This window comes from Pseudomonas sp. WT-JTC, assembly GCF_056711565.1.
In genome coordinates this window covers 3,609,682-3,840,367 of the sequence record NZ_CM160042.1, presented here as the reverse complement: position 1 = coordinate 3,840,367, position 230,686 = coordinate 3,609,682, and the positions used below count along the sequence as shown (strand labels likewise).

Below are 230,686 nucleotides of genomic sequence, written 5' to 3'. Positions count from 1 at the left end.
GCTCGATGCGCGGGTTGACACCCAGCCCGTCCTGCAACTGGAAGCCCTGCCGCATACGCTCCCAGACGTCCTGTGGAATTTGCGGACTGGGTTTTTCGCTCAGCCAGATCGGCTTCTGCTTGGCGCGCGCGGCGATGTTCGGCGTATGCGCCGCATCGGTCTGCGGCGCATGGCTGGAACAGCCCGCCAGGGTGGCGGACACAGCCACCGCTATGGCTTGAGCCAAGCGGGTCAATGCGTCGGAACTGATGGCTTTGCGAATAGGTGACGACATTGGCTGGAAGTAAGTTCCGGGCAAAAATGTCGGGCGATTCTAGGAAGCGCACCCAGCGCGGTCAACCTTTCAGAATTGTTGCAACCTTACGAGATCCTTTTAGAACGTATCTTTCCAGGCTCGAAGAGCAGCAAAAACCATATCGGGCGCCGAGTTATCGGTGCCGGTCCGTTCGTCCGCTTTTTCTTTAACGGATGTTTCGCCGGAGCGCAAAAACGGGTTTGTGAGCTTTTCCAGTGCCAGTGTCGACGGCAGCGTCAGGATCCCGGATTCCCGTTGCCGGGTGACTTTGGCCAGGCGCTCGGCGGTGTGCGGATTGTCCGGTTCGACGGCCGCCGCAAACTTCAGGTTACTGAGGGTGTATTCGTGGGTGCAGTAGACCAGCGTGTCTTCCGGCAACGCCGCGAGGCGTGTCAGCGAGCTGTGCATTTGCTGTGGCGTGCCTTCGAACAAGCGCCCGCAACCGGCGGCAAACAAGGTGTCACCGCAAAACAGCAGCCCGTGATGGTAATAGGCGATATGCCCCAGGGTGTGACCCGGGACCGCGATGACGTCGAAGTCCCAGCCGAGCACGCTGACCTTGTCGTTGTCCTTGAGCGCGACGTCCCGCGCCGGGATCTTTTCGCTGGCCGGACCAAAGACTTTCGCGTTTGTCGCTTTCTTCAGCAATTCGACGCCGCCGACGTGGTCATGATGGTGGTGAGTGATCAAAATATCACTCAGTACCCAGCCCGGATTGGCCGCGAGCCAGGCTTGTACCGGGGCGGCATCACCCGGGTCGACCACCGCGCAGCGTTTGCTGCCGTGGTCCTGTAACAACCAGATGTAGTTGTCGGTAAAGGCGGGCAGGGCAGTGATCTGTATCATCGTCGGATTCGCCAAGCGGAAAACATTGGCGCATCTTAGAACTTCCTGGCGCGTTGGAGAATGCAATGACTGATAAAGCGTTCGCACAAGCCGATCCTGACTGGCTGGCGTTGATCAGCGCGGCCCGCGAGTGGCTGGCCGGTCCCCTCGGGCAATTTCTGCTGGACGAAGAGCGGCGCATGCTCGAAGACGAGCTCGGGCGGTTCTTTGGTGGTTATCTGGTGCATTACGGCCCCTCGGCCGAGCCCCCTCCGTCAGCGCCGCAGGTGCAGCGTAACGTGCGCCTTGGCGCGCCGTTGCCGGGGGTGGAGATCGTTTGCGAGGAGCAGGCCTGGCCGCTGAGCGAGCACGCTGCCGACGTGGTGGTATTGCAGCATGGCCTGGATTTCTGCCTGTCGCCCCACGGGCTGCTTCGCGAGGCAGCAAGCAGCGTACGCCCCGGTGGACATTTGCTGATCATTGGCATCAACCCCTGGAGCAGTTGGGGCCTGCGGCATGTGTTTGCCCAGGATGCGCTGCGCAAGGCGCGCTGCATTTCGCCGTCACGGGTTGCGGACTGGCTGAACCTGCTGGGCTTTGCGCTGGAGAAACGCCGCTTCGGGTGCTATCGTCCGCCGCTTGCGTCACCGGCATGGCAGACCCGCCTGGCCGGTTGGGAGCGCAAGGCCGGTGACTGGCAACTGTCGGGCGGCGGCTTCTATTTATTGGTGGCGCGCAAGATCGTGGTGGGCCTGCGACCAGTCCGTCAGGAGCGGCGCGAGCCAATGGGCAAGTTGATTCCTTTGCCGATGGCCAAGGTCAACCGTCGCAACATCGAACCGTAAGACACACTTTTTATTTGCGGCCGGGCCTGTCCCGGCTTCGGGCGTCGTCGATCAGCGATCGGCGGGCCAGCGCATTTTCTGGATAGATTGGCATGAGCGATAGCGTAGAACTGTTCACCGACGGCGCCTGCAAAGGCAACCCTGGCCCTGGCGGCTGGGGCGCACTGCTGGTGTGCAAGGGTGTCGAAAAGGAGCTCTGGGGCGGCGAAGCCAATACCACCAACAACCGCATGGAGCTGATGGGCGCGATCCGTGGCCTGGAAGAACTCAAGCGACCCTGTGACGTGCTGCTGGTGACCGACTCCCAGTACGTGATGAAAGGCATCAACGAGTGGATGGACAACTGGAAGAAGCGCGGCTGGAAAACCGCAGCGAAAGAACCGGTGAAAAACGCCGACCTGTGGAAGCTGCTCGACGAGCAGGTCAACCGCCACAAGGTCACCTGGAAATGGGTGCGCGGACACATTGGCCATCACGGTAACGAACGGGCCGACCAGTTGGCCAACCGCGGCGTCGATGAAGTGCGTGGGTACAAACAGGGCTGATTCGGGTCTGGCCTATGGACCGAGTCGCGGCCTTCGCGAGCAAGCCCGCTCCCACACTGGATCTTCATGAGCCCAATATTGTGTGCAAACCTCGATTCCCTGTGGGAGCGGGCTTGCTCGCGAAAGGGGCGACACGGTCTATCTGAAACACCCCGGCGAGCGTGTTAACATCGCCGCTTTTGCACGATTGACCGATTGAGAGCTGAGCACTGATGGCCACCAGATCCGTTGTACTCGATACCGAAACCACCGGCATGCCGGTGACCGACGGCCACCGGATTATCGAAATCGGTTGTGTCGAGTTGATCGGCCGACGCCTGACGGGCCGGCACTTTCACGTGTACCTGCAACCCGACCGCGAAAGTGACGAGGGCGCCATCGGCGTCCACGGCATCACCAACGAGTTCCTCGTGGGCAAGCCACGTTTTGCCGAAGTGGCCGAAGAGTTCTTCGAGTTCATCAAGGGCGCGCAGCTGATCATCCATAACGCGGCGTTCGACGTTGGCTTCATCAACAACGAATTCGCCCTGATGGGGCGGCAGGATCGCGCGGACATCACGCAGCACTGCACGATCCTCGACACCCTGATCATGGCCCGGGAACGTCACCCGGGGCAGCGCAACAGCCTCGACGCCTTGTGCAAGCGCTATGGCGTCGACAACTCCGGCCGTGAACTGCACGGCGCCTTGCTCGACTCCGAGATTCTCGCCGACGTCTACCTGACCATGACCGGGGGGCAGACCAGTCTCTCCCTGGCCGGTAACGCTTCCGATGGCAATGGATCCGGTGAAGGGGCGGACAACTCAGCCACCGAGATCCGCCGTCTGCCGGCGGACCGCCAGCCGACGCGTATCATCCGCGCCAGCGAAGACGACCTGGCCCGCCATGCCGCGCGCCTGGAAATCATCAGCAAATCCGCTGGCGCTCCGGCGTTGTGGGTGCAACTGGCCGAGGCTGAAGCCCAGGCCTAGCCCTTTCAAATAAAAGCGCACCTTGTGACCCATTTCAGGGCGTCGCACTCGCTACATCCGCTGCAACACTCTAACCTGAGGTGATTGGCAGGCTCTGGTCTGCCGCCTCAGGACACTGAGCCTCATGTATAAAGATTTGAAATTCCCGGTCCTGATTGTCCATCGCGACATCAAGGCCGACAGCGTCGCTGGCGACCGCGTGCGGGGGATTGCCCGGGAGCTGGAGCAGGAAGGATTCAGCGTCGTTTCGGCGGTGGACTACACCGAAGGACGACTGGTGGCGTCGACTTACCATGGCCTGTCCTGCATGTTGATTGCGTCTGAGGACGCCAGCTCCCATTCGCATTTGTTGCAAAACATGGCCGAACTGATCGGTCTGGCGCGAGTGCGTGCGCCGGATCTGCCGATTTTCGCCCTGGGCGAAAAAGTGACTCTGGAAAACGCGCCCGCCGACGCCATGGCCGAGCTCAATCAGTTACGCGGCATCCTTTACCTGTTTGAAGATACGGTGCCCTTTCTCGCCCGGCAGGTGGCCCGCGCTGCACGCAAATACCTTGATGGTCTGTTGCCACCGTTTTTCAAGGCACTGGTGCAGCACACGGCGGATTCCAATTATTCCTGGCATACCCCCGGTCACGGCGGTGGCGTGGCGTATCACAAAAGCCCGGTCGGGCAGGCGTTTCACCAGTTTTTCGGGGAAAATACCCTGCGCTCGGATCTTTCGGTGTCGGTGCCGGAACTTGGCTCCTTACTCGACCACACCGGCCCCCTGGCTGAAGCCGAGGCCCGTGCAGCACGTAATTTTGGCGCCGATCACACCTTTTTCGTGATCAATGGCACGTCCACGGCCAACAAGATTGTCTGGCACTCGGTGGTCGCTCGCGATGACCTGGTGCTGGTGGATCGCAATTGCCACAAGTCGGTGCTGCACTCGATCATCATGACCGGCGCGATCCCGCTGTACTTGTGTCCGGAGCGTAATGAGCTGGGGATCATCGGTCCGATTCCACTGAGTGAGTTCAGCCGCGAGTCGATCCAGGCCAAGATCGACGCCAGTCCGCTGACCAAGGGGCGTTCACCGAAGGTCAAGCTCGCCGTGGTGACCAATTCGACCTATGACGGCCTCTGTTACAACGCCGAACTGATCAGGCAGCAATTGGGCAATAGCGTTGAAGTGCTGCACTTCGACGAGGCCTGGTACGCCTATGCCGCATTTCATGAGTTTTTTGCCGGGCGCTACGGCATGGGCACGTCACGTGATGAAGGCAGCCCGTTGGTGTTTACCACCCATTCCACTCACAAGCTGCTGGCGGCATTCAGCCAGGCGTCGATGATTCATGTGCGCGACGGCGGTGCGCGGCAACTGGACCGGGATCGCTTCAATGAAGCGTTCATGATGCACATCTCGACTTCGCCGCAGTACGGCATCATCGCCTCGCTGGACGTGGCCTCGGCGATGATGGAAGGGCCGGCCGGGCGTTCGCTGTTGCAGGAAATGTTTGACGAGGCCCTGAGCTTTCGTCGGGCGCTGGCCAACTTGCGACAGCACATTGCTGCGGATGACTGGTGGTTTTCGATCTGGCAACCGCCGTCGGCGGAGGGCATCGAGCGGGTCGTTACCGAGGACTGGTTACTGCAGCCCGATGCCGACTGGCATGGCTTTGGCGGCGTGACCGAGGATTATGTGTTGCTCGACCCGATCAAGGTCACGCTGGTGATGCCGGGGCTGACAGCCGGTGGCGCCCTCAGCGAGCGCGGGATTCCGGCGGCGGTGGTCAGCAAGTTCCTTTGGGAGCGTGGCCTGGTGGTCGAGAAAACCGGGCTGTATTCGTTCCTGGTGCTGTTCTCCATGGGGATCACCAAAGGCAAGTGGAGTACGCTGCTCACCGAATTGCTGGAGTTCAAGCGCAGTTATGACGCCAACGTCAGCCTGGCCAGTTGCCTGCCTTGCGTGGCGCAAGAGAATGTGGCGCGGTATCAGGGTATGGGCCTGCGTGATTTATGCGATCAGTTGCATGCCTGTTATCGCAGCAACGCCACCGCCAGGCACCTCAAGCGCATGTACACGGTACTGCCGGAAGTCGCGATGAAACCGGCGGACGCCTATGATCAATTGGTGCGAGGTGAGGTTGAGGCGGTGTCGATCGATGCGCTGGATGGGCGGATCGCCGCGGTGATGCTGGTGCCGTACCCTCCCGGCATACCGCTGATCATGCCAGGCGAGCGCTTTACCGAGTCGACTCGCTCGATCATCGATTACCTGGCGTTTGCCCGCACGTTCGATAGCAGTTTCCCGGGGTTCGTTGCTGATGTGCACGGATTGCAACATGAAGACCAGGGCAGTGGGCGGTGCTACACCGTCGATTGCATCAAGGAGTGAGGACCTTTCCCAGTATGCAGCCGGTTATGAATCCGATTTACCCAGGCTTGTCGGTACGGGTTGCCGATGACGGTTTTGCCGCTTATATCTGGGGCAGTGATTTCAGTTTTGAAGTCGCGGCCTACGGTGCAGCCGAAATAGGTACGCCGGTGGCACAGTGGCCGGTTACACCGATTACGCCGTATCGCAAGTGCTATGGTATTGATCCGGAGGAGTTCAGCAGCTTTCGCGATGCCGCCGACAGCGCAATTTTCATGGCCTATCTGGATGACCAGCCCGTGGGGCATCTGGTGGTCAGCACCAACTGGAACGGCTTTGCCCATATCGACGAGCTGGCGGTGCATGCACCGGCCCGACGGCATGGAGTGGCCAAGGCCTTGCTGGATGTGGCGCAATTCTGGAGCCGCAAGAAAAAACTCCCGGGCATCATGCTCGAAACCCAGAACAACAACCTCGGGGCCTGCAGGCTTTATGAACGCTGCGGTTACGTGATTGGCGGGATTGACCAACTGCGTTATCGCGGGATCGATCCGAACACCGCCGAAGTGGCGCTGTTCTGGTATCGGCTGTTCGAAAACCCATTGGAAAACCCGCTCAGTTCGTCAGCATCGCCGCGGCTTGTTCCGTGACGATGGCCAACAGGGTCTGAACCGCCGCAGACGGTTCGGCGTTTTTCAGGGACAGGGCGTAGAGGCTGATCGGGACGGCGGGCGCCAGCGGGCAGGTGTCCAGTCCCGAGGCTTTGGCACCGAGGGCGGTGAAGGGGTCGACAATGGCCAGACCTTCGCCGGCCTCGACCATGCTGCGCATCATCTGATGCGTCTGGACCCGGGTCTGAATCACCGGAGCAGGGCGCAAGCCGTGCAGTTTGTTTTCCAGTGCCGGGCTCAGCGGGTCGTGCCCCTCCAGGCCGATCATTGATTGACCGGCCAGATCCTGCAGTGAAATGTATTTCTGCTTCGGTTGCAGCCAGCCATGGGGTGCGAGCAACTGAAGTTTGCCCTGGGCAATCACCTGGCAATCGAGGTCGGCGTGATCGGGGTCGTGCAGGCTCAGCCCCAGATCGCTTTCACGCAGCAGCAGGCTTCTGACGATGTCGCGGGTCGGCTGGCTCAGTAGTGTGCAAGGCGCGTCGGGCAGGCGTCGGCGCAGGGTCGCAATGCTGTGTGGCAACAATTGGTTGGCCAGAGGCGGGGTGCAGATGATGCGCAGCGGCGGCGCCAGGTATTGCCTGAGGCTGTTGGCCAGACGCTGTACGGGTTCGAGCGCGTCGTAGACCCGGGCAATTTCCACCTGCAATTCCCGCGCTTCACGGGTGGCCTGCAATCGTCCGCGCACGCTGGCGAACAGCATGAAACCCAACTGATCCTCAGCGTCGCGTAGCAAGCGTTCGACTTCGGTCACCGGCAACTGCAGCCATTCGGCGGCGGTGCCCAGGTGACCGGTCTGCAAGAGCGCCTGGATCACTTCGATATGGCGTAAGCGCATGCGTGAAGTCCATGTTCAGCAGGTGGAGGAGTCAGTCGCTGAATCCTACCCCAAGTCCGCGCATATGACTTCTGCTCATAACGATGAGTTATGAAACGCTGACGGTTTGCGGTTCGCGGATAATGGTAACGCCGGTTTGCACCAACAGAAATTCATTGTCGTCGACCTTGTTGACACGGTCGCCAATGGCCAGCTTGTAGGTGGTGACAGGCCCTGAACCGTCTACCGCCGGGGTGGATTCCTGGAACTCGTGCACCGAATAAATACGGCCTTGCGCGTCTCTTGCATGGAACTGACCGACGAGTACTGCTGCCATCTGCTTAGAACCTCTGGAGATAAATCACTCAATTTGCGGCTCTGTAGACCGTGACTGGGTGCGGTAAGTTTTCCTACAGGAAAAAAATAGTCAGGGGCGGCGTTTTCAGTCGCCCGCTGCTGGAATCGTCATCTATAACTACAAGCTCTTCCTATCGGACAGTCGAGAAATCCCCATGAGCAACGTCTATACGATCGCCGTCCTGGTCGGCAGCTTGAGAAAGGAATCGATCAACCGCAAGGTCGCTCGGGCCCTGATAGAGCTGGCGCCGGCCAATCTCAAGCTCAACATCGTCGAGATTGGCGATTTGCCGCTCTACAACGAAGACATCGATGGCGCTTCACCGCCGGCAGCCTACAGCACTTTCCGGCAACAGGTGAGTTCATCCGACGCGGTGCTGTTCGTGACCCCGGAATACAACCGATCGGTGCCGGCGCCGCTGAAAAACGCGATTGACGTGGGTTCGCGTCCGTATGGCAAAAGTGCCTGGAGCGGCAAACCGGGCGCCGTTATCAGCGTTTCGCCGGGGGCCGTCGGCGGGTTTGGGGCCAACCACAACCTGCGTCAATCCATGGTGTTTCTCAATGTGCCGATGATGCAGCAACCGGAGGCCTATCTGGGGAACGCCGGTTCGGCGTTCGACGAGGCGGGGAAATTGTCCGAGTCGGTCAAGCCGTTCCTGCAAAGTTTCATCAATGCCTATGGGCAATGGGTCGAGCAGCACAAGAAAGCTTGATGGTCATTGGCCGGTGTTTGTTCTGCGAAACGCTGGATAACCGGCGATGCGGTTTTCTGTTTAGGCCGTGTTGGCCCCTTCGCGAGCAAGCCCGCTCCCACAGGGATCTTCAGTGGATACAAGACTTGTGTTCGGCTGAGGCCCAATGTGGGAGCGGGCTTGCCCGCGAAGGGGCCGGCTCAGGCGATGCAAGGCTCAACTCTGCCCCGGTACATTCGGCCAAAGATCCGCCACCAGAAACAGGCGTTCAGCCTCTTCCCAGTCACCGTTGGCATTTTCCGTCAGGCGCACCAGCAGTTGTGCCGGCGCCAGCGGGTCCAGGTCATCGAGCCACGCCTGCATCTGTCCAGGGTTCCAGGTGTGCTCCGCCGAATAATGCGCCGGCGCCAGCCAGGCGTGGCGGGGCAGAGGTTGCCAGCGCCCCGGCGGGCTCTGGGCCAACAACGCTGGCCAATCCTTTTGATGCAGCCAGCGCCCCCGCAAATGCTGCGGATGCGCACCCAACGGTGGGGCGGCCTGTCCGGGCCACGGGTACAGCAGATAACCCCCCAGCCACAAGTGGGCACTGAACGCCTGGATATCCAGTCCCGCCAGCACTTCACGGCTCTCGGGGCGTGCGGAAATCGGCAGTTGATGCTGGCTCAGGTGCGCCAGTTTACGGTCGAGCCGATCGTGGCACCCCGGACCCAGCCACTGGGCGGTGTCGTGTCCGTCGCCAGATTGCGGGCCGAGGTAGAGCTTGATCGCCAGTTCCAGGTGATGCACGCCGTCGCGGTCGCGCAGCAGCATGTCCAGTTCACCCAGGGTGTGCCCCTCGCGCCGAATCGGCATGTTGGCGGCAATCAGTTCAATGCCAGGCGCATGCTGCACGGCGAATTGCCAGAGGCGTTCGTAGTACAGGCCCAGGCGCCGGGTTCGGGCCTGGGCCAGCCAGTGCAGCAGGCCGTAACTGTCGCGGTCCAGCTGCCGTAGCCAATGCTCGAGCTTTTGCGGTGCCAGCACCCAGTCGCTGCCGGCCAGCGGGTGGCGCTGCGGCCACGGGGTATCACCCAGCATCGGCGGCGCGAGGATGACCCACGCCAGGTCACGCACTTCGGGATGGCGTAACTGATGGGGCAGGTGGAGCAAATCCGGAAATAGCATCATCTTGCGAGCATAGCCCGAATCCCGGGCACACCCTTGAAGCTGAAAGGATTTTGTCTACGGCCGGCTTTCGCCCATAATCGTGATTTTCGCCGCCACACAGATCCCCGCAGGAGCCCCATGGAGCAATTTCGCAATATCGGCATCATCGGTCGCCTGGGCAGTTCCCAGGTGCTGGATACCGTCCGCCGACTGAAACGGTTTCTGCTCGATCGTCACCTGCACGTGATCCTCGAAGACACCATCGCCGAAGTGCTGCCAGGGCACGGCCTGCAAACCTCGTCACGCAAGATGCTCGGCGAAGTCTGCGACATGGTCATTGTGGTCGGTGGTGACGGCAGCCTGCTCGGTGCCGCCCGGGCGTTGGCAAAACACAATATTCCGGTGCTCGGCATCAACCGGGGCAGCCTGGGTTTCCTGACCGACATTCGCCCCGATGAGCTGGAAACCAAGGTCGCTGAAGTACTGGATGGCCACTATCTGGTGGAAAACCGCTTCCTGCTGCAGGCCGAAGTCCGCCGTCATGGCGAGGCCATCGGTCAGGGCGATGCCTTGAACGATGTGGTGCTGCACCCCGGCAAATCCACGCGAATGATCGAATTCGAGCTGTACATCGATGGCCAGTTCGTCTGCAGCCAGAAGGCCGACGGCCTGATCGTCGCCACACCGACCGGTTCGACCGCTTACGCGCTGTCGGCGGGTGGACCGATCATGCATCCCAAGCTAGACGCTATTGTGATCGTGCCGATGTACCCCCATACCTTGTCGGGTAGACCGATTGTGGTCGATGGCAACAGTGAGCTGAAAATCGTCGTGTCCAAGGATATGCAGATTTACCCGCAAGTCTCGTGTGACGGGCAGAACCACTTTACCTGCGCGCCGGGCGACACCATTACTGTCAGCAAAAAAGCCCAGAAACTGCGGCTGATTCATCCGCTTGACCACAACTACTATGAAGTCTGCCGGACCAAGCTCGGCTGGGGCAGCAAGTTGGGGGGTGGAGGCGACTGATGCTCGATCCCGCGCGTAGCTACGACCTGATCGGTGACGTGCATGGTTGCGCTCTGACCCTGGAGCACTTGCTCGACCGACTCGGTTATCACAAACAGGGCGGAGTCTGGCGACACGATTCGCGCATGGCGGTGTTCGTCGGCGACATCATCGACCGCGGCCCGCGGATTCGCGAGGCACTGCACATCGTCCACGACATGGTCGAGGCCGGTCACGCGCTGTGCATCATGGGCAACCATGAGTTTAACGCGCTGGGCTGGGTCACGCCGGCGCTGCCCGGCAGCGGCAAGCAGTTCGTGCGCGAGCACACGCCGCGCCATGCCCGGCTGCTGCATGAAACCCTGACCCAGTTCGAACAGCATCCGGGTGACTGGCACGACTTCCAGCAATGGTTCTATGAGCTGCCATTGTTCGTCGATGCCGGGCGTTTTCGCGTGGTCCACGCCTGCTGGGATGCCGGGCTGATCGAGCCGCTGCGGGCGTTGTTCCCCAACGGTTGCGTCGACGAGCCTTTTCTCCAGGCATCGGCGCAGTCGGGTTCGTTTGCCTGCACCGTGTTCGACCGGCTGCTGCGCGGCACCGACATGCGCTTGCCCCATGGACTGACCATGACCAGTGGCGATGGTTTAGTGCGTTCGTTCTTCCGCACCAAGTTCTGGGAAGACGATCCGAAAACCTACGGCGACATCGTGTTCCAGCCGGATGCTCTGCCGGAGCCCGTGGCCCGGACACCGCTGACGTCCACTGAAAAGAACAGTTTGCTGCGCTATGGCATCGATGAGCCGCTGCTTTTCGTTGGCCATTACTGGCGCAGCGGCAAGCCGGCACCGATCCGGCCGAACCTGGCCTGTCTGGATTACAGCGCGGTGCTGTACGGCAAACTGGTTGCCTATCGACTGGATCAGGAAACCCGCCTGGATCCGCATAAATTCGTCTGGGTCGATGTCGAGCGGCCGGAGGTGCTGCAATGAGTGCTGTAGCGGTATTGCGTCTGCCATTGGCGGTGGACCTGAGCGGGTTCGTCACGCTGCTCAAACGCATGCAAGTGCCCCATCGGGTCAGTGAGGAAGCGGGCGAGCAGGTGCTGTGGGTGCCAGACAATATCAGCGAAGACGTGCGCGCGCTGTACGAACGCTTTCCGGCGGGCGATCCCGACCAGCAACTGGACATTCCGGTGGCGCAGACCATCAAGCGTCCGGGGTTCGTCGAGCAATTGAAATACGCCAGGGCCACCGCGCTGGTGCTGATGCTGAGCGTGATCGTCGGCGCGGTGACCTTGCTCGGCGACAACCTTGAAACCATGCGCTGGCTGACCTTCCTCGAATTCCGCGTGGTCGGCGAATACCTCCACTTCACGCCACTGGCCGACAGCCTGGCGGCGGGGCAGTGGTGGCGCCTGGTTACGCCGATGCTGATCCACTTCGGCATCCTGCACCTGGCGATGAACGGCATGTGGTACTGGGAACTGGGGCGGCGCATCGAGTCGCGCCAGGGCAGTATCAACCTGATCGGCCTGACCTTGCTGTTCAGCCTGGTGTCCAACTTCGCCCAGTATTACTTCAGCGGCCCGACCTTGTTCGGCGGCTTGTCCGGCGTACTGTACGGCCTGCTCGGACATTGCTGGATCTTCCAGCTGCTGGCGCCGAACCCGGCTTATCGCCTGCCGCGCGGTGTGCTGGTGATGATGCTGGTGTGGTTGCTGCTGTGCCTGTCCGGGCTGGTCTCGATGATCGGCTTCGGCGAAATCGCCAACGCGGCCCATGTCAGCGGGTTACTCATCGGATGCTTCACCGGTTTGTTGGGCGGTTTGTATAACCGCCGTAAACTGGCCGCCTAATTCAGACATGCAATAAAGAGCACGGAGACCTGATGTCCTCTTTTAACGAAATGATCAAAAACATCACCCCCGATATCTACGAGAGCCTGAAGCTGGCCGTGGAAATCGGCAAATGGTCCGACGGTGGCAAACTCACCGCCGAACAACGCGAGCTGTCGTTGCAGGCGATGATCGCCTGGGAAATCCAGAACCTGCCAGAGGACCAGCGTACCGGCTACATGGGGCCGCAGGAATGCGCCTCGAAGTCGATCGAAGTGCCGAATATCCTGTTCAAGTCGGATGCCATCCATTGATCGAGATTGGCCGCGGTGCAATCAGCAAAATGTCGGCGCGCCTTGACGGGCCGAACGTGCAATACGCTTTCCGTCTGGGCGAAACCGAGGTCCCGGTCAATCCGTTGATCGGCACCACGGTGCGCCTCGAATACCTGGGTGCGATTCACTGCATCCATTGCGCACGCAAGACCAAAACCAGTTTCAGCCAGGGTTACTGCTACCCGTGCATGACCAAACTGGCCCAGTGCGACGTGTGCATCATGAGCCCGGAGCGCTGCCACTTCGACGCCGGCACCTGCCGCGAGCCCGAATGGGGCGAGAAGTTCTGCATGACCGATCACGTGGTGTACCTGGCGAACTCGTCGGGGGTGAAAGTCGGGATTACCCGCGCCACCCAGTTGCCGACCCGCTGGCTCGACCAGGGTGCGAGCCAGGCCTTGCCGATCATGCGCGTATCGACCCGGCAACAGTCCGGTTTCGTCGAAGACCTGTTCCGTAGCCAGGTGGCCGACAAGACCAATTGGCGTGCTTTACTCAAGGGCGATGCGGCGGCCGTGAACCTGGCCGAGGTCCGCGACCGACTGTTCGACAGCTGCGCCGAGGGCCTGTTGGGACTGCAGCAACGATTTGGCTTGCAGGCGATCCAGACGGTTACCGACGTCGAACCGCTGGAAATCCGCTACCCGGTCGAGCAATACCCGGCGAAGATTGTCAGCTTCAACCTGGACAAGAACCCGATTGCCGAAGGCACGCTGATGGGGGTCAAGGGCCAATACCTGATCTTCAACACCGGCGTGATCAATATTCGTAAATACACGGCTTACCAGCTCGCCGTGCATCAGTAAGGACTCCAGCATGCGCACCGAACAACCGAAGATGATTTACCTGAAAGACTATCAGGCGCCCGAGTACCTGATCGACGAAACGCACCTGACCTTCGAGTTGTTCGAGGACCACAGCCTGGTCCATGCGCAACTGGTGATGCGCCGTAACCCCGAGCGCGGCCCGGGGCTGCCGCCACTGGTACTGGACGGCCAGCAGCTGGAGCTGTTGTCGGTCACCCTGGCCGACCGTGAGCTGGGCGCCGCCGACTACCAGTTGACTGAAAATCACCTGACCCTGCACCCGACCAGCACCACCTTCACGGTCGATACCAGCGTCCGGATCCACCCGGAAACCAACACCGCGCTGGAGGGCCTGTACAAGTCCGGCACGATGTTCTGCACCCAGTGCGAGGCCGAAGGCTTTCGCAAGATCACCTATTACCTCGACCGCCCGGACGTGATGAGCACGTTCACCACCACGGTCGTCGCCGAACAACACAGCTATCCGGTGCTGCTGTCCAACGGCAACCCGATCGCTTCCGGTCCCGGCGAAGATGGCCGGCACTGGGCGACCTGGGAAGACCCGTTCAAGAAACCGGCGTACCTGTTTGCGCTGGTCGCCGGCGACCTGTGGTGCGTCGAAGACAGCTTCACCACCATGAACGAGCGCACTGTGGCGCTGCGCATCTACGTCGAGCCGGAAAACATCGACAAGTGCCAGCACGCCATGAACAGCCTGAAGAAGTCCATGCGTTGGGACGAAGAGGTCTATGGTCGCGAGTACGATCTGGACATCTTCATGATCGTCGCCGTGAATGACTTCAATATGGGCGCCATGGAGAACAAGGGCCTCAACATCTTCAACTCCAGCGCCGTGCTGGCCAAGGCCGAAACCGCCACCGATGCCGCGCACCAGCGGGTCGAGGCGATCGTCGCCCACGAATACTTCCACAACTGGTCGGGCAACCGCGTGACCTGCCGCGACTGGTTCCAGCTGTCGCTCAAGGAAGGCTTCACCGTGTTCCGCGATGCCGGTTTCTCCTCGGACATGAACTCGGCCACGGTCAAGCGCATCCAGGACGTGGCGTACCTGCGCACCCACCAGTTCGCCGAGGACGCCGGCCCCATGGCCCACGCCGTGCGCCCGGACAGCTTCATCGAGATTTCCAACTTCTACACCCTGACCGTATATGAAAAGGGTTCGGAAGTGGTCGGCATGATCCACACCTTGCTCGGTGCCGAAGGCTTCCGCAAAGGCAGCGACCTGTACTTCGAACGCCACGACGGCCAGGCGGTGACCTGCGATGACTTCATCAAGGCAATGGAAGATGCCAATGGCGTCGACCTGACCCAGTTCAAGCGCTGGTACAGCCAGGCTGGCACACCGCGCCTGGCGGTGAGCGAGTCCTATGACGCGGCGGCAAAAACCTACAGCCTGACCTTCCGCCAGAGCTACCCGCAAACCCCGGACAAGGTTGAAAAACTGCCGTTCGTGATCCCTGTCGAACTGGGGCTGCTGGATGCCAAAGGGGCAGCGATTGCCCTGCGCCTGTCCGGTGAAGCCACTGCGCAAGGCACCTCGCGGGTCATTTCCGTGACCGAGGCCGAGCAGACCTTTACCTTCGTCGACATCGCTGAACAACCGCTGCCTTCGTTGCTGCGTGGTTTCTCCGCGCCGGTAAAACTGAGCTTCCCGTACAACCGCGACCAGTTGATGTTCCTGATGCAGCACGACAGCGACGGCTTCAACCGCTGGGATGCTGGTCAGCAACTGTCGGTGCAGGTGCTGCAAGAGTTGATCGCCCAGCAGCAGAAGGGCGAAGCGCTGGTACTTGATCAGCGCCTGGTGTCGGCACTGCGCACGGTGCTCGCGGATGAGTCGCTGGATCAGGCGATGGTGGCGGAAATGCTGTCGCTGCCGAGCGAGGCGTACCTGACCGAGATCAGCGAAGTGGCGGATGTCGACGCCATCCACATCGCCCGCGAGTTTGCCCGCAAGCAACTGGCCGACGTCCTGTTCGAAGGTCTGTGGCTGCGTTATCAGGCCAATCGCCAATTGTCGAAGCAGACGCCGTACGTGGCCGAAGCCGGGCATTTCGCTCGTCGTGCCCTGCAGAACATCGCGCTGTCGTACCTGATGCTCAGCGGCAAGCCGGAAGTATTGGCCGCAACCCTGGAGCAGTTCGACGCGTGCGACAACATGACCGAGCGTTTGACCGCACTCGCCGTGTTGGTCAATTCGCCGTTCGAAGCCGAGAAAGCCAAGGCACTCGCCAGCTTCGCCGAGCACTTCATGGATAACCCGCTGGTCATGGACCAGTGGTTCAGCGTCCAGGCCGGCAGTGTGTTGCCGGGTGGTCTGGAGCGGGTTCGTCAGTTGATGCAGCATCCTGCGTTCAACATCAAGAATCCGAACAAGGTGCGGGCACTGGTTGGTGCGTTTGCCGGGCAGAACCTGGTCAACTTCCATGCAGCGGATGGTTCCGGGTATCGCTTCCTCGCGGATCTGGTGATCGAGTTGAATGGCTTCAATCCGCAGATTGCTTCTCGCCAGTTGGCGCCTTTGACTCGCTGGCGCAAGTATGACGATGCTCGTCAGGCCTTGATGAAGGGAGAGCTGGAGCGGATTCGTGCTTCGGGGCAGTTGTCTAGCGATGTGTTTGAGGTGGTCAGCAAAAGCCTGGCCTGATTCTGACGCCGCGCAGTGCCAGTCACTGCGCGGCGAACAGGTTACAGCAGCAAGAAAAGCTTCGTGGCCAGTTCCTTGTCGATGTGGCCGCGGTAGATGTCGATTTTCTGGTGAGGGGTTTGTGCCTTGGCCAGTGCCGTGGCATTGGTTGCGAAGCGCTGTTCTTTGGTTTTCAGGCTGGCCGCAGTGTAGTCGACGTCGTCGCTATTTAATGTTTCGTAATGAAAGTGTGCATACCACAAGGGCCGATTCTCACGGTTCAACAGAACGTATTCCTGCAAAAAGTCCTGGCGTCCGGTTTTCAGTTGAATGCGCTCGCCGTTTTTTTGTGGATGAATTTCGTTGCGACTCAACAGATATTCTACGGCTGCGCTGGTAGGGGCTTGGGCCAGGGACATTTTGGTGCGCAGTTGCGTTGCCTTGTCGTTGATTGTTTGTGCCTGGCCCCGTAGCTTACTGACGAATGCGGCATCGTTTTGCGAGTTTGGCGGTGTGTGTTCATGGTCTTTCAGGCGGTCCGCATAGTCGATGAGATTCTTTGCCGTGTTCTGCAAGCTCTCTTCGATTCCCTTTGGGTGGCTCGTCCCTCGTGCGTAGCCTTCAAATTTTTGCATCAGTTCATCGATTTTTGCCAACGCCTTTCGAGCATCGCCCATGAGTTGCGGATAGGGAGTGGCTCGCGGTTTCGGTGCGGGTGTTCTGGCTTTTTCGATTTCTACCCAGGCATTCGGCTTATGTTCGTGGAAGGAGGCCAGTGGCTGGTCTTCGAAAGGGCTTTTGATGTCGACAATGTCTGCGCCCTGTTTGGCAACTCGCGGCCGGACGTCACCGATCATTGCGCCATTGACAGTTTTGATGACCCGCTTGCGGGAGGGCGATGAAGAGGGGCGGTTGGCGGGAAGTTGGTCCGCTGTCGATTTCGGGGAGGACCTTTCAGAGTCCGCCAGGTTCTGCAGCTCATCAGCCAGACGGCGCTCGGCATCATCGTGCAATTGTCCGACGATTTCACACAGACGGCTGAACGGGGCCAGCTGCAATTCCTCGGTTCTGAAAATGCCGATACTTGTGAGCCCGAGCTTTGCTGTGTCGTAGTGTTCGATCAGGTTGTCCAGTACGGCAATACGATCGCCGCTTTCATAGTGCTGTAAAGCTTGTAGCTCAATATGGGACGTGGACAACAACAGCAGTGGCTCTATAGCGCTGAACAGTGCTGCTGACGTGTCGCTGCCAGGTACTTTGGCACTGAGGGTGGGCAAAGTGACCACTTGGTTGAACCTGGTACGCAGAGCGGTCGCTTGATTATCGGGCCTGTTGCTGGTCAATCGCTGCCAGGCCTTGGCGCCCTGGGGTGACATCGATTTAAGTTCGTGAAGCAGGTTCCCCACCTCTTCATGGAGCTTTATCAACGTCTCGTAGATTTCGGAGCTCTTGCCCATGTATTCCAACAGACCATCCACTACGACAGTGCCTTCGGTGTGCATGGCTGTGTAGATCTGCAAAGCATTACTGTTGGAATGGGGGTAATTGCGCTCAGTGGCTTCGAGATCCAGGCCTGCTATGGCGATTAACGCCCTAACATTGTTGACAAGACTATTCAGCAGGTCGCACTGGAGTTGAGTAGTGTAAGGATCAACCCTCAGCTCATCCAGTTTCCTGGTCTCGGCCAGCAGCGTGACATAGCTTGTGCTTTGAGTGTCGAGTTCGACGACGTAACGTTGCCTGAACTTCGCCCGCTCTTGTTCGGAGCATGACGGATCGTTTTGTTTGCTCAGCATGACGTTGTACGTGACATCAACGCGTTTTTGCATTTGCTCCTGTTGCCCCAGGTATTTCTGGATATTCTGCGTCAGTTCAGCAGTGCGCTGCTGCTTTTGGTCCTTCATCGCGGCGATTCTATTCTTACGGCCATCCCCGGGCGGCTTCGGTCCCGCCACAGATGAGTCACGCACTGGCTTTTTTTCCGCTGATTGCACGGGCGACACTAATTCCGCCTGTCCCTGGCAAACGAGTTTCACCGCTTGTGCAATGGGTGTGGGGTCTATTGGACGGTCGTTGTTTGCGGGAGGGCGGCTGGATGAGGAGCCGCTTGCAGATGGAATCATTTCTTGCCGTCCATGGGGAGTCGATGCGTACCACCATAGGGGGGACGGCAAGTCGGGTTCTGACAAAAAACGCTCATGGTTACAATTCGCTTGGCGGCATGAGTAAGCCAAACACGGGCATAGGCCGTCCATAGACACTCGATCACCCTCCGCAATACCCGACCATTCACCCGGGCCGCATCTACCCCCGGTTAACAAAACATAACGTGGCGTCGATTGTCAGACATTAAAAAACACCGATAGGATAAGCCAGCTTCCGAAGGGGCTCTGGATTGCGGGTTTCAGGACTATGCTCTGAAACAGCCGGTCCAGACACGCACCCTTGCGGCGCCCAGAAAGGTTGAACGACCTAACAATAATAATGGGGGAAGGTCTATGAGTGAGCCTGTCATGGGTGTGGGTATCTGCCGCCCGCCGGCACTACGCAAATTCGCGTTGCTGGCTACAGCGCTCTCGCTGTTGGGCTGTGCCGCGTGGTCGGCGTCTGTACTGGCGGCTGACGCGCCGGCAGCCGACGTTGTTTATTCCGTTGAATCGGCCAAGGCCAGCAAAAGCCTGGTCCTCGACGTCGTGCACGCGGGCAAGCGCCTGGTGGCGGTCGGGGATCGTGGGCACATCCTGTATTCCGATGACCAGGGCGCCACCTGGACCCAGGCCAAGGTCCCGACCCGGGCCCTGCTCACGTCGGTGTTCTTTGTCGATGACAAGCACGGCTGGGCCGTCGGCCATGACGCGCAGATCCTCGCCAGCGAGGACGGTGGTACGACCTGGACCAAGCAGTTCGAAGATCTGAAACGCGAATCGCCGCTGCTCGATGTCTGGTTCCAGGACGTCAACAGCGGCTTTGCCGTGGGCGCTTACGGCTCTTTGATGGAAACCACCGACGGTGGCAAACATTGGGAAGACGCCAGCGACCGCCTGGACAACGAAGACCAGTACCACCTGAACGCGATTGCCGCGGTCAAGGATGCCGGGCTGTTCATCGTCGGCGAGCAGGGCAGCATGTTCCGCTCAGCGGACTGGGGCCAGACCTGGGAGAAACTCGAAGGTCCGTACGAAGGCTCGTTGTTCGGTGTGATCGGCACGGCACAGCCCAATACGCTGCTGGCCTACGGACTGCGCGGCAATCTTTACCGTTCCACGGATTTCGGCAGCACCTGGGAGCAAGTCGAGCTCAAGGCCGAACGCGGCGAGCTGGAGTTCGGGCTGTCCGGCGGCACGTTGCTCGACGATGGTTCCATCGTGATCGTCGGCAATGGCGGCTCGGTGATTCGCAGCAGCGACGATGGCGAAACCTTCACGGTGGTCAACCGTCCGGACCGTATTTCCGTCTCGGCAGTGACTGCAGCAGGCAATGGCAATCTGGTTCTGGCCGGGCAGGGCGGCGTTCGCGTCACTTCGCCGAACGGCACCGAGTCGGGCAAATGAGCCGGGTTAATAACAAGAAGGCGGAGCTATGACTTCCTTGAGTACTCATCACCAGGACAAGGCGACGTTCCTCGAGCGCCTGATCTTCAACAACCGCCCGGCAGTGATCACGATCTGCCTGCTGGTCAGCATCTTCCTGTTCTGGCAGGCCACGCTGATTCGTCCGTCCACCAGTTTCGAAAAAATGATCCCGCTGGAGCATCCCTTCATCCAGAAGATGATGGAGCACCGCAACGATCTGGCGAACCTGGGCAACACCGTGCGGATCTCGGTGGAGGCCACCGACGGCGACATCTTCTCCAAGGAATACATGGAGACCCTGCGTCAGATCAACGACGAGGTGTTCTACATCTCCGGTGTCGACCGTTCCGGCCTCAAGTCGCTGTGGAGTCCGAGCGTACGCTGGACCGAAGTGACGGAAGAGGGCTTCGCTGGCGGTGAAGTGATTCCGCAAAGCTACAACGGCTCCCAGGCCAGCCTCGATTTGCTGCGCAACAACGTGCTCAAGTCCGGTCAGGTCGGGCGGCTGGTGTCCAACGACTTCAAGTCGAGCATCGTCGACATCCCGTTGCTGGAGTCCTACCCGGACCCGCAAGATCAGGGCAAGCTGCTGGCGCTGGACTATCGCAAGTTCTCCCACGAGCTTGAAGACAAGATCCGCACCAAGTTCGAAGCGCAGAACCCGAACGTGAAGATCCACATCGTCGGTTTCGCCAAGAAAGTCGGCGACCTGATCGATGGCCTGGTGATGGTGGTGATGTTCTTCGGAATCGCCTTCGTCATTACCCTGATCCTCCTGCTTTGGTTCACCAACTGCCTGCGCAGTACCGTCGCCGTGTTGAGCACGACGCTGGTGGCGGTGGTCTGGCAACTGGGGTTGATGCACTTCTTCGGCTTCGGGCTTGACCCCTATTCGATGCTGGTGCCGTTCCTGATCTTCGCCATCGGTATTTCCCACGGCGTGCAGAAGATCAACGGCATCGCCCTGCAATCGAGTGAGGCGGACAACGCCCTGACGGCGGCGCGCCGGACTTTCCGTCAATTGTTCCTGCCGGGGATGATCGCGATCCTCGCGGATGCTGTGGGTTTCATCACGCTGCTGATCATCGATATCGGCGTGATCCGTGAGCTGGCGATTGGCGCGTCCATCGGTGTGGCGGTGATCGTGTTCACCAACCTGATCCTGCTGCCGGTGGCGATTTCCTATGTCGGCATCAGCAAGCGTGCCGTGGCCCGCAGCAAGAAAGACGCAACCCGCGAACATCCGTTCTGGCGCTTGCTGGCGAATTTCGCCAGCGCCAAAGTTGCACCGGTTTCCATCCTGCTGGCGCTGATCGCCTTTGGTGGCGGCCTATGGTACAGCCAGAACCTGAAGATCGGCGACCTCGACCAGGGTGCCCCGGAGCTGCGTCCGGACTCGCGCTACAACAAGGACAACAACTTCATCATCAATAACTACTCCACCAGTTCCGATGTGTTGGTGGTGATGGTCAAGACCAAGGCCGAAGGTTGCTCGCGCTACGAAGCCATGGCGCCGATCGACGAGTTGATGTGGAAGATGCAGAACACCGAGGGCGTGCAGTCGGCGATCTCGCTGGTGACCGTGTCCAAGCAGATGATCAAGGGCATGAACGAGGGCAACCTGAAATGGGAAACCCTGTCGCGCAACCCTGATGTGCTGAACAACTCCATTGCCCGCGCCGACGGCCTGTACAACAACAGCTGTTCCCTGGCGCCGGTGCTGGTGTTCCTCAACGATCACAAGGCTGAGACCCTGGATCGCGCGGTGCATGCAGTGCAGGAGTTCGCCAGGGAAAACAACAAGGACGGCCTGGAGTTCATCCTCGCGGCCGGTAACGCCGGTATCGAGGCGGCCACCAACGAGGTGATCAAGAAGTCCGAGCTGACCATCCTGATCCTGGTGTACATCTGCGTTGCGGTCATGTGCATGATCACCTTCCGTTCCTGGGCGGCGACCTTGTGCATCGTGCTGCCGCTGGTGCTGACCTCGGTACTCGGCAACGCCCTGATGGCCTTCATGGGCATCGGCGTGAAAGTGGCAACCCTGCCGGTCGTGGCGCTTGGGGTGGGGATCGGCGTGGATTACGGCATCTACATCTACAGCCGCCTGGAAAGCTTCCTGCGTGCCGGCCTGCCGCTGCAAGAGGCGTATTACCAGACGCTGAAGTCCACCGGTAAGGCCGTGCTGTTTACCGGTCTGTGCCTGGCCATCGGCGTGTGCACCTGGATCTTCTCGGCCATCAAGTTCCAGGCCGACATGGGGCTGATGCTGACCTTCATGCTGTTGTGGAACATGTTCGGTGCGCTGTGGCTGTTGCCGGCACTGGCGCGGTTCCTGATCAAGCCTGAGAAGCTGGCGGGGCAGAAAGGCAATTCGTTGTTCGCCCACTGATCCAGGCTGAAATGAAAAAGCCGCAACCTCAGGGTTGCGGCTTTTTTTATATCTCAAATTCGCACCAGTCCCTGTTGTAGGAGCGAGCTTGCTCGCGATGGTGTGTCAGCTACATTGACTCCGACTGATACTCCATCGCGAGCAAGCTCGCTCCTACTAGGGGCCGGTAATCAGGCGGGATCGCTGCCCAGCACCACATTCAACGCACTGCGCGCATCATCGAGTTGCACCAGCGTCGCATGCCGCGCACCGAGGGCGTCGCGGTTTTCGATGGCGGTCAGGATCGCCTTGTGCCGGGGCAGCGCCAGTTCATGCAGGTTCGGCCGTTGGTTCGAGTGCTTCAAGGCTTCGGCGATAGCCACCGAGAGCATATTGCACAGGTTGGCCAGCAAGTCGTTGTGCGTTGCGTCGGCGATGCGACTGTGGAAGTCCAGGTCAGGTTGCAACAGTGCCTCCGGCGTCGGCGCAGCTTCCATGCGCTGGTAGGCCTCACCGATGGAGGCAATGTCTGCTTCCGTGGCGAATTGCGCGGCGAGGGCGGCAGCGGCCGGTTCGATGATGCTGCGCACACTGGTCAGCAAGTCGAAAAACTGATTCTGCGGGCTGCTCTGCATCAACCAGTGCAGCACGTCCGGGTCGAGCATGTGCCAGTCCTTGCGCGGCTTGACCACGGTGCCGACTCGCGGGCGGGAATACACCAGGCCCTTGGCAACCAGTACCCGGGTGGCTTCACGCAGCACCGGTCGGCTGACCGCATATTCTTCGCACAACAGCGCCTCGGCGGGCAGTTTGTCGTCCGGCAGGAAACGTCCCGAGACGATCTGCATCCCCAGTTCCTGGACGATGCGCGAGTGCATGCTTTTGCGGTCGGAGGGTTTGCGGTAATCCATGGGGAACGGCGCGGTCCTGTGCGAATAGGTGTCGCGCATGATAGCAGGCGCGGCGAGTCGACTGTAGGAGCGAGCTCGCTCGCGATGGACGTCAACGATAACGTGGGGAACCTGACACCCCGCGGCGGTCTCGGGTCCATCGCGAGCAAGCTCGCTCCTACAGGGGGAGGTGGTGTCAGTGGGAATGACGCGGCACTTCGGCTCCGCGGCAGCCGACCAGGAAGTCGAAGTCGCAACCCTGGTCCGCTTGCAGCACGTGGTCGATGTACAGCTGACGGTAGCCACCCACCAGCAACTGCTGTGGCGGTTGCAGGTCGGCCATGCGCGCGGCCAGTTCGGCGTCCGGAATGTCCAGGTGCAAGCGGCCGCTGGCGCAATCGAGTTCGATCCAGTCGCCTTCTTTCACCGCAGCCAGCGGTCCGCCGGCGGCCGCTTCTGGGGCAACGTGCAGGACAACGGTACCGTATGCCGTGCCGCTCATGCGCGCATCGGAAATCCGCACCATGTCGGTCACGCCCTGGGCCAGCAGCTTGGCCGGCAAGCCCATGTTGCCCACTTCGGCCATGCCTGGATAACCCTTCGGCCCGCAGTTTTTCATCACCAGGATCGAGTCGGCATCCACGTCCAGTTCCGGGTCGTTGATTCGCGCCTTGTACATGTCGAAGTTCTCGAACACCACCGCGCGGCCGCGATGCTGCATCAGTTCCGGCGTGGCAGCGGATGGCTTGAGCACAGCGCCCAGCGGTGCCAGGTTGCCGCGCAGCACACAGATACCGCCATCGGCACGGATCGGGTTGTTTAGGGTGCGGATCACTTCGTCTTCGCCGTAGATCGGCGCGTCCCTGGTGTTCTCGCCGATGGATTTGCCGTTGACGGTCAAGGCATTCGGGTTCGGGATCAGATTGGCTTCGCCGAGGCGGCGCAGTACCGCAGGCAATCCACCGGCGTAGTAGAACTCTTCCATCAGGAAGCGCCCGGAAGGTTGCAGGTCGACGATGGTCGGCATGCCACGGCCGATACGGGTCCAGTCGTCCAGGTCCAGTTCAACCCCGATGCGCCCGGCGATGGCTTTCAGGTGGATCACCGCGTTGGTCGAACCGCCGATGGCGGCATTGACGCGAATGGCATTTTCGAAGGCTTCCCTGGTGAGGATCTTCGACAGCTTCAAGTCTTCGCGCACCATCTCCACCGCACGCATGCCGGACATGTGCGCCAACACGTAGCGGCGTGCATCAACGGCGGGAATCGCCGCGTTGTGGGGCAGGGAAGTACCGAGTGCTTCGGCCATGCAGGCCATGGTCGAGGCGGTGCCCATGGTGTTGCAGGTGCCGGCCGAGCGAGACATGCCGCCCTCGGCCGCAAGGAAGTCATCGATGCTGATGGTGCCGGCCTTGACCTGTTCGCTGAGCTGCCAGACCACGGTGCCGGAGCCGATGTCCTTGCCCTTGTGCTTGCCGTTGAGCATCGGCCCGCCAGTGACGACGATGGCCGGCACGTCGCAACTGGCGGCGCCCATCAGTAGCGCCGGAGTGGTCTTGTCGCAACCGGTCAGCAGCACGACGCCGTCAATCGGGTTGCCGCGAATGGCTTCTTCCACGTCCATGCTCGCCAGGTTGCGGGTGAGCATGGCGGTCGGGCGCAGGTTCGATTCGCCGTTGGAGAACACCGGAAACTCCACCGGGAAGCCGCCGGCCTCGATCACACCGCGTTTGACGTGCTCGGCAATCTGGCGGAAATGCGCGTTGCACGGGGTCAGTTCCGACCAGGTGTTGCAGATGCCGATGATCGGCTTGCCATGGAACTGGTGGTCGGCGATGCCCTGATTCTTCATCCAGCTGCGGTACATGAAGCCGTTCTTGTCGGCGGTGCCAAACCATTGGGCCGAGCGCAGGGTGGGTTTCTTATCAGACATGATCGATTCTCTTATTGTATGACTATATTGTTCGAGCTTAGGCGTAACATAAGCGCAATTTGCACTTTTTGGAAGTGTTGTTGATCAAATAGTATTACTATATAGTCCGCTCAAACGGAGGGATGGCCCTGGCGAACATTTCGCGAGAGGCGTCCCCCGAGGTTCTATAACAACAACAATCGGAGACCGATCTCATGAGCCAGGAACTGCGGCTTATCCGTCGCATTACGTTGAAACTGATTCCCTTCCTGATCCTGCTGTACCTGATCGCCTATGTGGACCGCTCCGCCGTGGGGTTCGCCAAGCTGCACATGGGTGCCGACATCGGTCTGGGCGATGCGGCTTACGGCCTGGGCGCAGGGCTGTTCTTCATCGGTTACTTCCTGCTGGAAATCCCCAGTAACCTGATGCTCGATCGCTTCGGTGCCCGGCGCTGGTTCGCGCGAATCATGGTCACCTGGGGCGCCATCACCATCGGCATGGCGTTCGTCCAGGGACCGAACAGTTTCTATCTGATGCGTTTCCTGCTCGGTGCCGCCGAGGCCGGGTTCTTTCCGGGTGTCCTGTACTACATCACCCAATGGTTCCCGGTGCGCCATCGCGGCAAGATCCTCGGGTTGTTCATCCTGTCGCAACCCATTGCGATGATGATCACCGGCCCGGTGTCCGGTGGCTTGCTGGGCATGGACGGTGTGCTGGGGCTGCACGGCTGGCAGTGGCTGTTCATCGTCATCGGTACCCCGGCGATCCTGTTGACCTGGCCGGTACTGCGTTACCTGCCGGACGGCCCGCAACAAGTGAAGTGGATGGACCAGGCGGAAAAGGACTGGCTCAGTGGTGAGCTGAAAAAGGATCTGGACGCGTACGGCCAGACCCGCCATGGCAATCCGCTGCACGCCCTCAAGGACAAGCGCGTGCTGCTGTTGGCGCTGTTCTACCTGCCGGTGACGCTGAGCATCTATGGCCTGGGTTTGTGGCTGCCGACCCTGATCAAGCAGTTTGGCGGCAGCGACCTGGTGACCGGATTCGTCTCGGCGGTGCCGTACATCTTTGGCATCGTCGGTCTGCTGATCATCCCGCGCAGTTCCGACCGCTTGAACGACCGCTACGGCCACCTCGCCGTGCTTTACGTGCTCGGTGCGATCGGCCTGTTCCTCAGCGCCTGGCTGTCGGTGCCGGTGCTGCAACTGGCGGCGTTGTGCCTGGTGGCATTCGCACTGTTCTCCTGCACGGCCGTGTTCTGGACCTTGCCGGGCCGCTTCTTTGCCGGCGCCAGTGCAGCGGCGGGGATCGCCTTGATCAACTCGGTGGGCAACCTCGGTGGCTACCTCGGTCCATTCGTGATCGGCGCACTCAAGGAATACACCGGCAACCTGGCTTCGGGCCTGTACTTCCTGTCTGGCGTGATGGTGTTCGGGCTGGTGTTGACCGGTGTGGTGTATCGCTTGCTGGAACGCCGGCACGTGTTGCCGGCCGATGAATTTGCGGCGAGTGCGCGTGGGGCGTCGCGTACCTGATTTTGAGGATTTACGCCGACCGAATGTGGGAGCGGGCTTGCTCGCGAAAGCGGAGTGTCAGTCACCGATGATGTCGGGTATGACGACCTCTTCGCGAGCAAGTCGGATCGCCGCACCGCCGCTCCCACATTGGTTCTGCAGCGTTTTGAAGAATTGTTTTACAGGAGAGTATTCATGCGTTTGGTTCAGTTCGAATTGAGTAACGGCGAACGCCGTGTCGGCGTTGTCGAGGACGGTTTGGTCCGTGAAGTGCAGGACGCGCGCACGGCTCGCGATCTGGCATTGGCGGCGATCGAGGCGGGCGCCAGCCTTGAGCAACAGGTGCAAGGTCTGGGGCTGGGCATCAGCCATGATTATGCCGAACTGCTGGCGAAACGGCGCATCCTGCCGCCTCTGGACCATCCGGACCCGGCGCACATGCTCATCAGCGGCACAGGCCTGACCCATCTGGGCAGCGCCTCGGCCCGGGACAAGATGCATCAGCAAAGTGGCGACGAAGCGGCGATGACCGACACCATGCGCATCTTCAAATGGGGCGTGGAGGGCGGCAAACCGGCGGCGGATGAAGCCGGTGTGCAACCGGAATGGTTCTACAAGGGCGACGGCAGCATTGTCGTGCGGCCAGGTCAACCTTTTCCGCTACCGCCATTCGCCGAAGATGCCGGTGAAGAGCCCGAGATCAGTGGCCTGTACGTGATCGGCCAAGACCGCAAACCGTATCGCCTGGGCTTTGCCGTGGGTAACGAATTCTCCGATCACGTCATGGAACGCAAGAACTACCTGTATCTGGCTCACTCGAAACTGCGCAGTTGCAGCTATGGCCCGGAACTGCGGGTCGGCGAACTTCCGCAGCATCTGGCGGGCACCAGCCGCATCCTGCGCGACGGCGAAGTGCTGTGGCAAAACGAGTTTCTCAGTGGTGAGGCGAACATGTGCCACAGCCTCGCCAACCTGGAATTCCATCATTTCAAGTACAGCCAGTTCCTGCGCCCGGGGGATGTGCATGTTCACTTCTTCGGCACCGCGACCCTGTCCTTTGCCGACGGCATTCGCACGCAACCGGGTGACGTGTTCGAGATCACCCAGGCCGAATTCGGCGCGCCGTTGATCAACGGCATCGCACCCGTCGCTGCGGCTTTCGAGCCCGGCACCGTCGGCACACTTTGAGGACTCACCCATGACCCGGATTCTTGGTCACAACTACATCGGCGGCCAACGCAGCGCTGCCGGCAGCATCAAGTTGCAGAGTGTCGATGCGACGACGGGCGAGGCCTTGTCCGGCGATTTTTATCAGGCGACACCGCTGGAAGTCGCTGCGGCGGCCGCCGCTGCAGCGGCCGCGTATCCGGCCTATCGCAGCCTGAGCGCGGAGCGACGGGCGCAGTTTCTCGATGCGATTGCCGATGAACTGGATGCCCTCGGTGATGATTTTGTCGCTGTGGTCTGCCGCGAAACAGCGTTGCCCGCAGGCCGGATTCAAGGTGAGCGTGGACGCACCAGCGGCCAGATGCGCCTGTTTGCCAAAGTCTTGCGTCGCGGTGATTTCTACGGTGCACGGATCGACCGGGCATTACCGGAGCGTCAGCCGTTGCCGCGTCCGGATCTGCGTCAATACCGTATCGGCCTCGGGCCGGTGGCTGTGTTCGGTGCCAGCAACTTTCCGCTGGCGTTCTCCACCGCCGGCGGCGATACCGCATCGGCACTCGCCGCCGGATGCCCGGTGGTGTTCAAGGCCCACAGCGGTCACATGGCCACGGCCGAGCAGGTGGCCGACGTAATCATTCGTGCCGCCGAGAAAACCGGCATGCCGGCGGGCGTGTTCAACATGATCTACGGCGCGGGTGTCGGCGAGACACTGGTCAAGCATCCGGCGATCCAGGCCGTGGGTTTCACTGGTTCGCTCAAGGGCGGTCGAGCCTTGTGCGACATGGCCGCGGCACGTGCGCAACCGATTCCGGTGTTCGCCGAGATGTCGAGCATCAACCCGGTGATCGTGTTGCCCGAGGCCTTGCAGGCGCGGGCGGACTCGATCGCCCGGGATCTCACGGCGTCGGTGGTCCAGGGCTGCGGGCAGTTCTGCACCAATCCCGGTTTGGTGATTGGCATTCGCTCTGCTTCGTTCAGCGCATTTGTGCAGCAAGTAGCCGGGTTGATGGCGGATCAACCGGCGCAAACCATGCTCAACGCCGGAACCTTGGGCAGCTATGGCCAAGGCTTGCAAAAACTGCTCGCGCATCCGGGCGTCAAGCACCTGGCCGGTCATCCGCAGCAGGGCAACCAGGCGCAGCCGCAGTTGTTCAAGGCCGATGTCAGCTTGCTGATCGACGGCGATGAAGTGCTGCAGGAGGAAGTGTTCGGTCCGGCCACCGTGGTGGTTGAGGTGGCCGATCACGCGCAACTGATGGCCGCCTTGAACGGCCTGCACGGCCAATTGACCGCCACCCTCATTGGCGAGCCGGCGGACTTCGAGCAGTTCACCGGGCTGACTGCGATGCTGGAACAGAAGGTCGGGCGAATCCTGCTCAATGGCTATCCGACTGGCGTGGAGGTCTGTGATTCGATGGTCCACGGCGGGCCTTACCCGGCAACGTCCGATGCGCGTGGTACGTCGGTGGGCACACTGGCCATCGATCGCTTCCTGCGACCGGTGTGCTTGCAGAACTACCCCGACAATCTGCTGCCGGATGCGCTGAAGAACGGCAATCCGATGCGTATCCAGCGACTGGTGGATGGCCAGCCATCGCGTGAGGCGCTGTAACAGACCAATACAATCCCTGTGGGAGCGGGCTTGCTCGCGAATGCAATTGGACATTCAACATGAATGTTGCCTGACAGACCGCTTTCGCGAGCAAGCCCGCTCCCACAGGTTGGTCATTCCAGATGAGGGGAATGCGGTGCCATGAGCTATCATTGCGGTTTTCCCATCCAAAGATTGACTGCCATGACTGCCGCAACCGACACCCTGCTCAATGCCCTCGAACACTGTGGAATGGTGGAAATCGACGGGCTGCATGCCTTCGAATTCGCCCTTGATGTCGATGACAACCTGCATATCGAATGCATGGACGGCCGCGCGGCCAAGCACTGGGAGTTCACCCCGGCGCAGGTTCAGGCTGCGACATACGACGCCTCACTGCAAAGCTGGTTGATCATCGGTGATTCAGGTGAGCACCGTTTGGTGTGCCTGGGCGATGTCGTCAGCGGTGACAACGATGACGATGAACCTGAGGATGAATAAACTCTGGCCGCTGTTGATGGCCGGCAGTATCGGTGCGATGGGAGTTCAGGCTGCGTCCGCCGACGACTATCAACTGCTCGTGGGGTCCTACACCGCCAGTCAAAGCCAGGGTATCTACCGTCTGGCTTTCGACAGCCGCACCGGGCAGATCAATACCAGGCCCCTGCAAGTGATCAAAAGCGAGAATCCTTCGTGGCTGACCCTGTCGAAGGACCACCGACACTTGTTCGTGGTCAATGAAAACGGCCCGGGTCAGGCGGATCCGGTAGGGCGTGTCAGCAGTTACTCGATTGATCCCAAGACCCATGCGCTGAGCCTGATCAGCCAGGTACAAAGCCTGGGCAACGAGCCGACCCATTCCAGTCTCAGCGCCGATGGCCGCCATCTGTTTGTCAGCAATTACTCGGTGGCCGAAGACCCGGGTGGCACCCTCGCAGTATTGCCGGTGGCGGCCGATGGCAAGCTCAAACCCGTGGTGCAGATGAGCAGCCACCCGGCGAGCCGGATCAATCCCGAACGCCAGGCCTCGGCCCACGTGCATTCGACGATCCCGTCGCCGGATGGCAGATACGTGTTCTCCAACGACCTGGGCGCCGACAAGGTGTTTGCCTACCGCTTCGACCCCAAGGCCAATCCAGAACTGCCATTGACCCCGGCAACCCCGGCATTCGTGGAGCTGCCGCCCGGTAGCGGACCCCGTCATCTGCTGTTCAGCGCCGATGGCAAACACGCCTGGCTGACCATGGAAATGAGTGCACAGGTGGCAGTGTTCGATTACCACGACGGCCAACTCGAGCAGACGCAGATGGTTGATCTTGCCGCCGGGCAACCGGTCTCAGACAAGGCTGCGGCGGCGCTGCATGCCTCAGCTGACGACAAGTTCCTCTACGTCAGCAACCGTGGCACGGCCAATCAACTGCTGGTGTTTGCGATTGATCCGGCCACCGGCCACCTCAACGAGCTGCAACGCCGGGCGGTGGAGGGCGATCATCCGCGAGAATTCAGCCTCGATCCGAGCGGCAGATTCCTGTTGATCGCCAACCAGAAGAGCAACCAGATTGTCGTCGTCGAACGCGATGCCAAGACCGGTTTGCTGGGCAAGACCGTGCAAAAACTGCCGATGGACGCGCCAAGCGACCTCAGGTTTCTGCTGCGTCAATAAGCCGCAGGCCCCGGTTAATGGGGCCTGCCTGCTTTTATCAATGACGCTGATATCTGGTAATGCTACAAAGCATTTCAAGGCATGAACCCTCGAGGGTTAAGTTTGCTTCACGGCCCCACCGGGCAAGCAAGCCAACTGAATCCGAGGAATACCGCCATGAACTTCAACATCTTCTCTGTCATCGCCGCATCCGCCATTTCTGCCACCGTTGCGCTGCCAGCCAGTGCCAACGTTGAAATCAGCGACAAAAAAGCCCACACCCAGAGCTACACCCAGAAGTACCTGCAACAGAGCGCCAACTTCTACGCCGCGCTGGACCACAAAACCCAAGCCTGAACGTTCACCCCTGCCTTTATGCAGGAGCGAAGTCACTGATGATCGAAGACCCTTATGTTGAAAACACGAGTGTCGAAAACGATCAGAGTGATGTCGCTCCTGCATAACGCATTTACGACAGCATCAAATTGCTATCAATGTCACGCTTGATATCACATCGCCATGAGTTTAAATTGACGCTGATTTTTTGACTCCCCCTCACGGCAAGGATCGGCAGCATGGTGACGCGTCTGGCATTGGTTCTTCTTTTTCTCTATTCCACCCCTATTTTGTCGGCAGCCGACCCTGTTCCGGGTGAGCCGGATGCTGGCCGCGAACGCTTGATGAGTTTTATTGAAGACTGAAATAGTCTGGCTTAATGATCAATGAGGCTGATGGTCACTATGGATAACCCTGAGTGGTTACCCAGGCTCTTTTGATCGATTCTGTGGGTATTGAAACATGCCTGCGGAGAACATCATGGCCAGCGCAATTCTCACTTCTGCCAAACACGGCGCCTATGTGGCGATCGGTCTTTACCTTGCCATGGTGCTGGTGGTCAGCCTTTCAGCCCAGTCGCAATCCAGCGTTGAAGCACCGATCCAGGTCGCTTATCCCGGCATCCAGTTTGAACACCGTGCGCAAAGCGCGAGCGCTGATCAGGCTGAACTCGCAGGAGTGGTCGGCGCATGAAAGGGCACAGACTTTGGGTCATCGCCTTCCTGGCGTTCATGACCAACGGATCCTCCCTGTTGGGGATCGGACAGGGCTCGGCGGGTTCATTGGCCCGGGCCATCGAAGCCAACCACAACATTGCCCGCAACATCGAAAACGCCAATGCTCAGGGCATGCTGGCCGGCAATCCGCCCATCAGGAGTGAAGGTGTGGTTTTCGGGCCGTTCCAGGTCGATTGCTCGGTGATAGGGATGTGTGGGGTGCTGGCCTGAATCCTCGACACACCGCTGGCCTTTGTAGGAGCCAGCTTGCTGGCGATGGCGTATCAGGCACCACAGCGTCAACTGACACACCATCGCCAGCAAGCTGGCTCCTACAGGGGGTGGTTATTTCTTCATGATTGATGTGAACAGGTCCGACGCCAAAAGCCGCTGTAGCCACGCCTGCAAGCGCAGGTAAGGCGTCTGCCCGAACCACTCGCGATCCACATGTGCAAACTGCCGTACGAACGGCATCAATGCGACATCCGCCAGGCTCGGATGGTCCGCCAGCAAATAGTCCCGTCCTTCCAGCAACTGATCCAGCCTGCGCAGGAACACCTCACCTTCGCTGCGATAAACCTCCATCGGCTGCTCGGGATAACGCTCGGCGTACTTGTAGCGATTCAAGTGCACCTTGAACACCTGATCGTTCTGTTCGATCAGCGGGGCGATGTGTGCCGCCGCATCAGGATCATTCTTGAGCAACCAGTCCTGGGGATCGTTCTGCGCCAGCGCCCAGCGCATGATGTCGAGGCTTTCGTCGATCACCCGGCCATCGGCGTTCAGTACCGGCACCGTGCCTTTGCCCGACAGCGCGAGCATCTCGGCAGGCTTGGCCTTCAGGCTGACTTCGACGATGTCCGCGGCCACCCCCGAATAGTGCAGGGCCATGCGTGCGCGCATGGCGTACGGGCAGCGGCGGAAGGAATACAGCGTGTTCATTTCACCTCCAGGGTGCTCAGGCCGTTGCCCTGGCGGCGGACCTGAATCTGCACCGGAATCCGTTCATGCATTTCCTGTACGTGGGAAATAACCGCGACCTTGCGGCCCTGGGCTTGCAAGCCGTCGAGGGCGTCCATGGCCAGTTGCAGGGATTCCGGATCGAGGCTGCCGAAGCCTTCGTCGATGAACAGCGACTCGATTTTCAGCGTGCTCGACGCCATCGATGCCAGGCCGAGGGCCAGCGCCAGCGATACCAGGAAGGTCTCGCCACCGGACAGCGAATGCACCGAACGCAGTTCGTCGCCCATTTCGGTGTCCATCACCAGCAACCCGAGCATGCTGCCGCCACGCTTGAGGCGATAGCGGCGCACCAGTTGGCGCAATTGCACGTTGGCGTGGTGCACCAGCAGGTCAAGGTTGTAGGCCTGGGCGATCTTGCGGAAGGTGTCGCCGGTGGCGGAGCCGATCAGCGCATTCAAGCGAGCCCAGCGTTGATACTCGCCGTAGGCGTCGGCGATTTGCTGCGCCAGGGCCTGATTGGCGTTCTGCCGGCGCTGGTCCTCGGCCTGTTCGGCGCGCAGTTCGGCGCAATGTTGCTCGCTGGTGGCCGCCAGGTTTTGCAGGTCGACCAGTGCGGCAGCCAGTTGTCCGGCGTCGAGGTTGCCGTTGTGTTGCGCTTGATGATCGAGCAAGCGTTGATCCCGCTCTTGCAGCAACACCCTGGTTTGTTCGATGGCTTTTTCGCTCTGCTGCAATCGTTGACGCAGTTCGCTGAGCTGTTGCTCGCTGACGCTCAACAACTCCTGCAGTCCGCCGTCGTCCAGTTCTGGATGCTGCGCGCGCCAGTCGTCGATCCTGGCGCTCAGCTCGCGGTCTTCGCTTTCCAGGGCTTGTACGCGTTCCTGTTGCGCCTTGAGTTCGGCGGCCAGTTGCACCAGCTCCGTGCGCACGCTTTGCAGTTCCTGATTGGCCGCTGCTTCGGCAGTGCGTGCCTGCTCGACGGCCTGATCGAGTTGTTGTTGCCATTGTTCGGCGCTGGCGTGTTCGCCCAGCAGTTGCGTCAGTTTTTCCTGGCAAGCCTGTTGCTGTCCTGCCAGCGCGGTGAATTGCTGCTGCGTAGCGTCCAGTTGTTGGGCGCGGGTCTGCTGTTGGTACTGTTCTTTGTCCAGCGTCTGCTGGCGTTGTTGCTGTTCGCCGAGTTCATCGCGCTGCTGGTCGAGTTGTTGCAGACGCTGGGCGATCTGCCGGTCGAGCTGCATGAAAGTCGCGGCGGGTTCGTTGCGCAGCGCTTCCAGGGTCTCGGCGGGCAACAGGGTGCTGAACGTGCTCAGTTCTTCGTCCAGGCGTTGGCGGTCGCTGCTCAACTCCCGTTGCTGGTCGAGCAGCTGTTGTGTCGCCTGTTGGTTCGCCGTTTCGGCGCTGCGCAGTTGCTGCGTCAGGCGCGCAGCGTCCTGTTGCAGGGTGAGCAGGGCGGTTTGCCGTTGTTCGTCCTGGGCAATGCTCTGGTTCAACTGGCGGCTTTGTTGTGCCAGCCAGGCATCGCGTTTGTCCGCATCCTGGACCAACAGTTGAGCGGACAGCGGGTGCGCTTCAAGGCTCGGCGCCAGGCTTTGTTGCTGAGTCGCGAGCTGTTCCTGCTGTCGCAGCAATTCTTTTTGCTGGGCAATCAGGCCGCCGACTTCAGCGCGCAGATCGGTGAGTTTTTCCTTGAGCAGGTCCACGGCTTTCTGGGCATTGGCCTGTTCGCTTTCATCGTGCCGGCCGAGGCTTTGCAGCAAGGCTTCGGGCTGGTGATAAGGGTGGTCCGGGCTGCCGCAAACCGGGCACGGCTGATCGTCCTGCAACTGCGCACGCAGTTCTTCGACGCTGGCACTGCGCGCCAGACGCTGGCGTTCCAGCAAGTCGCGGGTGACCGTCAGGGTCTGTTCGGCGATGGTCAGCTCGGCCTTGGTCTTCACACCGTCCTGGGTCAGGCGATCACGCTCTTGCTGCGCCGCGAGCTGGCGCTGCTGTAGCTCGGCGCCGAGCTTGTCCAGTTCTTGCTGGCTGGCCCAAAGCCGCATCAGTTCTTCAACGGCCCGCAGTTGCTTGCGGGTGTCCTGCAGCAGGCTGCCGAGAATCCGGATCTGCTCGGCCACCGCTTCGGGTTCGGCGCCAGCCTCTTTGTACAGCACCTCGAGGTCATGACGCTGTGTGGTCAGTTCTTCGGCAGCGCGTGCGGCGCTCTGCTCCAGGGTGGCCAGTTCAGCCTGGCCCTTGTTCAAGCGATTACCGATCAGCATCAGTTGTTGCAGACGATCACGGTAGGCGTTCCAGGCATCGCTCAGCGGCGCCAGATGAGTGCTCTGTTCAAGTTCAGCGGCAATCCGTTGCAAGCGTTCGGCGACCTGCTTCTGCTGGTCGAGCAAACCCTGAATCGTGCTTTGCCCCTGAGTGCAGGCCAGTTCTGCCTGCTGCTTGAGGTCGGCGCTGAGGCTCGCATCCTTGACCAGGCGGGCGAGGGTGCTTTGCTCTTCGAAGGCCTGACGCAGCAGTGGCGCGCTGTGGCTGTGTTGGCTCTGGGCCGCGGCCAGTGCCGTTTTCGCCGCGCTCAGGCTGTGTTCGAGCTGAACCTGACGCGCGTTCAGTCCGGTTTGCTGTTGGATATGCTGTTGAATGTGTGCCGCCAGCGGTGTGAGCTGGGCGCTCAGTTCGGTCTTGCGCGCGAACTGGTGCCGTTGCGGGGCCAGTTGCTCCAGACGAGTCAGCTTCAAGCGCTCGCCGGTCAGGCTGTCCCAGTGCTGTTGGGCTGCTTGCAGTTGTTCGGTGGCGCTCTGTTGTGCGTCCTGCAACTGCTGCAAGTCCTTGAGCCAGCTGTGTTGCAACTCCAACTGTTTGAGCTGCGCCTGCCGGGTTTTAAGTTGCTGCTGAGCTTCATTGAAGCGCTCATCGAGCTCGGCCCGGGCTTCAGGCGACAGTGGCGTGACCCCGCTGGCCTGGTCCTGCAACAGCTTGTGGGTCTCGCGCGCGTCCTTGGTCTTGTCGAAGGCCCGACGACCGAGACGCGTATAGAGCGCCGTGTCGGTGAGCTTCTCCAGCAGTTCGCTGCGGTCGTTGTCGTCGGCCTTGAGGAATGCGCTGAACTCGCTTTGGGCCAGCAGCACGGCGCGGGTGAATTGTTCGAAGTTCAGCCCCAGGGCGGCTTCGAGTTGAGTCTTGTATTCGCCTTTCTGGCTGGCGAGCAATTGATCCTGATCGATGTCACGCAAGCTCTGGCGGCTGGCCTGCAGCTTGCCGGCGGCCTTGTCCCGAGCGCGATTGGCTTCCCAGCGGGCGCGGTAACGACGGCCGTCGACACCGACGAAATCCACTTCCGCATAACCTTCGCCCGTGCCGCGACGCAGCAGGGTCCGCGGGTCACCCGTGCCGATTTCGCCGTCGGCGTCCGGCACCTTGGCGTCGCGGCCGGTGTTGTTCAGGCGGGGTACGGCGCCAAACAGCGCCAGGCACAGCGCATCGAGCAGGGTGCTTTTTCCGGCGCCGGTCGGCCCGGTGATGGCGAACAGACCGGCACTGGCCAGGGGTTCGGCGGTAAAGTCGATCTCAAACGGCCCGGCCAGCGAGGCGAGGTTCTTCAGGCGGATCGCGAGGATTTTCATGGCTGTTCGCTCTCCATCTGCACGTCCTGCAACAGCTCGGCAAAGTCCTTGAGGGTCTGCTCGTCGACCTCGCTGCCATAGTTGTCCTGCCAGGCGCGGCTGAACAGCTCCTGAGGTGTGAGCTGGTCCAGCTCGATCAGTGTGTTGCCATCCTCGACGCCGTTACGGCTGCCGTTGCCGGCGTATTCCGCGGCGATGCGTACCAGGCGCACGGCCTTGCCTTGCAGGGCGGTTTCCACTTGATTGCGCAGGTCTGGCTGCGGTTCATCAAGGCGCACCCGCACTTCCAGCCACGGCTGGCGCTGGATGTCGGCCAACAGATCGATGTTCGGCAGATCTGCCAGTTGCAGCAGGATCTCGCTCAATGGCGCCGGGCCGATGCGTTGCAGGTTGACCGCGCGGGGGATCATTTTCGGCTCGACGCTGACCAGGGTTTCGCCCTCGAGCCGGATGTCGAGAATCTGGTGCTGATAGCTGATCTCGGAGAACGACAGCGGAATCGGCGAGCCGCTGTAGCGGATGCGCTCCTCGCCGTTGACCTTCTGCGGTTTGTGCAAGTGGCCGAGGGCAACGTAACTGATGCTCGGCCCGAACAGGCTGGCGGGCAGCGCTTCGGCATTGCCGATGATCAGGCTGCGCTCGGAGTCTTCCGACACCGAACCGCCTGCCATGTGCGCGTGGCTGATGGCGATCAGCGCCTGGCCTTTCTTGCGCTTTGCGTTCGCCGCCTCGATCAGCCATTCATGGACCTGGCCAATGCCACGCAGGTAGTTGTCGCCCAGATGCGCGCCGGTGACTTCGGCAGGGCGCAGGAACGGCAGCGCCAGGCACCAGGCGACGGTTTTGCCCTTGGCGTCCGGCAGCGGCAACAGCAAGCGCTCGGCATCCAGTTGCCCGTCATCCAGCCACAGCACACGACCGAGGGCATGCGTGCGCAGGCGGCGCATCAACGGCGCGGGCAGTTCGATCCGCGAGCCGGAATCGTGGTTGCCGGCAATCATCACGATGGTCAGCAATGGCTGCTGTTCGTGGGCGCTGACGATGAAGTCGTAGAGGCGTTCCTGGGCTTTGACCGGCGGATTGACCGTGTCGAAGATATCGCCGGCGATCAACAGCACGTCCGGCTGATCGAGCTTCAGTTGACGCAGCAGCCAGTCGAGAAAACAGCCGTGTTCGAAATCGCGATCCTGGCCGTGCAGGTTCTGCCCGAGGTGCCAGTCGGAGGTGTGGAACAAGCGCAAGGGCAACTCCGCTAAATAAAAAGGTGATGGTCGCAGGAAAAATGGAGGCGACGAAAGGGGGGAGAGTTTACTGACAAACGACCAAGGTTGCTGAACGCCTTGATTGAGTGCAGCTACGGATCTCGATGAAAAAATCCTACGAACGGTCATGCCTACCTGTCAGTTATGACAGTTCCCACTATGGTGGGCAGGGTGTTTAATCGACCCTGCGCATGGAGCCTTGCAGAGCGGCAGCGACGCAATTTATGAGTTTCAGCCTGAAGGGAAAATAGTGTCGCCTCAAAAACGCTGAAGTTGTGTTGTTCACATGTGATCTCAATGGAATCGAACCTCGCATTCATCCAGCCTCAGTGGAGAAACGTCATGTCAAACAGTCATCCGAGTACCATCAGCCGAATCAACACGCCGCGTCATGGCCACGTGTTTTCCCCCGCATCCCGGGCGTACTTTGCCTGGCAGGCAGGCGAGTTGGATGAAGGGGCTTTGAACCAGCGCGAGTCCGGCAAGTTTTTTCCCGAAACTTCCGCCGACGTGGCTGATGCATACGCCAAAGAGGACGTGGCCAATTTTGCGCCGCCTCCTGACGGCAAAATTGCCAGCGCCAATCAAGCCACCGGCCAAAAACTGGATCAGCCGGGTAGCCACTGGCAAAAACATGAAGTGCGAAGCGGCGAAACACTGGATGTCTCTTGGCATTTCACCGCCAACCACGTTACCCGTCGCTGGAACTACTTCATTACCAAGGCTGATTGGGATAGCAGCAGAGCGCTGGCGCGCGATCAATTTGATGCCGAGCCTTTCTATACGGTGCAGTTGAATCTGAAGCCCTATTGGGAACACTCAAACGACATGAAGCCGCCGTCGCCCACCATCCATGGGGTCCCGCTGCCAAAACGAGAGGGGTATCACGTGTTGTTGGCTGTCTGGGAGGTCGCCGATACCGGAAATGCGTTCTATCACGTAGTGGACCTGGATTTTGTGTCGTCTGGAGGAGGCGAGCGTCCGACCACGCCGACCGGTTTGAAGGCCAGTGATATCACTGACAAGCAGGTGGTATTGACGTGGAATGCTGCAACGGGGGCTTCTCCTATCGCGTTTTACCGTATTACGCGCAACGGGACCGCTACAGTCGATGTCGCGGCACCACAACTGACCTGGATCGACCATGCCGTGATGCCTGACACCGTCTACAGCTATTTTATTAGCGCAGTCGACGAGACAGGCAATGTTTCACGTCCAAGTCCGGCTATCGAGGTGCGTACGTTGCCAGAGGAGGGTGAGGTCGGGGCGCCGAGCGCTCCGGCGAACCTGCACAGCATGGGCCAGACAGAGCGCAGTATCAGCTTGATGTGGGGGGCCTCCTCAGGCCCGGTGGCAATAACGAACTACCTGATTTTTCGCGACGGCCAGGAGGTCAAGCGCGTAGGTGCAGATCAGACTTCGTTTGAGGACACGGACCTGACGTCAGGGACCGAGTACCGTTATTTTGTGAGGGCGCTCGACCTGAACGGCAAGCTGTCATCATCAAGTAATGTCCTGAGCGTCAGCACACAAGGTGATGGTGGGGCATATCCGGCGTGGAAGTTGAATACTCAGTATGCAAAAAACGCGTTGGTGAGCCACGCCGGGCAGAACTGGTCCTGCATTCAGGCACATACGTCATATGTTGAGGATTGGGCACCTGGGGCAGGCGACAATGTGCTTTGGGCCAAGCATGTCTGATCCGTTGAACAGGCCATCGTGAGTGGCTGAAAAGGGCTGAAAGATCGCAGCCTTCGATGGCTCCTGAGGGTGTACATCCACCTGATGCAGGCGCTTTCGAAGGTTGCGATCATTTGATTCTACTTGGGATAAAGCGGCGGCAACCCAGTGTCGCCGACCGGATCCTGAACCCGTTCGGCAATCGGGATCGCCTTGATCGCCCGCCACAATTCATCACCTTGCCAATACTGGCCGGTTTCGCTGTAAAGCGCGCCGTTCAGGCCGTCGAGGGCGTTGGACAGCGGCACGAAGCGGGCGGCCATGTCGGCCAGGGTTTCCGGTTGTTGGCGGGCCCAGGCGTCGAGGGCCTGGCGGGTGGCGTGGGAGTCGTTGGCCTGGCAGGCGCGCTTGAGGTCGTCTAGGACGGTGCGCGGGCTTGGCCCGGTTTGAGCGGCACGCATCACCGCCGGTTGCCAGCGGCCACGCCACCAGAGGCCGAAGCCGAGCAGGGTGGTGCAGGCCAGAATCAAGGTGCTGAGCTTCCAGCGCCAGAGCGCTTGGCTGTCGGCGCTGGCATCGATCGCTGAGGTGCCGGCCGGGGTGTCGACCACCAGGTTCGGATTGGCCGCCACGTGCAGCGTGCGAGCGGGCAGGCTGCTGTGCTCCAGATGGTCTTCGAAGGTGTTCCACCACACCACGTCGACGGTGGGCAGCTCGATGGCGCCGGTCCGTGTCGGCACCAGGGCCTCGCGGTCTTCACGACTGCCGACCAGGCCGCGTTCGCTGTTCTGATTGCCGAGCACTGGTTGATCCGGGTAGCGGCGCAGACCGCCGACATCGGTGCCGGGCAGCGGTGGTAGCTGGGTGCTGGACAAGCCTTCGGCCTTCACCGTCAGGCTGCGGGTCAATGAATCGCCCACCTGGGCATGATCCGGCTCCGGGTTCCAGCTATCGCTCAGGGTCAGGCTGCGCGCAGGCAGCCAGGGGGCATCGGCCGGATAGGTGATGGGTTTGGCCTTGACCGTCAACAGCAGTTCGGCCGAGGTCACGCGCATCAGCTTGCCGGATTTCGGCCCCTGGGCCGCGTCCTGTACCGGTTGTGCATCGACCAGCGCAGCGTTGAAGACCTGCGCCGGAATGATCAGTTCGCCACTGTGTTGCGGGTAGATCGCGTAGCGCATTTCAATTACGCCATGGCGCAGGCCGTCGATGTCTTTTTCGTAGGTGCGTGAGTCGCCCAATTGTTCGATACGGGCATCAGATATCTGCAAGGGTGGCAGGCTGCTGTCGTCGTACAGCGACACCGAATGGTAGATGCGCAGGGTCAGGATCGCCTGGGCCTGAACGTACACGCTGGTTTGATCGAGGCTGGCGTCAATGAACACCGCGGCCCGTTTGTTCGGGTTGTCCGGTGTTTCGCTCTCGACCACTTGCAGGGTGATCGGCTGGCTCTGCAGTTCGCCCAGTTGCAGTGGCGGAATCACCACGCTGCCGTTTTGCCGGGGCAGGAGGGTGACGATCCAGCGTGTGGTGGCCCGGTTTTCACCGCTAAGGGTGTTCAACTGGTTGACCTGGCGTGTGCCGCGCACTTCGAACAACGGCTCCAGCGGTGTCATGTCGGGTTTGCCGAACTGTGTCACGTCGGTGGATTCCAGGGTCAGCTCGACCGTCTCGCCCGAGCTCAGGCGACTGCGGTCCACACTGGCGACCAGCTCTGCTGCCTGCGCCTGAACGGTGCAGAACAACAGGCCATGCAGCAGCGCGAGCAATATAACGGTGAAGCGGGTCATCGAGTTTTTTCCTGATCCTGATGTTGTTGCTGTTCGTACCAGAATTTGCGCCGCAGCAGCTCACCGGGGTCATCCGGGATCTGCCGCAACCACTGCTCCAGCGCCTGACGCTGTTCACCTTCGATGCTGTCGGTGGCCGGGCGCAAGGGCGGCGTCGTGTGTTGCTCGTCACCCAATTCACTGCCTGGAACTTCGTTGGTTCCGGGCTTGCGTGGCGACGTGGGCGGATGCCTGGTGTCGGCGCCAGTCTGCGGTTCTTGCGCCTGCGGCTCGCCGCCGTCCGAAGGCTGCGTCGTGGCGCCGGGCGGTGTTTGCTGCTCAGTGGCCTGGGGCTCCTCGCTGGTGGCCGGCTCCGGGGTGGGCGGGCTGTTTTTTTGCTTGATCAACTCTTCCACCAGCGTCTTGTTGGTCAGTGCCGGGCGCAAATCCGGTTGGCGTTCCAGCGCCTGTTCGTAGGCGTCCAGGGCAGCCTCCAGCGCACCACTTTTGGCCAGGGCGTTGCCCCGATTGTAGTGGGCATGGGCATCGTTGCCTTCGGCAAACCGCTCGGCGGCGCCGGCGTAGTCTCCGGCTTCATAGAGCGCCACGCCTTGCCACTGATGGTCTTCGAAGCGCCGCGCGGCCTCGGCCGGACGCTTGAGCTTGAGTAATTGCACGCCTTGTTGATCAGGACGCAGCCACAGGTCTGCGAGGTCGAAGGCATAGCTGGGCTGAGGCAGCGCCAATAGCAGCGGCAGGCAGAGCAGCCAGCCGCGACGTCCCGCGCAGGCCGCGAGCAGCAACAGTGGCAGCAGCAGCCAGTAACCCTGGTCGGCCCAGGTGTCGAGGCGCAGCGTCTGGCCGTCATTGCGCAAGTGACGCGGACCGTCAAGCAGGCCAAGGGCGCGCAGGTCGCTATCGTCCAGGCGGGCGTGGCGATAGCGTCCGTCGAGGTCGCGGGCGAAGCCTTTCAGGCCGGGCTCGTCCAGGCGCGGTACGAGGATCGCGCCTTGTTCGTCCTTGAGGAAACTGCCGTCTTCCTGGGTGATCGGCGAGCCTTCGGCGGTGCCGATGCCGAGCATCAGCCATTGCGTCGATTTGCCTGCCATGGCGCGGCGAATCCCCAGGCGTTCGTCTTCCGTCAGGGACGAGCCAATCAGCAGGATCCGCCCGTCACCGAGCGCACCCTGTTCCAGCAGGGCCAAGGCCTTGACTACCGCCAGGTCGGCGCGATGGCCGGCCTCGGGCATCAATGACGGCTTGAGGGCATCGAGCAGGTTGCGGCTGGTGGACAGGTCATCGGAGAGCGGCACCAGCGTATGCGCGCTGCCGGCGTAGACGACGATCGCAGTCTGGGCATCGCTGCGAACCTGCAGCAGGTCGAACAGCTTGCGCCGGGCCTGCTCCAGGCGATTGGGCGCGACGTCCGTGGCGAGCATTTCCGGGGTCAGTTCAAGAATCACCACCAACGGGTCGGCGGGCTTCTGGCTGGTTTGCTCGACGCGTTCCCAGCTCGGGCCCAGCAGCGCGAGCACGGTCAACAGCCACGCCACGCCAAGCGCGACCCAAGGCAATTTACTGTCGCGACCACTGCCACCGCTGAGCAGTGCTGCGTGAAAGGCTGGAGGCAGAATCATCTGCCAGCGCCCGGCGCGTTTCTTGCGGTGCCAGAGTTGCCAGAGCAACCAGCCAAGCACCGGCAACAACAATAGCCACCAGGGGCGGAACCAGTAGGGCCACAACGCACTCATCGGCGCCTCCGCAGACGCAGGCGTTTGAGACGCTGGCGCCAGTCAGGCAACACTTGGGTTTGCAAAAACAGATCCTTGGTAAACAGGCGTTGCAACGGGTTGTCCGGCCAGAGTACAGGGGCCACCAGCAGCATGCTCAACAACAGAGCCAGCGCCAGAGGCCATTGATACAGAGCCTGGGCCGGACGGGCCTGGGTCGGTTGCTGGGCCACGGGTTCCAGTTGATCGAGGGTTGCCTTGATCGATTGCAGTTGCTTGCCATCGTGGGCGCGGAAATACCGGCCGCCGGTGGCTTCGGCAATGGCTTTCAGGGACGGCTCGTCCAGGTCCAGGCTGGGATTGACGCCGAGAAAGCCGACCGTGCCACTTTGCTCCGGATCGGCACCGATGCCGATCGGATAGATCTTCACATCTTCCTTGCCCGCCAGTCGGGCGGCGGTGAGCGGATCGATTTCACCGGCATTATTGGCCCCGTCGGTGACCAGAATCAGCACGCGGCTCTGCGCCGGACGTTGGCGCAGGCGTTTGAGGGCAAGGCCGATGGCATCGCCGATGGCGGTGTTTTTGCCGGCAATGCCGATGCGTGCCTCATCGAGCCAGACGCGCACGGTGTGGCGGTCGAAGGTCAGTGGCGCTTGCACGTAGGCCTGGCTACCGAACAGGATCAGGCCGACCCGGTCACCTTCGCGGCTTTCGAGAAAGTCTCCGAGCAGATGCTGGACCAGCGAAAGGCGACTGACGTCTTCGTCCTGCCACTGCATGTCGGGAAAATCCATGGAGCCCGAAACGTCCACCGCGATCAGCAGGTCGCGGCCACTGGCGGCGATCGGTAACGGTTCACCCAGCCACTGCGGGCGTGCGGCGGCCATCAGCAGCAGCAGCCACAGCAGAATGAATGGCGACTGTTGGCGCCAGGCCGGCAGATTGGCGCGGGCGCGGCGGCCGGCGAGGCCTTCCAGATCGCTTAGAAAACTGACCTTGAGCGCCGGCTCGCCACTGTCGGCGACCGGCAAGACGAGGCGCATCAGCCACGGCAAGGGCAACAGGGCGAAGATCCACGGCCAGGTGAACTCAAACATGCTTGCGAATCCATGTGTCGACGGCCTGGGTCAGGCCGGCGATGGCCTTGTCATCGAGTTTGCATTCGGGTTTGTAGGCACCTTCCACGAGCACCATCCAGCGAGTCAGGCCGGCTGCCGGGCAGCGGTTGTCAAGGAACGCCAGCCACTTGCGCCCGTTGAGGGTATGGCTCTGGCTGTAGGGATAGTGGTTGCGGCACAGGCGCTTGAGCAAGCCGTTGAGTTGCTGCAGCCAGGCACCGGCCGGCGCACCGTCATACGGCTTGGGCATCAGCGCCAATTCAGCCAGTGCGGCCAAGCGAACCGGGTCCAGCGGCTGTTCGGCACGCACCACGGGGCGTTTGCGAGGAATGAAGCGCCGCAGGCTCCACAGCCCGAAGCCGAGTAGCGGCAGCAACAGCAGCAGTATCCACCAGCCAGGCGCGGGCGGCCAAAAATCGATCGGCGGCGGAGAAATCAGCGGTTGCAGTTGTTCCAGTCCGCTCATCGACCTTTCCCCGGCTTCTGTGGGTTCAGGTACTCGCGCAGTTGCTCGACCATCTCGCTCTGGGTACTCAGGGGCATCAGCAACACGCCCAGCTTCTGCGCGAGCAGCTCCCAACGGGCGATGCGTGCTTCGGCCAGGGCCCGGTAAGTCTGGCGCAGGTCGAAATTCAGCGTGTCGAGCTCCAGTTGCGCACCGCGTTCGGCGAAACGTAAAAGGCCGGCGGCGGGCAGGGCATGATCCAGCGGATCGGACAACGGCAGCAGCAACAGGTCGCAATGGCGAGATAACAGGCTCAGCTGTTGCTCGGCACTTTCCGAAAGGGAGCGTTCGTCGCAGATCACCACCACCAGGCTGCCCGGGCGTGACACTTCGCGGGCGCGGCGCAGGGCGATACCGAAGGCGTCACGGTCCGGCTCGATTTCGCTGTTGAGCGACTGATTGACCCGCACCAGTCGGTTGAGCAGCTGCAGCAGGCTTTGCTTGCTGCGCCGAGGCTTGATTTCGTAGTGCTCATTGTCGCCATACACCAGCCCGCCGACCCGATCGTTGTGGCCCAGGGCTGCCCAACCGATCAGGCTCGCAGCCTGTGCGGCGAGTACGGACTTGAACATCTGGCCCGAGCCGAAAAACAACCGGCGGCTTTGTTCGACCATGATGAAGATCGGCCGCTCGCGTTCTTCGTGGAACAGCTTGGTATGGGGCTCCTGGGTGCGCGCAGTCACGCGCCAGTCGATGGTGCGCACATCGTCGCCGGCCTGATAGACCCGCACCTGGTCGAAGTCGACGCCACGGCCGCGCAATTTGGAGTGGTGCAGGCCAATCAGTGGGCTGCGCTGGCTCGGCGTGGAAAACAGCTGCACTTCGCGCACGCGATGGCGCATCTCGATCAGGTCGGCGAGGCTGACACGGATGCCCGGCTCGGGCGGCAGGCTGACGTTCATCGGGGTCAAGCGACGGCTACGACGTCGAGAATCCGCTGGACGACCCGGTCCTGATCGATGCCAGCGGCTTCGGCTTCAAAGGAAAGAATGATGCGATGGCGCAGCACGTCGAACAGCACGGCCTGGATATCTTCCGGGCTGACGAAATCGCGTCCGGCCAGCCAGGCGTGGGCACGGGCGCAGCGGTCCAGGGCAATCGAACCGCGCGGGCTGGCGCCGTAGGCGATCCACTCGGCCATCTCCGGATCGAACTTGGCCGGGGTACGGGTGGCCATGACCAATTGCACCAGGTATTCCTCCACGGCGTCGGCCATGTACAGGCCGAGGATTTCCTTGCGTGCCGCAAAAATCGTCTGTTGGGTAACCCGACGCTCAGGTTTTGCTTCGCCGTTCAGGGCTTCTCCACGGGCTTGCTGCAGAATCCGGCGCTCGACAGTGGCATCGGGAAAGCCGATTTTCACGTGCATCAGGAACCGGTCAAGCTGGGCTTCGGGCAGCGGATAGGTACCTTCCTGCTCGATGGGGTTTTGCGTGGCCATCACCAGGAACAGCGGCGACAGCTCATAGGTGCTGCGTCCGACACTGACTTGCCGTTCGCCCATGGCTTCGAGCAAGGCCGACTGAACCTTGGCCGGGGCGCGGTTGATTTCGTCCGCCAATACCAGGTTGTGGAAGATAGGCCCTTGCTGGAACACGAAACTGCCGGTTTCCGGGCGGTAGATTTCCGTACCGGTAATGTCGGCCGGCAACAGGTCAGGGGTGAACTGGATGCGGTGGAACTGGGCTTCGATGCCTTCGGCGAGTTCTTTGATGGCCTTGGTCTTGGCCAGGCCAGGAGCGCCCTCGACCAGCATGTGGCCGTCGGCGAGCAGGGCGATGAGCAAGCGCTCGATGAGTTTTTCCTGGCCGAGAATCTGCGTTGAAAGAAAGGTTCGCAGCGCGAGCAGCGCTTCACGATGTTCCATCGATGACTGTTCCTGCAAAAGGGTGGCCGAGGACGTTCGAAATGCGCCAGGGCCGGGGGCGTTACTTTAATCCATCGCGGGGGGTGGCGACTAACGGCATTTTGTGCAAAGTGCGGGGAATGACCGGGAGATTTGTTGGATTTATGCAGGGCAACAGTCTTGAGGTGACTGTCAGGACCTCATCGCTGGCAAGCCAGCTCCCACAAATATTGGCGGTGTGCATGCAATCTGTGCAACACATCGGTCACTGTGGGAGCTGGCTTGCCAGCGACAGGGCCGGTTCAGACACTCTCAAATCTGGCTGATGAAGGTCCCGGTACCGTCAAGGATGTTCTTCAGGGTTTCCTCAACTTCAGCCAGATCAACCATGGCCGGGTTAAAAGTGATCTCCAGCACATCATCCCCATTCAGCGCATCGGCATCGGCCGCCGCAATTTCGATTTTCAGCAGTGCAGGGCCGAGCGTGACCTTCACGCCTTCAAGGGTCGAGGGTTCGCCGTCGAGGGTGATTTCCAGTTCGTCTTCATCCGGGTAGCGGCTCATCAGGAACATTTCGCCCTTGTCGCTGTGGCAGCACAGCATGGCCATGTTGTCTTCTTCTTCGTCGCACGGGTTGACGATCAAGAGGGCGGTGGTCATTTGCATGGGGAGGGATCCTGGCTCGACGAGCATTGTGAATATGGACAAAGGGCAATTCTGCCAGTCTTTGGAGAACTCTGCTCGGCCTCCCTGGTCGCGCTGTGATGCCACCAAGGCAGGGACAAACGTGCCCGGTGGTTCGTTACGTGAAAAATCCACCCATTTTCGAACGCGCGGGACGTGCGACCAATCGTCGGCACTGTAATTTCTGACAGTAGCAAGTCCTCGGGTTTTAGCTTTAGCTGTAATCCGGGAAAGGTAGTCATTAGTTTGTACGGATTAACTTTAGGTCAAATCGGAAGTGTTCAGAAATTGCCAGCGATACTAATTGGAAGATATCACCATGAAATCGATGAGCAAATGGCTGGGATCTGTACTCTTTGTGCTTGCTTCCTCGCCTTTGTCGTTGTTTGCGGCCGTGCGGGATTATTCGCATTTTATCATTTTAGTCAAAGAGGATGCGTTTCTGTCTGACACGCAGAAAAGTGCTCTCGATAGTCACTCGTCATTAAACGAACTTAAAAAACTCGCGCCACAGATTAGGCCGTTGGTGCCGGTTTCCGAAGTGCGGACCAAGGAAGAGTTACAGGCGCTGCAGCGGCATAGACTGAATCGCTACTTCATGGTGGATACCCGTACCATGACTAAAGCGCAGGCTGAAACATTACTCCTGCAATTGAAGAAAATCCCTTTAGTGGAGAAGGCAGAATTTGAACCAAAGGTAGATGGTATGCATGACGATAATGGTGCCCCAATTGCGAGTGTAATGAGCAAGAACATTCCGGATTACACGGGGCGGCAAAATTATCTTCAAGGGGGAAATGCAGTAACCCCCTATAAAATTGGCGGCGTGAACGCAGTTGAAGCCTGGAAGATTTCAGGGGGGAAGGGGCAGGAAGTGCAGGTGATCTCTGCAGAGGTAGATCATTGGTCGTATGATCATGTTGATTTGCCAAAACCTTATCTGGAAGTTGATGCAGGGGCCAAAACTGGCTCCCATGATACTTCCAGCGCTGGAATTATTGCTTCGCAGGAAAATGGTTTCGGCACTACCGGCATTGTTCCGTACTCCAGGCTGGGTTATTTGCAATGGGGCACGGACAGGCTGCTCCAGTTGGCTGATAAATTGAATGAGGGCGATGTAGTGCAGATTGGTGTACACATCAACAGTACGCCTCTCAATGGAGTCGGATGTACAGTGAACTGTTTCATGCCGATCGAAAGAAATACGACGGTACGTGATATTATTTCTTATCTTGTTGAAGAGAAGGGCGTTCATGTAGTGCTGGCTGCGGGTAATGGCAACATTGATTTGGATCATCCATTTTTTAATGGTTATTATGATCGAAATGTTTTCGATACTGGTGCGATTTATGCGGGTGCTGTTGATCCGGAGACCGGCATCAGAGCGAGCTTTTCCGAGTATGGAAGTCGCGTCGATTTATTTAGTTGGGGGCGCAACGTCACCACTACAACATGGAGTGCGAGCAATCCCACTATGGGGTATACCCATACTTTTAGCGGCACGTCGTCGTCCAACCCAATCATTGCGGGGGTGCTTGCCTCTGTACAAGGCGTGGCTCGTGCGAACGGAATAGGCAATATTCCACCCAAGGTTTTACGTCAACTCCTCGTCGAAACGGGCTACCCGCAGATCAACGGCAATCGCACGGAAATCGGGGTTCAACCCGATTTGGATGCCGCTATCAAAAAAATGTTGGCAGACGCAGCCGATAAGCCGCCTACAGGACGCCTTGCCCTGCCTGAGGAGGTGAAGTCGGGGGGAACGCTCAGCGCACATGTTTATGCTGAGTCACCCTCAAACAAACCACTGAATTATCATTGGAACGCAACCGGATTCATACCACCGACAGGCAGTACGATATCCATGTCTTTCACGGCCCCAACAGTGACCGCGGATACCCGTACTGCCATTTCCGTAGAAGTTTCCGATGGCTTGCATACCCTTGAACTCACAGAGAATTTAACCGTTAAAGCACCTGTCGAGGGCGGTAATTGCGGCGAACTGCCGGCATGGGATGCCAGCAAGGTATATGCAGTCTACGCAGAGGCCGTGGCGTACAAGGGGAAAATGTACAAGCAGAACTTCTACAACGTTAATAAACAACCGGACGTCAACTCGGCTGATTATGGCAAGGAGTGGCATACAGGTGTGGCTTGTCCACAGTAGGCGCGCAATGTTGGTTATTTGTTTAACGGTCGGGGGTGTACATAAGGAAGAGTAACCCCGACTCCCGGTTTTGATCGACCCATCACTCTGCTTGCCGAAGGCCGTATTGCTGTTCATGCGCGATCTGGCCAGACCCATCGAAAACGCCTCGAGGCTCAGCGCCTCCATTTCTCGCGAATGCCTGCTCGACGAGTGACGGGCATCTGTCGTGAACAAAGGAAGTGTTGTCGGTCATTTCTGGTACTGACGTACCGCAAAACCGGACGGAAACCCGTCATTTTCCTGTGCGGATGCTAGTGTTGTTCGATGCGCATGCCTTGAGCTGCGTGCCGATGACCGAATATGTCGCAGCACCGCAAGCATGGGCCTTGCCGCACTCGTTAAGCTGCGCAACGGATGAGCACCCGTAAAGACATTGCGCTGCACGCAGCCCAGTCGTTTTTGCAGATGCCCATTCACGGAAGGTGAATGTGACCTGAGTGTCTCGTCCAGCTTCACCCACCTGTCGCCCTGTTTCCTCTGCCCGAGAATCAGGAACAGGGTGACGGGTAGCCCCGAAAAGGGGTTTTGCACGCGACGCTTTCATCAATAACAAGCCCAAGCGGAGTACCACAGATGGCGTTCTTCACCGCAGCCAGCAAAGCCGACTTCCAGCACCAACTGCAAGCGGCACTGGCGCAGCACATCAGTGAACAGGCACTGCCACAAGTGGCGCTGTTCGCTGAACAATTCTTCGGCATCATTTCCCTTGACGAGCTGACCCAGCGTCGGTTGTCCGACCTTGCTGGCTGCACCCTTTCTGCATGGCGCCTGCTTGAGCGCTTCGATCACGCGCAACCGCAAGTGCGCGTCTTCAACCCCGATTACGAGCGCCACGGCTGGCAGTCGACCCACACGGCGGTCGAAGTGCTGCACCACGACCTGCCATTCCTGGTGGACTCGGTGCGTACCGAGCTCAATCGCCGCGGCTACAGCATCCATACCCTGCAAACCACCGTGCTCAGCGTGCGTCGTGGCAGCAAGGGCGAGCTGTTGGAAATCCTGCCGAAGGGCACCCAGGGCGACGATATTCAGCAAGAGTCGCTGATGTACCTGGAAATCGACCGCTGCGCCAACACCGCCGAGCTCAATGTCCTGAGCAAAGAGCTGGAGCAGGTGCTCGGTGAAGTGCGCGTTGCCGTCGGCGATTTCGAGCCGATGAAGGCCAAGGTCCAGGACATCCTGACCAAGCTGGACAACAGCCAGTTCGCCGTCGATGCCGACGAGAAGAGCGAAATCAAGAGTTTCCTGGAATGGCTGGTGGGTAACCACTTCACCTTCCTCGGCTACGAAGAGTTCGTGGTCAGCGACGAAGCCGATGGCGGCCACATCGTCTACGACAAGGATTCCTTCCTTGGCCTGACCAAACTGCTGCGTGCCGGCCTGACCTACGATGACCTGCGCATCGAAGACTACGCCGTGAACTACCTGCGCGAACCGACCCTGTTGTCGTTCGCCAAGGCCGCGCACCCAAGCCGTGTACACCGTCCGGCTTACCCGGATTACGTGTCGATCCGCGAAATCGATGCCAACGGCAAGGTCATCAAGGAATGCCGTTTCATGGGCCTGTACACCTCGTCGGTGTATGGCGAGAGCGTGCGGGTGATCCCGTACATCCGCCGCAAGGTCGAGGAAATCGAACGCCGTTCCGGCTTCCAGGCCAAGGCTCACCTGGGCAAGGAACTGGCGCAGGTACTCGAAGTGCTGCCGCGCGACGATCTGTTCCAGACCCCGGTGGACGAGCTGTTCAGCACCGTGATGTCGATCGTGCAGATCCAGGAACGCAACAAGATTCGCGTGTTCCTGCGCAAAGACCCGTACGGCCGTTTCTGCTACTGCCTGGCCTACGTGCCGCGTGACATCTATTCCACCGAAGTGCGGCAGAAGATCCAGCAAGTACTGATGGATCGCCTGAAAGCGACCGATTGCGAGTTCTGGACCTTCTTCTCCGAGTCCGTGCTGGCCCGCGTGCAGTTGATCCTGCGAGTCGACCCGAAAAACCGCCTCGACATCGACCCGCTGCTGCTGGAAAAGGAAGTGGTGCAGGCCTGCCGCAGCTGGCAGGACGATTACGCCGCCCTGACCATCGAAAGCTTCGGCGAAGCCCACGGCACCAACGTGCTGGCCGACTTCCCGAAAGGCTTCCCGGCCGGTTATCGCGAACGTTTCGCAGCCCACTCGGCTGTGGTCGACATGCAGCACCTGCTGAGCCTGAACGAAAAAAATCCGCTGGTGATGAGCTTCTACCAGCCGCTGGGCCAGGTTTCCGGCCAGCGCATGCTGCACTGCAAGCTGTATCACGCCGATACCCCGCTGGCGTTGTCCGACGTCCTGCCGATCCTGGAAAACCTTGGCCTGCGCGTGCTGGGTGAGTTCCCGTATCGCCTGCGTCACAACAGTGGCCGCGAGTTCTGGATTCACGACTTCGCGTTCACCGCCGCCGAGGGCCTGGAACTCGACATCCAGCAGCTCAACGACACGCTGCAGGACGCATTTGTCCACATCGTGCGTGGCGAAGCCGAGAACGACGGGTTCAACCGTCTGGTACTGACCGCCGGCCTGCCATGGCGCGACGTGGCGCTGCTGCGCGCCTACGCCCGCTACATGAAGCAGATTCGCCTGGGCTTCGACCTGGGCTACATCGCCAGCACCCTGAACAACCACACCGACATCGCCCGCGAGCTGACGCGGTTGTTCAAGACCCGCTTCTACCTGGCGCGCAAACTGTCCGGCGATGATCTGGAAGACAAGCAGCAACGCCTGGAGCAAGCGATTCACAGCGCCCTGGACGACGTTCAGGTACTGAACGAAGACCGCATCCTGCGTCGCTACCTGGACCTGATCAAGGCCACCCTGCGCACCAACTTCTACCAGACCGATGCCAACGGCCATAACAAGTCGTACTTCAGCTTCAAGTTCAACCCGCACTTGATTCCCGAGCTGCCGAAGCCGGTACCGAAGTTCGAAATCTTCGTGTACTCGCCGCGCGTCGAAGGCGTGCACCTGCGCTTCGGCAACGTTGCTCGTGGCGGCCTGCGCTGGTCCGACCGTGAAGAAGACTTCCGTACCGAAGTCCTGGGCCTGGTAAAAGCCCAGCAAGTGAAGAACTCGGTCATCGTGCCGGTGGGCGCGAAGGGCGGCTTCCTGCCGCGTCGCCTGCCACTGGGCGGCAGCCGTGACGAGATCGCGGCCGAGGGCATCGCCTGCTACCGCATCTTCATCTCGGGCCTGCTGGACATCACCGACAACCTGAAAGACGGCGCCCTGGTGCCGCCGGCCAACGTCGTGCGTCATGACGACGATGACCCGTACCTGGTAGTGGCCGCGGACAAAGGCACTGCGACCTTCTCCGACATCGCCAACGGCATCGCCATCGACTACGGCTTCTGGCTGGGTGATGCGTTCGCGTCCGGCGGTTCGGCCGGTTACGACCACAAGAAAATGGGCATCACCGCCAAAGGCGCGTGGGTCGGCGTACAGCGCCACTTCCGCGAGCGCGGCATCAATGTCCAGGAAGACAGCATCACCGTGGTCGGTGTCGGCGACATGGCCGGTGACGTGTTCGGTAACGGCTTGCTGATGTCCGACAAGCTGCAACTGGTCGCGGCGTTCAACCACCTGCACATTTTCATCGACCCGAATCCGGATCCGGCATCGAGCTTCGCCGAGCGTCAGCGCATGTTCGACCTGCCGCGTTCGGCCTGGTCTGACTACGACACCAGCATCATGTCCGAAGGCGGCGGCATCTTCTCGCGCAGCGCGAAGAGCATCGCGATTTCCCCGCAGATGCAAGAGCGCTTCGACATCGAGGCCGACAAGCTGACCCCGACCGAACTGCTGAACGCCTTGCTCAAGGCGCCGGTGGATCTGCTGTGGAACGGCGGTATCGGTACTTACGTCAAAGCCAGCAGCGAAAGCCACGCCGATGTCGGCGACAAGGCCAACGATGCACTGCGCGTGAACGGCAACGAACTGCGCTGCAAAGTGGTGGGCGAGGGCGGTAACCTCGGCATGACCCAACTGGGTCGTGTGGAGTTCGGCCTCAATGGCGGCGGTTCCAACACCGACTTCATCGACAACGCCGGTGGCGTGGACTGCTCCGACCACGAAGTGAACATCAAGATCCTGCTCAACGAAGTGGTTCAGGCCGGCGACATGACCGCCAAGCAGCGCAACGAGTTGCTGGCGAGCATGACCGACGAAGTCGGTGGCCTGGTGTTGGGCAACAACTACAAGCAGACTCAGGCCCTGTCCCTGGCAGCCCGTCGTGCCCTGCCGCGGATTGCCGAATACAAGCGCCTGATGAACGACCTGGAAGGTCGTGGCAAGCTGGATCGTGCCATCGAGTTCCTGCCGGCTGAAGATGCGATCAACGAGCGTATCGCTGAAGGCCATGGCCTGACCCGTCCCGAGCTGTCGGTGCTGATCTCGTACAGCAAGATCGACCTCAAGGAGCAGTTGCTGGGCTCCCTGGTGCCGGACGACGACTACCTGACCCGCGACATGGAGACCGCTTTCCCGCCGACCCTGGTGAGCAAGTTCTCCGCGGCGATGCGTCGTCACCGCCTGAAGCGCGAAATCGTCAGCACCCAGATCGCCAACGATCTGGTCAACCATATGGGCATCACCTTCGTTCAACGACTCAAAGAGTCGACCGGCATGAGCCCGGCGAACGTGGCTGGCGCTTATGTGATCGTGCGTGACATTTTCCACCTCCCGCACTGGTTCCGTCAGATTGAAAACCTGGACTACAAGGTTTCCGCCGACGTGCAACTGGAGCTGATGGACGAGCTGATGCGCCTGGGCCGTCGCGCCACGCGCTGGTTCCTGCGTGCCCGTCGCAACGAGCAGAACGCTGCCCGTGACGTCGCGCACTTCGGTCCGCATCTGGCGGCGTTGGGCCTCAAGCTCGACGAATTGCTCAGTGGCGAGATCCGCGAAACCTGGCAGACCCGTTATCAGGCGTACGTCGAAGCCGGTGTGCCGGAGTTGCTGGCGCGCATGGTGGCTGGCACCACGCACCTGTATACGCTGCTGCCGATCATCGAGGCGTCCGACGTGACCGGCCAGGATCCTGCCGACGTGGCCAAGGCGTACTTCGCCGTGGGCAGTGCGCTGGACATCACCTGGTACCTGCAACAGATCAGTGCCCTGCCGGTTGAAAACAACTGGCAGGCCCTGGCCCGTGAAGCGTTCCGTGATGACGTCGACTGGCAGCAACGTGCGATCACCATCTCGGTACTGCAACAGGGTAACGGCACCCTGGACGTCGAAACACGCCTGGAGCTGTGGATGGCGCAGCACGAAGGCATGATCGAGCGCTGGCGTGCCATGCTGGTGGAAATCCGTGCCGCCAGCGGCACCGACTACGCCATGTACGCGGTGGCCAACCGCGAACTGCTGGACCTGGCGTTGAGCGGTCAAGCGGTGGTGCCTGCCGCCGTCGCCGCCGAGCTGGAACCGGCTTGATCAGGCGTTGAATGAAAAAACCCCGCATCGAGAGATGCGGGGTTTTTTTTTGATTTTCTGCTGTCGGGTCGAGCCTGCTCGCGATGGGGCAATCGATATCAATACGTTTTTTTGCCTGATGGACTATTAATCATCGATACATTACTTGTCGGGCTGGTCAATAAATTACTGAGCGATTGATCAAACTTCTGTAGCGCCCTTACTTGCACATTCTGCTGTTCGTTAATGTCTGCAACGATCTCTTCGCTACGTTTAAAGTCCGCCCACACCGGGCTGAGCGCGCGGGCGTCATGCCCTTGTGCGGTACCGATGTAATTGAAGTGGTTGTCATAAAAGTCCGCACTGACATCAGCCTTGATGTCTGAACTGCGCGATGTGATCAATTGGCTGCGGCTGTCGACGATCGCGACCACATCCGGCCTGGCTGCCTTGAGGCTTTGCATGTCCGGATACACCGTGACCGAGCCGAACTGGCGTTGCAACGAGGCCTTGACCCAGTCCACCGCCAGATCGGGCCTGGAAGTGGCGACGTAGGCATCGTGAATCGGCTGAACCAGCAGGCTCTGGCCGAAACCGGTGCCGGCGTTGGCCTGATAATCTTGCAGGTAAGCACGGTTCGCCTGGGTGTTTTGGCTGTAGACAATGCCCAGTGAGACATGGCTGCCGTTGGGAACACTCGTAGCACTGCTGCGGCCAACCGGCTCGGTGAAGAGGCCATTCAATGAGGAGACGGATGAAGGCGCGGTGGGAATCGAGCAACCGGTTATCAAGACAGTCATCGTCAAGGTACTGGCAAGTGCAAGTTTCATGGTGTTTCTCCAGTGAAACAACTTGAGTTTGAAATTGAAGTTGCCGGTGCTGTGCCGGCGGTGACTCAAGACTAAACCCTGGATGGTTTATTTAAATAGCCAATATCCGAACTTGTCCGGAGGCCAATAGTTTTGTTTGGTTTAAAATTGTTCGGTTAATTGCATCGGGAAATAAAAAGGCCCGATTCAATGATTCGGGCCTTTTTATTTATGGACATACGTTCAGCCATCAGTTTTCCAATGGGATCAGCACTTGCTCGTCCGGCGACAGCACCATGAACACCAACAACCTGGCAGGTTTGGTGGCGCTGGCGTTTTTCGAAACCAGGTGCTCCGAGCCGGCAGGCTCGTACCAATACTGACCTGCCTTGTAGGTGACCGCTTTTTCACCTTTTACCTGGGACGTGATTGCACCTGAAAGAACGTAGGCCATGGCCGTGCCCTCGTGCTTGTGAGCGATGGACGACTGGCCGGGCTTGTAGTCGACTTCGATCATCAAGGCTTTTTTGCCCGGGACGTTTTTCAACATCTGGTCCTGCAGCACCGTGACCTTTTCCGAAGGGTCGTGGGCAAATGCCGAAGCGGAAGCGGTCAGGGTCAGGGCAACAAGGGAAGCGGCACAGAAGCGTAAAACGTTCATGTTCATTACCTGCGTTGGATGAGTTGTCAGGGACAAATCTAGTCCGCAGCGGGTGACAAACAAACAGCCAATATTCGGGAAGGCCAGGGGACCAATGCAGGAGCGAGCTCGCTCGCGATGGACGCGAAAACGCCGCGTGCAGCCAGCAAGCACGCGTTATCGTTGACGACCATCGCGAGCGGACTCGCTCCTGCAGAGGGAAGGGGCAATCAGGTGGGAACCCTGTAGGAGCGAGCTTGCTCGCGATGTATTCAGAAACGCCGCGTTTCATCAGCAAGCACGCGTTATCGTTGACGACCATCGCGAGCGAGCTCGCTCCTACAGGGGGGCTTAGCGGATCGGAAAGCTGTTGAAGTCGACGGCGTTGGCCAATTGGCAATCGATCAAATCGATGAAGCCTTGAGCCTGGGGACTGTTGAAATGCGATCGCATGGCCTCTTCCGACTGCCAGTGGGCGCTGACTGTCCAGCGATTGCTGTCCTCGGGGCAGCGGTCGACCATATAGGATTCGCACCCTGGTAGTTCGCGCAGGTTTTCGACGATCTTTTGCAATTGCTTGCCCAGTTCGTCCGAGCGGCCGGCGACGGCCTGCACCTCTACGGTATTGATCGCTTTGTTGAACATTGCTCACACTCCTGAATCAGGCCGGACGTATCCTGCTCATTGAGGGATAACGCCTATGCAGGATAGGCCTGCCCCCCGGGACCACCAATAGCCAATCGCCGGATAAAGCCGCAGTCCAATCTGTCAGGCAACTTGTTGCAAAATATCCCGCAAACGATCCAGGGCGATGTCGATGTCCAGGGTTTCAATGGCGCCGAAACCGAGGAAAAACCCGGCCTGCGGGGCTTGCTGATAGAAAAAGCTGTCGATGGCATAGAGCCCGACTTCGACTTTTTTCGCCAGTTCGATCACCAATGGAATATCCATCGGCACTCTGCACATCACCACCATGTGAAAGCCGGCCATGGTCGGTACCGCTTCAAGCCACGGCGATAGATCACCGGCCATGCGTGCCAGGATTCGTTCGCGTCGCCCGGCGTAAATCGTGTGGCAGCGCCGGATGTGCTTGAGCAGGCAGCCTTCGGCGATGAACTTGGCCAGCGCCCATTGGGGCAGGGTGGAGGTGTGCAGGTCAGTGAGCTGCTTGGCGCGCACCACCGCATCGAGAATGGCCGGCGGCAGGATCGCGTAGCCCAGCCGCAGTTCCGGCAACAGGGTTTTCGAGAAGGTCCCGACGTAGGCGACAATCCCGCGCTCATCCATGCTTTGCAGCGAGTCCGTCGGACGCCCTTCGTAGCGGAATTCGCTGTCGTAGTCGTCCTCGATGATGATCGCGCCCAGTTCATGGGCCCTGGCCAGCAGCGCAACACGGCGCTCCTGGCTCATCGGCATGCCCAGCGGGAACTGGTGGGAAGGGGTGACGTAAATCAGCCGTGTCCCAAGGGGGATCCTGTCCACCTGGATGCCCTCGGCGTCCACTGGCACTCCGATCACCGTAGCGCCGTGGGTACCGAACAGCAGGCGTGCCGGCGGATAACCGGGATCTTCCATGGCGACGATGCTGCCCGGGCGAGTCAGCACCCGGGAAATCAGGTCCAGGGCCTGCTGCGCGCCGTTGCACACCACCACGTCTTCGTCCTGGCAGTTGACCCCGCGAGAGAACGCGATATGCCGGGCGATGGCATTGCGCAGGGCCGGCAAACCCTCCGGCAGGCTGTAGAAGCCCTTGGACGCGGCGATCTGGCGCAAGGCGTGGGAAGTGCAACGCCGCCAGTCGTCCTGGGGAAACTGGCCCTTGCTGGTGGCGCCGCCGATAAAGTCGTAGCGCAGCGAGCCTTCCAGTGTCGGGTGACGCAGAAACACCGGCAGATTGCGCCAGGATTCGATCACCTCGTAACCGGCCAGCTCCGAAGGGTTCTGCTTGCGCTCGACTTTCGACACCCGCGCGTTGACGTAGGTGCCTTTGCCAATCACCCCGGTGAGGAAGTTTTCGTAGGTGAGCTGGGCGTAGGTATCGGAAATGGTCTTGCGCGAAATGCCCAGCTGTTCGGCCAGCAAGCGGCTCGGTGGAAGTTGCGTCCCTGCTGCCAGACGACCGGATTCAATGGCGCTGCGCAGTTGGTTATACAACTGGCCCGCCAGATCCTTGCGGCCGTTGATGACAACATGTAGTTCCATACCGGCAAGGCTCCTTGGGTGAACGAGGCAAAGACTGTGCGCCAGATTACGCGCATGAGCCGCCACGCAGAAGTTGCGTGGCGCAAAAACCGCCAATTGGCGTGCTTTTCGCTGGTCCACGGATTTTTCGCCGAATTGGATCTGTAACGTTGCTGTGCCAACCCCTACCTTGGACAAACCTGTCCGATCCATGAGGCCGCTCCATGACCCCCCGTCTGGATTACTACAGCGCTTCCCCCAAAGCGATGAAAGCCATGATCGCCATGGAGGCCCTGACCAGCAGTTTGAGCATCGAACCGGCGCTGCTGCACCTGATCAAGATTCGTGCTTCGCAGCTCAACGGCTGTGCGTTCTGCACCGACATGCACTCGGTGGATGCAAGGCGCCTGGGCGAGAGCGACCGGCGTCTTTATTCCATTGTGGTCTGGCGCGACAGCAATTTTTTCAATCCGCGGGAAAGAGCCGCGCTGGCCTGGACCGAGGCGGTCACCTTGCTCTCCGAAAGCCATGTGCCGGACGATGTCTACGCCCAGGCCCGGGAGCAGTTCAATGAAAGCGAAATGGTCGACTTGACCATCGCCGTCACCACCATCAACAGCTGGAATCGCCTGGCGGTGAGCTTTCGCCAGACACCCAGCGCCTGAGTCCTTGTCACAGCAGGTTCATGAACGATCCGCAGGATAGAGCTGTCAGTGTCAGATCGACAGGGAGTCTTCGATGTCATTCATGGAAATCAGCGCCCACCAGGGGGCTGTCGAGTATCGCGTAGCCATCGATAAAAAACCGTCCTGGCGTCAGTTGGCAGCGGCTATCGACCCTGAACTGGCGCAGTGTTTCATCGTCAGCGTCCGTTGCGGTTGCTTCATGCAGGCCGCCCGCAGTCTCAACTTCAAGGCCACCCGCCTGCGCAGGCAACTGGTGCAGCTGGAGACGCAGCTCCAGTGCTCGCTGTTCAATCATTCAGACAATGGTTTGAGCCTCAGTCGCGATGGCTTGCGCCTGCGCGCACAATTGATCGCCCTGGCCCATGAGCGCAATTTGCCGGTGATCGAACAGCCGTTGATTCGGCTGGCCGTGGCGGATTCGATCCTGCATGACATTCTCGGACGTGACCTGGTGGCAATGCTGCGGCGCAATGCCAGCGTGCGGCTGGACATCATCACGCTCGACAGTGAATTGTCATTGCAAGCGGTCAGCGCCGACGTGGTGGTGTGGCTGGGCGAGACCGGATCGCCATTACCGGGGCCGAGCTTTGCCACCACTGAACCACGACTGCTGGCGCGACTGGATTACCTGCCGCACATTGCCAAGCGCTACTCGCGGGTCGCTTCCAGGCCGGATTGCCTGGATGACCTGGCCGATTTTCTCCTGGTGCAATGGCGGCAGGACTGCCAGGTTGAAAGCTTCCGGCCGTGGAATGCGCTGGTCGATCAGCGCCTGGCCGGAGCGGTGCAGTTGCAATCCTACGAATTGATGCTGGAGATGGTCCGTTGCAGTGCCTGCATCGGGCTGCTGCCGCACTACATGAGCCACTTCGACCGCGGGCTGATTGCCTTGCCGGGCCTGTTTGACCAGTCGATGCAGCGCCAGGTGTGGATGGCGGTCAACGTCCATTCCGAGCACGACGCGCAGGTACGGATGCTCGTCGAGTTGATTGAAAACACCTTCAGCGAGCGCCGGGAGTGGTTCGAAAGCTGAGCACGATCCCACATTGGTTCTCGCCACACCCGAAGGTAGCGTTATAGAGTGAACGGCCATGTCTGCTTCAAGGATGATCCACCCATGCCAGCCACTGAACCCGTCATCACCCTCGAGCGCTACAACGAGTCCCACATCGAAGGCATCACGGCGCTGTACAACGACCCGCAGATCGCCCGGCAGACCCTGCAAATGCCGTTTCAGTCCACCGAACTCTGGCGCAGTCGCCTGGCGCTGGATAACGAGCGCCTGGTGAAACTGGTGGCCCTGCATCAAGGCACGGTCATCGGCAACATCGGCCTGGAGCAGTTCTCACGCATTCGTCGCAGCCATGCCGGCAGTTTTGGCATGGGCGTTGCGGTGGCGTGGCAGGGCAAGGGCGTGGGCTCGAAGCTGCTCGCGACGGCGCTGGATATCGCCGACAACTGGATGAACCTGCAGCGCATCGAGCTTTCGGTGTATGCCGACAACGAAGCGGCCATAGCGCTGTATCGCAAGTTCGGCTTCGAAACCGAGGGCCTGTTCCGTGATTACGCCGTTCGCGACGGCGTATTGGTGGACACCTTGAGCATGGCGCGCCTGCGTCGCCCGCCCAAGGCCGGTTGAGTCATTCGCCCAGGGCGAACGCCACCGCCGACGTACCTCCCGGCTGTTAGTCGCACACCTGCATCACACATCTGCCATGCTCAATGTCCGTAGCACCGCTGCAATCAAAGGAACACCGCAATGGATGACGTACAGCAACTGGGCGAAATGCTTCGCCACTATGCAGAAAGCGAAGCGCACAAGAAGCAAGTGTTCGAGTCGCAGTCGGCCGAATGGGCGACGCGCATTGGTGACCTGTTCGATCAGATCCAGCAGTGGCTGGAGCCGGTGCAGGCCCCCAACCTGCTGGAGGTGATCCGCGAAGCCTATGTCGCCTCGGGCCCGAGCATTCCTGTCGAGACATCGACATTCAAGACCGAGAAGCTGTCCATTGTGATTGTTGGCAAGCCGGTGGAGTTCGTGCCGGATGTGATGGGGGCCGGCGGACAGATCTCGGTGGCCGTGATGGGCTTTACGGCTGCGCGCTACGGCAGTGTTTCGCTGGTGTGCCTGCCACCGTCCAACGCCTGGCAATGGCGCAAGACCAACGGTTTGAAGGATCCGGACATCTTTGTCTTCGATGGGGATTTTTTGGCGCAGCAGTTGCAGAGCCTGATTCCTCGGGAGCGCGGATAACCAGCATTGATGGGTAGTGCATCAGATATCGAGGTTGCCCCAGCCTGATTTCAGCTCCGGCGGGGCAACCGCTTTCACTGTCTTCCCTGTCGCCAACTCCACCCGCCGTGCCACCTGCGGGTCATCGGCAAACGGAATCAGGCTCGCCTCTTCAAGACTCTCGGCGGTCTGGTGCTTCAAGCAGTATTCGACCGCCAGCCATAGACTCACCACTCCCAGTACATTCAGCGCAAGCTCGATCATCAGGCTATCTGCGCCTCGCGCTGTGCCATTTTCAGGTCCGACACCCACACCGTGCGCCACACGTTGTACGCCATCAGCAACATGCCGCCGAGGAAGAACAGACCGCCGATGAAGCGCACCAGGAAGCCAGGATGGCTGGCCTGGAGGGCTTCGACGAAGGAGTAAGTCAGCGTGCCATCGTCGTTGATCGCCCGCCACATCAGGCCTTGGGTGATGCCGTTGACCCACATCGAGGCGATGTACAGCACCGTGCCGATGGTCGCCAGCCAAAAGTGCAGGTTGATCAGCGGCGTGCTGTGCATCTGCGTGCGTCCGAAGACTTTTGGCACCATGTGGTAGGTCGCGCCGAAGGTGATCATCGCCACCCAGCCGAGGGCGCCGGCGTGTACGTGGCCGATGGTCCAGTCGGTGTAGTGGGAGAGGGCGTTGACCGTCTTGATGGCCATCATCGGCCCTTCGAAGGTCGACATGCCGTAGAACGCCAGGGATAGCACGAGAAAGCGCAGGATCGGGTCGGTGCGCAGCTTATGCCAGGCGCCCGAGAGCGTCATCATGCCGTTGATCATCCCGCCCCAGCTCGGCGCCAGCAGGATCAGCGACATGGCCATGCCCAGCGACTGCGCCCAGTCCGGCAGTGCGGTGTAGTGCAAGTGGTGCGGGCCGGCCCAGATGTACAGGGTGATCAGTGCCCAGAAATGCACGATGGACAAGCGATAGGAGTACACCGGCCGCCCGACCTGCTTGGGCACGAAGTAGTACATCATCCCCAGGAAACCGGTGGTCAGGAAAAAACCCACCGCATTGTGGCCGTACCACCACTGGACCATGGCGTCGGTGGCCCCGGAATACACCGGATAGGACTTGAACCAGTCCACCGGGATCGCCAGGTGATTGACCACGTGCAGCATGGCGATGACCACGATGAATGCACCGAAGAACCAGTTGCCGACGTAGATGTGTTTAGTCTTGCGTTGCACCACGGTAGTGAAGAACACCACGGCGTATGCAACCCAGACCACGGTCATCCACACCGCGCCGGTGAATTCGATTTCGGCGTATTCCTTGGTGGTGGTGTAGCCCAGCGGCAGGCTGATCAGCATCACCACTATCACCGATTGCCAACCCCAGAAGGTGAACGCGGCGAGCTTGTCGGAGAACAGCCGCACCTGACAGGTGCGCTGTACCGCGTAGTAACTGGCGGCAAATTGCGCGCTGCCGGCAAAACCGAAAATCACCAGGCTGGTGTGCAACGGGCGTAACCGGCCGAAGGTGGTCCACGGCAGGTCAAGATTCATCTGCGGCCACACCAGTTGCGAGGCGATCCATACACCCATCGCCATCCCCACGACGCCCCAGAAGACAGTCGCCACGACGAACTGGCGCACGACCTTGTAGTTATAGGCCTGACTGATAGTAGTTGTGCTCATGCTCAATGCTTCCACGGTTGCAATGCCGTGCACTGTAAAAACCGTGGCGTAAACAAAACAGGCTCAGGAAAAATTGATTTATACAGATCAGATAAAAAGTGGCCATAGTCCTGCTGGTTTTACCCTGATATGGTTTTTTCACAGTCAGCTGAATCTGTAATGCGGATTGGCACCGGTCCATAGTCACTACCTCAAAACGAACCCCCCTGTAGGAGCGAGCTCGCTCGCGATGGTCGTGAACGATAACGCGCGAAGCCTGACACCCCGTGGCGCCCTCAGGCTCATCGCGAGCAGAGCTCGCTCCTACAGGGTTCTGTGCCTAATCCTGATGAGGTAGCCAGATGTATCAGTACGACGACTATGACCGGGCGCTGGTGTCCGAGCGGGTTGCACAGTTTCGCGATCAGGTCGAGCGTTTCATGGCCGGTGAGCTGAGCGAGGAAGAATTCCTGCCGTTGCGCTTGCAAAACGGTCTGTACATGCAGAAACACGCCTATATGCTGCGGGTGGCCATTCCCTACGGCACGCTGAGTGTCCGGCAGATGCGCACGCTGGCGAGCATCGCCCGGGATTACGATCGCGGCTACGGGCACTTCACCACCCGCCAGAACATGCAGTTCAACTGGATCGAACTGGCCCAGGTGCCAGACATCCTTGAGCGCCTGGCCCAGGTGGAAATGCACGCGATCCAGACTTCTGGCAACTGCGTACGCAACATCACCACCGAAGCCTTTGCCGGGGTCGCCGCCGACGAGATGATCGACCCGCGCCCCTTGGCGGAGATCCTGCGGCAGTGGTCGACCATCAACCCGGAGTTCCTGTTCCTGCCCCGCAAGTTCAAGATCGCCATCTGCTCGGCCGAACAGGACCGTGCGGCGATCATGATGCATGACATCGGCCTGTATCTTTATCCCGGCGACAACGGGCAAATGCTCCTGCGGGTGATCGTCGGCGGCGGTCTGGGGCGCACGCCGATCCTCGGCCTGCAGATCCGCGAAGGTTTGCCATGGCAACATTTGTTGTCCTACGTCGAAGCGGTGCTGCGCGTCTACAACCGCCATGGTCGACGTGACAACAAGTACAAGGCGCGGATCAAGATTCTGGTCAAGGCCCTGGGCATCGAAGCGTTCGCCCGGGAGGTGGAGGAGGAGTGGCAGTATCTCAAGGACGGCCCGGCGCAACTGACCGACGCCGAATACGAGCGGGTGGCCAGTGCATTCGTCGCCCCGGAGTATCGCGAGCTGGCGAGCATCCATCTGGACTTCGGTACGCATCTGGCCGAGAACCCGGCGTTCGCCCGCTGGGTGCTGCGTAACGTGCAGCCGCACAAAGTACCGGGTTATGCCAGCGTCGTGCTGTCGACCAAGCCCGGCGTCGCTGCGCCACCGGGCGATGTGACGGACACGCAGATGGAGGCGGTTGCCGAATGGTCCGAGCGCTTTGGTTTCGGCGAAATCCGCATTGCCCATGAGCAGAACATCGTCCTGCCGGACGTGCCCAAGGCCGAGCTGTTCGCGTTATGGCGCCTGGCCTGTGAACACAATCTGGGCAGCGCCAACATCGGTTTGCTGACCGACATCATCGCCTGCCCCGGTGGCGATTTCTGTGCGCTGGCCAATGCCAAGTCGATCCCCATCGCCCAGGCCATTCAGGCCCGTTTCGAAGACCTCGACTACCTGCATGACCTGGGTGACATCAGCCTCAACATTTCCGGCTGCATGAATGCCTGCGGTCATCACCACATCGGCAACATCGGCATCCTGGGCGTCGATAAAAACGGCAGCGAGTGGTACCAGATCACCCTTGGTGGCGCCCAGGGCAAGCATAGTGCGCTGGGCAAGGTTATTGGCCCGTCCTTCAGCGCCGCGCAAGTGCCCGAGGTGATCGAGCGCATTGTCGACACCTTCGTGCGCTATCGCGAGAGCGAGGAAGTATTGGTCGACACGTTGCAGCGTATCGGCCTGGAGCCGTTCAAGGAGGCGGTTTATCCGCAAGCGGTGGAGGTTTTGGCGTGAACAATCTGTTGCGGCTGGAAAAAGGTGAGGCGCGCATCGATGCGGATGACCCGTGGATGCTGGTTCGGGATCTGGCACCGCCATCGCCAGTGGGCAAGGCGATCCTGCCGCTGGCCCGCTGGCTGGAAAGTCCACAGCGAAATGCGGTGTGGCTGGGGCCGGACGACGAGGTGGAAATCCTCAAGCCCTGGTTTGATCAATTGCCACTGATTGCCCTGGATTTTCCGAGCTTTCGCGACGGGCGCGGTTACAGCCAGGCGTATCTGCTGCGCACACGACTGGGCTGGACCGGTGAGTTGCGCGCCATCGGCGATGTCTTGCGCGATCAACTCAGCCACATGCGCCAATGCGGTTTCGACAGCTTTGCCGTGCGTGAAGACAAATCCGCAGAAGATGCATTGAAGGGACTGGCGGGGATGAGCGTGCTGTACGGGCGTTCGGTGATTGAGCCGCGGCCGTTGTTTCGGCGGCGCGGCTAGATCATCCGGAAAAGGGCGCATCCCGAACGGCGGAATGCGCCGGGTGCTGTCAGTTGATGCGAACCAGCGTCGCGCGCTGGGTAGGCGACAGCTGATCGATTTCCAGCAGTGTCAGGTTTTTTGGAGCTTCGCCGGCCAACGGACTGCCGAGGTTACCCGCGGCATTTTCGGGAAGTTTGTACATTGCGCCGGTCATTGGATCGACTACCAGCATGCCGATCAACCCGCCAATCAGGAGGTTGCCCCAGTACCAGCCGCTCATGCTGGTATCCAGAGTGGTACTGGTATCGGCATAACCCTCTTTCTTGAAGGTGATGGTGTAGGCCTCACCCTTGAAGTAGCCACGACCGGAAGGCAGTGTCACGGTGTTGGGCGTGGAGCCGTTATGTACGACGACACCGGCTTTGTTGGTAATGGTGAAGTTGGCGCCGCTAGGCGTACTCGATACGTTCACCGGGTATTTGCTGTCACCGACGATGCTTGCACAGCCCGAAGTCAGGAGTGCTGTGGTCAGGGCTGTAATGGTGAACAGCTTGCGAAGAGCTTCCATGGTAGATCCTTGAGACCGGTCTTTGCCGTCATTGGCCGAGGCGTGCTTCATGTCGCCTCGAAATGTAATGGGGGGAGGTTTTTCAAGCGACGCGAACCTTATCACTGATGGCGTTGTGATATCACTAAAAATCTAAACATTGCGGTTGGCCGGTTGTTCTTTCAACAGCCGTTCCAGTTCTGCGCACGCCTCGTCACGTGTTCCACAGCTTGAACTGCTCGGTGACCTTATCGCCGGCCTTGCCCTGGTGGCAGGTCAGGCAGACCGGGAGGGGATTGCTGCTGTAATAAAAAACCCGCCATCTGCGCAAGCATGAACGGCGGGTTTTGCAGGATTCAGGGTGAAGTCTCAATCCCCGGCGGGGATTCGCCAATCAGCATTTCTTCCCCAGGCCGAACGCTCGTTCTTCCTGTTCACGTAGCTCCGGGGTGAGCTCGGCACCAAAATCTTCCATTTCAAACACCTGGCGAATCTCGATCTCGGCTTCGGTACCCGGCATCGGGTTGGGGCAGCGCTTGACCCATTCGATGGCTTCTTCTTTCGATTTCACCTGCCATAGCCAGAAGCCGGCGATCAGCTCCCTGGTTTCGATGAACGGGCCGTCAATCACCGTGCGCTTGTCGCCGGAGAAGCGCACGCGGGCGCCTTTGCTGCTGGGGTGCAGGCCTTCACCGGCGAGGAGGATGCCGGCCTTGGCCAGCTCCTCGTTGTAATTGCCCATGGCGGTCAGCAGTTCCTGGCTGGGCATTATTCCGGCTTCGGAATCCTGGCTGGCTTTGATGATGATCATGAATCGCATGGCTTTTCTCCATTGGGGGGTAAGTGAGTTACTTGATAGTCGAATGATCAGCGTCTGAATCGACAATTCTCTAAAAGAAAATCGCAACAAGTTTTCTGATAGCCCAAGGGGATGCATGGGGCTTTGGTGAGATGGTAGCCTGCGGGTCCCCGGCCAATGGATTGCCACCGCCCATGCCTGTCCTGGAACTCACGACTCTCATCCCCAACCGCTCACCTGAGCAAGTCCTCGACTTCTGCCTCGAAGGCGTGAATTTCCCGAAAATCTTCCCCGAACGCATCACGCCGCTGGGCGAAATCGACCTGAACAACCTGCGCATCGAAGCCGGTCGACAGTTTCGTTTCAGGCACTGGATGTTCAACGTTATTCCGTCGAACTGGACGGTGGTGATCCGTGAGGTCGGTGAGTGGCATTTCATCGACGAAATGCTCAACGGGCCGATGCGCGCCTTTCGTCATGAACATCGGGTCGCGGCGGGAGAGGGCGGTACGCTATACACCGATCGGGTGACGTATTCGGCGATTGGCGGCGCGCCAGTGGAGTGGTTGCTGGTCAATGGCTATATGCGCCGGATTTTCGAGGCGCGCCATTGCAATATGTTGCGGCTACTCAGATAACGCCTCTGCCACAGTGTCTTGTGGTGTGTGGGAGGGCACATGTATCCAATTTTGTGTGCCGATACATGACAATTTATGTTTGACCATAGGTCGTCGGACAATTTCGTGGTTAACTTCGGCCTCGTCAAAACTCTCTACAACAACGTTCAGAAGGACTCCGTTCATGGCTCAAGTCACTCTCAAAGGCACTCCGGTTCAAGTCAACGGCCAACTGCCACAAGCCGGTTCCAAGGCGCCAGCCTTTTCCCTGGTTGCCGGCAATCTGTCCGACGTCACCCTGAAAGACTTTGCCGGCAAGCGCAAAGTGCTGAACATCTTCCCAAGCGTTGACACCCCGACCTGCGCCAAGTCTGTACGCCAGTTCAACGCCCAGGCCAATGACGTCGCCAATACCGTTGTACTGTGCATCTCCGCTGACCTGCCGTTCGCCCAGGCGCGCTTCTGCGGTGCCGAAGGCCTGGAAAACGTACAGAACCTGTCGACCCTGCGCGGTGCCGAGTTCATCCAGAACTACGGCGTGGCTATCGCTGACGGCCCGCTCAAAGGCCTGACCGCTCGTGCCGTGGTAGTGCTGGACGAAAACGACAACGTGCTGCACAGCGAACTGGTTGGCGAAATCGCTGACGAGCCGAACTACGAAGCGGCACTTGCCGTTCTGAAGTAAGCCTGGCTTTACAATGTTTAACGGCCTGGCCCTGTCCAGGCCGTTTTCATTTGTGTTTCAGTGTCTTGGATATATCTCCTGCTACGTAAGCCAAAGGTAAATTGCCGGTAAAGGCGCTTTGCTTAAAACCCGCCAGTGCTTATCGTTCAGTCTCATGTAAAAAAGCCCACGCGCCCAATGGTTGGTCACTCAATGCAATCCTCCGCTTCCCGTAGTCCCCGTCGCTGGCTGTTCGGCCTGCTTGTCCTGTTGGTCATCGCCGCCTTGTGCTGGAAATTCTGGCCCGGCAGCGCTGCACCCAAGGAGGCAGCGGGGCAGAAAGCCGTCGCCGGGCATACCGGTCGATCGGGGGGGATGCGTCCGGGTTTCGGCGGGGCGTCCGGGCCGGTGCCGGTGCGAGTGGCTCCGGCAGTCACCGGTGACTTCCCGCTGTATTTCAAGGCGCTGGGCACGGTCACGGCGCTCAACACCATCAATGTCCGCAGCCGCGTCGGCGGTGAGTTGGTCAAGATCTATTTCGAAGAAGGGCAGATGGTCAAGGCTGGCGATCTGTTGGCGGAAATCGACCCGCGTCCTTACCAGAACGCCTTGCTTCAGGCCGAAGGCACCTTGCTGCAGAATCAGGCGCAGTTGAAAAACGCCCAGGTCGACGTCGAGCGCTATCGCGGCCTGTACCGCGAAGACAGTATTGCCAAACAGACCCTGGACACCGCCGAAGCACTGGTCGGTCAGTTCCAGGGCACGGTCAAGACCAATCAGGCAGCGGTCAACGACGCCAGGCTCAACCTCGAATTCACCAGGATCCGCGCACCGATCACCGGTCGCGTCGGCCTGCGTCAACTGGACGTCGGCAACCTGGTAGCCGCCAACGACACCACCGCATTGGCGATCATCACCCAGACCCAGCCGATCAGCGTGGCCTTCACCCTCCCGGAAAACAGCCTCGACACCGTGCTTGCCCGTTATCGCAGCGGCGCCAAATTGCCAGCTGAAGCCTGGGATCGCGGTGATACCAAATTACAGGCCACTGGCGTGCTGCAGAGCCTGGATAACCAGATCGACGTCACCACCGGCACCCTGAAATTCAAGGCCCGCTACGAGAACCGCGATCAGTCGCTATTCCCCAACCAGTTCGTCAACGTGCGCCTGTTGGCCGACACCCTAAAAGGCGTAGTGCTCGCGCCTTCCGCCGCGATCCAGTTCGGCACCAACGGCACGTTCGTCTATGCCCTGGACGGTGACAAGAAGGTCAAGATCCGTCAGTTGAAAGTCGGCGCCAGCGATGGCCTGAACACTGTGGTCACCGAAGGCCTGTCGGCGGGTGACCGGGTTGTTCTGGAAGGTACCGACCGCCTGAAGGACGGCAGTGACGTGGAGGTGGTCAACGACAGTCAGGATGTGCCGGCCACACCGACCGAAAACCTGCAAGGCAAGTCGGCGGCCGACGCGGCTGAGCCCGCGACCACTGACAAGGCGAAAAAGGGCGGCGCATGAATCTCTCGCGGCTGTTCATCCTTCGCCCGGTAGCCACCACGCTGAGCATGCTGGCCATTATTCTGGCCGGTGTGATCGCTTATCGGCTGCTGCCGGTTTCGGCGCTGCCTCAGGTCGATTACCCGACCATTCGTGTCATGACCCTGTATCCCGGCGCCAGTCCGGATGTCATGACCAGCGCGGTAACCGCGCCGCTTGAACGGCAGTTCGGGCAGATGCCCGGCCTGACGCAAATGGCCTCGACCAGTTCGGGCGGTGCCTCGGTGCTGACCCTGCGTTTCAGCCTCGACATCAACATGGACGTCGCCGAGCAACAGGTGCAAGCCGCGATCAACGCCGCCACCAACCTGTTGCCCAAGGACTTGCCGGCACCGCCGGTGTACAACAAGGTCAACCCGGCCGATACACCGGTGCTGACGCTGGCCATCACCTCCAGGACCATGCTGCTGCCCAAACTCAACGATCTGGTCGATACGCGCATGGCGCAGAAAATCGCGCAGATCAGCGGTGTCGGCATGGTCAGCATTGCCGGCGGCCAGCGCCAGGCCGTGCGGATCAAGGTCAACCCCGAGGCCCTGGCGGCCAACGGCTTGAACCTGTCGGATGTGCGCACGCTGATCGGCGCGTCCAACGTCAACCAGCCCAAAGGCAACTTCGACGGCCCGACCCGGGTCTCGATGCTCGATGCCAACGATCAGCTGACGTCGCCCAAGGACTACGCCAACCTGATTCTGGCCTACGCCAACGGCGCGCCGTTGCGGCTCAAGGACGTCGCGGAAATCGTCGACGGCGCCGAGAACGAGCGGCTCGCTGCGTGGGCCAACGAGAACCAGGCGGTACTGCTGAACATCCAGCGTCAGCCCGGCGCCAACGTGATCGAGGTGGTGGACCGGATCAAGGCCCTGCTGCCGAGCATCACCGATAACCTGCCGGCCGGCCTCGACGTGGTGGTGCTGACCGACCGTACCCAGACCATCCGCGCCTCGGTCAAGGACGTGCAGCACGAGTTGCTGATCGCCATCGCCCTGGTGGTCATGGTCACCTTCCTGTTCCTGCGTCGCGCCAGCGCCACGATCATTCCGTCGGTCGCCGTGCCGCTGTCGCTGATCGGTACGTTCGGCGTGATGTACCTGGCAGGGTTCTCGGTCAATAACCTGACCCTGATGGCCCTGACCATCGCCACCGGTTTCGTGGTGGACGATGCGATCGTCATGCTGGAGAACATTGCGCGTTATATCGAGGAGGGCGACAGTCCGCTGAACGCGGCGCTCAAGGGCGCCAAGCAGATCGGTTTCACCTTGATCTCCCTGACGTTGTCATTGATTGCGGTGCTGATCCCGCTGCTGTTCATGGCGGATGTGGTCGGGCGGTTGTTCCGCGAGTTCGCCATCACACTCGCGGTGGCAATCCTGATTTCCCTGGTGGTTTCCCTGACCCTGACGCCGATGATGTGCGCGCGGTTGCTCAAGCGTGAACCTGAAGAAGCCGAGCAGGGCCGTTTCTACCGTGCCAGCGGTGCGTTCATCGACTGGATGATCGCCGCCTACGGGCGCAAGTTGCAGTGGGTGCTCAAGCACCAGCCGCTGACCTTGATGGTGGCCGTTGGCACTTTGGTGCTGACGGTACTCCTGTACCTGGCGGTGCCCAAGGGGTTCTTCCCGGTGCAGGACACCGGCGTTATCCAGGGCATTTCCGAAGCCCCGCAATCGATTTCCTTCGCGGCCATGAGCGAGCGCCAGCAGGAACTGGCCAAGGTCATTCTGGCCGACCCGGCCGTCGAGAGCCTGTCCTCCTACATTGGCGTGGATGGCGACAATTCGACCCTCAACAGCGGTCGGTTGCTGATCAACCTCAAGTCGCACCACGACCGCGACCTGAGCGCAACGCAAGTGATTGCCCGCTTGCAACCGGAGCTGGACAAACTGGTGGGCATCCGCCTGTTCATGCAGCCGGTGCAGGACCTGACCATTGAAGACCGGGTCAGCCGCACGCAGTACCAGTTCAGCATGTCGTCGCCGGATTCGGAGTTGCTGAGCCTGTGGAGCGGGCGTCTGGTCGAAGCCTTGGCCGACCGGCCCGAACTGACCGACGTTGCCAGCGATTTGCAGGACAAGGGCTTGCAGGTCTATCTGGTGATCGACCGCGATGCGGCGTCGCGGGTCGGGGTGTCGGTGTCGAATATCACCGATGCCTTGTACGACGCCTTCGGCCAACGGCAGATATCCACCATCTACACCCAGGCCAGCCAGTACCGCGTGGTGCTGCAATCGCAGTCCGGCGAGAAGATCGGCCCGGATGCGTTGAACCAGATTCACGTCAAGACCACCGATGGCGGTCAGGTGCGGTTGTCCAGCCTGGCGCATATCGAGGAGCGCCAGGCGCAACTGGCGATCACCCACATCGGCCAGTTCCCGGCGGTGATGATGTCGTTCAACCTGGCACCCGGCGTGGCGCTGGGGCATGCGGTGCAGATCATCGAGCAGGTGCAGAGGGACATCGGCATGCCGATTGGCGTGCAGACCCAGTTCCAGGGCGCGGCGCAGGCGTTCCAGGCCTCGTTGTCGAGCACGCTTTTGCTGATTCTGGCGGCGGTGGTGACCATGTACATCGTGCTGGGGGTGCTCTATGAGAGCTACATCCACCCGATCACCATTCTGTCGACCTTGCCTTCGGCAGCGGTGGGCGCCTTGCTGGCGTTGATCCTGAGCGGCAATGACCTGGGCATGATCGCGATCATCGGCATCATTCTGCTGATCGGCATCGTGAAGAAGAACGCGATCATGATGATCGACTTCGCCCTCGACGCCGAGCGCAATCAGGGCATGGACCCGCAGACGGCGATCTACCAGGCGGCTTTGCTGCGTTTCCGGCCGATCCTGATGACCACCCTGGCGGCCTTGTTCGGTGCCGTGCCGTTGATGCTGGCCACCGGATCCGGCGCGGAACTGCGCCAGCCGCTGGGTCTGGTGATGGTCGGCGGCCTGTTGCTCAGCCAGGTTCTGACGCTGTTCACCACGCCTGTGATCTACCTGTACTTCGACCGTCTCGGTCGGCGCTTTGGCAAGACGGGCGCTCAGGAGACGGCGGTATGACGGCATGCATGATCTGTGGGAGCGGGCTTGCTCGCGAAGGCGTCCGGTCAGTCGACAGGGATGTTGAATGCAAGGCTCTCTTCGCGAGCAAGCCCGCTCCCACAGGGGGGCAGCAGGGCTCGTGGGTTGGTGCCGGGGGCAATCATCGATGAATCTTTCCGGACCTTTCATCAAGCGCCCGGTCGCGACCATGCTGCTGAGCCTGGCGATCATGTTGCTGGGCGGCGTGAGCTTCGGCCTGTTGCCCGTATCGCCGCTGCCGCAAATGGACTTTCCGGTGATCGTGGTCCAGGCCAGCCTGCCCGGGGCCAGCCCCGAGGTGATGGCGTCAACAGTGGCCACGCCGCTGGAGCGTTCCTTTGGCGCCATCGCCGGGGTCAACACCATGAGCAGCCGGTCCAGCCAGGGCTCGACCCGGGTGATCCTGCAATTCGACCTGGACCGCGACATCAACGGCGCGGCGCGGGAAGTGCAGGCGGCCATCAACGCCTCGCGCAACCTGCTGCCGAGCGGGATGCGCAGCATGCCCACCTACAAGAAGGTCAACCCGTCCCAGGCGCCAATCATGGTGCTGTCGCTGACCTCGGATGTGCTGGAAAAGGGCCAGCTCTATGACCTGGCCTCGACGATTTTGTCCCAGAGCCTGTCCCAGGTGCAGGGCGTCGGCGAGGTGCAGATCGGCGGCAGTTCCCTGCCGGCAGTACGTATCGAGCTCGAACCGCAGTCGCTGAACCAGTACGGCGTGGCCCTGGACGATGTGCGCAACACCATCGCCAATGCCAATGTGCGCCGGCCCAAGGGCTCGGTGGAAGACGATCAACGACTGTGGCAGGTCCAGGCCAACGACCAGTTGGAAAAAGCCAAGGACTACGAATCGCTGATCATCCACTACAACGGCGGCGCGGCCCTGCGCCTGAAGGATGTGGCGAAGGTCAGCGATGGCGTCGAGGACCGCTACAACAGCGGTTTCTTCAACGACGATGCGGCCGTGCTGCTGGTGATCAACCGGCAGGCCGGCGCCAACATCATCGAGACGGTCAACGAGATCAAGGCTCAGTTGCCGGCGTTGCAGGCGGTGCTGCCGGCCAGCGTCAAGCTGAACCTGGCCATGGACCGCTCGCCCGTCATCAAGGCCACGCTGCACGAAGCGGAAATGACCCTGCTGATCGCCGTGGCGCTGGTGATTCTGGTGGTGTTCCTGTTCCTCGGTAACTTCCGCGCCTCGTTGATCCCGACCCTGGCTGTGCCGGTGTCGCTGGTCGGCACCTTTGCGGTGATGTACCTCTACGGGTTTTCGCTGAACAACCTGTCGCTGATGGCGCTGATTCTGGCCACCGGGCTGGTGGTGGACGATGCCATCGTGGTGCTGGAGAACATCTCCCGGCACATCGACAAAGGCGTACGACCGATGAGGGCCGCGTACCTCGGTGCCCAGGAAGTCGGTTTTACCTTGTTGTCGATGAACGTATCGCTGGTGGCGGTGTTCCTGTCGATCCTGTTCATGGGCGGGATCATTGAAAGCCTGTTCCGCGAATTCTCCATCACCCTGGCGGCGGCCATCGTGGTCTCGCTGCTGGTCTCGCTGACCCTGACCCCGATGCTCTGCGCACGCTGGCTCAAGCCACATACGCCCGGGCAAGAGAACCGCCTGCAACGCTGGAGCCAGCGAAGCAACGACTGGATGGTCGGCAAATACGCCACCAGCCTCGACTGGGTGCTGCGCCACAAGCGTCTGACCTTGCTCAGTCTATTCGTGACAATTGGTGTGAACATTGCGCTGTATATTGTTGTTCCTAAAACGTTTTTACCGCAACAAGATACCGGCCAACTGATCGGTTTCGTGCGCGGCGACGACGGCCTGTCGTTCAGTGTGATGCAGCCGAAGATGGAGATTTTCCGCCGGGCCGTGTTGAAGGATGAGGCGGTAGAAAGCGTCGCCGGGTTCATCGGCGGCACCAACGGCACCAACAACGCCTTCATGCTGGTGCGCCTGAAGCCGATCAAGGCACGCAACATTTCCGCGCAGAAAGTCATCGAACGCCTGCGCAAGGAAATGCCCAAGGTCCCCGGTGCACAACTGATGCTCATGGCGGACCAGGACCTGCAATTCGGTGGCGGTCGTGAACAGACCACCTCGCAATACTCGTACATCCTGCAAAGCGGGGATCTCGGGGCGTTGCGCGAGTGGTATCCGAAAGTCGTCACCGCGCTCAGGGCCTTGCCGGAGCTGACGGCGATCGATGCACGGGAAGGCCGGGGCGCCCGGCAGGTGACCCTGATCGTCGACCGTGACCAGGCCAAGCGCCTCGGTGTCGACATGGAGATGGTCACGGCGGTGCTGAACAACGCCTACAGCCAGCGGCAGATTTCGACCATCTACGACAGCCTCAACCAGTATCAGGTGGTGATGGAGGTCAACCCGAAGTACGCCCAGGACCCGATCACCCTCAAGCAGGTCCAGGTGATCACCGCTGACGGCGCGCGGATCCCGCTGTCGACCATCGCGCATTACGAGAACAGTCTGGAAAACGACCGGGTCAGCCACGAAGGCCAGTTTGCTTCGGAAAGCATTGCCTTCGACATGGCCGAAGGCGTGACCGTGGAGCAGGGCGGTGCCGCCATCGAGCGGGCGATTGCCAAGGTCGGCCTGCCGGAAGACGTGATCGCGAAAATGGCCGGCACCGCCGACGCTTTCGCAGCGACTCAGAAAAGTCAGCCGTGGATGATTCTGGGGGCGCTGGTGGCGGTGTATCTGGTGCTGGGTGTGCTGTACGAAAGCTACATTCATCCGCTGACCATCCTGTCCACGTTGCCGTCGGCCGGGGTCGGCGCGTTGCTGTCGATCTATGCGCTGGGCGGCGAGTTCAGCCTGATTTCCTTGCTTGGGCTGTTTCTGTTGATCGGCGTGGTGAAGAAAAACGCCATTTTGATGATTGACCTGGCGTTGCAACTGGAGCGTCAACAGGGCATGGCGCCGCTGGAGTCGATTCGCAACGCCTGCCTGCAACGTTTGCGACCTATCCTGATGACCACCCTGGCGGCGATCCTCGGTGCCTTGCCGTTGTTGCTGAGCCGCGCCGAAGGGGCGGAAATGCGCCAGCCGCTGGGCCTGACCATCATTGGCGGGCTGATCTTCAGCCAGGTGCTGACGCTTTACACCACCCCGGTGGTTTACCTCTATCTCGACAAACTGCGCCATCGCTTCAATAAATGGCGTGGGGTGCGTACCGATGCCGCTCTGGAAACTCCGCTATGACTGAACGTTCGCTTTTCAACCTGGCTGCACCGCTGATCACGGCCCGGGGCTCGCGTCTGTTGAGCCTGTCACTGTGTGTGGCGATGCTCAGTGCCTGCGCCATCGGCCCGGATTACCAGCGCCCGCAAACCGCTGAGCCGGCGCAGTACAAGGCTGCAGAGGGCTGGCGCCAGGCCAACCCGAGCGATGCCCTGGCGCGCGGCGCGTGGTGGGAGTTGTATGGCGACCGGCAGCTCAATGACCTGATCGAAAAACTCAACAGTTCCAACCAGACCGTCGCCCAGTCCGAAGCGCAGTACCGGCAGGCCCAGGCCTTGGTACGCAGCGCTCGCGGGGCGTTTTTCCCGACGGTCGACCTGAACGTCAGCAAGAACCGTTCAAGCCAGGGCACCGGCAGCAGCAGCTCCAGTCTGAGCAGTTCATCCAGCGGTATTCGCAACACCTACTCGGCGCAGGTGGGTGTCAGTTGGGAGGCCGATGTATGGGGCAAGCTGCGCCGCGGCCTCGAAGCCGATACCGCGAATGCCCAGGCCAGCTTTGCCGATCTGGCGGCGATGCGCCTGAGCCAGCAGTCGGAACTGGTGCAGAACTACCTGCAATTGCGCGTGATCGATGGCCAGAAGCGCCTGCTCCAGGACACGGTCGAGGCTTATCAGCGATCGCTGAAGATGACCGAGAACCAGTACCGTGCCGGCGTATCCGGCAAGGACGCGGTGGCCCAGGCCCAGACGCAGCTCAAGAGCACCGAAGCGGATATGGTCGACCTGATCTGGCAACGCGCCCAGTTCGAGAACGCCATCGCCGTGTTGATCGGCTTGCCGCCAGCGGAGTTCAGCCTGGCGGAAAGCCAGGACATTCCGCAGTTGCCGCAAGTACCGCCAGCGCTGCCTTCGCAGTTGCTGGAGCGTCGCCCGGACATCGCTTCCGCCGAGCGCTCGGTGATGGCCGCCAATGCCAACATCGGTGTGGCCAAGGCCGCCTATTACCCTGACCTGACATTGAACATGAACGGAGGTTACAGCAGCAGTACCTATGCCAACTGGATCAGCCTGCCGAACCGTTTCTGGTCGGTTGGGCCGCAGTTGGCCATGACCCTGTTCGACGGCGGACAGCGCTCGGCAGAGGTCGACCGCAGTGAGGCGGCCTATGACGAAACGGTGGCCAAGTACCGCCAGACCGTGCTGGATGGATTCCGCGAAGTGGAAAACTTCCTGGTGCAGCTCAAGGTGCTTCAGGACGAAGCCGTGGTGCGCCAACAGGCACTGGACGCCGCCCGTGAATCGCTGCGCCTGACCCAGAACCAGTACAAGGCCGGTTTGATCGCATACATCGATGTGGTGGTGACCCAGGCGGCGGCGCTGAGCAATGAGCGCAGCAACCTGGACCTGTTGCAAAGCCGCCTGATTGCCAGCGTGCAATTGATTGCCGCGTTGGGGGGTGGTTGGGACGGGCAGCTTCAGGTGAGCGATAGCCAGTAGCGTCGTCGTTGAACGCTGCAATCCCTGTAGGAGCTGGCTTGCCAGCGAAGGCAGTGTGTCAGGCGACAACAATGCTGGACCTGATGACCTCTTCGCTGGCAAGCCAGCTCCTACAGGGTTTTTCGCTCGATTAGAGTTAATGTTTAACCTTAAAACAAGCGTTTCATCGGGCTGATGGCCTTTTGCTAATTTTGTGAGTGCGTTCTCAATCGGAATCAGTACAATCGCCGCATTTGCCCCCCAGCGAGAATCAATACCATTAAAGGGGGCATTCGCGAGAAGTCCCCATGCTCATCGGTAGCTATTCCCCCACCCTGGTCATCATTTCCCTCTGCGTAGCGATTCTCGCCTCATACACCGCACTCGACCTGACCGGACGCATTGCCACGGCCAAAGGCCGCGCCGTGCATTTGTGGACCGCAGGCGGGGCCGTTGCCATGGGCATCGGCATCTGGTCGATGCACTTTATCGGCATGCTCGCGTTCAAGTTGCCGATCGACCTGGGGTACGACGGCGCGATCACCCTGTTGTCGCTGCTGATCGGAGTACTCTCCAGTGGTTTTGCGCTGTGGCTGGTCAGCCAACCGCAATTGCCGGCCTGGCAACTGGCCTTTGGCGCGTTGGTCATGGGCGCCGGCATCAGCGCGATGCACTACACCGGCATGGCCGCCATGCGCATGCAACCGGGCATCGACTACGATCCGACGCTATTTGGCGCCTCGCTTCTGATCGCGGTCGGTGCATCGGGCGCGGCATTGTGGATCGCATTCCATTTGCGCCAGCACACGCCTTATGTCCGACTGATCCGTGGCGGGGCCGCCGTGATCATGGGTGTCGCCATCGTCGGCATGCACTACACCGGGATGGCCGCCGCACGCTTTGCCGATGGCAGTTTTTGCGGGGCGGCAGTCAATGGCCTGACCGGCAATGGCCTGGACAACCTGGTGCTGGTCACCACGCTGGCGGTGCTGAGCATTGCCTTGCTGACCTCGATCCTCGATGCTCGCCTGGAAGCCCGCACCGCGAGCCTGGCGCAGTCGCTGACGGAGGCCAACCGGGAACTGACCCAACTGGCCCTGCACGACACCCTGACCGGGTTGCCGAACCGGATGCTGCTCGCCGATCGAATCGATCAGGCGATGTCGCGAGTCCGGGAAGAGGGTGGCTGCTTTGCCCTGATGTTCATCGATCTGGACGGCTTCAAACCGGTCAACGATGCCTTTGGCCACCACATGGGTGATCTGCTGTTGCGCGAAGTGGCCCAGCGCCTGCGCGAAGACTTGCGCAGCCAGGACACCCTGGCGCGGATCGGTGGCGATGAGTTCGTGTTGCTGGTGCAGTTGAGTGAACAGATCGATGCCTTGAACCTGGCGGCCCGTCAGGTTGGGTTGATTGCGGGTGTGTTCCGGGTTGCCGAACATGATTTGCACATTTCAGCCAGCGTCGGCATTGCGCTCTACCCGGGTAACGGGCAGTCCGCCGACGAATTGCTGATGAACGCCGACGCGGCGATGTATCACGCCAAGGGGGCGGGCAAAAACGGCTACAGCTTTTTCGATGTCTCGATGAACAGCAATGCCCGCAAACAGCTGCAATTGCTGCAGGACTTGCGCAACGCCGTGGAACATCAGGAGTTCAGCCTGCATTACCAGCCCAAGTTCGACGCTGCCAATGGCCGGCCGGTGGGCGCCGAAGCCTTGCTGCGCTGGGAGCATCCGACGCACGGGATGCTGTTGCCGGACAAATTCATCGAGCTGGCGGAAAAGACCGGGCTGATCATTCCGATTGGCGAGTGGGTGCTCAACGAAGCGTGCCGGCAGATGCGCGAGTGGTACGTGCTGGGCTACACCGACTGGCGCATCGCGGTGAACCTTTCGGCCATTCAGTTTTGCCATTCCGGGCTGGTCCAGAGCGTCGCCAAGGCCCTGGCGACTCATCATTTGCCGGCCAACAGCCTGACCCTGGAAATTACTGAAACCACCGCCATGAGCGATGCCGATGCGAGCATGACAGTGCTTCAGGAACTGTCGGAAATGGGCGTCGACCTGTCCATCGACGATTTTGGCACTGGCTATTCGAGTCTGATGTACCTCAAGCGCCTGCCGGCCAACGAGCTGAAGATCGACCGCGGTTTCGTCCGCGACCTGGAGCACGACAGCGATGATGCCGCCATCGTTTCGGCCATCGTGGCCCTCGGCCAGGCGCTGGGGCTGCGCATCGTCGCCGAAGGTGTGGAGACGGGTGTGCAGCAGGATTTCCTGACGCAACTCGGTTGCGATTCGTTGCAGGGTTACCTGCTGGGGCATCCGCTGCCGGCCGCAGGTTTCATGGTGGAAATCCATCGCGGGGAGCAATTGGTCGAGCAGTTGAAAGCTGGTGCCGAGCGCGAAATGTCGATGACATGACAGCTGATGTGTAGCCATGCAAAAACCGCCAATGGCGGTTATTCTTGCCCCGACCGCTTAAGCTTTGAATTGGGGGAAAGCTCGCATGGACAAAGTCATCGTCATCACCGGCGGCAGCCGCGGCATTGGTGCCGCCACCGCCCTGTTGGCCGCCGCGCAGGGCTATCGGATCTGCATCAACTACCAGGCTGATGAACAGGCTGCACTTGGTGTGCTGGAGCAAGTCCGCGCCCTCGGTGCGCAAGCCATTGCAGTTCGGGCCGACGTCAGCATCGAAGACGAAGTCATCGCGCTGTTCAATCGGGTAGACAGTGAACTGGGCCGGGTCACCGCGCTGGTGAACAACGCCGGCACCGTCGGACAAAAGTCCCGGGTCGACGAAATGTCCGAGTTCCGCATTCTCAAAATCATGAAAACCAACGTCCTGGCGCCGATCCTCTGCGCCAAGCACGCGATCCTGCGCATGTCGCCCAAACATGGCGGGCAGGGCGGCAGCATCGTCAACGTGTCCTCGGTGGCCGCGCGTTTGGGCTCGCCCAACGAGTATGTCGACTACGCCGCCTCCAAAGGCGCGCTGGACACCTTCACCATCGGCCTGTCCAAGGAAGTGGCAGGCGAGGGTATTCGCGTCAACGCCGTGCGCCCCGGCTACATCCATACCGATTTCCATGCCTTGAGCGGTGACCCGGATCGGGTCAGCAAACTGGAATCGGCGATTCCGATGGCGCGGGGCGGGCGGCCGGATGAAGTGGCGGAGGCGATTGTGTGGTTGCTGTCGGACAAGGCTTCTTATGCGACGGGGACGTTTGTCGATCTAGGTGGTGGGCGTTGACCTGAGGTTTGCGTTGTCGGTTCTGGCCTCTTCGCGAGCAAGCCCGCTCCCACATGGACAATGCAATACCTGTGGGAGCGGGCTTGCTCGCGAAGGCAATAGTGCAGGCAACATCCAACTATCAAAACGACCGCACAATCCGCCCCAGCGTCTCCATCGCCTTCTCCGCAGCCTCATCCCACGGGCTCCCGTAGTTCAACCGAATACAATTCCTGAACCGCTGCGCCGGGGAAAAGATCGGCCCCGGTGCAATGCTGATGCCTTGCGCGAGTGCCATCTGAAACAACTTCAGCGAATCCATCTGCTCCGGCAATTCCAGCCATAAATAGTACCCGCCTGCCGGCTGGCTGACCCGTGTCTGTGCCGGGAAATACCGGGCTATGGCGGCGAGCATGGCGCTTTGCTGGTCTTCCAGCGCGTGACGCGGTTTGCGCAGAAGCCGGTCGTAGCTCCCGTGTTGCAGGTAGTCGGCAATAGCTCCATCGATCGGGACGTTTGTTGATTCAGGCGGTGGGCGCTTATCCCCGAGAGCAGTCAACAGTTGTTCCCACGTGGTGGGAACAACTGTTGACTGCCGTTCGTTTTACAACTTGTAGATGGTGATGTTGTCGAATTTTGCTCTTCCTACACCATCTGGGTACGTGCCGTTTACTAGAATATGTAGCTTGTTCAGGTCTGGTTTCTCAGCCTTCAAGGTTTTTTTACATGCAATCCATTTTCCAGTAGTTACTTTTTCGTTAGGGATTTCATTTTGCCCGAATAGCCATACATTTAGACTTGGATTTTTTATATCGCTGGAAATGAATAGCTTAAATGTGATTTCATATGTGCCTGCAAAATCCTGGTCATATTGTTTGGTGATTTGAAGATTTTGCTGCGCCGGAAACAAAAGATTAGTAATGAAAAAATTGGAGCCCTCGGACTCAAGTACTTTGTTGCCTTGCGCAAACGACCATCCATTGTACTGTTCGTCCTGAAAGTCGGTTTTGTCAATTAGTGTCTTGCGTGCTTTGCTCATTTTTTAGCCCCTGATTGTAACTGGCTGAGATGCAGAACTAGTTATGCTAACTTGACGTTAAGTTGTAGCGTTCTGAGTGTCGTCATCAGTAAATAATCAAAAAGCCAGTGCGTCTACTGTCATATATGACAGGTTTGGCTGTCATTCGTCTGGTTCAACATCTGTTGAAACTTGATCCCCAACTAAACTCATCAAAACGACCGCACAATCCGCCCCAACGTCTCCATCGCCTTCTCTGAGTCTTCAGTCCACGGGCTCCCGTAGTTCAAGCGAATACAATTCCTGAACCGCTGCGCCGGGGAAAAGATCGGCCCCGGTGCAATGCTGATGCCTTGCGCCAGTGCCATCTGAAACAACTTCAGCGAATCCATCTGCTCCGGCAATTCCAGCCATAAAAAGTACCCGCCCGCTGGCTGGCTTACCCGCGTTTGTGCCGGGAAATACCGGGCGATGGCGGCGAGCATGGCACTCTGTTGGTCTTCCAGCGCGTGGCGCAGTTTGCGCAGGTGCCGGTCGTAGCCCCCGTGTTGCAGGTAATCGGCGATTGCCGCCTGTGCCGGCATCGACGCGCACAGCGAGGTCATGAGTTTCAGCCGTTCGATTTTCTGCGCATAACGCCCGGCGGCGACCCAGCCAATGCGGTAACCGGGGGCCAGGCTCTTGGCGAACGAGCCGCAATGCATCACCAGGCCTTCGGTATCAAAGGCCTTGGCCGGTTTCGGAGCCTGTTGACCGTAATACAGCTCGGCGTAGACATCGTCTTCGATCAGCGGCACTTGATGGCGGCGCAGCAGTTCCACGAGCTGCTGTTTCTTTGTCTCGGGCAGGGTTGCGCCCATGGGGTTCTGGAAGCTGGTCATGCACCAGCAGGCCTTGACCGGATACCGCTCCAGAGTTTGTTCGAGCACGCCGAGGTCGATGCCATCGCGCGGGTGCACCGGGATTTCCACGGCTTTGAGTTTCAGCCGTTCAAGCACCTGCAGGCAGGCGTAGAACGCCGGGGCTTCGATGGCCACCAGATCGCCGGGCTGGGTCACCGCTTGCAGGCACAGGTTGAGGGCTTCCAGCGCACCGTTGGTGATCAGCAGTTCTTCCATGGGCAGCATCAGCCCGCCGACCATGTAGCGCAGGGCGATTTGCCGACGCAGCTGCGGGTTGCCCGGCGACATGTCGGTGACGACCATGCGAGGGTCCATTTCGCGGCTGGCGCTGGCCAGGGAGCGCGACAGGCGTTGCAGGGGAAACAGTGTCGGGCTGGGGAACGCCGAACCGAAGGGCACGGTGTTCGGGTCCTTGATCGAGTCGAGCACCGAGAACACCAGTTCGCTGACGTCGACTTCGGTGGACTCGTTGACCTGATTGCTGATCTCCGGTTCGGAAAACGGCCGTGGCGCATGGGCATTGACGAAGTAGCCGGAGCGCGGACGGGCGCGGATCAGCCCGCGACGTTCCAGCAGGTAGTAGGCCTGGAACACCGTCGACGGGCTGACACCGTAGGTCTGGCTGGCGTAGCGCACCGACGGCACACGCTGGCCCGGGCCGAGGACGCCGGTGCGGATCAGTTCTGCAATGTCGTCGGCGAATTTTTCGTAGCGTTTCATCGTTAGCCCGGATTGGTGTCATTCAGAAAAAACGAGGTGACTTCTTCGCGAGCAAGTCGAATCGTCGCACCGCCGCTCCCACATTGGATTTGTGAACACTGGAGATCCAATGTGGGAGCGGGCTTGCTCGCGAATGGCGCACCGCAGTCTAAAGCCTTAACGATTCATCGGCGCAACAAACCGGCTCTTCGCCACGCTGTAGACATCAGGCTCATCGCTGTCGACCACCTTGAAGCCAAGGCTCTGCGAACTGCTGGCCGGACGCTCCGTGAGCATCACCACCGACACCGGCACATCGACGATCTCGCCCGCTGCCAGGCTCAACCCGTTCTTGCCCTGCAACTCGAAACCGTCGGCATCGACCAGTTGCAATTGATAGTCCTGACGCTGCTGGGTCTTGTTGATCACCTTCAGACTGTAGATGTTTTCGATCTGCCCCTGGCTGTTCTCGCGGAACAGACCGCGGTCCTTGCTGACGTCGAGCGACACCATCGGCCGCTCCACCAGCGCCACCACCAGCGCGGCGATCATTACCACAAGCACGGCGGTGTAGCCGATCAGGCGCGGGCGTAGCAGGTGTGTCTTGCCACCCTGCAACTGGTGCTCGGAGGTATAGCTGATCAACCCTCGGGCGTAGCCCATCTTGTCCATGATCGAGTCGCAGGCGTCGATGCAGGCGGCGCAACCGATGCACTCCATCTGCAAGCCATCGCGAATGTCGATGCCGGTCGGGCAGACCTGTACGCACAGCTGGCAATCGATGCAATCGCCCAGGCCGACTTCGGCGGGCTTGACCTCGCGTTTGCGCGGGCCACGGTTTTCGCCTCGGGCCACGTCGTAGGAAATGGTCAGGGTGTCCTTGTCGAACATCACGCTCTGGAACCGTGCGTAGGGGCACATGTGCATGCACACCGCTTCACGCAGCCAGCCGGCATTGATGTACGTGGCGCCGGTAAAGAACAGCACCCAGAACAGGCTGACACCGCTCATTTGAAAGGTCAGCAGCTCTTCGGCCAACGGCCTGATCGGCGTGAAGTAGCCGACGAAGGTCAGGCCGGTCAGCAGGCTGATGGCCAGCCACAAGGTGTGCTTGGCCGCTCGACGCATCAGTTTGTTCAGGCCCCAGGGCGCGGCTTGCAACTTGATCCGCTGGTTGCGTTCGCCCTCGGTGATCTTCTCGCACCACATGAAGATCCAGGTCCACGAACTTTGCGGGCAGGTGTAGCCGCACCAGACCCGCCCCGCGAACACGGTGATCGCAAACAGACCGAACGCGGCAATGATCAACAGCGCCGACAGCAAGATGAAATCCTGTGGCCAGAAGGTCGCACCGAAGATGTGGAATTTACTTTCGGAAAGATCCCAGAGCACCGCCTGGCGACCGCCCCAGTTCAACCACACGGTGCCGAAGAACAGCAAAAACAGAAAACCCGCGCCGCTGATGCGCAGGTTGCGGAACAGCCCTGTGAAGCTACGGGTGTGGATCAGGTTGTCGCTGGTTTTGGCCTTCGTCTTTGGACGCGAAGGCTCGAATGTTTCTACGGTTCGGACGGGGATTCTCTCGCTCATGGTCTTTCGCTCATCAGCCTCCATCAGGCATGAGCACTATGAGCGGTGATCTGTTTGCATAACAGACTCAGGTATTGCGATAAAAAGCGGATCAGATGAAGGTGTTTGCCCGGCCTGCGACAACTTGAAGCACCCGCCGCAGCCGGGCCCGAGGGACTGACCGAAACAGCGGCGACAGGTGTTGACCAATCCCGGTCAAATCACCGAATCACTGTTGGTGGCCTTCAAGTGCCGGCGTCCATCCACCGCACCTGCGACGGTCAAGGCGTCGGCCTCTGCTTCGGTGATGTAGATACGCTGGCGTTCGATGGCCACAGCCGACATGGCCTTGGCACCGTCGGTGACGATGGTCACGTCGGGACACAGACGAATCTGTTCGCCATTGGCGGAGGTGAGAAAGCAGGTCTGGTTCTCGATGCGCACGGTCATGGCGCAATCCTTTTTCAGTGGAAACTGAAGTTTCAGGCCGCGACCGCCGGTCATCGTTCTGTGCAACCGATTAATGGTCACGACCGGGCTGGGGCGGGGCATCAGGGATTGGCGATCACCGGCGGCATAGTCGTCGGTGGCTCTTTCTGTGGCGGTGGGGTGGGAGGCTTATATCTGTAGCAGTTACTGTCTGCGCTACGCATCAAGCTTTATTCATCCAGGATGCTCCGCAAATATCGGCTCGGATACAGCGCGGATAAATGCGTCATCTACCGTTTTTGCTCGATAGTGCTGAATGAACTCCGACCCGCTGGCAAAACGATGAAAGCGTTGCTGACTGATCATGTAGAAATAAGTACAGTTGTTTACTATTTCATCGACGTTATGTGATGACACCAGGATCGCCATGCCATCATTAGCCGCGCCATGAAGGCACTCCCAGATATAATGGCGAAATTCAGGGTCTACACCGGCAGTAGGCTCATCGAGAATAATGAAGTCAGTGGAAATTGATAGAAGAGAAAGGGCAAAGAACCAGCGTGTCTCTCCATAGCTGCACAATGACGATTTTTTGTTCCATATGTCTTTGTATCGACTAACGATAGAGGGGCTCCAGTAACTTAGCTTTTCCAGAGCTCGTGACTGTGTCATTTTTTTATCAGAGGATAGTGCGATGACCATTTTGAATATATCACGCATGCGCATTGTCGGAGGGGTTGTGATTATTTGAGACAGGTAAGAGAAGTCGGGGAAGTCATTTTCAATATAACCGGATTTTATTTTTTTCAGTTCGCAGACGATATCGAAAAACGTGGTTTTTCCTGATCCGTTCGGGCCTAAAATACCTACGATGGAGCCCTGAGGAATCTCAAGAGATGCTCGGGTTAAAATCGCTTTATCGGCATAGGAAAAATCAATGCATTTTGCACTAAATCGACGCATTAGTATCTGCTCCAAATTGGGTTGATTCTTAAGTGCTTTAGCAGCGCTAAAGCCGATACAATAGCGAAAAATGCTATTATGGCGACCGCTGGTTTATTATGGCTCAAATCATTTGTCATTAAATTGGTTGCAGCTGTCAGCGGGTTTGCAAGGTTTATGATGTCCACGATGTCATTTGTTTTGCTAGCCCCAAGTACTCCCAGGATAAGCATGAAAAACGAACAGATTGACAGTAGTGTATTTGAGTTTTGAAAGTTGATTGGAAGCAGCGTAAATGCGACGCCAAGGCTACAAAACATGATAAGGCAAGTATAAAAGCGTAAAGCAATCCTCAGTAATTCTTCGAGATCATAGCTGCCAAACGGGACCTTTGTCGCCAGGTAAAAAATGGAGCAGTACGCAATTGAAATTAATGAGTAAGCAAAAAAGTGCGAGTATAAAAATATGATTTTTGACTGTTTTGAATAAATAAATGATCGAATGAATCCACTTTCTCTTCTTCCGATTATATAAAGCGTAAATCCAAATAGCGCTACGCTTGATGAAATGTATGCATAAAACCATGCTGATGCCTCAATATACTCACTTTGAAAATAGTTCGCGTCCTGCTTTGTAGTCGCGAAGAAATAGAAAAGTGCGCAGGGGGAAAGCATTATCCAAAACAACGCAATAGGTTCTTTGAATTGCTCTTTTATGAAGATGCCGGTTAAGGTGAGGACTCTCGAGTGTAATTGATTTTTCATGAGTGACAACCTTAATTGGGTGGAATCAATTGTTCTATTCGGGTTTGTCAGTTGATGCTGAAAAAAACATTGCCGCTCGAAATTGAGTGGCGTTGTTAGATTTAGAGGGTTGTGGTCTTTACTGCAAGTCTGCGAGTAATTGCATGTAGGAATAGTCTCTCATGTGCCAAGGAACGGTCTTACAGAGCTTCTGGAAATATCTTTTGGCTGTTTAATTTTCGAGGGGGGCGCAGCTAAATGATTTATTCGGCTTTCTGTTAGAAAGCGTTTTGTAGTGGTTGTAAACGTGAAATTTATGAGTCAGTGGTAAGCAAACTCGTCTGTAGGACTAAACATGTAAGAATTTTTGTGGCGGGGAAATTTTTCTGAAAAAAGGCGACAGGCGGTAGTCGAAATAATGAGACTGATTAGCTGGAGCACTCCTTCAATGAAAATGCCTACCCTGAATTTATTGCCAAGGTTGCCTATAACCTTGACCGGAGGTTCTTGACTCGTAGAGGGCTCCAGCCTTTCGTTGACCCCGAGCTGCGTTAGGGTCCTGTTTCGGTTCCGGATCCTTTGGGTAGCAGAGTTGGATTGTCGAATTCCGGATTGGGAGCTTTTCCCGGTAATGAATTGGTCATTGGTCCAGTTGACAGTGGCACATGGCGTGAGTCGTGCTTAAGTTGGTTGATCCCTGCACGGGGGATTTGATTCCAGCCAACTGCTCTGAACTTTGCCGGTGTCCATCGCTCGGAACCTAAGTGAGTTCATTCGGCGAGGGATCTACCGATGTGGATGACAACCAGACACAAGCGCGTCCATGGGGCGTAAGGAGAGAGGCTCGATGACGGCTGAAAAACCGACTGAGTTGAGCTACAACCCGCACATGCCGCTGTCGCAGGCGCTGTTGCTGCCGCGTATTGTCATAGAAAACATCATGCCGACCCTTGAAGGCGGGCAGTTCGCGGTCAAGGCCGTGGTGGGGCAGGACGTGGTGGTGACGGCCAAGGTCTTCGCCGACGGGCATGACAAGTTGGCGGTTCGCGTGCGCTGGCGGGCCGACGACGAGGACGTCTGGCAAAGCGCTGTCATGCTCGACCTGGGCAACAACGGTTGGCAAGGGCAGTTCCGTGTCGACAGCCAGGGCCGGTATCTGTTCTGTATCGAAGCCTGGATCGATCAGTTTGCCAGTTTTCGTTATGAGCTGGAAAAGAAGCATGCGGCTGCCGTTCCGGTAAGCCTGGAACTGCAGGAAGGGCGGATTCATGTGCAACAAGCCGCCGAACGCAGCGAAGGGCAACTCAGTGAGCAACTGGCAGCCTTGCACCATGAACTGTCAGGACTGCTTGAAGCCGAGCAGGTCGCACTGTTTTTGCACCAACGTAGTGCCGAGCTCATGGCCCGCGTCGAACACCGTGCGTATTTGAGCCTGAGCCCGGAGTGCCCGGTGGATGTGGAACGCGAGCTGGCGCAGTTCGCCAGTTGGTATGAGTTGTTCCCGCGTTCGATCACCGACGATCCTGCACGCCATGGCACTTTCAATGACGTGCATTCACGGCTGGCGATGATCCAGGACATGGGCTTCGATGTGCTGTATTTCCCGCCGATCCATCCGATCGGGCGCAGTTACCGCAAAGGCCCGAACAACGCCCTGACAGCGGGGCCCGATGATCCGGGCAGCCCTTATGCGATCGGCAGCGAGGAGGGCGGGCATGAGGCGATTCATTCGCAGTTGGGTACCCGCGACGACTTCCGGCGACTGGTGGCGGCCGCTGCCGCCCATGGCCTGGAAATCGCCCTCGATTTCGCCATCCAGTGTTCCCAGGACCATCCGTGGCTCAAGCAACACCCTGGCTGGTTCAACTGGCGGCCTGACGGCACGATCAAGTACGCGGAGAATCCGCCGAAGAAGTACCAGGACATCGTCAACGTCGACTTCTATACCCCCGAGGCGATTCCGAGCCTGTGGGTGGAGTTGCGCGATATCGTGGTGGGCTGGGTCGAGGAGGGCGTGAAGATCTTCCGCGTCGATAACCCGCACACCAAGCCGTTGCCGTTCTGGCAATGGTTGATCGCCGATGTACGGGCGTTGTACCCCGAGGTGATCTTCCTCGCCGAAGCCTTTACCACCCCGGCAATGATGGCGCGCCTGGGCAAGGTCGGTTATTCCCAGAGTTACACCTATTTCACCTGGCGCAACACCAAGGCCGAACTGGCGAGCTACTTCACCGAACTCAACGAATCGCCCTGGCGCGAGTGCTACCGGCCGAATTTTTTCGTCAATACACCGGACATCAACCCCGCGTTCCTGCATGAGTCCGGGCGTCCCGGATTCCTCATTCGCGCTGTGCTGGCGACCATGGGCTCGGGCTTGTGGGGCATGTATTCGGGGTTCGAGCTGTGCGAGTCGGCGCCGGTGCCGGGCAAGGAAGAGTACCTCGACTCCGAGAAGTACGAAATCCGCCCCAGGGACTTCAATGCGCCGGGCAACATCATTGCCGAGATCGCCCAGCTCAACCGCATTCGCAGGCAAAACCCGGCGTTGCACACGCATCTGGGCCTGAAGGTCTACAACGCCTGGAACGACAACATCCTGTATTTCGGTAAACGCAGCTTTGACGGCAGCAACTTTATCCTGGTGGCGGTCAGTCTCGATCCGCACAACGTGCAGGAAGCGAACTTCGAGTTGCCGCTATGGGAATTGGGCCTGCCCGACGACGCCAGCACCCAGGGCGAAGACTTGATGAATGGCCATCGCTGGACCTGGCACGGCAAAAACCAGTTCATGCGCATCGACCCGGCGTATCAGCCGTTCGGTATCTGGAGAATCACCGCATAGACCAGAAGGCTCCCTCGCCACAGAGAGTCTCATCCTGTGGCCAAGTCGAATTGACCAGGAGTTTCAAATGGCGAAGAAACCCAAGGCAGCCACGTTCATCAAGGACCCGCTCTGGTACAAGGACGCGGTGATCTATCAAGTTCACGTCAAATCGTATTTCGACTCCAACAACGACGGGATCGGCGACTTTCCCGGCCTCATCGCCAAGCTCGACTACATCGCCGACCTGGGCGTCAACACCATCTGGCTGTTGCCGTTCTATCCCTCGCCACGGCGTGACGACGGTTATGACATCGCCGAGTACCGCGGCGTGCACAGTGACTACGGCTCCATGGCCGATGCCCGGCGTTTCATTGCCGAGGCGCACAAGCGCGGCCTGCGGGTGATCACCGAGCTGGTCATCAACCACACGTCCGACCAGCACCCGTGGTTCCAGCGCGCACGCAAGGCCAAGCCCGGTTCGGCCGCGCGGGACTTCTACGTGTGGTCCGATGACGATCAGAAATACGACGGCACCCGCATCATTTTCCTCGACACCGAAAAGTCCAACTGGACCTGGGACCCGGTCGCCGGCCAATACTTCTGGCACCGCTTCTACTCCCACCAGCCGGACCTGAATTTCGATAACCCGCAAGTCATGAAAGCGGTGCTGTCGGTGATGCGCTACTGGCTCGACATGGGCATCGACGGCTTGCGTCTGGACGCGATCCCCTACCTGATCGAACGCGACGGCACCAACAACGAGAACTTGCCGGAAACCCATGACGTCCTGAAAAGGATCCGCGCGGAAATCGACGCCAACTACCCCGACCGCATGCTGTTGGCCGAGGCCAATCAGTGGCCGGAAGACACTCGGTTGTACTTCGGCGAAATCGATAAGAAAGGCCTGAACGGCGACGAATGCCATATGGCCTTTCACTTCCCGCTGATGCCACGCATGTACATGGCGCTGGCCCAGGAAGATCGCTTCCCGATCACCGATATTCTGCGCCAGACTCCGGAAATTCCCGCCAACTGCCAATGGGCGATCTTCCTGCGCAATCACGATGAGCTGACCCTGGAGATGGTCACCGACAAGGAGCGCGACTACCTGTGGAATTACTATGCCGCCGACCGTCGCGCGCGGATCAATCTGGGGATTCGTCGTCGCCTGGCGCCATTGGTGGAGCGCGACCGCCGTCGGGTCGAGTTGCTCAACAGCCTGCTGCTGTCCATGCCCGGCACGCCGACCCTGTATTACGGCGACGAAATCGGCATGGGCGACAACATCTACCTCGGCGACCGCGACGGTGTGCGTACGCCGATGCAATGGTCCATCGACCGCAACGGCGGATTCTCCCGCGCCGACCCCGCCAGCCTGGTGCTGCCGCCGATCATGGACCCGCAATACGGTTATCTGTCGGTCAACGTCGAAACCCAGGCCGGTGACCCGCATTCGTTATTGAACTGGACCCGGCGCCTGCTGGCCGTGCGCAAGCAATCCAAGGCGTTCGGGCGCGGTACGTTGAAGATGCTTTCGCCCAGCAATCGGCGGATTCTGGCCTACACCCGTGAATACATCGGGGTGGACGGCAAGCACGAAGTCATTCTGTGCGTGGCCAACGTGTCGCGCAGTGCCCAGGCCGCCGAGCTGGATTTGTCGGCCTACGTCGGCATGGTGCCGGTGGAAATGCTCGGAGGTAACGCGTTCCCGCCCATCGGCCAGCTGAATTTCCTCCTGACGCTGGCACCTTACGGCTTTTACTGGTTCGGCCTCGCCGCGGAAAACCAGATGCCCAGCTGGCACGTGGAGCCCGCGCAAAGCCTGCCGGACTTCAATACGCTGGTGCTGAAAAAACGCATGGAAGAACTGCTCGAAGCACCGTCAAGAACCACGCTGGAGCAAAGCATCCTGCCGAACTGGTTGCAGAACAGACGCTGGTTTGCGGGCAAGGACGCTGCCATCGAACAGGTCGATCTGGCCTATGGCGTGCGTTTCGGCGATCCGCAGCACCCGGTGCTGTTCAGTGAAATCAATGTCACCAGCGGTGGACAGAGCAGTCGCTACCAGTTGCCGTTCGGCTTTATCCCGGAAGACCAGGTCGGTACGCCGCTGCCGCAGCAATTGGCGTTGTCGCGGGTACGGCGCGGACGCCAGGTCGGCCTGATCACCGATGCCTTCAGCCTGGAAGCTTTTGTGCATGCTGTATTGCAGGGCATTCAGGCCGGCACCGTATTGGCTTCCAGCGATGGCGACATCCGCTTCGAGTCCACCGCCGAGCTGGAAAAACTCGGCCTCAATGCCGAGTCGCCGGTGCGCTACCTGTCCGCGGAGCAGTCCAACAGCTCAGTGGTGATCGGCAACAGCGTGGTGCTGAAGTTGATCCGCAAGGTCGCTTCCGGGGTGCATCCTGAACTGGAGATGAGCGCGTATCTGACCGGAGCCGGGTTCGGCAATATTTCGCCATTGCTGGGGGCCGTGGTGCGTCGGGACGCAGCGGGTCAAGACAACTTGCTGATGATTGCCCAAGGCTATCTGAGTAATCAGGGTGACGCCTGGGAGTGGACCCAGAACAATCTCGAACGGGCGCTTCGCGATGAGCTGGCCGACGCCGTCTCCGAGCAGGAGCAACATTACAACGCGCTCGGTGAACTGAAAGATTTCGCCGCTATGCTCGGCCAGCGCCTGGGGGAAATGCATCAGGTACTGGCAACGCCGGGTACCTACCCGGATTTCTTGCCGCAGGTCACCACGCAGAAGGAAGCGCTGGCCTCGGCCCGGGATGTCGCGGCGCAAATCGAGCATGCGCTGAACTTGCTCAAGCAACATGAAAATCAACTGAATACGGCGGACCAGACCCTTGTCACCCGTTTACTGGACAACAAAAAAGCCATTCTCGGTCATGTGCAAGAGCTGGGCAAAAAGACTGCGGGTGGCTTGCGCATTCGTGTGCACGGCGACCTGCATTTGGGGCAGGTGCTGGTGATCAAGGGCGATGCCTATCTGATCGACTTTGAAGGTGAACCGGCACGGCCATTGCAGGAACGACGGGGCAAGCACAGCCCGTACAAGGATGTCAGCGGCGTGCTGCGTTCCTTCGACTATGCGGCGGCGATGGCGATCAACGTGCAGAGCATCGACAACACGGCTGCGGCTGCTGCTGCGCGTTTGCGGGTCACCGAGCGCTACTTGAGCGAGGCGCGGCAAGCATTTGTCGACGCTTATCGGCTGGCGGCAGCTACTCTTGCCCATGCATGGCAAGATCCCGAAGGCGAGGACGCCGCGCTGGCGTTGTTCGGTCTGGAGAAGGCGGCGTATGAAGTGGCCTATGAGGCGGAAAATCGCCCCACCTGGCTGCCTGTGCCGTTGCACGGTTTGTATGGATTATTGAGTGGGCTCAAACCCTTTTCCGATCTTGATGGAGAGTAGTCATGAGTGTCTCGAACAAGGAACAGGGTCATCACAAAGAAGCGCTACTGCCCAGCGCACGGGATATCGATGCATTGGTGCGCGCCGAGCATATCGATCCTTTCGCCATTCTCGGCCCCCACGGTGATGGCGCCGGCGGGCAGTTCATTCGCGCTTATCTGCCGGGCGCCCTGAGTGTAGAAGTACTGGCCAGGGACTCGGGTGAAGAGCTTGGTAAGCTTGAAGCCACAGAGACGCCGGGGTTGTTTGTCGGGCATTTCGACCGAGTGCAAGGGTACCTGCTGCGCACCCGTTGGGCCGGCGGCGAGCAAACGGCCGAAGACCCTTACAGCTTCGGCCCGTTGCTGGGCGAAATGGACTTGTACCTGTTCGCCGAAGGTAATCACCGTGACCTCAGCGCGTGCCTTGGCGCACAACTCAAGACCGTGGACGGCGTCGATGGCGTGCGTTTCGCCGTGTGGGCGCCGAATGCCCGGCGAGTGTCGGTGGTCGGCGATTTCAACGTCTGGGACGGGCGCCGGCACCCGATGCGCCTGCGTCATCCCACCGGTGTCTGGGAGTTGTTCATCCCGCGCCTGCAAGCGGGCGACGCCTACAAATACGAGATTCTCGGCGCCCACGGCATTCTGCCGTTGAAGGCTGATCCCATGGCGCTGGCCACCAGCCTGCCACCGGACACCGCTTCGAAAGTCGCTTCCCCCTTGAAAGTCGACTGGCAGGATCAGGACTGGATGACGGCCCGGGGCGACCGCCAGCGAGTGACGGCGCCATTGTCGATCTACGAATTGCACGCCGGCTCGTGGCAATGCGAGCTGGACGACCTGGGCGAAGTGGCCCGCCAGTACACCTGGCCCGAACTGACCGAGCGGCTGATTCCCTATGTAAAAGACCTGGGCTTCACTCACATCGAACTGATGCCGATCATGGAGCACCCGTTCGGTGGTTCGTGGGGTTATCAGTTGCTGTCGCAATTCGCACCGAGTGCGCGATATGGCACGCCGGACGAGTTCGCCGCGTTCGTCAACGCCTGCCATGTGGCCGGGCTCGGGGTGATCCTCGACTGGGTGCCGGCGCATTTCCCCACCGATACCCACGGCCTGGCGCAGTTCGACGGCACGGCGCTGTACGAGTACGGCAACCCGCAGGAAGGTTTCCACCAGGATTGGGACACGCTGATCTACAACCTGGGGCGCACCGAAGTGCACGGCTACATGCTGGCGTCGGCGCTGCACTGGCTCAAGCATTTCCATGTCGACGGCCTGCGGGTCGATGCGGTGGCCTCGATGCTGTACCGCGACTACTCGCGCAAGGCCGGCGAGTGGGTGCCGAACCGCCACGGCGGCCGGGAGAACCTCGAAGCCATCGACTTCCTGCGCCACCTCAACGACGTGGTGGCCCTGGAAGCGCCCGGTGCGCTGGTGATCGCCGAGGAATCCACCGCATGGCCGGGCGTCAGCCAGGGCACACAACAAGGCGGCCTGGGCTTTGCCTACAAATGGAACATGGGCTGGATGCACGATTCGCTGCATTACATCCAGCAGGACCCTGTCTACCGCGCCCATCATCACAACGAGCTGAGTTTCGGCCTGGTGTACGCCTGGTCCGAGCGTTTCATCCTGCCGATCTCCCATGACGAAGTGGTGCACGGCAAGCACTCGCTGATCGACAAGATGCCCGGCGACCGCTGGCAGAAATTCGCCAACCTGCGGGCCTACCTGAGTTTCATGTGGGCGCATCCGGGCAAGAAGCTGCTGTTCATGGGCTGCGAGTTCGGCCAGTGGCGCGAGTGGAACCACGATCAGCAACTGGACTGGTACCTGCTGCAATACTCCGAGCACAAGGGTGTGCAGAAACTGGTGGCCGACCTCAATCGCTTGTACCGCGAAGAGCCGGCGCTGCATGAGCAGGACGATGTGCCGCAGGGTTTCCAATGGCTGATCGGCGATGACGCGATCAACAGCGTTTATGCGTGGCTGCGCTGGAGCAAGGACGGCAAGCCGCTGCTGGTGGTGGCCAACTTTACGCCGGTGCCACGTGAGGCTTATCGCGTCGGAGTGCCGTTTGCCGGGCAGTGGAACGAAGTGCTCAACAGCGATTCGTCGATCTATGCCGGTTCCAACTACGGCAACAGTGGCGGGGCGGTGGCCGAGGAAACGCCGAGCCATGGGCAGGCGTTGTCGTTGGTGTTGAATTTGCCGCCGTTGGCGGTGTTGATGTTAAGGCTGGAGGGGTAGCTCACCTCTATTTTATTCGATAGCCCTGACAGGTCGAGGCTCATTCAAGTACAGCCTGTCAGGGGGGAGTGATAAATTTTAATCATTTCTGAAGCACAACATAACTAAATCCATTTTGCATTCGGCGTTGCCTCGAACTTTCTTTGAGTAATTCTAATGTGGGGCATCCCCCAGTTGTCTTTAGAAATACTGTTAACGACAAACTGAGTCATTGGCTTGAATAAACCCTCCGTTTCGGGGGTGTGATCTACTCTGAATGCGTTGCCTGTCGTTTTTAGAAGCACTGGGAGCGTCGGCAGTAAAGTGCTTGGAACATGAAGTTTACTTGTGAATTTGCTTGCGATTTTTTTGTCTGGAGTAAAAGCCATAAATATGCTGGTTTGTAGTATGTCACCTACTTCAATGCTATCTCGATTTTGCAAGCGAGTGCCGCGGTAGAGCTCATCTGTCATTTGCGGACCAAGTGATGCGGCTAACAGACTAATTGTTTTTTTTGAATTTCTGGCATGGGACTCTAGTAACTCCATCGCCGGGTCATACACTTTTTGCTTTCTGGCGGGGGTTAGCTTAACTGTTCCAAAGTCGCCATCATTGTTCTTGAGTTCTGAGTACACTGCTTTTCTGGTGTCGGAGAGCGATTTTTTTATTAAATCGGAGGGGGTATTTTCGTAGTGGCTGCGGCTATGTCCTTTGAAATAAAGAGCGCCGGCGTTTGTTCCCCAAATTAGTTGTATGCCCTCTTTTTCGTCTGCTGTTAATGGCCTGTCATAGGCTTCGGGTTGCCCTATATAACCGAGGCGAACTCTAAAATAATCGATATACTTTTCAGGTTGTACTTTTTTGCTTTCCAGGTAGGTGGTGGCTACATTGATTAAGTCTGGCTCAGGAAGGTTGTCCTTGTTTTTAATAAGTTGTCTCTCCATGGAGTTTATTTCGTCATGCGTTAACTCCTTTCCTATATTTCCATCCAGATCACCAAAATTTATGGGTCTATTCCTGACCATCGCAAATAAATTCATCCCATCTACATATCCCTCCGGATCCGGATTAATCCACCGCTGCAACCACGGCGCGTAATACCTGAACCCATAGTAATAAAGCCCCGTCGCATCCCGCTCCTTGCCGGAGTACCGCACGGTCTTGTACCTGGCTTCTGTGACCGACCGGGCCGCGAAACAAGCCGTCCCCCCAAACGGGTAATACCATTCCTGGCTGATCAGGTCGGCGTTCTGGTCCAGTTCCAGTGCGCCGGATTGCAGGTGGTCGTTGAGGCTGTAACGCACCTGGTCGTTGGCGATGTCATCCGGCTGCTGGGTGACCCAGTGCAGCACCCGCACGCTGTTGCTGCCGGCGCTGGCGTTGATCACGTGGAGGATTTCGCCGGTGCTGTCGTGACGACGGACTTCCACGCCGGGCAGGTATCGCACTTCACTGGTCAGTGTGCGGGCGTTGGTCTGGTTCGCGCGCAGCTTGCGCACCCGTTGCCCGCCGCCGTCGTAGAGGTAACGTTCATAATCATCATTGCCATCGTCGCGGACCACCGGGCGCACGCTGGACAGTTGATTACGCAGGTCCCAGTCGAGCGATTGGCCCGCCTGCAACTCACGCAAATTCCCGTTGGCATCGAAACCGGCGACCAGTTCGGCTTCCGTCGGCGGCCGGCCATTGCGTTCGGGCAGGCAGCGGTTGCTGTATTGGGCGCGGGTCAAGGTGCGGCCATGGGCCTGTGAGCCGACGTGCACCAAATCCAGGAGATTGCCGCCCGCATCGTAGTGAAAGGTCTGGCTGTACCGGGCGACCTGGTTGGGGTCGAGGGGTAAGGGTTGCAGGTCGGGCAGGGCAGGGCCGCCATGGCCGGTCTTGGCTTCCCAACCCGTGGCTTCGATCAATTGATCGAGGGTGTCGTAGTGATAGGTCTTGATTGGTTCAATGCGTTGATTGTTGAAGTAACGGATCGGTTGCGCGGCATCTTCGAGGCTCAGCACGTTGCCGATCGCGTCGTAGCGATATTTCAGGTCCTGCAGTGGCGTGCCGTTGGCCTTGTGTGCGCTCAGGCCGATGAGGCGGCCATCCGCCGGATCGTAGCGGTGGCGGGTGAGGACGCCGTTACCGGCGGTTTCCGACTCGATCTGACCGGAGGCGCTGTAGTGAAGATCGCAGACCAGCGTCAGCTCTTTTTGATCGTCACCGGCCAAAGTCAGAAGCGTGTTCTTCAACTCTCCGGTGACGGTATAGGCAAAACGTTGACGATTGCCCAGCGCATCGATTTGCCGGAGCAGTTCACCGCTGGCGGCATGGTGCAGCGCGGTGGTGGCGCCCTTGGCAGATTCAAGCAATGCATCGCGTGCCGGCACGCTGTCTGGCCAGTTCACTGGAACGGTTTCGCGCAAAAAATGCCGGGTCTGTTGCAGCACCGCGCCTGCGATCCCGAGTTCGCGCAGTTGCAAGGTGCCGGCCGGGTCGTCATGGCGAATCAATTGACCGCACAGATTGCGCGAGGCCGCGTCGGCATCGACGCTCGCATACGTAAATCGCTCGAGGACGTGCGCGGCGACATCTTCACCACGTTCATGTACGGCCACCGGCCGCAGCAGTTCATCGAACTCAGTCCGGGAATGGCTGCCACGGCCGTCCCAAGCCTCGACGCGTTGCCCGGCAGCACTGTGCAACGCCACCCGCCAACCCGCGTCCACGCTGTCACTCGACAAGGGTGCACCAGACAGGCTGTACACCTGGCCCAAGTTCGCCGGCACCGACGCATCGTTCTGCGCCAGGGCAAACAGATACGGATCCCTGCTGGCCACCGCCCGGCCGGCGGCATCGAACCGTTGATGCGTCACTCGTGTATCAACCGGATCAGCCGCTAGCCGCCGATGGTATTGAATGGCCCTGATCGCCAAGCCACGCGGATCTGAAACCGCAAGGTTCGGTGTGCCGTGGTGCGCAGAATTCAATGGCATGAGTGATGGTCTCGATCAGAGTGCCCCGCCATTACAATGCATCACCCGCAGAGCCGTGGATACTGTAAGAAATACCAGTTTTTACCAGCGCATCCGCACACCCAGACTACCAATCAAGCCATTCAAGTCGTTGTCATCCACATCGCTGCTGTAATCGGCGCTGACGTAAAAACTCACGGTCGGCGTGACTCTGGCGACCAGGCCCAGGCCCAGTTCGACGGTCGTGGAATTGCGGCTGCTGCTGATCTTGTCGACCTGATCGAGGGTCACGCTGTTGCCGGAGTACGCCGTGTGCCACAAGTTGGTCCGCACGTAAGGTTCGACCAGCAGGCCGCTGATGTCGTAACTGCCTTTCAAGTGCGCACCGACCCGGCCACTCCACGAAGTCAGATCGGTGGAAGACGCGTTGCCCGAACCGGCATACGGGGTGTCCAGAGAGATGCGCTGATTGATCAACTGTGCCTGGGGTTCAATCACCCAGTTTTCGCCAAGGCCGATGGGAATGCCACCTTCTACCGACAGTGTGACCGCGCTGCCCTCGGTGGCTCTTCGGGTCCCTTGCTCGTTGCGGCTGAAGCCGTTGACCCGACCACCGCTGGCGGTCAGGTCGACGTGCCAGCCTTGTGGTCCGGTCAGGCTCCAGTAGGCGCCGAGGCTTTGTCCCTGGAGGTTGAGCGTGTCGCTATTGGGGTTGGACATTACCGAGGTGATCTGCGTGCCGTTGTTGTTGAGCTGGAACTGGCTCGTGCCGCCGACCAGCCCGACCCTCTGCGTATGGCCGCTGGCGCTTTGCAGGGTGAAGATCGCCGGGCCTTTGACTTCGTGGGTGCCGGTAACGGCCAGCTCCAGGGAAAGGAAATCGGTTTGTGCCTGGCGAGAGGGCTGGCCGTAGAGTTGGTCCCAGGCCGTGGGCGCGGCGTCTTCGGTAGTCAGGCTGGAACTTCGCAGATCGGGATGAGCGTTGAACTGACCGGGGTACGTTACTGCAAGGGTAGACAGACTGAGCGTCGGGATGTCCTGTCGATACCACGGGGTTGTTTCTTGTTCGGCAGGGGCGGCTTGTATTTCCAGGGAGGAACACAGCAGGAGTGAACTCGACACGGTGCAAAAAGCGACTTTGATCTCTTCTGGGGTGAGTGAAGTTTTCATGGAGGTCTACCTTGCAGGCGCATGTAGCATCTCGCTCTGGCGTCTCTCCTACCCCGAATGAGGGGCGACCGAATGGGATAGGACTCGCCACCGGCTGCCCGTTTTTACGGGAGTCCGAGGCGGGTCCTGATGGCATATCCGGGGGTAGTAAAGTGAAGTCAAGAAGAGCGAAACGGTCGCGTCAAGAGGATGGCCGATAAGTGGTAATGGTTTAAGTGCCTGATTTATGACGTGTCTCTAAGTTCTTGTTTGTTCGTCGGATCGTCAAAAAAAAACCGGGATAGAGTGGTTGTTGATCCTCACCACTTCACCCGCACCCCCACGTTACCGAATGTTCCCCGTTGCTGGGTGCTGTCGATATTGCTGCTGTAGTCGACGCCGGCATACACACTGACGGATGTCGCGACGCTCAGCACCATCCCGATACCGAGGTCGGCGGACGAGGTTCGTTGTTGGGATTCGACCTGATCGACATGGTCAAAGGTGACGGTATCGGTACCGGTAAAGGTGTGCCAGATATTGGCCCGCAGATACGGCTCAAGCGGCCTGCCGCCGACTTCGTAGCGACCTTTGAGTCGAGCGCCGACGCGGCCGGTCCAGGCGCTGTCGGAATCGAACGAGACATGGGAGATGCCGTCGTCCTGACTGTCGAGTCTGACCTTCTGGTAAATCGCCTGGGCCTGGGGTTCGATCACCCAGCCAGCAGCCACCGCGATCGGGTATCCGACCTCTGCCGATAAGGTCGTGACGTGACCGTCATTGTCGATCTTCAGGCCGCTTTGCGAGTGGTTGTCACCGTTGAGCCAGGTGTACATGGCCACGGTATCGAGATAGGCGCCGGCAGGATCGGTCAGGGTCCAGTAAACGCCAAGACTGTCGCCTTGCAATTCCACCTTGCCGGAGCGTTTGCCTTCGAAGCCCTCGTTGAAACCGTCGACATCACCTTGCAGGCGGCTGTGGCCGACAAAGAAACCACTGCGCTGGGTCTGTCCACTCGCCAGTTGTGAACTGAACAGGTCATTGCCGACCTGGAAGCCATTGAGCGAGCCGTCCAGTCTTGGCGTGACGGTGCCGGCCCAGGTCTGCTCGAGATTCTTGCCGTAGACCCGGCCCCAACCAGCGCCCAAGGCCCCGGTTTCTGTCAGCAGGCGCTGGTCGCCTTGACGATCATGGAACGTGCCCAGCGCCGTCAGGCTCAATTGTGCGGCAGCGGGAGGCACCACCGACCAGGTGGGAACCGCCTCGCGGTACAGCGGGATCGGTGCCGCGCCCGGGACAGCGGCGGGTAACACCGGGGTTTCGACTGTGACAACCCCTTCACCCCCCGGAACTCCGGGAACCCCGGAAACCTTAACAACCGGGGCGGCCACCGGTACTGCCACCAAAGGCGCCAGCGTCGGCGGCAAGGCGGGATCCGGGTTGGCGACGGAGACCAATGGCGGCGCCACAACCGAGGAGCGCAAGTACCAACTGTTTTCGCTGCCCGGTGTAATACCGCCTTTGAACAGGCGGTAATCGAAGGCACCGACCGAGACCGGGGCTTTGAGGGCAAATGCGGTGTTGTCGCTGACCGCCGTGCCTTGGGCCTGGACCAACTGGATGCCGTTCTGCTGCGTCAGTGCGCCTGTGCCACCGATGTTGCTGACCGTAATCAGGGTATTGCCGGTCAGCGTCCCATTGTTCACGACCAGTTTGTCACTGGGGGAGCTGTCATCGCCCACCGTGCTTTGCAAATGCAACTGACCGCCATTACCCGCGTAATTACCCTCAACAGTCAGGGTGTCATTGGTGCGTGAGTTACCACTGGCGAGATCGATGACCCCGCTGTTGTTCAAGGTTGCGAGCCGGCCTGCGGTCAATGGCGTAATGCTGCCTTGCACCGAGGTCAGCGTACTGCTGCCGTCGATATTGAATACGCCCGTGCCGGTGGTGGTGTCCCCCAGTTGAAAGTTGCCATCCAGGTCGAAGCGCGAGCCATTGCCCAGGTTGACGGTTTCCCAGTTGATGTACCGGGCGGCGCCCGATGAGGTGGTGTGATCGAAGGTCAGCAGGTCATTGCCGATACCGCCATCGGTGCCCGGGGTCAGCGCGAGGGTGCTTTCGGTCAGATTGCGCAAGGCGGCGCGGTCGTCGCCCGCCTGCAGGAGGATTGGCGAGCGGATGATCCCGCCGCCGTCCCAGACTAGGGTGTCATCGCCGTTGCCGGTGCGGATTTCGCCAACGATTTCCCCGCCCGTGACCGTGATGCTGTCGTTGCCGTTGCTGACACTGATATTGCCGCCGATTCGGCCACCGGAAACGATGATGGTGTCGGTGCCTAAACCCGTCACCAGATTGCCGAGGATCTGCCCGGCGGACATATCGAAAATATTGTTATCGAGTTTCATGTCGACGCGGCCAATGGTGCCGCCGGTCATTTTGGCGACGTCGCCATCTTCGAAGGCTCCGACGATGGTGCCGGCGGTCATCAGGAAGGTATCGCGACCATCCCCTTGGGCCAGGGACTGAATGGTCCCGCCCGACATGACGAAGTGATCGATGCCATTGCCCTGGCTGACCGCCCCGGTGACTTGCCCGGCGCTGATCGTAAAGCTGTCCGCCCCGTCGCCCTGATCCACGGTGCCGGCCACGATGCCGGAAGCCATGTCCACAGTGTCGGCGCCGGCGCCGAAGGTCACGTTGCCGTTGATCCTGCCGCTGCCATCGGCGGGGAAGGTCAGGGTGTTATTGCCTGCCAAATCGCTCAGCGGGCCGCTGGTAGCGCTGTCGCAGACAAAGTTGTCGTTGCCGGCGGTGGGGATGAGTGTGCAGGCTGCGTGGGCGGGCTGGGACCAGTTCGCACACAACCAGATCGAAAACAGGCACGCACCATGACGGTACCTGGACAGGTCTGTCGAAAACTCCATGTTGCCTCCGCGATGGGATCAACTTCCGTTCCCTGGGCCGTCATGAGTGGCCAGGAAAATGACGTACTCGGCAGCGCGAGTTGCAAGACAGCATCGGGAAAAACAGCGACCCGTGTATACCTTCAGCAACCAAGACGCTACGTATGTGGTGCAAGCCCCTGCAGACATCCTGCGGAGCATCACCAACGTAGCAGTCATTGATTCAACGTGGCTACTGTCAGAAATAACAGGTGGGGGACGATTTTTCGCTACTTCGCGCGGATTGGCCGCGATTCAGAGGTGCACTTCCACCGCCAACGGCAAATGGTCGGAAAGGTGCGTCCATGGCTTGTTCCCGAGTATTTTCGGCTCATGGCTGCTGGCATTGCGCAGGTAGACGCGATCGAGGCGCAACAGGGGAAACCGCGCGGGGTAGGTTTTGGCCGGACGACCAAGGTGGCGTTCGAAAGCTTCGTGCAAATCATCGCGGCGGACCAGGGCGGCATTGCCTTGCATCTGCCAGTCGTTGAAGTCACCGGCAATGATTACCGGCGCCTGCCCGGGCAGGGACTCAAGGAGCTGACAGAGCAACTGCAATTGCAACTGACGATGGCTTTCCAGCAGGCTGAGGTGCACGCAGATGGCATGGACTTCGCTATGCCCCGGCACGTCCAGCACGCAGTGCAGCAAGCCGCGACGTTCCGGGCCGGTAATGGAAACATCCAGGTTTCGGTACTCGCGGATCGGGTACTTCGACAGCAGGGCGTTGCCATGATGACCGTCGGGGTAGACGGCGTTGCGCCCATAGGCGAAGTCGCTCCACATGCTGTCGGCAAGGAATTCATATTGCGAGGTTTGCGGCCAGTCGTTGTAGCGAGAGGAGTGGCGGTCGTGCTCGCCGACGACCTCTTGCAGGAACACCAGGTCTGCCGACGTACTGCGCACCGCTTCACGCAACTCGGGGAGGATGAAGCGCCGGTTGAGTGCGGTAAAACCCTTGTGGGTGTTGACCGTCAGCACGCGAAGTCGATGAATCGCCGCAGGCGTGTTCAATGGCATTGATTCGGCTTCCTGGCGTTTTGAATGACTGGCCACATGCACTCCACTGATTCAGGGCTGCTTATGTATGCGACTGATGCGCCAGCAGGCAGTTCAGTCTGATGGGCTGCACTTTCAAACCAGCACGATTTCATAAGACAAACGGATACGCTCCAGCAGCGTGCGGGGCAGCAATGGCGCAAGGCCGATGGCCGGTTCGCCGTCGAGTTGGCTGGCATAGGCGTGGATGGCGTGGCTCTTGCGGGCGATGGTCCAGGTATCGAGGCGCACCTTGCGTGCACGATGCCAGGGGATCAGCTCCCGGTCCCGTGCCGGCCAGTGCCAGGCCCAGAGCGGTATGTCGTTATAGGTTGCCCCTGCGCTGGCCGCCGCCCGGGCGCTGGCGCGACCAACAGTGTCGTGGTCGGCGTTGCCGTCCTCGCGCCAGGTGCTGAACACCACATCGCCGGGGCGCAGGTAACGCGTGATGAATCGGGTGATCTGTTCTTCGTGTTCCACCAGGGCGTTGTCGGTAAACCCGCCCCGTATCCACTTCAGGCTGTGCATCGGCAATCCGAGTCGGCGTATGGCTTCGACGCTTTCCTGGGGACGGAATACGCTGAGGCGTTTTTCCGACCACTGCACAGAGCCCGGATGGCTGGCGCTGCCGTCGGTGATCGAGATCAGTTGCAGTGGGTGGCCCAGGTTGCTGAGCAATTGCAGCAGGCCGCCGCAAGTCACGACTTCATCGCCGGGGTGGGGGGCAATGAGCACTGCGCGTGCGCCAGTGGGTACCAGGGATTGGGGGCTGATGACCGGAATGCTGTCCAGTTGCGGGGCACTGTTCCAGATCTGTGCTGGCAGGCTGGTTTCACTGACGGAAACGGATTTCATGGGCATTACGTCCTTGTTCTGCTTCGCCTTCAGTCGTGCGCGATCCAGGCCCGGCAGACCCGTGAGGGCTCGTTGATAACAATGTGCGCCAAGCCAAACCCTGGATTGCCGCGCATCGAGTATTACTCATGTAACGCTATTCGTCGCATCGCGAACCTGACCAATATTATTTTTCCGCTCTACGGCAGTGGCGCCGTGAATTCCCGAACCTCGTCGCTACTCTTCATCTTCATGCTGTAACTCGAACAACAGCAACGAGCGGCCGGTGATCGAGTACTCGTGGCCAAACTCGAAGCGCTCCTGGCCGCGGATCGACGGCTGGTTGGTGTCGATCATGCATGTCCAGAAACCACCGTCGGGCACTTCCGGCAGTCGGAAATTGACGATGTCGTGATGCGCGTTGACCACCAGCATCAACGTCGCGTCGGCGCCTTTGCGGCGAATGCCGGTTTCCTGGGCGCGACCATCGAGCAGCATGCCCAGGCATCGATTGTGCGCGTCGTGCCAATGCTCGGTGCTCATTTCCTTACCGTCCGGCGCCAGCCAGGTCACGTCCTTGACGCCGATGTCCTCGTTGTAATTACCCACCAGAAAACGTCCACGGCGCAGGATCGGGTACGTCAGGCGCAACTTGATCAGGCGTTTGACGAACTTGAGCAGGGTCTTGCCGTCTTCGCTGAGATCCCAGTTGACCCAGCCGATCTCGCTGTCCTGGCAGTACGCATTGTTGTTGCCGTCCTGGGTGCGGGCGAACTCGTCGCCAGCCACCAGCATCGGCGTGCCCTGGGCCAGCAGCAGGGTGGCGAAGAAATTGCGCATCTGCCGATGGCGCAGCGCATTGATCTCGGGGTCGTCAGTGGGGCCTTCGACGCCGTGGTTCCACGACAGGTTGTTGTTGCTGCCGTCCTGATTGTTTTCGTCGTTGGCTTCGTTGTGCTTGTCGTTGTACGACACCAGGTCATTGAGGGTGAAGCCGTCATGGGCGGTGACGAAGTTCACTGACGAGTAGGGGCGGCGGCCGCGCTGATTGAACATTTCGCCCGAAGCGGTCAGGCGGCTGGCAAAGTCCGCCAGTTGCCCGTCGTCGCCTTTCCAGAAGGCGCGCACGGTGTCGCGGAACTTGTCGTTCCACTCGACCCAGCCAGGCGGGAAATTGCCGACCTGATAACCGCCGGGACCGCAGTCCCACGGTTCGGCGATCAGTTTGACCTGGCGCAATACCGGGTCCTGGCGGCAGGCCACCAGGAAACTGTGGCGCTCATCGAAACCGTCGTGATAACGCCCGAGGATGGTCGCCAGGTCAAAGCGGAAACCGTCCACATGCATTTCCGAAGCCCAGTAGCGCAATGAGTCGGTGACCATTTGCAGCACGCACGGATGGCTCAGGTCCAGGGTGTTGCCGGTGCCGGAATCGTTGATATAGAAGCGTTTGTCATCCGGCTTCAGGCGGTAGTAGGACGCGTTGTCGATGCCGCGCATGGACAGGGTCGGGCCTTGTTCGTTGCCCTCGGCGGTGTGGTTGTAGACCACGTCGAGGATCACCTCGAGGTTGGCTTCGTGCAGGTGAGCGACCATTTCCTTGAATTCGGCAATCTTGCCGCTGGCCAGGTAACGCGGGTCGGGGGCAAAGAACGCAATGCTGTTGTAGCCCCAATAATTGGTCATGCCCTTGTGCAGCAAATGCTGGTCGTTGACGAACGCGTGGATCGGCAGCAGCTCCACGGACGACACGCCGAGCTTGCGGATGTGCTCCATCACGTCATCGACCATTAACCCGGCAAACGTCCCGCGCACGTTTTCGGGAACCGAGGGATGACGCATGGTGAAGCCGCGCACATGGGTTTCATAAATGATCGTCTTGTCCCACGGCACGCTGACGCGGTGGTCGTGGCCCCAGGTGTGCGCGGGGTCGATGACCTTGCATTTGGGCACGAAGGGCGCGCTGTCCCGTTCATCGAAACTGAGGTCGGCGTCGGGGTGACCAATGGTGTAGCCGAACAGCGCTTCGGACCATTTCAGCTTGCCGACCAGTTGTTTGGCGTAGGGGTCGATCAGCAGTTTGTTGGGGTTGAAGCGATGGCCGTTGGCCGGGTCGTACGGACCGTACACGCGGTAGCCATAAATCAGCCCGGGATGAGCGTCGGGCAAGTAGCCGTGATAGATCTCGTCGGTGTATTCGGGCAGTTCGATGCGTTCGAGTTCCACCTCGCCGGTGTCGTCGAACAGGCACAGCTCAACCCGGGTGGCATGGGCGGAAAACAGCGCGAAGTTGACGCCCAGTCCGTCCCAGGTGGCACCCAGCGGGAAGGGCAGCCCTTCGCGGATTCGTGTGGCTTCGGCACGAGGGGCTGGCGCGGCGGCTTTCTTCGGACTGGTCATGAATGCTCCTGGGTACAAAAAAAACTCGCTGGATCAGCACTGCATCCTGTGGGAGCGGGCTTGCTCGCGAAAGCGGCGTGTCAGACAACACAAATGTTGAATGCCAGACCGCATTCGCGAGCAAGCCCGCTCCCACAGGTATGTTTTGGGCCTGATCAGACCGCCGGCGGTTTTCGCGGCGCCCGGGGCTTTTTCTCGACGGCCTTTTCTCCCGGCGGGATCACTTTTGAAGCCGCCGCCGGTTTGGCTTTGGTTTTCGGCACGGCGGTCTTGCCGTTGAGTGTCTTGTCGGTGGTGAGCTTGCCGTCGCCGGTTTTCTTCGGCGCGGCTTTGCTGGCGGCGACCTTCGGTGATTTGCTTGGGGCCAGGGCTTCGGCTTCTGCCAGCTTGCGCGCCATCTCCCAGTGGCGGGCTTCCTGACCTTCGGGTTTTCCTTCGGATTCCCAGATCTGATAAGCGAATTCGCGGATGCGTTTTTCGTCGGTACTCATTGCAATGCTCCTTAACTGAACTCAAGTGCGGGTAGTTTGAATAATGAGATTGACCGGGAAATCCCCCAGCGCGGCGCTGATCAGCAGCTCCCTGTGTTCTGTGACTGTGATGCCGGAAAAAAGTCCCTTCAGATGTTCGTCAGGGACGGCGAACGGCAATTTGACCCGGGTGTCGCCCCACAGCGGCGCGTGGACCTGTGGTTCGGCACTGTTTTCCAGCAGTTCGGCACAGCGTATCGGCACAATCACGATGGCGCGTTTTCCCTCCCTTTCACGGACAAAGCCCAGTACTCGATGGGCCTCGCTGCCCACTACTTCCAGGGCCTGGTAGGTGCCTCGCCGAAACAGCTCGGCATGCTCGGCCCGCAGGCCCAGGGTGCGCGCAATCAAGGCCTGCTTGATGCGCCCGTCACGCCAGTTCGCCAGCAGATCAGTTGGCTCAATCGATGACTGCATCGCTTGCTGGCGACGGGTGTAATCCACCGGTCGACGGTTGTCCGGATCGACCAGGCTGAAGTCCCAGAAATCGTTGCCCTGATAAAGGTCCGGTACGCCGGGCACTGTCATGCGCAGCAAGGTTTGCGCCAAACCGTTGAGCGCCCCGGGGATGGCAATCGATCGAGCGGCTTTGGCGAGGGCGGCACGCAACAGCTCGCCTTCGGGGTTGAGCAACAAGCGCTGGATGAATCCCTCGGTCGCTTGCTCGTAAGCGTCATTGGGTGCGCTCCAGCTGCTTTGCAGTTTGGCTTCGCGCAGGGCCTTGCGTTGCCACTGCCAGAGGCGTTTTGCGTAGGCCTCGAGCGCCGGCGGATGATCGATATCGAGGTCCAGCGGCCAACTGCCAAGGATCGTTTGATACAGGATCAATTCATCGCCCGCCGACGGCGCCTGGTCGTCATTGCGCAATGGCCGGGCGAGGGTACGCCACAGGCCGATCTGCCCGGCGTACCAGTTGCTGCGTTCGCTCAACACCGCCAGCCGCGCGCGTGAATCTTCGCCACGCTTGTGGTCGTGGGTGGCGCTGGCCAGCAGATTGTCCGGGAAGGTGTCGAGACGCTCGATGCAGGCCTGATGGAAGTCGGCAACCGGCGCACTCAACTGCTCGGTGTTGAACCCCACGTCATTGCGCGAGAGCAGGACTGCCGAACGATAGAACGCAGTGTCTTCCACTGCTTTCGCCGCGGCCGGCGAAGTCAGTTGCTGGAAACGAACGCAGGCGTGCTTGAGGCGCTTGCGCTGACGACCGGCCAGGCGTAGCCGCCAAGGCTCACCGCCGAGCCAGCCGGCCAGGCAGTCGAGCACCGGCCAGTCTGCCTCGCCCAGGGTTTGACGGGCGCCGGCCATGGCCTGCTGAAAAAAAACCTCGTCCAGGGCTGACCGGCCGAGGGGGCCGATGTAGGTGCGGTACACCGGGAAATGCACGATCAGCGCCTGCAAGGCACGGCGAATGGCGCCGAGGGTCAGGTCGCGGGTCATGAGATTGTCCCGGGCCACTTGCAGCAGGGCCTGGGCGACGCTTTCAAAATCCCCGGCCAGGGAACCGCTGAGGATTTGCTGGCGGGCCAGCTGTACTTCCCGAGAGAAATCGGTGGGCCGCTCGCTGTGACGATGCCAGAGTTGGGCCAGTGTCTGCGCGCCCCGTGGATCATGTTGCAGCAGCGACAACTGATTCATGAATTCGTAGCCGGTGGTGCCATCCACTGACCAGTCGCGATGCAGGCTTTCGCCTTCGCCGAGGATCTTTTCGACATGGATGGGCAGGTGACGGCCCGCGGACAGACGGTCGACCCGGCGCCGCAACTTTCGGCAGTAGCCCCGCGGGTCGGCAAGGCCGTCGATGTGGTCGATGCGCAATCCGTCGATCAGCCCCTCAGCCACCAATTGGAAGATCTTCGCATGGGTGGCTTCGAACACGGCTGGACGCTCGACGCGCAGACCACCGAGTTCATTGATATCAAAGAAGCGTCGCCAGTTGATGTCATCGGCCGCAGTGCGCCAGCTGGCAAGGCGATAGCTCTGGCGCTCCAGCAGGCTGTGCAGGCGCTGGAAGCCTTCGCCGGTCACTGAGTCGTAGTACTTGAGGTGTTGCTCGATGGCCTGGGCAATGGCCGGATCGCTGACCAGATCGCGCAGTTCTGCTTTCAGCGGGATGGCCAGGCTGTGGGCGTCGCTCTGATAACTCAAGGTGCTGAAGCGATCGGCCAGGGATTTGAGTTGTTCAGCCTGTTGCGTATCGAGTGGTGCATCGGTCTTGAGCAGTTCGCCGTAATCGCAGGGGCAAACGGGAAAGCGGTGTTCGTAGTGCTCGACATGGAAGGTGCCGTGCCAGGCATCGAATCGCAAGGGCAGGGTGCCGTCCTGCAACGCGACGCCGTAATCGCTGCCCAGAAACGGCAGGAGCAACTGGCCCTCCATCAGCGGATCGGGAGAGTGCCACTGGATATCGAAAAACTCGCCGTAGGGGCTCAGGCGTCCCCACTCCAGCAAATCCAGCCACCAGGGATTATCACTGCCGCCGACCGCCATGTGGTTGGAGACGATGTCGAGGATCAAACCCATGTTCTGCTCGTGCAAGGCACTGACCAGGCAGCGCAGCGCCGCCTCGCCGCCCAGTTCCGGATTGACCCTGGTCGGGTCCACCACGTCATAGCCATGCATTGACCCGGCACGGGCGCGCAACAGCGGGGAGGCGTAGACATGGCTGATGCCGAGGCGGGCGAAATACGGCACCAGTGGCACTGCATCTTCCAAGGTGAAGCCTTTATGAAATTGCAGGCGCAAGGTGGCGCGCAGCGGTCGGGTCGGCACTTGAGTCATCGATCACGCTCGGCCGCCTGAAGTCGCGCACAGGCGAGCAGTTCCAGGCGCCGCGCGGCATCCGCCCCATCGAGCAAGGCTTCGCTGTATCCGGGCAAGCGCCGCGACCAGTTCGGGTGCGTGTCGATGGTGCCCGGCAGGTTGGCCTGTTGTTCGACGCCAAGGGCATCTTCCAGCGGCAGCAGTACCAACGGCGCCCGGGTATGGCCGAGAAAGCGCACGCTGGCATCGAGCACCTGGTCGGTTTCGTGGGACTCTTCGCGGAAGTTCTGCGGGTCCTGGCTCAACGCCCGGCGCAGGCCCTCGCGCTCGCGCTCGCGGTGCTGGCGCCATTCGATTTCACCGCTGGCATCGACCATGCCGAGCCGGGCGTTCCAGTCGATGTCCCGGCCATGCCACCAGCCGTTGAGGGTGGGCAGGTCATGGGTGCTGGTGGTCGCCAGGGCATTGTCCGGCCAGTCGAGGATTGGCTTGAAGTGAGTGTTGTCCTGCTCGAACAGCAATACCCGCATGCCGAGCATCGAGCGGGCGACGAGTTTTTCCCGCAGGCCGTCCGGCACGGTGCCGAGGTCTTCGCCGAGGACGATGGCCTGGTGACGATGGGATTCGAGGGTCAACAGACGCAGCAGGTCGTCCACCGGGTAGTACAGGTAAGCGCCGTCGGCCGGTGGCGAGCCGTTGGGGATCACCCACAAACGCTGCAGCCCCATGACGTGATCGATACGCAAGCCACCGCAATGGGCGAAATTGGCCCGCAGCATTTCGATGAAGGCACGGAAACCATTGCGTACCAGGCCTTCAGGGGAGAACGCGGAAATTCCCCAGCCCTGGCCACTGCGGTTGAGAATGTCCGGTGGCGCACCAACGGTCAGGGCGGCGAGCAGCTCGTCCTGACGGCTCCAGGCCTGGCTGCCGCCACCATCGGCACCGACGGCCAGATCGGCGATCAGGCCGATACTCATGCCACTGGCGCGGGCGGTGGCTTGCGCGCGCTCCAGACAGCGAGCGATCAGCCACTGACAGAAAGCAAAGAAACCGATGCGCACGGCATTGTCTTCGGCAAATGCCGCCACTTCGGTGCTGCGCGGGTTGCGCCAGGGTTCAGGCCACAGCCGCCAGTCGAGGTGTTCACCGCGGGCTGCGCGAGCCTCCTGGATCGCTTCGAAGCGACAGTGGTTCTCCAGCGCTTCGCCGCCAGCGTGACGAAAACTGCTGAAGTCTTCATGCAACGGGTGCTCACCCTGGACGAAGCCTTCATACAGTGCCTGCAGCAATCGATACTTGGCTTCGGCAGCGGTCGGCCAGTCAATCAGCGGACGTTCTTCCAGCGCTTTGAGTTCAATGGCCAGTCCGGTTGCATCAATGGCGGTACGCAGGGCGCGTTCGCCGAGGATGGTGCCGGGGGCGCAGTAAAGGCTGTTGAGAAACAAGCGGCTGGACGGTGAATACGGGCTGTAGCGTTGCGTGTCACTGGAAAACATCGCATGCAACGGGCTGATCGCCAGTGCCTCGGCGCCACGTTCACCGGCGACCCGGGCGAGGTCCTCCAGCGCCTGGGTGTCGCCAAACCCGCCATCGCCGGGGCGGCGCAATCCATACAACTGCACGCTCAGGCCCCAGGCACGCGGGATCGGGTTATCCACGGCATCCGCCACGCTGTAGCAACGGTCCGGAGCCACGGCGAGGGTGAAGGTTTGTCCGTCGATGCTGACCTGTTGATAGCCGACCGGTATCAGCCCTGGCAGCACCGAGTTTGCGTCCAGCTTCAGGTTGAGCCGCGAACCGTCCTCGAGGTGGATTTCGCAAGGGGTTTGAGGCTCGAAGTAGCGCGCCAGGTCCAGGCCGCCCCCCTCATCGGCGGTCATCAATGGCGGCAAGCGGTGTGTTTGTTGTACCGCCTGTAACTCCAGCAGGCTGGCGTCGATTTCCTGGGCACTGCCAGCCGGGTGGCCCAGGCCGGTCAGCACGTTGCGCAACACTGAAGGCGCGACTTTTTGCGGGCGGCCATTGGCGTCGATCCAGTCGACCGCGAGGCCGGCACGGCTGGCCAGAATTTCCAGTTGCGCATCACTCATGGACGCTCTCCATACGGGGTAGCAAAGGGGACTGCTGTGGCGGCAAGGCTGACGAGCGCGCAATACGGAGCAAGGGTGCCGTGGTCCAGCAGGCCGGCGCTCTCTGGCGGGTATTCGAACAACCACATGGCACCGCTGTGTGTGGTGTGGCCTACGGGTTTGTCGCTGAGGTTCAGGTCTATGCGCAGTTGGCTGCCATCGCCCAAACGCCAGGATGCACTCACCGCACCATCGCCCAGCACGTCGGTGCCCAGGGCCTGGGCGCCCGGCAGGCGCGGGATGATGAGTCGATGGCGGATCTGCAGCAGTCGGCAATACAGGTCGTGCATCTCTGAATGACCGGTCGATGGCAGGACCGGGCGGGATGCTGCAAACGTCTGCGGATCATTCGGGTCCGGAATGTGTTCGCGTTGACGAGGGTCGGCAAACGCGCTGAACGCGGCGAACTCGTTACGTCGGCCCTCGCGGACCTGCTTTGCCAATTCGCCATGATGGCTGGTGAAAAACAGGAAGGGTTGTTCGACGGCGAACTCGTCACCCATGAACAGCAGCGGAATCATCGGCGACAACAGCAGCAACACCGTCGCCGCCCGCAGCGCTTGCGGATGGGCGAGTTGATGCAGGCGCTCGCCGAAGGCCCGATTGCCGATCTGGTCATGGTTCTGCAGGAACAGGATGAACGCACCGGGCGGCAAATGCCCGCTGGGTTCACCGCGTGCAACACCATGGCGGTTGAGATCGCCCTGGAACACGAAGCCTTCGCTCAGGCAGCGCGCCAGTTGTACGGTGGGGTTTTGTGCGTAGTCGGCGTAAAAGGCGTCGGTTTCGCCGGTCAACAACACATGCAGGGCGTTGTGGCCGTCGTCATTCCATTGTGCGTCGTAACCGTATTCCAGCAGGCTGGCCTGGTTGTGTTCGTTCTCGACCATCAGCCAGACATGCCGCGCCGCCCCCGTCTGCTGGCGCACCCGTTGCGCCAGTTCCTCAAGGAAATCCGGGTCTTCGATGGCGTGTACCGCGTCCAGGCGCAAACCGTCGAAACGGTATTCCAGGAGCCACATCAAGGCGTTTTCGATGAAGAAGTCCCGTACTTCGCGACGGCGCAAGTCGATGGCTGCGCCCCACGGCGTGTGTTTGTCTTCGCGAAAAAACCCCTTGGCATAACGATGCAGGTAATTGCCGTCCGGGCCGAAGTGGTTGTAGACCACGTCGAGGATCACCGCCAGGCCGTGGCCATGGGCGGTGTCGATCAAGTGCTTGAGCTGCTCGGGTGAGCCGTATGAAGCCTGGGGCGCGTAGGGCAGGACGCCGTCATAACCCCAATTGCGCTCACCGGGAAACTGCGCGATAGGCATCAGTTCGATCGCGGTGACGCCCAGTTCCACCAGGCGTGCCAGATGCTGCTCGACGGCACTGAAGCCGCCGAGCGCACCGACATGCAATTCGTAGATCACCGCTTCGTTCCACGGTCGTCCCAGCCAGGTACTGTGTTGCCACGCATAGGCCAGCGGATCGACCACCACGCTGTATCGGTCAATATCGCCGGCCTGGGCGCGTGAGGCCGGGTCGGGCACCTCCAGCTCGCCATCGATGCTGTAGCGGTAACGCGTGCCCGCCGGGCATCGGGTGTTGCTCACGAACCAGCCGTCGGCCTGGGGCAGTAACGGCAAGGACTGTCCATTTTCCAGTTCGACACTGACGTAAAACGCATCTGGCGCCCACAACGCGAATCGCGTGTGCTCTGCGTCCAGCATGATTGCGCCGTGGGGCCAGGTCTCAAGGGTCCGTAACGGCATCTTGCAAGCCTCTACTGTTTGTTCGATTTCCCCAACGCTTTCGCCACAAGCTGCTCGTAGAGCTCGGCGTAGGGTTCGACCGCCTTGCACCAGTTGAACGGTGCAGCCATGGCCCGGCAGCGCATGGCGTGCAGCAGGTCGGGGAAGGCAAACACCTTGAACGCGCGGCTCAGGGCTTCCTGGTAGCTCTGCACCGTGGATTCATCGAACAGGAACCCGGTCACGCCGTTTTCGATGGTGTCGGCCAGGCCGCCGGTATTGCGTGCCACCGGCAACGAGCCGAAGCGCTGGGCGTACATCTGGCTCAAGCCGCATGGCTCGTAACGCGAAGGCATCAGCAGGAAGTCGCTGCCGGCGAACATGCGCCGGGCATCGGTTTCGTTAAAGCCAATGCGCACGCCGATCTGCCCGGGGAAGCGCAGGGCCAGTTCGCGCATCGACTGTTCTTCTTCCGGCTCGCCACGGCCGATGATCGCGATCTGGCCACCGGATTTGACGATGTATTCGGAGACCGCTTCGGTCAGGTCCAGGCCTTTCTGGTAGACCAGGCGTGAAACCACTGCAAACAGCGGCCCTTCGGAGTCTTGCAGGCCGAACAGCTCGCGGACATGGGCGGCGTTCACCGCCTTGCCATCCCAGTCGCCGATGCTGAACGGGCAGAACAGGTGCGGATCAGTCGCCGCATCCCAGCTTTCATCAATGCCGTTGGGTATCCCGCTGAGCAGGCCTTGCTGGGTCTTGGCGGCGAGGAAACCGTCGAGACCGCAGCCGAAATCCGGGGTGGTGATTTCCTGGGCGTAGGTCGCACTGACGGTGGTGATGTGGCTCGAATAGGCCATGCCGGCCTTGAGGAACGACATCTTGCCGTAGAACTCCATGCCTTCCTGTTGCAGCGCGTGATGGGGAATACCCAGTTCGGGGCACGAGCCCAGGCTGGTCACGCCTTGATACGCCAGGTTGTGAATGGTGAACAGCGTCGGCGTACGCTGCCCACGCCAGTGCATGTAGGCCGGGGCCAGGCCCGCGGGCCAGTCGTGGGCGTGCACCAGGTCCGGGCACCAGTGGATTTGTGCGAGGTTGGCGGCAATGTCGGCGGCCGCCAGGCCCAGGCGGGCGAAACGGATATGGTTGTCCGGCCAGTCGCGGCCGTTGTTGGCGCCGTAGGGCGAACCTTCGCGCTCGTAGAGTTCGGGGCAGATCAACACGTAAATGACCAGACCATCGGGCATGTCCATGCGCCCGATCTTGCACGGTGGCAGCGCAGCATGCCCGCCAAGCTCACCGATGATATGAATGGGGTTCTCGCTGTGCAGCACCTGCGGGTAACCCGGGATCAACACCCGCACATCGTGCAGGTGGGCCATGGCCCGTGGCAGCGCCGCAGATACGTCGCCCAGGCCACCGGTTTTCACCAGGTCGGCAATTTCCGAGGTGACAAACAACACTTTTTTACGGTTCGGATTCTGGTTGGCCGCCGGGGTCAGCATCCTGGTGCCAGGAACGCTGACGGGTTGGGTGTTTGCGGCAGTTACGGCGCTCGAATCGCCGACCTGATGAGCACGCTCTCCCTGTATTTCCAAAGCCGTACTGATCATATGAATCTCCCGTGTTGTTGATCTAATTCTTAGGTCTGGCAAACGGTGTTTCATGGCCAATTCCGCTGGCCGGGCGCAATTGCGCTACGCATCAGTGAGCAAGCGCTGCCCGATGCGTCGAAGCAAAAGGGGTGAATGAGCCGTTGCAAGGATTGCACCAGTCGCAACGCACCTTCTTGTCAGAGGACCGATCGGGATTGGAAAAAGTTTCGACTTTTTTTCCACTTTGTGACCGACCGGTTTCGTCTCAAGAAAATGAGTCTAGGCCAGAACTTAGAGCGGTAAAGGGCAGATGGCAAAATTGTTCGACAATCGGTTTGTAGCGGTACGGACGTGCCTGATCGAGGTGCAGGTGCCCCGACGAAGTGCATGTTTTTTTGCGTTTTGGCTGCAAAAAGTCACCGGGCAGTCACATAAATGTGCGAGGTGATCGGGCGGCTGCGCACTGTTTTGGTGCGTGCGGTGAGTCCCGCATTTGGCTGAACCGCTGCCTTACTGCCGGTCGCGATGCCTTGTTATAGTTCGGGCCTCATTTTTGCCCGCAAAAGGATCACTGGCATGTCTCGGTACACTGCGTTCAACGTCGAACTGGTCGATAAAATCGCCCATGTGCAGATCAACCGCCCGGAGAAGATCAACTCGATGAACGCTGCGTTCTGGAGCGAGATCGTCGAGATTTTCCAGTGGATCGACGAAACCGATGAAGTGCGCGTGGTGGTCCTCAGCGGGGCAGGCAAGCATTTCTCCTCGGGTATCGACCTGATGATGCTGGCCGGCGTGGCCAATGAACTGGGCAAGGACGTCGGGCGCAATGCGCGCCTGTTGCGACGCAAGATTCTCACCCTGCAAGCGTCGTTCAATGCGGTCGATAACTGCCGCAAACCGGTGCTCGCGGCCATACAGGGTTACTGCCTGGGTGGCGCCATCGACCTGATTGCCGCGTGCGACATGCGTTATGCCGCCACAGACGCACAGTTTTCAATCAAGGAAATCGACATCGGCATGGCCGCCGACGTCGGCACATTGCAACGCTTGCCGCGAATCATCGGTGACGGCATGCTGCGTGAACTGGCTTACACTGGTCGCACCTTTGGTGCCGATGAAGCACGGGACATGGGCCTGGTCAATCGCGTCTACAGCGACAACGCCAGCCTGCTTGACGGCGTCATGGGCATCGCCCGCGAAATCGCCGGAAAGTCGCCGATCGCCGTCACCGGTACCAAAGAGATGATCAGTTACATGCGTGACCATCGCATCGATGACGGCCTCGAATACATCGCTACCTGGAACGCCGCCATGCTGCAATCCACCGATCTGCGCGTGGCCATGGCCGCCCATATGAGCAAACAGAAACCCGAATTTCTGGATTGATTAACCATGATTCCTCGCTGGACCACGGCAGTACTGGACACCGATCAACCTGGCGGCTGGGCCGTTGCGCGCAGCCCCGAAGGCTTTCTGTTCGATGACAACGGCGCGTTGTTTCCCCGCGAATGGCTCAAGCGTCAGGATCTGTCGATTCTTGCCGAGCATGGCATCGGTCATCTCGATGGCGAGCCTGTCTATCTGCTGGAGCTGCGCAGTCACAGCGAGGTGCCGGGTTGCAACTGGAAAGGCCTGCGGGCGTTCATGCTGGAAGGCGATCACACGGTCTACAAGGTGCTCGGTTACGCCGCACAGATCGGCACTTGGGCCCGCGAGCACCGTTTTTGCGGCAATTGCGGGCAGGCGACCCATCAGGTGGTGCGTGAACGGGCGATGTACTGCGAGCCGTGTGACTTGCGCTATTACCCGCGCATTTCACCGAGCATGATCGTGCTGGTGACCCGCGGCGACGAGATTCTGCTGGGACGTTCGCCGCGTTTTGTGCCGGGTGTCTACAGCACCCTGGCCGGGTTTGCCGAGCCGGGCGAATCGGCCGAGGACTGCCTGATTCGCGAGGTTCGCGAAGAGGTGAGCATCGAGGTCAGGAACATCCAGTACATGGGCAGCCAGTGCTGGCCGTTCCCGCACTCGATGATGCTCGGCTTTCATGCCGAATACGCCGGTGGCGAGATCGTCTGTCAGGAAGACGAGATCGAGGATGCCCAGTGGTTCAACGTGCACGAGCTGCCGCCGTTGCCGGCGTCACGCTCGATTGCCCGTTACCTGATCGACCTCTATGTGGCGCGGCGTTTAGGCCACGCTGAACCAGTGCTGCCAGGCTAGACGCACGGTCAGGCCCAGCACCACGGTGATGAACACCGGGCGAATGAATTTCGCGCCGCCGCTGATGGCGGTGCGGGCGCCGAAGAACGCGCCGACCATCAGCGACGAGCCCATGCACAGGCCGATGATCCAGTCCACCTGACCGGAAAAGATGAAGATCGACAGCGCCGCCGCGTTGCTGACGAAATTCATGCTGCGCGCCACTCCGCTGGCCTTCACCAGGTCGATGGGGTACAGCAGCAGGCTGCTCACGGTCCAGAACGCGCCCGTGCCGGGACCGGCCACGCCGTCATAGAAGCCGAGGCTGAAGCCTTGGGTCGATTGCCACGTTTTCTTGATCGGTGCGTCGCTGTCCGTTGGCGCTTTCGGCGTGCCGCCAAACAATAGATAGACCCCGCAAGCGAAGACGATCACTGGCAGCATCTTGTTCAACCATTCTGCCGGCAGATAATGCGCGACCACGGCACCGGTCAGTGCGCCGACCAGGGTACCGACGATGGCGTGCACCCATTGCGCGGGGTGGAACAGCTTGCGGCGGTAGAAGGTGAAACTGGCAATCGCTGAACCGAAGGTCGAACTGAGTTTGTTGGTGCCCAGCACCAGATGCGGCGGCAGGCCGGCAGTCAACAGGGCCGGGGTGGTCAACAGACCACCGCCACCGGCGATGGCGTCGATGAAACCGGCAACAAAAGCGACAAGGGCCAGGATGGCCAGGGTGGAGAGGTCAACGCTGAGTTCGAAAGGCATGGGATCGGCTTATTCGGCGGGTGCAGAAAGAGGCTGCAGGGAAGGGCAGCATCTTAACCACCTGCACAACACAAAACCATTGTGGGAGCGGGCTTGCTCGCGAAGAGGAAGTCAGATCCAGCATAAATGTTGGCTGACACACCGCTTTCGCGAGCAAGTCGGATCGCCGCACCGCCGCTCCCACAATTGATATCGGTGAATCTACAGGCCCAGGTCCGACAGGCTCGGGTGATCGTCAGGACGGCGCCCCAGCGGCCAGTGGAACTTGCGCTCGCTTTCCTTGATCGGCATGTCGTTGATGCAGGCGAAGCGGCGGGCCATCAGGCCGTCCTCGTTGAACTCCCAGTTTTCGTTGCCGTAGGAACGGAACCAGTTGCCCGAGTCGTCGTGCCATTCATAGGCATAACGCACGGCGATGCGGTTGCCGGTAAAGGCCCAGAGTTCCTTGATCAGTCGATAATCCAGTTCCTTGGCCCATTTGCGGGTCAGGAAGCCCTTGGCTTCTTCGCGGTTGTAGGCGAACTCGGCACGATTGCGCCATTGGGTGTCCAGGGTGTAGGCCAGGGACACGCGCTCCGGGTCGCGGGAGTTCCAGCCGTCTTCAGCCAGGCGAACTTTTTCAATGGCCGATTCACGGGTGAAAGGGGGTAATGGCGGACGAACTTCGGCATTAGACATTTCAAGTCTCCGTATCAAGTTAAAGTTCAAACACAATGTCGAGCTTGATTAAGTTGCTACAGGCCCAATAACTTTCGCGCCATGCATTGCGCATTATCGGCGGCACTGTGATCACCCATTACAAGCGCCACGGTAATGGCACCGTCGATCAGGATCAGCAGCTGTCTGGCCAGCATCTGCGGATCCTCGGCACCATATTCGGTACACAGCTCGCACACGTAGTCGAGCAGCTTCTGTTTATGTTCTTTGGCGACCAGGCGCACCGGGTCTTGCGGGTCGCCGGTTTCGCCGCTGGTGTTGATGAAGGCGCAGCCGCGGAAGCCTTCGCAGGCGAACCACGACTTGAGTACGGTAAACAGGTTGAGCAGTCGCTCGGCCGGGGTTTCGGCCTGGCCGACTTCCTCGCGGTACCAGTGCATCCAGCGCTGGTCGCGGCGTTGCAGGGCGGCCACAACCAGTTCGTCCTTGTTGGCGAAGTAGCGATAAATGCTTTTTCTGGAGACGCCGGCGGTTTTCACCAGAAGATCCATGCCAGTGGCGGCTATGCCACTTTTGTAGATCAACTTTTCGGTGACATCCAGAATGATGTCGCGTGTGTCAGTGCTAGTGATTTCGTTCATGTGGCTAACAGTAGAACGATCGTTCTCCTTGGTCAATTAATATTTTTGCAGTGCCTGATAAATGGCCTTCGCTGGCAAGCCAGCTCCTACAGGGGGAATGCGGTCAATCCGTAGGAGCTGGCTTGCCAGCGATGGCGTCATTACAGACAGTAACAAGACCCGAACCCATCGATGGTGTAAGCTCTCGGGTTCTTCGGATTCGACCCTTTGCGAGCCCTATGCCGTTGCTTTTCAAACGCTCCCTGCTGCCCAAACTGCGCAGTTTCCCGCTGACGGCCGATGCCGTCGGCATCCTCAGTGGCGCTGCCGAATTCCGTCGTTGCCTGCTGGAGAAAATCGCCAGCGCGACCCGGCGCATTTACATCGTTGCGCTGTACCTGCAACAGGATGAAGCCGGCCAGGAAATCCTCGATGCCTTGCACGCGGCCAAACTGGCGCGTCCGGAACTGGACGTGGTGGTGGTCGTCGACTGGCTGCGCGCCCAGCGCGGCCTGATCGGTGCCGGCAAGCAACCGGGCAACTCCGCCTGGTATCAGGAAATGACCCGCACCCGTGAAAGTGTCGTGCCGATCTACGGCGTCCCGGTACAAACCCGCGAACTGTTTGGTGTGCTGCACCTCAAAGGCTTCGTGATCGATGACTGTGTGATCTACAGCGGCGCGAGCCTGAACAACGTCTATCTGCACAAGTTCGACAAGTACCGCTACGACCGCTATCACCTGCTGCACAATCGCGACCTGGCCGATTCGATGCAGCACCTGGTGCAGCACGGCCTTGTGGCCTCAAAAGCGGTGCACCGCCTCGACCTGCCGAACCTGCCGACCACCCGCAGCCTGCGCAATGACATCGGTGACCTGCGCAGCCGTCTCAAGCACGCGGCGTACGACACCACGCGGGGCACCACCGACAGGGCAGGCTTGTCAGTCAGCCCGTTGCTCGGCGTCGGCAAGAACAATCCGCTGAACCGGGTGATCTGTGAGCTGATCGCCAGCGCCCGGCAGCAACTGACCATTTGTACTCCGTACTTCAACCTGCCGCTGGCGATCATCCGCGAGATCAACCGTGCGCTGGCCCGTGGGGTGAAGATCGACATTGTGGTCGGCGACAAGACTGCCAACGACTTCTACATTCCGCCGAGCGAACCGTTCCGGGTCATTTCGGCGTTGCCGTACCTGTACGAAATCAGCTTGCGCCGGTTTGCCAAGCGCCATCAGCGCAACATCGACAGCGGTCAGTTGAACCTGCACCTGTGGCGTGATGGCGACAACTCCTATCACCTCAAGGGCATGTGGATCGATCAGCGCTATACCTTGCTGACTGGCAACAACCTCAACCCGCGGGCGTTTCGACTCGACCTGGAAAACGCCTTGTTGATCGATGATCCCCATGGCGAACTGCTGGAGCCGCGTCGCAACGAGCTGACAGAGATCTTCCAGCACACCCGTCGAATCGAGCATTTCCAGAACCTGGAAACCCTCGCCGAGTACCCGATGGGCGTTGCCAAGTTCCTCAAGCGCGTGAGTCGCGTGCGGATCGAGCGCTTGCTTTACCGTATCCTCTGAGGCCTGAAAAAGCTTCGCTGGCAAGCCAGCTCCTACAGGTCAATCGCATTTTTCCTGTAGGAGCTGGCTTGCCAGCGAAGGGGCCCGCTCAGACGCTGAAAACTAGTTCAAACCCAGTTTCCCACGCAGCGTCGACAGATCTTCAGCCAGGGTGTTGACCGGGCCCACGAGCGCCTTGCGGTCGGCGTCCTTCACTTTGTCGTAGGTCTCGAAACCACCGTCACCGGTCTTGTACTTGGCCAGGATCTTGTCCACGGTGGCGAAGTTCTTGTCGACCTTGGCCACGAACGCTGCATCCTGTTTTTCGATCTGCGGACGGAACAGGTCGACGATTTTCTTCGCGCCGTCGATGTTGCCCTGGAAGTCATACAGGTCAGTGTGGCTGTAGCGATCTTCTTCACCGGAGATCTTGGTTGCCGCGACTTCTTCGAGCAGCGCAGCAGCACCGCCCACGACTTTCTCGGGCGGGAAGGTCAGGCCGGCCACGCGGGTCTGCAGGTCTTTCACGTCTTTGTTCAAGCCGTCAGCCAGTTCGCCCAGGTCATTGCTGCTCTTTTCCGAGAACAGCGAGTATTCGAGGCGGTGGAAGCCGGTGAAGTCTTCGGCCTTCACGCCTTTTTCGTGATCGTCGACGCGGGAGTCGATGGACGCATCCAGATCACTGAACAGCTCGGCAATCGGCTCGATCGACTCGTAGTAGACGCGAGTCGGCGCGTAGAGTTTTTTCGCGGTGGCCAGGTCGCCTTTTTTCACGGCGTCAGTGAATTGTTGGGTGTGGCTGGCCAGTTCATCCAGTTGCCCGGTCACGTAGATCTTGTAGTCCGAGACCGGCCCCACCAGGTCCATCGGCGCTGTCGCTGCGAATGCCGAAAGCGAAGTGTTGAGCAAACCAAGGGTCAGCATTAACGCGAGGGGTGACTTCTTCATGGGGCTGTTCCGTGAGGGTTGTTGTGGTCAGGCGGTAGTTTTTGATGGATGAGCGGGTTGTGTCGCATCAAGCAGCGAGCGACCGATGAAATCCTGGTCGCCGATGACACCGGGCAAGGTGAAGAAATAGCCGCCGCCGACCGGCTTGAGATATTCCTCCAGTGGTTCGCCGTTGAGCCGGGTTTGCACGGTGATGAAGCCTTTTTCCAGGTCGGCCTGGTAGCAGATGAACAGCAGGCCCATGTCGAGTTGGCCGTTCTTGTTCACGCCGTTGGAGTAGTTGAACGGCCGGCGCAGGATCAGGTTGGCCCGGGTCGCGGCAGTGCGCGGGTTGGCCAGGCGAATGTGCGCGTCGAGCCGGGTCAGCTTGCCTTGCGGATCCTTGTTGTAGTCCGGCACCTCGGATTCGTGGGCACCGCCCATGGGTGCACCGGTGCTTTTGACCCGGCCGAGAATGCTTTCCTGTTCCTGCAACGGCGTGCGGTCCCAGCGTTCGACAAAGTTGCGGATGATGCGCACGGCCTGGTAGCTGCCGTTGGCTGCCCACGCTGGCTCATCGCTGCCGGGCTGCACCCAGACGATGCTGTCCATGGCCTTGGCGTCGTTGGAATCGGGGTTGGCCGAACCGTCGCGGAAACCGAGGAAATTGCGCGCGCTCTGTGCTGGCGCACCAGGTTTCGCCGGGGCCTGGGGCGGCACGCTGCCTTCCTGTTTCCAGCGTACCAGCAGCAAGTCCGGCAGGTTTTTCACGATGTCACGCAGCGCATGGATGTTGGTGTCGGTGGTGTTGGCGCAGAACTGGATACTCAAGTCACCATGGCAGCAATCAGGTTCCAGCGCGTCGTTGGGGAAGCCGACCATGCGTGTCAGCCGCTTGGGCTTGGCGTCGGCCAGGTCGAAGCGCTCATCGAACAGCGATTCGCCCACCGACACCGTAACGGTCAGGTTATCCGGGGTCACGACCGGCCCGAGGATGCCCGAGTCCAGAGGTGGCAGCTTCGGATCGACCTGGGTCACCGGGCCGCCCGTCATCAGGAACGCAATGCGCTGGTTCAGGGTGCGAAATAGCCGCTCAAGGTCTTCACGGTCGCTGGCCAACACATCGAAGGACACCAGCATGCCGGCCGCCGGGCGCGGCGTGACAATGCCGGTCTGGTGCTGGCCATGGAACTCGTGGCGGTCAGCGGTTTTGTCGCTGCTCGGCGCTTGCGTGACTTGCGCGGGGCTGGCGGCCATGGCCGGGCAACTGAGGGCCGAGCCGGCAAGGGCGACACCGGCGGCGCCCATGCCCATCAGTACACGGCGGCGCTGGAGGTTGAATTGCTCTGGATCGTTCATCGGTTTGCGTCTTCTGCTAACAGGCCGGAAAGGCCAAGGGCGGGATCGATTTCATTGAGTGCGGTGGCCAGTGCCCTGGCCTTGTCGGCGATCTGTTTGCGCTGCTCGGCGCTGACGCTGTCGTAACTGGCGTAACCGTCGCCCACCTTGAAACCATTGAGTTCGGCGTCGAAGGCGATGAGGGCGCTGTCGATTGTCGGCAGCAACCCGGCCGCGGATTTGCTCAGCAACGGACGCAACAGGTCGACGACTTTGCGCGTGGCGTCGAGGTTGGCGGCGAAGCCGTTCAGGTCGCCATGGCTGTAGCGTTCCTCTTCGCCGCTGCTGGCGCGTACATCGGCGATGCCGTTGAGATTGCGCACCATGATGCTCACCAGTTGCTCCGGCGGCAGTGACTGGGCCAGCAACTGTTGTTTGAGGGTGGTGACGTCCGTCAGTAGTCGCTGGGCAATCGGCGTCAGGTCCGCGAGGGTGCGTTGTTGGAACAGTGCGTATTCGATGCGGTGGAAACCCGTGAAGCCCGGGTCCTGCTCGCGTTTTTCGAAATAGTCGGCGCGGGCATTGATGGCGTTGTCCAGTTCCGCCAGGCGTTGAGCGGCAGGCGCGACACGCTGATACGCCGCGCGCGCCGGCCCATACAAGGCTTGCGCCTGGCTCAGGTCACCGGACTCGATGGCTTGCTGGAGGGCGGTGACGGCTTTGATCAGCGCGGTGCCCTGGCTGTTCAGGTACACGCGGTATTCCGAAAGCGGCCCGACAAAGGCGACCATCGACGGCCTGGCTTTGGCGGCCGCGTCGGAGGCCACTGTCGGCGTGACATGCAAGGTGCCACGCGGGTTGCTCAGCAGTCCGCAAGTGATGCTGTAGTCGCCGGGCAGCAGGTTGGCGTTGATGACCTGGCTCAAACCGGGTGCGATGTTTTCCCGTTCTTCGAGCACCAGCACGCCGTCGAGGATTTCCCATTCCACGGCGCGGTCGGAGCGGTTGACGATACGGAAGCTGGCGCGCCCGGCCGGGACGGTGAGGGCATTGGGTTCGCAGCTGTGCGGGTGGATGGTCACCACCACTTCATCGTGGTTTGCCTGACGCTTGGTCGCCGCCAGCTGCGCGGCGTAGTAGAACAGGCCGCCGGCGGCGATCATGACGATCACCGAGCCGGCCACCGCCCAGCGCAAGGCGCGGGGTGGGGAAGCCTGGGGTGGGGCTTGATTTGGCATGGGAGCCCTTATTGGCTGGAAACGGAAGAGGATTGCCTGGCGGGTGCGCCGGCCGGTGAGAAGAACATCACCAGCGCCACCAGCAGATAGATCAGATACGCACCCAGGGTGCTGACGGTCGGGGCGTCCTGGTAACCGAACATGCCGGCCAGCACCGAGCCCAGCGGGCCATCCATCGGCAGCGTTGTGCTGAAATCGAACAGCACGGTCTGCAGGTGGTTCCAGAGCCCGGCTTCATGCAGCGCCTGTACCGAGTTGGCGAGGATGCCGGCCGCCACCACCAGGATGAACAGGCCGGTCCAGCGGAAAAACGCCGCGAGGTTCAGGCGCATGCTGCCGCTGTAGATCAGGAAGCCGATGACGATGGCCAGGACCAGGCCGAGCAGGGCGCCAATCGGTGCCGCCGGGCCCTGGCTTTGCTGGAATACCGCGAGCAGGAAGAACACCGTTTCCAGGCCTTCGCGGGCCACGGCGAAAAACACCATGGCGATCAGTGCGATCACCTGGTGCCCGGAACCGGTCAATGCGTGGTCGAGGGACTCGTGCAGTGAATGCTTGATCGAACGCGCGACCTTGCGCATCCAGAACACCATGGAGCTGAGAATGCCGACGGCTACCAGTCCAACGATGCCTTCAAACAGCTCCTGTTGTTTCTGCGGGAACTCGGCACTGACCAGTTCCAGGCCACCGCCCACCAGCAGGGCGAGGGTGACGGCAAGAAACACCCCGATCCACATCGCCGGCAGCCATTGGCCGCGACCGGTCTGTTTGAGGTAACTGGCGATGATGCCAACGATCAACGCGGCCTCGACACCTTCGCGCAGCATGATCAGAAAAGGAACAAGCATTCAGCGGCGTCTCGAATTTAGATAGGGTGCCAAGTTGTAACATAATGATACGTATTCCCATATGCTATTGATTGACAATACCTGAACCCAAGCTGAACGAACCTGAAGATCAGCACACCCCCCTGTAGGAGCGAGCTTGCTCGCGATGGACGTCAACGATAACGCGGGCTGTCTGAACCCCCGCGGTGTCCCGGCGTTTTTCGCGAGCAAGCTCGCTCCTACAAGGTGATCTGCGTTGGGTGGGCGGTTTCGGCTAATATGCCCCCACTCGAACAAGAACAGGGCTTGCCGCGATCCATGTCGGAAAAAGACACCATCTCCATCCAACTGGTGCGTGAAGCACTGTTGCAAAGCTGCGCGCCAGGCATCGCCACGGACGAGGTGCTGATCAAGGTTGGCATCGACCCACAGCTGTTGAGCAACGCCGACGCCCGTGTTCCGGCCGCTGCCTATGCGCGCCTGTGGCGGTTGCTGGCACGGCGCGGGGATGATGAGTTTTTTGGCATGGACCCACGCAAACTGAAATCCGGCAGCTTTGCGTTCCTGTGTCGCAGCGCCATGCTCCAGCCCAACGTGGCGGCGGGGCTGGCCAGCGGCCTGGCGTTCCTGTCGTTGATCCTCGAACACCTGCCGGCGCAGTTGGTGCATCAGCAAAGCCTGGCGGAAATCGTCCTGCTGGAGGACGACAAAGACCCGCGCCGGGCCTTCACCTATTTCACCTACTGGATGATCGTGCACGGCGTTGCCTGCTGGCTGGCAGGGCGGCGGATTCCGATTCTGGCGATCGAGCTGCGCTGTTCGAAACCGGATTTCTGCGATGACTATCAGGTGATGTTTTCCGAGAACCTGCGTTTCGACCGTCCGCGCACGCGGATGATTTTCTCCGCCGATTGTCTGGATTTGCCGATCAAGCGCAGCCCCGAGGAACTCAAGCGATTCCTGGCCCATGCACCGGCGAACATTCTGGTGAAATACCGCGATCCGCAGAGCCTGGCAAGCCGTATCAAACATGATCTGCGCCACCTGCCAGCCGAACACTGGCCGGAAACCGAAACCCTCGCGCAACGCCTGTGCATGTCGGCCTCAACCTTGCGCCGCCGACTGGCCGAAGAAGGGCAGACCTATCAAGGCCTCAAGGACGGCGTGCGCAAGGAACTGGCGATTGTCTGGCTGGCCGAGCCGGCGATCAGCTTCAGTGAAATCGCCACGCGGCTCGGGTTCGCCGACGTCAGTTCGTTCTACAAGGCGTTTCGCAAATGGTCGGGGTCAAATCCGGGGCATTACCGCAGCCTGATTCTCAATGACGTCGAGTGAGCCCGGCGACGCAATGACCATTCTTCACGGGTGATTTCGCGGATCTACGTCGGGGAAGTCCCGCTGGCAAATTGAATGGCATCGGTGCGGATCAAGTGCAGCCTTTCAACGGCTGCCAGTGATCGGCCTTGGCAGATTGAGCGTGCCACTGTCCACGAAACGCGTCGTGTTGAACACCCCGCCCGAGAGTTTGCCGTGCAGGATATAAGGCAGGTTGTCGAGTGTTTTCATCTGGCTGATGCCATAGGTCTGGCGGACCACCGAAAGCGCCGAAACGCTGACCGGCACGCTCACGACGGTGTCGGAAAAACGCCCGATTTCGCCCCGCTCATCGGTGACGCCAGAGGCGAATGGCTGGCCGTTGATGTCCAGGTCCAGGGCGACGCCGCTATAAGTAAGGTTGATGTCATTGGGGTTCTGCACGCGGATTTTCACGGCAAAACGCACTTCCATGCCTTCACCTTGCAGGGGCTCGATACCCACGACGTTGACTTTCACCGGGTCTCTATAGGGCAGCGAGGAACAGGCGCTCAGGCAGAGCAGGAGGGAAATCAGGACCGCGTGGACGCTGCGCATGGACGTGCTCTCATCTGAAAAGGGCTGAACCGCCAGCGGCTCAGCCCTCGAGCCCGTCTAGCGGTTTGACTGTGCGACGACCGCAGCTTTTGCCGGTTCATCCCTGGCGGTCACGTCGGGGTTCTGCATCACCTGAAGCACGGAGGCCTCCGGATCGAATTCGTCTTCCTCCAGCTCGATGAATTCCTCAGGCAGGAAGATATTAAGAACGATAGCGCACAGCGCGCCGACGGTGATGGGCGATTCGAAAATGTTGTGCAGGGCCTTGGGCAGTTCGCGCAAGACTTCCGGCACGGCGGCCACACCCAGGCCCATGCCGAGCGAAATCGCCACGATCAGCATGTTGCGTCGGTGCAGGCCGGCCTCGGCGAGGATCTTGATCCCGGCCACGGCGACGGTGCCGAACATCACCAGCTCCGCGCCACCCAGCACCGGTTTCGGCATCAACTGCAGCACGGCCCCGATCATCGGGAACAGACCAAGCACCACCAGCAGGCCGGCAATGAAAAACGCCACGTAGCGACTGGCCACGCCCGTGAGCTGGATCACCCCGTTGTTCTGGGCGAAGGTCACCATCGGCATGCTGTTGAACACCGCCGCCATGGCCGAATTGAGGCCGTCGGCGAGCAGGCCGGACTTGATCCTTCGAATGTACACCGGGCCTTTGACCGGTTGCCGGGAGATCATCGAGTTGGCCGTGAGGTCACCTGCGGCCTCCAGCGGCGAAACGAGGAAAATCACCGCCACCGGAATGAACGCCACCCAATCGAAGGCGAATCCGTACTTGAATGGTACCGGTACACTCACCAGCGGGACTTCGGGCAGGCTGGTGAAATCCACTTGCCCCATGAGCCATGCCACCACGTAACCCAGGGTCAGGCCGATGACAATCGCGCCCAGGCGCAGAAACGGCACGTCCACCCGGTTCAACACCACGATGGTTCCCAGCACCAGCGCCGCCGGGGCCAGGTGACTGGCAGCACCCAGGTCCGGGGCGCCGAAGCCACCGGCGATGTCGGTCATGGCCACCTTGATCAGCGACAACCCCATCAGCGTGATGATCGTCCCGGTCACCACCGGGGTGATCAGCATGCGCAGTTTGCCGATGAACTGGCTCAACACCACTTCAATGAACGCGGCAAAAAAACACACGCCGAAGATGGTCGAGAGAATCTCGTCGGTGCCGCCGCCCCGGGCCTTGACCATGAAGCCGGCACTGAGAATCACGCTGATGAACGAGAAGCTGGTGCCTTGCAGGCACAACAGGCCGGAGCCCACCGGGCCGAAGCGCCGCGCCTGCACGAAGGTGCCCAGGCCGGAGACGAACAGCGCCATGCTGATCAGGTAAGGGATTTCGCTTTGCAACCCCAGGGCGCTGCCCATGATCAGCGTCGGGGTGATGATGCCGACGAAGCTCGCCAGCACATGTTGCAGGGCGGCGAAGACGGTGGCGGTCAGGTGCGGGCGGTCATCGAGGCCGTAAATCAGGTCATTGTGGCGTGGAGCAGGGGCTTTTTCGGAGGCGGTCATGGTGGTTTGCGTGCCAGAAGGCGGGCCGGGTCAGAAAATGGAGGCGCAGGATGCCAGAACCGCCCGGCCACGGCAAAAGAACCTCAAAAACAGTGGTTTACAGTCGTGGGGCGAGCACCTCGCCAACGCTGCGGCGTTTGGCGTGCAGTTGGCTGGCCTGGATCAACTGTTCGAGGTCCTCGGGTGTGACGTCATAGAACGCTTCCATATCGGCCAACGCCAGTTTCAGGTCTTCGGCGGTGATGGCCTGACGGTCGACCGGCGGGTGATCGGCGGGGATCATGACCCCCGGTTCGCTGGCACTTTTTGGGTAACGAATGCGCGTCAGGTTGTTATAGGCCAGGGCGCAGATCAGCATCGTCGCTGCGCTTAGCATTACCGGTTCAATGGCTTTCCAGCCCATGGCAATGGTGGCCGGATCGGCCAGTACCAGGGTCAGGGCCAATGCTCCGGCCGGTGGATGCAGGCACCGCAGCCAGCACATCAGGATCAACGCCATGCCAGCGGCCAGGCAAGCGCTACCCAGGGTTCGGCCCAGCACATGGGCCACCAGCAACGCAATCACCGCGGCGCTCAGGTAGCCGCCCAGAATTGACCAGGGTTGGGCGAGTGCTCCCGAAGACACGGCAAACAGCAGCACCGCCGACGCCCCCAGCGGGCCGATCAGGTGCTGGGCCACCTCAATGCCGAACACCTGGGCACAGAGCCACACGCTGAGCAGCGTTCCCAAGGCCATGCCAATGGCGGCGCGGCTCCATTCGGTAGGGCGGGTGTTGATGGCAGCGGGCAACCAGCGAGCAAGCATTTCGAGAAAAACTCCGGCAGAAAAAAGCGAGGCAAAAAAAAGGGCTTGGCTGGGATAACCAGAAAGCCCTTGAAGGTGTTCCAACTGTTGGGGGAGGAACGCGCACAGTGTGCCGTTCAATCCTGCTGCTGACAAATTCATATTAATGAGCTTTCAGTGCATTAATTTTGCTTTGAATGACCCCGTCGGCCGCTTATGTAGCACAGCAAACCACCCACGGCAGCGAGTGCACTCAAGGCATAAAACATCGTCGGTGCCGGGGTGTGCATCAACATGAAACCGCAAATCATCGGGCTCAACGCGCCGCCAAGCGCAGCAAGGTTTTGCGCGCCGTAGTAGCTGCCGCGCAGTTCTTCCGGAGCCAGGGTGTCGACGAAGAGAAACTCGGCCGGGTAAATGATGATTTCGCCGAGAGTGAAGATAAACATCGCCACGCACCAGCTCACCAGGCTGTCTGCCAGGCTGAAACCGATCAGCCCGAGGATGAACAGGCCGGTGCCGGCAACGATCCATTGCCGCAGTTGCTCGCGCTTGAGTAAGCGCCCGATCTGGTATTGCAGCAAGATCACGCTGATGGCGTTGCAGGCGAGCAGGGCGGCCATGATTTCCATGGTGTGGCGGGGATTGCTGACCACCAGCAGGTACTGCGACAGGTAAAACGTAAATCGCCCGTGCACCACCGTGCTGAGCAGGCAACCTGCGGTGAACGTGATCAGGGTGCGGTCGTTTTTCAGGGTGACCAGGGTTTTGAGAAAACTCTGCGCTTGACCGGTCAGAGAAACACTGGCCGGGCCCCCGGGAATACTGGTCATCAAGAAAATACTGAAAAAAGCGATGGCCGCGGCCACCAGGAACGGTGCGCTCGCAAAGACGCCGGCGATCAATACACCGAGCATCGGCCCGACAGCGTAGCCAATGTTGGTCAGTGTGTAGCTCAGGGAAAACGCCTTGGCGCGCTGACCCACCGCAAGGTTGTCACTGAGGATCGCTTTCGAACCGATCAAGAACAGCGATGAGGCGGTTTCGGTGACGATCAGGGTGATTGTTGTCAGGTAAAGGTTTTCAGCAAAGGTCAGCAACACCAGGCCGATAGCACTGGACGCCATCGAGAGAATAAGCAATCGGCGTTTTTCGAAGCGATCGATGATGTAGCCGCCGTAGAGTGAGAGCAGGGTGGCGACGAACACCGCGATGCCGAGCAGCAAACCAACGTCCTGCTGGTTCAGGCCAAGCTTGTCACTGACGAACAGAGTGAGCAGCGGGCTGGTAATGGCGCGACTGACGACGATGGTCAGCGAGCAGATCAGCAGGCGGCGGATCAGAGGGGAGTAGGTGGTCACGGCGTGAATGTCCTTATTCGATCGGGCCGGCATCAGCCCGATCATGGGCGCTACTCTAACAGTCGGACGATTCGATTGTTGCCACGGGATTTACTTGAGGTGCAGCAGCACGAAATCATTCTTGTCGAAACGCCCGCTCAGTACGGGCGGCAATGCACCAATAGCCGTGCCTTGCAATGTCTCGTACGCGTTCAGGTCCATCATCAGCCACGCCGGGCCCTGCAGGGCTTCAAGTTCTGCGGGGGAGTCGGTGAAAACCGGGTGCAGTTCCTGCGGGATATTGACCATGAATTTGATGGCCTTCGCATCTTTGCCCATGCCGTGCATAACCAGCGGTGCCGGGGCTTCTTGCACCCGTTCAAACACCTCGTGGCTGAAGGTCCGGGTATCGTAGAGCTGTCGTTGAACAGGCTCGAATTGCAGGATGTAGAACGACCAGAGTGCCAGGACCGCGCAAAGGGCCAGTGCCTCTGTTCGCCAGCGGGGCTGCTTGAGCGCTGCCACAGCGATCACTTGCAGCACACCGAGAATAATGAACAACGAAGTGAGGTGAGCCACTTCATCGGGAAATTTTCGTCGCACAACCAGCAAGGTCACGATCAGCAACCCTGGGATCAGCAGCCACAGTCCCTGCATCAACCTGCGCAGCCAGGCAAACAATCGACCCTGTGTGGCGTAGAACGGATAGGCCGCCACGATTGCCGCCATGGGCAGCATCGGCAGCAGGTAGCGGGCTTTTTTCGCCTGAGGGATCGAGAGGCCGATCATCACGATCAGTCCGGCGGCGACGCAGTATTGCAGCAGGCGCAATGCCGGGCCGGTTTCCCGGCGGCCGGAGACTCCGACCGCCAACAGCGCCAGCACCGCCAAGGGCCAGGCCAATGCGTAATTACCTACCGAACTGGTGAAGTAATACAGCAAATCGTTGGAACCCTCGGTGCCGTCCATGCGCCCCATGAACTGCATGCGAATCACGTCCTGCAAGAAGTCCGGGCCGCCGCTGACGTCCGCCAGCCACAGCAACAGTCCAACGCACAGCGCCAGCAGCGCCGATGCCAGCAATCCGAAGACAATCAGGCGTCGCCATTGGCGATCGACCAGAAAATAGCTGCAGAGCATCCCCGTAGGAATGACCAGGCCGATTGGCCCGCGAATCCAGAAGCCCAGCATCAGCAAGGCAAAGATCAGAACGTGGCGGCGCGGCGCCGCGAAGTGATCGGCGGCATAGCCCAGGTAGAACACGCTGAACGACACGGCTGCCAGCATCAGGTCGAGGGAAACCGCGCGGGTTTCCGTGATGAAGGTGTTGGTCAGCAACATCAAGGCGATGCTCAGCAATGCCCAGCGCGTGGAATAGGGCGCCAGCAGGCGGTACATCAATGTGACGATGATCGCTGCGGCGATGGCGCTTGGCAGCCACGCGGTCAGGCTGGTGACCTGGCCGAATGGCAGTGAAAGCAGCCAGATGAATATCGTAGAAAGTCCCGAATAGTCTGCGTAGGGCTGGCCATAGGTCGTTGGAAAAAACGACGGCCCATTGCGCAGCATCTCCTGGGCGAACAGCACGAAGCGCGAATCGAAACCGATGGCGGCCTGCTGATACATCCCGGCGCAGAACAACAACAGCGCCAACAGACCCAGCGCGAGGGACTGTTGGCGGATGTGAGGGATCATGAGGTTCAGGCGACCACTGATTCGGCTGACCATTGCTGGTAAGGCATCGGCAATTTGCGCGATTCGCCCCGGCCGATCGGGAAGTAGGTGAAACCGATGCGTGCCAGGCGGTCGGCGTCGTACAGGTTACGGCCGTCGAAGATCACCGGCGCATTGAGCCGCTGCTGGATCAGCTCGAAGTCCGGAGCCTTGAACTGTTGCCATTCGGTGCAGATGATCAGTGCATCGGCACCGGACAGGACCGACTCAGGCGTGCCCATGAGCATCAGTTTCGATTCATCGGGATACAGCTTCTGGGTTTCCTGCATGGCTTCCGGATCGAACGCACGGACATTCGCCCCGGCGGCCCACAACGATTCCAGCAACACCCGGCTTGGAGCATCGCGCATGTCGTCGGTGTTCGGTTTGAACGCCAGACCCCACAAGGCAAAGGTCCTGCCACGCAAGTCGCCCTTGTAGAACGCGTTGATGCGCTCGAACAGTTTGTGTTTCTGCCGCTCGTTGATGGCTTCCACCGCTTGCAGCAGGTCGCTGGAGCAATGTGCCTCTTCGGCGCTGTGGATCAGGGCGCGCATATCCTTGGGGAAGCATGAGCCACCGTAGCCGCAACCGGGGTAGATGAAGTGGTAACCGATGCGCGAGTCGGCCCCGATGCCCAGGCGTACCGATTCGATGTCGGCCCCCAGGTGTTCAGCCAGCTCGGCGATCTGGTTGATGAAGCTGATCTTGGTCGCCAGCATGCAGTTGGCGGCGTACTTGGTCAGTTCGGCACTGCGCAGGTCCATGAACATGATGCGCTCATGATTGCGGTTGAATGGCGAGTACAGGTCACGCATCACGTCACGTACTTCATCGCGTTCACAGCCTACGACGATACGGTCCGGGCGTCGGCAGTCGGAAACGGCCGAACCTTCTTTCAGGAATTCCGGGTTGGAGACGATATCGAACTGCAATACACGCCCGGCATTGAGCAGGCATTTGTCGATGTGTGCACGCAAGGCATCGCCGGTGCCGACCGGGACGGTGGATTTTTCCACCAGGATCGCCGGTTGCTCGCGATGCCGTGCCACGGCTTCGCCCACCGACATCACGTAGCGCAAATCCGCTGAACCGTCGTCCCGGGACGGAGTACCGACCGCGATGAACAGTACCTGTCCGTGCTGGACCGCGAATTTTTCGTCACTGGTGAACTGCAACCGCTTGGCGTCGAGGCCTTCGCGTACCAGGCTGGCCAGCCCGGGTTCGAAAATACTCACGTGGCCCTGCTTGAGCAATTCGACTTTTTTCTCGTCAACGTCCATGCAGACCACGTCGTGGCCGACCTCCGCCAATACCGCTGCCTGCACCAGGCCAACATAACCGCTACCAAATACACTTATTTTCATGGGGCACTCCTTAATTCAGGCGCACGAGCAGGTCGAGAATTGATGGTAATGACGCCGAGGATGACCAATGCCACTCCAAGGCTTTTTGTAAGACTGAACGTTTCGTTGAACAGCGGCAGACTGGCGGCCAGCAGGTACACCAGCGCGTAGCTGATGCTCAGCAACGAGTAGGCACGGCCCAGTGGCAGGTCCCGCAGGGCGGCGAGCCAGCAAAGCATCGACAAGGCATAGGCGCAGATGGCCACTAGCACCACGGCAACGGCCGTCAGGTCGATGTGAGCGGTGAGCCATTGTTCGGGTTGCGGCAGGTGACTCATGCTCCAGCGCATGCCCAATTGGGCGGCGCTGACCAGCAACACGCTGCCCAGTGCGAAGGTAATACCTCGACTCAGATTCATGTGTGTTGCCCCAGCAATGCCACGCCACCGATCACCAGCGCCACACCCAGCCAGTGACGGCGGTCGATGGTTTCGTGGAACACGAAACGTGCAACCAGGGTGATCAGCACGAAGTTCAGGCTGAGCATCGGGTAGGCAATCCCGACTTCCAGGCGTTGCAGCACCAGCAGCCATACCAGCAGGCCCAGTCCCAAAGAGGCGAGGGCCAGCCAAAGCCAGGGCGAACGCAGTTTGTCCATCCACCCGGAGGCTTTGCCGCGCCAGCTTTCCACCGCATATTTCTGGGCGATCTGGCCCAGGCAGGTCAGCAGGCAGGCGACCAGTAGCAATAGCAGGCTCATAGCGTCGCCTGAGGGATAATCAAAATCACCAGGTTGCCTTGTTCGTAGCGCTTGCCCTCTTTGGGCAATTGATCAAGTTCGCGCAGCTCTTCCTCGCCCTTGACCCGCATGACGACACCCACCGAGCCAAGCTGGCGAGCATCGTGCATCCACTGTTGCACCTGTTCGGGGCCAACGCGCTGCTTGAGCGAGTCAGGATAGGCAAGGCCGTATTTCAATTCGCCTATCGTGTTGAAAAAAGCCACTTCCGGCCGTTTCACCCGCCAGGACAACGCCGACGCTGCACCCAGGTCGTTGCTCAACAACTTCGCGGTCTGGCCGAGTTCCTGGGCGTGATCGAGGATGAATTGGTCAGGGGTTTTGTTGGCGACTACGGAATTGGGCAATCCGGCAGGCACCAGGCCGATGAGCAACAGGCTGCCAAAAGCCGGGGCTGCCCAGCACTGCAACGGGCGGAAGGCCTGCAGCAGGTTGGCCATGATCCAGCCGATCAAACCGATGAACACCAACACCAGGTTGTGCAGTTCATGATCGTAAATCGGCTTTTTCAGTTGCAGATAAACCAGGGCCAGCAGAGTGACCACGCCCACCACCAGATTCAGCAGGCCGTTGATGCCAAGGGCTCGACCTTGCTCCAGCTTCAATCGGTCGGCCAGTGCATGGCCGAGCAACAATGCCAGAGGTAACAGGCATGGCAGGATGTAGGCAGGCAGTTTGCCCTTGCTCAGGCTGAAGAAGAACAACGGCATCCACAGCCACAGCAGCAGGAATGCGATATCGGACTGGCGTCGGGTCTGCCAGGCTTGCTTCAGCGCTGGCGGCAGCAATGCAACCCACGGCATGCTGAAAGCCACCAGCAGCGGCAGGTAGTACCACCACGGCGCGTCATGCTGGGCGTCGTCCCCGGCAAAACGGCGGATATGTTCGTGCCAGAAGAAAAACCGCCAATAGTCAGGCTCCTGGGCATGCACCGCCAGGGCCCATGGCAGGCTGACGGCGATGGCGACCACGACCGCCACCGGGCCGTAGACCAGCAGTTCACGCCAGCGTTTTTGCCAGATCATCCAGGGCAGGGCGATCAGCACCGGCAGCAACCAGGCCAGGAAGCCCTTGGTCATGAAACCCATGCCGCAGGCCAGTCCCAGCACCGCCCACGCGATCAGGCGCTGACCGCGGCCGACGCTGTCCAGTGCAAACCACAGGGCTACCAGGCTCAAGTTGACCCAGAACGTGAATTGCGGATCGAGGTTGGCATACCCCGCCGAAGCGGCAATGACCGAGAAGCTCATGTACAGCAGCGCGCAAGCGAAACTCTTGCGCGGTTCGTTCCACATCCGGCGGGCGACCAGGTAGCACAGCAACACGCTCAAACCGGTGCTCAGTGCCGAGGCGAAGCGCACCCCGAAGAGGTTCTGGCCGAACAGCGCCTGACCGATGGCAATCATCCAGTAGCCGGCTGCGGGTTTTTCGAAATAGCGCACGTCCATGAAATGCGGCGACACCCAGTTGCCGCTCAGGAGCATGCCCTGGCTGATCTGGGCGTAGCGGGTTTCGTCGGGAATCCATAAGCCATGACTGCCCAGTGGCAGCAGGTAGGCCAGCGCCACCATGGCCAGCAATATCGGCAAAGCCCAGCGTTTGCTCATGCGCCTTGCACTCCCAGCCAGCCTTCGCGACCTTCGAGCGCACCGCGTACCACGCGGCCGATCGGCAAACTGTCAGGGGCCTCGGGCAACAAGTCGCCCAAGGGTTGAAAACGGATGTCCCGCTGATGTGCATCGCTCAGCAGTTGACGGAAATCGTTAGCCATCAGAATCCCTTCTACCTCGGCATGGATCGTGTAGACATTGAGTTTTTCCGGGGTGAACCGGTCCAGGATGAACGTGTTGAAATCCTTGGCGGCGACAGTCGGCCCGACCACCTCATCGAAGGTCGGCAGGTCTACCGGTATTTGTGGCGCGCCCAGGCGACCATCGGCCAATCGTGGCTGGAACAGGCTCAGGCCGCGACAATCGCTGTTGTAGCGAAAGCCGAAACCCTGCTTGGCTTCGATCACGCGCTCGTCGGCACGCCAGCCAGCGGACGCCGAGCAGGTGATCTTTTCCCCGAGAATGTCGCTGAGGGTGTCCACGCCACGGCGTATCTGTTCGACCAGTTGTGCGTCGCTCCAGCGCCCGGCGTTGGCTTGCCAGCCATGGTGATCCCAGGCGTGCAGGCCAACCTCATGCCCGGCATCCCGGGCCTGGCGCATCAAGTGCCCCAGGTCGCGGCCGATCGGTTTTCCGGGCCATGCGGTGCCGGCCAGCAGAATGTCCCAGCCATACAGGCCGGCTGCGTTGGACCGGAGCATTTTCCAGAGAAACTGTGGACGGATGAGGCGCCACAAGTGGCGCCCCATGTTGTCCGGCCCGACACTGAAGAAGAACGTCGCCTTGACCTGAGCTTCATCAAGGATTTCCAGCAGCCGGGGCACCCCTTCACGGGTACCCCGGTAGGTGTCGACATCGATCCGCAGTCCTGCCTGCATCAGCGCTTGTCCGCGATTTCGAGCATGGCTTCACGCAGGAAGAAGTCCAGGGTGTTGCCGATGGTTTCACTCATCTCCACGGTTGGCGTCCAGTCCAGCAGGCGCTTGGCGTTGGCGATACTTGGCTTGCGGTGCGACACGTCCTGGTAACCGGTGCCGTAGAACGCCTTGCTTTCGATGTCGCGGAAACCGGCGAACGGAGGGAAGTTGGCGCGCAGCGGGTGAGCTTCGAACTGACGCAGCAGCTCTTCGCCCAACTGACGGATGCTGGCTTCGTTTTCCGGGTTGCCGATGTTGATGATCTGGCCGTTGCAGACATCGTTGTCGTTGTCGATGATCCGTGCCAGCGCTTCCACACCGTCGGCGATGTCGGTGAAGCAGCGTTTTTGCTCACCACCGTCGAACAGGCGAATCGGCGTACCTTCCACCAGGTTCAGGATCAACTGGGTGATCGCGCGGGAGCTGCCGATACGGGCGGAATCCAGGCGATCCAGGCGTGGTCCCATCCAGTTGAACGGACGGAACAGGGTGAAGTTCAGACCCTTCTGGCCATAAGCCCAGATCACGCGGTCCAGCAGTTGCTTGGAGACCGAGTAGATCCAGCGCTGTTTGTTGATCGGACCGACCACCAGGTTGGAGCTGTCTTCGTCGAAGTTGGGGTCCTGGCACATGCCGTAGACTTCCGAAGTCGACGGGAAGATCACGCGCTTGTTGTACTTGACGCAGTAGCGAACCAGTTTCAGGTTTTCTTCGAAGTCCAGCTCGAATACACGCAGCGGGTTACGGGTGTATTCGATTGGCGTCGCGATGGCAACCAGCGGCAGCACCACGTCGCACTTCTTGATGTGGTACTCGATCCACTCGGAGTGGATGCTGATGTCGCCTTCGACGAAGTGGAAGTTCGGGTGGCTGCGCAGGCGCTCGATGGCATCCGAACCGATATCCAGGCCGTAGACTTCGTAGCGGTCGTCGCGCAGCAGGCGCTCGGACAAGTGGTTGCCGATGAAGCCGTTGACGCCGAGGATCAGCACGCGAGTGCGACGCGGAGCACGACCGGATTCGGCACCGCGCAAGACGGAACCGTCCACCAGGCCCAGTTCGTTGGCCAGTTGCGGGCCGCTCAGGTACAGGCCGTTGTCGTTGCGCTGGCCGGCATTGATGATCAGCGAGTCTTCACCGCAGGCGATGCGCAACGGGTCGACGCTGATGACGCGGCCCGGTGCCAGGCCTTCGTTGCCCTTGGCGACTTCGGCGCTCCAGACAATCAGCTTGTGCTCGCCCACCGCGCAGAAGGCGCCCGGATATGGCTGGGTCACGGCGCGGACCAGGTTGAACAGTTCTTCGGCCGGTTTGGCCCAGACCAGTTTGCCGTCAGCCGGGGTGCGACGGCCGAACACCGTGGCTTTGGATTCGTCTTGCGGGGTTTCGCCGGCCTTGCCTTGCAGCAGCGCCGGCAAGGTGTCGCGCAGCAGGTCAGAGGCGGCCAGGCGCAGTTTGCCGTGCAGGCTCAGCGCGGTGTCGCTGCGCTCGATCGCAACCTTTTGCTGGGCAACGATGGCGCCCGCATCGGCACGCTTGACCATGCGGTGCAGAGTCACGCCGGTTTCCGTTTCGCCGTTGACCAGCACCCAGTTGGCCGGTGCGCGACCACGGTAGCGTGGCAGCAGGGAACCGTGCAGGTTGAACGCGCCTTTACGGGCCGTGGCCAGCAGCGTTTCGCTCAGCAGGTTACGGTAGTAGAAGGAGAAAATGTAGTCGGGATCGAGCTTGGCGATACGCTCGATCCACAACGGATGGTTGGCATCTTCCGGTGCATGCACGGCAATGCCGTGGCGGGCGCACAGCTGTGCGACGGAGCCGTAGAACGCGTTTTCCTTCGGATCGTCGGCGTGGGTGAACACCGCAGCGATCTCGAAACCGGAGGAGAGCAGGGATTCGATGCCGGCACAGCCAATATCGTGATAGGCGAAGACAACAGCTTTTGCACTCATGAAGGAACCTGATCTGAAGAAGTGGAAGTAAGGCCGTCGACGGTAACAACGGAAGCGGGGGAGGCGGGCTGGCTACGCAGCACCTTTTCAATGAAGAAGCGCGGACGTGCGCGCACGTCGCTGTACATGCGGCCCAGGTATTCACCCAGCAGACCCATGCCGATGAATTGTCCACCGGTGAAGACGAACAGTACGGCGAACAGTACGAAGGTACCGCCACCGGCCCAGCCGGCACCGAACACCAGGCGCAGCAGGATCAAGGCCATGGCGAACAGCATGCCCAGGGCCGCCATGCCGACGCCGACGATGCTCAGCAGTCGCAGCGGCGTGGTGGTCATGCAGGTGACCAGGTCGAACATCAGGTTGATCAGGCGCATGGGGCTGTACTTGGAGTCGCCGTGTTCACGCTCGGCGTGGGTCACGAGGATTTCCGTGGTGTGGCGGGCAAAGCTGTTGGCCAGGATCGGAATGAAGGTGCTGCGTTCACGGCAGGCGAGCATGGCGTCGACGATGGTGCGGCGGTAGGCGCGCAGCATGCAGCCGTAGTCGCTCATGGCCACGCCGGTGGAACGTTGCACGGCAAGGTTGATCAGCTTCGATGGCCAGCGGCGCAAAGCCGAGTCCTGGCGGTTGTTGCGCACGGTCGCGACGACGTCGTAGCCGAGTTCAGCCTGTGCTACCAGCCGCGGGATTTCTTCGGGCGGGTTTTGCAGGTCGGCATCGAGGGTGATGACGACATCGCCCTTGCACTGTTCGAAACCGGCCATGATCGCCGCATGCTGGCCGTAGTTGCGGTTGAGGATCACCGCCACCACCGGGCTGCCTTCGCGGGAGGCGGCGTCTTCCAGGATCTGCGCGGAGTCATCTCGACTGCCGTCGTCGACCAGCACGATTTCATAGGCCTGGTGCAACTGCTGGCAAGCCGCTTCGGTGCGTCGGAGCAGTTCAGGCAGGCTGTCCTGTTCGTTGTAGACCGGAATGACGATCGAAACGAAGTTGATTGGGTAAGGTCTCAAAGGCTTCTGTCCATACAGTTTTCGATGGCACCGACGACGCGCTCGACATCATCGGTGGTCATGTCGGGGAACAACGGGATCGAACACAGCCGCGCCGAATTCCATTCGGTGTTGGGCAGGTACAGGTTGGGGTAACGCTGGCGGTAGTAAGTGTGCAGGTGCGTTGCAATGAAGTGAATACCGGTACCGACATTCTGTTCCTGGAGGGCTTTCATGAACGCTTCGCGATCCAGCCCGCACTGCTCGGCGTCGATGCGCAGGATGAACAGGTGCCAGGCATGTTTTTGCGAATAGGCAGGGACGGTCAGCGGTTGAACCGGCAAACCTTCCAGGCGCTGCAGGTAGGTCTGGGCCAGTTGAGTGCGTTTGGCGTTGATTTCGTCCAGGCGTTCCAGTTGCACCAGTGCGATGGCCGCGTTGATGTCGGCCAGGTTGTACTTGAAGCCGGGTTCGACCACCTGGGCCTGGGGCTTGCGGCCATGGGTCAAGCGGTCGTAGGCATCGACCCCGAGCCCGTGAAACTTGAGCATGCGTACCCGCGAGGCCAGGGCTTCATCGTCACTGACGAACATCGCGCCTTCGGCGCAGGTCATGTTCTTGATCGCGTGGAACGAAAAGATCGCCGTGCCTTTGGCGCCGACGTGACGACCTTTGTAGAGAGTACCGGCGGCGTGCGCGGCGTCTTCGATCACGGCAATGCCGTGTTTGTCGGCCAGCGCATAGAGTGGATCGAGATCGAATGCCGCACCGGCGTAATGCACCGGGATGATGGCTTTGGTACGCGGCGTGATCGCTGCTTCGATAGTGGCCGCGTCGGTCATCAGCGTGTCGCGGTCGACGTCGACGAACACCGGCGTGGCACCCAGCAGGGTGATCATGTTGGCGGTGGACACCCAGGTCTGCGACGGCGTAATGACTTCATCGCCGGGCCCGATGCCCAATGCCAGCAGGGTGATATGCATTCCGCCGGTGGCCGAGGACAGTGCCACGGCATGTCGGCAACCGACGTAGTTGGCGAAGTGTTCTTCCAGTGCCTGGTTTTTCGGACCGGTAGTGATCCACCCGGAGCGCAATACTTGCTCTACGGCAGCGATTTCTTCGTCGCCGATGCTGGGACGGGAGAAAGGGAGAAACGCCTGACTCATGGGCACCTCAGGGGCTGAAAACGTAAATAGCCTTTGAGGCTAAAAGGGATCCAAAAATCAGCATAGACGCTAAATCAGAATCTGCATCAAATCAACCAGTTACTGGATGGAGGTGAAAAACTGCATCAGTTGACTTTTTTTGTCATGGCCGGCAGGTTGGGCAGCCATTTGGCTTGCGCCGATTTTATGGAAGGTTATGCCGAATTTTGTGAAAGGAACATGAAAAAACGGTTGGGGAATCGTTTATCTGAAAGCTATTAAGCCGCTGTTCAGACTTCCACCGTTTATGGTGTTTTTTAGGAAAAGTCCTACAGCAATAATGTCTTTTACATGATTGTTATTTTACTTCTTAGTTGTTTCATTGAACTGTTTTCACTCAAGGCCGTTTCGTTTGATTGACTTACCTGTAACTGATTCACGCACACCCCTCACCAATCCGCTGACCCTGTATCTGGCGCGACTGGCGCCGTCCAGCCAACTGACCATGCGTTACGTGCTGCAGGATGCCGCCGACCGCCTGGGCTTCGAAGACCACGATATCGAGGAAATATCCTGGCACAACTTGCAGCCCGAAGACGTGATCGCACTGGTGGCCACTTTGCGTTCCGACGGTTATGCGCCCAACACGTCCTCGCTGTATGTCAACGCGGTGCGCGGGGTGATGAACGAAGCGTGGCGCATGAGCCTGATCTCCCAGGAACATCTGTTGAAGATGCGTACGGTGAAGGGCATGGCCGGTACACGGCTGTCCCAGGGGCGCAATCTCAGGCGGACGCTGATTCAGGAACTGATGGCGGTCTGCGCGGCGGATCCGAGGCCGCAAGGCCTGCGGGATGCCGCGATCATCGGGATACTGTACGGCTCGGGGATGCGCAAGTCCGAATCGGTGAACCTGGAGTTGAATCAGGTCGATTTCACCGAGCGCAGCCTGCGGGTGACGGCCAAGGGCAACAAACAGCTGATCAAGTACGCCCCGGCCTGGGCCTTCGCCAAGCTTGAAGCCTGGCTTGAGCTGCGCCGTTCGTTGCTCAAGGAAGGAGAATCGGATGACCCGTTCCTGTTCAACCGCATCCGCCGTGGCAGCCATATCACCCGTGAGCGCATCACCAAACATGCGATCTACTACATCGCCCGGCAACGGGGCGCGCAGGTCGGAGTGAAAATCATGCCCCACGATTTCCGGCGTTCGTTCATAACCCGGGTGATCGAAGAGCATGACCTGTCGATTGCGCAGAAACTGGCACACCACAGCAACATCCAGACCACGGCCAACTACGATGTGCGCGACGACAACGAGCGGCGTCGGGCGGTGGACCGATTCGATCTGTGACCGATCACATCTCGCTCAGCACATGGGCGTGGCCAATGGTCGAGACCTGAACCGAGCTGCCTGCGGGTGGCGCATACATGCCTGAACTGCGCACCAGCAGTGATCGACCCGGTTGCTCGCGGCTGGTCAGTGGCTGGAGTTCCACCGTCAGCGTGCAGGTGTTGCCGCTGAAGTCCCGATCGGTGACCACGGCCCGGCAACCGCTGGCTTCCGGGTCACTGGGGAGGATGCTGGCCAGTTGCAACTGTTCAGGGCGCAGCATGATTTGCGCGGACTTGTTGTTGCGGTGGTTGTTGACCGGGATTCGCCCCAGGTCGCAATGGGCCCAGCCAGCCTCGATGCGTGCGGGCATGACCACGGCATCCCCCAGGAACAGGGCGGTCTGTTCGTCTTCGGGGTAGCGGTACAGGTCCAGTGGATGGCCTGACTGGACCAGTCGGCCATGACGCATCACCGCCAACTGGTCGGCGAACGACAGGGCTTCACTCTGGTCATGGGTGACCAGAATGGTGGTGACGCCCGCGTCTTCCAGCAGCCGCGCAACCATCTTGCGCATAGCGGCGCGCAATCCGGTGTCGAGCGCCGAGAACGGTTCGTCCAGCAGCATCAGCCGTGGCTGTTGCGCCAACGCCCGGGCCAGGGCCACTCGTTGTTGCTGGCCGCCGGACAACTCGTGAGGCCAACGCTCGGCCATCTTCGCGTCCAGTGCCACGCTGTCCATCAGTTCAGCAACCCGATGTTGCTTTTCATTGCCCTTGATGGACAAACCAAAGCCGATGTTCGCCGCCACGGTCATGTGCGGGAACAGTGCGCCGTCCTGTGGCACGTAGCCGATCAGGCGTTGATGCGCCGGCACTTCGTGGGTGCCGTCGACCAGGGTCTGGCCATTGAGCGAAAGACGCCCGGAATCGGGGAATTCGAAGCCGGCAATCATCCGCAGCAACGTGGTCTTGCCAGAGCCTGAAGGGCCGACGATGACTGTGCGACTGCCGCTTGGCACCGACAGGCTGACGTTGTCCAGAGCGCAATGGGCGCCATAGGACTTGTAGAGGGCATTCAATTCAAGAGTGTTCATCGGCCAGCCGTTTTTTTCGATTGGTGATAAAGAAGTCCGGTCAGCGGAAGCGACAGCACAACCATCAATAAGGCGTAGGGCGCAGCAGCGGCATAGTCGATTTCGCTGGTCATGGCCCAGAATCCGGTTGCCAGCGTGCGCGTGCCGTTAGGGGCCAGCAGCAGGGTGGCGGTCAGTTCGTTGGTGATTGCCAGGAACACCAGCGCCGCACCGGCGGCAGCCCCCGGAGCGGCCAGGCGCAAGGTGATCAGCCACAGGGCCCGGGCTGGCGAGCGGCCAAGGCTGCGGGCGATGTTTTCCAGTTCCACCGGGGCCTGGGCAATGCCTGCGCGCAGGCTCACCAGGGCGCGGGGCAAGAACATCAACAGGTACGCCAGCAGCACGGTGAAGGTGGTCTGGTAAATCGGCCGGGCAAAATGGATCGTGACGGTCACCAGCGCCAGCGCCACGATAATTCCGGGCAAGGAACTGGTGATGTAGTTGCAGCTTTCCAGTACCCGCTGCATTCGGCCGGGGTAGCGGATCGACAGCCAGGCAATCGGGATCGCCGCGCAGGTGGTCAGCGCCGCGCCGGCGACGCCGAGTAGCAGGGTTTGCTCCAAGGCGGGCAACAACTCGGCCATGTCCCAGACTTCCGCACCGCCGGCGATCAGCCATTTGCCCAGGGTGATGAGTGGAACACCCAGGGCCAGGGCGCAGGTCACGGTTTGCAGGGCCAACGACAGCATCGTTGAAGTGGTTTTCAGGATGACCACCCGTTGTTCCCGGGCGCTTCCCGATCCGACGCGAGCGTAACGTGCGGAGCCCCGGGCGGCGGATTCGGCCGTCAACATTGCCAGGCAACACAGTGCCAGCACACTGGCCAGCATGTGCGCCGCTGCGCCGTTGAAGGTCGACTTGAACTGATCGAAGATCGCGGTGGTAAAGGTGTCGAAGCGGATCATGGCATACAGGCCATATTCGGCCAGCAGGTGCAGACCGACCAGCAGGGCGCCGCCGCAGATCGCCAGGCGCAATTGTGGCAACACCACGCGGAAAAAAACTTTCCAGGGTTTGAGCCCCATGGATTCGGCGACGTCTTCGATGGCCGGGTCAAGTCGGCGCAAGGTAGCCGCCACCGGCAAATACAAGAACGGGAAGTAAGCGATGACCGAGACCAGGACACCGGCAAACAAGCCGTGAATCGGTGGCACCAGGCTGACCCAGGCGTAGCTGTGAACGAACGCAGGCACCGCCAGCGGTGCGGTGGCCAGCAACGACCACCAGCGCCGCCCCGGCAAATTCGTGCGTTCCGTGAGCCACGCCAGCGTCACCCCCAGCGCCACGCACAAGGGAATCGTCAGCAGCACCAGCAACACGGTGTTGACCAGCAGTTCACCCACCCGGGGGCGGAACACCAGGGTCACCACGGTTGACCAGCCTGTCTGCAGGGACACGCCAATAACGTAAGCGATCGGTAGCAGTGCCAGTAAGGAAACCAGCACCGACAAACCGATCACCCATACACCGCCACGTCCCGCAAAGACTCCGCGGGATCGTCGGCGCAATTGTGTGGGTGTCGCCTCGGCGACACCCACAGGCAGGGTTTCAGGCATCAATTAGAGCAGTCCGGCCTGTGTCATCAGCTCCACGGCTTTTTTGCTGTCGAGTTTGGAAGCATCGACAGTCGGCGCATCGAGTTGCTGCAGAGGCACCAGTTTAGGGTTGGATTCAGCGTTCTTGCCCACGGCGTACTCGAACGACTTGCCGTTTTTCAGGACGGCCTGGCCATCCTTGCCGGTAATGTATTTGAGAAACGCCTGGGCTTGTTCTTTGTGTTTGCTGGAGGCGAGGACGCCGCCGCCGGAGATGCTAACAAAAGCGCCCGGATCTTTGTGCTTGAAATAGTGCAGGGCGGTGTTCTTGCTGTTTTCGCCAGTCTTGGACTGGTCCACCAGGCTGTAATAGTGGTAGATCACGCCACTGTCGATCTGCCCGGCATTCACCGCCTTGAGTACGGAGCTGTTGCCACGGTAGTTGGCGTAGTTGGTTTTCATCGCTTTCAGCCAATCCAGCGTGGCGGCTTCACCCTTTTGTTCCAGGATGGCAGCGACGATGGCCTGGAAGTCGGCACCGCCTGGCGATGCGGCCCAGCGACCTTTCCAGCTTGGATCGGCCAGGTCCATGATCGATTTCGGCAGATTGGCTGCCGACAGTTTGCTCGGGTTGTACACGAACACCGTGGAGCGCGCGGCAATCCCGACCCATTTGCCGTGGGCCGGACGGTAGGCGGAGTCAATCTGCTCCAGCGTGGCCTTTTCGACAGGCGCAAACAGCCCGGCGTTGTCGACCAGGACCATGGCCGGGGAGTTTTCGGTCAGGAACACGTCCGCCGGAGAAGCTGCACCTTCCTGTACGATCTGGTTGCCCATCTCGGTGTCGTCGCCATTACGCAAGGTAACGGGAATACCGGTTTCCTGGGTAAAACCCTCGACCCAGGCCTTGGTCAGGCCTTCGTGTTGCGCGTTGTACACTACGATGCCGACGGAGTCGGCTGCATAGGCCTGGCCAGCGCTCAGCAAAGCGGTGGCCAGCAGGGCCTTTTTCAAGAACGAAGGGATGTTGGGAAACATTCTGCGGGCTGCTCCTGGTGCGTTTTTTTGAAAAATCATGGGCATTGAATCGCCTGTAGACCAATGCGAATCATTTGCATATTTTGAATTGCAGGGAATGTAGAGATCCAAATGAGAAAATAACGTAAAAAAAACCGTTAATACATGTAATTTTCATTCAGATTAGCAGCACTGAGCCCACTGTGGTTCGACTCGTCGATCAAACGATGTCGCCGAGCAGAATATGACGCTGCCCCTGGCTGCCTTTTGTCGTGCCCTCGGCAATGACCAATAGCTGATCGGCAAAGCGTAGCGCCTGATTCAGGTCATGGATGGCGCTGATCACGATTTTCAAGTCTCGCAGATTGACCCGCTCCGGCCTTGCCACTGTGCTGAACACCCCCGCCCATGAAGATCCGCTCGATGGCACCTGGCAGAAACGAAAAAAACCGAGAGGCCGGTTTGGCCACTCGGTTTTTCTCGTCTCGGTTGTCAGGGCTGGATTTGCGGGAAGATCAGGACCTGCAGGTTGCCGCGCTGATAACGCTTGCCGTCGGTTGGCAACGCCTCGACTTCCTGGATTTCATCGACGCTGTTGACCCTCATCACCACCCCGACCGAGCCTTTTTTACGTGCCTCGGCCATCCATTGCCCGATGTCATGCAGGGTCACTTTGCGCGAGGCCGCGGCCGGATCCGAGAGGCCGTATTTGAGCTCGCCGACGACATTGTAGAGCGCCACCTCCGGTCGCCCGGTCAGCCACGACAAGGCCGAGGCTGCACCCAGGTCGTTGCTCAACAGCGAGGTGGTCTGGCTCAGGCTGTCCAGGTGTTCGGAGATAAACCGGTCGGGCATCTTGCTGTCGACAATCTGGCCCGGCATGGCGGCGGGAAGCAGAGCCACCAGTAGCCAGATGCCGAGGGCCGGCATCGCCCATAATGTCAATGGCCGCAGGATTTGCAGGGCGTTGGCGATGATCCAGCCCAGCAACACGATGAACGCCAGGGACAGGCTGAACATCTCGGTTTTTTCGAAAATCCCTTTGCTCAGTTGCAGGTACAACAAGGCAACCAGGGCTGTCGTGGCAATGACGACGTTGAGCCATCCGTTGACGCGAATCGTCCGTCCCCGTGCCTGTTGCAGCAGGCTGGTCAGCGCATTGCCCATCAGCAGCGCCAGCGGTAACAGGCACGGCATGATGTAAGTCGGCAACTTGCCGCTGCTCATGCTGAATATCGCCAATGGCAACAACAGCCAGAGCAGGAGAAAACCGCTGACGGGCTGACGCTTGTTGTTCCAGGCCTGGATGAACGTTGTCGGCAACAACGCGGTCCAGGGCAGGGCGGAAACGACCAGCATCGGCAGGTAGAACCACCACGGACGGGCGTGCTGCGCATTGTCGGCGGCGAAGCGGCGTACGTGCTCGTTCCAGAAGAAGAAATTCCAGAAATCCGGTTCCTGATGATGAATGGCCACTACCCAGGGCAAGCAGACTGCCGCGGCGACCACAACAGCCAGTGGCCCATAACGCAACAGTTCGCCGATGCGACGCTGCCAGATCATGTAGGGCAGGGCTATCACCGCCGGCAGCAGCCAGGCCAGAAAGCCCTTGGTCATGAAGCCCATGCCGCAGGCGATACCCAGGACTGCCCAGGATCCCAGGCGGGCGCGAGTGGTCCGACTGTCGATGGCAAACCACAGGGAAACCAGGCTCAGGTTGACCCAGAGGGTGAACTGCGGGTCGAGGTTGGCATACCCGGCCTGACCGGCAATCAGTCCGAAGCTTATGTACAACAGTGCGCAGGCAAAGCTTTTGCGCGGATCGCCCCAGAACCGGCGTGCAATCAGCCAGGTCAGCCATACGCTCAGCCCGGTACTCAGCGCTGATGCGATGCGTACCCCGAACAGATTGTCGCCAAACACTGCCTGACCGATGGCGATCATCCAGTACCCGGCAATCGGCTTCTCGAAATAACGAAGGCCCATGAAGTGCGGCGAGACCCAGTTCCCGCCCTGCAGCATTTCCTGGCTGATCTGGGCATATCGGGTTTCATCCGGAATCCACAAGCCGTGGCTCATCAGCGGTAGCAAGTAGAACGCGATGAACGCCAGTACCAAGGCGAACAGCATCCAGCGTTCATTGGCAGGTGCTGTTGGTGTGTGCAGGCGGGAAGAATGGCCAGCAAAATCTGGCAGTGGCTGATTTGACGTCATGTCTCGACCTTGGCGCTTAGATGGCTGGTTTAAGTGTGATGTACAACTTGCGAGAGAGAAAAACGGAATGATATTGAACGGCGAGAAGTTTAATCACACTTCTCGCTATTCTGTTCAGGCTTCATTCAGTCTGCATTGAAGTAACTTGTTACTAATGTTTTCGATAGGTAATGACTCAGTTTTTTTCTTGCAACAGGGTATTCCAGTCTTCCGCATTTACAATGCCGAGAACTTGCAATTGGCCATTGCCATCGATGCGGACAAACAACGAACTGCCGTACTCGGCGTCCTTCGCCGAATGCTTGAAGCCGGTCTGCTTTTCAAAGTCAGCGATGCAACCGCTGTGAGTCACCAGCACCAGGTTGCGATGGGCCACCTTGTGCGCCACGACGTCGTTACGCAGGGTCGTGCCGCAGGTGGCCAGCCACTCCTGGGGCCGTGGGTCGCTGTTGAACATGTAATGCGCGGTCTGCACGGTGCGCGTAACGGGGCTGGTCAGGATGTCGGTGTGTGTCAAACCCAGGCGCGCCAAGCCTTGCCCGACACCCGCCGCCGCCTCACTGCCGGCTCGGGTAATGCCATCGGCCGGGCCCAGGCAAGGATTGCTGGAGCGGTCGCAGCGTTCGGCATGACGCACCAGCACCGCGATCTCGCCGGCACCCCATTGTTGCAGCAATTGGGCCCGGGCTTGCGCGCCTTCCTGGGCCAGGTTGGTCGGTGATTTCGGCCACAGGACAAAACCGGTGACCAGCACGGCAACGGTCAGTGCACCAATGGCCACGACCGATCTGGACAGGCGCGAAGATGTTTTACGCGAGACGGAGTTGACCAAGTTTGTCCACCAATTGGAGCGCCGGGGAAGTGTTGTTAAACAAACCCTGAAACAGCGCGAAAAATGACCGCCGAGACCAGGTTCAGCGAGTTAACTGCGGCCCAAGTTAAATCTGCACAGCTGTCAGAACGGTGAAAGGAATGTGAAAAATTTGCAGAAGAGACTCCAGCGGCTAATTAGTTTGTTACTGGGAATTGTTATCTATTGCTCAAGCGTGGAATGACAGCGGGAAACAGATGGGCGTATGGGATGGGACTAACGGCGAACCTGCCGCCGTTAGTCCGGGAAGCGTGAAAAGGCTGTTCAGGGCGAAGGGCAGTTCGCCTGTGGTCTGGTGGCAGCCTGGCTGATCAGCGCGGCCAGGCGCTTGACGTTGTTTTGCTGGGCAAGCACCAGGTCGTCGATGCTCGCGCCTGACGGCGTTTGCAAGGTGCTGCGGCAAATCACCCGTTCCGTGTCGCCTGTACCGGCACTGCGCAGGCGCCATTTCACGTCCATCAATGCGTATTGACCGGGGACCGAGTCAAAACGCTGCACATCGACCCGCACTGAATATTTGCCTTGTACCGGACTGTTGCTCAATTGATCGGCCAGCGCACTGCGCAATTCGTCCACAAGGGTCGCACCCCACCACTGGGTTTCCAGGATTGCCAGGCCACTGTTGCTCTGGCGAATGACAATCTGCGCCCGATCGACCTGGGGCGGCACGCTGATCGTCTCGATCTGAATCACCCCGACGGTGGTCCTCGAATGATCGCCGGACTGGGTCGGTGTCAGGGTGTGAAATTGAATCGGGTCACTGCGGCAAGCGGCGAGCAGCAACACCGCGGTGACCAGGGTTAACTTCAGCGGTAAAGCCATGGGTGATGCTCCTGTGTTCAATTGCGCGGTGGCCCTTGCAGATCCATCGGGGCGGCATTGTTCGGACGGCCGCGAACCAGCGATTCCGGATGCCGTCCCAGGTAATCCGAAAGATCACGCAAGGATCTCGACGTGCGTCCCAGTTCATCCAGGGTCTGCCCCAGTTTTTCCCGTTGCGGCGAGTCCTCGGCCAAGGTCGTGCTGGCGGATTGCAGGGTCGAATTGGCCGTTTCCAGCGTCTTGCTGACATCCGACAAGGTGGATTGCACGCCAGGCAGGATCTTGCCGTTGAATTGCATCATGCCTTTGCGCAGTTCGACGAGATTGCCATCCAGGTTGCCGGCGATACGCTCGATCGGCAGTTTGTTGAGCTTGTCGACCATGGATTCGAGTTTTTCCTGCAATTGCTCGAGGCTGCCCGGAATGGTCGGAATCACGACCGGGCGTGCGTTTGCATCGAAAGCGACTTTTTCTGCCTTGGGGTAGAAATCCAGGGAGATGTACAACTGGCCGGTCAGGAAGTTACCGGTGCGGGCCTGGGCCCGCAGGCCGTTGTCGATAAAGGTGCCCATCAGACGCACACCCCCGGCTTCGTCATTGGGATCATGACTGAGCGCCTTGAGCATTTTGATGTGGGCCTGGCCCAGGCGTTGCGGGTAGATCACAATGCCGACGTTGACCGGAAAGGAACGTTTTTTCTCGTCGTAATCCAGATTCACCGCCACCACCTTGCCGATTTCCACCCCGAGGAACTCTACCGGAGCATCCACCTTGAGCCCGCGCAGTGCCTGGTCGAATCGCATGGCCAGGTACTGCGGCTTGCCGTTTGGCGGGGCGAGGGCGGTTTGTTGGTCGTCGAACAGCTCGTAGGCATATTCTGCCGCAGCAGGTTTATCGTCAGGGCTGTAGTCTGGCGCGCGGAAGGCAATGCCGCCCACCAGCAAGGAAGACAACGATTCGGTCTTGACCGCAAAACCATTGGCACCGACGTTCACGTCAATACCGCTGGCGTTCCAGAAACGGGTGTTTTCGGTGACGTATTTGTCATTGGGTGCATGGATGAACAGTTCTATGTTCACGCCCTTGCCGTCCGGGTCCAGTGCATAGGCCACCACTTGACCCACCGGGATCTTGCGGTAGTAAACCGGAGAGCCGATATCCAGCGACCCCAGGTCCTGTGTGAACAGGGTGAAACGCTTGCCCGGCTCGCCGTAGGTGATGGGCGGCGGGTTTTCCAGCCCCTTGAAGTTTTTTGCCCGGCCGTTGGCCTGGCCGATATCGGCACCGATGTAATCTCCCGATAGCAGCGTATCGATACCGGATACACCGCCAGCGCCAATTCGCGGTCGCACGACCCAGAATTGCGAATCTTCGCGGGTAAAGCTTTCGGCCTGCTTGGCCAGTTTGATGGTGGCGTTGACACTCTTCTGGTCATCGCTCAATTCCACATCGGAGACATGACCGATCACGACATTACGGTATTTGACCTCGGTTTTATTCGCGGTCAGGCCGTCCCCGGTCTTGAACGTGACAATGATGGTCGGGCCTTCCTGCAGCATGCTGTGAACCACCAGCGAAATACCCACCAGCACCGCCACGATCGGGACGATCCAGACCAGCGAGACACTGAAGCGGCGGGTCTTGATCGGCGCCGGCCCGGGGGCTTGCGGCCCGTCAGTGGCTTGTGACTTCATCCGTGACCTCCTCATTGTTTGGGTTTTCGCGTTCTTTATCCCAGATCATGCGTGGATCGAAACTCATCGCCGACAGCATGGTGAACACCACAACCAGACCAAAAAACAGAATGCCCGGACGCGGTTCGATGTCGGCCAGGGCCTGGAATTTCACCAGCGAGGCCACCAGGGCGACAACGATCACATCGAGCATCGACCAGTAGCCGATGACCTCGACGAACCGGTACAGCTTCGATCGTTCCATGCGCGCCCACTCGCTGTCGCGGTGCACGGTGACCAGCAGCAAGGTGATGGCGACGAACTTGACGCCCGGCACCGCGATACTGGCAATGAAAATGATCAGGGCAATGTCCCAGGCGCCGGCTTCCCAGAACTCCAGCACGCCGCTCATGATCGTGCTGTCGGAACCGTTGCCGACCATTTCGGTGTTCATCACCGGCAGCAAATTGGCCGGGATGTAAAACACCAGGGCGGCGATCATGTAGGCCCAGGTCCGGGCCAGCGAATTGGTTTTGCGTCGGTGCAAAGGTGCGCCGCAGCGTTCGCATTCGTGAGGGTCGTCAGTCATGTCGCAGGCCAGCCCGCAGCTGTGACACAGGCACAGGTTGAGCTCGTCGGCGTACGGAGGCGTGCTCATAAAATGTCCCATAAGTCGCGGATATCGCGCCCGGCGATGCGGATCATCATCAGACTCAGCGCAGCCAGGGCAAACAGCCCTATGCCGGGCAGCACATCAAGCAGTCCGGCGAGTTTGATCACGGCAACCATGGCGCCCAGCAGGCAGACTTCGAGCATGCTCCAGGGCCGCAAGGCTTCCAGCCAGCGCATGCAGAATTTGAACCCGGGCGAGCGTTGCCGGGCGAGGGCGAAGCCCAACACCCAGATCAGCAGCAACAACTGGAAGATCGGCGCAATGATCATGGCGATCGCCGCCACCATGGCGATGAATGTGATGGGCCCCAGGCTCAGGGCCAACACCGAGTCCCACAGGGTCGCACTGTTTTTCATGCCTTTTAGGCTGATGCTCATCACCGGATAGAAATTGGTGAACAGCCATAGCATCAACGCCGTGAAGGTCAGCGCAAGACGCTGTTCGACCGTGAGGCCGTTATAGCGTTGAAGCACACCGCCGCAGCGCGTACACAGGGTTTTCTGATGTTTTGCGAGCGTTACTTTCTGGTACACGCTGTCGCAGTGCTCGCAGATGATCAGCTGATCAGTAGTTGCCATGGGCCAGGCTCAACAGAAGGCAGGAAATTCAGAGCACCCCCTCAATATAGAAGTGCCTTGCAATTGAGCAAATCGAAAGTCGAAACAACGGAATCGAGTGAGAGTGGGAGCGGCGGTGCGGCGATCCCACAGGATGATTGTTTCAGCCGAGCATTTCCCGCATCCGATACCAGAACATGCCAAGGGCCAGCAGTGGCGAGCGCAGGGCACGCCCGCCGGGGAAGGTCATGTGCGGCACGGCGCTGAACACGTCGAAGCCTTTGCTGTGGCCGGCATTGATCGCTTCGCCCAAGAGCCTGGCGCACCAGTGAGTCACGTTCAGGCCATGGCCGGAGTAACCCTGGGCGTAGTACACGTTCGGGTGCTGGCTCAAGCGCCCGACCTGCGGGAAGCGGTTGGCCGAGATGCCAATCATGCCGCCCCACTGAAAATCGATGCGCGCACTGGCCAGTTGCGGGAAGACCTTGAGCATCTGCGGGCGCATGTAGGCAGCGATGTCCGAAGGATCGCGCCCGGAGTAATGACAGGCGCCGCCGAACAACAAGCGCCGGTCAGCCGAGAGCCGGTAGTAATCCAGGCCGACTTTCTGGTCGCACAAAGCGACGTTGTGAGGGATCAGTTGTCTGGCGGCGTCTTCTGACAGGGGTTCGGTGGCGATGATGTAGCTGCCCGCCGGGAGCACTTTGCCGCTGAGTTTCGGTTCCAGCTCTTCCAGATGGGCATTGCACGCCAGCACCAACGTGCCCGCACGCACCGTGCCACCGCCACAGCGTACTTGCACGGTGCTGCCGTGGATCAGCTCCAGCACCGGGCTCTGCTCGAAGATCTGCACGCCAAGGGATTCGGCGACTTGCGCTTCGCCGAGTGCCAGGTTCAGCGGATGCAGGTGGCCCGAGCCCATGTCTACCAGGCCGCCGGCGTAAACGCCGGAGTTCACCACGTGCTCGCGGATCTGGTCAGGTTCGATCAAGCGGGTTTCATGAGCGTAACCGGACTCAAGCAGTTCGGCGTGCTCGGCCTTCAACCCGGCAAAGTGTGCCGGGGTGTTGGCCAGTTCGCAGAAGCCCCAGCGCAGGTCGCAATCGATGCCGTGTTCGCGGATGCGATTGGCCACGACTTGCACCGACTCGGTCCCGGCGTGTTCCAGGTATTGCACGCCATCGGCGCCGATGTGTTTGGCGAAACCGCTGACGTCATGGCCGATACCACGAATCAACTGGCCGCCGTTGCGCCCGCTGGCACCCCAGCCAATCCGCCGGGCCTCCAGCAGGACCACCGAGAGCCCGCGCTGGGCCAGTTCGATGGCGGTGTTGATGCCGGTGAAACCCGCGCCGACCACGCAGACATCGGCTTCAAGGTCCGAGGCCAGCGCGGGACGCTGCTTCATGCCCTTGGCGGACGCCGCGTAATAGGAGAGGGCGTGTTCCTTGGTGTACTGATTCATTTGTTGGACTTCACTTTGCTCCACGAGCGGGTCATCAGGCGCATGATCGACTGCGGCGGCGTGGTGGAGATGTAGAGTTTGTCGAGGACTGCCTGGGATGGATAAACCTCGGGATTGCTGACCAGCTCAGGGTCCATGTACTGCTTGGCGGCCGGGTTCGGGTTGGCATAGCCGACCGACGCACTGACCTTGGCGATCACTTGCGGGTCCAGCAGGTTGTTGATGAAGGCGTGGGCTTCTTTCGGATTGCTGGCGTCGGCGGGGATGGCCAGCAGGTCAAACCACAGGTTGGCGCCTTCTTTGGGAATGGCGTAGGCGATGTTTACACCGTTTTTTGCTTCCTTGGCACGGTTGGCGGCCTGGAACACGTCGCCCGAGTAACCGAACGCTACGCAGATGTCGCCGTTGGCCAAGTCCGAGACGTACTTGGAGGAGTGGAAGTAGGTGATGTAAGGGCGGATCTGCAGCAGCTTGGCCTCGGCCTTTTTGAAGTCCTCGGGGTTTTCGCTGCGCGGGTCCATGCCCATGTAGTTGAGAATCGCCGGGAACACTTCGTCCGCCGAGTCCATCATCGACACGCCGCAGGCGCTGAGCTTCTTGATGTTTTCCGGTTCGAACAGCACGGCCCAGGAATCGATGTGATCGATGCCCAGCACCTGCTTGACCTTGTCGACGTTATAGCCGATGCCATTGGTACCCCACAGGTACGGCACCGAGTGCGCGTTGGCCGGATCGTTTTTTTCCAGCAGCGTCAGCAGTTTCGGGTCGAGGTTGTTGAAATTCGGCAGTTGCTCGCGATCGAGCTTGAGGAACGCACCGGCCTTCACCTGGCGAGCGAGGAAGTGGTTCGACGGCACCACCACGTCATACCCGGTACGACCGGCAAGCAGTTTGCCCTCCAGGGTTTCGTTGGAATCGAATACGTCGTAGATCACCTTGATCCCGGTTTTGGCCTGGAAGTCGGCGAGGGTGGTTTCGCCGATGTAGTCGGTCCAGTTGTAGACACTGACTTGTGCCTGAGCCTGGGCACCGGCACTGAACAGCGCTGCCAGCGCGAGCGGGACCATGGATTTCAATAGACGCATATCGACACCTTTTCGAATTGTTGGATTTTCAGGCGTTGGCGTTCTCCCTGTGGGAGCGGGCTTGCTCGCGAAGGGGCCGGGTCAGCCAGCATTTTTGCTGAATGACACACCGCATTCGCGAGCAAGCCCGCTCCCACAGGGGGACGCGGTTGCAGGCTGGATTTGGTTTATCAGACGCTGAGCATCAGGAACTCACGTTCCCAGGAGCTGATCACCCGTTTGAAGTTCTCGTGCTCGGCGCGCTTGACCGCGACATAGCCCCGCACGAACTTGCTGCCCAGGTAGCGGCTGATGGTGTCGCATTCTTCCATCTGGGTCAGGGCATCCTCGATGGTGATCGGCAGGCGCAGATTGCGACGCTCATAGGCACGGCCCTGTACCGCTGCGCTCGGCTCGATGCGCTCGACCATGCCCAGGTAACCGCACAGCAGGCTGGCGGCGATGGCCAGGTACGGGTTGGCATCGGCGCCCGGCAGCCGGTTCTCGACGCGCATGGCGTCCGGGCTGGAGGTTGGCACGCGCAGGCCGACGGTGCGGTTTTCTTCGCCCCATTCGACGTTCACCGGCGCCGAGGTATCCGGCAGGAAGCGGCGGAACGAGTTGACGTTCGGCGCAAACATCGGCAGCACTTTCGGGATGTACTTCTGCAAGCCACCGATGTGATGCAGGAACAGCTCGCTCATGTTGCCATCGGCATCGGCAAAGATCGGCTGGCCGGTGGCAATGTCTACCACGCTCTGGTGAAGGTGCATGGCGCTGCCAGGCTCATCGCCGACCGGTTTGGCCATGAAGGTTGCCGCCACGTTGTGCTTGAGCGCCGCTTCACGCATGGTGCGCTTGAACACGGTGATCTGGTCGGCGAGGTCCAGTGCGTTGCCATGACGGAAGTTGATTTCCATCTGTGCCGGGCCGTCTTCATGGATCAGCGTGTCGAGGTCCAGGCCTTGCAGTTCGCACCAGTCGTAGACGTCTTCGAACAGCGGATCGAATTCGTTGGCCGCGTCAATGGAGAACGACTGACGACCGCTTTCGGCGCGGCCCGAACGGCCCATCGGCGCCTTGAGCGGCAAGTCCGGATCTTCGCAGCGCTGGGTCAGGTAGAACTCCATTTCCGGCGCGACAATCGGCCGCCAGCCTTTGTCGGTGTACAACTGCAGGACTTTTTTCAGCACGTTGCGCGGTGACAGTTCGATTGGGTTGCCGAACTTGTCGAAGGTGTCGTGGATCACGATGGCGGTCGGCTCGATGGCCCATGGCACCACGTAGACGGCGTCGGCGTCCGGCTTGCAGACCATGTCGATATCGGCCGGATCGAGCAGGTCGTAGTAGATGTCGTCGTCGACAAAGTCCCCGGTTACCGTTTGCAACAGCACACTTTCCGGCAGGCGCATGCCTCGCTCATGCAGGAACTTGTTGGTGGGTGCGATTTTGCCGCGTGCAATGCCGGTCAGGTCGCTGACGACGCACTCGACTTCGGTAATCTTGTGATCTTTCAGCCAAGTGAACAGCTGATCGAAAGGGGCATTCATAAAGACCTCGTTATTGGTTTTATTAACGCCAGGAGAGGCCGGTTTCATCCGCCGGACACTTCCCCTGTAGCGCGTTGACGTCTATCTTGGGCGAGCCTTGCAGTTCCATCTATCCACTTTAAGCAGCACAAAGCGCACCAAAAGAGTGCGTAAGGTCACTTATGTCGACGTGCAATTCACTCCGGGTCCAAGCCTTCAATACCGCCGATGTCGCCGAGCAAATCCGCGCCACGCCGGGCTGGGTCCAGCATTACCAACAGATGTCGCCGGGGCATTTCGCAGGTAGGGTGCGCTACCTGGATCTACAGGGCGTGGAGATTTACGAAGAGCACATGAACACCCGGGTCGAGCAGAATTTCAGCGCGCCCCAGGGGTCGCTGTCGTTCTGCTTCGATCGCGGCGACAACGCGCTGTATGTGTTGAATGGCGAAAGTCGCAACATCTGGATTACCCCAGAGAACTACCAGGAAATCGCCGTGGTATTCGGTCCGGAGTTTGTAAAACGCCATAGCCTCGACATCGCCCGGCTCGAAGGGCTGTTCATGGCACCGCTCAATTCTCAGCAGAATGCGCTGTTCTGCAGTTGGCTCAGCGGTACCCTGACGCGGCTGTCACAGACCTTCGACCCACCGAGCCGCGAAGCGCTGACCCAACAGCTGCTGGAAGACTGTCTGTTCATTCTTGACAACGCGTGTGTCGGCCTCGACCAGGGCGCATTGCAGCGCCGAGCGGGAGAGCGGGCGATCATGAAGCGGGTAGGGGAATGGGCGGCGGACACCCCGGAAGAACACCTCAACCTGCTGGAGCTGTCCCAGGTTGCCGGGGTTTCACTGCGCCAGTTGCAGCATGCGTTCAAGACCTACACCGGCATGGCGCCGACCCAATGGCTGCGCTTGCGCCGACTCAACAGCGCCCGCCGCGAACTGCTGAGCCGCACGCCCGCGCAAACCACCGTGGCCGAAGTGGCCATGCATTGGTCGTTCTGGCATTTGGGGCGGTTTTCCAGCAGCTATCGTGCGCTGTTCAAGGAATTGCCGAGCGACACCCTCAAGCGTGCGAGTGTCGCGCAGCCAGTCGGGCGCGGCCGGCGTTAGAACGTCGGCGGCGTAATCACCCAGATCACCACCGCGTCCACCTCGCCGGGATTACCGTAACGGTGAGGTTCCTGGCTGGAAAAGCTGAAGCTGTCGCCTTCATTGAGCTGGAAGTGACGCTCGCCAACCCACAGCTCAAAACTGCCGGACAGCAGGAAACCGGCTTCTTCACCTTCGTGGCTGTAGCTTTGCTGGCTGTAGGTGCCGGGCGGGAAACGCGAGTGGAGCATTTCCAGTTGACGGTTGGCTTGCGGCGTCAGCAACTGGTCGACGATGCCGTCTTCGTAATGCACGTTCAGGCGGCTGTTCTTGCGCACCACCACGCCATCGTCCTCGGGGGCGGTGACCGCTTCACTGGCGAAGAACCACTGGATGGTGACACCGAGGCTGCGGGCAATGTTGAACAGCGCCGGAATCGACGGGTAGGCGAGGTTGCGTTCCAGCTGGCTGATGTAACCGGCGGTGAGTTCGCTCTGTTGCGCCAGTTCCGCCAGGGTCATGCCCCGACGTTTGCGCAGGCCGCGAATGCGCGTGCCGAGAAAATGCGGTTCGGCGTTGCCGGGTGCGGGCGGGGTCGTGCTGTTGTTGCTCATAATCAATTCCGAACCGGAGGAATGGCGCAAATCCCTTGTCTCTTGTAGGAGCGAGCTTGCTCACGATGGTCGTTAACGATAACGCTGGAAGCCTGACACCCAGCAGTGTTCTCGGGTTCATCGCGAGCAGAGCTCGCTCCTACAGGGTTGGTGTTAGCCATTAAAGCCCCGGAGTATAAACAGCCTTAAAGTTCCCACGCGACTTTCAGGCCTTCATATATCGCTTCTTCGACAGTGCGCGGCGCCAGGCAGTCGCCGATGCGGCGAAACTCAACCAACCCCTGCAGCTCGGCACCCAGGGTATCCACCGGCTGGTGACCCTGGCACAGCACCAGGGTGTCGATGTTCTCCATCAGCATCGGTTCGCCACTGGCGGTGTGTTGCAGGTAGACCGTGTTGTCATCGCAGCCATACAGGCGCGCATACGGCGTGATCGGCACCCCCAGTTTATGCAGCTCGCCGGCCAGTTGATCGCGCACGTACAGTGGCAGGTTTTCCCCGCAATGGGTGCCGTTGACCGCCAGTTGTACCTGATGCCCGGTGCGAACCAGGCGCTCGGCGATGCCGGGGCCGATCCAGTCGCAGCGCCAGTCGACCACCACCACCGAACGGCCGATCTGTACTTCATCGCGCAGTACTTGCCAGGCGTCTACCACCTGTAGCTCACCACCGCGCTCAAAGGCTGGCCAATACGGCTCGGCACCGGTAGCGACGATCACCATGTCCGGTTTTTGCTGTTCCACCAGTGCCCGGTCGACCCGTGTGTTGCGCACCACGCGCACCCCGGCCAGCTCCATTTCCCGCTGCAGGTTGGTGCTGGCACCGCCGAATTCACTGCGCCGTGGCAGCAGTTGTGCAAGCAACACCTGACCGCCCAGTTGTGAACCGGCTTCGTACAGGGTCACGTCGTGTCCACGCTGGGCAGCGACGGCGGCGGCTTTCATGCCGGCCGGGCCGCCGCCGGCGATCATGATGCGCTTGCGATTGATTGTCGGTTTACGTTCGCCAAAAATCAGTTCGCGACCGGTTTCCGGGTGCTGGATGCAGGAAATCGGCAAGCCTTTGTGGAAGTGCCCGATGCACGCCTGATTGCAGGCGATACAGGCGCGCACGTCTTCCACGCGGCCGGTATCGGTCTTGTTGGGCATCTGCGGGTCGCAGATCAGCGCGCGGGTCATGCCGCAGACATCGGCCTGGCCCCGGGCCAGAATCAGCTCGGCTTCCTGGGGCTGGTTGATGCGCCCGGTGACGAACAACGGAATGTTCAGGCTGGCCTTGAACGTTCCGGCTTCCCGGGCCAGGTACGCTGCTTCGATCGCCATGGGCGGCACGATGTGCACCGCGCCGCCAAGCGACGCCGAGGTGCCGGCGACGATGTGCACATAATCGAGCTGCGCTTGCAGCGACTGCACGGCGGCCAGGGATTCATCTTCGGTCAGGCCTTCCGGGTCGCGCTCGTCGGCAGAAATGCGCAGGCCGACGATGAACTGCTCATCGGTCGCCCCGCGCACGGCTTTGATGACTTCGCGCAGAAAACGCAAACGCTGGTCCAGTTCACCGTTGTAGCCATCGGTGCGCCGGTTGACCCGCGGATTGATGAATTGCGCCGGCAGGTAACCGTGGCTGGCGACCACCTCGACGCCATCGATCCCGGCCTGATGCAGTCGCCGGGCGGCAGCGGCATAACCGGCGACGATCTCGTCGATCATGGCCTGATCCAGCGCGCGGGGCATCACCCGGAAGCGTTCGTTGGGCACCGACGAGGCGGAGTAGGCCACCGCCAGCAGGCCATCGCTGGACTCCATGATTTCCCGCCCCGGATGGAACACCTGGGACAACACTACGGTGCCGTGGGCATGGCAGGTTTGCGCCAGTTTGCGGTAACCCTCGATGCACGCATCGTCGGTGGCCATCAATACGTGGGAGGTGTAGCGCGCACTGTCGTGCACACCGGCCACTTGCAGCACGATCAGCCCGGCGCCGCCTTCGGCCCGCGCCCGGTGATAGGCGATCAATTGCTCATTGACCAGGTTGTCGGTGGGCATCGACGTGTCGTGACCACTGGACATGATGCGGTTTTTCAGGCGCTTGCCGCGGATCTCCAGGGGTTCGAACAGGTGCGCGAAGGCAGGTGTCGAGGTCGGCATGGTGCGGGTACTCCAGGCAGGCTGAGCTCTGTAGGAGCGAGCTTGCTCGCGATGGACGTTAACGATAACGCGTGTTGTCTGGATGAACGCGTCGCCCTCAGGTCCATCGCGAGCAAGCTCGCTCCTACAGAGGCAAAAGGTTTTCGGTGTTGTTATTTTCAGCTATAGAAATTTACCTTCAGTAAAAAATCAACTTGTTTTTTTACTGCGCCTTGCAGTAATTTCACTTCGAGCCTGCTCCTGGGGCTTACCTCACAACAATAAAAAAGGGCCTGGGCGGAATGTGTCCGCAGGGCACCTGCCAGAGGAACCACTGATGAAATCGAATACGCTCAAGCACGGTTTTTATCCCTTGGTGTTGTCCGTGGCCATGGGCCTGGGCAGTGCCCAGGCAGCATCGGACATGGTGGTGGTCGGTTACGGCGGAGCCGGACAAAAAGCCCAGGACGTGGCGTTCTTTCAACCTTTCGCCGCCGTGGATCAAAGCAAAGTGATCCAGAGCGAATACAACGGCGAGATGGCCAAAATCAAAGTGATGGTCGACACCGGCAACGTCGATTGGGACGTGGTGCAGATCGAAGGCCCGGACCTGATGCGCGGCTGCGAAGAGGGCATGTACGAACGCCTGGACTGGACGCGCCTGGGGCACGCCGACCAGCTGATCCCCGAAGCGGCACAGGAGTGCGGTTCCGCCGCGCTGGTGTGGAGCGTGGCGATTGCCTACGACACCGACAAACTGGCCCAGGCCCCGACCTCGTGGGCAGACTTTTGGGACGTGAAGAAAACCCCCGGCAAACGCGGGCTGCGTAAACGCGCGGTGTACAACCTGGAGTTCGCCTTGCTGGCCGACGGCGTGAAAACCGAAGACGTCTACAAGGTACTCGGCACCCCGCAAGGCGTGGACCGGGCATTCGCCAAACTCACTGAACTCAAGCCTTACATCCAGTGGTGGGAAGCCGGCGCGCAACCGCCACAGTGGCTGACCGCCGGCGACGTGGTGATGACCTCGACCTACAGCGGACGCATCGCCGACGCCGCGCAGAAAGGCAGCCATCTCGGCCTGGTCTGGCCCGGCAGCCTGTACGGCATGGACTACTGGGCGATCATCAAAGGCTCCAAACATGTGGATCAGGCCAAGCGTTTCATTGCCTTCGCCAATCAGCCGGACGCCCAGGTCAACTATGTGCAGCAGATCCCTTACGGCCCGACCAACACCCAGGCCGCCGCGCGACTGGACGACAAACTGGCGCAATGGGTGCCCACTGCGCCGCAGAATCTCAAGGGTGCACTGTCGATGAACGTCGGTTTCTGGGTCGATCATGGCGAAGAGCTCGAAGAGCGCTTCAACGCCTGGGCCAGCAAATAAACGCGGATGGCTGGACGTGTCGAAGCGTCCAGCCTTGCTGTCTTCCTCAGCCGATCAGCCTGGAGAACCAGAACAATGAACAAAATCGCCAGCCATCTGGCCCCTGAGCGCAGCGCAATCGAGCAGCGTCTGCGTGAGGAATTGGCGGCCTGTTACCGCCTGATTGCGCACTTTCGCATGACCGATTTGATCTTCACCCACATCTCGGTGCGCATTCCGGGGCCGGAACATCACTTTCTGATCAACCCTTACGGGCTGATGTTCGATGAAATCACGGCGTCGAACCTGGTGAAGATCGACCTTGATGGCCACGCCGTCGAGCCATCGCCGTATCCGGTCAACCCGGCCGGTTTCGTGATCCACAGCGCCATCCACGGCGCCCGTGAAGATGCGCAATGCGTGCTGCACACCCACACCAGATCCGGGTGCGCGGTGGCGGCGTTGAAGTGTGGGTTGTTGCCGGTGAGCCAGATTTCCATGGAGTTCCATGGCCGGGTTGCCTACCACGACTACGAAGGAGTCGCGCTGGACCTGAGCGAGCAAGAGCGCCTGGTTCAGGATATCGGCGATAAGCCGGTGCTGATGCTGCGCAATCATGGATTGCTGACCGTCGGCGAGACGGTGAGCCAGGCGTTCCTGCGCATGTACTACCTGGAGAAGGCCTGTGAAATCCAGTTGGCGGCCATGGCTGCCGGAGAACTGGTGCTGCCATCGGCTGAGGTTTGCGCGCACACCGAACGCCAGTTCAATGATCCGGGGCGACCGCTGGAGGAGGGAGAGCTGAATGACCCGGATGCCATGCAATTGGCCTGGGCGGCGTTGTTGCGAATGCTGGAGCGCATTGCACCGGATTATCGCGACTGATCTCGATTTTTCGGTTGTTCAGACTGACCCCTTCGCGAGCAAGCCCGCTCCCACAGTTGATCCGGGGTTGCCGCAAATTCTGTGTACGACGCAAATCCCCTGTGGGAGCGGGCTTGCTCGCGAAGGGCACAGCACGGTCTATCAGACTGGCAGATGACTGGAGGTATTGCCCGCTCTTGCTGTACAGTCGTTCAGCCCGCCGCTTACCCGTGCGGGCTTTAACGATTGAACCTAAGGAGCGTGTCGCCCATGAATCAGGAAGCCCGTTTTTCCCGAATGGAACCGGAGTTGCGCAAAGCCAACCTGATCGAGGCGACGCTGGTGTGCCTCAAGCGTCACGGCTTCCAGGGCGCGTCGATCCGCAAGATTTCCGCCGAGGCCGGGGTCTCGGTAGGGCTGATCAGCCATCACTACTCCGGCAAGGATGAGCTGGTGGCCGAGGCCTACATGGCGATTACCGGGCGGGTCATGACCCTGCTGCGCGACGCCATGGAGCAAGCCGCGCCGAATGCCCGGGAGCGCTTGTCGGCATTTTTTCGCGGGTCGTTTTCCGCCGAACTGCTCGATCCGCAGCTGATCGATGCGTGGCTGGCGTTCTGGGGCGCGGTGAAAACCGCCGAGGCCATCAACCAGGCCCACGATCATTCCTATGGCGAGTATCGCGGCATCCTGCGCAAGTTGCTGGCGCAACTGGCCCAGGAGGAGGGCTGGGAAAGTTTCGACGCCGACCTTGCCGCCATCAGCCTCAGCGCATTGCTCGACGGCTTGTGGCTGGAGTCCGGGCTGAACCCCGGCACCTTCACCCCGGAGCAGGGCATCCAGATTTGCGAGGCCTGGGTCGATGGCTTGCAGGCCGGTGGTCGCCAGCGTTTTCGCCTGCAGACGAGCGACTGTTGATCAGTCGTTCAGCAATGGATACTCTCTGGCGCCGATGCAGGAAAACACTCTAATAAGAAACTGGCCTTCGGGCCTGAGCCGGACACCAAGCGATGACTCCTCGGGTATTGATCGTCGATGACGATCCGCTGATTCGCGATCTGCTGCACGCCTACCTGTCCCAGGAAGGCTACGACGTCCATTGCGCCGCCACGGCGGAACTGGCGGAAACCTTCCTGGCCAGCCAGACCGTGGACCTGGTGATGCTCGACATCCGCCTGCCGGGCAAGGACGGCCTGACCCTGACCCGCGAGCTGCGGGTGCGCTCGGAAGTCGGGATCATCCTCATCACCGGGCGCAACGACGAAATCGACCGCATCGTCGGCCTCGAATGTGGCGCCGATGACTACGTGATCAAACCCCTCAATCCAAGGGAACTGGTGTCCCGGGCGAAAAACCTGATACGCCGGGTACGTCATGCGCAAACGCCACAACCGGCCGTCGCAGTGGCCAAGCCGGTCAAGCAGTTCGCCGACTGGGCGCTGGACACCGACCGCCGACGCCTGATCGATCCTTCCGGCAGTGAAACCCTGTTGACCCACGGCGAATACCAGTTGCTCAGCGTGTTCCTGCGCAACAGTGGCCACACCCTCAGCCGCGACCAGTTGATGGACCAGATCCGCAACCGCGAATGGGTGCCTAACGACCGCTCCATCGACGTGCTGGTCGGGCGTCTGCGCCGCAAGTTGCACGACGATCCGGCTGAACCGCAGTTGATCATCACCATCCACGGCGCCGGTTACCTGTTCACCGCCGGTGTGGCGGCCTGAGCCTGATGACGCGATGGCTTTGCCTGCTGGCGGTTCTTGTGGCCGGGCATGCCGTCGCGGCGGATAAGGTTCGCTATTGCGATTACCCGGTGTACCCGCCGATTTCCTGGAGTGACGGCAAGCAGGTGCGCGGACTGGCGCCCAGCGTGGTGAAGCACTTGTTCGGCCAGTTGGGGTATGAGGTCGAGATGGTCGTGCTGGGCAACTGGAAACGCTGCCTGCTGGACGCCGCCGAAGGCCGGGTCGATGTGGTGCTGGCCTACAGTTCCGCGCAACGGGAACAGAGCATGCTGTTCTCGACGGTGCCGGTATTGCGTGAAGAAGTGGCGCTGTTCATCAATCGTCAGCACCCGATGAAATTCGAACAGCTGGACGACCTGGCCCATTACCGTGGCGGCCTGTTGTTCGGCGAGAGCTACGGCGTGGCGTTCGATCGCATGGTCGCGCGCTACAACAACATCGAATGGGTCTCCGACAGCCACCAGAACTTCGGCAAGCTGATTCGCGGGCGCATCGATTTCATCACCCAGGAGCGGCGCACCGGCCAGTTGTACGTGGAAAATCTGCCCGGCGGCCAGGACATCGTCGCCTTGCCCAAGGCGTTGAGCGTGGACTACCTGCGGGTCGCCGTGTCACGGCGCTCGCCATTGGCCAATCGCATGCCCGAGATCAACGCGCTGTTGCAGCGCATGGTCGATGCTGGTGACATCGAGCGCTGGCTCAACGAAAGCGAAGTGACCTACCGCGACATGATCAACCTGCCGGCGGATACGCAATGATTCGCGCCCGTCCCGGTGGACTGCTGCGACGGCTGCTGCTGTTCATTCTGTTGTTCAGCCTGTGCTTCACCGTGCTGGCCAGCAGCGTGCAACTGTACATCGAGTATCGACGGGAAATGCGCGACATCGATTCACGCATGGAGCTGATCCGCGCCGGCTACCTGGCCAGCCTGGAACGCAGCCTCTGGGACTTGAACCAGGAACAGCTGAACGTACAGTTGCGCGGCCTGGTGGACTTCTCCGACGTCGCCCGGGTGCACTTGACCAGCGCCGATTTCGACCTGGTGCAGGGCAACCCCGAGCCGGTCGGGCCGTTGCGCATCGAGCGGTTCGCCCTGGACTATCAACCGCCGTCCGGTCCGTTGCGCAACCTTGGCGAACTGGAAGTCAGCACGGATCTGGGGGCGGTGTACCAGCGTCTCTACGCCACCGGTTTGACCAGCCTGTTGTGGATGGCGGTGTTTCTCTGCGGCCTGGCCGTTGCGCTGTCGGGATTGTTTTATCGACTGGTGACCCGGCACCTGAAAGTCATGGCCGAGTTTGCCCGGCGCATCGCCTCCGGTGAATGGCAAGAACCCTTGCACCTGGACAAGCGCCGCGGCAATGACGAAATCGATACCGTGGCCCACGCACTGGATGACATGCGCCGGTCGATCCTGCGGGACATCCAGCGCCGGGAAAGCGATCGCCTGGCCTTGCAGGACAACCGTGACGAACTGCTGAAAATGGTCGAGCGCCGTACCGCCAGCCTGATGCGGGCCAAGGATGAAGCGGAAGCGGCCAACCTCGCCAAATCGCGGTTTCTGGCGACCATGAGCCACGAACTGCGCACGCCCCTCAATGGCATCCTCGGCATGGCCGAACTGTTGCGCGGCGCACGTCTGGATGCACAGGACGGCAAACGTCTGGATGCCTTGCACAAGGCCGGCGAAGGCTTGCTGACTATCCTCAACGAAGTGCTGTATTTCGCCAGGCTGGAGGAGGGCGTCAGCCATCCTGAACCGGTGGATTTCTCGCTGCGCCAGTTGCTCGACGAGGTGCTGACACTGTTGGAGCCGCGAGCGCTGAACAACGACACGATCCTGAGTTGCCGCGTTGATCAGCGGATTGCCGAGTATCACCACGGCGCCGAGCAGTTCCTGCGTCAAGTGCTGAGCAACCTGCTGGCCAACGCGATCAAGTTCACCGAAGGCGGCGAAGTCAGCGTCGAGGTGGCGCTGCTCGCTGAAACCGGCGAACAGGCCGGGCAGCGCTTGCGGGTCAGTGTCACGGACGACGGCATCGGCATTGCTCCGGCGATGCAGGCGAAGATTTTCGAGCGCTTCACCCAGGCCAGCGAAGAAGTCGCGCAGCGTTTTGGGGGCACCGGTTTGGGATTGGCGATCTGCAAACATCTGGTGGAGCAGATGGGCGGCTGCATCGGCGTGGACAGTGAAGTGGGGCGCGGCAGTTGCTTCTGGTTCGAGCTTTGCCTGCAGCCGGCCAGCGCTGTGGTGGCAGTCGCGCCGGTTCGCGCGGTAGGACCGGTCCTGAATATCCTGGTGGTCGAAGACGTGGCGCTCAACCGCGAGGTGGCCATGGGCTTGCTGCAACGGGACGGCCACCGAGTGTGGCTGGCTGAAGAGGCGCAACAGGCGCTGGAGCACTGTGCAGCGCAGGCTTTCGATCTGTTGCTGCTGGACGTTCATCTGCCGGGCATCAGCGGTGTCGAGTTATGCCGACAGATCCGCCACGGCGACGGGCCGAACCGCCATACCCGCATTTTCGCCCTGACCGCCAGCGTACAGCCGGCACTGGTGCGCGGTTATCTGGAGGCCGGCATGGACGGCATCCTGGCCAAACCCTTGAAGCTGGATAACCTGCGCCAGGTACTGGAGGGGCACACACCCGTCGCCGACTCGCTTGTGCATGACGAGACGATGGACTGGTCGCTGTTGCAGACCCATCGCAACTTGCTCGGCGAGCAAAAAGTCCAGGGCCTGCTGGCGGTGCTGCGCGACTCGATTCTTCAGCACCGCGATGCGCTGCATGAAGCCATTGCCGCCGACGACTGCACAGAGGTCGCGCAACTGGCTCACCGTCTGGCCGGCAGCTGTGATTCGCTGGGTTTTCGCTCGCTGGCCACGACGCTGAGGGCGCTGGAGACTTCGGCCCTGGTCAACGATGAATCGGCGATCCACCGCATGACCACCACGCTGGATGAAAAATTGCAGCACGCGCTGACCACCCTGAAAGGCCTGTTGCAGAGGTGACGTACAAGTTTGTTACGACTTTCTACAACTTCGATCTTTACGGTCAACGCGAACTTACATGGCTTTCCAATAATCGACGCAACCGCCGCAGCGCGGTCTTCGAAGCTTATTGGAGATAATAATAATGAATTGCCGTAAAGCTGATCCCACCCTGCGCCGTGACGTCCTGTCGCGCGCTGTACACCTCACTGACTGCTGAGGTGCCGACATGAACGAAAACACTGATCGCAGCACTGATCAAAAAGGCATTCAGCTGACCCGTGCCCTGAAAAGCCGGCACATCTTCATGCTGTCCCTGGGCGGCGTCATCGGCACCGGGCTGTTCATGGGCTCCGGGGTGACCATCAACCAGGGCGGCCCGGTGGGGGCGATCCTGGCTTACCTGGTCGCGGGTTTCCTGATGTACCTGGTGATGGTCTGCCTGGGCGAACTGTCGGTACAGATGCCGGTGTCCGGGTCGTTCCAGACCCATGCCACGAAATACATCGGCCCGGCCACCGGGTTCATGATCGGTTGGGTGTACTGGATGAGCTGGGCCACCACTGTCGGTCTGGAGTTCACCGCCGCCGGCATGCTGATGACGCGCTGGTTCCCGCATGTGCCGATCTGGTACTGGTCGGCGCTGTTCGTGGTGGTGCTGTTCGGCATCAACGCCCTGGCGACCCGCGCATTCGGTGAAGCCGAATACTGGTTCTCGGGGATCAAGGTCGCGGCGATTCTCGGTTTCATCGTGGTCGGCGTGCTGGTGATCTTCGGCGTGATGCCCCTGAGCAGCGGCGCACCCGCGCCGATGGCGACCAACCTGATCGGCGATTCGCTGTTCCCCAACGGCCTGTCAGCCGTGTTCGCGGTGATGATGACCGTGGTCTATGCGTTCCAGGGTTGCGAGATCATGGGCGTGGCCGCCGGTGAAACCGATCAGCCGGAAAAGAGCATTCCCCGCGCCGTGCGCAACGTGGTGTTCCGCGTACTGATCTTCTACGTGCTGGCGATTGTCGTGCTGTCGGCCATCGTGCCATGGCAGCAGGCGGGGCTGATGGAAAGTCCGTTCGTGCAGGTGTTCGACATGGTCGGCATTCCCTACGCCGCCGACCTGATGAACTTCGTGATCCTCACCGCGATCCTGTCGGTGGGCAACTCCGGCCTGTACGCCTCGACGCGCATCCTGTGGGCGATGTCGAAAACCGGCATGGCGCCTAAAAGCCTGTCGCCGCTGAGCAAGCGTGGGGTGCCGCTGCGTGCCTTGAGCATCACTTTATGCTTCGCGTTGGTGTCGCTGATGACCAGCTTCGTCGCCGCCGATACCTTGTTCATGGTGCTGATGGCCGTGAGCGGCATGTCCGGCACCGTGACCTGGATTGTCATCGCGCTGGCGCAGTACAAGTTCCGCAAGGCGTACTTGCGTGACGGCGGCAAACTCAGCGACCTGAAGTACCGCGCACCCTGGTTCCCGGTATTGCCGTTGATGTGCATCACACTGTGCTGCTCGCTGTTCGTGTTCCTGGCCCTGGATGAAACCCAGCGTCCGTCGCTGTATTGGGGCTTTGGATTCATTGCGCTGTGCTATGGCGCGTACTTCCTGGTTCATCGCAAGCGTCAGGCGGTGTTGGCGCCGGGCCTGCCGACCGTTTAATTCCTTCTGCCAAGTACTTTCCCTGTGGGAGCGGGCTTGCCCGCGATAGCGGTGGGTCAACCAGCAACCAGCTGACTGTCCCGGCGCCATCGCGGGCAAGCCCGCTCCCACAGTGTTTTGTGGCGTACACGGCATTTGCGAACACTGAAGTGCCCCGTAGGAGCGAGCTTGCTCGCGATGGACGTTAACGAAGACGTGCACTGTCTGATTGAACGCGGCGTGCTTGAAATTTTCGCGAGCAGGCTCGCTCCTACGGTTTTTTGTGGCCTACACGGCATTTGCGAACACTGAAGTGCCCCGTAGGAGCGAGCTTGCTCGCGATGGACGTTAACGAACACATGCACTGCCTGATTGAACGCGGTGCGCTTGAAATTTTCGCGAGCAGGCTCGCCCCTACAGTGCTTTGTGGCGTACACGGCATTTGCGAACACTGAAGTGCCCTGTAGGAGCGAGCTTGCTCGCGATGGACGTTAACGAACACATGCACTGCCTGATTGAACGCGGTGCGCTTGAAATTTTCGCGAGCAGGCTCGCCCCTACAGTGCTTTGTGGCGTACACGGCATTTGCGAACACTGAAGTGCCCTGTAGGAGCGAGCTTGCTCGCGATGGACGTTAACGAACACATGCACTGCCTGATTGAACGCGGTGCGCTTGAAATTTTCGCGAGCAGGCTCGCCCCTACAGTGCTTTGTGGCGTACGCGGCAATTGCGAACACTGAAGTGCCCTGTAGGAGCGAGCTTGCTCGCGAAGGACGTTAACGAAGACGTGCATTGTCTGATTGATCGCGGTGTGCTTGAAATTTTCGCGAGCAAGCTCGCTCCTACAGTGTTTTGTGGCGTACGCGGCAATTGCGAACACTGAAGTGCCCCGTAGGAGCGAGCTTGCTCGCGATGGACGTTAACGAACACATGCACTGCCTGATTGAACGCGGTGCGCTTGAAATTTTCGCGAGCAGGCTCGCCCCTACAGTGCTTTGTGGCGTACACGGCATTTGCGAACACTGAAGTGCCCTGTAGGAGCGAGCTTGCTCGCGAAGGACGTTAACGAAGACGTGCATTGTCTGATTGATCGCGGTGTGCTTGAAATTTTCGCGAGCAAGCTCGCTCCTACAGGTGTTTTGAGGCGGATGAGAGAACATGCGACATGTCCTGTGTCACCAGTTGTTCGAAGTTGTAACAACACCAACGGCTTATGCCCGCCATTTTTGAAATAGCTCAATAAAAACAATGGTTTAACCATCTGCTGAGCTTGTTACAGCCCATTTCTCCACCAATTGCCGCCTTACTGAACACTCGTTTAGTATGGTCTCAAGTCGCATCACCTCAGACCAATCACAATAATTCGAGGATTCCCATGACCACTCAATCGTCGCTGCTCAGCCAGGTCGAAGCAGGCGTTGCCTGGATCACCCTCAATCGCACTGCCCAGCGCAATGCGCTGGACATTCCGACGCTGAAAAACCTGCACGCCTTGCTCGACGGTTTCAACGCCGACCCTGCGGTGCGCGTGGTGGTGTTGACCGGTAGCGGCCGCAGCTTCTGCGCCGGTGCCGACCTCGATGAATGGGCTGATGCCGAAGCCCGGGGCGCGCTGGAAACCTACGGCTGGACCGAAACCGCCCACGCTCTGATGACCCGCCTGCACAGCCTGGAAAAACCGACCATCGCCGCCATCAACGGCACTGCCGTCGGCGCCGGGATGGACCTGACCCTGTGCTGCGACCTGCGCATCGCCGGGCAATCGGCCCGCTTCAAGGCCGGCTACACCAGCATGGCGTATTCGCCGGATGCGGGCGCCAGTTGGCACCTGCCGCGCCTGATCGGCAGCGAACAGGCCAAGCGCCTGCTGTTTCTCGATGAGTTGTGGGGCGCCGAGCGTGCCCTGGTCGCGGGCCTGGTCGGTGAAGTTTGCGCCGACGAGCAACTGCTGACCGCAGCCAGTGAACTGGCCGCACGCCTGGCCGCCGGACCGACCTTTGCCTTCGCCCAGACCAAAAAACTCATGCGTGAAGGCGCCGAACGCAGCCTGGCGGAACAACTGCAGGCCGAACTCGCCGCGGGCCTGCTCTGCGGTCGCAGCGAGGACGGCAACGAAGCCCTGCGCGCCGCCATGGAAAAACGCCCGGCACGCTTCATCGGCCGCTAATAGCGAACGCTTTGCACACCTCTATCAGCACACGAACAACAGGTAGCACCATGAATTTCCAACTGACCCAAGAACAAGAAATGTTGGTGGACTCGGTACGCAGCTTCGTCGAGAAGGAACTGCTGCCCTATGAAGAGCAAGTCGACCGCGCCGACGAGGTGTCCCCGGAACTGGCCGCGCAGATTCGCGGCAAGGCGATTGCCGCCGGCTTCTACGCCTTCAACATGCCGGAAGAAGTGGGCGGTGGTGGCCTGGATTACCTGTCCCAGGCGCTGATCGAACGTGAACTGTCCAAGGTGTCCTGGGCGCTGCACGTGTTCGTCGCGCGGCCGTCGAAAATCCTCATGGCCTGCAAGGGCGAGCAGATCAATGACTACCTGCTGCCGTGCATCCAGGGCGAGAAGATCGACTGCTTCGCATTGACCGAGCCGGGTGCCGGCTCCGATGCCAATGCGATCAAGACCCGCGCCGTGCGTGAAGGCGACGACTTCATTCTCAACGGCAGCAAGCATTTCATCAGCCACGCCGGCCATGCCGACTTCGCCATCGTCTTCGCCGTGACCGACACCTACGAGCACAACGGCAAGAAGCGCAATGCCGTGACCTCGTTCCTGGTCGACCGCAACACCCCGGGCATGACCATCCGCCGTGGGCCCAAGTGCGTGAGCAACCGTGGTTACCACACCTTCGAAATGTTCTTCGACGACTGCCGCGTACCGGCCAGCAAAGTGTTGGGCGAAGTCGGCAAGGGTTGGGACGTGGCCAACGCCTGGCTGACCGCCGGGCGCGTGATGGTCGCGGCCAACTGCGTCGGTCAGGCCCAGCGCGCGCTGGACGTGTCCTTGCAATGGGCGGCAGACCGCAAGCAGTTCGGCCAGCCGATCGGCACCTACCAGGGCGTGTCGTTCAAATTGGCCGACATGGCCACGCAAATCCGCGCCGCCGAACTGCTGACCCTGCACACCGCGTGGAAAATGGACCAGGGCACCATGACCGATGGCGAGGCCGGCATGGCCAAGCTGTTCGCCAGTGAAGTGCTCGGCCGTACCGCCGATGAGGCGGTGCAGATTTTCGGCGGCATGGGCCTGATGGACGAAGGTCCGGTGGAGCGCATCTGGCGTAACGCGCGGATCGAACGGATCTGGGAAGGCACCTCGGAAATCCAGCGCCACATCATTTCCCGCGAGCTGCTGCGGCCGCTGCTGCGCTGATCGGTCCGGAGAGTTCCCATGACCCAAACCATTCGTGACAACCTCAAACGCATGCTCGCGCCGCAACATGTGGCGTTTGTCGGCGGCCGGAGCATGGCGCGTGCCCTCAAGCGCTGTGCCGAAGGTGGCTACCAAGGGCAAATGTGGCTGGTCAACCCGCAACACGACAGCCTCGAAGGCGTACCCTGCGTGCGCACTATTGCCGATCTGCCATGCGGGCCGGATGCAGTCTTCATCGCCACCAACCGCGAACTGACCCTGACCTGCGTGGCCGAACTGGCCGCCATCGGCGCGGGCGGCGCGATCTGCTACGCCTCCGGTTTCGCCGAGACCGGCGCCGAAGGCCAGGCCCTGCAACAGCAATTGCTCGAGGCCGCTGGCGACATGGCCTTGCTCGGCCCCAACTGCTACGGCCTGCTCGACTACCTGCACAGCTCCGCGCTGTGGCCGGTGGCCCATGGCGGCAAAGCGGTGGAGAAGGGCGTGGCAGTGCTGACCCAGAGCGGCAACTTCGCCTACAACCTGTCCATGAGCGACCGCTCGCTGCCGGTGGCCTACATGGCCTCGGTCGGCAATCAGGCGCAACTGGGTGTCGCTGAACTGATGGACGTGTTGCTCGACGAACCTCGGGTCACCGCCATCGGCCTGCACCTCGAAGGCCTGAAGAACGTGCCGGGTTTCGCCCGCGCCGCGCATAAGGCACTGGAGAAGGGCATCCCGATCATTGCCCTGAAAACCGGCGTGTCGCAGATCGGCGCCGAGCTGGCCTTGAGTCACACCAGTTCGCTCTCCGGCTCCGATGCACTGTACGACGCGCTGTTCGATCGCCTCGGGGTGATCCGCGTCAGCGGCCCGGTGAGTTTTGTCGAAACCCTCAAGGCCGCGGCCTGCGGCAACCTGCCAGCGGGCAACAGCCTGATCGCGCTGGCCTGTTCCGGTGGTGACGCCGGGCTGATTGCCGACTACGCCGAACGCAATGACCTGGGCTTGCCCAAGCTCGACGACGGTCAGGTGGGTGAATTGGCCCAGGTGTTGCCGAGCTACGCCAACCTGGTCAACCCGCTGGATTTCACCACGGCAATCTGGGGCGACGGCGAAGCCTTGAACCGCATGCTCGACAGCGCACTGCGTACCGAAGCCGACGCGGCGATGCTGGTGCTCGACTATCCGGCGGAGTTTACCGGCGAGCGCAAGGAATGCGACCTGCTGCTGGAGCTGTACTACGCGGCACTGGCGCGTCACGGCAAGACCGGTTTCGTGACCTCGGCCTTCCCCGAATTGCTGCCGGCCCATGCCCGTGAGCGTTTGCACGCGCAAGGCGTCGCGGCATTGCAGGGCGTTGAAGACGGGCTGGCCGCGTGGGGCCGCATCGCCGGTTATCAGCGCAAACGCCAGGCGTTGCTGGCGCTGGGCGAATCGGCATTGGTCCCGCTGTGCCCGCAAGCGCTGGACGGTGAGGGGCGTTTGCTCAATGAATGGGATTCCAAACAGGCTTTGCGAGCCTTTGGCCTGCCGACGCCAAACGGCGTATTGAGCACTCCGCAGAATGCCCTGAAGGACGCCGCGTCGCTGGGCTATCCGCTGGTATTGAAAGCCGTCAGCGCACAGCTGCCTCACAAGACCGAGGCCGGTGCCGTGGCGCTGAACCTCAAGGACGACGCGGCCTTGAGTGTCGCGCTGGACACTATGCGCGCCAGCATCAAAGCCTACGCCCCGGACGTGGCCTTCGATCAACTGTTGCTGGAGCCGATGGCCAGGCCGCCACTGGCCGAGCTGATCGTCGGCATCAAGCGCGAAAACGATTTCGGCCTCGCACTGGTGATCGGTGCCGGCGGCATTCTGGTCGAGCTGCTCAAGGACAGTCGCAGCCTGCTGCTGCCGACCACCGACGGCGCCATCCGCAATGCCTTGCTTGGCCTGCGCAGTGCCCCGTTGTTGCAAGGTTTCCGTGGCCGCGAGTCGGCCGACCTGGACGCCCTGGTAACGGCGATCCGCGCGGTGGCCGACTACGCCTGCGAAAACGCCGCGCAATTGCTGGAGCTCGATGTGAACCCATTGTTGGTCGGTGCCCATGGCACGACCGCGGTCGATGCGTTGATTCGCCTCGGCCATGAGTGAGGACATGAACATGCAAAGCAAAACCTTGACCGGTGGCCAGGCGCTGGTGCGCCTGTTGGCCAACTACGGCGTCGATACCGTGTTCGGCATCCCCGGCGTACACACCCTGGAGCTGTATCGCGGCTTGCCCGGCAGTGGCATTCGCCACGTCCTGACCCGCCATGAACAGGGCGCCAGTTTCATGGCCGACGGCTACGCCCGGGTCAGCGGCAAACCCGGCGTGTGCTTCATCATCACCGGCCCGGGCGTAACCAACGCCGCCACCGGCATCGGCCAGGCCTACGCCGACTCGATCCCGATGCTGGTGATTTCCAGCGTCAACCACAGCGCCAGCCTCGGCAAGGGCTGGGGCAGCCTGCACGAGTGTCAGGACCAGCGGGCAATGACAGCGCCGATCACCGCGTTTTCCGCAGTGGCACTGACCGCCGAAGACCTGCCGGAACTGATCGCCCGAGCCTACGCGGTGTTCGACAGCGAGCGGCCGCGCCCGGTGCACATCTCGGTGCCGCTGGATGTGCTGTCGGCGCCGATCGCGCGTGACTGGAGCAACGACGTGGTGCGTCGTCCGGGGCGTGGTCCGGCGGCCGCCACTGCAATCGATCAGGCCGTGGCCAAACTCAACGAGGCGAAACGCCCGATGATCATCGCCGGTGGTGGTGCACTCAACGCCACTTCGCAACTGCAAGAGATCAGCACCCGACTTGCTGCTCCGCTGTTCACCAGCGTCGCCGGCAAGGGCTTGCTGCCGCCGGGTGCGCCACTCAACGCCGGCTCCTCGCTGTGTGTGGAACCGGGTTGGAATCTGATTGCCGAGGCCGATGTGGTGCTGGCGGTCGGCACCGAAATGGCCGACACCGACTTCTGGCGCGAACGCCTGCCAGTCAATGGCGAACTGCTGCGCGTCGATATCGACCCACGCAAATTCAATGATTTCTACCCATGCGCGGTGGCGTTGCATGGCGACGCGCAACAAACCCTCAGCGGTTTGCTCGAGCGCCTGCCGTCCGACGTGCGCGACGCTCGCGCAGCCATTGCCTCGGTTGCCGCACTGCGCGAAGCGGTCAAGGCCAGCCATGGCCCGTTGCAGTCCATCCATCAATCGATTCTCGACCGAATCGCTGCGGAACTGCCGGAAAACGCGTTCATCAGCACCGACATGACCCAACTGGCCTACACCGGCAACTACGCCTTTGACAGTGCCGCCACCCGCAGCTGGTTGCACCCGACCGGCTACGGCACCCTGGGTTACGGCCTGCCGGCCGGGATCGGCGCCAAGTTCGGCGCGCCGCAGCGACCGGGGCTGGTGCTGGTGGGCGACGGCGGGTTCCTCTACACCGCGCAGGAACTGGCGACCGCCGTCGAGGAACTGGACAGCCCGCTGGTGGTGCTGCTGTGGAACAACGATGCGCTGGGGCAGATCCGCGACGACATGCTCGGCCTGAACATCGAGCCCATCGGCGTATTGCCTCGTAACCCGGATTTCGCCGCCCTCGCTCGTGCGTTCGGCTGCACCGTGACCCAGCCGCAGAACCTCGCGGAACTGCAAACCGACCTGCGCCATGGCTTCACTCGCAACGGCGTCACCCTGATTGAGCTCAAGCATGCTTGCGTTCGCTGAGTTCACTGTAGGAGCGAGCACGCTCGCGATGGACGTCAACGATTACGCGCGCTGTCTGAATGACCGGGTTGCCCTAACGTTTTTCGCGAGCATGCTCGCTCCTACAGGGATCATGTTTATAGGAGGAAGGCCATGCGCTTTTCCGATCTGACTCAACGTATCGCCGGTGATGGCGCCGCCGCGTGGGATATTCACTACCGCGCCCTGGCGCTGCGCGAACAGGGCGAAGACATTTTGCTGCTGTCCGTGGGCGACCCGGATTTCGACACGCCACAGCCCATCGTGCAGGGTGCCATCGACAGCCTGCGCAGCGGCAACACGCACTATGCCGAGGTGCGCGGCAAGCGTGCCCTGCGTGAAGCCATCGCCAGGCGCCATCAACAACGCAGCGGCCAAACCGTTTCGGCGGATCAGGTCACCGTGCTGGCCGGGGCGCAATGTGCGCTGTTCAGCGTGGCCCAATGTGTACTCAATCCGGGTGACGAAGTGATCGTCGCCGAACCGATGTACGTCACCTACGAAGCAGTGTTTGGTGCTTGCGGTGCCGTGGTGGTGCCGGTGCCGGTGCGCTCGGAAAACGGCTTTCGTGTGTTGCCCGAGGATGTCGCCGCGCGCATCACGCCACGCACCCGGGCACTGGCACTGAACAGCCCGCACAACCCGTCCGGCGCCAGTCTGCCGCGCAGCACGTGGGCCGCCTTGGCTGAGTTGTGCATCGCCCACGACCTGTGGTTGATTTCCGACGAGGTCTACAGCGAATTGCTGTTCGAAGGCGAACACGTCAGCCCGGCTAGCCTGCCGGGCATGGCCGAGCGCACGGCGACCCTCAACAGTCTGTCGAAATCCCACGCCATGACCGGTTGGCGCGTCGGCTGGGTGGTGGCGCCGCCATCGTTGGCCGCGCACCTGGAAAACCTCGCGCTATGCATGCTCTACGGCTCGCCGGATTTCATTCAGGACGCCGCCGTGGTGGCCCTGGAAAGCAACCTGCCGGAACTCGAAGCCATGCGCGAAGCCTATCGCCAGCGTCGCGACCTGGTGTGCGACAGCCTGGCCGATTGCCCCGGCGTGCGGCCGTTGAAGCCTGATGGCGGCATGTTCGTGATGCTCGACATCCGCCAAACCGGGCTCAGCGCCCAGGCGTTTGCCGACCGGCTGCTGGATCGCCACGGCGTCTCGGTATTGGCTGGCGAGGCCTTTGGTCCGAGCGCGGCGGGGCACATTCGACTCGGTCTGGTGGTCGGCGCCGAACCGCTGCGCGACGCCTGCCAGCGCATTGCCCGTTGTGCCCGAGAACTGATGGAGGCCCAGGTTCATGCTTGATTACAAGACACTGTTTATTGATGGCCGCTGGCAAAAACCGTCGGGGTGGGGCATCGCCGAGGTGATCAACCCGGCAACCGAAGAAGTGGCAGGCAGCGTGCCGCTGGGCGATGAGCGCGATGTCGACAATGCCGTGTCGGCGGCCCGCCGGGCATTCGATTCATGGTCGCGTACGCCGTCGAGTGTGCGCGCCGGCTACATTCGCGCCCTGGCCGAGCAATTGCGCAATCGTGCCGATGAGATGGCCTCGGTCATCACCGCTGAACTGGGCATGCCGGTGCAATGGTGTCGCTCGGTGCAGGTCGACGGGCCGATCCTCGGCCTTGAGCAGTACGTCGAGCTGGCCGGGCTGATGGACGAAGTGCGCGAAGTCGGCAACTCGCTGGTGATTCGCGAAGCGGTGGGCGTCTGCGCGTTCATCAATCCGTGGAACTACCCGCTGCACCAGTTGATCGGCAAACTGGCCCCGGCACTGGCCGCCGGTTGCACGGTGGTGGTCAAGCCGAGCCAGGACACGCCGCTGCACGCCTTCCTGCTGGCACAGATGATCGAGGACATCGGTTTGCCGGCCGGGGTGTTCAACCTGGTCAGCGGGCCGGGTTCGAAAGTCGGCGAAGCACTGGCCAAACACCCGGACGTGGACATGGTGTCGTTCACCGGGTCCACCGGCGCCGGGGTGCGGGTCGCGCAGGCAGCGGCGCCTTCGGTGAAACGGGTGTGCCTGGAACTGGGCGGCAAGTCGCCGCTGCTGATCGCCGAGGATGCGGACCTGGCAGCGGCCGTGCGCTACGGCGTGCAGGACGTGATGATCAACTCCGGCCAGACCTGCACCGCGCTGACCCGCATGCTGCTGCCAGCCAGCCGCTACGCCGAGGCCGTCGAACTGGCGCTGGCGGAAACCTTGAGCCTGCGCATGGGCGATCCCCTCGACCCGCAAAGTTTCCTCGGCCCGATGTGTTCGGCCGGGCAGCGGCGCACCGTGCTCGACTACATCAAGGTCGGTCAACAGGAAGGCGCACGATTGCTGTGTGGCGGTGAGACACCGGCGGCGTTCGAGCGCGGCTTCTATGTCAGCCCGACGCTGTTCGCCGATGTCGACAACCGCATGCGCATCGCCCAGGAAGAAATCTTCGGCCCGGTGCTGTGCCTGATTCCCTACACCGATGAGGCGCAAGCGATCCAGATCGCCAATGACTCACCGTTCGGCCTGTCCAGCGGCGTCTGGGCCGGCAGTGCCGAGCGTGCCTTGCAACTGGGGCGGCAGATGCGCGCCGGCCAGTGCTTCCTCAATGGCGCGGCGTTCAATTATCAGGCGCCGTTCGGTGGCTACAAACAATCGGGCAATGGTCGGGAGTGGGGGGAAGAGGGACTGAACGAGTTCGTCGAAGTGAAGGCGATCCAGGTGTGACGGCTGGCGATTCAAACGTTGTATGCACCGGGCCCTGGCCCGGTGCTTTGCGTGGCATTGAATTGGTATTCCATTAGCGTTTGATCAGGGGCAATGCAATGAGCGATAACAAAAACAAGATTACTCAAGCGAACCATGAATTCAGCTTCCCGCGCAGAGACTTCCTCAAGTACAGCGCGGCGGCTGCGGCGGTGGCCGGAGCGTTCTCCATGGGGCTGCCGTTTGGCGCCTTTGCCGGGGAGGCCACGCCAAAACCCGGTGGCGTGCTGCGTCTGGGCCTGGCCGGTGGCAGCACCACCGACTCCAGGGACCCTGGCTCCTGGTCCGACACCTTCACCTTCGTCGGCTTCTCGGCGGTCTATAACACCCTGACCGAAATTGCCGTCGACGGCACGGCCATCCCCGAACTGGCCGAAAGCTGGACCTCGACCCCCGACGCGCGTGTCTGGACGTTCAAGGTTCGCCAGGGCGTGACCTTCCACAACGGCAAGACCCTGACCGCCGACGACGTGGTCGCTTCGATCCAGCATCACCTCGGCGAGAAATCCACCTCGGCGGCCAAGACTGTATTGGGCGACGTGGCCAAGGTCAGCGCCAATGGCAGCGACAGCGTGGTGTTCGAACTGCACTCGGGTAACGCCGATTTCTCCTACGTGGTCGCCGATTATCACCTGGCGATCATGCCGGGCAAGGATGGCATGGCCGACTGGCAGGCCGGTGCCGGCACCGGTGGCTATCGCCTCAAGGACTTCGAGCCGGGCGTGCGCATGACCCTGGAGCGCAGCCCCGATTACTGGAAACCGGGCCGGGCACACTTCGCCAGCGCCGAGTTGATTGCCATTTCCGACGGTGCGGCACGGGTCAATGCGCTGGTCACCGGGCAAGTGGACGTGATCAACAAGGTCGACCTGAAAACCGTCGCGCTGCTCAAGCGCAACCCGAACCTGGTCATCGAAGAAACCAAAGGCGCCCAGCACTACACCTTCCCGATGCTCACCGACAGCCAGGTGTTCCTCAACAATGACGTGCGTCTGGCGATGAAGCACGCGATCAACCGCGAAACCCTGCTGGCTTCGGTGCTGCACGGCTACGGCCTGGTGGGCAACGACCACCCGATTCAGCCCGGCAGCCGCTTCATCAACACCGCGCTGGAACAACGCACCTATGATCCGGACAAGTCGCGCTTCTACCTGAAAAAAGCCGGTCTGGATTCGCTCAAGGTCCGCCTGCAAGCCTCCGATGCGGCCTACACCGGCGCGGTGGATGCCTCGGTGCTGTTCAAGGAACAGGCCCGCGCCGCCGGGATAGACATCGATGTAGTGCGCGAGCCGGCGGACGGCTTCTTCTCCAACGTGTGGATGAAGCAGCCGTTCACCACCTCGTTCTGGTACAGCAGCCTGACCGCCGACCGCATGTTCAGCATTGGCTACGCCAAAGGCGCGGCGTGGAACGAAACCCACTGGGACAACCCGCGCTTCAACCAGCTGCTCAACGCCGCCCGCGGCGAGATGAACGACCCGCTGCGCCGCGAGATGTACAACGAAATGCAGGCGTTGTGCCGGGACGAGGGCGGGGCGATCGTGCCGCTGTTCGCCAGTTCCGTGGCGGCACGTTCCAACCGCGTGGTGCACGGCGGGCAGACCGCGCCCTATGGCGAGCTGGATGGCCTGCGGGTGATCGAGCGGTGGTGGCAGGCGTAAAAAATCGTCAAGCCAGTGAAGATCAAATGTGGGAGCGGGCTTGCTCGCGAATGCGGTGTGTCAGTCACCATAAATGTTTACTGACAGGGCCGCTTCGCGAGCAAGCCCGCTCCCACAGGGGAAATTCGCAGTCATCACAAATGTGCCCATTTCAAGGAATTGCGCGGTGAATAGTATTTTCAGGTTGCTACTTCAGCGTTTGGCATTGGGGCTGTTATCGCTGTTCGCGGTATCAGTGATCATTTTCCTGGCCGTCGGCATGCTCCCGGGCGATATCGCCCAGGCCATGCTCGGCCAGTCGGCCACCCCGGAAACCGTGGCGGCGTATCGAGCGCAACTGGGGCTGGACCTGCCGCCGTTGACCCGTTTCGGCCACTGGATCTGGCACCTGCTGCAAGGTGACCTCGGCGTGTCGCTGGCCAACCAGCGCCCGATTGCTGAACTGGTGGGCGCGCGTTTGGGCAACACCTTCAGCCTCGCCTTGCTGGCGGCACTGGTGTCGGTGCCGCTGGCCTTGCTGCTGGGGATGCTCGCGGCGTTATACCGCAACAGCTGGTTCGACCGGTTGCTCAACACCTCGGCCCTGAGCGCGGTGTCGTTCCCCGAGTTTTTCGTTGCCTACATCCTGATCCTGGTGTTCGCGGTGAAGCTCAACTGGTTCCCGAGCATTTCCAACCTGGCGCCGGATGCCTCGTTGGGCACGGTACTGCAACGCTCGGTGTTGCCGGTGGCGACCCTGAGCCTGGTGGTAATCGCGCAGATGATGCGCATGACCCGCGCCTCGTTGATCAACCTGCTGGCCAGCCCCTACATCGAAATGGCCCGGCTCAAGGGCATCAGCCAGTCGCGGATCATCTTCCGTCACGCCTTGCCCAACGCCCTGGCCCCAATCGTCAACGTGGTGGCGCTGAACCTGGCGTACCTGGTGGTCGGCGTGGTGGTGGTCGAGGTGGTGTTTGTCTATCCGGGGCTCGGCCAGTTGCTGGTGGATTCGGTGGCCAAGCGCGATATCCCGGTGGTGCAGGCTTGCAGCCTGATCTTCGCCGCGACCTACATCCTGCTCAACACCAGCGCCGATGTGCTGTCGATTGCCAGCAACCCACGCCTGATGCATCCGAAGGGGTAGACCATGAGCCTGTTGAAACAAGTATGGCGGGCGCCGTTGTGCGCCAGGTTCGGGTTGTCGATGATCCTGCTTTACGTGCTGGTGGCTATCTTCGCACCGGTATTGGCGCCGTTCGGCGAAACCCAAGTGGTGGGCGAGGGCTTCGCACCCTGGGGCGGGCAGTTCCTGTTGGGCACCGATAACCTGGGGCGTGACATGTTCAGCCGCCTGGTCTATGGCGCGCGCAATACCCTGGGCATCGCCTTCCTCACCACTGTCCTGGCGTTTCTGCTCGGTGGCTTGAGCGGCCTGATCGCGGCGATCAAGGGCGGCTGGGTCGATCAGGGCTTGTCGCGGGTGGTGGACATCCTGATGGCCATTCCGCAACTGATCTTCGCCTTGCTGATCCTCAGCGTGGTCGGCACCACGGCGACGTCGCTGGTGTTGGTGATTGCACTGCTGGATGCGACCCGGGTGTTTCGCCTGTCTCGTGCCGTGGCGATGAACGTGGTGGTACAGGACTTCGTCGAAGCCGCACGCCTGCGTGGTGAAGGCCTGTGGTGGCTGGTGACCCGCGAGGTGCTGCCGAACGCGGCGGCACCGCTGATTGCCGAGTTCGGCCTGCGCTTCTGCTTCGTGTTCCTGTTTATCAGTGCGCTGTCGTTCCTCGGCCTGGGCATCCAGCCGCCCACCGCCGACTGGGGCAGCATGGTGCGCGACAACGCGGTGCTGATTACCTTCGGCGACATCAGTCCGCTGTTGCCCGCCCTGGCCGTGGCCTTGATCACGGTCAGCGTCAACTTCGTCGTCGACTGGATGCTGCACAAATCCAGCGGCCTCAAGGAATGCTGAACATGACGACTACCAAACCATTGCTGGAAATTCGCGACCTGCACATCGAAGGCCATTACGAAGACGCCTGGCATCCGCTGATCAAGGGCATCGACCTGACGCTGCAACGGGGAGAGGTGCTGGGCTTGATCGGCGAGTCCGGCGCGGGCAAGTCGACCCTCGGCCTGTCGGCCATGGGCTATACCCGCGACGGCTGCCGGATCACCGGCGGCTCGGTGCACTTCGACGGCATCGACCTGCTCAACGCCAAACCTGAAGCCCTGCGCAAACTGCGGGGCCTGCGGATTGCCTATGTGGCGCAGAGCGCGGCAGCCTCGTTCAACCCGGCCCATCGACTGATCGACCAGCACGTCGAAACCGCTGTGAAAAACGGCGGCATGAGCCGCGACCAGGCCATGCGCGACGCGGTGAAATTGTATCGGGTGCTGCGCCTGCCCAATCCCGAAACCATCGGCCAGCGTTATCCGCATCAGGTGTCCGGCGGCCAGTTGCAGCGGGTGATGACGGCCATGGCGATGGCCTGCCATCCGGACCTGATCATCTTCGACGAACCGACCACCGCGCTGGACGTCACCACCCAGATCGAAGTGCTGGCGGCCATCCGCGATGCGGTCGCGACCTATGGCAGTGCGGCGATCTACATCAGCCACGACCTGGCGGTGGTGGCGCAGATGGCCGACCGCATCATGGTGCTGCGCCACGGCAAGCTGGTGGAAGAGGCCGAGACCCGGCAGATGCTCGGCGATCCGCAGGAGGACTACACCAAGTCGCTGTGGGCGGTGCGCAGTTTTCGCACAGAGCCCAAGGCGTGCCCGCAACAGGAGCAACCCTTGCTGGAACTGCGCAACAGCTGCGCCAGCTACGGCCAGCAACCGGTGCTGCACGACGTCTCCATGAAGCTGTATCGCGGCCAGACCCTGGCGGTGATTGGCGAGTCCGGCAGTGGCAAAAGCTCCACCGCGCGGTTGATCACCGGTTTGCTGCCACCGACTTACGGCCAGGTGCTGTACGACGGTGAACCCTTGCCGGCGGACTTTCGCCAACGCAGCAAGGAACAACTGCGGCGCATCCAGATGATCTACCAGATCCCCGACACGGCGCTGAATCCAAGGCAGCGCATCGTCGACATCATCGGCCGGCCGTTGACGTTTTATCTGGGCCTCAAGGGTAAGGCCATGCGCGCCCGGGTTGCCGAACTGCTGGAGATGATCGAACTCGACCCGGCGACCTTCATGGATCGCCAGCCCCGGGAACTGTCCGGCGGGCAGAAACAACGCATCTGCATCGCCAGGGCCCTGGCGGCCGAACCGCAACTGATCATCTGCGACGAAGTGACCTCGGCCCTCGACCAACTGGTGGCTGAAGGCGTACTGAAATTGCTCAACCGCATCCAGCAACAACTGGGTGTGGCCTACCTGTTCATCACCCACGATGTCGCTACTGTACGGGCGATTGCCGATGAGGTATTGGTCATGCAACGGGGCAGGGTGGTGGACCACGGCTCGCGCAGCCAGATTTTCACCCCGCCGCATCAGGACTACACCGGGCTGCTGTTTTCTTCCGAACCGCAAATGGACCCCGACTGGCTCGACCGGTTGCTGGCCACGCGCGCCTCTACACCTTCAACCGATTCGCTGGAACAAGTCTAAGGAACCACCATGAAAGTACTGATCGTCCACGCTCACCCGGAGCCGCAATCCTTCACCGCCGCCCTGCGGGACCAGGCTGTCGCCACCCTCCAGGCCCAGGGCCACGAAGTGCAGGTCAGCGACCTGTACAAAATGAACTGGAACCCGGTAGCCAGCGATGCCGACTTCTCGAACCGGGAAAACCCCGAATACCTGGTCTATGCCCTGGAACAACGCCTGGGCGTGAAGAGCCAGTCGCTGGCGGCGGACATCCAGGCTGAGCTGGACAAACTGCTGTGGGCCGACCTGCTGATCCTCAACTTCCCGATCTTCTGGTTCTCCGCCCCGGCCATGCTCAAGGGCTGGATCGACCGGGTGCTGGTGTCCGGCATCTGCTATGGCGGCAAGCGCTTCTACGACCAGGGTGGCCTGGCCGGCAAGAAAGCACTGGTGACCGTGACCTTGGGCGGTCGTGAACACATGTTTGGCGAGGGCGCGATTCATGGTCCGCTGGAGGACATGCTGCGGCCGATCCTGCGCGGTACGCTGGCTTACGTCGGGTTCGATGTGCTGGAACCCTTCGTGGCCTGGCATGTGCCATACATCAGCGATGAAGCGCGCAAGGGCTTCCTCGACGACTACAGCCGCCGCCTGCAACACCTGAGCGATGATCAGCCGCTGGTGTTTCCGAAACTGTCGCAGTTCGATGAGCAGCTGTATCCGCTGGCAACCAATGCCTGACTAACACCACAACCCCCTGTGGGAGCGGGCTTGCTCGCGAACAGGATCTGTCTGCTGACTCGGATGGCGACTGACACACCGCTTTCGCGAGCAAGCCCGCTCCCACAGGTTCAGCTTTCCCCGCTCCAGGATTGTTCTGAATACGCAAACACTGAAGTCGCCGAGAATGGAATTGTTGGCGTAGTGGCTGGCTTGTAGCCTCCATTACGCCGAACACCACGATCCGCCAACGATCGGGTGGAGCTCAAGCCAGGGCTCATCAAGACGTCATACCTTGCTTTCGGCCACATGCCCCTTCGGGGGATTGGCGCCTAATAAAAATAAGGAAGGCAGGTATGAGTATTCGTGCATGGGGCTGTGCAGCAGCCCTGTTCGCACCCGTTCTGGGTGCCAACGTTTTGTTCCCCTCAATGGCTTGCGCCGCAGACGATCCGATGGGGTCGCTGGTACGCAGTGTGTTCGGCGACAGCCTTGAGCGTGAACATGGGATCAAGGTCTACGGCTGGGCTCAGGCCGGTGTGATCTATAACAACAACGGCACGGATGACGTCAGCAAGCAAAGCTTCTTCAATACCGACGAAGGTGTGAACCTCAACCAGTTCGCCCTGGCCGTGGAGAAAAAACCCAAGAGCAATGTGATCGGCCGCGTCGGGCCGTTTCCCGGGGCCATGCCGCAAGAGGCTGACTGGGGCTTCAATGTCACGGCGCTGTACGGCAAAGACGCGCGCTTCTTCAAAACCTACGGCTGGGACGAAGACCTGGGCGTCAACCGCGAAAACAAAGCCGAAGATCCGGCATTCACCATCGCCCAGGCGTACGCCGACTTCTACTTTCCGGTGCTCGGCGGTTCAGACCTGATGATCGGGATTTTCCACACGCCGCTGGAAAACGAAATCGGCTTCGCCTTGCCATCCCCGGCACCGACTGACTTCTACTCGCACACCTATTCGTTCATGCACGGCCCGGCCAAACATGCCGGCGCGCTGTATTCGTTCAAACTGCCTTCGAAACCTGGCGAAAGCATGCTCGGCTTCGAGCTGGGCGTCGTCCAGGGCTGGAACAACCTGCAAGACCCCAATCACTCGCCGGACGTCATCGCCAACGTGCGCTGGCGCTCGGCGGATTTCGGCACCTGGATCGACTGGGAAAACATCTACGGCAACGGCGCCGGCGACAGCTTCGCCGAATGCAGTTGTGGCTCGCCGCTGCCGGCGGGCACCAAGGATGACGATCTCAAACGCCTGGCGTCTTACCTGACCCTGTCGCAAGTGCTCGACCCGAACAATCGCGTGGCGCTGGAGTTGAACTACGGAAAGCAGGAGCAGGGTGCCTTCGCCGGGTTTGCCAACAAAAACGACGCCACATGGTATGGCACGGACGTGAACTGGTACCACAAGCTCAGCGAAAACCTGATGTGGAACAGCCGCGCCGAGTGGTTCTACACCGATGCACCGGTGCACGTGATGATGGCCAATATCGACCCGCACACCGGGATTCCCGATCCGACCTGGGGCAGTTTCTACGGTGTGACCACCAACCTGGCCTGGACGCCGACACCCAACGTGCGCCTGCGTCCGGAACTGCGCTACGACATCCATTCCGGCCCCGGCCGCGATGCCTATGCCGACGGGCAAAAGGACTCGCAAGTGGTCGCGTCATTCGACGTCAGCTTCTTCTTCTAAACGGATTTCAATGGTTTACCCCCTGACCCTGCGTGTTGGCTGAGCCACACGTGGCGACCCTGTTCGTCCAGGCTTTTGGAGTACTTACATGACAGATAACAATGACAAGAACCTGTTTGGCCGCGGCTTCTCCCGCCGAGATTTTCTTCGCAGTACCGGCGTTGCTGCCGGTGGCGTGGCGCTGTCCAGCCTGCCGTTCAACTTTGCCATCGGCAGCGAGCGGGTGATCAGGCTCGGTTATGTCAGCCCGCAGACCGGGCCGTTGGCGCCCTTTGCGGCTGCCGACAACTACATCATCGAGTCGCTCAAGCAAGTCTTGAAGAACTCGATCACCGTGGCCGGCAAGGCTTATCGCCTGGAGGTCATCGTCAAGGACAGCCAGTCCAACCCCAACCGCGCGGCGGAAGTGGCGAGCGAGCTGATTCTCTCGGATCAGGTCGACCTGATGCTGGTGTCGTCGACCCCGGAAACCACCAACCCGGTCTCCGACCAGTGCGAGATCAACGAGATTCCCTGCATCTCCACGGTTGCACCGTGGCAACCGTGGTTTTTCACCCGTGGCGGCAAGCCGGAGCAGGGCTTTGAGTGGACCTACCACTTCTTCTGGGGGCTGGAAGATGTAATCGGTACCTACAGCGCCATGTGGGGGGCGATGCCGTCCAACAAAATTGTCGGCGGCCTGTTCCCCAACGATGGCGATGGCAATGCGTGGGGCGATCAGAAGCTCGGTTTCCCGCCGGTACTGGCGCAAAAGGGTTTTCAGTTGGTCGATCCTGGCCGCTTCCAGAGTCTGACCGACGATTTCTCCGCGCAGATTGCCGCGTTCAAAAAGGCCGACGTCGAGATCGTCACCGGTGTGGTCATCCCGCCGGACCTGAGCACGTTCTGGACCCAGGCCCGGCAGCAAGGCTTCAATCCGAAAGCCGTGTCGGTGGGCAAGGCATTGTTGTTCCCGACGGCAGTCGAGGCATTGGGCAAGGCCGGCAACAATCTGTCGACCGAAATCTGGTGGAGCCCGACGCATCCGTTCAGCTCGTCATTGACCGGCGCCAGCGCCGGGCAACTGGCCCAAGGTTTTACCCAGGCTACCGGCAAGCAGTGGACGCAACCGTTGGGGTTCGTGCATGCCCTGTTCGAACTGGCCGTGGACATCCTCAAGCGCACCGAAGAAGTCGGTAATGCGCACGCAGTCCGCGATGCCTTGCTCAAGACCAACCTCAACACCGTGGTCGGGCCGATCAACTGGAACGGCGGACCGGTGAAGAACGTCGCCAAGACGCCTCTGGTCAGCGGCCAGTGGCGACTGGGCAAGGACAACAAATACGACCTGATCGTGACCAGCAATGCCACTGCGCCAGCGATTCCGTTGGGCGGTGAGATGCAGGCCATTACGTATTGATTGGGCAAAAGGACACGGGTGCACCATGCAACAGCCACTTCTACAAATGACCGATGTGCACAAGAGCTACGGCCAGGTGAAGGTCACGGATGCAATCGACCTGAACCTGCAACCGGGTGAGGCCCTGGGCATCATCGGCCCCAACGGCGCGGGTAAAAGCACGCTGTTCAACCTGATCGCCGGTGGTGTGGCGGCGGACAAAGGCACGATTCATTTCGAAGGCCGCAACGTCACCCGCGAACCGGTGTTCAAGCGCTGTCAGCAAGGCATCGGCCGCTCCCATCAGATTCCGCATCCGTTCGTGAAAATGACCGTGTTCGAGAACCTGTTGGTGGGCGCGACCTTCGGTGCGCGGTTGCGTGACAAGGAAGCCAGTCAGTGGTGTGCGCAAACACTGGAGCTCACCGGCCTGATGCGCAAGGCCAACGTGCTGGCCGGCTCTCTGACCTTGCTCGACCGCAAACGCCTGGAAATGGCCCGGGCCTTGTCGACCCAGCCGCGTCTGTTGTTGCTCGACGAAATTGCCGGAGGCCTGACCGAACCAGAATGCCTGGCATTGGTGGAAACCATTCAAGGCATCCACAAGTCCGGTGTTGCCATCATCTGGATCGAGCACATCGTGCATGCCTTGCTGGCGGTGGTCAGTCGCCTGACGGTGATCAACTTCGGCGCCAAACTGGCCGAAGGCGAGCCGCACAGTGTCATGGCCGACCCTCGGGTCCAGGACATTTACATGGGCATCGGGAGCTGACGCATGCTGACCATTGAAAAACTCTGTGCCGGTTACGGCGACTTTCAAGCGTTGTTCGACATCAGCCTGACCCTTGACGCCGGTGAAACCGTGGCGATCATCGGCTCCAACGGCGCGGGCAAATCGACGTTCCTGCGTTCGCTGGCCGGGCTGATAAAAAACCAGCCCGGCGCGATCCACTTCAAGGGCCAGGCCATTGGTGACCTCGCGGCCAATCAGGTGTTGGAGCGGGGCATCGCGCTGGTGCCGGAAGGCCGCAAGCTGTTTCCCTCGCTGACGGTCGAAGAAAACCTGCTGATCGGTGCCTACAGCAAACGCCCGGGACCATGGACGCTGAAACGCATCTATCAGCTATTCCCGGTGCTGGAAAAACTGCGCAAACGACCCGGCACTGCTCTGTCCGGCGGCCAGCAGCAAATGGTTGCGATTGGCCGGGGCCTGATGGCCAACCCGCATTTGCTGTTGTGCGACGAAATCAGCCTGGGCCTGGCGCCGACGACGATCAAGGACATCTACGCCGCGCTGCCCTCGATCAAGGCCGACGGCACCACGGTGATTCTCGTTGAGCAAGACATCAATCAGGCGCTGAGTGTCTGCGACCGTTTCTACTGCTTCCAGGAAGGGCGCGTGTCCCTGACCGGGCGCCCTGGGGACGCGGACAAAGCACAAATCAAAGCCGCGTATTTCGGGATCTAGTGATGGAATGGCTCAATACTTTGCTTCAAGGCATGTTGCTCGGCGGCCTGTACGCGATGTTCGCGGTAGGGCTGTCGCTGATGTTCGGCATCATGCGCCTGGTCAATATCGCCCACGGCGACTTCATCGTTCTGGCGTCGTACCTGGCGCTGCTGGTGGTCACTCATCTGGGGTTCAGCCCGCTGGCGAGCTTGCTGATCGTGGTGCCGCTGATGTTCTGTTTCGGCTATCTGCTGCAACGGTTGTTGCTCAACCGCACGCTGGGCACGGACATCCTGCCGCCGTTGCTGGTGACGTTCGGTCTGTCGATCATCGTGCAGAACGTCTTGCTGGAGTTTTTCAGCGCCGATAGCCAGAAGCTGTCCCAAGGCGATCTTGAGGTGGCCAGTGTCGGCATCGGCAGCTTGAGTGTGGGGGTGATGCCGCTGATCGTGTTCGCCAGTGCGTTGCTGATCATCGGCGGCCTGCAACTGCTGTTCTACAAGACCTCGCTGGGCCGGGCGTTTCGCGCCACGTCCGATGACCAGCACACCGCACGGCTGATGGGCATCAATAACGCGCACATCTTCGGTCTGGCCATGGCGCTGGCGATGGCGGTGGTGTCGATTGCCGGGATATTCCTGGCGATTCGCACCAGCTTCGATCCCACCGTGGGGCCGGCGCGCCTGCTGTACGGTTTCGAAGCGGTGATCATCGGTGGCCTGGGCAGTTTGTGGGGCACGCTGGCAGGCGGGGTGATTCTCGGTGTCGCGCAAGCCCTGGGCGCGAAGCTCGATCCCGGTTGGCAAATCCTCGCCGGTCACCTTGTGTTTCTGCTGATCCTGGTCGTGCGTCCGCGTGGCCTGTTTCCCCGGAGTGTCGACTGATGAATGCCCTGAATAATCCCGCGTTGGCCTGGCGCGTACAACGCACGACCACCAGCAGCACGATTGGTCTGTCCTTGCTGGGGCTCTGTGTATTGGTGCTGTTCAGCGCGCCGCTCTGGGCGGATCGTGCCAGTCTGCGTCTGGTGGTGGAGTTCGCGTATTACCTGGCACTGGCGCAAATGTGGAACCTGTTGGCGGGTTACGCCGGCATGGTCTCGGTCGGACAACAAGCGTTCGTTGGCTTGGGTGGTTATTTGCTGTTTATGCTGGCCACCCGGTTCGGCGTGCCGCCCTTGTTCGCCGTCTTGCTATCTGGCGTGTTGGTCGCGCTGCTGGCGATTCCGACGGCGCTGATCGTGTTTCGGCTGCGCGGTGCGTACTTCGCCATTGGTACCTGGGTGGTAGCAGAAGTGTTTCGCCTGGGCTTGGCGCAGATGAGCAGCCTCGGCGGCGGCTCGGGGCAAAGTCTGCCGGCGGCGATTGTTCGGCAGATCGGTAATGACCGGGACGGACGCGAAACGCTGATCTATTTCACCGCGCTGGCCATCGCCATTGCCGCTGTGGCCGTGGTGTTCTTCTTGCTGCGTTCGCGACAGGGGCTGGCGCTGGCGTCGATCCGTGATTCCGAGCCGGCATCCGGCAGTCTCGGTGTCGATACGTTCCTCACCAAACTGATGGTTTACGTGCTGGCCGCCGGGTGCACGGGCGTGGTCGGGGCGCTGATCTTCCTGCAAAAACTGCGAATTTCCCCGGACGCGGCGTTCAACCTGCAGGACTGGACGGCGGTGGTGATCTTCATCGTGATCATCGGCGGTATCGGCACCCTGGAAGGCCCATTGATCGGCACGCTGATTTACTTCGTGCTGCGCGGCTGCCTGGCGCAGTACGGTGCGGTGTACATGATCATCCTCGGCGTAGTGGCGGTGGTGATGATGCTCAAGGCCCCGCAAGGGGTGTGGGGGCTGATCAGCGAACGCCTGGGCTGGCAGGTTTTCCCGATGCAGAGACGTTTGTCTGTTCAATCCCGGCCATGACCTGTAGGAGCGAGCTCGCTCGCGATGGAGGCAAACGATGACGCGGGAAACCTGACTCACCCGGTGCCCTCTGGTTTTTCGCGAGCAAGCTCGCTCCTACAGACAGGTTTTCGCTCGGGATGTGGAGGGACAAGCTAACCTCCGCTGTTTATACAAGAACAAAAGCCTCCAGAGAACCTGCCCCATGGATCGTTTACTCAGTGTCGAAGCCTTTGTGCGGGTTGCCGAAACGGGCAATTTCGCCAAGGCGGCCCAGCAATTGGGCGTGACCCGCTCGGTGATCACCCACCGTATTCAGCAACTGGAACAGTTCATCAACGCGCCGCTGTTTCATCGCAGCACCCGTCATGTACGGCTCTCCGAAGTGGGCGAGACGTACTACAAGGAGTGCGCGGACATGGTCGCGGGCTTCAACTCGCTGACCGAGCACATGCGCGAACTGCGGGCCAAACCCACCGGCAAGCTGCGGGTGCAGATGCTGCCGGGGTTTGCCATCGGTCACTTTGGCCGCATGCTGGCCGAGTTCACCCGACTGTATCCGGACATCGAGGTCGACGTGATCGTCAACGACCGCGTGGTGGACCCCATCGAAGAAGGTTTCGATGTGGCGTTCCAGATGTTCCCGCCGATGGCCGAAACCCTGATCGAGCGCAAGCTGTTCAGCGTGCGCCGATTGTTCTGCATGTCGCCTGATTACGCCGACGAGTTCGGCGTGCCCACCCATCCCCAGGAGTTGTTGCAACACAAGATCGCCTTGTACGAAGGCTATCCATCGCGCAACCGCTGGATCTTCACCCGCGAAGACGAGCAGGTGGAGCTGAGCCTGCCGGGCCAGGTGCGTTCGAACTCGGTGCATTTGCTGCGCGATTACGCGCAGACCGGTGTGTGCATTGTCTGCCTGCCGACCCTGGTGGCCAGCGATGACTTGCTCAGCGGCCGGCTGATTCCGGTGTTGCCGGAATATGCCTTGTCCTCTTTCAACTTTTCCGCGGTGTATCCCGCCACCCAGCGCCGGGCCTTGAAAGTCCGTACGTTGATCGACTTTCTGGTGGACAACTTCGGCGATGAGCCATGCTGGGACAAGCCCTTGCTGGAGCGTGGCTGGGTTCGTTGAGTCTAAACACACCCAAACCTTGCAGGAGCGAGCCTGCTTGCGAAGGCTTTGTGTCTGGCGACGTTTTTTTGTGTACATATCCGTTTTTGCGGTAACGGCCACTAACGGTTCCGCTTTTACAGCGGGTTACTTTGAAAAGCCTGTAGGAGCGAGCTTGCTCGCGATGGTCGTCAACGATAACGCTGGCAGCCTGACACCCCGCGGTGTTCTGTCGTTTATCGCGAGCAAGCTCGCTCCTACAGGGCCCGCCGCGATCGGCCATCCATGGCCGTACGCGGCTAACCCGGCATCCATGCCGGGTTGCCCACTGCGCAGAACCTGCGCTCGGCCTCTCGAGGGGGCAAGAAGATCAAAAGCCAAAGCCAAGGCGAGGCGGCCTCCGGGCCGACCTGATCTAACGTGACCGCGTCCCCCTGTAGGAGCGAGCCTGCTCGCGAAAAACGCCAGGACAACGCTGGGATTCAAACAGCCCGCGTTATCGTTGACGACCATCGCGAGCAGGCTCGCTCCTACAGGGATTGAGGTGGCACCAGTGTTTGCGTTTCGCAAACACTGTTGTCGCCGGTCCTCTAATTGTTCACCGAGGTAGTGCGACGTACTGTTAGCTCACTGTTACTACAACAACAAAACGGTGAAAACCATGAGTAGCGCTGCAATCGAAACGGTCTTCGGCTCGCTGGACAACTACACCAAAGGGTCGGTTGAAATCATCAGCGGCCAGGCCAGTCACTACGCCTTTTCCAATATTTTTGAAGTGGCCGATCAATCCAGCCCTTACGAAAAGGTCGTGGTCGGTTACAACCTCGGCTACGTCGTCGAAACCCTGCGCGCCGAAGGCCAGTCGCCCTGGTACACCGCAGCACACGACGAGTTCGCCATCGTCATGGACGGTGAAGTGCGCGTGGACTTCCTCAAGCTCGATGCGCCATTGAAGGCCGGCGAGGGCACTCACCTGGCGGGTGAAATGCCGGCGGGCAAGCCGATGGGCTACCTCCTGCTCAAGCGCGGCCATCAATGCCTGCTGCCGGTCGGCAGCGCCTATCGCTTCGAAGCCAGTCGCCCGGGCGTGATCCTGCTGCAGACCATCAAAGGCCCGTTGTCGGTGGAGAAGTGGGCAGAGATCTGCTTCAAGTGATCTGCCCGGCCCGACCGTCCAACCCACAACAACAAGAGGAATCCCGCCATGGCCATGCTTGAAACCGCTGCCGAAACCGCCCACTTTGCCGACGACGAAGTCCAGGCCAGCGCGCCCCACGCCGTCACCGGCTACCGCTCATTCAAACTCGGCGCCTTCGAACTGTCGCGCGACGAGTATTTCGCCCGCATCACCTGGCCGGCCAAGGGCCAGACCCGCTCGCACCTGATTCCGGTCGACGCCTTCCTGCGCGCCATGATGCGTGATGTCGCCTGGGGCTTTTTTTATGGCTGGGTCAACTTTGACCACGTCATCGGCACCCGCAACTACTACGGCAAGGTCGACCTGTACGCCGGCACCTTCAACGGCACGCTCAAGGCGGCCGGGGTCAATTACACCGAAAACTTCGAAACGCCGCTGATCATGGCCACCTTCAAGGCTATCCTGCGGGACTGGACCAACGCCACCTTCGACCCTTTTGCCGCCCCGGAAGAAACCGGTAGCGCATTCGGCCGCAAGAACGGCGACAACATCGAAGCCATCGAGCGCTCCCGCATCGCCACCCAACGCATGCCGGGCCTGAAGAATGACTCGCCGCTGCGTGACGACCTGCCGGTCAACCGCCAGTTCATCGACGTGCCACAGGACGAACCGGAAGTCCATGCCGCCGAAGACTTCGAGGGCGAACTGCATGCCTTCAACCTGTTCAAGTACCTGTCGCGCTCCGACGTGACCTGGAACCCGTCGGTGACCTCGGTGTGCAAGGCCAGCCTGTTCTGCCCGACCACCGAGGAATTCATTCTGCCGGTGTTCCACGGCAACGATCGTATCGAGTGGTTCTTGCAATTGTCCGACGAAATCATCTGGGACGTCGGCGACAAGGACGACGGCAATCCCCGTGCGCGCATCACCATGCGTGCCGGCGACATCTGCGCCATGCCCGCGGACATCCGTCACCAGGGCTACTCGACCAAACGCTCGATGCTGATGGTCTGGGAAAACGCCACGCCGAACCTGCCGCAACGCTACGAAAGCGGTGAACTCAAGCCGTATCCGATCGAGTTCTAGGACCTTGTGTCCAGCCCGGCCCCGCGCCGGGCAAAGCGCCCGAGAATCACTTCATCAAACACTGCGCCAGCCGCGCGGTGCGAGGAAACCATTATGCAAAATCAGCTCTATATCGATGGCCGCTTCGTGGATGCCGTCGCCGGCGGCACCATTGACGTGGTGTCGCCCCACGACGGTACGTTGATCACCCGCATCGCCGCCGCCGAAGCCGCTGACATCGACCTGGCCGTTGCCGCCGCCAAACGTGCCTTCCCGGCCTGGTCAGCCCTGGGGGCCGCCGAGCGCGGGCGTCTGTTGCTCAAACTGGCGGACAGGATCGAGGCGTGTAGCGAAGAGCTGGCCCAGCTCGAATCCCTCAATACCGGGCACCCGCTCCGAGACTCCCGTGGCCTCGACGTGCCGCGCACGGCGGCGTGCTTCCGTTATTTCGGCGGCATCGCCGACAAGATCGAAGGCTCGGTGATTCCGGTCGAAGCGGGGTTCCTCAACTATGTGCAACGCAAGCCGATTGGCGTGGTGGGGCAGATCGTGCCGTGGAACTTTCCGCTGATGTTCACCAGCTGGAAAATGGGCCCGGCGCTGGCGGCGGGCAATACCATCGTGATCAAGCCTTCGGAAATCACCCCGTTGTCGACCTTGCGCATCGTCGAGCTGATGACCGAAGTCGGCTTCCCCAAAGGCGTGGTCAACGTGGTGCCGGGTTACGGCCATACCGCCGGGCAAGCACTGGCCGAACACCTCGATGTGGGCAAGATTGCCTTTACCGGTTCAACCGCCACCGGGCGTCGTATCGTCGAAGCCTCCCAAAGCAACCTCAAGCGCATCCAGCTGGAACTGGGCGGCAAGGGCGCCAATATCGTGTTCGAGGACGCCAACCTGGAAGCGGCGGTCAACGGCGCGGCCTGGGCGATCTTTCACAACCAGGGCCAGGCCTGCATCGCCGGCTCGCGACTGATACTGCACAAAGACATCGCCGACCGGTTCCTGGAGCGTTTTATCGCCCTGGCCAAGTCCATCCGCCTGGGCGATCCCCTGGACCCGGAAACGGAAATGGGGCCGCTGACTTCGGCGCTGCATCGCGACCGTGTGCTGGCGTACATCGATATTGCCATCGAGCAGGGCGGCAAGATCCTTGCCGGCGGCAAGGCACCGGACGACAAGGCGTTGGCCAATGGATTTTATGTCGAACCGACGGTGGTCGAGGCCAAGCCCGGTGATCGCGTTTGCCAGGAGGAAGTCTTCGGCCCGTTCGTGACCGTGGTGCGTTTCAGCACTGATGAAGAGGCCCTGGCCATCGCCAACGACTCCGAATACGGACTGGGCAGCGGCCTGTGGACGCAGAACCTGAGCCGCGCACACAAAATGGCCGACGCGATTCACGCCGGCATGTGCTGGATCAACTGCTACAAACGGGTCAACCCGGGCAGTCCGTTTGGCGGTGTCGGCCAATCCGGCTACGGACGGGAAATGGGTTTTGAAGCGATCCACGATTACACCGAAGCCCGTTCGGTCTGGGTCAATGTCGACGCCAACATCCCGCCGTACTACAAACGCTGAGGCCTGCCATGAATCCATTCGTTTACCAAAGCCTGCCGACCCGTGTGGTGTTCGGCTGGGGCAAGCTCTCGGCGCTGGCGGAAGAAATCGAGCGATTGGGCGCCCGGCGCGCGCTGATTCTCACGACGCCGGAACAACACGGGCTCGGCGAGCAGGTCGCCGCGTTGCTCGGTGATCGTGCGGCCGGGGTCTATCCCAAAGCCGTGATGCACGTTCCGCTGGAAGTGGCACAAGCGGCGCGCATCGAGGCGGCGCGGCTGGACGCCGATTGCTGCGTGGCCATTGGCGGTGGCTCGACCATCGGCCTGGGCAAGGCGATCGCGATGGATTCCGGCCTGCCGATCGTGGCGGTGCCGACCACCTACGCCGGTTCCGAGATGACGCCGATCTACGGGCTGACCGAAAACCGCCTGAAGAAAACCGGGCGAGATCCCAAAGTCCTGCCCAGGACAGTGATCTACGACCCGCAATTGACCCTGACCCTGCCATCGCAGATATCTGCCTGCTCGGGCATGAACGCCATGGCCCACGCGGTCGAGGCCCTGTACGCCCAGGACGCCAACCCGATCATCGGTTTCATGGCTGAAGAGTCGATTCGCTCACTGGCGCAGGCGTTACCAGGTGTGGTCAGCAATCCCGATGACCCCGAGGCGCGCAGCCACGCGTTGTATGGCGCGTGGCTGGCGGGCATTTGCCTGGGCTCGGTCGGCATGGCCTTGCACCACAAGCTCTGCCACACCTTGGGCGGCACGTTCAATTTGCCCCATGCCCAGGCGCACGCCATCGTCTTGCCCCATGCTGCGCATTACAACCGCGAAGCGGCGGCGGGGCCATTGCAACGGGCTGCACGCGCGTTAGGCGGGAGTGAGGCGAGCGAGGTCGGTGCCTTGTTGTACGCACTGAACCAGAAACTGGGTATTCCACTGGCATTGGCGGACATCGGCTTCCCGGCAAACGGCCCGGTGGAAGCCGCACAAATCGCCTGCGCCAGTCCTTACTACAACCCACGGCCGTTTGAACAAGGTCCGATTGAGGCGTTGTTGAACCGTGCTCTGAAAGGTCAGGCCCCAGCCTGATCTGCCGGCCACTCTTATCCTCGTCGGAATAACAACAATGACCGATAAAGACAAAGCCATAGAGTCACTGATCTCCCAACAGGCAGTGAACAGCTTCAACGATGCGCCCAACGCGCGTTACAAACAGATCATGCAAAGCCTGGTGCACCACCTGCATGCGTTTGTCCGCGAGGTCGAATTGACCGAGCAGGAGTGGTTCGAAGGCATCGGTTTTTTGACCGACACCGGGCACAAATGTGATGGCCTGGTGCGCCAGGAATTCATTCTGCTGTCGGACACCCTGGGCATTTCGATGCTGGTCGATGCGATCAACCATCGGCACAGCGCAACGGCCACCGAAACGACCGTGTTCGGGCCGTTCTACATCGAAGGCATGCCCGAGCGCGAGTTCGGCGAAAACATGGCCTTCACGCCGGGCGAGCCGGCACTGGTACGCGGGCGTGTGGTGGATACCCAGGGCAACCCGCTGGCCGATGCGGTGCTCGACGTCTGGCAAACCGCCGAGAACGGCATGTATTCAGGGCAAGACGTCGAACAGCCGTTCGGTAACTTGCGCGGGCGTTATCGCACTGACGCCGATGGCTACTTTGCGATTCGCACGATTGTCCCTGTGGCCTACCCGATACCGACCGATGGCCCGGTGGGGCGCATGCTCGATGCCGCCAACCGTCATGCGTGGCGGCCCGCGCACCTGCATTTCATGATCGAGGTGCCGGGTTATCGCAAGCTGGTGACGCACCTGTTCAATCACGATGATCCGTACCTGGCGTCCGATGCGGTGTTTGGCGTCAAGCATTCGTTGCAGGTGATCTACGAGGACCGCCGCACCCATGACATGTTGTCCGCCAGCCTGGGTATGGACGTGCCGTTCAAGCGTGCGAGTTACGAATTCGTCATGGAGAAAGCGTGACTCATGGGCCAGTTCTTTGCGGTATTCGCCACTGACCATCCGGACTCGCTGGCTTTGCGTCAGCGTCTGCGGCCCAGGCACCAGGCGCATTTGCGTGCCACCGGCGACCATCGGGTGGTTGTGCGGCTCGGTGGACCCATCCTCGACGATGCCGGCACGGCGATGAATGGCACGTTGCTGGTCATCGAGGCGGGCAGCCTGCTTGAGGTGGAAGCGTTCATGCAGGACGATCCCTATGTGCAGGCGGGCCTGTTCGCCAGCATTCAGATTCGCCCCTGGCACTGGAGCCTGGGCAACCCGGAACTGCGCGGGTTTCCATGACTACCATTACCTTGTGTCAACTCGATGATATTGCCGATGGCGGGGCGTTGGGACTGCCGCAGCATCGGCAATTGCATCCCGCCGGGCTGGTGGCGGTGCGCCAGGGTGAACAGGTATGGGTGTACGTCAACCGTTGCCCGCATTTTTCGGTGCCGCTGGACTTCAATCCGCAGCAATTCTGTACCTACCGAGGCAAGGTCCTGATGTGCGCCCATCACAGCGCAATGTTTCGTTTCGCCGACGGGCACTGCATCGACGGCCCGTGTAAAGGCGCGCAACTGGAGTCTGTACCGGTGCGTTGGGTCGACCGCCGACTGGTGATGGACATCGAGCCCACCGTCGGTCAGTAACCGGGTGGTTGTCGGAGGCTGATCTAAACTCCTTTGGGGGTGAACCACGGTCATCCGGAGGTCATCATGAAAAAGTTGTCACCCATCACTCTGTGCCTTGCCTTGTCGGTTTTCAGTGCCCCGGGATGGGCGCAAACGGTGGTGCCGCTGAAAGGGCAAAGTTCGCAACAAACCCAGGCCGACATCAACGAATGCAACAGCATCGCCGCCAGCCAGAGTGCCTCGACGACTTCCACGCCTTCCGGCGGGAGGGTCAAGGGCGCTGCTGTCGGGGCCGCTGCCGGCGCGACCGCGGCCCAGGTGCGCGGCAATCAGCACGACGAGGCGTATGACCGCGTCGATAGTGATGTGCAACAGCAATACCGCCAGAACCGCGCCAAGGAGACGGCGGCGGCCGGCGCCGTGGTCGGTGCTTCACGTCAGCGCCAGGAACGCCGGGAGCAATCGAAAACCACCCAGGCGAACACTGCGACGGCCTACACCAGTTGTTTGCAGGGCAAGGGTTATCAGGTCAACCCTTGAATCGGGTGCAGATAACACTGTGTGCATATCCGTTGCTGCGGTAACGGCGACTTAGGGTTTCGCCCTTACGGCGACTCACTTTTTTTACAAGCGCCTAAAAAAAGTAAGCAAAAAAACGCTCGCCCCGAACGTCCGGCCCCTCGCCAGGGCTCGGGGTTCCTTCGCTCCGGCATTCATCCGGGGGCATTGCCCTCCGGTCGGCTGCGCGCGACCTACATGCAATGAGTTCGACTGCGTCGAACGACGCTGCGCGTCTATCCCCGGATGAACACCTCCACTCAGCCTGCCGAGGGGGCGGGTGGATCAAGATCAAGAGCGGCAGGCGAGCTAACGCTCGGCCTGTGGTGTGGTGAAGAGCGTCTGTGTACGCCGATCTGCTTTTGCTCTGCTCTGCTCTGCTTTTCTGTAGGAGCGGGCTTGCCCGCGATGGTCGTCAACGATGACGCGGGCTGTCTGAATGCCCGCGGTGTCCCGGCGTTTTTCGCGAGCAGGCTCGCTCCTACAGGGGAACGCGTTCAATTGCGACCAGGTCGGCCGGTAGGCCGCCTCGCTTTGGCTTTGGCTTTTGATCTTCTTGCCCCCTCGTGAGGCCGAGCGCAGGTTCTGCGCAGTGGGCAACCCGGCATGGATGCCGGGTTAGCCGCGTACGGCCATGGATGGCCGATCGCGGCGGGCCCACGGAGCAGGACCGGAGCGAGGGAATGCCGAGCCTTGGCGAGGCACCGAACGTCAGGGGCAAGAGCCCTTGGTTACTTGGGGCTTTTCCAAGTAACCCGCCGTAAAGGCGGAACCGTTAGTGGCCGTGACCGCGGAAACGGATATGTACACAAAAAACGTCGCCAGACACAAAGCCTTCGCGAGCAAGCTCGCTCCTACAGGGATCTTCAGTGTTTTGAGCGACTGCCGCGGGCAGACCCCAAACCAGCAGGGCGTAATCGCCTGCCCGGCGAGTCTGACAACCGTTCATCGGTGAACTACGCTGCGATACGTACCCTCGATTCGAACCTTGTGAAGTAAGGATCCGACACATGCGGAGCAGGCTGCTCGCTGTAATGTTTACTGTTTTCGGGATGTTTGGATCGGTGCAATTGTGGGCCGAAGACGCACCGAAAGTGGTTGATGCTCCCGTTGAATTAAAAGTGGCCAACCGCAGCATCATGGTGTTTCGCGCGAGCATCCTCGGCGAAGCACCGGCCAACCGGGTTAAACGGGCGAAAGCGGTCATCGGTGAGGCGCTGGATGAAGAGGACGACCTCAATGTCACCCTCGACCCGATCTCAAAAAGCTACATGGTGCTGCTGGGTAGCCGGCGTGCCTTTATCGTTTCGCCCAAGGACTTCGACGAGACCGAATACGACTCGGTCCAGCAGGCCGCCGAAGCCGCGGCTGGCAAGCTGCGCCAGGTCGTGGCCGAAACCCGGGAAGCCCGCAGCCTGCGATTGATTCTGCGTTCCACAGGCGCCGCGTTGCTGGCCACCGGTGTATACATCGGTCTGTTGTTCGGCATGTCGCTTGTGCGGCGTAGAGTGTTGAAGAAACTGCCCGAACTGATGCATCGGCACACCCAGGCCCTGAAAGTCGGAAGGGTTCCGCTGGTCGATGCCAATTATCTGTATCCGTTGGCCAGCCGCCTGCTGGAGCTGGTGCGCTGGGTCGTTGTGTTGCTGCTTACCTACGAATGGCTGGGCTTTGTCCTGTCACGTTTTCCCTATACCCGTCCCTGGGGCGAAAGCCTCAACAACTATCTGCTGGAGCTCGGTGGCTATCTGCTGCAAGGGATCGTCGGTGCCATTCCCGGCTTGGGCGTGGCGCTGGCGATCTTTTTTATCGCCCGCGGCGCAACCGCGTTCATGCGGCGGATACTGCGGCGCATGGCGGCACCGGGAACCCTCAGCTGGCTGAACCATGAAACCCTGCAACCGACCCAACGCCTGACGTCGCTGGCGATCTGGCTGTTTGCCCTGGCCATGGCCTATCCGTACCTGCCGGGTGCCGGCACCGATGCTTTCAAAGGTTTGTCGGTGTTGATCGGCCTGATGATTTCCCTCGGCGCCACCAGCGTGGTGGGCCAGGCGGCAGCGGGGTTGATCCTGACCTACACCCGAACCCTGCGCCCCGGCGAGTTCGTGCGCATTGGCGAATACGAAGGCACGGTGACGGAACTTGGCATGTTTACCACCAGCATCCGCACCGGTCTGGGCGAGGTGCTGACCCTGCCCAACTCGATGATCACCGGCACCGTCACCAAGAACTACTCGCGGGTAGTGCAAGGCCCTGGTTACGTGGTCGACACTGTCGTGACCATCGGCTACGACACACCGTGGCGGCAGGTGGAGGCGATGTTGCTGGAGGCGGCAAAACGCACGCCGGGGATTCTCGAAGTGCCGCCGGCCCAGGTGTTTCAGACGGCGCTGTCGGACTTCTACCCGGAATACCGACTGGTGGCCCAGGCCATTCCCAGTCAGCCTCGGCCGCGAGCGGTGCTGTTGAGCATGCTGCACGCCAATATCCAGGATGTGTTCAACGAGTACGGCGTGCAGATCATGTCGCCGCACTACCTGGGCGACCCGCAACAAGAGAAGTGGGTGCCCAGGGACAAGTGGTACCCGGCGCCCGCACAAGAGCGCAAGGAATCCTGATTGCGCCTGGAAGGGAGGCGGGGAGGAGCGATGCGACGAGTGCGTTGAGCGACCGGCGCGGCCGCTCAGTTGCAGCGGTGTCAGAAAAGAATATAGGCGGATGCGGTGGTCTGGTTCAGGTCGATCTCTCCGACCTCCAGAACTTCGTATTCAGCGCGCAGGCCGATGTTGCGAAAGACATCGAATTCCAGGCCGACACCGTAGGTCAGATCAACCCCGGTATCGTCGTCGGTGGCATTGCCGTCGGCGTCCCAGGCGTGAGCACCGACACTGCCGAACACTCGCAACCGATCACCTATTGGAAAACCGACATGGGCGGCAGCCTGGGCCGACTTGCCTTCGAAATCGACATTCTTGTCCTTGAATTGACCGAGATCGACGTAGGCACCCTCGAAGGCCAGGTAGCTATTGACGCGATACCCTGCATAAACCTTGTAGCTGGTGTCGTCGTCGTCCAGTCTGGATTCGTCGCTCTGGATGCTGCTTACGCCAGCTCCAAGATATAAACCTTTGTCATCGGCGAGCGCCTGAAAAGACAGCAGCGAAAGCAGAGAAGCGAAGCCAAGGTTTCGAAGTAGCATCTGTAGTGGAGTCCTTGTACAGGTTTTGGTGTTAGGGTTCGGCGTGCATTTGAGGGGCCTCGAGGGGCTAATGAAAATCATTGATTGATATTTTCGAGTCGTAGGACGGGATGTTTGGCGGACATTGAAAGTAGCGTCTTGCCAACGCTTGAATAGGCAACGCTTCGGAGAACAACCAGCCCTGTGCCAATAGAACGCCCTCCGAAACCAGGTGCGGCAGTTGCTCCTGAGTCTCGACACCCTCTGCGACCACCTTCAGTCTTAGCGACCTGGCCAACTGGGCAATGTGTCGCCACATGGCATCCCTGGCCGCGATCTTGTCGTCGGCGATGAATGAGCGATCAATTTTCAGAATATCGAAAGGCACTGAATCCAGAAGCGACAGGTTGGAATAGCCGATGCCGAAGTCGTCCACGGCAATGCGATGGCCGCACGCACGAAGCTGTCGCAATTGCATCGCGGCAGGCTTCTGGTCGAGCAAGGTCCTTTCGGTGATTTCAAAAGTCATGGCGGACGCAGGCATGCCATAGGTTGCCAGCAGGCTGGCGACAAAGTCTGGAAAGGTCGGGTCCTGAATGTCCTGGGCGCAAAGATTGACCGTTATGTAGAAGTCCTTGCACGCCCAAAGGTAAGTGCTGTAGTCCTCCGCCACTTGCCGAATCACCGAACGCGTAAGTTGGCGGATCAAGCCGGATTTCTCAGCTACCGGAATAAAAACATCCGCAGGCACAGGGGTGCCGTTGACGTTCCAGCGTGAAAGCGATTCGGCGCCTACCAGATAGCCCGTGGTCAAATTGACGATAGGCTGATAGTGAACACCCAGCGTGTTGGCTTTTATGGCATTGCGAAGCTGTACGGCAGTGGAGGTGTAATGCCGTTGGGCACACCTTGCGAGCAGGAGCAGCGCTGCGAACAGGCACACAAGGCCAATGAATAATTTGAATTTGAGACCTGACAGGTAGCTCAGCGGAAGCGAAATGACGGCGATCAGTTCATTTCGGTTGCCCGCAAAGGCGATGAAGACCTTGTCTGCCGAGGTCACGAGTTCTTCAAGGTGGAGCGGCTTCTGCGTCATCAGGGCGTGGGGGGCCGTAGAGGCAATGGGCACTGCGCCGCCGGGGCCGATGAGGTCCAGTTGCAGGTCCTCGGGAAGCTTCAGATTGTCGAGCAGGATCTTCTTGTTTGCCCAGACGTAGGTTGACTGTTCCGACACAATGATAAAGTCGGTGTCCGCAGAAACGGCGTGGCCGGTATCGACCCAATAGGTTCGCTTTCCAACGGAGAACTTGCGCTTCGCGTTATCGGTCAGTATCGACGGCAGTTCCTGTCCGTAGGAGGAACAGATCTTGCCATTCGATAACTGGATGGCCGCCTGATCAACAAAACGCAGGTTCTTGACCAGGTCGGCCAGTTGTGAATATTGCTCGACGGAGCATTCCCGGCCCGAACGATCAAGACCACCGAGGGTTCCCAATACCTTGTCGATCTGTGCATTAGGTTCGACTTGAGCGGCACGCAAATCGGCATAAACGTTATTCAACTTCCGTGCAATGAATGGCTCGGCCAGTAATCCGGCACAGAACCATGCGGCCCAGCCCGCTGCAGCAATCAGACATACAGTGACTGCGTGCCTTCCAGGTAACGCTTTATATATGGCAACCATCGAAAACCCCGAGGTATCATTATTTCACTGTGCACTTTGTAGCCACGTATTAAACGTCTTCAGTACCAGTCAATTACCCAGGCCAACAAGATGCCGCTGGCGTAGGCGGTAATGCACAGGATGATCTTCTGCTTGAGCGGCAGTGTGTTTATTCGATGATGCATGCTTATCTCCTTGAGTGGAAAAATAAGCAATTGTGGGTACCTGTGCCTGGTGAAACGTAATTATTAATCGTTATTTTCAGGGGTTTGATAAAAGCCCGCCAACGATCTGCTTATACGCGGATGAGGTCGTGTTTCTGGGCTTGGCGGAACTGCGCCTGGCCGTTTCCGACGGTGTCTCTCCGTAAGCAAGCTGATACGCCATGGAAAACCGGCCCAGATGATGAAAGTTCCAGAACATCGCGGTTTCAGTCACAGTGGGCCAGGTTTTATTAATCAGATCGCGACGGGCACTGGCGAGTCTCAAGTTCCTGATATACGCGATTGGCGACATCCCGAACGTTTCAATGAAGCCAAAGTGCAAGGTGCGGGTTGTGGTTTCAAGTTGCCTTACGAGTGACTTGATAGTCAGCGTCTTTTTTGTATTTTCATGAATGTACTCTATGGCTTGTATCGCCACTTTTCTTCTTGTCGGGACTTTACGGCTGAAGCCGCCAGCGGGCGTCAATGCCTGCAATAGAGAGGCAAGTACCGCATCAGCGTCGTTGGTGTCGACACAGGAAACGCTGATGGCTTGAATGGCAGATCGTATGAATTTAAAGTTTTCAGCCTGGAAACTGTGTTCTGTTCTGTTTGCAAGTATATCGATGATCGAGTGACGTTGGCGGCACCGGTCATAATGCTCCAGAGTTGTGGTCAGGGTGAAAAGTGTTTCATTCGGTTCACAGGTATAATGCACCGGTTCATCGCTGTGCAGTACGATGATTTCGTTGGGCCGTAGTTTGTAATTGTTGACGACAGGGCGACCAATCGGGACCTGCGAGATGGCGAATGTTACGCATCCGGCAGGGACGGCGCTGACCAGAGTGACGGATGAATCGAACTCCAGACGACTGCACTGGAGTTCGGGGCTGTGAAAGAGCTTATGTTGACGAATGTGCGCCTCATGCTCAGTCGGGATAAGGCTCATTTCCCATTTTCCTATCGTCCTGTTCAGTTGGCTTGGCAAGGCAGAAGACAAATGAAAGATTTCATCGGGCGGTGCAATACTCATGAAGTTGAAAGCTCATCTGTTAATTGATTAGGGTCAGGCAATGACTGCCCGCGCAGCGATGTCAGAGCCCCCGGATCAGTTCCAGTTCCGCCGAAAATGCGTACTTGCTGTCCAATGGAGAGTCGTCCATGTGCTGGACGTTGCGCGGGTCAACCTTCGCACTGAAGATTTTCGATTGGGGTTTCATCGGGTCAATGGCTGCAGCCGAAAATGAATGAAAGTCGTCAATGCGATAACCCGTTTTTACCTGATAGCCAGTTTTCACAGCATTCAGGGCCTTCTTGTTGGTTTCGGTACAGGTCAATTTTTCACTGTAGACGCCCTTGTCGTCGGCCATGGCCTTGAGAGAAAGCAATAAACCAAACGACACGGTGACGAAGTTTTTCAGTAGCATCGAGGCGATTCCTTATTAGCAGTTTATTCAGGCAGAACGTAATTTCAGCTGCAGCTCTGCCACGGATCGGTCTGCAAATAATCTCACCCGGATTGCACCTGCAAAAATCAAAAACTCATATTTGTCAGGTTGTCAGAAGGGGCCAGTCAACGCCTGCATCGGCCTCATAGCACTATGCGCGAGTTGGCGTAACTCGAGCCGGTATCACCTTGTGGTGGGCCAGAGAGAGGGAAATCACTTTCTTGCTCGTCTGTGTGATACTCATTTTCGGTTTGAATTTTCAGATGCGACAGTTTCTGGCTGTCATCGGGGCTTGTTTCAATTTCAAAATATTCAATTGTCGTGCTTTCGACGGCTTGCTCGTCGTGCGCTAGCGAATAAAGTGGCATGGCAGACAAAAACAGAACCGCCAGGAGTCCGAAAGTCGGCGATTTGCTGGTTCGCAGGAAGTGCATTGCTTTCACTTGATTCCCCTGTATAGGGCATTGTCCCGGACGGGAATCAAGCAGGCTCGATTCCAGAGATTATCGGCGGGGGATTTTGTGCTGGTGCGCCATCTGATTCAAATCAATAACTGTTATTTTTGCCTGGAAGATTGTTTGACGTGAATCTGTGCCAAGTCGGTGCGGGAGGGCGACTAATGGTTCATGCAGCGCAAACGGCCAAGTTCATGCAGGTAAAAACACACGGCATTCTTGTTCTGCGTCGGTATCAATTCGTAGTTTAGTATGGCGCCTTCTTGCAAGACGTATTGGCGTCTGAAGAACAGGTCGGGGGTCTTTTCAATGGCAAAGAGTTCATTGTCCTGACTGAGTTTGACGTTCCTGACTTGAATCTGCACGTGTGTTTTGTTTTCTCCGATGATATTCGCCGAAATGGTCGCATTGCGGATTTGTCCATTCAGGCTTTCCAGCGTGGTTCCAGTCAGTCGACCATGACCGATGGTGAGGTACTCTTCGGTGTTGAGTTGATTGAGATCTTCCAGCCATTGCCGGGTTTTCGTTTGATAGCTAGTGTTTTCCATGTAGTGCGAAGGAGAATAAAAAAAGGAAAAAATGCACAGTGCATTGATCAGGGCAATAATCGGCCAGTGAATGACTTGCGGGATCTCAAACTTCATAAGGTGACTTCCAGGCATTGGCGAATCATCAAGGCGAGGTCTCTTTCACTGCTGTTCAATTGCAGGTTTGCGGTGCTTAGATCCGGGCGAATGCACGAAACGGAGTAGTTGGCTTTATACAGGTTGATCCAGACTTGACCTTTCAGGCTTGGTGGCAGCTGTTCAGATTGTTTGGCCGACAGTTCCATCAGCGCTTGTGCCTCGGCCAGATCATTGCCTACGGCGTGGATGACCAATCCATTCTTGTCGACGCTGGAAATTTCAATTTTTGGCGCGTCGAAATCGAATTGGAAAACAGTCAAGGCAACGACTGCCAGCGTAACGATGTAAGCGATCAGTTGTGGCTTTGTAATGCCGATGGATTTTCTGGTTTTACCTGAAGGTGTTGGCGCCCCTTCACTAACAGGTGGCGGCATTTGTCCAACGTCGGGAACAGGTGGCTGCGCAGTTTCCTCCGGGGGAGTTGGTACATCTGCTACTGCATCGACTATACAGTTGCGGTTGAAGCAATATCCTCGTCGAGGAACAGTCATCAAAATCTCGTGATCCCGACTGTCATTAAGAATATTGCGTAGTGAGAAAACGGTTTGATTCAAACTGCCGGAGGCAACCACGCGGTCATTCCAGGTGTAGTCGATGATTTCGTCGCGGCTTTTAGTGACACCTGGCTCCATGAGCAGCAGGTCCAACAGGCGTGACTCGGCTCTGCCTAGCGTGGAATTTTGTACATCTCCATGGGGTGTTGTAATGGAAAGCACGGCGCTGTCTGGGTCGAATACTGCCACAGCGCCATTTTTCAACTTGAAGGTGTGGCTCATAGAAAACTTCCGTTCAGGCGGTACTGGCCTGAGTATAGGGGCCGGATTAGGCGCGGTACATTCTGGTCTTGGAGGCGAACGAAGATGAGGGCCAGGCGGAAGGTGCACGGTGTGTCGCATTTACAATGCTGCAATGGCTCGTTTCAGCGGCATGCAGTGTGGCCAACAGCCCAGGCTGTCAGTGGAATCAGTTGACTCAAACGAAGGAAAAACATTGCTGGATGACCCATGGTTTTCGATTTGGACACCATGAATAATGCTTGGAATGGACTATCTGCGCTATCCGAAAACTGCAAGCTCGGGCAGGTGGATTTGCGCGCAGCAAGGTCTGAGTGGACTGTCGTTGTTGTCCGGACAAGGTATTAGTTGCTACTTGAACGGGTTGAGAGTTTTCACAATACAAGTCAATGATTGTTTTTTTTGCGCCTGGAAGATTGCAAAGCATTTTTGATTCCAATTAGCTTTGAACCAGGCTGATTACAGCTTTAAATGGATCTCGAGGAGCGTTGACACATATCGCGTTCAGGGTTTGCCTGTCGCGACGTAAACGATCCTCACCTCTCGTTCAACGGCCTTTGCCCCGCGTCCTTTTATCAAGGGCGCGGGGCTTTTTTGGGGCCGCTCAATCATGAACCGGCAAGTCGCTGGCTGGTGCTACAGGCATTCCTGTGCGGTGCGCTCGAAGCTCGATGGCTTGAAGGTCGAGGCCAGCAATTGGCGCTCGTATAGATACACCTTGCCGCCATCCTGTGCCCTATGGGTTTCCAGCACAGTGTCTACGGCAACTTTGCTTGAAACGACAACCCGGTAGCTGCGTTCGCTCCGTGACACCAAAGGACTCATCTCTTTGTCCTGTAACTTCGGTACGAGACAGTCAACATACTGCTCGGGAGATTTGTCCGTTTGCAACGTTGAAGTCGGATTGTTCGGGGAGGTGGCACAACCGGCAAGGAGCCAGGAAGCGAACACCACGACAGGAACACATACAAGGCGCATGGGTGGAGCCCTCAAGTTCAATTCGGTTGGGTTCGTTGAGTCATGGACAGGAAGGTCGGTAAACGTTCCGGGTCATCTTCGCCGCCGATCAGGGCAAAACATCGTAGCCACGTTGTTGCAGGCAGCTGCTGTAGACCGAGTTGTTGGCGGTGGTGCTTTGCTCGCTCGCATTCAGGTTCTGCCGGCGCTCCTGTCGCTGCCTGGAAGCCCCCACGACGGCTCCCGCAGCCGCGGCACTGCGTGCCCGGTTCTGGCGATAGTCTTGCTTGGTATCGTCGTCGATCTGGTCATAGACGTTTTCATGCTGGCGGCCCCGGACTTCTGCCGCGGTGGCCCCGGCTACCGCGGCGGTAGCGGCGCCCTTTACCCGGCCACCGGAAGGCACGGTGCTTTGTACCGGAAATTGCGCGTTGGCCTGGGATTGGCAGGCACTGGTGTCCTGCTGGATGGTCTGGGAAGTCTGACCTTTGAGGGGGACCACCGTCGCCGCCAGGGCGCTGGTGCTCAGTAACAGCATAAGGACCGCTAAGGTATGGGCCGGTATTTTCATCATTGGGCCTCACGTCAGGCGTCGGCACGGCTGACGGTTTGTCAGAGGGAAAAGCGACGTGGCGCCACTTTGAAACCCCATGCCGGTCTGTTTGCCATGCCTGCCAATGCCGGTGGACGGCAGGCACTGCGACGTTTGCGATGGGGTTTGCTTGAGCGTCAATGCTTGAGGAGGAGGGCCTGCATATCGTCTGTCATGCCTTTGAGTGCAACCTTGAAGTCATTGGCAACAATCGGCTGCTCGGCATTGTCGAGCGTCGCGCCGAATACCTTGCGAACGACCTTCGCCACCGGCAAACCGGTCTTGGAGTCGATCAGGTTGGCTTCGATGTACATCTCGGCAGTCTGGTCCCGATGTCCGGTGGCTGCTTGTGTTGCCCCGACAATCGCGCCGATTGGAACGGCCTCGTACCAGTGCATGCCTTCGTTGTTGGCGCTGACGTGAGTGATCGCCGCCTGCAGGATCAGCGAACGCGAATTGGTTGGCGCCAGTTGCGGGTAAGGGACGATTGTATAGCGGCGGGCAAAGGCGGTCTTGACGCTATTACTGGCCATCAATTGCAAGTCTTGCAGTGTCTTCAGGCTGACGCGCGCAGTCGGCTTCGGCGCTGGATACAGCTCCATCTGCCTGAACACGACTGTGGAGTACGCGCGAGGATCGAACCCCGGCGATACCCAGCGCAATACTTTCTGCTCACTCGGTGTAGTTTGCTCCTCCAGGCCCTGGTAGTTGCCCAGGAAGCCCGAGTATTGCTCTTGCTGCGCCACTTTCGAGACGCAGCCGACCTGAAATACACAGCTCAAAGCAATACCCGCAATCCATTTATTCGACATGCCCATGTGTTTGGTTCTCAAGTGATGAAAATTGTCATTCGGGTTCCGATCTGGCGCCAGGCATTGGTCTGGGTGCCTCGTATTTGGGCACGGTTACTCGCCAGTCGGTTACGCAAAGCAGGTGCTTGCACGCCGGTCAATGCGGGCCGGATGCTGCCTGCAGCAGCGGGATAATCCGAATCAATAACTCTCAAAAACTGTTAAACACACGGTCGGTGATTGGCTGTGCCGGCCTGGACACCACCCGCAGCCTGACGACCTTGGGGGTGTGCGCCGAATCGACCTACAATTGGCAATCGCGAGAATGGTCGGTACCGCTCAACCTGGCAGCGTGGCTTTAGAGGAGACACGGCATGGACCGATTCACCGGCGGTTGTTTGTGCGGCAAGGTGCGCCTGGTCGCGTCGGGGCGCCCGTTCCGGGTTGGTGTCTGTCACTGCCTGGATTGCCGCAAGCATCATGGAGCGCTGTTTCACGCGTTCGCGATATTTCATCAGGATGCCGTGACGATCGAAGGCGAAACACGTGACTACGCCGGGCGGCATTTCTGTCCGCACTGCGGTTCGTCCGTGTTCGCCCGCAGCGCAGACGAAATCGAAGTGAACCTCGGATCCCTGGATGCCCCTGACCAGCTGACGCCAACCTACGAGAGCTGGGTCGTGCGTCGCGAGGCCTGGTTGCCGCCGTTTCCGCTCACACGACACTACGAACGCGACCGGGATTCCACGGGACGTTTTGAGGGTTGAACCAGCGTCTTCGAGCGACCCTGCGGTCGCTCGAAGACGCTGCGGTTACTTCAGGTTGCCGCTGAGGAATTGCTGCAGACGCTCGCTTTTTGGATTGCCCAATACGTCCTCGGGCACACCTTGCTCTTCGACCCGCCCCTGGTGCAGGAACAGCACCTGGTTCGACACTTTGCGCGCAAAGCTCATTTCGTGGGTCACCATGATCATGGTGCGGCCTTCTTCGGCCAGACCCTGGATCACCTTGAGCACTTCGCCCACCAGTTCCGGGTCCAGGGCCGAAGTCGGCTCGTCGAACAGCATGATCTCCGGCTCCATGCTCAGGGCACGGGCAATGGCGACCCGTTGCTGCTGGCCACCCGAGAGAAACGCCGGGTACTGATCTGCGACGCGTGCCGGCAAACCGACCTTGTCCAGGTAGCGCCGGGCGCGATCCTCCGCGTCCTTCTTGCTGACGCCCAGCACCCGGCGTGGAGCCATGGTGATGTTTTCCAGCACAGTCATGTGGCTCCACAGGTTGAAGTGCTGGAACACCATCGCCAGGCGAGTGCGGATGCGTTGCAGTTCTTTGGCGTCGGCCACGCGCATGCCGTGGTGGTCATGGACCATTTTGATCGGCTGGTTGTCCAGGCTCATGGCGCCGTCGTTGGGCGTTTCCAGGAAGTTGATGCAACGCAGAAAAGTGCTCTTGCCCGAACCACTGGCGCCAATCAGGCTGATCACATCGCCGGTCCTGGCGTTTAGCGAAACGCCCTTGAGCACTTCATGGTTGCCGTAACTTTTGTGCAGGTTTTCAACGGTCAGTTTGTACATGAACAAGCATCCTGAATTAGTGGGCCGGGCCGAGGAAGGACAACCAACGGCGTTCAGCCAGGCGGAACAGGCCGACCAGGGAGAAAGTGACTGCCAGGTAGATCAACGCGGCGATACCGAACGACTGGAAGGTCAGGAAGGTCGCCGAGTTGGCGTCCCGCGCGACTTTCAGAATGTCCGGGATGGTTGCGGTGAAGGCCACGGTGGTCGAGTGCAGCATCAGAATCACTTCGTTGCTGTAGTAAGGCAGCGAGCGACGCAGGGCGGACGGCATGATCACGTAGGTGTACAGCCTCCAGCCGGTCAGCCCGTAGGCTTTGGCCGCTTCGACCTCACCGTGGGCCATGCTGCGAATTGCCCCGGCGAAGATCTCCGTGGTGTAGGCGCAGGTGTTCAGGGCGAAGGCCAGGATGGTGCAGTTCATCGCATCGCGAAAGAACGCATCCAGTACTGGCTGGGCACGCACCGCGGCCAGGCTGTAAATGCCGGTGTAGCAGATCAGCAGCTGAATATAGAGTGGCGTACCCCGAAACAGATAGGTGTAGAACTGCACCGGCCAGCGCACCAGGACATTGCTCGAGACCCGGGCAATCGACAGCGGGATCGACATCACGAAGCCGAAGAAGATCGAGGCACTGAGCAGCCAGAGGGTCATGGCCAGCCCGGTGATGTGATTGCCGTCCTGGAACAGGAAAGGTTTCCAGTATTCCTGCAGTAGCTCGATCATCGCACGGCCTCCCGGGTGCCTGCGGCGTAGAAGATTTCCATCCGGCGCAAGACGTAGTTCGAAACGGTGGTTATCACCAGATAGATCAAGGCGGCCAGGATCAGGAAGAAGAACAGCTGATAGGAGCTCTTGCCCGCGTCCTGGGCCACCTTGACCAGATCGGCCAGGCCAATGATCGACACCAGCGCGGTGGCCTTGAGGATCACCATCCAGTTATTGCCGATGCCCGGCAGGGCAAAACGCATCATTTGCGGGAACACCACCAGGCGAAAGCGCTGGGCACGGGTCAGGCCGTAGGCGGTAGCCGCTTCCATTTGCCCTCGCGGTACGGCAAGGATGGCGCCACGGAAGGTTTCGGTGAAATAAGCCCCGTAGATGAAGCCCAGGGTAATGACTCCGGCGCTGAAGGGGTTGATTTCGATATAGTCCCAGTCCAGTGCTTCGGTCAGGCTGGTCAGCCAGGTTTGCAGGCTGTAGAAAATCAACAGCATCAGCACCAGGTCCGGCACCCCGCGGATCAGCGTGGTGTAGGCCTGCGCAGGGACGCGCAGCAGTGCCGATTTCGAAAGCTTGGCGCTGGCGCCGATCAGGCCCAGGCCAACGCTCACCAGCAAGCACAGAAAGGATAATTTGACAGTCATCCAGGAGCCTTGCAGCAACAGCGGGCCGAAGCCCTTGAGGCTGAAGCCTGACAGCCCAAGAATCTGCAATAGGTTTTCTAGCATTGAGCAGCCCTACCTCAATCAAAAAAGTGCCCATCCGAGAATGGGCGCAGGGTCATTATTTGTCGCTGTAGAGATTCAGATCGCCAAAGTGCTTCTGCTGGACGGCCGCATAGGTGCCGTTGTCGTGCAGTGCCTTGATCCCTTTGTTCAGCAAGGCCTGGAGCTCGGCATTGCCTTTGGTCAGGCCCACGGCGGTTTTGGCCGGCAGCAGGGGGCTTTCGACCGGCTCGCTGATCTGGAAGTCGGCGCCTGGTGGCGACTTCAGGAAGCCCAGTTCGGCTTGCAGCATGTCCTGGATAGAGGCATCGAGGCGTCCGGAGATCAGGTCGGCGTACACCTGGTCCTGGTTGGCGTAGGCCTGGGTCTCGACCCCGGCCTTGTCCAGCACGGCCTTAGCGTAGGCTTCCTGGATGGTGCCTTGCTCGTAGCCGACTTTCTTGCCCTTGAGGGAGGCCGGATCGGTGCCGATGGCCGTGCCTTTCTTGAATACCAGCGCGGTCGGGCCAGAGAACAGCTCGCTCGAGAAGTCGATGACTTTCTCACGCGCCGGCGTGACGGTCATGGAAGAGATCACGCCATCGAACTTGTTGGCCTTGAGGCCGGGAATCATGCCATCGAAGTCGCTTTCAACCCACTTGCACTTGACCTTCAGCTCAGCGCAGATCGCGTTGCCCAGGTCGATATCGAAGCCCACCAGGCTGCCATCGGCGGCCTTGGATTCGAACGGCGCATAAGAGGGGTCGACGCCAAAGCGCAACTCCTTGTACTCCTTGGCCAGCGCAGAACCGGCAGCCACACACAAAGCCAATGCAGAAAGGGTGAGAAATGCTTTTTTCATTATTTTTTTCCCAAGGACCATCGAAAGCGCTTGTGCCGCAAGAGCGCATGTACTGCGTAGCGAAGTGTCTTATGCACACGCAAGTACTTGTACAGACAATCATATGCAATCACCCGGCCAATTCGCGGATTGGGCGTTTGAGAAAACGCGGGCAGCGCTCTGGGATGGGCTTGGCGGGCAGGTGAGCGCAGGGGAGAGGTGGCCTGCGAGGCTGTTACCAACGCAGGTTTTTACACCCGGCTGGGGTATGCGGTAACAAAGTGTGAGATCAGGGGGGCCGACTTTCCTGGTTCAATCCTTGATGCTCCAGCGCCGCGCCTTGTTGAACGAAACGGTCGATCAACCACCTTGCCGCCGGACCCGGTGGCAGATCCGTGCGGTAGATGACGTCGAAGGAATATTTTCCGCTTTTGTATTCCGGAATGTTCAACTGCACGAGCCGGCCGCTCTCCAGATCCTCCTGGACCATCGGCGCCGGCATGTTCCCCCAACCGATGCCTTCGCGCAGCAGCATGTGCTTGGCGCCCAGATCCGCCAGGCGCCAGGTGCGGTTGCTGAGCACGGCGAAATCCTTGTCCCTGGTCAGCAGCGAGCGATCGGACAGCACCAGTTGCGTGAACTCTCGCCCGGCGCCTGGAACATTCGAGTCGCTCGAAGCCAGCGGATGATTCGGGGCTGCCACCGGAATCAACTCGACGCTGCCGACGCCAATTCTTTCGATACCGTCGAGACCTTCGTTCATCGGCCCACTGACGCCGACGATTGCGCCTCGGTTGATCACCAGTTCCGTGACGGCGCCGAGGGCTTCCATGTGCAAGTGCAGGGCAACCGTAGGAAATTCTTCCCGAAAGGATTTGAGGGCGTCCACCACGCGCTCCGGGGGCAGCATCACATCGAGCACCACGTGAACTTCGGCTTCGAGGCCCTGAAGCAGCCCCTTCACTTTGGCGCGTAAACCATGAATGCCGTTGGCGATGGTCCTGGCTTCGGCCAGCACGGTGCGGCCGGCGTCGGTGAGCTGCGGTTTGCGTGTGGTCTGACGGTCGAACAGCGACACACCGAGTTGCGTTTCCAGGTTGGCAATCGAGTAGCTGATGACTGAAGTGGCACGATGCAGCTTTCTGGCAGCCGCTGCAAAACTGCCGACTTCAACAACGGTCAGGAACACCCGCAGTTGGTCGAGTGTCGGTGTTCCGGGATCAGAAATCATGCCTGTTTCCTCGAGCGTAATGGTCAGTACCCGCGGACCCGGATGCGGCCAGGCGCTGACCGCGAATGTGCGCGTCCGGGCCTGTTGCAGAGGTCCGTTCAGCGTTTTTCACGATTGAACTCCCTTTCGATGATGTGAATTGCTTGCCTATTTATTCGAACCTAATGATCTAAATTAGTCTTCTATTCAGATTAGATGTCAAGGCGCAAGATTTCTTCACAGCAGCGATTCATGGCGAGTCGCGCAAACTTTGAAGGAATTACCTCATGACGACTTCCGCAAACATCGCTCCTTCCACCCACTCTGAACAGAACCGGTCCGACGTGACCCAAGCCTCGGCCTCGTTGATCGGCCGCGTACTGCTCAGCGCAATTTTCATTCTCTCCGGTTTTTCGAAACTGGCCGCTCCCGCGATGATGGTCGGCTACATCAGCTCCGTGGGCCTTCCGCTTCCGCAACTGGCGCTGGCGTTGGCGATCGTTGTCGAGATCGGTGGCGGCCTGGCGTTGATCGCCGGTTACCGCACCCGCACCGTTGCCGCGGTACTGGCCGTGTTCAGTGTGTTTACCGCACTGGCTTTCCATAACGCGCTGGGCGATCAGAACCAGTTCATCCACTTCTTCAAGAACATCGCGATGGCCGGTGGCCTGCTTCAGGTCGTGGCCTTTGGTGCCGGTCGCTTCAGCCTCGACGCTCGCCGTCGTTGATACCCCCCGCGCTGCGAAGGCCGGTCCCTCGCAGCGCAGTGTTTTCCTCCCTTATTCAATAGTCGAGACCTCCATGAAAGCCATACGCGTGTACGAATACGGCAGCCCTGAAGTTTTACGTCTGGAAGACATTACAGACCCGGTGGCAGGTATTGGTGAAGTGCTGATCGATGTCGGCGGGGCAGGGGTCAACCCGATTGACTGGAAGATCCTGTCCGGTGCCATGAAAGCGTTCATCCCGTTACCGCTGCCGTTTACCCCGGGAGTCGAAGTGGCCGGTACCGTGATCGCGCTGGGGCAGGGCGTCACTGAGTTCAGCATTGGCGATGAAGTGTTCGGCTTCATCAACATCGTCGGCGGTTATGCGACCAAGGCGGTTGCCCAGGTTGCAAAGCTGGCGATAAAACCCAAATCGCTGAGTGCCTTGCAGGCCAGCGCTGTCCCCGCAACTGCCCTGACGGCCTGGCAAGCCCTGACCGACCACGCTGGCGTGCAACGGCGGCAGAAGGTGTTGATCCATGCCGCGGCCGGTGGTGTGGGCAGCATGGCGGTGCAGATTGCCAAATACCTGGGCGCTGAAGTCTACGCAACGGCCTCTGCGCACAATCATGCCTACCTGAAGGACCTCGGTGCCGATTACACCATCGACTACAGGACCCAGGCATTCGACGAGCTGGTGGCCGGTGTCGATGTCGTACTGGATCTGGTGGGCGGCGAAACGCAAAACCGTTCGTTCAAAGTTCTGAAAAGAAACGGTGTGCTGGTCTCGCCAGTGAGCCTGCCGAATATGTCGCTGGCCAACGACTATGGCGTGACCCCCGCCAACTTCGCCACCCGTTCCGATGGCCGACAGCTCACGCTCATTGCCGAACTGTTCGACAAGGGCCACCTCACGGTCGACGTCGAGGCCTACCCGTTGAGTGAGGCCAAAGCGGCGATCGAGAAAAGCATGGGCCGTCATTTGCGGGGCAGGCTTGTCCTCGATACAACCCGGTAAGTCGCCAGCATCGGGTGCGGTTACTGATAAACCTGCGGTACATCTGCCGCATTCATCTTCCGAATCACCAAACCGATGAACGCCGACACTGCGGGCGGAAGCTGTCGGCGGCTCGGATACAGCACATTCAGGCCGTAGCCGTTGGGCTGGTATTGAGGCAACACCGGGACCAGTACGCCGGTATCCACTTCAAGCTTGGCCATCAGCGGCGGCAGCAACGCGATGCCGAGGCCCGCCACGGCGGCCTTGCGCTGCGACTGAGCGGTATTGCCGCTGAAGCGCCCGGTCACTTGTATCTCTTCCTCACCCTTCGGGCCGATCAAATGCCATGTGGCATGGCCGCCGGGATGCGCGGAAATCACGCAGTCGTGGCTCGCCAGGTCCTGTAGCGTGCGGGGTGAGCCACGCGCCGCGAGGTAGTCGGGGCTGGCAACCATCCCGACGCTGCGCGGGTCAAGGATCTGACGACCGACATAGCCTGAATCGCGCAAGGGGCCGCCGCGAAAGGCGACATCGATCTGCTCGGCGATCAGGTCGGCCTTTGCATCGCTGAGCACGAAGTCGAGTCGCACGCGTGGATACGCGGTCAGAAACTCGCTCACCCACGCCATCTCGAAGAAGTCGAAAAAGTCTGCCGGAGCCGCCACGCGAACCCGGCCACTGGGCTCGCTACTGCCCGTGATCAAATCCTGTCCCGCTTCCAGCAGGTCATCGACGGCACCCACGCAACGCTCATGAAAGCCCTGGCCTGCACTGGTGAGCGTGAGCTTGCGAGTGGAGCGTTGCAGCAACCGGGTGCCGAGCCGCGTTTCAAGCTGCTGGATGCGCCGACTCACGGTATTGGGCGGCATGCCCAGCCGTCGTGCGGCTTCTGCAAAGCTGCCGCAATGTACTACCTGGACAAACATGGCGATGTCATTGAGGTCGAGCATGGCGGGGCATTCCTGATGCTGGTGGACGAGTGCAATCCAATTGTACCGCCTTATCAAGTAATCAGGCCTGGCCTATTGTCTGGAGCATCGGGCCGAAAGGCCGCCAACTTCGAGTATTCACGATGCCTTTCAAGCAACAACCTCAGATCGATACACAAGACACCGTTACCCGGCGGGCCATCCGCTACCGCACCACCGGCAGTGGGCATGGCGCGATTGTCCGGTTGATGAGCCCTTCGGATCTTGGCCACCTGATCAAGCCTTTTGTGTTCCTTGACCTGTTTGAAGGCGAGAGCTCATTCATCAACGGCATGCCGCTGCATCCGCATTCGGGCATCGCCACTGTCACCGTCATTACCGAAGGCAATTTGCGTTTTGAGGATGCTGATTCGGGTACGGGGATGATTGACTATGGCGGTGTTGAATGGATGCGCGCGGGTGGCGGGGTCTGGCATGGCAAGGAAATGTCGGTCGGTACATCGAAGCGCATTCAAGGTTTTCAGCTGTGGGTCGCATTACCGCCGGCATTGGAAAACGCCAGTGTCGATAGCCAATACCTGGAGTCAGGCGCGATGCCGCAAACGGGACCGGCGCGTGTGATCCTGGGGACGTACCAGGGTGTGCAAAGCCCGGTCCGTGCTCCCGCTGGCATGAACTACCTGCTGGTCACGCTGCCTGCCGGAGAATCCTGGACTTATGTGCCGCCCAAGGGGCATGAGTCGTTGTGGCTGAGTGTCAGTCGCGGGGTCCTTGGCGCTCCGGAGGTGGTCATGACGGGAGAAATGGTCGTCTTCGAACCCGGTAGCGGCAGCGTTACGCTCAAGGCCGGGCACAGCGATACGGTCTTCGTGATCGGCTCCGCGGAGCCTCATCCTTATGATCTCTCGCTGGGAAACTACTCGGTGCATACCAACCCGCAAGCCTTGCGTGCCGGGGAGGCGAAAATCGCCGAGATCGGTGCCCGGCTGCGTGAATACCTGAAAAAACCAAACGGGTCAGCCAGCGTGCCAGTTTTCAAGTAACCCGAGCGTGCGGTCTGAATCAGCTGCAAACGTCGCAAACGACCCATGGCAGACATGCTGAACAGCCATTACGGCGTCGGCAATCCCAGTCGACGTGCTTCGTCGCTCACATTCATCCTCGCGCCCTTGAGCGTCGGTCGATGGCCGAGCAGCCGGGTGGCAGGCTCCAGGCTGTCATCCGCAGGCACGAGCAACGCCTGCAAGCTCAATGGATCGCTAACACCCCAGTTGGATAAATCGGAACAACCGCTACCGCTGCATACCGCCTGGTAGACGATTCGTGGGGCGCTGTTCGCGTCGGTGTCGCACGTGCCTCCTATGAAATCGACGTTGCTGTACCGCAGGAGTGTCGAACGCGGACCACGTTCTACACGCAGTATGACGTAAGGCCTTCAGTCGATCGTAATGGCAGGGTCGTGTCGACGCTCATGGTGACTGTGGCTTCACCACACTGGAATACCTGTTCGGCCAGAACCGATTGAGAAGCCATTGTGAGCAGGAGGGAACAGCTGGCGATCCGTAGCATGCTGGTAGCTCAGAAATATACAAAAAGCGGATGCTAGCAGACGTGTCTGCGAACCGGATGGAAACCACACACTCCCATAGTTTTGAAGTCCGCAATCTGGCCGATTGCTGACTGTCTCGAAGGGCAGCAACCGACTGTGGATTCAACCGGTCGATGCAACAGATTGGCTAAATCGTTCAGCGGGCGTTTCGTAGTTTAGTGTTTTCCGAGGACGGCTGTTCAGCTGCCTTGCCACTTCATTGAGCGTGGCTTGCGAGTGCTCCGCCAGGTCGGTCCCTTTCGGGAAGTACTGCCTTAACAACCCGTTGGTGTTCTCATTCGATCCCCGTTGCCAGGGACGATGAGGGTCGCAGAAGTAGACCTTGATGTCGGTAGCCACCGTAAAGCGCTTATGGTCAGCCATCTCTTTGCCGCGATCCCAGGTCAGCGATTGGTAGAGTTCCTCGGGAAGTTCGCGGGCGTTTTCGATCAGGGCGCTGATGACCGTCTCGGTATCCTTACCGGCCAACTTCACCAGCATTACGTAACGGGTATGACGCTCCACAAGAGTGGCAATCTGGCTGTTCCTGCTACCGCACAGCAGGTCACCTTCCCAGTGACCTGGCACCGCCCGATCCTGAGCTGCGGCCGGGCGTTCGCGGATCGATACCGCGTCTGTGATTCGACCGTGATTTTCTTTCTTCTGCGTGTGATGGCGCGAGCGACGCATGGCTCGCGTTCGCCGTAAATGCTCAAGCAACTCCTTCTTCAGAGCCCCGCGAGCCTGTATGAAGAGGGTGCGATAGATCGTCTCGTGTGACACCTGATAGCTCGTATCGTCCGGGTAGGTGCGCTTCAGCCAGCCGGCAATTTGTTCCGGTGACCACTGCACTTGAAGCTTGCCTGCAACAATTTGCGCCACCGCTCGGTGCTCAACAAGCTTGCAGATCTTGGGTCGATGGGCGCGATCCCAGGCCGCCTGATCCGCTCGATTAGCCCGGTAGCCTCCTTGGCCACCGTTGCGTCTGATCTCACGACTGATCGTAGAGGCTGCTCGCCCTAGCAGCGCGGCTATGGAACGGATCGAGTTACCTGCCACCACTGCACGCGAAATCTCTTCGCGTTCAGCCAACGTCAGCGCCAATCTGGACCTGCGGCGTACAGCGGGTCTGATCCCCCCGGTCTCCGCCAAGATGCGCTGTATCGATGAGTGGTTTCGATCAAATAGTTGGGCGATGTGCTGGAGAGAGTCGCCTTTCTGCCAGTGATCCCACATCAGTTTTTTCTGACTTTCGGTGTAATAGATCCGAGGTCTCTGCTTCATCTGCAACACTCCTTCTGCTCACACAGAATTTAGTTGTGTTGCATCGACCGGTTGAATCCACAACCCAAAGCGGACGCTGGCAATGGTAGAGGTTGACTGTCCATCTAACTGCATAGCAGCATGCCGGCCAGCACTCTTTCGCTAATCCGCCGATGCAAGGATGCCTATGTCTGTAGATCTTTATGAGTTGTTGGAAAGCGTAAACGATGAGCAATCGTTCATCGGGTTTATCGAGGCGCTTGGTTCTGATTTTTCCAATGAGCGTGTGTTGAAGAAGACGACGCCATCATCCCCCTATGGACCCGGTGCCTTGGGGTGGGAAAATGGGTCTGTAGATACGTTTCTTGATGCAGCGGCTGCTTGGGCGAGCGCCAGTAGCAGGAGCTCTCTATCGAATGCTCCGGTATCAAACGTATGGCTGCGTTGCGCGACCATATTGTTGGCTGGCAAGTTTTATGAGTGAGCGCCAGCCCGCTCTACCTTCAGAGTGAATCGAAAAACTCATTCAGTCCGCTTTTGGTCGTTGGCAGTCGATCTCGATGGGCCGCAATCGACCAGAGGCATGCTGACCGCAAGTTATCTTAATCGAAGGAGCGTTTTTAGTGAGCGGCCATAACCACGACTTGAGAACCGACTTCATAGAGGCGCTCAAGGAAATCACCGCGCTGATGTCCATTGCATACGAACAAACCGGCCCAGTACCGGATGACCATGCGTTAGCTCAGGCAGGTTTAGAGAATGGTGGTGAAATCGTTCTCGATTATGTCGATCACAACGAGGCTGGAATAGCGTTCGAACACCTGCTTTACATGATTAATGAGCCACCGCTTATTGTTTCTGAAGAATGCACAAAGATATTGGCCCGAATCGCGAAGACCCTGGAGATGCCGTTTACAGGGGACGAAAGCAGCCGCCTATGAAGGGCCGCTATTGGCCGTTTTCTGCCCGTCGCGAGAGGCAGAAAGCGACCCAGGACTGCCGTCTTGGAGAGGCCGATTAGAGTAGAAGAAATAAATATGCGCCCAGTTTTCAAACGAAGTAAGCGGTGGTTGAGCGCATTGTTAGCTGTCACCACCATCCGTTGCTATGTAGGACGGTTTTTTTGTAAAAGTCTATGTTTGCGCGGAGTGCATAAAATGCACTTACTCCATATTTGAGGGCATTGGATAATTCGGGGTATCCGAGCGCATCTAGAAGAAAACTTAGGACTATAATAATGGCAACTGACAAGATTAAGTATGTGATTGATTTCTTCCACATTCCTTTTGATAGGTAATATATTGGGCCGAAGAGATACGCCAATATGTTAAAAGAGAAGGCTTTTCTTCGCTCCGGCTTTGGAAGATTTTTGAGGTTGGGTAGCTTTGGCCCGCCTGCATGAGCGATTGCCTTGAAGCGCTCTTTCCAAACTGCAGAAATCGGTAGGTTTTCTATCATTTCGTCAGTTGGTTGTTCGTTGAGTTCGAGAACCACTGCAGTGGGTGGGGAGTAGGGATTATGAGATTCCATGAGGCTTCCTTATTATAAGTAGACGGCAGAAGTGGCGTAGTATTTTCCGTCGTTTCTGTCGCATAACGTTCCTTGCTCATGCGTAACTCCCTGTTTTGCTTGAGTGTCGCGCCAGAAACACGAAATGAGGCGAGTAGGAATGGCGGCATTGTCTTTGGCCTCATTGCGGAGTCTAGCAGCGCGTCCGAGGTCTGCTATGTAATGGCCGGTTGCTGCCGGTCAAAAAGGTCAGCTTGCGAACCAAAGTACTCCTTCCCTATGGTGGCGCTTTCAGCACGGTTGGGCGTTTAGGGCGAGGGCTGTACCGTTCTACCTCTCGAATGTACTCGCGCGCTTCGCGAAAATAGTAGCGCATCAAATGAGTTCGCAGGTTCTGTCGTAGACGCCAAGTACTGTATGCACTTGCGCAAAGAAAGACGAAAAAATAGATCCACTCATTAGTGTCAGATAAAAATAAAGCCAGACAAGTAAGCAGTATGAAAATTAATTGATCAGATGTATTGAGCCATCCACTGTCTATTTCCCGCTTTCTCAGGGTCCGAAGCAACCACCTATACATGGCGAAAAAAAGTGCACTCAAGAAAAAGAATACGAATCCTATAATCCAGCTTCCTGGTATGGGCGAAAAAAAGAAACTGACCCCAAAGCCCGCAAGGATAATACTTGTGGCGAATGCACCAAGAAGAGCATCCCACTGTTGATCGGCGTAGCGATACAACCGTCGTTTGATCTCGGCCCGGTGTATCTCGTGATAGCGAGGGTTCATAGGCCTAACCTAGGCTAGCTAGCCAGAAAACAAAAACGTGCCTTTGTTTGCCAAGTGTATGGTAGGTAGTGCTTTTGTCCAGGTTGTGCTCCCTACACGGAAGAGAATGAGAGATTGCCGCTTCCGGCCGGTCTCAGCCGGTCGCGACCGGCTGAGACCCATTGCTGCCGGTGGCGACAGGCAGCAATCGAAAGACTTCATTCGTCACGCTACCTGGAAGCATCACGCAAGAGATGACGGCCCTGGCCGCATAACCCCAACCCCAACACCGTGATCACCGAGTCACTCATTCTGCCCGAAGTCGGGGTGATTGGATTCTTGAGATCGGCCTGTATGACGTCAGCGGCGATCTAGTCGCCGTAGTCACGGAGGCTGCGATGTTCAATGTGTGTCAGTTGAAAGAATCTTAGGATGTCTGTGACAGCGTTCTCGGAGCTACACACAATCGATGGAAGTACGGGCTATATCAAGCAGGGACTAGCAAGGATTAAAGCGCCAGGACTCAGGAATGCAATCGGGTGAGTAGTCCTCTTCGGCTTCTAAACAAAAGATTCAGTGATAGCATTTTGATCTAAGAGTTTTTAATTCATCCGGCGCGCCTAGTCTACGCTCGCATTAGTGTTCCTTCGTCAGGGGCAGAGTCGAGTGGTGTTCATTTTGGCGCGATTGTAGATAAGGACGGAGGTACAGTCGCCGACGCTGTCAGCGTGTCCAATGATGCGATCGAAGATTAAAGGCTTGGTCTTTTATATAAAATCAGGATCTTGAAAAATAAAGTTCGGGTGATGGGGTGGGATATTCAGCTGTCACTTTTGGTGTCAGTTGCAGCTGAAGTAAAATCTGATAGCGGAAGGGTGATTGATTGTGTGCTAATTCCTCTTGGTCGCCATGTTTCTGGAAGTGCGAGGGATCAATAGCTATGAGGTTTTATTTTCTGATTGCGTTAGTGTTAACTACTTTGTCGGTATGGGGTAGGGTTGTGACTGAAAGTCAGCAAGTGAATTATTTTTTGGTAGACGGTGTGAAGTATTGTTTAAATTCAGATTTGATGTCGAAAGGAGTTAGTTCTAAAGATGGGAGTCAGACGGTTTTTATCAGCGGTGTAAATGTCGTTGGTAGTAATGTTGGGAAGGTTAAGGTGTTTGTTGATCGCAATGATATTGGCAAGAATGACCCAGGTAGGTCTGCTTTCGAATTCATCAAAAGTTGGGGTGGGACCTTGGAGGTGGTAGAAGCGACGAATGATTTCGTGGTCTATCGCTCTGATGAGGTTGCCCGCAAGAAAGAATGGATTTTTAAAGACTTGCGTGATGATGAATATTTTTACTATGACTGTATATTTCAGCTTACCTGCTCTATTAATGGGGCTTATGAAGAGGAAATTGGATTGCGAGTGGATTTTAATCCTGGTGAGAAAGTACTTTCTAACAAAGAAGTTTTGGAAATTTATCGGGCGATTAAACAAATAGTCTTCGGGGCTTTCGCGAACCACCAATGTTGAGCTCATCGCTAAAGTAGGTTTGTTGAAAATGCTACTGCCAAACTCTGGAGCAGCAGATCTTTGGCGTCTTCTTCGAGTAAATCCTCGGCAAATGTTGCAGCGGCAAGTCTTCTGATTCTTGCATGAATTTGGGAATGACTGCTTTTGGCCGATAGCAGTCTGTCAGCAAGGGCCGCTTCCGACCCAAGGCGGACATCGCAGCAACGGTGCCAAGAGTCAGAGAGTCGATGATTTCACTACACTGCTTGGAACTCTTGCATTCTTGACTCTCGCTACCTGCTGGAGTGGTTGAGTATCGACAGAAGGCGTCTGCTGGGGTGTTAAATGAGCGACGTCTTGATAGGAAAGAAGTTATACCTCTTGATCATAGGGTAGAAACCCTCAGGAACAAAATTGGTCAGGTGTGAATGCTCAGGGTGACCTGATTTCGCATATTTCAAGGAGACGTTTCACTGTGAGTGGAGACGCTACGATGAAGTCGAGGTATGTACTCAGGTCTGCATCATTAACCTTTCGAGGGTTTGACCTCACCCTTGAGGAAGTCGATTGCATAGTCGGCGTTGCTGCTGGTCTGTCCGGAGTCCGTGGTGAACCCGTCAACCAGAGCGTGTTAAAGCGTTCATTCGCTAGGTATGCAGTAGACTTTATTGACGACTGTCGGCTGGATGAAATGATCCCGAAACTTTTGGATTATTTGGGTGGTGCCAATCATCTAAGTGAGGCTAAAGAGAAGATTAGCCCTGAGTTTTTCGAGATCAATTTGGTACTGCCGATCAAGGGCTCCGAGGAGCAAGAGGGAGGTTTTTTGTCTCCCTCGACCCTGGCTGAAATTGCTCAGCTAGGTGTCACTCTCTCATTCGAGTTTTTATAACGACAATTTGCGAAACAGAGTCTCCTGATTGACAGCTTCTGGCCGATGTCTGCCCGTGCTGACCGGCAGCTTTTGGCCGATTGTTGCCTGTCACGATCGATCCAGGTTGACACCTTGCACAATCAGTTCGTTGCGTTCTTCTGCTGCTTACTGATCCATCTGACCTGCGAGTGTCCTTCCTGCAATGAAACCGAACGTCATACCCGGCCCGAGGGTGATGCCACCACTGGGGTAGTAACCGTTCATGATGCTGTTCATGTCATTGCCCACGGCGAACAATCCTGGAATCGGAGCTTCTTCGTTGTCCAGTACCCGGGCACAGGCATCAGTCTTCAGTCCGGCGAAAGTACCGAGGCTGCCGGGAACCAGCTTCACGGCATAGAAAGGTCCCTGGCGCAGACTGCCAAGGGAGGGGTTGGGACCATGGAGGACTTCCCCCTGGTTTTTGTTGTACAGCGACTCACCGCGCCCAAACTCCGGATCGCAGCCTTTCTCGGCAAACTGATTGAATGTATTGACCGTGGTTTCCAGTTGCGGTGCATCAATCCCGCACTGGCGTGCCAGTCCTGCTAGGGTCGCGTCCTTGAACAGATAGCCCCTGCGAACGTAGGACTCTGTCGGAAATGGAAAGGGTCTGGACCAGCCAAGTCCATAGCGCCGTTGGGCACGGTGGTCGCAGATCAGCCACGACACTGCGGGTTCTGCCGGTCCGCAGGCATCGAACAGTGCACACATATAGTCATGGTAGGAGTCAGCCTCGTTGACGAAGCGTCGACCATCCTGGCGTACCGCGAGAAACCCCGGTTTCGCTCGCTCCATCAAATGTGGAAAACCACTGAAGCCACCGTCCTCCCGCGGCACGCGAGAGACCGGGGCCCACGCAGCGGCATGCAGCAGGTCGGTTGCAATGCGAGCCCCGACGCTTTCACCCAGTCGCAGACCATCACCGGTATTGCCCTTGGGAGCAGCGCTCAAGTGACCGTTGCCATCAGGCGCATGGGCGAAGTGGCGGGCGATACGCTGCCGGTCGTGGGGAAAACCGCCGCAGGCCAGTACCACTCCACGTCGTGCGCGCACGTCGAGCAAGCGTCCGCTGCGCTCGATGCGAGCGCCGACCACACGCCGACCTTCTTGCAGTAATTGATGTACCGGTGTATCGGTCAGCACGCGCACGTTTCGGTCCAGAGCGCTTTTCAGTAGCCGGGCCACCAGTGCATTGCCGTTAACCAGATGCATGCTGCGGCCGTGGCTCATCAGGTCACGGGCATGGCGCAACAGGCGTCTGCCGGTGTACAGCAGCGATGTTGCCGATTGGGTGGCATTGAGAAAATGATTGAGGTCGGCGCCACCGGCAATGCCCATGCCGGCAAGGCTGATGATGTCCAGCGGACGCCGCAGTTTTTTGATCCACGGCCCCAGGCGACGACCATCAAACGGCTGCGCGCAGACCGAGCGGCCGCCTCTGGCGAAGCCTTCGCTGGCGTGAAAGTCAGGCATTTTGCTACCGGAAAAGAACTGGACTTCGGTATGGCGCTGAAAAAAATCGATCATCTTCGGGCCATGCTCGAGGAATGTCTGCATGCGTGGGTCGAGCACATCGCTGTGCAGTTCATGACGCAGGTAGGTTCGCGCTTGTTCGGGTTCTTCAACGATTCCTTCGGCGACGGCCAACGGGTTGCGGGGAATCCACAGCCAACCGCCGGACCAGGCGCTGGTGCCACCCAGCACAGGTTCTTTTTCCACCACAATGACATCGAGACCAAGCTCGGCGCAGGTGACGGCAGTGGCCAGGCCCGAAGCGCCGGAACCAATGACCAGAACATCACAGATAAGAGGATCGTCGTTCATCGACGGCAGGGCGCTCATGGCGACCTCCATAATTTTTTTTCGGCGGGGCTGCCCGCTCCCCGATGGGAGCGGCGCAACGGGAGGGCGGTTACTTCAACGGCGAAAAATCGGTCGGGCGCATCAGGCGCGATTCCAGGGTCTCCACAGCATCGAGCTCCTTGTTCTGTCGGGCGAAGTCCTGCCAGCGTGGATCGGCGGCCATGGCATTGCGTCGGACCATGCGATCGTCGAGGCTGGTGTAGGCCCAGATGTGCACCACCTGATTGACCTCGCCGATTTCAGTGGTGAAGAAACCGACAAGGTTGCCCAGGTGTTCCTGTTGCACGGCCAGCGCCGCGTTTTTGTACAGGTTCAGCCAGTCGCCGAGGCGGGTCGGTTTAATCGTGTAGGTGCGCAGTTCGTAATACATGCGGTTCTCCAGTGCTGGGTTCTTGAGTGGTGCTGCGGTCGAGGCGGGCGGCGATGTCACTGGCTGCGAGGTAGCCGAACGTGATGCCCGGGCCGAGCGTGATACCGGGTCCGGGGTAGGTGCCGTCCATGATTGAATTCATTTCGTTGCCGGCGGCGTACAGGCCGGGGATCGGTGCGCCGCTGCGGTCCAGCACATTGGCCTGGGCATTGGTGAGCAGTCCACGGGCGGAACCGAGGTCGCCGGTAAACAGGCGAATGGCATAAAACGGCGCCTTGTGCAGCGGTTTCAGGCACGGGTTTGGACCGTGCTCCGGGTCCCCCATGTAGCGGTTGTAAGCGTTGCTGCCTTTGCCGAACTGAGAGTCGACACCTTGGGCGGCATCTATGTTGAACTGCGTCAGGGTCTGCTGCAGAGCGGTGGCGTCGATGCCCGTGATGAGGGCCAGTTCGGTGAGGCTGTCTGCGCGCAGCAGATAACCTGCATCGATCAATGCGTTGTTGTCGACCGGTCGCGGGCGGGCCAGGCCCATGCCGTAGCGGTTCAAGGCTTCGCTGTCACAGATCAACCAGCAAGGCGCATTGGCACCGCCGTTGGCGAACATGCCTTCGACGAAGCAGTGGTAGGAATCCGACTCATTGACGAAGCGCCGCCCGGCGCAGTTAACCGCGATCACACCGGGTTTGGCACGGTCGGTTACCAGATGCGGAAAGCGCTCGACGCTGCCGTCGGGCTTGTGCAGGACCGAGACTGGCGCCCAGAAAAAGTTAGCCGAAAGGTTGTCGCCAATGGCGGCGTTAACCGACGCGGCCAGCCGCTGTCCGTCACCGACGTTGGCGGGCGGGGACATGCTCCAGTGATCCGACTCGCTGGCAGGCCGCTGTTGCGCGGCGTGTGTGCCGGCGGCAAAACCACCCATGGCCAACACCACGCCACCCCGGGCGAACACCTTGCGGGTGTGTCCACGCCAAGTGATCTGCACGCCTTTTATCAAACCCTGCTCAATCAACAGCGCCTCGGGCGTCGCTCGCAGCCACACGTCGACGCCGTTGGCGAACGCTGTGGTGGCCAGCCGCGCGATCAAGGCATTGCCCACGGTCAGGCGAGTGCCGCGTGGATGGTTGAGACGGTCGACGGCATAGCGGCCCATCAGTTTAAGGCAGTGCCAGAGAGACTTCAGCGAGCGCTTGAAGCTGAGAAAGTGCTGGATGTCGACACGATTGACCATCATGCCGCCGAACAGCAGCATGCCGTCCGGTGGCCGTTTCAAGTCTTTGAAATGCTCACCGAGCTTGCGCCCGTCGTACTCGTCGATTTCCAGTGCGCGGCCAGCCTGGGTACCACCGGGCAAGTCCGGGTAATAGTCAGGCGACAGCGGCCGCAGGCTGTATTTGAGTTCGCTGTGAGTCTGCAGATAACGCAGGGCTTCGCGGCCGTTGTCGATGAAGGCGTCGACCAACATCGGGTTGTAGCCAGGACCGATCACTTGCTTGAGATAGCGGCGCATCTGCTCGGCGCTCAGGTGATGCCCCGCGGCCCGGGCCTGATCGGTGTCGTGCAGCCAGACCGCGCCGCCGGAGATCGCCGAGGTACCGCCGAAAGCTTCGGTCTTCTCCACCAGCAAGACCTTCAGGCCACGGCAACTGGCGGTCACCGCAGCGGCGAAACCGGCGGCACCGCTGCCAAGGACAATCACGTCGTAGCTAGAGTCAGCACCGACAGTCGGTTGGGTAGTTGTCATGTTCATTGTCTATCGCCTGTCGTGGACAAGGCCGCAGGATCAAATCTGCAGCGGTGTCACGCCCATGAAGTGCCCCAGGTTGCCCAGTTGTGCCACCGCCATTTCCGGTCCGGTCTGGACGGCGCACCCCCGGTTAAGCGCGAAGCTGAGAAACGGCGTGACGGCCGGCGACGTCACGACATCGGCTACCAGCGTCGAGCTTTGCAGCGATTGCATCAGGGCAGGCGACAACGGCATTGGGCCTTCATCGCCGGTGGCGCCCATCCCGACCGGGGAGGCATTGACCACCAGATCGAAGTATTCGAGCGAGGCGGGGTTGGTGCTGATCACCGTCTCGGGAAAAGCACCGCGCAACAGTTCGCCGAGCACCTCGACACGCTC

Annotated in this window: 190 protein-coding genes and 2 pseudogenes (2 of these 192 running past the window's edge); 91 read left to right on the top strand and 101 right to left on the bottom strand. The window is 59.9% G+C overall.

Annotated elements, in window-relative coordinates:
• Together AC06G5_RS17435 and gloB are read right to left on the bottom strand one after the other, a co-directional pair.
• Positions 1–274: the start of a transglycosylase SLT domain-containing protein gene (locus AC06G5_RS17435; protein ID WP_413424713.1), read on the bottom strand. The gene continues 1,157 nt to the left of window position 1, outside the view; the window shows 274 of its 1,431 coding nt (coding positions 1–274); its start codon is at positions 272–274; the stop codon falls past the left edge of the window.
• A gap of 99 nt (positions 275–373) precedes the next feature.
• Positions 374–1,141, bottom strand: coding sequence for a hydroxyacylglutathione hydrolase (gloB, locus tag AC06G5_RS17430; protein ID WP_413424711.1), 768 nt, complete (start codon positions 1,139–1,141; stop codon positions 374–376).
• A gap of 65 nt (positions 1,142–1,206) precedes the next feature.
• Between gloB and AC06G5_RS17425 the strand changes: the two genes are divergently transcribed.
• The 5 genes from AC06G5_RS17425 to AC06G5_RS17405 all read left to right on the top strand — a co-directional run bounded on the left by AC06G5_RS17425 (position 1,207) and on the right by AC06G5_RS17405 (position 6,490).
• Positions 1,207–1,965: a methyltransferase domain-containing protein gene (locus AC06G5_RS17425; protein WP_413424709.1), complete on the top strand. Its 759-nt coding sequence runs from the start codon at positions 1,207–1,209 to the stop codon at positions 1,963–1,965.
• 92 nt (positions 1,966–2,057) lie between these two features.
• On the top strand, positions 2,058–2,510 hold the full coding sequence (rnhA, locus tag AC06G5_RS17420; protein WP_108215886.1) for a ribonuclease HI: 453 nt from the start codon (positions 2,058–2,060) through the stop codon (positions 2,508–2,510).
• 212 nt (positions 2,511–2,722) lie between these two features.
• Positions 2,723–3,481 carry a DNA polymerase III subunit epsilon gene (gene dnaQ, locus AC06G5_RS17415; protein ID WP_008016120.1) on the top strand — a complete coding sequence of 253 codons (759 nt, stop codon included), beginning with the start codon at positions 2,723–2,725 and terminating at the stop codon, positions 3,479–3,481.
• Between the two features lie 124 nt (positions 3,482–3,605).
• Positions 3,606–5,861 (top strand): Orn/Lys/Arg family decarboxylase, encoded by a 2,256-nt coding sequence (locus AC06G5_RS17410; protein WP_413424706.1) that lies wholly within the window; start codon positions 3,606–3,608, stop codon positions 5,859–5,861.
• Between the two features lie 14 nt (positions 5,862–5,875).
• The gene (locus AC06G5_RS17405; RefSeq protein WP_413424704.1) at positions 5,876–6,490 is read left to right on the top strand and encodes a GNAT family N-acetyltransferase; all 615 of its coding nucleotides are present in this window, start codon (positions 5,876–5,878) and stop codon (positions 6,488–6,490) included.
• On the opposite strand, the gene AC06G5_RS17400 is transcribed toward AC06G5_RS17405, so the two are convergent.
• Together AC06G5_RS17400 and AC06G5_RS17395 are read right to left on the bottom strand one after the other, a co-directional pair.
• Positions 6,456–7,349 (bottom strand): LysR family transcriptional regulator, encoded by an 894-nt coding sequence (locus AC06G5_RS17400; RefSeq protein WP_413424702.1) that lies wholly within the window; start codon positions 7,347–7,349, stop codon positions 6,456–6,458. The two genes, AC06G5_RS17405 and AC06G5_RS17400, sit on opposite strands and share 35 nt — an antisense overlap.
• 88 nt (positions 7,350–7,437) lie before the next feature.
• The gene (locus AC06G5_RS17395) at positions 7,438–7,665 is read right to left on the bottom strand and encodes a hypothetical protein (RefSeq protein ID WP_413424700.1); all 228 of its coding nucleotides are present in this window, start codon (positions 7,663–7,665) and stop codon (positions 7,438–7,440) included.
• Between the two features lie 175 nt (positions 7,666–7,840).
• On the opposite strand from AC06G5_RS17395, the gene AC06G5_RS17390 reads away from it, so the two are divergent.
• Positions 7,841–8,401 (top strand): NADPH-dependent FMN reductase, encoded by a 561-nt coding sequence (locus tag AC06G5_RS17390; protein WP_413424698.1) that lies wholly within the window; start codon positions 7,841–7,843, stop codon positions 8,399–8,401.
• 195 nt (positions 8,402–8,596) lie between these two features.
• On the opposite strand, the gene AC06G5_RS17385 is transcribed toward AC06G5_RS17390, so the two are convergent.
• Entirely contained in the window at positions 8,597–9,547 is a 951-nt protein-coding gene (locus AC06G5_RS17385; RefSeq protein ID WP_413424696.1) for a DUF1853 family protein, read from the bottom strand.
• Between the two features lie 117 nt (positions 9,548–9,664).
• Here AC06G5_RS17385 and AC06G5_RS17380 point away from each other — a divergent pair, with 117 nt between their 5' ends.
• From AC06G5_RS17380 to pepN, 6 genes are read left to right on the top strand one after another with little or no spacing between them, the layout of a single operon-like run.
• On the top strand, positions 9,665–10,555 hold the full coding sequence (locus AC06G5_RS17380) for an NAD(+) kinase (RefSeq protein ID WP_008016128.1): 891 nt from the start codon (positions 9,665–9,667) through the stop codon (positions 10,553–10,555).
• Positions 10,555–11,526 carry a metallophosphoesterase gene (locus AC06G5_RS17375; RefSeq protein WP_413704633.1) on the top strand — a complete coding sequence of 324 codons (972 nt, stop codon included), beginning with the start codon at positions 10,555–10,557 and terminating at the stop codon, positions 11,524–11,526. The genes AC06G5_RS17380 and AC06G5_RS17375 overlap by 1 nt, the downstream gene beginning before the upstream one ends.
• The gene (locus tag AC06G5_RS17370; protein ID WP_413424692.1) at positions 11,523–12,392 is read left to right on the top strand and encodes a rhomboid family intramembrane serine protease; all 870 of its coding nucleotides are present in this window, start codon (positions 11,523–11,525) and stop codon (positions 12,390–12,392) included. Before AC06G5_RS17375 ends, AC06G5_RS17370 begins: the two co-directional genes overlap by 4 nt.
• Positions 12,393–12,424: 32 nt before the next feature.
• Positions 12,425–12,685 carry a YeaC family protein gene (locus AC06G5_RS17365; protein ID WP_060540507.1) on the top strand — a complete coding sequence of 87 codons (261 nt, stop codon included), beginning with the start codon at positions 12,425–12,427 and terminating at the stop codon, positions 12,683–12,685.
• Positions 12,682–13,512 (top strand): DUF2797 domain-containing protein, encoded by an 831-nt coding sequence (locus AC06G5_RS17360; protein ID WP_480457745.1) that lies wholly within the window; start codon positions 12,682–12,684, stop codon positions 13,510–13,512. Before AC06G5_RS17365 ends, AC06G5_RS17360 begins: the two co-directional genes overlap by 4 nt.
• Before the next feature lie 10 nt (positions 13,513–13,522).
• The gene (pepN, locus tag AC06G5_RS17355; RefSeq protein ID WP_480457743.1) at positions 13,523–16,180 is read left to right on the top strand and encodes an aminopeptidase N; all 2,658 of its coding nucleotides are present in this window, start codon (positions 13,523–13,525) and stop codon (positions 16,178–16,180) included.
• A gap of 41 nt (positions 16,181–16,221) precedes the next feature.
• Here pepN and AC06G5_RS17350 read toward each other — a convergent pair whose 3' ends face one another.
• Positions 16,222–18,282, bottom strand: a complete 2,061-nt coding sequence (locus tag AC06G5_RS17350; RefSeq protein ID WP_413424686.1) for a hypothetical protein — start codon at positions 18,280–18,282, stop codon at positions 16,222–16,224.
• 375 nt (positions 18,283–18,657) lie between these two features.
• Between AC06G5_RS17350 and AC06G5_RS17345 the strand changes: the two genes are divergently transcribed.
• Together AC06G5_RS17345 and AC06G5_RS17340 are read left to right on the top strand one after the other, a co-directional pair.
• Positions 18,658–19,710 (top strand): WD40/YVTN/BNR-like repeat-containing protein, encoded by a 1,053-nt coding sequence (locus AC06G5_RS17345; RefSeq protein WP_480457740.1) that lies wholly within the window; start codon positions 18,658–18,660, stop codon positions 19,708–19,710.
• Positions 19,711–19,738: 28 nt separating this feature from the next.
• Complete coding sequence (locus AC06G5_RS17340) at positions 19,739–22,123, top strand: efflux RND transporter permease subunit (protein WP_480457738.1); 2,385 nt, start codon at positions 19,739–19,741, stop codon at positions 22,121–22,123.
• Positions 22,124–22,293: 170 nt separating this feature from the next.
• Here AC06G5_RS17340 and AC06G5_RS17335 read toward each other — a convergent pair whose 3' ends face one another.
• Together AC06G5_RS17335 and AC06G5_RS17330 are read right to left on the bottom strand one after the other, a co-directional pair.
• Positions 22,294–23,013, bottom strand: coding sequence for a FadR/GntR family transcriptional regulator (locus tag AC06G5_RS17335; protein WP_032829613.1), 720 nt, complete (start codon positions 23,011–23,013; stop codon positions 22,294–22,296).
• 175 nt (positions 23,014–23,188) lie between these two features.
• Positions 23,189–24,925 carry an IlvD/Edd family dehydratase gene (locus tag AC06G5_RS17330; RefSeq protein WP_413424680.1) on the bottom strand — a complete coding sequence of 579 codons (1,737 nt, stop codon included), beginning with the start codon at positions 24,923–24,925 and terminating at the stop codon, positions 23,189–23,191.
• A gap of 194 nt (positions 24,926–25,119) precedes the next feature.
• On the opposite strand from AC06G5_RS17330, the gene AC06G5_RS17325 reads away from it, so the two are divergent.
• From AC06G5_RS17325 to AC06G5_RS17285, 9 genes are all read left to right on the top strand, one after another.
• The gene (locus AC06G5_RS17325; protein ID WP_413424678.1) at positions 25,120–26,442 is read left to right on the top strand and encodes an MFS transporter; all 1,323 of its coding nucleotides are present in this window, start codon (positions 25,120–25,122) and stop codon (positions 26,440–26,442) included.
• Between the two features lie 174 nt (positions 26,443–26,616).
• Complete coding sequence (araD1, locus tag AC06G5_RS17320) at positions 26,617–27,609, top strand: AraD1 family protein (protein ID WP_413424676.1); 993 nt, start codon at positions 26,617–26,619, stop codon at positions 27,607–27,609.
• Between the two features lie 10 nt (positions 27,610–27,619).
• Entirely contained in the window at positions 27,620–29,200 is a 1,581-nt protein-coding gene (locus AC06G5_RS17315) for an aldehyde dehydrogenase (NADP(+)) (protein WP_413704639.1), read from the top strand.
• Positions 29,201–29,341: 141 nt separating this feature from the next.
• Positions 29,342–29,680: a DUF5629 family protein gene (locus AC06G5_RS17310; RefSeq protein ID WP_008020075.1), complete on the top strand. Its 339-nt coding sequence runs from the start codon at positions 29,342–29,344 to the stop codon at positions 29,678–29,680.
• The gene (locus AC06G5_RS17305) at positions 29,673–30,842 is read left to right on the top strand and encodes a lactonase family protein (protein WP_480457734.1); all 1,170 of its coding nucleotides are present in this window, start codon (positions 29,673–29,675) and stop codon (positions 30,840–30,842) included. The genes AC06G5_RS17310 and AC06G5_RS17305 overlap by 8 nt, the downstream gene beginning before the upstream one ends.
• A 156-nt stretch (positions 30,843–30,998) precedes the next feature.
• Complete coding sequence (locus tag AC06G5_RS17300) at positions 30,999–31,178, top strand: hypothetical protein (protein ID WP_007979950.1); 180 nt, start codon at positions 30,999–31,001, stop codon at positions 31,176–31,178.
• A gap of 218 nt (positions 31,179–31,396) precedes the next feature.
• Entirely contained in the window at positions 31,397–31,522 is a 126-nt protein-coding gene (locus tag AC06G5_RS17295) for a hypothetical protein (RefSeq protein ID WP_008020073.1), read from the top strand.
• 115 nt (positions 31,523–31,637) lie between these two features.
• Positions 31,638–31,850 (top strand): hypothetical protein, encoded by a 213-nt coding sequence (locus AC06G5_RS17290; RefSeq protein ID WP_413704641.1) that lies wholly within the window; start codon positions 31,638–31,640, stop codon positions 31,848–31,850.
• On the top strand, positions 31,847–32,104 hold the full coding sequence (locus AC06G5_RS17285; protein WP_413424668.1) for a hypothetical protein: 258 nt from the start codon (positions 31,847–31,849) through the stop codon (positions 32,102–32,104). Before AC06G5_RS17290 ends, AC06G5_RS17285 begins: the two co-directional genes overlap by 4 nt.
• A 114-nt stretch (positions 32,105–32,218) precedes the next feature.
• Here the strand turns inward: AC06G5_RS17285 and AC06G5_RS17280 are convergent, their stop codons facing one another.
• The 3 genes from AC06G5_RS17280 to AC06G5_RS17270 are packed head-to-tail and all read right to left on the bottom strand — an operon-like array spanning position 32,219 to position 37,694.
• Entirely contained in the window at positions 32,219–32,815 is a 597-nt protein-coding gene (locus AC06G5_RS17280) for a glutathione S-transferase (RefSeq protein WP_413424666.1), read from the bottom strand.
• Positions 32,812–36,453, bottom strand: coding sequence for an AAA family ATPase (locus tag AC06G5_RS17275; protein ID WP_480457730.1), 3,642 nt, complete (start codon positions 36,451–36,453; stop codon positions 32,812–32,814). The genes AC06G5_RS17280 and AC06G5_RS17275 overlap by 4 nt, the downstream gene beginning before the upstream one ends.
• Positions 36,450–37,694: an exonuclease SbcCD subunit D C-terminal domain-containing protein gene (locus AC06G5_RS17270; RefSeq protein ID WP_413424662.1), complete on the bottom strand. Its 1,245-nt coding sequence runs from the start codon at positions 37,692–37,694 to the stop codon at positions 36,450–36,452. The genes AC06G5_RS17275 and AC06G5_RS17270 overlap by 4 nt, the downstream gene beginning before the upstream one ends.
• 318 nt (positions 37,695–38,012) lie before the next feature.
• On the opposite strand from AC06G5_RS17270, the gene AC06G5_RS17265 reads away from it, so the two are divergent.
• A complete protein-coding gene (locus AC06G5_RS17265; protein WP_413704642.1) occupies positions 38,013–39,416 on the top strand; it encodes a lytic polysaccharide monooxygenase in 1,404 nt (467 codons plus the stop codon).
• Positions 39,417–39,535: 119 nt separating this feature from the next.
• Here the strand turns inward: AC06G5_RS17265 and AC06G5_RS17260 are convergent, their stop codons facing one another.
• From AC06G5_RS17260 to AC06G5_RS17230, 7 genes are all read right to left on the bottom strand, one after another.
• Positions 39,536–41,185, bottom strand: coding sequence for a BatD family protein (locus tag AC06G5_RS17260; protein WP_413704643.1), 1,650 nt, complete (start codon positions 41,183–41,185; stop codon positions 39,536–39,538).
• On the bottom strand, positions 41,182–42,915 hold the full coding sequence (locus AC06G5_RS17255) for a vWA domain-containing protein (protein WP_413704644.1): 1,734 nt from the start codon (positions 42,913–42,915) through the stop codon (positions 41,182–41,184). The genes AC06G5_RS17260 and AC06G5_RS17255 overlap by 4 nt, the downstream gene beginning before the upstream one ends.
• Positions 42,912–43,994, bottom strand: coding sequence for a vWA domain-containing protein (locus AC06G5_RS17250; protein WP_413428377.1), 1,083 nt, complete (start codon positions 43,992–43,994; stop codon positions 42,912–42,914). The genes AC06G5_RS17255 and AC06G5_RS17250 overlap by 4 nt, the downstream gene beginning before the upstream one ends.
• Positions 43,987–44,481 carry a DUF4381 domain-containing protein gene (locus AC06G5_RS17245; RefSeq protein WP_413428376.1) on the bottom strand — a complete coding sequence of 165 codons (495 nt, stop codon included), beginning with the start codon at positions 44,479–44,481 and terminating at the stop codon, positions 43,987–43,989. The genes AC06G5_RS17250 and AC06G5_RS17245 overlap by 8 nt, the downstream gene beginning before the upstream one ends.
• The gene (locus AC06G5_RS17240; RefSeq protein WP_322617320.1) at positions 44,478–45,422 is read right to left on the bottom strand and encodes a DUF58 domain-containing protein; all 945 of its coding nucleotides are present in this window, start codon (positions 45,420–45,422) and stop codon (positions 44,478–44,480) included. Before AC06G5_RS17240 ends, AC06G5_RS17245 begins: the two co-directional genes overlap by 4 nt.
• A 5-nt stretch (positions 45,423–45,427) precedes the next feature.
• Entirely contained in the window at positions 45,428–46,387 is a 960-nt protein-coding gene (locus tag AC06G5_RS17235) for an AAA family ATPase (RefSeq protein ID WP_007994509.1), read from the bottom strand.
• Between the two features lie 291 nt (positions 46,388–46,678).
• Complete coding sequence (locus AC06G5_RS17230) at positions 46,679–47,032, bottom strand: hypothetical protein (RefSeq protein WP_413428375.1); 354 nt, start codon at positions 47,030–47,032, stop codon at positions 46,679–46,681.
• A 322-nt stretch (positions 47,033–47,354) separates the two neighbouring features.
• Between AC06G5_RS17230 and AC06G5_RS17225 the strand changes: the two genes are divergently transcribed.
• Together AC06G5_RS17225 and AC06G5_RS17220 are read left to right on the top strand one after the other, a co-directional pair.
• Positions 47,355–49,217: a S8 family serine peptidase gene (locus AC06G5_RS17225; RefSeq protein ID WP_413704645.1), complete on the top strand. Its 1,863-nt coding sequence runs from the start codon at positions 47,355–47,357 to the stop codon at positions 49,215–49,217.
• A gap of 615 nt (positions 49,218–49,832) precedes the next feature.
• Positions 49,833–54,725, top strand: coding sequence for an NAD-glutamate dehydrogenase (locus tag AC06G5_RS17220; protein ID WP_413428373.1), 4,893 nt, complete (start codon positions 49,833–49,835; stop codon positions 54,723–54,725).
• 98 nt (positions 54,726–54,823) lie between these two features.
• On the opposite strand, the gene AC06G5_RS17215 is transcribed toward AC06G5_RS17220, so the two are convergent.
• From AC06G5_RS17215 to pdxR, 4 genes are all read right to left on the bottom strand, one after another.
• Positions 54,824–55,534 carry an ATPase gene (locus AC06G5_RS17215; RefSeq protein WP_413428372.1) on the bottom strand — a complete coding sequence of 237 codons (711 nt, stop codon included), beginning with the start codon at positions 55,532–55,534 and terminating at the stop codon, positions 54,824–54,826.
• Between the two features lie 229 nt (positions 55,535–55,763).
• Positions 55,764–56,174 carry a cupin domain-containing protein gene (locus AC06G5_RS17210; RefSeq protein WP_413428371.1) on the bottom strand — a complete coding sequence of 137 codons (411 nt, stop codon included), beginning with the start codon at positions 56,172–56,174 and terminating at the stop codon, positions 55,764–55,766.
• A 330-nt stretch (positions 56,175–56,504) separates the two neighbouring features.
• Positions 56,505–56,798: a putative quinol monooxygenase gene (locus AC06G5_RS17205; protein ID WP_413424132.1), complete on the bottom strand. Its 294-nt coding sequence runs from the start codon at positions 56,796–56,798 to the stop codon at positions 56,505–56,507.
• Between the two features lie 123 nt (positions 56,799–56,921).
• The gene (gene pdxR, locus AC06G5_RS17200) at positions 56,922–58,355 is read right to left on the bottom strand and encodes a MocR-like pyridoxine biosynthesis transcription factor PdxR (protein ID WP_413424130.1); all 1,434 of its coding nucleotides are present in this window, start codon (positions 58,353–58,355) and stop codon (positions 56,922–56,924) included.
• 203 nt (positions 58,356–58,558) lie between these two features.
• Between pdxR and AC06G5_RS17195 the strand changes: the two genes are divergently transcribed.
• From AC06G5_RS17195 to AC06G5_RS17180, 4 genes are all read left to right on the top strand, one after another.
• The gene (locus AC06G5_RS17195; protein WP_008020051.1) at positions 58,559–58,999 is read left to right on the top strand and encodes a carboxymuconolactone decarboxylase family protein; all 441 of its coding nucleotides are present in this window, start codon (positions 58,559–58,561) and stop codon (positions 58,997–58,999) included.
• Positions 59,000–59,072: 73 nt separating this feature from the next.
• Positions 59,073–60,053 carry a LysR substrate-binding domain-containing protein gene (locus AC06G5_RS17190; protein ID WP_480457721.1) on the top strand — a complete coding sequence of 327 codons (981 nt, stop codon included), beginning with the start codon at positions 59,073–59,075 and terminating at the stop codon, positions 60,051–60,053.
• 84 nt (positions 60,054–60,137) lie between these two features.
• Positions 60,138–60,659, top strand: a complete 522-nt coding sequence (locus AC06G5_RS17185; protein ID WP_413424126.1) for a GNAT family N-acetyltransferase — start codon at positions 60,138–60,140, stop codon at positions 60,657–60,659.
• A gap of 120 nt (positions 60,660–60,779) precedes the next feature.
• Positions 60,780–61,274 (top strand): hypothetical protein, encoded by a 495-nt coding sequence (locus tag AC06G5_RS17180; protein WP_413424124.1) that lies wholly within the window; start codon positions 60,780–60,782, stop codon positions 61,272–61,274.
• A gap of 21 nt (positions 61,275–61,295) precedes the next feature.
• Here the strand turns inward: AC06G5_RS17180 and AC06G5_RS17175 are convergent, their stop codons facing one another.
• Positions 61,296–61,517, bottom strand: a complete 222-nt coding sequence (locus AC06G5_RS17175; RefSeq protein WP_413424122.1) for a cbb3-type cytochrome c oxidase subunit 3 — start codon at positions 61,515–61,517, stop codon at positions 61,296–61,298.
• The gene (ccoN, locus tag AC06G5_RS17170; protein ID WP_413424120.1) at positions 61,517–62,944 is read right to left on the bottom strand and encodes a cytochrome-c oxidase, cbb3-type subunit I; all 1,428 of its coding nucleotides are present in this window, start codon (positions 62,942–62,944) and stop codon (positions 61,517–61,519) included. The genes AC06G5_RS17175 and ccoN overlap by 1 nt, the downstream gene beginning before the upstream one ends.
• A gap of 341 nt (positions 62,945–63,285) precedes the next feature.
• Between ccoN and AC06G5_RS17165 the strand changes: the two genes are divergently transcribed.
• Positions 63,286–64,959 (top strand): nitrite/sulfite reductase, encoded by a 1,674-nt coding sequence (locus AC06G5_RS17165; RefSeq protein WP_413424118.1) that lies wholly within the window; start codon positions 63,286–63,288, stop codon positions 64,957–64,959.
• Positions 64,956–65,438, top strand: coding sequence for a DUF934 domain-containing protein (locus AC06G5_RS17160; RefSeq protein WP_413424116.1), 483 nt, complete (start codon positions 64,956–64,958; stop codon positions 65,436–65,438). The genes AC06G5_RS17165 and AC06G5_RS17160 overlap by 4 nt, the downstream gene beginning before the upstream one ends.
• Positions 65,439–65,487: 49 nt before the next feature.
• Here the strand turns inward: AC06G5_RS17160 and AC06G5_RS17155 are convergent, their stop codons facing one another.
• A complete protein-coding gene (locus tag AC06G5_RS17155; protein WP_413424114.1) occupies positions 65,488–65,988 on the bottom strand; it encodes a hypothetical protein in 501 nt (166 codons plus the stop codon).
• A gap of 373 nt (positions 65,989–66,361) precedes the next feature.
• Entirely contained in the window at positions 66,362–66,787 is a 426-nt protein-coding gene (locus AC06G5_RS17150; protein ID WP_413424112.1) for a YciI family protein, read from the bottom strand.
• Positions 66,788–66,960: 173 nt separating this feature from the next.
• On the opposite strand from AC06G5_RS17150, the gene AC06G5_RS17145 reads away from it, so the two are divergent.
• The 8 genes from AC06G5_RS17145 (at position 66,961) to AC06G5_RS17110 (ending at position 80,625) form a co-directional block, all read left to right on the top strand.
• The gene (locus tag AC06G5_RS17145) at positions 66,961–67,404 is read left to right on the top strand and encodes an SRPBCC family protein (RefSeq protein ID WP_413424110.1); all 444 of its coding nucleotides are present in this window, start codon (positions 66,961–66,963) and stop codon (positions 67,402–67,404) included.
• A 163-nt stretch (positions 67,405–67,567) separates the two neighbouring features.
• Positions 67,568–68,068 (top strand): thiol peroxidase, encoded by a 501-nt coding sequence (gene tpx, locus AC06G5_RS17140; protein ID WP_413424108.1) that lies wholly within the window; start codon positions 67,568–67,570, stop codon positions 68,066–68,068.
• A 177-nt stretch (positions 68,069–68,245) separates the two neighbouring features.
• A complete protein-coding gene (locus AC06G5_RS17135) occupies positions 68,246–69,562 on the top strand; it encodes an MdtA/MuxA family multidrug efflux RND transporter periplasmic adaptor subunit (protein ID WP_413424106.1) in 1,317 nt (438 codons plus the stop codon).
• Positions 69,559–72,654 carry an MdtB/MuxB family multidrug efflux RND transporter permease subunit gene (locus AC06G5_RS17130; protein WP_413424104.1) on the top strand — a complete coding sequence of 1,032 codons (3,096 nt, stop codon included), beginning with the start codon at positions 69,559–69,561 and terminating at the stop codon, positions 72,652–72,654. The genes AC06G5_RS17135 and AC06G5_RS17130 overlap by 4 nt, the downstream gene beginning before the upstream one ends.
• A 148-nt stretch (positions 72,655–72,802) precedes the next feature.
• Entirely contained in the window at positions 72,803–75,910 is a 3,108-nt protein-coding gene (locus AC06G5_RS17125) for an efflux RND transporter permease subunit (RefSeq protein ID WP_480457715.1), read from the top strand.
• On the top strand, positions 75,907–77,388 hold the full coding sequence (locus AC06G5_RS17120; protein WP_413424100.1) for an efflux transporter outer membrane subunit: 1,482 nt from the start codon (positions 75,907–75,909) through the stop codon (positions 77,386–77,388). Before AC06G5_RS17125 ends, AC06G5_RS17120 begins: the two co-directional genes overlap by 4 nt.
• Positions 77,389–77,675: 287 nt before the next feature.
• Complete coding sequence (locus AC06G5_RS17115; RefSeq protein ID WP_413704652.1) at positions 77,676–79,793, top strand: putative bifunctional diguanylate cyclase/phosphodiesterase; 2,118 nt, start codon at positions 77,676–77,678, stop codon at positions 79,791–79,793.
• An 85-nt stretch (positions 79,794–79,878) separates the two neighbouring features.
• Positions 79,879–80,625: an SDR family oxidoreductase gene (locus AC06G5_RS17110; protein WP_057397634.1), complete on the top strand. Its 747-nt coding sequence runs from the start codon at positions 79,879–79,881 to the stop codon at positions 80,623–80,625.
• Between the two features lie 121 nt (positions 80,626–80,746).
• On the opposite strand, the pseudogene AC06G5_RS17105 reads toward AC06G5_RS17110, so the two are convergent.
• From AC06G5_RS17105 to AC06G5_RS17075, 7 genes and pseudogenes are all read right to left on the bottom strand, one after another.
• A pseudogene (locus tag AC06G5_RS17105) lies at positions 80,747–81,109 on the bottom strand (PLP-dependent aminotransferase family protein); the annotation flags it as partial.
• Positions 81,110–81,208: 99 nt separating this feature from the next.
• On the bottom strand, positions 81,209–81,643 hold the full coding sequence (locus AC06G5_RS17100; RefSeq protein WP_413424096.1) for a hypothetical protein: 435 nt from the start codon (positions 81,641–81,643) through the stop codon (positions 81,209–81,211).
• A gap of 191 nt (positions 81,644–81,834) precedes the next feature.
• Positions 81,835–83,244, bottom strand: a complete 1,410-nt coding sequence (mapR, locus tag AC06G5_RS17095) for a GntR family transcriptional regulator MpaR (protein ID WP_480457711.1) — start codon at positions 83,242–83,244, stop codon at positions 81,835–81,837.
• 156 nt (positions 83,245–83,400) lie between these two features.
• Complete coding sequence (gene ccoG, locus AC06G5_RS17090) at positions 83,401–84,813, bottom strand: cytochrome c oxidase accessory protein CcoG (protein ID WP_413424092.1); 1,413 nt, start codon at positions 84,811–84,813, stop codon at positions 83,401–83,403.
• Between the two features lie 195 nt (positions 84,814–85,008).
• The gene (locus AC06G5_RS17085; RefSeq protein WP_480457708.1) at positions 85,009–85,242 is read right to left on the bottom strand and encodes a DUF3203 family protein; all 234 of its coding nucleotides are present in this window, start codon (positions 85,240–85,242) and stop codon (positions 85,009–85,011) included.
• A gap of 213 nt (positions 85,243–85,455) precedes the next feature.
• Positions 85,456–86,184, bottom strand: a complete 729-nt coding sequence (locus tag AC06G5_RS17080; RefSeq protein ID WP_480457706.1) for an ATP-binding cassette domain-containing protein — start codon at positions 86,182–86,184, stop codon at positions 85,456–85,458.
• A complete protein-coding gene (locus tag AC06G5_RS17075) occupies positions 86,184–86,927 on the bottom strand; it encodes an ABC transporter permease (RefSeq protein WP_480457704.1) in 744 nt (247 codons plus the stop codon). The genes AC06G5_RS17080 and AC06G5_RS17075 overlap by 1 nt, the downstream gene beginning before the upstream one ends.
• Before the next feature lie 826 nt (positions 86,928–87,753).
• Here AC06G5_RS17075 and AC06G5_RS17070 point away from each other — a divergent pair.
• The 3 genes from AC06G5_RS17070 to glgB all read left to right on the top strand — a co-directional run bounded on the left by AC06G5_RS17070 (position 87,754) and on the right by glgB (position 95,391).
• Entirely contained in the window at positions 87,754–89,748 is a 1,995-nt protein-coding gene (locus AC06G5_RS17070; RefSeq protein WP_480457702.1) for an alpha-1,4-glucan--maltose-1-phosphate maltosyltransferase, read from the top strand.
• A gap of 67 nt (positions 89,749–89,815) precedes the next feature.
• Positions 89,816–93,157: a maltose alpha-D-glucosyltransferase gene (gene treS, locus AC06G5_RS17065; protein ID WP_480457700.1), complete on the top strand. Its 3,342-nt coding sequence runs from the start codon at positions 89,816–89,818 to the stop codon at positions 93,155–93,157.
• A gap of 2 nt (positions 93,158–93,159) precedes the next feature.
• Positions 93,160–95,391 carry a 1,4-alpha-glucan branching protein GlgB gene (glgB, locus tag AC06G5_RS17060; RefSeq protein ID WP_480457698.1) on the top strand — a complete coding sequence of 744 codons (2,232 nt, stop codon included), beginning with the start codon at positions 93,160–93,162 and terminating at the stop codon, positions 95,389–95,391.
• A gap of 104 nt (positions 95,392–95,495) precedes the next feature.
• Here glgB and AC06G5_RS17055 read toward each other — a convergent pair whose 3' ends face one another.
• The 11 genes from AC06G5_RS17055 to glgA all read right to left on the bottom strand — a co-directional run bounded on the left by AC06G5_RS17055 (position 95,496) and on the right by glgA (position 115,470).
• Positions 95,496–98,351 carry an RHS repeat domain-containing protein gene (locus tag AC06G5_RS17055; protein WP_480457696.1) on the bottom strand — a complete coding sequence of 952 codons (2,856 nt, stop codon included), beginning with the start codon at positions 98,349–98,351 and terminating at the stop codon, positions 95,496–95,498.
• Positions 98,352–98,432: 81 nt separating this feature from the next.
• A complete protein-coding gene (locus tag AC06G5_RS17050) occupies positions 98,433–99,500 on the bottom strand; it encodes an autotransporter domain-containing protein (protein ID WP_480457693.1) in 1,068 nt (355 codons plus the stop codon).
• 299 nt (positions 99,501–99,799) lie between these two features.
• Entirely contained in the window at positions 99,800–102,406 is a 2,607-nt protein-coding gene (locus AC06G5_RS17045; protein WP_413424068.1) for an autotransporter family protein, read from the bottom strand.
• 273 nt (positions 102,407–102,679) lie between these two features.
• The gene (locus AC06G5_RS17040) at positions 102,680–103,444 is read right to left on the bottom strand and encodes an endonuclease/exonuclease/phosphatase family protein (RefSeq protein ID WP_480457691.1); all 765 of its coding nucleotides are present in this window, start codon (positions 103,442–103,444) and stop codon (positions 102,680–102,682) included.
• Positions 103,445–103,558: 114 nt separating this feature from the next.
• Positions 103,559–104,317 (bottom strand): PIG-L deacetylase family protein, encoded by a 759-nt coding sequence (locus AC06G5_RS17035; RefSeq protein WP_413424065.1) that lies wholly within the window; start codon positions 104,315–104,317, stop codon positions 103,559–103,561.
• A gap of 216 nt (positions 104,318–104,533) precedes the next feature.
• On the bottom strand, positions 104,534–106,696 hold the full coding sequence (glgX, locus tag AC06G5_RS17030; protein WP_413704661.1) for a glycogen debranching protein GlgX: 2,163 nt from the start codon (positions 106,694–106,696) through the stop codon (positions 104,534–104,536).
• A gap of 155 nt (positions 106,697–106,851) precedes the next feature.
• On the bottom strand, positions 106,852–107,187 hold the full coding sequence (locus AC06G5_RS17025; protein ID WP_413424061.1) for a DUF2934 domain-containing protein: 336 nt from the start codon (positions 107,185–107,187) through the stop codon (positions 106,852–106,854).
• Positions 107,188–107,208: 21 nt separating this feature from the next.
• On the bottom strand, positions 107,209–110,004 hold the full coding sequence (locus AC06G5_RS17020; RefSeq protein ID WP_480457688.1) for a malto-oligosyltrehalose synthase: 2,796 nt from the start codon (positions 110,002–110,004) through the stop codon (positions 107,209–107,211).
• A complete protein-coding gene (gene malQ / locus AC06G5_RS17015) occupies positions 110,001–112,079 on the bottom strand; it encodes a 4-alpha-glucanotransferase (protein WP_480457686.1) in 2,079 nt (692 codons plus the stop codon). Before malQ ends, AC06G5_RS17020 begins: the two co-directional genes overlap by 4 nt.
• Positions 112,076–113,875: a malto-oligosyltrehalose trehalohydrolase gene (gene treZ / locus AC06G5_RS17010; protein WP_480457684.1), complete on the bottom strand. Its 1,800-nt coding sequence runs from the start codon at positions 113,873–113,875 to the stop codon at positions 112,076–112,078. The genes malQ and treZ overlap by 4 nt, the downstream gene beginning before the upstream one ends.
• Before the next feature lie 11 nt (positions 113,876–113,886).
• A complete protein-coding gene (glgA, locus tag AC06G5_RS17005; RefSeq protein WP_413704665.1) occupies positions 113,887–115,470 on the bottom strand; it encodes a glycogen synthase GlgA in 1,584 nt (527 codons plus the stop codon).
• Positions 115,471–116,028: 558 nt separating this feature from the next.
• Between glgA and AC06G5_RS17000 the strand changes: the two genes are divergently transcribed.
• A complete protein-coding gene (locus AC06G5_RS17000; protein WP_413424051.1) occupies positions 116,029–116,841 on the top strand; it encodes a crotonase/enoyl-CoA hydratase family protein in 813 nt (270 codons plus the stop codon).
• A gap of 6 nt (positions 116,842–116,847) precedes the next feature.
• Positions 116,848–117,678, top strand: coding sequence for an NAD(+) diphosphatase (gene nudC / locus AC06G5_RS16995; protein ID WP_413424049.1), 831 nt, complete (start codon positions 116,848–116,850; stop codon positions 117,676–117,678).
• Here nudC and AC06G5_RS16990 read toward each other — a convergent pair.
• The 3 genes from AC06G5_RS16990 to AC06G5_RS16980 all read right to left on the bottom strand — a co-directional run bounded on the left by AC06G5_RS16990 (position 117,646) and on the right by AC06G5_RS16980 (position 119,723).
• Positions 117,646–118,425: a TSUP family transporter gene (locus AC06G5_RS16990; protein WP_007974280.1), complete on the bottom strand. Its 780-nt coding sequence runs from the start codon at positions 118,423–118,425 to the stop codon at positions 117,646–117,648. The genes nudC and AC06G5_RS16990 overlap by 33 nt on opposite strands.
• Before the next feature lie 201 nt (positions 118,426–118,626).
• The gene (locus AC06G5_RS16985) at positions 118,627–119,103 is read right to left on the bottom strand and encodes a nuclear transport factor 2 family protein (protein ID WP_413424047.1); all 477 of its coding nucleotides are present in this window, start codon (positions 119,101–119,103) and stop codon (positions 118,627–118,629) included.
• Positions 119,104–119,159: 56 nt separating this feature from the next.
• Positions 119,160–119,723 (bottom strand): TetR/AcrR family transcriptional regulator, encoded by a 564-nt coding sequence (locus AC06G5_RS16980; protein WP_413424044.1) that lies wholly within the window; start codon positions 119,721–119,723, stop codon positions 119,160–119,162.
• Positions 119,724–119,941: 218 nt separating this feature from the next.
• Here AC06G5_RS16980 and pssA point away from each other — a divergent pair, with 218 nt between their 5' ends.
• Positions 119,942–121,285 carry a CDP-diacylglycerol--serine O-phosphatidyltransferase gene (gene pssA, locus AC06G5_RS16975; protein ID WP_413424042.1) on the top strand — a complete coding sequence of 448 codons (1,344 nt, stop codon included), beginning with the start codon at positions 119,942–119,944 and terminating at the stop codon, positions 121,283–121,285.
• Positions 121,286–121,387: 102 nt separating this feature from the next.
• On the opposite strand, the gene efeO (AC06G5_RS16970) is transcribed toward pssA, so the two are convergent.
• Genes efeO (AC06G5_RS16970) through efeU form a run of 4 tightly spaced genes read right to left on the bottom strand, consistent with a single transcriptional unit; the run spans position 121,388 to position 125,615 of the window.
• Positions 121,388–122,212 carry an iron uptake system protein EfeO gene (gene efeO, locus AC06G5_RS16970; RefSeq protein WP_413424040.1) on the bottom strand — a complete coding sequence of 275 codons (825 nt, stop codon included), beginning with the start codon at positions 122,210–122,212 and terminating at the stop codon, positions 121,388–121,390.
• 27 nt (positions 122,213–122,239) lie between these two features.
• Positions 122,240–123,550: an iron uptake transporter deferrochelatase/peroxidase subunit gene (gene efeB, locus AC06G5_RS16965; RefSeq protein WP_480457678.1), complete on the bottom strand. Its 1,311-nt coding sequence runs from the start codon at positions 123,548–123,550 to the stop codon at positions 122,240–122,242.
• A complete protein-coding gene (gene efeO, locus AC06G5_RS16960; protein WP_413704666.1) occupies positions 123,547–124,767 on the bottom strand; it encodes an iron uptake system protein EfeO in 1,221 nt (406 codons plus the stop codon). Before efeO (AC06G5_RS16960) ends, efeB begins: the two co-directional genes overlap by 4 nt.
• Before the next feature lie 8 nt (positions 124,768–124,775).
• Positions 124,776–125,615 carry an iron uptake transporter permease EfeU gene (gene efeU / locus AC06G5_RS16955; protein WP_413428926.1) on the bottom strand — a complete coding sequence of 280 codons (840 nt, stop codon included), beginning with the start codon at positions 125,613–125,615 and terminating at the stop codon, positions 124,776–124,778.
• A 297-nt stretch (positions 125,616–125,912) separates the two neighbouring features.
• On the opposite strand from efeU, the gene AC06G5_RS16950 reads away from it, so the two are divergent.
• Entirely contained in the window at positions 125,913–126,929 is a 1,017-nt protein-coding gene (locus AC06G5_RS16950) for an AraC family transcriptional regulator (protein WP_413426739.1), read from the top strand.
• 105 nt (positions 126,930–127,034) lie between these two features.
• On the opposite strand, the gene AC06G5_RS16945 is transcribed toward AC06G5_RS16950, so the two are convergent.
• The 13 genes from AC06G5_RS16945 to arnB all read right to left on the bottom strand — a co-directional run bounded on the left by AC06G5_RS16945 (position 127,035) and on the right by arnB (position 141,657).
• On the bottom strand, positions 127,035–127,505 hold the full coding sequence (locus tag AC06G5_RS16945; RefSeq protein ID WP_085714953.1) for an LEA/WHy family protein: 471 nt from the start codon (positions 127,503–127,505) through the stop codon (positions 127,035–127,037).
• Positions 127,506–127,562: 57 nt separating this feature from the next.
• Positions 127,563–129,035 (bottom strand): nucleobase:cation symporter-2 family protein, encoded by a 1,473-nt coding sequence (locus AC06G5_RS16940; protein WP_480457675.1) that lies wholly within the window; start codon positions 129,033–129,035, stop codon positions 127,563–127,565.
• A gap of 97 nt (positions 129,036–129,132) precedes the next feature.
• The gene (locus AC06G5_RS16935) at positions 129,133–129,840 is read right to left on the bottom strand and encodes an HPP family protein (protein ID WP_413426675.1); all 708 of its coding nucleotides are present in this window, start codon (positions 129,838–129,840) and stop codon (positions 129,133–129,135) included.
• Between the two features lie 161 nt (positions 129,841–130,001).
• On the bottom strand, positions 130,002–131,180 hold the full coding sequence (locus tag AC06G5_RS16930) for an MFS transporter (protein ID WP_413426740.1): 1,179 nt from the start codon (positions 131,178–131,180) through the stop codon (positions 130,002–130,004).
• Between the two features lie 90 nt (positions 131,181–131,270).
• Positions 131,271–132,854, bottom strand: coding sequence for an ArnT family glycosyltransferase (locus AC06G5_RS16925; RefSeq protein WP_413426677.1), 1,584 nt, complete (start codon positions 132,852–132,854; stop codon positions 131,271–131,273).
• 5 nt (positions 132,855–132,859) lie between these two features.
• Positions 132,860–134,239: a UDP-glucose dehydrogenase family protein gene (locus AC06G5_RS16920; protein WP_413426679.1), complete on the bottom strand. Its 1,380-nt coding sequence runs from the start codon at positions 134,237–134,239 to the stop codon at positions 132,860–132,862.
• Entirely contained in the window at positions 134,236–134,637 is a 402-nt protein-coding gene (gene arnF, locus AC06G5_RS16915) for a 4-amino-4-deoxy-L-arabinose-phosphoundecaprenol flippase subunit ArnF (protein ID WP_057397666.1), read from the bottom strand. The genes AC06G5_RS16920 and arnF overlap by 4 nt, the downstream gene beginning before the upstream one ends.
• Positions 134,634–134,978, bottom strand: coding sequence for a 4-amino-4-deoxy-L-arabinose-phosphoundecaprenol flippase subunit ArnE (gene arnE, locus AC06G5_RS16910; protein ID WP_413426681.1), 345 nt, complete (start codon positions 134,976–134,978; stop codon positions 134,634–134,636). Before arnE ends, arnF begins: the two co-directional genes overlap by 4 nt.
• Positions 134,975–136,624 (bottom strand): lipid IV(A) 4-amino-4-deoxy-L-arabinosyltransferase, encoded by a 1,650-nt coding sequence (gene arnT, locus AC06G5_RS16905; RefSeq protein ID WP_480457671.1) that lies wholly within the window; start codon positions 136,622–136,624, stop codon positions 134,975–134,977. Before arnT (AC06G5_RS16905) ends, arnE begins: the two co-directional genes overlap by 4 nt.
• Positions 136,621–137,505 (bottom strand): 4-deoxy-4-formamido-L-arabinose-phosphoundecaprenol deformylase, encoded by an 885-nt coding sequence (gene arnD / locus AC06G5_RS16900; RefSeq protein WP_413704670.1) that lies wholly within the window; start codon positions 137,503–137,505, stop codon positions 136,621–136,623. The genes arnT (AC06G5_RS16905) and arnD overlap by 4 nt, the downstream gene beginning before the upstream one ends.
• Positions 137,505–139,496, bottom strand: coding sequence for a bifunctional UDP-4-amino-4-deoxy-L-arabinose formyltransferase/UDP-glucuronic acid oxidase ArnA (gene arnA / locus AC06G5_RS16895; protein WP_413426687.1), 1,992 nt, complete (start codon positions 139,494–139,496; stop codon positions 137,505–137,507). Before arnA ends, arnD begins: the two co-directional genes overlap by 1 nt.
• Entirely contained in the window at positions 139,493–140,512 is a 1,020-nt protein-coding gene (gene arnC / locus AC06G5_RS16890) for an undecaprenyl-phosphate 4-deoxy-4-formamido-L-arabinose transferase (RefSeq protein WP_413426689.1), read from the bottom strand. Before arnC ends, arnA begins: the two co-directional genes overlap by 4 nt.
• Positions 140,509–141,657, bottom strand: coding sequence for a UDP-4-amino-4-deoxy-L-arabinose aminotransferase (arnB, locus tag AC06G5_RS16885; protein ID WP_413426691.1), 1,149 nt, complete (start codon positions 141,655–141,657; stop codon positions 140,509–140,511). The genes arnC and arnB overlap by 4 nt, the downstream gene beginning before the upstream one ends.
• A 391-nt stretch (positions 141,658–142,048) precedes the next feature.
• Here arnB and AC06G5_RS16880 point away from each other — a divergent pair, with 391 nt between their 5' ends.
• A complete protein-coding gene (locus AC06G5_RS16880; RefSeq protein WP_413704672.1) occupies positions 142,049–142,987 on the top strand; it encodes a site-specific integrase in 939 nt (312 codons plus the stop codon).
• Between the two features lie 4 nt (positions 142,988–142,991).
• Here the strand turns inward: AC06G5_RS16880 and AC06G5_RS16875 are convergent, their stop codons facing one another.
• The 13 genes and pseudogenes from AC06G5_RS16875 to AC06G5_RS16815 form a co-directional block, all read right to left on the bottom strand.
• Positions 142,992–144,062 carry an ABC transporter ATP-binding protein gene (locus AC06G5_RS16875; RefSeq protein WP_413426695.1) on the bottom strand — a complete coding sequence of 357 codons (1,071 nt, stop codon included), beginning with the start codon at positions 144,060–144,062 and terminating at the stop codon, positions 142,992–142,994.
• Complete coding sequence (locus tag AC06G5_RS16870) at positions 144,059–145,657, bottom strand: ABC transporter permease (RefSeq protein ID WP_413426697.1); 1,599 nt, start codon at positions 145,655–145,657, stop codon at positions 144,059–144,061. Before AC06G5_RS16870 ends, AC06G5_RS16875 begins: the two co-directional genes overlap by 4 nt.
• Positions 145,658–145,660: 3 nt before the next feature.
• Positions 145,661–146,674: an iron ABC transporter substrate-binding protein gene (locus tag AC06G5_RS16865; protein ID WP_413426699.1), complete on the bottom strand. Its 1,014-nt coding sequence runs from the start codon at positions 146,672–146,674 to the stop codon at positions 145,661–145,663.
• Positions 146,675–146,873: 199 nt separating this feature from the next.
• Positions 146,874–147,002, bottom strand: a pseudogene (locus tag AC06G5_RS16860) (ABC transporter ATP-binding protein); the annotation flags it as partial.
• 143 nt (positions 147,003–147,145) lie between these two features.
• Positions 147,146–148,867 (bottom strand): lipid IV(A) 4-amino-4-deoxy-L-arabinosyltransferase, encoded by a 1,722-nt coding sequence (gene arnT / locus AC06G5_RS16855; protein WP_480457667.1) that lies wholly within the window; start codon positions 148,865–148,867, stop codon positions 147,146–147,148.
• Between the two features lie 175 nt (positions 148,868–149,042).
• Positions 149,043–149,699: a lipopolysaccharide core heptose(II)-phosphate phosphatase PmrG gene (gene pmrG / locus AC06G5_RS16850; RefSeq protein WP_413426703.1), complete on the bottom strand. Its 657-nt coding sequence runs from the start codon at positions 149,697–149,699 to the stop codon at positions 149,043–149,045.
• A gap of 303 nt (positions 149,700–150,002) precedes the next feature.
• Positions 150,003–150,560 carry a PqiC family protein gene (locus tag AC06G5_RS16845; RefSeq protein WP_413426705.1) on the bottom strand — a complete coding sequence of 186 codons (558 nt, stop codon included), beginning with the start codon at positions 150,558–150,560 and terminating at the stop codon, positions 150,003–150,005.
• A gap of 17 nt (positions 150,561–150,577) precedes the next feature.
• Positions 150,578–152,254, bottom strand: coding sequence for a PqiB family protein (locus AC06G5_RS16840; protein WP_413426707.1), 1,677 nt, complete (start codon positions 152,252–152,254; stop codon positions 150,578–150,580).
• Positions 152,235–152,891 carry a paraquat-inducible protein A gene (locus AC06G5_RS16835; protein WP_413426709.1) on the bottom strand — a complete coding sequence of 219 codons (657 nt, stop codon included), beginning with the start codon at positions 152,889–152,891 and terminating at the stop codon, positions 152,235–152,237. Before AC06G5_RS16835 ends, AC06G5_RS16840 begins: the two co-directional genes overlap by 20 nt.
• Positions 152,888–153,484 carry a paraquat-inducible protein A gene (locus AC06G5_RS16830; RefSeq protein WP_413426711.1) on the bottom strand — a complete coding sequence of 199 codons (597 nt, stop codon included), beginning with the start codon at positions 153,482–153,484 and terminating at the stop codon, positions 152,888–152,890. The genes AC06G5_RS16835 and AC06G5_RS16830 overlap by 4 nt, the downstream gene beginning before the upstream one ends.
• Positions 153,485–153,626: 142 nt before the next feature.
• Complete coding sequence (locus tag AC06G5_RS16825) at positions 153,627–154,928, bottom strand: NAD(P)/FAD-dependent oxidoreductase (protein ID WP_413426713.1); 1,302 nt, start codon at positions 154,926–154,928, stop codon at positions 153,627–153,629.
• Positions 154,925–156,013, bottom strand: coding sequence for a polyamine ABC transporter substrate-binding protein (locus AC06G5_RS16820; protein WP_413704675.1), 1,089 nt, complete (start codon positions 156,011–156,013; stop codon positions 154,925–154,927). Before AC06G5_RS16820 ends, AC06G5_RS16825 begins: the two co-directional genes overlap by 4 nt.
• 170 nt (positions 156,014–156,183) lie before the next feature.
• Positions 156,184–157,542 carry a glutamine synthetase family protein gene (locus AC06G5_RS16815; RefSeq protein ID WP_413426717.1) on the bottom strand — a complete coding sequence of 453 codons (1,359 nt, stop codon included), beginning with the start codon at positions 157,540–157,542 and terminating at the stop codon, positions 156,184–156,186.
• Between the two features lie 161 nt (positions 157,543–157,703).
• Between AC06G5_RS16815 and AC06G5_RS16810 the strand changes: the two genes are divergently transcribed.
• Positions 157,704–158,636 carry a helix-turn-helix domain-containing protein gene (locus AC06G5_RS16810; protein ID WP_413426719.1) on the top strand — a complete coding sequence of 311 codons (933 nt, stop codon included), beginning with the start codon at positions 157,704–157,706 and terminating at the stop codon, positions 158,634–158,636.
• Here the strand turns inward: AC06G5_RS16810 and AC06G5_RS16805 are convergent.
• Complete coding sequence (locus tag AC06G5_RS16805) at positions 158,633–159,229, bottom strand: cupin domain-containing protein (RefSeq protein ID WP_413426721.1); 597 nt, start codon at positions 159,227–159,229, stop codon at positions 158,633–158,635. The genes AC06G5_RS16810 and AC06G5_RS16805 overlap by 4 nt on opposite strands.
• Positions 159,230–159,414: 185 nt before the next feature.
• Positions 159,415–161,376, bottom strand: coding sequence for an oxidoreductase (locus tag AC06G5_RS16800; RefSeq protein ID WP_413426723.1), 1,962 nt, complete (start codon positions 161,374–161,376; stop codon positions 159,415–159,417).
• 316 nt (positions 161,377–161,692) lie between these two features.
• On the opposite strand from AC06G5_RS16800, the gene AC06G5_RS16795 reads away from it, so the two are divergent.
• The 34 genes from AC06G5_RS16795 (at position 161,693) to AC06G5_RS16630 (ending at position 202,947) form a co-directional block, all read left to right on the top strand.
• Complete coding sequence (locus tag AC06G5_RS16795; protein ID WP_413426725.1) at positions 161,693–162,742, top strand: ABC transporter substrate-binding protein; 1,050 nt, start codon at positions 161,693–161,695, stop codon at positions 162,740–162,742.
• Positions 162,743–162,817: 75 nt separating this feature from the next.
• Positions 162,818–163,606: a class II aldolase/adducin family protein gene (locus AC06G5_RS16790; RefSeq protein ID WP_413704678.1), complete on the top strand. Its 789-nt coding sequence runs from the start codon at positions 162,818–162,820 to the stop codon at positions 163,604–163,606.
• 249 nt (positions 163,607–163,855) lie between these two features.
• Positions 163,856–164,503, top strand: coding sequence for a TetR family transcriptional regulator C-terminal domain-containing protein (locus AC06G5_RS16785; RefSeq protein WP_480457660.1), 648 nt, complete (start codon positions 163,856–163,858; stop codon positions 164,501–164,503).
• A 92-nt stretch (positions 164,504–164,595) separates the two neighbouring features.
• Positions 164,596–165,312 carry a response regulator gene (locus AC06G5_RS16780; protein ID WP_480457658.1) on the top strand — a complete coding sequence of 239 codons (717 nt, stop codon included), beginning with the start codon at positions 164,596–164,598 and terminating at the stop codon, positions 165,310–165,312.
• 5 nt (positions 165,313–165,317) lie between these two features.
• Complete coding sequence (locus AC06G5_RS16775) at positions 165,318–166,091, top strand: substrate-binding periplasmic protein (protein ID WP_480457656.1); 774 nt, start codon at positions 165,318–165,320, stop codon at positions 166,089–166,091.
• Positions 166,088–168,343: an ATP-binding protein gene (locus AC06G5_RS16770; RefSeq protein WP_480457654.1), complete on the top strand. Its 2,256-nt coding sequence runs from the start codon at positions 166,088–166,090 to the stop codon at positions 168,341–168,343. The genes AC06G5_RS16775 and AC06G5_RS16770 overlap by 4 nt, the downstream gene beginning before the upstream one ends.
• 208 nt (positions 168,344–168,551) lie before the next feature.
• Positions 168,552–169,976, top strand: a complete 1,425-nt coding sequence (locus AC06G5_RS16765) for an amino acid permease (protein WP_480457652.1) — start codon at positions 168,552–168,554, stop codon at positions 169,974–169,976.
• Between the two features lie 1,355 nt (positions 169,977–171,331).
• Positions 171,332–172,123 carry an enoyl-CoA hydratase/isomerase family protein gene (locus AC06G5_RS16760; protein WP_413427972.1) on the top strand — a complete coding sequence of 264 codons (792 nt, stop codon included), beginning with the start codon at positions 171,332–171,334 and terminating at the stop codon, positions 172,121–172,123.
• Between the two features lie 50 nt (positions 172,124–172,173).
• Complete coding sequence (locus tag AC06G5_RS16755) at positions 172,174–173,334, top strand: acyl-CoA dehydrogenase family protein (RefSeq protein ID WP_008021395.1); 1,161 nt, start codon at positions 172,174–172,176, stop codon at positions 173,332–173,334.
• An 18-nt stretch (positions 173,335–173,352) separates the two neighbouring features.
• On the top strand, positions 173,353–175,452 hold the full coding sequence (locus tag AC06G5_RS16750; RefSeq protein ID WP_480457649.1) for an acetate--CoA ligase family protein: 2,100 nt from the start codon (positions 173,353–173,355) through the stop codon (positions 175,450–175,452).
• Positions 175,453–175,462: 10 nt separating this feature from the next.
• On the top strand, positions 175,463–177,070 hold the full coding sequence (locus AC06G5_RS16745; RefSeq protein WP_413427987.1) for a 5-guanidino-2-oxopentanoate decarboxylase: 1,608 nt from the start codon (positions 175,463–175,465) through the stop codon (positions 177,068–177,070).
• Positions 177,071–177,202: 132 nt separating this feature from the next.
• Complete coding sequence (locus tag AC06G5_RS16740; protein WP_480457647.1) at positions 177,203–178,393, top strand: pyridoxal phosphate-dependent aminotransferase; 1,191 nt, start codon at positions 177,203–177,205, stop codon at positions 178,391–178,393.
• On the top strand, positions 178,386–179,801 hold the full coding sequence (locus AC06G5_RS16735) for an aldehyde dehydrogenase family protein (protein WP_480457645.1): 1,416 nt from the start codon (positions 178,386–178,388) through the stop codon (positions 179,799–179,801). The genes AC06G5_RS16740 and AC06G5_RS16735 overlap by 8 nt, the downstream gene beginning before the upstream one ends.
• Before the next feature lie 98 nt (positions 179,802–179,899).
• Positions 179,900–181,501, top strand: a complete 1,602-nt coding sequence (locus AC06G5_RS16730) for an ABC transporter substrate-binding protein (protein ID WP_413427976.1) — start codon at positions 179,900–179,902, stop codon at positions 181,499–181,501.
• Positions 181,502–181,667: 166 nt separating this feature from the next.
• Positions 181,668–182,627 carry an ABC transporter permease gene (locus tag AC06G5_RS16725; protein WP_413427977.1) on the top strand — a complete coding sequence of 320 codons (960 nt, stop codon included), beginning with the start codon at positions 181,668–181,670 and terminating at the stop codon, positions 182,625–182,627.
• Positions 182,628–182,630: 3 nt separating this feature from the next.
• Positions 182,631–183,458, top strand: coding sequence for an ABC transporter permease (locus AC06G5_RS16720; protein WP_480457642.1), 828 nt, complete (start codon positions 182,631–182,633; stop codon positions 183,456–183,458).
• A 2-nt stretch (positions 183,459–183,460) separates the two neighbouring features.
• A complete protein-coding gene (locus tag AC06G5_RS16715; RefSeq protein WP_480457640.1) occupies positions 183,461–185,107 on the top strand; it encodes an ABC transporter ATP-binding protein in 1,647 nt (548 codons plus the stop codon).
• 9 nt (positions 185,108–185,116) lie between these two features.
• The gene (locus tag AC06G5_RS16710) at positions 185,117–185,827 is read left to right on the top strand and encodes an NAD(P)H-dependent oxidoreductase (protein ID WP_413427980.1); all 711 of its coding nucleotides are present in this window, start codon (positions 185,117–185,119) and stop codon (positions 185,825–185,827) included.
• A 335-nt stretch (positions 185,828–186,162) separates the two neighbouring features.
• Positions 186,163–187,509: an outer membrane beta-barrel protein gene (locus AC06G5_RS16705; RefSeq protein ID WP_480457638.1), complete on the top strand. Its 1,347-nt coding sequence runs from the start codon at positions 186,163–186,165 to the stop codon at positions 187,507–187,509.
• A gap of 88 nt (positions 187,510–187,597) precedes the next feature.
• Positions 187,598–188,908, top strand: a complete 1,311-nt coding sequence (locus AC06G5_RS16700) for an ABC transporter substrate-binding protein (RefSeq protein WP_413427982.1) — start codon at positions 187,598–187,600, stop codon at positions 188,906–188,908.
• A gap of 25 nt (positions 188,909–188,933) precedes the next feature.
• Complete coding sequence (locus tag AC06G5_RS16695; protein WP_413427983.1) at positions 188,934–189,659, top strand: ABC transporter ATP-binding protein; 726 nt, start codon at positions 188,934–188,936, stop codon at positions 189,657–189,659.
• Between the two features lie 3 nt (positions 189,660–189,662).
• The gene (locus AC06G5_RS16690) at positions 189,663–190,355 is read left to right on the top strand and encodes an ABC transporter ATP-binding protein (protein WP_413427984.1); all 693 of its coding nucleotides are present in this window, start codon (positions 189,663–189,665) and stop codon (positions 190,353–190,355) included.
• 2 nt (positions 190,356–190,357) lie between these two features.
• Positions 190,358–191,221, top strand: coding sequence for a branched-chain amino acid ABC transporter permease (locus tag AC06G5_RS16685; protein ID WP_413427985.1), 864 nt, complete (start codon positions 190,358–190,360; stop codon positions 191,219–191,221).
• Entirely contained in the window at positions 191,221–192,255 is a 1,035-nt protein-coding gene (locus AC06G5_RS16680; protein WP_480457635.1) for a branched-chain amino acid ABC transporter permease, read from the top strand. The genes AC06G5_RS16685 and AC06G5_RS16680 overlap by 1 nt, the downstream gene beginning before the upstream one ends.
• Before the next feature lie 184 nt (positions 192,256–192,439).
• Entirely contained in the window at positions 192,440–193,369 is a 930-nt protein-coding gene (locus AC06G5_RS16675) for a LysR family transcriptional regulator (RefSeq protein WP_322617901.1), read from the top strand.
• 640 nt (positions 193,370–194,009) lie between these two features.
• Positions 194,010–194,504 carry a cupin domain-containing protein gene (locus tag AC06G5_RS16670; protein ID WP_413428801.1) on the top strand — a complete coding sequence of 165 codons (495 nt, stop codon included), beginning with the start codon at positions 194,010–194,012 and terminating at the stop codon, positions 194,502–194,504.
• Between the two features lie 48 nt (positions 194,505–194,552).
• A complete protein-coding gene (locus AC06G5_RS16665; protein ID WP_413428802.1) occupies positions 194,553–195,572 on the top strand; it encodes a hydroxyquinol 1,2-dioxygenase in 1,020 nt (339 codons plus the stop codon).
• Between the two features lie 93 nt (positions 195,573–195,665).
• On the top strand, positions 195,666–197,129 hold the full coding sequence (locus AC06G5_RS16660) for an aldehyde dehydrogenase family protein (RefSeq protein ID WP_413428803.1): 1,464 nt from the start codon (positions 195,666–195,668) through the stop codon (positions 197,127–197,129).
• Positions 197,130–197,137: 8 nt separating this feature from the next.
• Positions 197,138–198,205 (top strand): maleylacetate reductase, encoded by a 1,068-nt coding sequence (locus AC06G5_RS16655; RefSeq protein WP_480457631.1) that lies wholly within the window; start codon positions 197,138–197,140, stop codon positions 198,203–198,205.
• A 37-nt stretch (positions 198,206–198,242) separates the two neighbouring features.
• Positions 198,243–199,115, top strand: coding sequence for a dioxygenase family protein (locus AC06G5_RS16650; RefSeq protein WP_413428805.1), 873 nt, complete (start codon positions 198,243–198,245; stop codon positions 199,113–199,115).
• 3 nt (positions 199,116–199,118) lie between these two features.
• Positions 199,119–199,436, top strand: a complete 318-nt coding sequence (locus AC06G5_RS16645) for a YciI family protein (RefSeq protein ID WP_413428806.1) — start codon at positions 199,119–199,121, stop codon at positions 199,434–199,436.
• Positions 199,433–199,786 carry a Rieske (2Fe-2S) protein gene (locus tag AC06G5_RS16640; RefSeq protein WP_413428807.1) on the top strand — a complete coding sequence of 118 codons (354 nt, stop codon included), beginning with the start codon at positions 199,433–199,435 and terminating at the stop codon, positions 199,784–199,786. Before AC06G5_RS16645 ends, AC06G5_RS16640 begins: the two co-directional genes overlap by 4 nt.
• Before the next feature lie 66 nt (positions 199,787–199,852).
• Positions 199,853–200,308 carry a hypothetical protein gene (locus AC06G5_RS16635; RefSeq protein WP_413428808.1) on the top strand — a complete coding sequence of 152 codons (456 nt, stop codon included), beginning with the start codon at positions 199,853–199,855 and terminating at the stop codon, positions 200,306–200,308.
• A gap of 1,028 nt (positions 200,309–201,336) precedes the next feature.
• Positions 201,337–202,947, top strand: coding sequence for a mechanosensitive ion channel family protein (locus AC06G5_RS16630; protein WP_480457628.1), 1,611 nt, complete (start codon positions 201,337–201,339; stop codon positions 202,945–202,947).
• An 80-nt stretch (positions 202,948–203,027) separates the two neighbouring features.
• On the opposite strand, the gene AC06G5_RS16625 is transcribed toward AC06G5_RS16630, so the two are convergent.
• From AC06G5_RS16625 to AC06G5_RS16580, 10 genes are all read right to left on the bottom strand, one after another.
• On the bottom strand, positions 203,028–203,528 hold the full coding sequence (locus AC06G5_RS16625; protein ID WP_413428612.1) for an outer membrane beta-barrel protein: 501 nt from the start codon (positions 203,526–203,528) through the stop codon (positions 203,028–203,030).
• Between the two features lie 67 nt (positions 203,529–203,595).
• Entirely contained in the window at positions 203,596–205,191 is a 1,596-nt protein-coding gene (locus tag AC06G5_RS16620) for an EAL domain-containing protein (RefSeq protein ID WP_413428611.1), read from the bottom strand.
• A gap of 240 nt (positions 205,192–205,431) precedes the next feature.
• The gene (locus AC06G5_RS16615) at positions 205,432–206,406 is read right to left on the bottom strand and encodes a helix-turn-helix domain-containing protein (protein WP_413428610.1); all 975 of its coding nucleotides are present in this window, start codon (positions 206,404–206,406) and stop codon (positions 205,432–205,434) included.
• A 61-nt stretch (positions 206,407–206,467) separates the two neighbouring features.
• Positions 206,468–206,800, bottom strand: a complete 333-nt coding sequence (locus AC06G5_RS16610) for a hypothetical protein (protein WP_413428609.1) — start codon at positions 206,798–206,800, stop codon at positions 206,468–206,470.
• A 164-nt stretch (positions 206,801–206,964) separates the two neighbouring features.
• Positions 206,965–207,255, bottom strand: coding sequence for a hypothetical protein (locus AC06G5_RS16605; RefSeq protein ID WP_413428615.1), 291 nt, complete (start codon positions 207,253–207,255; stop codon positions 206,965–206,967).
• Positions 207,256–207,437: 182 nt separating this feature from the next.
• Positions 207,438–207,920 (bottom strand): hypothetical protein, encoded by a 483-nt coding sequence (locus tag AC06G5_RS16600; RefSeq protein WP_008023577.1) that lies wholly within the window; start codon positions 207,918–207,920, stop codon positions 207,438–207,440.
• The gene (locus AC06G5_RS16595; protein WP_413428608.1) at positions 207,917–208,738 is read right to left on the bottom strand and encodes a transcriptional regulator; all 822 of its coding nucleotides are present in this window, start codon (positions 208,736–208,738) and stop codon (positions 207,917–207,919) included. The genes AC06G5_RS16600 and AC06G5_RS16595 overlap by 4 nt, the downstream gene beginning before the upstream one ends.
• Positions 208,739–209,392: 654 nt before the next feature.
• Positions 209,393–209,734, bottom strand: coding sequence for a hypothetical protein (locus AC06G5_RS16590; protein ID WP_413428607.1), 342 nt, complete (start codon positions 209,732–209,734; stop codon positions 209,393–209,395).
• 88 nt (positions 209,735–209,822) lie between these two features.
• Entirely contained in the window at positions 209,823–210,284 is a 462-nt protein-coding gene (locus AC06G5_RS16585) for a hypothetical protein (RefSeq protein ID WP_413428614.1), read from the bottom strand.
• A gap of 158 nt (positions 210,285–210,442) precedes the next feature.
• Positions 210,443–211,123, bottom strand: a complete 681-nt coding sequence (locus tag AC06G5_RS16580; RefSeq protein ID WP_413428606.1) for a DUF3313 domain-containing protein — start codon at positions 211,121–211,123, stop codon at positions 210,443–210,445.
• Positions 211,124–211,470: 347 nt separating this feature from the next.
• Here AC06G5_RS16580 and AC06G5_RS16575 point away from each other — a divergent pair, with 347 nt between their 5' ends.
• Positions 211,471–211,863, top strand: a complete 393-nt coding sequence (locus AC06G5_RS16575; RefSeq protein WP_413704689.1) for a GFA family protein — start codon at positions 211,471–211,473, stop codon at positions 211,861–211,863.
• Positions 211,864–211,908: 45 nt separating this feature from the next.
• Here the strand turns inward: AC06G5_RS16575 and AC06G5_RS16570 are convergent, their stop codons facing one another.
• From AC06G5_RS16570 to AC06G5_RS16550, 5 genes are all read right to left on the bottom strand, one after another.
• Positions 211,909–212,673: an ABC transporter ATP-binding protein gene (locus AC06G5_RS16570; RefSeq protein ID WP_413704690.1), complete on the bottom strand. Its 765-nt coding sequence runs from the start codon at positions 212,671–212,673 to the stop codon at positions 211,909–211,911.
• Positions 212,674–212,689: 16 nt separating this feature from the next.
• On the bottom strand, positions 212,690–213,400 hold the full coding sequence (locus AC06G5_RS16565; RefSeq protein ID WP_413428649.1) for an ABC transporter permease: 711 nt from the start codon (positions 213,398–213,400) through the stop codon (positions 212,690–212,692).
• On the bottom strand, positions 213,397–214,125 hold the full coding sequence (locus AC06G5_RS16560) for an ABC transporter permease (RefSeq protein WP_413428648.1): 729 nt from the start codon (positions 214,123–214,125) through the stop codon (positions 213,397–213,399). Before AC06G5_RS16560 ends, AC06G5_RS16565 begins: the two co-directional genes overlap by 4 nt.
• 55 nt (positions 214,126–214,180) lie before the next feature.
• Positions 214,181–214,963 (bottom strand): transporter substrate-binding domain-containing protein, encoded by a 783-nt coding sequence (locus AC06G5_RS16555; RefSeq protein WP_413428647.1) that lies wholly within the window; start codon positions 214,961–214,963, stop codon positions 214,181–214,183.
• A gap of 268 nt (positions 214,964–215,231) precedes the next feature.
• Positions 215,232–216,173: a LysR family transcriptional regulator gene (locus tag AC06G5_RS16550; RefSeq protein ID WP_413704691.1), complete on the bottom strand. Its 942-nt coding sequence runs from the start codon at positions 216,171–216,173 to the stop codon at positions 215,232–215,234.
• A gap of 266 nt (positions 216,174–216,439) precedes the next feature.
• Here AC06G5_RS16550 and AC06G5_RS16545 point away from each other — a divergent pair, with 266 nt between their 5' ends.
• Positions 216,440–216,880, top strand: coding sequence for a DoxX family protein (locus AC06G5_RS16545; RefSeq protein WP_413704692.1), 441 nt, complete (start codon positions 216,440–216,442; stop codon positions 216,878–216,880).
• A 73-nt stretch (positions 216,881–216,953) separates the two neighbouring features.
• Positions 216,954–217,877, top strand: a complete 924-nt coding sequence (locus AC06G5_RS16540) for an NADP-dependent oxidoreductase (RefSeq protein WP_413704693.1) — start codon at positions 216,954–216,956, stop codon at positions 217,875–217,877.
• Between the two features lie 20 nt (positions 217,878–217,897).
• Here AC06G5_RS16540 and AC06G5_RS16535 read toward each other — a convergent pair whose 3' ends face one another.
• Entirely contained in the window at positions 217,898–218,809 is a 912-nt protein-coding gene (locus AC06G5_RS16535; RefSeq protein WP_413428635.1) for a LysR family transcriptional regulator, read from the bottom strand.
• 122 nt (positions 218,810–218,931) lie between these two features.
• On the opposite strand from AC06G5_RS16535, the gene AC06G5_RS16530 reads away from it, so the two are divergent.
• Complete coding sequence (locus tag AC06G5_RS16530; protein WP_413428640.1) at positions 218,932–219,831, top strand: pirin family protein; 900 nt, start codon at positions 218,932–218,934, stop codon at positions 219,829–219,831.
• A 668-nt stretch (positions 219,832–220,499) separates the two neighbouring features.
• Here the strand turns inward: AC06G5_RS16530 and AC06G5_RS16525 are convergent.
• Positions 220,500–221,660 (bottom strand): IS30 family transposase, encoded by a 1,161-nt coding sequence (locus AC06G5_RS16525; protein WP_480457619.1) that lies wholly within the window; start codon positions 221,658–221,660, stop codon positions 220,500–220,502.
• Positions 221,661–221,826: 166 nt separating this feature from the next.
• Between AC06G5_RS16525 and AC06G5_RS16520 the strand changes: the two genes are divergently transcribed.
• Both AC06G5_RS16520 and AC06G5_RS16515 read left to right on the top strand, forming a co-directional pair.
• Positions 221,827–222,123 (top strand): DUF7660 family protein, encoded by a 297-nt coding sequence (locus tag AC06G5_RS16520; protein ID WP_258673501.1) that lies wholly within the window; start codon positions 221,827–221,829, stop codon positions 222,121–222,123.
• Positions 222,124–222,262: 139 nt separating this feature from the next.
• Entirely contained in the window at positions 222,263–222,580 is a 318-nt protein-coding gene (locus AC06G5_RS16515) for a hypothetical protein (protein WP_258673500.1), read from the top strand.
• Positions 222,581–222,728: 148 nt separating this feature from the next.
• Here AC06G5_RS16515 and AC06G5_RS16510 read toward each other — a convergent pair whose 3' ends face one another.
• Positions 222,729–223,169, bottom strand: coding sequence for a DUF2628 domain-containing protein (locus AC06G5_RS16510; RefSeq protein ID WP_413705057.1), 441 nt, complete (start codon positions 223,167–223,169; stop codon positions 222,729–222,731).
• 1,745 nt (positions 223,170–224,914) lie between these two features.
• Here AC06G5_RS16510 and AC06G5_RS16505 point away from each other — a divergent pair.
• On the top strand, positions 224,915–225,436 hold the full coding sequence (locus AC06G5_RS16505) for a hypothetical protein (protein ID WP_480457616.1): 522 nt from the start codon (positions 224,915–224,917) through the stop codon (positions 225,434–225,436).
• Positions 225,437–225,908: 472 nt separating this feature from the next.
• Positions 225,909–226,307, top strand: a complete 399-nt coding sequence (locus tag AC06G5_RS16500; RefSeq protein WP_480457614.1) for a hypothetical protein — start codon at positions 225,909–225,911, stop codon at positions 226,305–226,307.
• Between the two features lie 147 nt (positions 226,308–226,454).
• Here the strand turns inward: AC06G5_RS16500 and AC06G5_RS16495 are convergent, their stop codons facing one another.
• From AC06G5_RS16495 to AC06G5_RS16480, 4 genes are all read right to left on the bottom strand, one after another.
• Positions 226,455–228,173 carry an FAD-dependent oxidoreductase gene (locus tag AC06G5_RS16495; protein ID WP_480457612.1) on the bottom strand — a complete coding sequence of 573 codons (1,719 nt, stop codon included), beginning with the start codon at positions 228,171–228,173 and terminating at the stop codon, positions 226,455–226,457.
• Between the two features lie 70 nt (positions 228,174–228,243).
• Positions 228,244–228,564 (bottom strand): NIPSNAP family protein, encoded by a 321-nt coding sequence (locus tag AC06G5_RS16490; protein WP_480457610.1) that lies wholly within the window; start codon positions 228,562–228,564, stop codon positions 228,244–228,246.
• Entirely contained in the window at positions 228,533–230,305 is a 1,773-nt protein-coding gene (locus tag AC06G5_RS16485; RefSeq protein WP_480459903.1) for an FAD-dependent oxidoreductase, read from the bottom strand. Before AC06G5_RS16485 ends, AC06G5_RS16490 begins: the two co-directional genes overlap by 32 nt.
• A 39-nt stretch (positions 230,306–230,344) precedes the next feature.
• Positions 230,345–230,686 carry the 3' end of a shikimate dehydrogenase family protein gene (locus AC06G5_RS16480; RefSeq protein ID WP_480457608.1) on the bottom strand. Its footprint extends 477 nt past the window's final position, so only the last 342 of its 819 coding nucleotides appear in the window; the start codon falls outside the window, past its right edge; it ends in the stop codon at positions 230,345–230,347.

What these genes read in the sequence shown, in the direction of transcription:
- AC06G5_RS17055 (WP_480457696.1), bottom strand. Translation starts at nt 98,351, where the DNA reads ATGCCATTGAATTCTGCGCACCACGGCACACCGAACCTTGCGGTTTCA.
- AC06G5_RS17080 (WP_480457706.1), bottom strand. Translation starts at nt 86,184, where the DNA reads ATGCGTCGATTTAGTGCAAAATGCATTGATTTTTCCTATGCCGATAAA.
- AC06G5_RS17280 (WP_413424666.1), bottom strand. Translation starts at nt 32,815, where the DNA reads ATGAACACGCTGTATTCCTTCCGCCGCTGCCCGTACGCCATGCGCGCA.
- AC06G5_RS16675 (WP_322617901.1), top strand. Translation starts at nt 192,440, where the DNA reads ATGGATCGTTTACTCAGTGTCGAAGCCTTTGTGCGGGTTGCCGAAACG.
- AC06G5_RS17425 (WP_413424709.1), top strand. Translation starts at nt 1,207, where the DNA reads ATGACTGATAAAGCGTTCGCACAAGCCGATCCTGACTGGCTGGCGTTG.
- AC06G5_RS17215 (WP_413428372.1), bottom strand. Translation starts at nt 55,534, where the DNA reads ATGAAACTTGCACTTGCCAGTACCTTGACGATGACTGTCTTGATAACC.
- AC06G5_RS16690 (WP_413427984.1), top strand. Translation starts at nt 189,663, where the DNA reads ATGCTGACCATTGAAAAACTCTGTGCCGGTTACGGCGACTTTCAAGCG.
- arnF (WP_057397666.1), bottom strand. Translation starts at nt 134,637, where the DNA reads ATGAATCTGAGTCGAGGTATTACCTTCGCACTGGGCAGCGTGTTGCTG.
- AC06G5_RS16550 (WP_413704691.1), bottom strand. Translation starts at nt 216,173, where the DNA reads ATGATTTCTGATCCCGGAACACCGACACTCGACCAACTGCGGGTGTTC.
- AC06G5_RS16830 (WP_413426711.1), bottom strand. Translation starts at nt 153,484, where the DNA reads ATGGCAACTACTGATCAGCTGATCATCTGCGAGCACTGCGACAGCGTG.
- rnhA (WP_108215886.1), top strand. Translation starts at nt 2,058, where the DNA reads ATGAGCGATAGCGTAGAACTGTTCACCGACGGCGCCTGCAAAGGCAAC.
- AC06G5_RS16530 (WP_413428640.1), top strand. Translation starts at nt 218,932, where the DNA reads ATGCCTTTCAAGCAACAACCTCAGATCGATACACAAGACACCGTTACC.
- gloB (WP_413424711.1), bottom strand. Translation starts at nt 1,141, where the DNA reads ATGATACAGATCACTGCCCTGCCCGCCTTTACCGACAACTACATCTGG.
- glgB (WP_480457698.1), top strand. Translation starts at nt 93,160, where the DNA reads ATGAGTGTCTCGAACAAGGAACAGGGTCATCACAAAGAAGCGCTACTG.
- AC06G5_RS17390 (WP_413424698.1), top strand. Translation starts at nt 7,841, where the DNA reads ATGAGCAACGTCTATACGATCGCCGTCCTGGTCGGCAGCTTGAGAAAG.
- dnaQ (WP_008016120.1), top strand. Translation starts at nt 2,723, where the DNA reads ATGGCCACCAGATCCGTTGTACTCGATACCGAAACCACCGGCATGCCG.
- AC06G5_RS16650 (WP_413428805.1), top strand. Translation starts at nt 198,243, where the DNA reads ATGACCGATAAAGACAAAGCCATAGAGTCACTGATCTCCCAACAGGCA.
- AC06G5_RS16835 (WP_413426709.1), bottom strand. Translation starts at nt 152,891, where the DNA reads ATGAGCACGCCTCCGTACGCCGACGAGCTCAACCTGTGCCTGTGTCAC.
- efeB (WP_480457678.1), bottom strand. Translation starts at nt 123,550, where the DNA reads ATGAACGATCCAGAGCAATTCAACCTCCAGCGCCGCCGTGTACTGATG.
- AC06G5_RS16525 (WP_480457619.1), bottom strand. Translation starts at nt 221,660, where the DNA reads ATGAAGCAGAGACCTCGGATCTATTACACCGAAAGTCAGAAAAAACTG.
- ccoG (WP_413424092.1), bottom strand. Translation starts at nt 84,813, where the DNA reads ATGAGCGAGAGAATCCCCGTCCGAACCGTAGAAACATTCGAGCCTTCG.
- AC06G5_RS16710 (WP_413427980.1), top strand. Translation starts at nt 185,117, where the DNA reads ATGAAAGTACTGATCGTCCACGCTCACCCGGAGCCGCAATCCTTCACC.
- AC06G5_RS17220 (WP_413428373.1), top strand. Translation starts at nt 49,833, where the DNA reads ATGGCGTTCTTCACCGCAGCCAGCAAAGCCGACTTCCAGCACCAACTG.
- AC06G5_RS16655 (WP_480457631.1), top strand. Translation starts at nt 197,138, where the DNA reads ATGAATCCATTCGTTTACCAAAGCCTGCCGACCCGTGTGGTGTTCGGC.
- AC06G5_RS17175 (WP_413424122.1), bottom strand. Translation starts at nt 61,517, where the DNA reads ATGATCGAGCTTGCGCTGAATGTACTGGGAGTGGTGAGTCTATGGCTG.
- AC06G5_RS16765 (WP_480457652.1), top strand. Translation starts at nt 168,552, where the DNA reads ATGAACGAAAACACTGATCGCAGCACTGATCAAAAAGGCATTCAGCTG.
- AC06G5_RS17020 (WP_480457688.1), bottom strand. Translation starts at nt 110,004, where the DNA reads ATGACTCAAGTGCCGACCCGACCGCTGCGCGCCACCTTGCGCCTGCAA.
- AC06G5_RS17260 (WP_413704643.1), bottom strand. Translation starts at nt 41,185, where the DNA reads ATGACCCGCTTCACCGTTATATTGCTCGCGCTGCTGCATGGCCTGTTG.
- AC06G5_RS16800 (WP_413426723.1), bottom strand. Translation starts at nt 161,376, where the DNA reads ATGCCGACCTCGACACCTGCCTTCGCGCACCTGTTCGAACCCCTGGAG.
- AC06G5_RS17230 (WP_413428375.1), bottom strand. Translation starts at nt 47,032, where the DNA reads ATGCAAATGACCACCGCCCTCTTGATCGTCAACCCGTGCGACGAAGAA.
- glgX (WP_413704661.1), bottom strand. Translation starts at nt 106,696, where the DNA reads ATGACCAGTCCGAAGAAAGCCGCCGCGCCAGCCCCTCGTGCCGAAGCC.
- AC06G5_RS17300 (WP_007979950.1), top strand. Translation starts at nt 30,999, where the DNA reads ATGAACTTCAACATCTTCTCTGTCATCGCCGCATCCGCCATTTCTGCC.
- AC06G5_RS16940 (WP_480457675.1), bottom strand. Translation starts at nt 129,035, where the DNA reads ATGACCGCCTCCGAAAAAGCCCCTGCTCCACGCCACAATGACCTGATT.
- AC06G5_RS17150 (WP_413424112.1), bottom strand. Translation starts at nt 66,787, where the DNA reads ATGCGATTCATGATCATCATCAAAGCCAGCCAGGATTCCGAAGCCGGA.
- AC06G5_RS16600 (WP_008023577.1), bottom strand. Translation starts at nt 207,920, where the DNA reads ATGAAGTTTGAGATCCCGCAAGTCATTCACTGGCCGATTATTGCCCTG.
- AC06G5_RS16695 (WP_413427983.1), top strand. Translation starts at nt 188,934, where the DNA reads ATGCAACAGCCACTTCTACAAATGACCGATGTGCACAAGAGCTACGGC.
- AC06G5_RS17310 (WP_008020075.1), top strand. Translation starts at nt 29,342, where the DNA reads ATGAGCTATCATTGCGGTTTTCCCATCCAAAGATTGACTGCCATGACT.
- AC06G5_RS17365 (WP_060540507.1), top strand. Translation starts at nt 12,425, where the DNA reads ATGTCCTCTTTTAACGAAATGATCAAAAACATCACCCCCGATATCTAC.
- AC06G5_RS16815 (WP_413426717.1), bottom strand. Translation starts at nt 157,542, where the DNA reads ATGAATGCCCCTTTCGATCAGCTGTTCACTTGGCTGAAAGATCACAAG.
- AC06G5_RS17190 (WP_480457721.1), top strand. Translation starts at nt 59,073, where the DNA reads ATGTCATTCATGGAAATCAGCGCCCACCAGGGGGCTGTCGAGTATCGC.
- AC06G5_RS17165 (WP_413424118.1), top strand. Translation starts at nt 63,286, where the DNA reads ATGTATCAGTACGACGACTATGACCGGGCGCTGGTGTCCGAGCGGGTT.
- AC06G5_RS17075 (WP_480457704.1), bottom strand. Translation starts at nt 86,927, where the DNA reads ATGAAAAATCAATTACACTCGAGAGTCCTCACCTTAACCGGCATCTTC.
- AC06G5_RS17100 (WP_413424096.1), bottom strand. Translation starts at nt 81,643, where the DNA reads ATGAGCAAAGCACGCAAGACACTAATTGACAAAACCGACTTTCAGGAC.
- AC06G5_RS16680 (WP_480457635.1), top strand. Translation starts at nt 191,221, where the DNA reads ATGAATGCCCTGAATAATCCCGCGTTGGCCTGGCGCGTACAACGCACG.
- AC06G5_RS17345 (WP_480457740.1), top strand. Translation starts at nt 18,658, where the DNA reads ATGAGTGAGCCTGTCATGGGTGTGGGTATCTGCCGCCCGCCGGCACTA.
- AC06G5_RS17350 (WP_413424686.1), bottom strand. Translation starts at nt 18,282, where the DNA reads ATGATTCCATCTGCAAGCGGCTCCTCATCCAGCCGCCCTCCCGCAAAC.
- pssA (WP_413424042.1), top strand. Translation starts at nt 119,942, where the DNA reads ATGCCGTTGCTTTTCAAACGCTCCCTGCTGCCCAAACTGCGCAGTTTC.
- AC06G5_RS16605 (WP_413428615.1), bottom strand. Translation starts at nt 207,255, where the DNA reads ATGCACTTCCTGCGAACCAGCAAATCGCCGACTTTCGGACTCCTGGCG.
- arnB (WP_413426691.1), bottom strand. Translation starts at nt 141,657, where the DNA reads ATGAGTCAGGCGTTTCTCCCTTTCTCCCGTCCCAGCATCGGCGACGAA.
- AC06G5_RS17265 (WP_413704642.1), top strand. Translation starts at nt 38,013, where the DNA reads ATGGAATCGAACCTCGCATTCATCCAGCCTCAGTGGAGAAACGTCATG.
- efeO (WP_413424040.1), bottom strand. Translation starts at nt 122,212, where the DNA reads ATGAAGAAGTCACCCCTCGCGTTAATGCTGACCCTTGGTTTGCTCAAC.
- AC06G5_RS16920 (WP_413426679.1), bottom strand. Translation starts at nt 134,239, where the DNA reads ATGAAAATAAGTGTATTTGGTAGCGGTTATGTTGGCCTGGTGCAGGCA.
- AC06G5_RS16615 (WP_413428610.1), bottom strand. Translation starts at nt 206,406, where the DNA reads ATGAGTATTGCACCGCCCGATGAAATCTTTCATTTGTCTTCTGCCTTG.
- AC06G5_RS16625 (WP_413428612.1), bottom strand. Translation starts at nt 203,528, where the DNA reads ATGCTACTTCGAAACCTTGGCTTCGCTTCTCTGCTTTCGCTGCTGTCT.
- AC06G5_RS17025 (WP_413424061.1), bottom strand. Translation starts at nt 107,187, where the DNA reads ATGAGTACCGACGAAAAACGCATCCGCGAATTCGCTTATCAGATCTGG.
- AC06G5_RS17205 (WP_413424132.1), bottom strand. Translation starts at nt 56,798, where the DNA reads ATGTTCAACAAAGCGATCAATACCGTAGAGGTGCAGGCCGTCGCCGGC.
- AC06G5_RS17035 (WP_413424065.1), bottom strand. Translation starts at nt 104,317, where the DNA reads ATGAAATCCGTTTCCGTCAGTGAAACCAGCCTGCCAGCACAGATCTGG.
- AC06G5_RS16535 (WP_413428635.1), bottom strand. Translation starts at nt 218,809, where the DNA reads ATGCTCGACCTCAATGACATCGCCATGTTTGTCCAGGTAGTACATTGC.
- AC06G5_RS16660 (WP_413428803.1), top strand. Translation starts at nt 195,666, where the DNA reads ATGCAAAATCAGCTCTATATCGATGGCCGCTTCGTGGATGCCGTCGCC.
- AC06G5_RS17240 (WP_322617320.1), bottom strand. Translation starts at nt 45,422, where the DNA reads ATGAACGTCAGCCTGCCGCCCGAGCCGGGCATCCGTGTCAGCCTCGCC.
- AC06G5_RS17380 (WP_008016128.1), top strand. Translation starts at nt 9,665, where the DNA reads ATGGAGCAATTTCGCAATATCGGCATCATCGGTCGCCTGGGCAGTTCC.
- AC06G5_RS16610 (WP_413428609.1), bottom strand. Translation starts at nt 206,800, where the DNA reads ATGCTACTGAAAAACTTCGTCACCGTGTCGTTTGGTTTATTGCTTTCT.
- AC06G5_RS16635 (WP_413428808.1), top strand. Translation starts at nt 199,853, where the DNA reads ATGAAAAAGTTGTCACCCATCACTCTGTGCCTTGCCTTGTCGGTTTTC.
- AC06G5_RS16580 (WP_413428606.1), bottom strand. Translation starts at nt 211,123, where the DNA reads ATGGGCATGTCGAATAAATGGATTGCGGGTATTGCTTTGAGCTGTGTA.
- AC06G5_RS16755 (WP_008021395.1), top strand. Translation starts at nt 172,174, where the DNA reads ATGAATTTCCAACTGACCCAAGAACAAGAAATGTTGGTGGACTCGGTA.
- AC06G5_RS17085 (WP_480457708.1), bottom strand. Translation starts at nt 85,242, where the DNA reads ATGACCGTGCGCATCGAGAACCAGACCTGCTTTCTCACCTCCGCCAAT.
- AC06G5_RS17290 (WP_413704641.1), top strand. Translation starts at nt 31,638, where the DNA reads ATGGCCAGCGCAATTCTCACTTCTGCCAAACACGGCGCCTATGTGGCG.
- AC06G5_RS16805 (WP_413426721.1), bottom strand. Translation starts at nt 159,229, where the DNA reads ATGAGCAACAACAGCACGACCCCGCCCGCACCCGGCAACGCCGAACCG.
- AC06G5_RS17115 (WP_413704652.1), top strand. Translation starts at nt 77,676, where the DNA reads ATGCTCATCGGTAGCTATTCCCCCACCCTGGTCATCATTTCCCTCTGC.
- AC06G5_RS16735 (WP_480457645.1), top strand. Translation starts at nt 178,386, where the DNA reads ATGCTTGATTACAAGACACTGTTTATTGATGGCCGCTGGCAAAAACCG.
- AC06G5_RS16750 (WP_480457649.1), top strand. Translation starts at nt 173,353, where the DNA reads ATGACCCAAACCATTCGTGACAACCTCAAACGCATGCTCGCGCCGCAA.
- AC06G5_RS17315 (WP_413704639.1), top strand. Translation starts at nt 27,620, where the DNA reads ATGACCCGGATTCTTGGTCACAACTACATCGGCGGCCAACGCAGCGCT.
- AC06G5_RS16715 (WP_480457640.1), top strand. Translation starts at nt 183,461, where the DNA reads ATGACGACTACCAAACCATTGCTGGAAATTCGCGACCTGCACATCGAA.
- AC06G5_RS17135 (WP_413424106.1), top strand. Translation starts at nt 68,246, where the DNA reads ATGGTTGGTCACTCAATGCAATCCTCCGCTTCCCGTAGTCCCCGTCGC.
- AC06G5_RS17255 (WP_413704644.1), bottom strand. Translation starts at nt 42,915, where the DNA reads ATGAGTGCGTTGTGGCCCTACTGGTTCCGCCCCTGGTGGCTATTGTTG.
- AC06G5_RS16980 (WP_413424044.1), bottom strand. Translation starts at nt 119,723, where the DNA reads ATGAACGAAATCACTAGCACTGACACACGCGACATCATTCTGGATGTC.
- AC06G5_RS16670 (WP_413428801.1), top strand. Translation starts at nt 194,010, where the DNA reads ATGAGTAGCGCTGCAATCGAAACGGTCTTCGGCTCGCTGGACAACTAC.
- mapR (WP_480457711.1), bottom strand. Translation starts at nt 83,244, where the DNA reads ATGAAACGCTACGAAAAATTCGCCGACGACATTGCAGAACTGATCCGC.
- AC06G5_RS17405 (WP_413424704.1), top strand. Translation starts at nt 5,876, where the DNA reads ATGCAGCCGGTTATGAATCCGATTTACCCAGGCTTGTCGGTACGGGTT.
- AC06G5_RS16520 (WP_258673501.1), top strand. Translation starts at nt 221,827, where the DNA reads ATGTCTGTAGATCTTTATGAGTTGTTGGAAAGCGTAAACGATGAGCAA.
- AC06G5_RS16620 (WP_413428611.1), bottom strand. Translation starts at nt 205,191, where the DNA reads ATGGTTGCCATATATAAAGCGTTACCTGGAAGGCACGCAGTCACTGTA.
- AC06G5_RS17385 (WP_413424696.1), bottom strand. Translation starts at nt 9,547, where the DNA reads ATGATGCTATTTCCGGATTTGCTCCACCTGCCCCATCAGTTACGCCAT.
- AC06G5_RS16560 (WP_413428648.1), bottom strand. Translation starts at nt 214,125, where the DNA reads ATGCTAGAAAACCTATTGCAGATTCTTGGGCTGTCAGGCTTCAGCCTC.
- AC06G5_RS16865 (WP_413426699.1), bottom strand. Translation starts at nt 146,674, where the DNA reads ATGTTTCCCAACATCCCTTCGTTCTTGAAAAAGGCCCTGCTGGCCACC.
- AC06G5_RS17070 (WP_480457702.1), top strand. Translation starts at nt 87,754, where the DNA reads ATGACGGCTGAAAAACCGACTGAGTTGAGCTACAACCCGCACATGCCG.
- AC06G5_RS16500 (WP_480457614.1), top strand. Translation starts at nt 225,909, where the DNA reads ATGAAGTCGAGGTATGTACTCAGGTCTGCATCATTAACCTTTCGAGGG.
- pepN (WP_480457743.1), top strand. Translation starts at nt 13,523, where the DNA reads ATGCGCACCGAACAACCGAAGATGATTTACCTGAAAGACTATCAGGCG.
- AC06G5_RS17195 (WP_008020051.1), top strand. Translation starts at nt 58,559, where the DNA reads ATGACCCCCCGTCTGGATTACTACAGCGCTTCCCCCAAAGCGATGAAA.
- AC06G5_RS17180 (WP_413424124.1), top strand. Translation starts at nt 60,780, where the DNA reads ATGGATGACGTACAGCAACTGGGCGAAATGCTTCGCCACTATGCAGAA.
- araD1 (WP_413424676.1), top strand. Translation starts at nt 26,617, where the DNA reads ATGCGTTTGGTTCAGTTCGAATTGAGTAACGGCGAACGCCGTGTCGGC.
- AC06G5_RS16730 (WP_413427976.1), top strand. Translation starts at nt 179,900, where the DNA reads ATGAGCGATAACAAAAACAAGATTACTCAAGCGAACCATGAATTCAGC.
- AC06G5_RS17235 (WP_007994509.1), bottom strand. Translation starts at nt 46,387, where the DNA reads ATGGAACATCGTGAAGCGCTGCTCGCGCTGCGAACCTTTCTTTCAACG.
- AC06G5_RS16495 (WP_480457612.1), bottom strand. Translation starts at nt 228,173, where the DNA reads ATGAGCGCCCTGCCGTCGATGAACGACGATCCTCTTATCTGTGATGTT.
- AC06G5_RS16705 (WP_480457638.1), top strand. Translation starts at nt 186,163, where the DNA reads ATGAGTATTCGTGCATGGGGCTGTGCAGCAGCCCTGTTCGCACCCGTT.
- AC06G5_RS16810 (WP_413426719.1), top strand. Translation starts at nt 157,704, where the DNA reads ATGTCGACGTGCAATTCACTCCGGGTCCAAGCCTTCAATACCGCCGAT.
- AC06G5_RS17335 (WP_032829613.1), bottom strand. Translation starts at nt 23,013, where the DNA reads ATGGATTACCGCAAACCCTCCGACCGCAAAAGCATGCACTCGCGCATC.
- AC06G5_RS16640 (WP_413428807.1), top strand. Translation starts at nt 199,433, where the DNA reads ATGACTACCATTACCTTGTGTCAACTCGATGATATTGCCGATGGCGGG.
- AC06G5_RS17250 (WP_413428377.1), bottom strand. Translation starts at nt 43,994, where the DNA reads ATGTTTGAGTTCACCTGGCCGTGGATCTTCGCCCTGTTGCCCTTGCCG.
- AC06G5_RS16925 (WP_413426677.1), bottom strand. Translation starts at nt 132,854, where the DNA reads ATGATCCCTCACATCCGCCAACAGTCCCTCGCGCTGGGTCTGTTGGCG.
- treS (WP_480457700.1), top strand. Translation starts at nt 89,816, where the DNA reads ATGGCGAAGAAACCCAAGGCAGCCACGTTCATCAAGGACCCGCTCTGG.
- AC06G5_RS16510 (WP_413705057.1), bottom strand. Translation starts at nt 223,169, where the DNA reads ATGGAATCTCATAATCCCTACTCCCCACCCACTGCAGTGGTTCTCGAA.
- AC06G5_RS16780 (WP_480457658.1), top strand. Translation starts at nt 164,596, where the DNA reads ATGACTCCTCGGGTATTGATCGTCGATGACGATCCGCTGATTCGCGAT.
- AC06G5_RS17185 (WP_413424126.1), top strand. Translation starts at nt 60,138, where the DNA reads ATGCCAGCCACTGAACCCGTCATCACCCTCGAGCGCTACAACGAGTCC.
- AC06G5_RS16985 (WP_413424047.1), bottom strand. Translation starts at nt 119,103, where the DNA reads ATGTCTAATGCCGAAGTTCGTCCGCCATTACCCCCTTTCACCCGTGAA.
- AC06G5_RS17275 (WP_480457730.1), bottom strand. Translation starts at nt 36,453, where the DNA reads ATGAAAATCCTCGCGATCCGCCTGAAGAACCTCGCCTCGCTGGCCGGG.
- arnT (WP_480457671.1), bottom strand. Translation starts at nt 136,624, where the DNA reads ATGAGCAAACGCTGGGCTTTGCCGATATTGCTGGCCATGGTGGCGCTG.
- nudC (WP_413424049.1), top strand. Translation starts at nt 116,848, where the DNA reads ATGATTCCTCGCTGGACCACGGCAGTACTGGACACCGATCAACCTGGC.
- AC06G5_RS16540 (WP_413704693.1), top strand. Translation starts at nt 216,954, where the DNA reads ATGAAAGCCATACGCGTGTACGAATACGGCAGCCCTGAAGTTTTACGT.
- AC06G5_RS16760 (WP_413427972.1), top strand. Translation starts at nt 171,332, where the DNA reads ATGACCACTCAATCGTCGCTGCTCAGCCAGGTCGAAGCAGGCGTTGCC.
- AC06G5_RS16700 (WP_413427982.1), top strand. Translation starts at nt 187,598, where the DNA reads ATGACAGATAACAATGACAAGAACCTGTTTGGCCGCGGCTTCTCCCGC.
- pdxR (WP_413424130.1), bottom strand. Translation starts at nt 58,355, where the DNA reads ATGGAACTACATGTTGTCATCAACGGCCGCAAGGATCTGGCGGGCCAG.
- AC06G5_RS16595 (WP_413428608.1), bottom strand. Translation starts at nt 208,738, where the DNA reads ATGAGCCACACCTTCAAGTTGAAAAATGGCGCTGTGGCAGTATTCGAC.
- AC06G5_RS17040 (WP_480457691.1), bottom strand. Translation starts at nt 103,444, where the DNA reads ATGCCATTGAACACGCCTGCGGCGATTCATCGACTTCGCGTGCTGACG.
- AC06G5_RS16490 (WP_480457610.1), bottom strand. Translation starts at nt 228,564, where the DNA reads ATGTATTACGAACTGCGCACCTACACGATTAAACCGACCCGCCTCGGC.
- tpx (WP_413424108.1), top strand. Translation starts at nt 67,568, where the DNA reads ATGGCTCAAGTCACTCTCAAAGGCACTCCGGTTCAAGTCAACGGCCAA.
- AC06G5_RS17295 (WP_008020073.1), top strand. Translation starts at nt 31,397, where the DNA reads ATGGTGACGCGTCTGGCATTGGTTCTTCTTTTTCTCTATTCCACCCCT.
- AC06G5_RS17145 (WP_413424110.1), top strand. Translation starts at nt 66,961, where the DNA reads ATGCCTGTCCTGGAACTCACGACTCTCATCCCCAACCGCTCACCTGAG.
- AC06G5_RS17045 (WP_413424068.1), bottom strand. Translation starts at nt 102,406, where the DNA reads ATGGAGTTTTCGACAGACCTGTCCAGGTACCGTCATGGTGCGTGCCTG.
- AC06G5_RS17370 (WP_413424692.1), top strand. Translation starts at nt 11,523, where the DNA reads ATGAGTGCTGTAGCGGTATTGCGTCTGCCATTGGCGGTGGACCTGAGC.
- AC06G5_RS17400 (WP_413424702.1), bottom strand. Translation starts at nt 7,349, where the DNA reads ATGCGCTTACGCCATATCGAAGTGATCCAGGCGCTCTTGCAGACCGGT.
- efeO (WP_413704666.1), bottom strand. Translation starts at nt 124,767, where the DNA reads ATGCCAAATCAAGCCCCACCCCAGGCTTCCCCACCCCGCGCCTTGCGC.
- AC06G5_RS16575 (WP_413704689.1), top strand. Translation starts at nt 211,471, where the DNA reads ATGGACCGATTCACCGGCGGTTGTTTGTGCGGCAAGGTGCGCCTGGTC.
- AC06G5_RS17285 (WP_413424668.1), top strand. Translation starts at nt 31,847, where the DNA reads ATGAAAGGGCACAGACTTTGGGTCATCGCCTTCCTGGCGTTCATGACC.
- AC06G5_RS16720 (WP_480457642.1), top strand. Translation starts at nt 182,631, where the DNA reads ATGAGCCTGTTGAAACAAGTATGGCGGGCGCCGTTGTGCGCCAGGTTC.
- AC06G5_RS16875 (WP_413426695.1), bottom strand. Translation starts at nt 144,062, where the DNA reads ATGAACACTCTTGAATTGAATGCCCTCTACAAGTCCTATGGCGCCCAT.
- efeU (WP_413428926.1), bottom strand. Translation starts at nt 125,615, where the DNA reads ATGCTTGTTCCTTTTCTGATCATGCTGCGCGAAGGTGTCGAGGCCGCG.
- AC06G5_RS16665 (WP_413428802.1), top strand. Translation starts at nt 194,553, where the DNA reads ATGGCCATGCTTGAAACCGCTGCCGAAACCGCCCACTTTGCCGACGAC.
- AC06G5_RS17395 (WP_413424700.1), bottom strand. Translation starts at nt 7,665, where the DNA reads ATGGCAGCAGTACTCGTCGGTCAGTTCCATGCAAGAGACGCGCAAGGC.
- AC06G5_RS16565 (WP_413428649.1), bottom strand. Translation starts at nt 213,400, where the DNA reads ATGATCGAGCTACTGCAGGAATACTGGAAACCTTTCCTGTTCCAGGAC.
- AC06G5_RS16990 (WP_007974280.1), bottom strand. Translation starts at nt 118,425, where the DNA reads ATGCCTTTCGAACTCAGCGTTGACCTCTCCACCCTGGCCATCCTGGCC.
- AC06G5_RS16775 (WP_480457656.1), top strand. Translation starts at nt 165,318, where the DNA reads ATGACGCGATGGCTTTGCCTGCTGGCGGTTCTTGTGGCCGGGCATGCC.
- AC06G5_RS16740 (WP_480457647.1), top strand. Translation starts at nt 177,203, where the DNA reads ATGCGCTTTTCCGATCTGACTCAACGTATCGCCGGTGATGGCGCCGCC.
- AC06G5_RS16945 (WP_085714953.1), bottom strand. Translation starts at nt 127,505, where the DNA reads ATGCGCAGCGTCCACGCGGTCCTGATTTCCCTCCTGCTCTGCCTGAGC.
- AC06G5_RS16745 (WP_413427987.1), top strand. Translation starts at nt 175,463, where the DNA reads ATGCAAAGCAAAACCTTGACCGGTGGCCAGGCGCTGGTGCGCCTGTTG.
- AC06G5_RS17130 (WP_413424104.1), top strand. Translation starts at nt 69,559, where the DNA reads ATGAATCTCTCGCGGCTGTTCATCCTTCGCCCGGTAGCCACCACGCTG.
- AC06G5_RS16685 (WP_413427985.1), top strand. Translation starts at nt 190,358, where the DNA reads ATGGAATGGCTCAATACTTTGCTTCAAGGCATGTTGCTCGGCGGCCTG.
- arnA (WP_413426687.1), bottom strand. Translation starts at nt 139,496, where the DNA reads ATGAGTGCAAAAGCTGTTGTCTTCGCCTATCACGATATTGGCTGTGCC.
- AC06G5_RS17340 (WP_480457738.1), top strand. Translation starts at nt 19,739, where the DNA reads ATGACTTCCTTGAGTACTCATCACCAGGACAAGGCGACGTTCCTCGAG.
- AC06G5_RS16485 (WP_480459903.1), bottom strand. Translation starts at nt 230,305, where the DNA reads ATGACAACTACCCAACCGACTGTCGGTGCTGACTCTAGCTACGACGTG.
- AC06G5_RS17375 (WP_413704633.1), top strand. Translation starts at nt 10,555, where the DNA reads ATGCTCGATCCCGCGCGTAGCTACGACCTGATCGGTGACGTGCATGGT.
- AC06G5_RS16950 (WP_413426739.1), top strand. Translation starts at nt 125,913, where the DNA reads ATGTCGGAAAAAGACACCATCTCCATCCAACTGGTGCGTGAAGCACTG.
- AC06G5_RS17210 (WP_413428371.1), bottom strand. Translation starts at nt 56,174, where the DNA reads ATGAACGTTTTACGCTTCTGTGCCGCTTCCCTTGTTGCCCTGACCCTG.
- malQ (WP_480457686.1), bottom strand. Translation starts at nt 112,079, where the DNA reads ATGAGTGATGCGCAACTGGAAATTCTGGCCAGCCGTGCCGGCCTCGCG.
- AC06G5_RS17330 (WP_413424680.1), bottom strand. Translation starts at nt 24,925, where the DNA reads ATGTCTGATAAGAAACCCACCCTGCGCTCGGCCCAATGGTTTGGCACC.
- AC06G5_RS16840 (WP_413426707.1), bottom strand. Translation starts at nt 152,254, where the DNA reads ATGAAGTCACAAGCCACTGACGGGCCGCAAGCCCCCGGGCCGGCGCCG.
- AC06G5_RS16790 (WP_413704678.1), top strand. Translation starts at nt 162,818, where the DNA reads ATGAACAAAATCGCCAGCCATCTGGCCCCTGAGCGCAGCGCAATCGAG.
- AC06G5_RS16555 (WP_413428647.1), bottom strand. Translation starts at nt 214,963, where the DNA reads ATGAAAAAAGCATTTCTCACCCTTTCTGCATTGGCTTTGTGTGTGGCT.
- arnD (WP_413704670.1), bottom strand. Translation starts at nt 137,505, where the DNA reads ATGCAGGCAGGACTGCGGATCGATGTCGACACCTACCGGGGTACCCGT.
- ccoN (WP_413424120.1), bottom strand. Translation starts at nt 62,944, where the DNA reads ATGAGCACAACTACTATCAGTCAGGCCTATAACTACAAGGTCGTGCGC.
- AC06G5_RS16825 (WP_413426713.1), bottom strand. Translation starts at nt 154,928, where the DNA reads ATGAATCAGTACACCAAGGAACACGCCCTCTCCTATTACGCGGCGTCC.
- AC06G5_RS17110 (WP_057397634.1), top strand. Translation starts at nt 79,879, where the DNA reads ATGGACAAAGTCATCGTCATCACCGGCGGCAGCCGCGGCATTGGTGCC.
- AC06G5_RS16795 (WP_413426725.1), top strand. Translation starts at nt 161,693, where the DNA reads ATGAAATCGAATACGCTCAAGCACGGTTTTTATCCCTTGGTGTTGTCC.
- AC06G5_RS17305 (WP_480457734.1), top strand. Translation starts at nt 29,673, where the DNA reads ATGAATAAACTCTGGCCGCTGTTGATGGCCGGCAGTATCGGTGCGATG.
- AC06G5_RS16770 (WP_480457654.1), top strand. Translation starts at nt 166,088, where the DNA reads ATGATTCGCGCCCGTCCCGGTGGACTGCTGCGACGGCTGCTGCTGTTC.
- AC06G5_RS17410 (WP_413424706.1), top strand. Translation starts at nt 3,606, where the DNA reads ATGTATAAAGATTTGAAATTCCCGGTCCTGATTGTCCATCGCGACATC.
- AC06G5_RS16570 (WP_413704690.1), bottom strand. Translation starts at nt 212,673, where the DNA reads ATGTACAAACTGACCGTTGAAAACCTGCACAAAAGTTACGGCAACCAT.
- AC06G5_RS17000 (WP_413424051.1), top strand. Translation starts at nt 116,029, where the DNA reads ATGTCTCGGTACACTGCGTTCAACGTCGAACTGGTCGATAAAATCGCC.
- treZ (WP_480457684.1), bottom strand. Translation starts at nt 113,875, where the DNA reads ATGCCGTTACGGACCCTTGAGACCTGGCCCCACGGCGCAATCATGCTG.
- AC06G5_RS16585 (WP_413428614.1), bottom strand. Translation starts at nt 210,284, where the DNA reads ATGAAAATACCGGCCCATACCTTAGCGGTCCTTATGCTGTTACTGAGC.
- AC06G5_RS17155 (WP_413424114.1), bottom strand. Translation starts at nt 65,988, where the DNA reads ATGGAAGCTCTTCGCAAGCTGTTCACCATTACAGCCCTGACCACAGCA.
- AC06G5_RS17125 (WP_480457715.1), top strand. Translation starts at nt 72,803, where the DNA reads ATGAATCTTTCCGGACCTTTCATCAAGCGCCCGGTCGCGACCATGCTG.
- AC06G5_RS16590 (WP_413428607.1), bottom strand. Translation starts at nt 209,734, where the DNA reads ATGCGCCTTGTATGTGTTCCTGTCGTGGTGTTCGCTTCCTGGCTCCTT.
- AC06G5_RS16645 (WP_413428806.1), top strand. Translation starts at nt 199,119, where the DNA reads ATGGGCCAGTTCTTTGCGGTATTCGCCACTGACCATCCGGACTCGCTG.
- AC06G5_RS16785 (WP_480457660.1), top strand. Translation starts at nt 163,856, where the DNA reads ATGAATCAGGAAGCCCGTTTTTCCCGAATGGAACCGGAGTTGCGCAAA.
- AC06G5_RS17245 (WP_413428376.1), bottom strand. Translation starts at nt 44,481, where the DNA reads ATGAGCGGACTGGAACAACTGCAACCGCTGATTTCTCCGCCGCCGATC.
- arnT (WP_480457667.1), bottom strand. Translation starts at nt 148,867, where the DNA reads ATGACGTCAAATCAGCCACTGCCAGATTTTGCTGGCCATTCTTCCCGC.
- AC06G5_RS17050 (WP_480457693.1), bottom strand. Translation starts at nt 99,500, where the DNA reads ATGAAAACTTCACTCACCCCAGAAGAGATCAAAGTCGCTTTTTGCACC.
- arnE (WP_413426681.1), bottom strand. Translation starts at nt 134,978, where the DNA reads ATGAGCCTGCTATTGCTACTGGTCGCCTGCCTGCTGACCTGCCTGGGC.
- AC06G5_RS16820 (WP_413704675.1), bottom strand. Translation starts at nt 156,013, where the DNA reads ATGCGTCTATTGAAATCCATGGTCCCGCTCGCGCTGGCAGCGCTGTTC.
- AC06G5_RS17120 (WP_413424100.1), top strand. Translation starts at nt 75,907, where the DNA reads ATGACTGAACGTTCGCTTTTCAACCTGGCTGCACCGCTGATCACGGCC.
- AC06G5_RS16545 (WP_413704692.1), top strand. Translation starts at nt 216,440, where the DNA reads ATGACGACTTCCGCAAACATCGCTCCTTCCACCCACTCTGAACAGAAC.
- AC06G5_RS16870 (WP_413426697.1), bottom strand. Translation starts at nt 145,657, where the DNA reads ATGCCTGAAACCCTGCCTGTGGGTGTCGCCGAGGCGACACCCACACAA.
- glgA (WP_413704665.1), bottom strand. Translation starts at nt 115,470, where the DNA reads ATGATCAGTACGGCTTTGGAAATACAGGGAGAGCGTGCTCATCAGGTC.
- AC06G5_RS16630 (WP_480457628.1), top strand. Translation starts at nt 201,337, where the DNA reads ATGCGGAGCAGGCTGCTCGCTGTAATGTTTACTGTTTTCGGGATGTTT.
- AC06G5_RS16935 (WP_413426675.1), bottom strand. Translation starts at nt 129,840, where the DNA reads ATGCTTGCTCGCTGGTTGCCCGCTGCCATCAACACCCGCCCTACCGAA.
- AC06G5_RS17325 (WP_413424678.1), top strand. Translation starts at nt 25,120, where the DNA reads ATGAGCCAGGAACTGCGGCTTATCCGTCGCATTACGTTGAAACTGATT.
- AC06G5_RS16845 (WP_413426705.1), bottom strand. Translation starts at nt 150,560, where the DNA reads ATGGCTTTACCGCTGAAGTTAACCCTGGTCACCGCGGTGTTGCTGCTC.